This window comes from Roseibium sp. (assembly GCF_965229775.1).
Lineage (GTDB): Bacteria > Pseudomonadota > Alphaproteobacteria > Rhizobiales > Stappiaceae > Roseibium.
Genome location: NZ_OZ245929.1, coordinates 460,406 through 691,091 on the forward strand (window position 1 = coordinate 460,406; position 230,686 = coordinate 691,091).

At 60.8% G+C, this 230,686-nt stretch carries 197 protein-coding genes and 1 pseudogene (2 of these 198 cut by a window edge); 117 read left to right on the forward strand and 81 right to left on the reverse strand.

What is annotated here, in order from left to right:
- The 5 genes from paaC to ACO07N_RS02005 form a co-directional block, all read right to left on the reverse strand.
- Positions 1 to 11: the beginning of a 1,2-phenylacetyl-CoA epoxidase subunit PaaC gene (paaC, locus tag ACO07N_RS01985; RefSeq protein ID WP_421979415.1), read on the reverse strand. It extends 811 nt beyond the left edge of the window; only the first 11 of its 822 coding nucleotides appear in the window; it begins with the start codon at positions 9 to 11; the stop codon falls past the left edge of the window.
- On the reverse strand, positions 11 to 298 hold the full coding sequence (gene paaB / locus ACO07N_RS01990; protein ID WP_421979416.1) for a 1,2-phenylacetyl-CoA epoxidase subunit PaaB: 288 nt from the start codon (positions 296 to 298) through the stop codon (positions 11 to 13). Before paaB ends, paaC begins: the two co-directional genes overlap by 1 nt.
- 27 nt (positions 299 to 325) lie before the next feature.
- Positions 326 to 1,324 carry a 1,2-phenylacetyl-CoA epoxidase subunit PaaA gene (paaA, locus tag ACO07N_RS01995; RefSeq protein WP_421979417.1) on the reverse strand — a complete coding sequence of 333 codons (999 nt, stop codon included), beginning with the start codon at positions 1,322 to 1,324 and terminating at the stop codon, positions 326 to 328.
- 46 nt (positions 1,325 to 1,370) lie between these two features.
- On the reverse strand, positions 1,371 to 2,576 hold the full coding sequence (gene pcaF / locus ACO07N_RS02000; RefSeq protein WP_421979418.1) for a 3-oxoadipyl-CoA thiolase: 1,206 nt from the start codon (positions 2,574 to 2,576) through the stop codon (positions 1,371 to 1,373).
- Between the two features lie 145 nt (positions 2,577 to 2,721).
- Positions 2,722 to 3,597 carry a PaaX family transcriptional regulator C-terminal domain-containing protein gene (locus ACO07N_RS02005; RefSeq protein WP_421979419.1) on the reverse strand — a complete coding sequence of 292 codons (876 nt, stop codon included), beginning with the start codon at positions 3,595 to 3,597 and terminating at the stop codon, positions 2,722 to 2,724.
- A 223-nt stretch (positions 3,598 to 3,820) separates the two neighbouring features.
- On the opposite strand from ACO07N_RS02005, the gene ACO07N_RS02010 reads away from it, so the two are divergent.
- Entirely contained in the window at positions 3,821 to 4,657 is an 837-nt protein-coding gene (locus ACO07N_RS02010) for a metallophosphoesterase (RefSeq protein WP_421979420.1), read from the forward strand.
- A 208-nt stretch (positions 4,658 to 4,865) separates the two neighbouring features.
- On the opposite strand, the gene ACO07N_RS02015 is transcribed toward ACO07N_RS02010, so the two are convergent.
- The 8 genes from ACO07N_RS02015 to ACO07N_RS02050 form a co-directional block, all read right to left on the reverse strand.
- Positions 4,866 to 5,108, reverse strand: coding sequence for a hypothetical protein (locus tag ACO07N_RS02015; RefSeq protein WP_421979421.1), 243 nt, complete (start codon positions 5,106 to 5,108; stop codon positions 4,866 to 4,868).
- Positions 5,109 to 5,192: 84 nt separating this feature from the next.
- Complete coding sequence (locus tag ACO07N_RS02020) at positions 5,193 to 6,242, reverse strand: 2-oxoacid:ferredoxin oxidoreductase subunit beta (protein ID WP_421979422.1); 1,050 nt, start codon at positions 6,240 to 6,242, stop codon at positions 5,193 to 5,195.
- Complete coding sequence (locus ACO07N_RS02025; protein WP_421979423.1) at positions 6,242 to 8,122, reverse strand: 2-oxoacid:acceptor oxidoreductase subunit alpha; 1,881 nt, start codon at positions 8,120 to 8,122, stop codon at positions 6,242 to 6,244. The genes ACO07N_RS02020 and ACO07N_RS02025 overlap by 1 nt, the downstream gene beginning before the upstream one ends.
- Positions 8,119 to 9,912 (reverse strand): FAD-dependent oxidoreductase, encoded by a 1,794-nt coding sequence (locus ACO07N_RS02030; RefSeq protein WP_421979424.1) that lies wholly within the window; start codon positions 9,910 to 9,912, stop codon positions 8,119 to 8,121. The genes ACO07N_RS02025 and ACO07N_RS02030 overlap by 4 nt, the downstream gene beginning before the upstream one ends.
- Before the next feature lie 222 nt (positions 9,913 to 10,134).
- The gene (locus tag ACO07N_RS02035) at positions 10,135 to 10,572 is read right to left on the reverse strand and encodes a hypothetical protein (protein WP_421979425.1); all 438 of its coding nucleotides are present in this window, start codon (positions 10,570 to 10,572) and stop codon (positions 10,135 to 10,137) included.
- Positions 10,573 to 10,594: 22 nt separating this feature from the next.
- Positions 10,595 to 11,443, reverse strand: coding sequence for an MBL fold metallo-hydrolase (locus ACO07N_RS02040; protein WP_421979426.1), 849 nt, complete (start codon positions 11,441 to 11,443; stop codon positions 10,595 to 10,597).
- On the reverse strand, positions 11,440 to 12,873 hold the full coding sequence (locus tag ACO07N_RS02045; RefSeq protein ID WP_421979427.1) for a sulfatase-like hydrolase/transferase: 1,434 nt from the start codon (positions 12,871 to 12,873) through the stop codon (positions 11,440 to 11,442). Before ACO07N_RS02045 ends, ACO07N_RS02040 begins: the two co-directional genes overlap by 4 nt.
- A complete protein-coding gene (locus ACO07N_RS02050; RefSeq protein WP_421979428.1) occupies positions 12,870 to 13,361 on the reverse strand; it encodes a MarR family winged helix-turn-helix transcriptional regulator in 492 nt (163 codons plus the stop codon). Before ACO07N_RS02050 ends, ACO07N_RS02045 begins: the two co-directional genes overlap by 4 nt.
- Positions 13,362 to 13,454: 93 nt before the next feature.
- On the opposite strand from ACO07N_RS02050, the gene ACO07N_RS02055 reads away from it, so the two are divergent.
- From ACO07N_RS02055 to ACO07N_RS02090, 8 genes are all read left to right on the forward strand, one after another.
- The gene (locus ACO07N_RS02055) at positions 13,455 to 14,402 is read left to right on the forward strand and encodes a Bug family tripartite tricarboxylate transporter substrate binding protein (protein ID WP_421979429.1); all 948 of its coding nucleotides are present in this window, start codon (positions 13,455 to 13,457) and stop codon (positions 14,400 to 14,402) included.
- A gap of 66 nt (positions 14,403 to 14,468) precedes the next feature.
- On the forward strand, positions 14,469 to 15,014 hold the full coding sequence (locus tag ACO07N_RS02060) for a hypothetical protein (RefSeq protein WP_421979430.1): 546 nt from the start codon (positions 14,469 to 14,471) through the stop codon (positions 15,012 to 15,014).
- On the forward strand, positions 15,014 to 16,612 hold the full coding sequence (locus ACO07N_RS02065) for a tripartite tricarboxylate transporter permease (RefSeq protein WP_421979431.1): 1,599 nt from the start codon (positions 15,014 to 15,016) through the stop codon (positions 16,610 to 16,612). Before ACO07N_RS02060 ends, ACO07N_RS02065 begins: the two co-directional genes overlap by 1 nt.
- Positions 16,609 to 18,135, forward strand: coding sequence for a sulfatase-like hydrolase/transferase (locus ACO07N_RS02070; protein ID WP_421979432.1), 1,527 nt, complete (start codon positions 16,609 to 16,611; stop codon positions 18,133 to 18,135). Before ACO07N_RS02065 ends, ACO07N_RS02070 begins: the two co-directional genes overlap by 4 nt.
- 193 nt (positions 18,136 to 18,328) lie before the next feature.
- Positions 18,329 to 19,732: an amidohydrolase family protein gene (locus ACO07N_RS02075; RefSeq protein WP_421979433.1), complete on the forward strand. Its 1,404-nt coding sequence runs from the start codon at positions 18,329 to 18,331 to the stop codon at positions 19,730 to 19,732.
- 43 nt (positions 19,733 to 19,775) lie between these two features.
- A complete protein-coding gene (locus ACO07N_RS02080) occupies positions 19,776 to 20,513 on the forward strand; it encodes a DUF3299 domain-containing protein (protein WP_421979434.1) in 738 nt (245 codons plus the stop codon).
- Positions 20,510 to 21,730 (forward strand): carbohydrate porin, encoded by a 1,221-nt coding sequence (locus ACO07N_RS02085; RefSeq protein ID WP_421979435.1) that lies wholly within the window; start codon positions 20,510 to 20,512, stop codon positions 21,728 to 21,730. The genes ACO07N_RS02080 and ACO07N_RS02085 overlap by 4 nt, the downstream gene beginning before the upstream one ends.
- The gene (locus tag ACO07N_RS02090) at positions 21,727 to 22,815 is read left to right on the forward strand and encodes a DUF389 domain-containing protein (RefSeq protein WP_421979436.1); all 1,089 of its coding nucleotides are present in this window, start codon (positions 21,727 to 21,729) and stop codon (positions 22,813 to 22,815) included. Before ACO07N_RS02085 ends, ACO07N_RS02090 begins: the two co-directional genes overlap by 4 nt.
- A gap of 11 nt (positions 22,816 to 22,826) precedes the next feature.
- Here ACO07N_RS02090 and ACO07N_RS02095 read toward each other — a convergent pair whose 3' ends face one another.
- Positions 22,827 to 23,717: a LysR family transcriptional regulator gene (locus tag ACO07N_RS02095; protein WP_421979437.1), complete on the reverse strand. Its 891-nt coding sequence runs from the start codon at positions 23,715 to 23,717 to the stop codon at positions 22,827 to 22,829.
- Between the two features lie 111 nt (positions 23,718 to 23,828).
- Here ACO07N_RS02095 and pdxA point away from each other — a divergent pair, with 111 nt between their 5' ends.
- The 4 genes from pdxA to ACO07N_RS02115 all read left to right on the forward strand — a co-directional run bounded on the left by pdxA (position 23,829) and on the right by ACO07N_RS02115 (position 27,494).
- Positions 23,829 to 24,824 carry a 4-hydroxythreonine-4-phosphate dehydrogenase PdxA gene (gene pdxA / locus ACO07N_RS02100; protein WP_421984366.1) on the forward strand — a complete coding sequence of 332 codons (996 nt, stop codon included), beginning with the start codon at positions 23,829 to 23,831 and terminating at the stop codon, positions 24,822 to 24,824.
- Positions 24,824 to 25,882 (forward strand): cupin domain-containing protein, encoded by a 1,059-nt coding sequence (locus ACO07N_RS02105; protein WP_421979438.1) that lies wholly within the window; start codon positions 24,824 to 24,826, stop codon positions 25,880 to 25,882. The genes pdxA and ACO07N_RS02105 overlap by 1 nt, the downstream gene beginning before the upstream one ends.
- 78 nt (positions 25,883 to 25,960) lie before the next feature.
- Positions 25,961 to 26,194 (forward strand): hypothetical protein, encoded by a 234-nt coding sequence (locus ACO07N_RS02110; RefSeq protein WP_420333771.1) that lies wholly within the window; start codon positions 25,961 to 25,963, stop codon positions 26,192 to 26,194.
- A gap of 367 nt (positions 26,195 to 26,561) precedes the next feature.
- Positions 26,562 to 27,494 (forward strand): hypothetical protein, encoded by a 933-nt coding sequence (locus ACO07N_RS02115; RefSeq protein WP_421979439.1) that lies wholly within the window; start codon positions 26,562 to 26,564, stop codon positions 27,492 to 27,494.
- A gap of 149 nt (positions 27,495 to 27,643) precedes the next feature.
- Here the strand turns inward: ACO07N_RS02115 and ACO07N_RS02120 are convergent, their stop codons facing one another.
- Positions 27,644 to 28,150: a MarR family winged helix-turn-helix transcriptional regulator gene (locus ACO07N_RS02120; RefSeq protein ID WP_421979440.1), complete on the reverse strand. Its 507-nt coding sequence runs from the start codon at positions 28,148 to 28,150 to the stop codon at positions 27,644 to 27,646.
- A 50-nt stretch (positions 28,151 to 28,200) separates the two neighbouring features.
- On the opposite strand from ACO07N_RS02120, the gene ACO07N_RS02125 reads away from it, so the two are divergent.
- Positions 28,201 to 28,656, forward strand: coding sequence for a hypothetical protein (locus ACO07N_RS02125; protein ID WP_421979441.1), 456 nt, complete (start codon positions 28,201 to 28,203; stop codon positions 28,654 to 28,656).
- 74 nt (positions 28,657 to 28,730) lie between these two features.
- Here the strand turns inward: ACO07N_RS02125 and ACO07N_RS02130 are convergent, their stop codons facing one another.
- Positions 28,731 to 29,546, reverse strand: a complete 816-nt coding sequence (locus ACO07N_RS02130; protein ID WP_421979442.1) for a spondin domain-containing protein — start codon at positions 29,544 to 29,546, stop codon at positions 28,731 to 28,733.
- 384 nt (positions 29,547 to 29,930) lie between these two features.
- Between ACO07N_RS02130 and ACO07N_RS02135 the strand changes: the two genes are divergently transcribed.
- The 3 genes from ACO07N_RS02135 (at position 29,931) to ACO07N_RS02145 (ending at position 32,872) form a co-directional block, all read left to right on the forward strand.
- Positions 29,931 to 31,010: a tartrate dehydrogenase gene (locus ACO07N_RS02135; RefSeq protein ID WP_421979443.1), complete on the forward strand. Its 1,080-nt coding sequence runs from the start codon at positions 29,931 to 29,933 to the stop codon at positions 31,008 to 31,010.
- A complete protein-coding gene (locus ACO07N_RS02140; protein ID WP_421979444.1) occupies positions 31,011 to 31,916 on the forward strand; it encodes an alpha/beta fold hydrolase in 906 nt (301 codons plus the stop codon).
- 128 nt (positions 31,917 to 32,044) lie between these two features.
- Positions 32,045 to 32,872, forward strand: coding sequence for an IS5 family transposase (locus ACO07N_RS02145; protein ID WP_421979445.1), 828 nt, complete (start codon positions 32,045 to 32,047; stop codon positions 32,870 to 32,872).
- A 1,279-nt stretch (positions 32,873 to 34,151) separates the two neighbouring features.
- Here ACO07N_RS02145 and ACO07N_RS02150 read toward each other — a convergent pair.
- Positions 34,152 to 35,048, reverse strand: coding sequence for a LysR family transcriptional regulator (locus ACO07N_RS02150; protein WP_421979446.1), 897 nt, complete (start codon positions 35,046 to 35,048; stop codon positions 34,152 to 34,154).
- A gap of 144 nt (positions 35,049 to 35,192) precedes the next feature.
- Between ACO07N_RS02150 and ACO07N_RS02155 the strand changes: the two genes are divergently transcribed.
- Both ACO07N_RS02155 and ACO07N_RS02160 read left to right on the forward strand, forming a co-directional pair.
- Positions 35,193 to 36,041, forward strand: a complete 849-nt coding sequence (locus ACO07N_RS02155; RefSeq protein WP_421979447.1) for a TauD/TfdA dioxygenase family protein — start codon at positions 35,193 to 35,195, stop codon at positions 36,039 to 36,041.
- Between the two features lie 27 nt (positions 36,042 to 36,068).
- Entirely contained in the window at positions 36,069 to 37,103 is a 1,035-nt protein-coding gene (locus ACO07N_RS02160) for a zinc-dependent alcohol dehydrogenase family protein (protein WP_421979448.1), read from the forward strand.
- Positions 37,104 to 37,124: 21 nt separating this feature from the next.
- On the opposite strand, the gene ACO07N_RS02165 is transcribed toward ACO07N_RS02160, so the two are convergent.
- The gene (locus ACO07N_RS02165) at positions 37,125 to 38,192 is read right to left on the reverse strand and encodes a metal-dependent hydrolase (protein ID WP_421979449.1); all 1,068 of its coding nucleotides are present in this window, start codon (positions 38,190 to 38,192) and stop codon (positions 37,125 to 37,127) included.
- A gap of 110 nt (positions 38,193 to 38,302) precedes the next feature.
- Positions 38,303 to 38,827: a hypothetical protein gene (locus ACO07N_RS02170; protein WP_421979450.1), complete on the reverse strand. Its 525-nt coding sequence runs from the start codon at positions 38,825 to 38,827 to the stop codon at positions 38,303 to 38,305.
- A 175-nt stretch (positions 38,828 to 39,002) separates the two neighbouring features.
- On the opposite strand from ACO07N_RS02170, the gene ACO07N_RS02175 reads away from it, so the two are divergent.
- Positions 39,003 to 40,412 carry an HTTM domain-containing protein gene (locus tag ACO07N_RS02175; protein ID WP_421979451.1) on the forward strand — a complete coding sequence of 470 codons (1,410 nt, stop codon included), beginning with the start codon at positions 39,003 to 39,005 and terminating at the stop codon, positions 40,410 to 40,412.
- 92 nt (positions 40,413 to 40,504) lie between these two features.
- Here ACO07N_RS02175 and ACO07N_RS02180 read toward each other — a convergent pair whose 3' ends face one another.
- Positions 40,505 to 40,849, reverse strand: a complete 345-nt coding sequence (locus ACO07N_RS02180; RefSeq protein ID WP_421979452.1) for a hypothetical protein — start codon at positions 40,847 to 40,849, stop codon at positions 40,505 to 40,507.
- 6 nt (positions 40,850 to 40,855) lie between these two features.
- Entirely contained in the window at positions 40,856 to 41,779 is a 924-nt protein-coding gene (locus tag ACO07N_RS02185) for an N-acyl homoserine lactonase family protein (RefSeq protein ID WP_421979453.1), read from the reverse strand.
- Positions 41,780 to 42,469: 690 nt separating this feature from the next.
- Here ACO07N_RS02185 and ACO07N_RS02190 point away from each other — a divergent pair.
- Together ACO07N_RS02190 and ACO07N_RS02195 are read left to right on the forward strand one after the other, a co-directional pair.
- Positions 42,470 to 43,858: a transposase gene (locus tag ACO07N_RS02190; protein ID WP_421984367.1), complete on the forward strand. Its 1,389-nt coding sequence runs from the start codon at positions 42,470 to 42,472 to the stop codon at positions 43,856 to 43,858.
- Positions 43,859 to 44,223: 365 nt separating this feature from the next.
- A complete protein-coding gene (locus ACO07N_RS02195) occupies positions 44,224 to 45,396 on the forward strand; it encodes a HupE/UreJ family protein (RefSeq protein WP_421979454.1) in 1,173 nt (390 codons plus the stop codon).
- A gap of 20 nt (positions 45,397 to 45,416) precedes the next feature.
- On the opposite strand, the gene ACO07N_RS02200 is transcribed toward ACO07N_RS02195, so the two are convergent.
- Positions 45,417 to 47,210, reverse strand: coding sequence for a hypothetical protein (locus ACO07N_RS02200; RefSeq protein WP_421979455.1), 1,794 nt, complete (start codon positions 47,208 to 47,210; stop codon positions 45,417 to 45,419).
- 127 nt (positions 47,211 to 47,337) lie between these two features.
- Positions 47,338 to 48,579: a guanitoxin biosynthesis MBL fold metallo-hydrolase GntH gene (gene gntH, locus ACO07N_RS02205; RefSeq protein ID WP_421979456.1), complete on the reverse strand. Its 1,242-nt coding sequence runs from the start codon at positions 48,577 to 48,579 to the stop codon at positions 47,338 to 47,340.
- 604 nt (positions 48,580 to 49,183) lie between these two features.
- Between gntH and ACO07N_RS02210 the strand changes: the two genes are divergently transcribed.
- The gene (locus tag ACO07N_RS02210; protein ID WP_421984367.1) at positions 49,184 to 50,572 is read left to right on the forward strand and encodes a transposase; all 1,389 of its coding nucleotides are present in this window, start codon (positions 49,184 to 49,186) and stop codon (positions 50,570 to 50,572) included.
- A gap of 335 nt (positions 50,573 to 50,907) precedes the next feature.
- Here the strand turns inward: ACO07N_RS02210 and ACO07N_RS02215 are convergent, their stop codons facing one another.
- The 3 genes from ACO07N_RS02215 to ACO07N_RS02225 form a co-directional block, all read right to left on the reverse strand.
- Positions 50,908 to 52,479 (reverse strand): sulfatase, encoded by a 1,572-nt coding sequence (locus ACO07N_RS02215; protein WP_421979457.1) that lies wholly within the window; start codon positions 52,477 to 52,479, stop codon positions 50,908 to 50,910.
- A complete protein-coding gene (locus ACO07N_RS02220) occupies positions 52,476 to 54,383 on the reverse strand; it encodes a TRAP transporter permease (RefSeq protein WP_421979458.1) in 1,908 nt (635 codons plus the stop codon). Before ACO07N_RS02220 ends, ACO07N_RS02215 begins: the two co-directional genes overlap by 4 nt.
- 76 nt (positions 54,384 to 54,459) lie before the next feature.
- Entirely contained in the window at positions 54,460 to 55,467 is a 1,008-nt protein-coding gene (locus tag ACO07N_RS02225; protein ID WP_421979459.1) for a TAXI family TRAP transporter solute-binding subunit, read from the reverse strand.
- Positions 55,468 to 55,556: 89 nt separating this feature from the next.
- Between ACO07N_RS02225 and ACO07N_RS02230 the strand changes: the two genes are divergently transcribed.
- Positions 55,557 to 56,468: a LysR family transcriptional regulator gene (locus ACO07N_RS02230; RefSeq protein WP_421979460.1), complete on the forward strand. Its 912-nt coding sequence runs from the start codon at positions 55,557 to 55,559 to the stop codon at positions 56,466 to 56,468.
- Positions 56,469 to 56,757: 289 nt separating this feature from the next.
- Here ACO07N_RS02230 and ACO07N_RS02235 read toward each other — a convergent pair.
- Positions 56,758 to 56,916: pseudogene (locus ACO07N_RS02235) on the reverse strand (hypothetical protein); the annotation flags it as partial.
- Positions 56,917 to 56,929: 13 nt separating this feature from the next.
- On the reverse strand, positions 56,930 to 57,586 hold the full coding sequence (locus tag ACO07N_RS02240; protein ID WP_421979461.1) for a hypothetical protein: 657 nt from the start codon (positions 57,584 to 57,586) through the stop codon (positions 56,930 to 56,932).
- 642 nt (positions 57,587 to 58,228) lie between these two features.
- On the opposite strand from ACO07N_RS02240, the gene ACO07N_RS02245 reads away from it, so the two are divergent.
- The 4 genes from ACO07N_RS02245 to ACO07N_RS02260 all read left to right on the forward strand — a co-directional run bounded on the left by ACO07N_RS02245 (position 58,229) and on the right by ACO07N_RS02260 (position 61,869).
- A complete protein-coding gene (locus ACO07N_RS02245) occupies positions 58,229 to 59,779 on the forward strand; it encodes an HTH domain-containing protein (RefSeq protein WP_421979462.1) in 1,551 nt (516 codons plus the stop codon).
- Positions 59,769 to 60,386, forward strand: coding sequence for a class I SAM-dependent methyltransferase (locus tag ACO07N_RS02250; protein ID WP_421979463.1), 618 nt, complete (start codon positions 59,769 to 59,771; stop codon positions 60,384 to 60,386). The genes ACO07N_RS02245 and ACO07N_RS02250 overlap by 11 nt, the downstream gene beginning before the upstream one ends.
- A 77-nt stretch (positions 60,387 to 60,463) precedes the next feature.
- Complete coding sequence (locus ACO07N_RS02255) at positions 60,464 to 61,222, forward strand: SIR2 family NAD-dependent protein deacylase (RefSeq protein WP_421979464.1); 759 nt, start codon at positions 60,464 to 60,466, stop codon at positions 61,220 to 61,222.
- Positions 61,219 to 61,869 carry a non-canonical purine NTP pyrophosphatase gene (locus ACO07N_RS02260; RefSeq protein WP_421979465.1) on the forward strand — a complete coding sequence of 217 codons (651 nt, stop codon included), beginning with the start codon at positions 61,219 to 61,221 and terminating at the stop codon, positions 61,867 to 61,869. The genes ACO07N_RS02255 and ACO07N_RS02260 overlap by 4 nt, the downstream gene beginning before the upstream one ends.
- A 376-nt stretch (positions 61,870 to 62,245) precedes the next feature.
- Here ACO07N_RS02260 and ACO07N_RS02265 read toward each other — a convergent pair whose 3' ends face one another.
- The 4 genes from ACO07N_RS02265 to ACO07N_RS02280 all read right to left on the reverse strand — a co-directional run bounded on the left by ACO07N_RS02265 (position 62,246) and on the right by ACO07N_RS02280 (position 68,975).
- Positions 62,246 to 63,679, reverse strand: coding sequence for a glyceraldehyde-3-phosphate dehydrogenase (locus ACO07N_RS02265; RefSeq protein ID WP_421979466.1), 1,434 nt, complete (start codon positions 63,677 to 63,679; stop codon positions 62,246 to 62,248).
- A gap of 247 nt (positions 63,680 to 63,926) precedes the next feature.
- A complete protein-coding gene (locus ACO07N_RS02270; RefSeq protein WP_421979467.1) occupies positions 63,927 to 65,147 on the reverse strand; it encodes an FAD-dependent oxidoreductase in 1,221 nt (406 codons plus the stop codon).
- Between the two features lie 142 nt (positions 65,148 to 65,289).
- On the reverse strand, positions 65,290 to 68,502 hold the full coding sequence (locus ACO07N_RS02275) for a 2Fe-2S iron-sulfur cluster-binding protein (RefSeq protein ID WP_421979468.1): 3,213 nt from the start codon (positions 68,500 to 68,502) through the stop codon (positions 65,290 to 65,292).
- Between the two features lie 23 nt (positions 68,503 to 68,525).
- A complete protein-coding gene (locus tag ACO07N_RS02280; protein WP_421979469.1) occupies positions 68,526 to 68,975 on the reverse strand; it encodes a MarR family winged helix-turn-helix transcriptional regulator in 450 nt (149 codons plus the stop codon).
- Between the two features lie 115 nt (positions 68,976 to 69,090).
- Here ACO07N_RS02280 and ACO07N_RS02285 point away from each other — a divergent pair, with 115 nt between their 5' ends.
- The 3 genes from ACO07N_RS02285 to ACO07N_RS02295 are packed head-to-tail and all read left to right on the forward strand — an operon-like array spanning position 69,091 to position 71,906.
- Positions 69,091 to 70,107, forward strand: coding sequence for a TRAP transporter substrate-binding protein (locus ACO07N_RS02285; protein WP_421979470.1), 1,017 nt, complete (start codon positions 69,091 to 69,093; stop codon positions 70,105 to 70,107).
- Positions 70,108 to 70,146: 39 nt separating this feature from the next.
- Positions 70,147 to 70,605, forward strand: a complete 459-nt coding sequence (locus ACO07N_RS02290) for a TRAP transporter small permease (protein ID WP_421979471.1) — start codon at positions 70,147 to 70,149, stop codon at positions 70,603 to 70,605.
- Positions 70,602 to 71,906, forward strand: a complete 1,305-nt coding sequence (locus ACO07N_RS02295) for a TRAP transporter large permease (RefSeq protein ID WP_421979472.1) — start codon at positions 70,602 to 70,604, stop codon at positions 71,904 to 71,906. Before ACO07N_RS02290 ends, ACO07N_RS02295 begins: the two co-directional genes overlap by 4 nt.
- A gap of 158 nt (positions 71,907 to 72,064) precedes the next feature.
- Here the strand turns inward: ACO07N_RS02295 and ACO07N_RS02300 are convergent, their stop codons facing one another.
- From ACO07N_RS02300 to ACO07N_RS02315, 4 genes are read right to left on the reverse strand one after another with little or no spacing between them, the layout of a single operon-like run.
- Positions 72,065 to 72,784: a transglutaminase-like cysteine peptidase gene (locus tag ACO07N_RS02300; protein ID WP_421979473.1), complete on the reverse strand. Its 720-nt coding sequence runs from the start codon at positions 72,782 to 72,784 to the stop codon at positions 72,065 to 72,067.
- Positions 72,785 to 72,819: 35 nt separating this feature from the next.
- Positions 72,820 to 74,127 (reverse strand): HlyD family type I secretion periplasmic adaptor subunit, encoded by a 1,308-nt coding sequence (locus ACO07N_RS02305; protein ID WP_421979474.1) that lies wholly within the window; start codon positions 74,125 to 74,127, stop codon positions 72,820 to 72,822.
- Complete coding sequence (locus ACO07N_RS02310) at positions 74,114 to 76,357, reverse strand: type I secretion system permease/ATPase (protein WP_421979475.1); 2,244 nt, start codon at positions 76,355 to 76,357, stop codon at positions 74,114 to 74,116. The genes ACO07N_RS02305 and ACO07N_RS02310 overlap by 14 nt, the downstream gene beginning before the upstream one ends.
- 10 nt (positions 76,358 to 76,367) lie before the next feature.
- Positions 76,368 to 77,780, reverse strand: coding sequence for a TolC family outer membrane protein (locus ACO07N_RS02315; RefSeq protein WP_421979476.1), 1,413 nt, complete (start codon positions 77,778 to 77,780; stop codon positions 76,368 to 76,370).
- A 421-nt stretch (positions 77,781 to 78,201) separates the two neighbouring features.
- On the opposite strand from ACO07N_RS02315, the gene ACO07N_RS02320 reads away from it, so the two are divergent.
- Positions 78,202 to 82,044, forward strand: coding sequence for a M10 family metallopeptidase C-terminal domain-containing protein (locus tag ACO07N_RS02320; protein WP_421979477.1), 3,843 nt, complete (start codon positions 78,202 to 78,204; stop codon positions 82,042 to 82,044).
- Between the two features lie 51 nt (positions 82,045 to 82,095).
- On the forward strand, positions 82,096 to 84,312 hold the full coding sequence (locus tag ACO07N_RS02325; RefSeq protein WP_421979478.1) for a CHASE2 domain-containing protein: 2,217 nt from the start codon (positions 82,096 to 82,098) through the stop codon (positions 84,310 to 84,312).
- Positions 84,313 to 84,327: 15 nt separating this feature from the next.
- Here the strand turns inward: ACO07N_RS02325 and ACO07N_RS02330 are convergent, their stop codons facing one another.
- From ACO07N_RS02330 to ACO07N_RS02340, 3 genes are all read right to left on the reverse strand, one after another.
- Positions 84,328 to 85,182 (reverse strand): fumarylacetoacetate hydrolase family protein, encoded by an 855-nt coding sequence (locus ACO07N_RS02330; protein WP_421979479.1) that lies wholly within the window; start codon positions 85,180 to 85,182, stop codon positions 84,328 to 84,330.
- A gap of 165 nt (positions 85,183 to 85,347) precedes the next feature.
- Positions 85,348 to 86,088 (reverse strand): SDR family oxidoreductase, encoded by a 741-nt coding sequence (locus tag ACO07N_RS02335; RefSeq protein WP_421979480.1) that lies wholly within the window; start codon positions 86,086 to 86,088, stop codon positions 85,348 to 85,350.
- Complete coding sequence (locus ACO07N_RS02340) at positions 86,085 to 87,608, reverse strand: UxaA family hydrolase (RefSeq protein ID WP_421979481.1); 1,524 nt, start codon at positions 87,606 to 87,608, stop codon at positions 86,085 to 86,087. Before ACO07N_RS02340 ends, ACO07N_RS02335 begins: the two co-directional genes overlap by 4 nt.
- Positions 87,609 to 87,721: 113 nt before the next feature.
- Here ACO07N_RS02340 and ACO07N_RS02345 point away from each other — a divergent pair, with 113 nt between their 5' ends.
- Together ACO07N_RS02345 and ACO07N_RS02350 are read left to right on the forward strand one after the other, a co-directional pair.
- Positions 87,722 to 88,432 (forward strand): GntR family transcriptional regulator, encoded by a 711-nt coding sequence (locus ACO07N_RS02345; protein ID WP_421979482.1) that lies wholly within the window; start codon positions 87,722 to 87,724, stop codon positions 88,430 to 88,432.
- A gap of 14 nt (positions 88,433 to 88,446) precedes the next feature.
- On the forward strand, positions 88,447 to 89,487 hold the full coding sequence (locus tag ACO07N_RS02350) for an aldo/keto reductase (protein WP_421979483.1): 1,041 nt from the start codon (positions 88,447 to 88,449) through the stop codon (positions 89,485 to 89,487).
- 17 nt (positions 89,488 to 89,504) lie between these two features.
- On the opposite strand, the gene ACO07N_RS02355 is transcribed toward ACO07N_RS02350, so the two are convergent.
- Complete coding sequence (locus tag ACO07N_RS02355) at positions 89,505 to 90,200, reverse strand: winged helix-turn-helix transcriptional regulator (RefSeq protein ID WP_421979484.1); 696 nt, start codon at positions 90,198 to 90,200, stop codon at positions 89,505 to 89,507.
- A 163-nt stretch (positions 90,201 to 90,363) separates the two neighbouring features.
- On the opposite strand from ACO07N_RS02355, the gene ACO07N_RS02360 reads away from it, so the two are divergent.
- Both ACO07N_RS02360 and ACO07N_RS02365 read left to right on the forward strand, forming a co-directional pair.
- Positions 90,364 to 91,116 (forward strand): methyltransferase family protein, encoded by a 753-nt coding sequence (locus ACO07N_RS02360; RefSeq protein ID WP_421979485.1) that lies wholly within the window; start codon positions 90,364 to 90,366, stop codon positions 91,114 to 91,116.
- 83 nt (positions 91,117 to 91,199) lie between these two features.
- On the forward strand, positions 91,200 to 92,096 hold the full coding sequence (locus tag ACO07N_RS02365) for a class I SAM-dependent methyltransferase (protein WP_421979486.1): 897 nt from the start codon (positions 91,200 to 91,202) through the stop codon (positions 92,094 to 92,096).
- Between the two features lie 72 nt (positions 92,097 to 92,168).
- On the opposite strand, the gene ACO07N_RS02370 is transcribed toward ACO07N_RS02365, so the two are convergent.
- Positions 92,169 to 94,526 (reverse strand): transketolase-like TK C-terminal-containing protein, encoded by a 2,358-nt coding sequence (locus ACO07N_RS02370; protein ID WP_421979487.1) that lies wholly within the window; start codon positions 94,524 to 94,526, stop codon positions 92,169 to 92,171.
- Positions 94,527 to 94,648: 122 nt separating this feature from the next.
- Between ACO07N_RS02370 and ACO07N_RS02375 the strand changes: the two genes are divergently transcribed.
- Complete coding sequence (locus ACO07N_RS02375; protein WP_421979488.1) at positions 94,649 to 95,119, forward strand: Lrp/AsnC family transcriptional regulator; 471 nt, start codon at positions 94,649 to 94,651, stop codon at positions 95,117 to 95,119.
- A gap of 424 nt (positions 95,120 to 95,543) precedes the next feature.
- On the opposite strand, the gene ACO07N_RS02380 is transcribed toward ACO07N_RS02375, so the two are convergent.
- Both ACO07N_RS02380 and ACO07N_RS02385 read right to left on the reverse strand, forming a co-directional pair.
- Positions 95,544 to 97,037 carry an aldehyde dehydrogenase family protein gene (locus tag ACO07N_RS02380; RefSeq protein WP_421979489.1) on the reverse strand — a complete coding sequence of 498 codons (1,494 nt, stop codon included), beginning with the start codon at positions 97,035 to 97,037 and terminating at the stop codon, positions 95,544 to 95,546.
- A 1-nt stretch (position 97,038) separates the two neighbouring features.
- The gene (locus tag ACO07N_RS02385; protein ID WP_421979490.1) at positions 97,039 to 98,145 is read right to left on the reverse strand and encodes a mandelate racemase/muconate lactonizing enzyme family protein; all 1,107 of its coding nucleotides are present in this window, start codon (positions 98,143 to 98,145) and stop codon (positions 97,039 to 97,041) included.
- Between the two features lie 130 nt (positions 98,146 to 98,275).
- Between ACO07N_RS02385 and ACO07N_RS02390 the strand changes: the two genes are divergently transcribed.
- From ACO07N_RS02390 to ACO07N_RS02420, 7 genes are all read left to right on the forward strand, one after another.
- Positions 98,276 to 99,775, forward strand: coding sequence for a PLP-dependent aminotransferase family protein (locus tag ACO07N_RS02390; protein ID WP_421979491.1), 1,500 nt, complete (start codon positions 98,276 to 98,278; stop codon positions 99,773 to 99,775).
- Between the two features lie 104 nt (positions 99,776 to 99,879).
- Complete coding sequence (locus ACO07N_RS02395; protein ID WP_421979492.1) at positions 99,880 to 100,956, forward strand: extracellular solute-binding protein; 1,077 nt, start codon at positions 99,880 to 99,882, stop codon at positions 100,954 to 100,956.
- A 401-nt stretch (positions 100,957 to 101,357) separates the two neighbouring features.
- Positions 101,358 to 102,479, forward strand: a complete 1,122-nt coding sequence (locus tag ACO07N_RS02400; protein WP_421979493.1) for an ABC transporter ATP-binding protein — start codon at positions 101,358 to 101,360, stop codon at positions 102,477 to 102,479.
- Positions 102,479 to 103,348, forward strand: coding sequence for an ABC transporter permease (locus ACO07N_RS02405; RefSeq protein WP_421984368.1), 870 nt, complete (start codon positions 102,479 to 102,481; stop codon positions 103,346 to 103,348). The genes ACO07N_RS02400 and ACO07N_RS02405 overlap by 1 nt, the downstream gene beginning before the upstream one ends.
- 11 nt (positions 103,349 to 103,359) lie before the next feature.
- Positions 103,360 to 104,220 (forward strand): ABC transporter permease, encoded by an 861-nt coding sequence (locus ACO07N_RS02410; protein ID WP_421979494.1) that lies wholly within the window; start codon positions 103,360 to 103,362, stop codon positions 104,218 to 104,220.
- Between the two features lie 26 nt (positions 104,221 to 104,246).
- Complete coding sequence (locus tag ACO07N_RS02415) at positions 104,247 to 105,869, forward strand: GMC family oxidoreductase (protein WP_421979495.1); 1,623 nt, start codon at positions 104,247 to 104,249, stop codon at positions 105,867 to 105,869.
- 8 nt (positions 105,870 to 105,877) lie between these two features.
- Positions 105,878 to 107,176, forward strand: coding sequence for an NAD(P)/FAD-dependent oxidoreductase (locus tag ACO07N_RS02420; RefSeq protein ID WP_421979496.1), 1,299 nt, complete (start codon positions 105,878 to 105,880; stop codon positions 107,174 to 107,176).
- Between the two features lie 212 nt (positions 107,177 to 107,388).
- On the opposite strand, the gene ACO07N_RS02425 is transcribed toward ACO07N_RS02420, so the two are convergent.
- From ACO07N_RS02425 to ACO07N_RS02455, 7 genes are read right to left on the reverse strand one after another with little or no spacing between them, the layout of a single operon-like run.
- A complete protein-coding gene (locus tag ACO07N_RS02425) occupies positions 107,389 to 108,252 on the reverse strand; it encodes an endonuclease/exonuclease/phosphatase family protein (protein WP_421979497.1) in 864 nt (287 codons plus the stop codon).
- On the reverse strand, positions 108,249 to 108,962 hold the full coding sequence (locus tag ACO07N_RS02430) for a glycerophosphodiester phosphodiesterase (RefSeq protein ID WP_421979498.1): 714 nt from the start codon (positions 108,960 to 108,962) through the stop codon (positions 108,249 to 108,251). Before ACO07N_RS02430 ends, ACO07N_RS02425 begins: the two co-directional genes overlap by 4 nt.
- Positions 108,959 to 109,984, reverse strand: a complete 1,026-nt coding sequence (locus tag ACO07N_RS02435) for an endonuclease/exonuclease/phosphatase family protein (protein WP_421979499.1) — start codon at positions 109,982 to 109,984, stop codon at positions 108,959 to 108,961. The genes ACO07N_RS02430 and ACO07N_RS02435 overlap by 4 nt, the downstream gene beginning before the upstream one ends.
- Positions 109,977 to 111,005, reverse strand: coding sequence for an ABC transporter ATP-binding protein (locus ACO07N_RS02440; RefSeq protein ID WP_421979500.1), 1,029 nt, complete (start codon positions 111,003 to 111,005; stop codon positions 109,977 to 109,979). The genes ACO07N_RS02435 and ACO07N_RS02440 overlap by 8 nt, the downstream gene beginning before the upstream one ends.
- The gene (locus ACO07N_RS02445; protein WP_421979501.1) at positions 111,005 to 112,042 is read right to left on the reverse strand and encodes a carbohydrate ABC transporter permease; all 1,038 of its coding nucleotides are present in this window, start codon (positions 112,040 to 112,042) and stop codon (positions 111,005 to 111,007) included. Before ACO07N_RS02445 ends, ACO07N_RS02440 begins: the two co-directional genes overlap by 1 nt.
- Complete coding sequence (locus ACO07N_RS02450; RefSeq protein WP_421979502.1) at positions 112,042 to 112,983, reverse strand: carbohydrate ABC transporter permease; 942 nt, start codon at positions 112,981 to 112,983, stop codon at positions 112,042 to 112,044. Before ACO07N_RS02450 ends, ACO07N_RS02445 begins: the two co-directional genes overlap by 1 nt.
- Before the next feature lie 46 nt (positions 112,984 to 113,029).
- The gene (locus ACO07N_RS02455; RefSeq protein WP_421979503.1) at positions 113,030 to 114,373 is read right to left on the reverse strand and encodes an ABC transporter substrate-binding protein; all 1,344 of its coding nucleotides are present in this window, start codon (positions 114,371 to 114,373) and stop codon (positions 113,030 to 113,032) included.
- Between the two features lie 377 nt (positions 114,374 to 114,750).
- On the opposite strand from ACO07N_RS02455, the gene ACO07N_RS02460 reads away from it, so the two are divergent.
- The 4 genes from ACO07N_RS02460 (at position 114,751) to ACO07N_RS02475 (ending at position 119,032) form a co-directional block, all read left to right on the forward strand.
- Positions 114,751 to 115,233, forward strand: a complete 483-nt coding sequence (locus tag ACO07N_RS02460) for a YHS domain-containing (seleno)protein (protein ID WP_421979504.1) — start codon at positions 114,751 to 114,753, stop codon at positions 115,231 to 115,233.
- Between the two features lie 120 nt (positions 115,234 to 115,353).
- Positions 115,354 to 116,088 (forward strand): response regulator transcription factor, encoded by a 735-nt coding sequence (locus tag ACO07N_RS02465; protein WP_421979505.1) that lies wholly within the window; start codon positions 115,354 to 115,356, stop codon positions 116,086 to 116,088.
- Positions 116,085 to 117,227, forward strand: a complete 1,143-nt coding sequence (locus tag ACO07N_RS02470) for a sensor histidine kinase (RefSeq protein WP_421979506.1) — start codon at positions 116,085 to 116,087, stop codon at positions 117,225 to 117,227. The genes ACO07N_RS02465 and ACO07N_RS02470 overlap by 4 nt, the downstream gene beginning before the upstream one ends.
- A gap of 86 nt (positions 117,228 to 117,313) precedes the next feature.
- Complete coding sequence (locus ACO07N_RS02475) at positions 117,314 to 119,032, forward strand: adenylate/guanylate cyclase domain-containing protein (protein WP_421979507.1); 1,719 nt, start codon at positions 117,314 to 117,316, stop codon at positions 119,030 to 119,032.
- A 185-nt stretch (positions 119,033 to 119,217) separates the two neighbouring features.
- On the opposite strand, the gene ACO07N_RS02480 is transcribed toward ACO07N_RS02475, so the two are convergent.
- The gene (locus tag ACO07N_RS02480; RefSeq protein ID WP_421979508.1) at positions 119,218 to 120,156 is read right to left on the reverse strand and encodes a ketopantoate reductase family protein; all 939 of its coding nucleotides are present in this window, start codon (positions 120,154 to 120,156) and stop codon (positions 119,218 to 119,220) included.
- 495 nt (positions 120,157 to 120,651) lie between these two features.
- Between ACO07N_RS02480 and ACO07N_RS02485 the strand changes: the two genes are divergently transcribed.
- From ACO07N_RS02485 to ACO07N_RS02510, 6 genes are all read left to right on the forward strand, one after another.
- A complete protein-coding gene (locus tag ACO07N_RS02485) occupies positions 120,652 to 123,801 on the forward strand; it encodes an AAA family ATPase (RefSeq protein WP_421979509.1) in 3,150 nt (1,049 codons plus the stop codon).
- A complete protein-coding gene (locus tag ACO07N_RS02490; protein WP_421979510.1) occupies positions 123,798 to 124,952 on the forward strand; it encodes a YcaO-like family protein in 1,155 nt (384 codons plus the stop codon). The genes ACO07N_RS02485 and ACO07N_RS02490 overlap by 4 nt, the downstream gene beginning before the upstream one ends.
- Complete coding sequence (locus ACO07N_RS02495) at positions 124,949 to 125,710, forward strand: TfuA-like protein (RefSeq protein WP_421979511.1); 762 nt, start codon at positions 124,949 to 124,951, stop codon at positions 125,708 to 125,710. The genes ACO07N_RS02490 and ACO07N_RS02495 overlap by 4 nt, the downstream gene beginning before the upstream one ends.
- Before the next feature lie 157 nt (positions 125,711 to 125,867).
- Positions 125,868 to 127,073 (forward strand): hypothetical protein, encoded by a 1,206-nt coding sequence (locus tag ACO07N_RS02500; RefSeq protein ID WP_421979512.1) that lies wholly within the window; start codon positions 125,868 to 125,870, stop codon positions 127,071 to 127,073.
- A 37-nt stretch (positions 127,074 to 127,110) separates the two neighbouring features.
- On the forward strand, positions 127,111 to 127,596 hold the full coding sequence (locus ACO07N_RS02505; protein WP_421979513.1) for a hypothetical protein: 486 nt from the start codon (positions 127,111 to 127,113) through the stop codon (positions 127,594 to 127,596).
- A gap of 82 nt (positions 127,597 to 127,678) precedes the next feature.
- Positions 127,679 to 128,092 (forward strand): hypothetical protein, encoded by a 414-nt coding sequence (locus tag ACO07N_RS02510; RefSeq protein WP_421979514.1) that lies wholly within the window; start codon positions 127,679 to 127,681, stop codon positions 128,090 to 128,092.
- A gap of 55 nt (positions 128,093 to 128,147) precedes the next feature.
- On the opposite strand, the gene ACO07N_RS02515 is transcribed toward ACO07N_RS02510, so the two are convergent.
- Positions 128,148 to 129,647, reverse strand: a complete 1,500-nt coding sequence (locus tag ACO07N_RS02515) for an aldehyde dehydrogenase family protein (protein ID WP_421979515.1) — start codon at positions 129,645 to 129,647, stop codon at positions 128,148 to 128,150.
- Between the two features lie 21 nt (positions 129,648 to 129,668).
- A complete protein-coding gene (locus ACO07N_RS02520) occupies positions 129,669 to 130,730 on the reverse strand; it encodes a saccharopine dehydrogenase C-terminal domain-containing protein (RefSeq protein WP_421979516.1) in 1,062 nt (353 codons plus the stop codon).
- 104 nt (positions 130,731 to 130,834) lie between these two features.
- Between ACO07N_RS02520 and ACO07N_RS02525 the strand changes: the two genes are divergently transcribed.
- The 15 genes from ACO07N_RS02525 to ACO07N_RS02595 all read left to right on the forward strand — a co-directional run bounded on the left by ACO07N_RS02525 (position 130,835) and on the right by ACO07N_RS02595 (position 145,181).
- Positions 130,835 to 131,740, forward strand: coding sequence for a LysR substrate-binding domain-containing protein (locus tag ACO07N_RS02525; protein WP_421979517.1), 906 nt, complete (start codon positions 130,835 to 130,837; stop codon positions 131,738 to 131,740).
- Between the two features lie 142 nt (positions 131,741 to 131,882).
- On the forward strand, positions 131,883 to 134,180 hold the full coding sequence (locus ACO07N_RS02530; RefSeq protein WP_421979518.1) for a bifunctional salicylyl-CoA 5-hydroxylase/oxidoreductase: 2,298 nt from the start codon (positions 131,883 to 131,885) through the stop codon (positions 134,178 to 134,180).
- A complete protein-coding gene (locus ACO07N_RS02535) occupies positions 134,177 to 134,920 on the forward strand; it encodes an SDR family NAD(P)-dependent oxidoreductase (protein ID WP_421979519.1) in 744 nt (247 codons plus the stop codon). The genes ACO07N_RS02530 and ACO07N_RS02535 overlap by 4 nt, the downstream gene beginning before the upstream one ends.
- Positions 134,917 to 135,387, forward strand: a complete 471-nt coding sequence (locus ACO07N_RS02540) for a MarR family winged helix-turn-helix transcriptional regulator (protein ID WP_421979520.1) — start codon at positions 134,917 to 134,919, stop codon at positions 135,385 to 135,387. The genes ACO07N_RS02535 and ACO07N_RS02540 overlap by 4 nt, the downstream gene beginning before the upstream one ends.
- Positions 135,380 to 136,180: an enoyl-CoA hydratase family protein gene (locus tag ACO07N_RS02545; protein WP_421979521.1), complete on the forward strand. Its 801-nt coding sequence runs from the start codon at positions 135,380 to 135,382 to the stop codon at positions 136,178 to 136,180. Before ACO07N_RS02540 ends, ACO07N_RS02545 begins: the two co-directional genes overlap by 8 nt.
- Positions 136,180 to 137,325: an acyl-CoA dehydrogenase family protein gene (locus ACO07N_RS02550; protein WP_421979522.1), complete on the forward strand. Its 1,146-nt coding sequence runs from the start codon at positions 136,180 to 136,182 to the stop codon at positions 137,323 to 137,325. Before ACO07N_RS02545 ends, ACO07N_RS02550 begins: the two co-directional genes overlap by 1 nt.
- Positions 137,326 to 137,352: 27 nt before the next feature.
- Entirely contained in the window at positions 137,353 to 137,805 is a 453-nt protein-coding gene (locus ACO07N_RS02555; RefSeq protein ID WP_421984369.1) for a cupin domain-containing protein, read from the forward strand.
- Positions 137,806 to 137,915: 110 nt separating this feature from the next.
- On the forward strand, positions 137,916 to 139,544 hold the full coding sequence (locus ACO07N_RS02560) for an AMP-binding protein (protein WP_421979523.1): 1,629 nt from the start codon (positions 137,916 to 137,918) through the stop codon (positions 139,542 to 139,544).
- A 404-nt stretch (positions 139,545 to 139,948) separates the two neighbouring features.
- Positions 139,949 to 141,085 (forward strand): ABC transporter substrate-binding protein, encoded by a 1,137-nt coding sequence (locus tag ACO07N_RS02565; protein ID WP_421979524.1) that lies wholly within the window; start codon positions 139,949 to 139,951, stop codon positions 141,083 to 141,085.
- A 59-nt stretch (positions 141,086 to 141,144) separates the two neighbouring features.
- Positions 141,145 to 142,065 carry a branched-chain amino acid ABC transporter permease gene (locus tag ACO07N_RS02570; protein WP_421979525.1) on the forward strand — a complete coding sequence of 307 codons (921 nt, stop codon included), beginning with the start codon at positions 141,145 to 141,147 and terminating at the stop codon, positions 142,063 to 142,065.
- Positions 142,062 to 143,045 carry a branched-chain amino acid ABC transporter permease gene (locus ACO07N_RS02575; RefSeq protein ID WP_421979526.1) on the forward strand — a complete coding sequence of 328 codons (984 nt, stop codon included), beginning with the start codon at positions 142,062 to 142,064 and terminating at the stop codon, positions 143,043 to 143,045. The genes ACO07N_RS02570 and ACO07N_RS02575 overlap by 4 nt, the downstream gene beginning before the upstream one ends.
- On the forward strand, positions 143,038 to 143,787 hold the full coding sequence (locus tag ACO07N_RS02580; protein WP_421979527.1) for an ABC transporter ATP-binding protein: 750 nt from the start codon (positions 143,038 to 143,040) through the stop codon (positions 143,785 to 143,787). The genes ACO07N_RS02575 and ACO07N_RS02580 overlap by 8 nt, the downstream gene beginning before the upstream one ends.
- On the forward strand, positions 143,784 to 144,470 hold the full coding sequence (locus tag ACO07N_RS02585) for an ABC transporter ATP-binding protein (protein WP_421979528.1): 687 nt from the start codon (positions 143,784 to 143,786) through the stop codon (positions 144,468 to 144,470). Before ACO07N_RS02580 ends, ACO07N_RS02585 begins: the two co-directional genes overlap by 4 nt.
- 24 nt (positions 144,471 to 144,494) lie before the next feature.
- Entirely contained in the window at positions 144,495 to 144,890 is a 396-nt protein-coding gene (locus tag ACO07N_RS02590) for a RidA family protein (RefSeq protein ID WP_421979529.1), read from the forward strand.
- Between the two features lie 33 nt (positions 144,891 to 144,923).
- Positions 144,924 to 145,181 (forward strand): hypothetical protein, encoded by a 258-nt coding sequence (locus ACO07N_RS02595; RefSeq protein WP_421979530.1) that lies wholly within the window; start codon positions 144,924 to 144,926, stop codon positions 145,179 to 145,181.
- Here ACO07N_RS02595 and ACO07N_RS02600 read toward each other — a convergent pair.
- From ACO07N_RS02600 to iolD, 4 genes are read right to left on the reverse strand one after another with little or no spacing between them, the layout of a single operon-like run.
- A complete protein-coding gene (locus tag ACO07N_RS02600; protein ID WP_421979531.1) occupies positions 145,171 to 146,004 on the reverse strand; it encodes a class II fructose-bisphosphate aldolase in 834 nt (277 codons plus the stop codon). The two genes, ACO07N_RS02595 and ACO07N_RS02600, sit on opposite strands and share 11 nt — an antisense overlap.
- Positions 146,001 to 146,843: a 5-deoxy-glucuronate isomerase gene (locus ACO07N_RS02605; protein ID WP_421979532.1), complete on the reverse strand. Its 843-nt coding sequence runs from the start codon at positions 146,841 to 146,843 to the stop codon at positions 146,001 to 146,003. Before ACO07N_RS02605 ends, ACO07N_RS02600 begins: the two co-directional genes overlap by 4 nt.
- Before the next feature lie 12 nt (positions 146,844 to 146,855).
- A complete protein-coding gene (gene iolC, locus ACO07N_RS02610) occupies positions 146,856 to 147,830 on the reverse strand; it encodes a 5-dehydro-2-deoxygluconokinase (RefSeq protein ID WP_421979533.1) in 975 nt (324 codons plus the stop codon).
- Between the two features lie 2 nt (positions 147,831 to 147,832).
- Positions 147,833 to 149,713, reverse strand: coding sequence for a 3D-(3,5/4)-trihydroxycyclohexane-1,2-dione acylhydrolase (decyclizing) (iolD, locus tag ACO07N_RS02615; protein WP_421979534.1), 1,881 nt, complete (start codon positions 149,711 to 149,713; stop codon positions 147,833 to 147,835).
- A gap of 103 nt (positions 149,714 to 149,816) precedes the next feature.
- Between iolD and ACO07N_RS02620 the strand changes: the two genes are divergently transcribed.
- From ACO07N_RS02620 to ACO07N_RS02630, 3 genes are read left to right on the forward strand one after another with little or no spacing between them, the layout of a single operon-like run.
- Positions 149,817 to 150,953 carry a Gfo/Idh/MocA family protein gene (locus ACO07N_RS02620; RefSeq protein WP_421979535.1) on the forward strand — a complete coding sequence of 379 codons (1,137 nt, stop codon included), beginning with the start codon at positions 149,817 to 149,819 and terminating at the stop codon, positions 150,951 to 150,953.
- A gap of 36 nt (positions 150,954 to 150,989) precedes the next feature.
- On the forward strand, positions 150,990 to 151,892 hold the full coding sequence (locus tag ACO07N_RS02625; protein WP_421979536.1) for a TIM barrel protein: 903 nt from the start codon (positions 150,990 to 150,992) through the stop codon (positions 151,890 to 151,892).
- Complete coding sequence (locus ACO07N_RS02630) at positions 151,889 to 153,028, forward strand: Gfo/Idh/MocA family protein (RefSeq protein ID WP_421979537.1); 1,140 nt, start codon at positions 151,889 to 151,891, stop codon at positions 153,026 to 153,028. Before ACO07N_RS02625 ends, ACO07N_RS02630 begins: the two co-directional genes overlap by 4 nt.
- A 19-nt stretch (positions 153,029 to 153,047) precedes the next feature.
- Here the strand turns inward: ACO07N_RS02630 and ACO07N_RS02635 are convergent, their stop codons facing one another.
- Positions 153,048 to 154,055 (reverse strand): LacI family DNA-binding transcriptional regulator, encoded by a 1,008-nt coding sequence (locus tag ACO07N_RS02635; RefSeq protein WP_421979538.1) that lies wholly within the window; start codon positions 154,053 to 154,055, stop codon positions 153,048 to 153,050.
- A gap of 172 nt (positions 154,056 to 154,227) precedes the next feature.
- On the opposite strand from ACO07N_RS02635, the gene ACO07N_RS02640 reads away from it, so the two are divergent.
- The 3 genes from ACO07N_RS02640 (at position 154,228) to ACO07N_RS02650 (ending at position 157,156) form a co-directional block, all read left to right on the forward strand.
- Positions 154,228 to 155,148 carry a sugar ABC transporter substrate-binding protein gene (locus tag ACO07N_RS02640; RefSeq protein WP_421979539.1) on the forward strand — a complete coding sequence of 307 codons (921 nt, stop codon included), beginning with the start codon at positions 154,228 to 154,230 and terminating at the stop codon, positions 155,146 to 155,148.
- A gap of 81 nt (positions 155,149 to 155,229) precedes the next feature.
- Entirely contained in the window at positions 155,230 to 156,336 is a 1,107-nt protein-coding gene (locus tag ACO07N_RS02645) for an ABC transporter permease (protein ID WP_421979540.1), read from the forward strand.
- Between the two features lie 61 nt (positions 156,337 to 156,397).
- On the forward strand, positions 156,398 to 157,156 hold the full coding sequence (locus ACO07N_RS02650; RefSeq protein ID WP_421984370.1) for an ATP-binding cassette domain-containing protein: 759 nt from the start codon (positions 156,398 to 156,400) through the stop codon (positions 157,154 to 157,156).
- 70 nt (positions 157,157 to 157,226) lie between these two features.
- Here the strand turns inward: ACO07N_RS02650 and ACO07N_RS02655 are convergent, their stop codons facing one another.
- Positions 157,227 to 159,227 (reverse strand): ATP-binding protein, encoded by a 2,001-nt coding sequence (locus tag ACO07N_RS02655; protein ID WP_421979541.1) that lies wholly within the window; start codon positions 159,225 to 159,227, stop codon positions 157,227 to 157,229.
- Positions 159,228 to 159,308: 81 nt separating this feature from the next.
- On the opposite strand from ACO07N_RS02655, the gene ACO07N_RS02660 reads away from it, so the two are divergent.
- The 3 genes from ACO07N_RS02660 to ACO07N_RS02670 all read left to right on the forward strand — a co-directional run bounded on the left by ACO07N_RS02660 (position 159,309) and on the right by ACO07N_RS02670 (position 161,656).
- On the forward strand, positions 159,309 to 159,962 hold the full coding sequence (locus tag ACO07N_RS02660; RefSeq protein ID WP_319383878.1) for a response regulator transcription factor: 654 nt from the start codon (positions 159,309 to 159,311) through the stop codon (positions 159,960 to 159,962).
- A gap of 91 nt (positions 159,963 to 160,053) precedes the next feature.
- Complete coding sequence (locus ACO07N_RS02665) at positions 160,054 to 160,722, forward strand: SH3 domain-containing protein (protein WP_421979542.1); 669 nt, start codon at positions 160,054 to 160,056, stop codon at positions 160,720 to 160,722.
- Between the two features lie 58 nt (positions 160,723 to 160,780).
- The gene (locus ACO07N_RS02670) at positions 160,781 to 161,656 is read left to right on the forward strand and encodes a hypothetical protein (protein ID WP_421979543.1); all 876 of its coding nucleotides are present in this window, start codon (positions 160,781 to 160,783) and stop codon (positions 161,654 to 161,656) included.
- 61 nt (positions 161,657 to 161,717) lie between these two features.
- Here ACO07N_RS02670 and ACO07N_RS02675 read toward each other — a convergent pair whose 3' ends face one another.
- Entirely contained in the window at positions 161,718 to 163,556 is a 1,839-nt protein-coding gene (locus ACO07N_RS02675) for a vWA domain-containing protein (RefSeq protein ID WP_421979544.1), read from the reverse strand.
- A gap of 555 nt (positions 163,557 to 164,111) precedes the next feature.
- Here ACO07N_RS02675 and ACO07N_RS02680 point away from each other — a divergent pair.
- The 13 genes from ACO07N_RS02680 (at position 164,112) to ACO07N_RS02740 (ending at position 179,380) form a co-directional block, all read left to right on the forward strand.
- Positions 164,112 to 165,188 (forward strand): hypothetical protein, encoded by a 1,077-nt coding sequence (locus ACO07N_RS02680; protein WP_421979545.1) that lies wholly within the window; start codon positions 164,112 to 164,114, stop codon positions 165,186 to 165,188.
- A 10-nt stretch (positions 165,189 to 165,198) separates the two neighbouring features.
- Positions 165,199 to 166,332: a hypothetical protein gene (locus ACO07N_RS02685; protein WP_421979546.1), complete on the forward strand. Its 1,134-nt coding sequence runs from the start codon at positions 165,199 to 165,201 to the stop codon at positions 166,330 to 166,332.
- Positions 166,333 to 166,341: 9 nt separating this feature from the next.
- Complete coding sequence (locus tag ACO07N_RS02690) at positions 166,342 to 168,291, forward strand: ATP-binding protein (protein ID WP_421979547.1); 1,950 nt, start codon at positions 166,342 to 166,344, stop codon at positions 168,289 to 168,291.
- Entirely contained in the window at positions 168,288 to 169,682 is a 1,395-nt protein-coding gene (locus ACO07N_RS02695; protein WP_421979548.1) for a DUF6638 family protein, read from the forward strand. Before ACO07N_RS02690 ends, ACO07N_RS02695 begins: the two co-directional genes overlap by 4 nt.
- Entirely contained in the window at positions 169,682 to 170,350 is a 669-nt protein-coding gene (locus ACO07N_RS02700) for a DUF1523 family protein (protein ID WP_421979549.1), read from the forward strand. The genes ACO07N_RS02695 and ACO07N_RS02700 overlap by 1 nt, the downstream gene beginning before the upstream one ends.
- A gap of 796 nt (positions 170,351 to 171,146) precedes the next feature.
- Positions 171,147 to 172,178, forward strand: a complete 1,032-nt coding sequence (locus tag ACO07N_RS02705) for a LacI family DNA-binding transcriptional regulator (RefSeq protein ID WP_421979550.1) — start codon at positions 171,147 to 171,149, stop codon at positions 172,176 to 172,178.
- 85 nt (positions 172,179 to 172,263) lie between these two features.
- The gene (locus ACO07N_RS02710) at positions 172,264 to 173,568 is read left to right on the forward strand and encodes an ABC transporter substrate-binding protein (RefSeq protein ID WP_421979551.1); all 1,305 of its coding nucleotides are present in this window, start codon (positions 172,264 to 172,266) and stop codon (positions 173,566 to 173,568) included.
- A gap of 121 nt (positions 173,569 to 173,689) precedes the next feature.
- Complete coding sequence (locus ACO07N_RS02715) at positions 173,690 to 174,556, forward strand: carbohydrate ABC transporter permease (RefSeq protein WP_421979552.1); 867 nt, start codon at positions 173,690 to 173,692, stop codon at positions 174,554 to 174,556.
- 12 nt (positions 174,557 to 174,568) lie between these two features.
- Entirely contained in the window at positions 174,569 to 175,399 is an 831-nt protein-coding gene (locus ACO07N_RS02720; protein WP_306144942.1) for a carbohydrate ABC transporter permease, read from the forward strand.
- An 11-nt stretch (positions 175,400 to 175,410) separates the two neighbouring features.
- Positions 175,411 to 176,415, forward strand: coding sequence for an ABC transporter ATP-binding protein (locus ACO07N_RS02725; protein WP_421979553.1), 1,005 nt, complete (start codon positions 175,411 to 175,413; stop codon positions 176,413 to 176,415).
- Positions 176,412 to 177,185 (forward strand): L-iditol 2-dehydrogenase, encoded by a 774-nt coding sequence (locus ACO07N_RS02730; RefSeq protein WP_421979554.1) that lies wholly within the window; start codon positions 176,412 to 176,414, stop codon positions 177,183 to 177,185. The genes ACO07N_RS02725 and ACO07N_RS02730 overlap by 4 nt, the downstream gene beginning before the upstream one ends.
- A 3-nt stretch (positions 177,186 to 177,188) precedes the next feature.
- Positions 177,189 to 178,694: a mannitol dehydrogenase family protein gene (locus tag ACO07N_RS02735; RefSeq protein ID WP_421979555.1), complete on the forward strand. Its 1,506-nt coding sequence runs from the start codon at positions 177,189 to 177,191 to the stop codon at positions 178,692 to 178,694.
- A 143-nt stretch (positions 178,695 to 178,837) separates the two neighbouring features.
- Positions 178,838 to 179,380, forward strand: coding sequence for a TlpA family protein disulfide reductase (locus ACO07N_RS02740; RefSeq protein ID WP_421979556.1), 543 nt, complete (start codon positions 178,838 to 178,840; stop codon positions 179,378 to 179,380).
- Positions 179,381 to 179,413: 33 nt separating this feature from the next.
- Here ACO07N_RS02740 and ACO07N_RS02745 read toward each other — a convergent pair whose 3' ends face one another.
- Entirely contained in the window at positions 179,414 to 180,115 is a 702-nt protein-coding gene (locus ACO07N_RS02745; protein ID WP_421979557.1) for a UTRA domain-containing protein, read from the reverse strand.
- Between the two features lie 9 nt (positions 180,116 to 180,124).
- Positions 180,125 to 181,504: a formimidoylglutamate deiminase gene (locus ACO07N_RS02750; protein ID WP_421979558.1), complete on the reverse strand. Its 1,380-nt coding sequence runs from the start codon at positions 181,502 to 181,504 to the stop codon at positions 180,125 to 180,127.
- Positions 181,505 to 181,584: 80 nt separating this feature from the next.
- Between ACO07N_RS02750 and hutI the strand changes: the two genes are divergently transcribed.
- The 7 genes from hutI (at position 181,585) to ACO07N_RS02785 (ending at position 190,255) form a co-directional block, all read left to right on the forward strand.
- Positions 181,585 to 182,790: an imidazolonepropionase gene (gene hutI / locus ACO07N_RS02755; RefSeq protein WP_421979559.1), complete on the forward strand. Its 1,206-nt coding sequence runs from the start codon at positions 181,585 to 181,587 to the stop codon at positions 182,788 to 182,790.
- Positions 182,787 to 184,343 carry a histidine ammonia-lyase gene (gene hutH, locus ACO07N_RS02760; protein ID WP_421979560.1) on the forward strand — a complete coding sequence of 519 codons (1,557 nt, stop codon included), beginning with the start codon at positions 182,787 to 182,789 and terminating at the stop codon, positions 184,341 to 184,343. Before hutI ends, hutH begins: the two co-directional genes overlap by 4 nt.
- On the forward strand, positions 184,330 to 185,160 hold the full coding sequence (gene hutG / locus ACO07N_RS02765) for an N-formylglutamate deformylase (protein WP_421979561.1): 831 nt from the start codon (positions 184,330 to 184,332) through the stop codon (positions 185,158 to 185,160). Before hutH ends, hutG begins: the two co-directional genes overlap by 14 nt.
- Positions 185,157 to 186,830, forward strand: coding sequence for a urocanate hydratase (hutU, locus tag ACO07N_RS02770; RefSeq protein WP_421979562.1), 1,674 nt, complete (start codon positions 185,157 to 185,159; stop codon positions 186,828 to 186,830). The genes hutG and hutU overlap by 4 nt, the downstream gene beginning before the upstream one ends.
- Positions 186,831 to 186,880: 50 nt before the next feature.
- The gene (locus ACO07N_RS02775; RefSeq protein WP_421979563.1) at positions 186,881 to 187,978 is read left to right on the forward strand and encodes a TRAP transporter substrate-binding protein; all 1,098 of its coding nucleotides are present in this window, start codon (positions 186,881 to 186,883) and stop codon (positions 187,976 to 187,978) included.
- A gap of 226 nt (positions 187,979 to 188,204) precedes the next feature.
- A complete protein-coding gene (locus tag ACO07N_RS02780) occupies positions 188,205 to 188,708 on the forward strand; it encodes a TRAP transporter small permease subunit (protein ID WP_421979564.1) in 504 nt (167 codons plus the stop codon).
- Positions 188,705 to 190,255 (forward strand): TRAP transporter large permease, encoded by a 1,551-nt coding sequence (locus ACO07N_RS02785; RefSeq protein ID WP_421979565.1) that lies wholly within the window; start codon positions 188,705 to 188,707, stop codon positions 190,253 to 190,255. Before ACO07N_RS02780 ends, ACO07N_RS02785 begins: the two co-directional genes overlap by 4 nt.
- On the opposite strand, the gene ACO07N_RS02790 is transcribed toward ACO07N_RS02785, so the two are convergent.
- The 7 genes from ACO07N_RS02790 to ACO07N_RS02820 all read right to left on the reverse strand — a co-directional run bounded on the left by ACO07N_RS02790 (position 190,249) and on the right by ACO07N_RS02820 (position 199,728).
- The gene (locus ACO07N_RS02790; RefSeq protein ID WP_421979566.1) at positions 190,249 to 191,442 is read right to left on the reverse strand and encodes a glycoside hydrolase family 3 protein; all 1,194 of its coding nucleotides are present in this window, start codon (positions 191,440 to 191,442) and stop codon (positions 190,249 to 190,251) included. The two genes, ACO07N_RS02785 and ACO07N_RS02790, sit on opposite strands and share 7 nt — an antisense overlap.
- Before the next feature lie 82 nt (positions 191,443 to 191,524).
- On the reverse strand, positions 191,525 to 192,802 hold the full coding sequence (locus ACO07N_RS02795) for an aspartate aminotransferase family protein (protein ID WP_421979567.1): 1,278 nt from the start codon (positions 192,800 to 192,802) through the stop codon (positions 191,525 to 191,527).
- Between the two features lie 12 nt (positions 192,803 to 192,814).
- Positions 192,815 to 193,939: a mandelate racemase/muconate lactonizing enzyme family protein gene (locus ACO07N_RS02800; RefSeq protein ID WP_421979568.1), complete on the reverse strand. Its 1,125-nt coding sequence runs from the start codon at positions 193,937 to 193,939 to the stop codon at positions 192,815 to 192,817.
- The gene (locus ACO07N_RS02805; RefSeq protein WP_421979569.1) at positions 193,936 to 195,051 is read right to left on the reverse strand and encodes a mandelate racemase/muconate lactonizing enzyme family protein; all 1,116 of its coding nucleotides are present in this window, start codon (positions 195,049 to 195,051) and stop codon (positions 193,936 to 193,938) included. The genes ACO07N_RS02800 and ACO07N_RS02805 overlap by 4 nt, the downstream gene beginning before the upstream one ends.
- Positions 195,048 to 196,160, reverse strand: a complete 1,113-nt coding sequence (locus ACO07N_RS02810) for a mandelate racemase/muconate lactonizing enzyme family protein (protein WP_421979570.1) — start codon at positions 196,158 to 196,160, stop codon at positions 195,048 to 195,050. The genes ACO07N_RS02805 and ACO07N_RS02810 overlap by 4 nt, the downstream gene beginning before the upstream one ends.
- Positions 196,157 to 197,251: an alcohol dehydrogenase family protein gene (locus ACO07N_RS02815; RefSeq protein ID WP_421979571.1), complete on the reverse strand. Its 1,095-nt coding sequence runs from the start codon at positions 197,249 to 197,251 to the stop codon at positions 196,157 to 196,159. Before ACO07N_RS02815 ends, ACO07N_RS02810 begins: the two co-directional genes overlap by 4 nt.
- A complete protein-coding gene (locus ACO07N_RS02820; RefSeq protein WP_421979572.1) occupies positions 197,248 to 199,728 on the reverse strand; it encodes an FAD-dependent oxidoreductase in 2,481 nt (826 codons plus the stop codon). Before ACO07N_RS02820 ends, ACO07N_RS02815 begins: the two co-directional genes overlap by 4 nt.
- Before the next feature lie 76 nt (positions 199,729 to 199,804).
- On the opposite strand from ACO07N_RS02820, the gene ACO07N_RS02825 reads away from it, so the two are divergent.
- From ACO07N_RS02825 to ACO07N_RS02870, 10 genes are all read left to right on the forward strand, one after another.
- Positions 199,805 to 200,713: a MurR/RpiR family transcriptional regulator gene (locus ACO07N_RS02825; protein WP_421979573.1), complete on the forward strand. Its 909-nt coding sequence runs from the start codon at positions 199,805 to 199,807 to the stop codon at positions 200,711 to 200,713.
- Positions 200,710 to 201,792 carry an aromatic ring-hydroxylating oxygenase subunit alpha gene (locus ACO07N_RS02830; RefSeq protein WP_421979574.1) on the forward strand — a complete coding sequence of 361 codons (1,083 nt, stop codon included), beginning with the start codon at positions 200,710 to 200,712 and terminating at the stop codon, positions 201,790 to 201,792. The genes ACO07N_RS02825 and ACO07N_RS02830 overlap by 4 nt, the downstream gene beginning before the upstream one ends.
- Positions 201,792 to 202,640 carry a hypothetical protein gene (locus tag ACO07N_RS02835; RefSeq protein ID WP_421979575.1) on the forward strand — a complete coding sequence of 283 codons (849 nt, stop codon included), beginning with the start codon at positions 201,792 to 201,794 and terminating at the stop codon, positions 202,638 to 202,640. The genes ACO07N_RS02830 and ACO07N_RS02835 overlap by 1 nt, the downstream gene beginning before the upstream one ends.
- The gene (locus ACO07N_RS02840; RefSeq protein WP_421979576.1) at positions 202,633 to 203,373 is read left to right on the forward strand and encodes a hypothetical protein; all 741 of its coding nucleotides are present in this window, start codon (positions 202,633 to 202,635) and stop codon (positions 203,371 to 203,373) included. The genes ACO07N_RS02835 and ACO07N_RS02840 overlap by 8 nt, the downstream gene beginning before the upstream one ends.
- Entirely contained in the window at positions 203,373 to 204,824 is a 1,452-nt protein-coding gene (locus ACO07N_RS02845) for an aldehyde dehydrogenase family protein (RefSeq protein ID WP_421979577.1), read from the forward strand. The genes ACO07N_RS02840 and ACO07N_RS02845 overlap by 1 nt, the downstream gene beginning before the upstream one ends.
- Positions 204,825 to 204,827: 3 nt before the next feature.
- Positions 204,828 to 205,208 carry a carboxymuconolactone decarboxylase family protein gene (locus ACO07N_RS02850; protein ID WP_421979578.1) on the forward strand — a complete coding sequence of 127 codons (381 nt, stop codon included), beginning with the start codon at positions 204,828 to 204,830 and terminating at the stop codon, positions 205,206 to 205,208.
- Positions 205,209 to 205,335: 127 nt separating this feature from the next.
- Positions 205,336 to 206,043 (forward strand): ABC transporter permease, encoded by a 708-nt coding sequence (locus tag ACO07N_RS02855; protein WP_421979579.1) that lies wholly within the window; start codon positions 205,336 to 205,338, stop codon positions 206,041 to 206,043.
- Positions 206,036 to 206,854, forward strand: a complete 819-nt coding sequence (locus ACO07N_RS02860) for an ATP-binding cassette domain-containing protein (RefSeq protein ID WP_421979580.1) — start codon at positions 206,036 to 206,038, stop codon at positions 206,852 to 206,854. Before ACO07N_RS02855 ends, ACO07N_RS02860 begins: the two co-directional genes overlap by 8 nt.
- On the forward strand, positions 206,851 to 207,690 hold the full coding sequence (locus tag ACO07N_RS02865; RefSeq protein ID WP_421979581.1) for a substrate-binding domain-containing protein: 840 nt from the start codon (positions 206,851 to 206,853) through the stop codon (positions 207,688 to 207,690). Before ACO07N_RS02860 ends, ACO07N_RS02865 begins: the two co-directional genes overlap by 4 nt.
- Positions 207,691 to 208,107: 417 nt before the next feature.
- Complete coding sequence (locus ACO07N_RS02870) at positions 208,108 to 208,665, forward strand: hypothetical protein (RefSeq protein ID WP_421979582.1); 558 nt, start codon at positions 208,108 to 208,110, stop codon at positions 208,663 to 208,665.
- A gap of 45 nt (positions 208,666 to 208,710) precedes the next feature.
- On the opposite strand, the gene ACO07N_RS02875 is transcribed toward ACO07N_RS02870, so the two are convergent.
- The 9 genes from ACO07N_RS02875 to ACO07N_RS02915 all read right to left on the reverse strand — a co-directional run bounded on the left by ACO07N_RS02875 (position 208,711) and on the right by ACO07N_RS02915 (position 217,504).
- Entirely contained in the window at positions 208,711 to 208,839 is a 129-nt protein-coding gene (locus tag ACO07N_RS02875; protein WP_421979583.1) for a hypothetical protein, read from the reverse strand.
- Positions 208,836 to 210,419: a c-type cytochrome gene (locus ACO07N_RS02880; protein ID WP_421979584.1), complete on the reverse strand. Its 1,584-nt coding sequence runs from the start codon at positions 210,417 to 210,419 to the stop codon at positions 208,836 to 208,838. The genes ACO07N_RS02875 and ACO07N_RS02880 overlap by 4 nt, the downstream gene beginning before the upstream one ends.
- Complete coding sequence (locus ACO07N_RS02885) at positions 210,340 to 211,560, reverse strand: formate dehydrogenase subunit gamma (protein WP_421979585.1); 1,221 nt, start codon at positions 211,558 to 211,560, stop codon at positions 210,340 to 210,342. The genes ACO07N_RS02880 and ACO07N_RS02885 overlap by 80 nt, the downstream gene beginning before the upstream one ends.
- Before the next feature lie 143 nt (positions 211,561 to 211,703).
- Entirely contained in the window at positions 211,704 to 212,300 is a 597-nt protein-coding gene (gene fdh3B / locus ACO07N_RS02890; RefSeq protein ID WP_306144908.1) for a formate dehydrogenase FDH3 subunit beta, read from the reverse strand.
- A 12-nt stretch (positions 212,301 to 212,312) separates the two neighbouring features.
- Positions 212,313 to 215,204 (reverse strand): formate dehydrogenase subunit alpha, encoded by a 2,892-nt coding sequence (locus ACO07N_RS02895; protein ID WP_421979586.1) that lies wholly within the window; start codon positions 215,202 to 215,204, stop codon positions 212,313 to 212,315.
- 107 nt (positions 215,205 to 215,311) lie between these two features.
- The gene (locus ACO07N_RS02900; RefSeq protein ID WP_421979587.1) at positions 215,312 to 215,512 is read right to left on the reverse strand and encodes a twin-arginine translocation pathway signal protein; all 201 of its coding nucleotides are present in this window, start codon (positions 215,510 to 215,512) and stop codon (positions 215,312 to 215,314) included.
- A gap of 59 nt (positions 215,513 to 215,571) precedes the next feature.
- Positions 215,572 to 216,180, reverse strand: coding sequence for a TorD/DmsD family molecular chaperone (locus ACO07N_RS02905; RefSeq protein ID WP_421979588.1), 609 nt, complete (start codon positions 216,178 to 216,180; stop codon positions 215,572 to 215,574).
- Between the two features lie 71 nt (positions 216,181 to 216,251).
- Positions 216,252 to 216,938, reverse strand: coding sequence for a DUF3306 domain-containing protein (locus ACO07N_RS02910; protein WP_421979589.1), 687 nt, complete (start codon positions 216,936 to 216,938; stop codon positions 216,252 to 216,254).
- Complete coding sequence (locus ACO07N_RS02915; protein ID WP_421979590.1) at positions 216,935 to 217,504, reverse strand: DUF3305 domain-containing protein; 570 nt, start codon at positions 217,502 to 217,504, stop codon at positions 216,935 to 216,937. Before ACO07N_RS02915 ends, ACO07N_RS02910 begins: the two co-directional genes overlap by 4 nt.
- Before the next feature lie 196 nt (positions 217,505 to 217,700).
- Here ACO07N_RS02915 and ACO07N_RS02920 point away from each other — a divergent pair, with 196 nt between their 5' ends.
- Complete coding sequence (locus ACO07N_RS02920) at positions 217,701 to 219,668, forward strand: 4Fe-4S binding protein (protein WP_421979591.1); 1,968 nt, start codon at positions 217,701 to 217,703, stop codon at positions 219,666 to 219,668.
- Between the two features lie 16 nt (positions 219,669 to 219,684).
- Here ACO07N_RS02920 and ACO07N_RS02925 read toward each other — a convergent pair whose 3' ends face one another.
- Positions 219,685 to 220,449, reverse strand: coding sequence for a hypothetical protein (locus ACO07N_RS02925; protein ID WP_421979592.1), 765 nt, complete (start codon positions 220,447 to 220,449; stop codon positions 219,685 to 219,687).
- Positions 220,450 to 220,541: 92 nt separating this feature from the next.
- Here ACO07N_RS02925 and ACO07N_RS02930 point away from each other — a divergent pair, with 92 nt between their 5' ends.
- The 5 genes from ACO07N_RS02930 to ACO07N_RS02950 all read left to right on the forward strand — a co-directional run bounded on the left by ACO07N_RS02930 (position 220,542) and on the right by ACO07N_RS02950 (position 224,445).
- On the forward strand, positions 220,542 to 220,730 hold the full coding sequence (locus tag ACO07N_RS02930; RefSeq protein ID WP_421979593.1) for a DUF6494 family protein: 189 nt from the start codon (positions 220,542 to 220,544) through the stop codon (positions 220,728 to 220,730).
- A 7-nt stretch (positions 220,731 to 220,737) separates the two neighbouring features.
- Positions 220,738 to 221,829: an Mrp/NBP35 family ATP-binding protein gene (locus ACO07N_RS02935; protein ID WP_421979594.1), complete on the forward strand. Its 1,092-nt coding sequence runs from the start codon at positions 220,738 to 220,740 to the stop codon at positions 221,827 to 221,829.
- Positions 221,826 to 222,527: a DUF4444 domain-containing protein gene (locus ACO07N_RS02940; RefSeq protein WP_421979595.1), complete on the forward strand. Its 702-nt coding sequence runs from the start codon at positions 221,826 to 221,828 to the stop codon at positions 222,525 to 222,527. Before ACO07N_RS02935 ends, ACO07N_RS02940 begins: the two co-directional genes overlap by 4 nt.
- A gap of 4 nt (positions 222,528 to 222,531) precedes the next feature.
- Positions 222,532 to 223,008 carry a DUF6505 family protein gene (locus tag ACO07N_RS02945; protein WP_421979596.1) on the forward strand — a complete coding sequence of 159 codons (477 nt, stop codon included), beginning with the start codon at positions 222,532 to 222,534 and terminating at the stop codon, positions 223,006 to 223,008.
- A gap of 234 nt (positions 223,009 to 223,242) precedes the next feature.
- Positions 223,243 to 224,445 (forward strand): multidrug effflux MFS transporter, encoded by a 1,203-nt coding sequence (locus ACO07N_RS02950; protein WP_421979597.1) that lies wholly within the window; start codon positions 223,243 to 223,245, stop codon positions 224,443 to 224,445.
- 32 nt (positions 224,446 to 224,477) lie between these two features.
- Here ACO07N_RS02950 and ACO07N_RS02955 read toward each other — a convergent pair whose 3' ends face one another.
- Both ACO07N_RS02955 and ACO07N_RS02960 read right to left on the reverse strand, forming a co-directional pair.
- A complete protein-coding gene (locus tag ACO07N_RS02955; RefSeq protein ID WP_421979598.1) occupies positions 224,478 to 225,884 on the reverse strand; it encodes an RtcB family protein in 1,407 nt (468 codons plus the stop codon).
- A 985-nt stretch (positions 225,885 to 226,869) separates the two neighbouring features.
- The gene (locus ACO07N_RS02960; protein ID WP_421979599.1) at positions 226,870 to 228,444 is read right to left on the reverse strand and encodes an RNA-binding protein; all 1,575 of its coding nucleotides are present in this window, start codon (positions 228,442 to 228,444) and stop codon (positions 226,870 to 226,872) included.
- Between the two features lie 208 nt (positions 228,445 to 228,652).
- Between ACO07N_RS02960 and rtcR the strand changes: the two genes are divergently transcribed.
- Together rtcR and ACO07N_RS02970 are read left to right on the forward strand one after the other, a co-directional pair.
- Positions 228,653 to 230,239, forward strand: coding sequence for an RNA repair transcriptional activator RtcR (gene rtcR, locus ACO07N_RS02965; protein ID WP_421979600.1), 1,587 nt, complete (start codon positions 228,653 to 228,655; stop codon positions 230,237 to 230,239).
- Between the two features lie 192 nt (positions 230,240 to 230,431).
- A protein-coding gene (locus tag ACO07N_RS02970; RefSeq protein WP_421979601.1) for a hypothetical protein crosses the window boundary here: on the forward strand, positions 230,432 to 230,686 show its beginning. It continues 258 nt past the right edge of the window; 255 of the gene's 513 nt are visible here — the first part of the coding sequence; its start codon is at positions 230,432 to 230,434; its stop codon lies beyond the right edge, outside the window.

The window sequence follows — 230,686 nt, forward strand, 5'->3', positions numbered from 1 at the left end:
GCATCGGACATCACATTTTCCCCACTTCGTCGGGGATGTCGAAAAAGGTCGGATGCCGGTAGGTCTTGCTTTCGGCCGGGTCGAACAGCGGTCCCTTCTCGGAGGGGCTCGATGCTGTGATCTCATTGGAAGGCACAACCCAGATCGACACACCTTCGCGCCGGCGTGTGTAAACGTCACGCGCGTGGTTGATCGCCATCTCGGCATCCGGTGCGTGAAGGCTGCCGACATGCCGGTGGTTCAGGCCGTGCTGCCCCCTGATGAACACTTCCCAGAGAGGCCATTCTTTCTTGGACATGGCAGTTCCTCCCTCTCCTCGTCTCGATTATTCAGCTGCGACCGCAGCCGCCTTGCGGCGGTCGGCAGCCTTCTCCGCATAGGCATTCAGCCCCTCGCGGAACCAGGCACCGTCGTCCCAGGCCTTGACCCGGGCATCGAGGCGCTCGCGATTGCACGGGCCATTGCCCTTGATGACTTCAAAGAATTCGGACCAGTCCGGCTCGGAGAAATCGTAGCCCTTTTTGTCCTCGTTCCAGGCAAGGTTCTCATCCGGAACCTTGAGGCCGAGATAGTCGGCCTGCGGCACCGTCTCGTTGACGAACTTCTGGCGCAGCTCGTCGTTGGTGTTCATCTTGATCTTCCAGGCCATGGATTGCGCCGAATGAACGGAGTCCTTGTCGGACGGCCCGAACATCATCAGCGAGGGAAACCAGAACCGGTTCAGCGCATCCTGCGCCATGTCCTTCTGTTCCGGTGTCCCCGCGGCCATCTTCATCATGATCGCGTAGCCCTGGCGCTGGTGGAAACTCTCTTCCTTGCAGATCCGGATCATGGCCCGGCTGTAGGGCCCGTAGGATGTGCGCTGCAACGGCACCTGGTTCATGATCGCCGCGCCGTCGACAAGCCAGCCGACCGCGCCGATATCCGCCCAGTTCAGGGTCGGATAGTTGAAGATCGAGCTGTATTTCATCTTTCCCGAATGCAGCTTCTCCAGAAGCTCGTCCCGGGAAACGCCAAGCGTCTCGGCTGCCGAATACAGATAGAGCCCGTGCCCGGCTTCGTCCTGGACCTTTGCGAGCAGGATGGCCTTGCGTTCCAGGGTAGGTGCCCGGGTGATCCAGTTGCCTTCCGGCAGCTGACCGACAATTTCCGAATGGGCATGCTGACCGATCTGGCGGATCAGGGTCTTGCGATAGCCCTCCGGCATCCAGTCTTTCGGCTCGATTTTTTCACCGTTGTCGACCCGGTCCTGAAAGGCACGCTCTTCCGGCGACATCTCTTCGCGGGACTTGAGACCTTCCGATTTCACGAGCTGCGCATACATCGCATTTCCTCCAAAAGCACCTGTTCAGGCCGTGTGCATTCCAATCCTACACCCGCTCCAGCACCAGCGCGATGCCTTGCCCCACACCCACGCACATCGTGCAGAGCGCGTATTTCCCACCGGTGCGCTGCAGTTGGTAGGCCGCGTGTAGAACCAGCCGTGCCCCGGACATGCCGAGCGGATGTCCGAGCGCAATGGCGCCGCCATTCGCATTGACATGCGCGGCATCGTCCGGCAGCCCAAGTTCCCTCAGGACGGCCAGCGATTGCGACGCAAAGGCCTCATTGAGTTCGATCACGTCCATCTGCTCAAGGCCAAGACCCGCGATATCGAGCACCTTCCGGGTCGCCGGCCCCGGCCCGATCCCCATGATCCGGGGCGGCACCCCGGCCGCTGCCATCGCGACAACCCGTGCCTTGGGAACAAGCCCGTTGGCATCCGCTGCCGCCTCGGAGGCAACAATCACCCCCGCCGCCCCGTCATTGACGCCGGACGCGTTCCCGGCCGTCACGGTGAGGTTCGGCCCGTTGACGCCGCGCAATTTCGCCAGCGCCTCGGCGCTCGTGCCCGGGCGCGGATGTTCGTCCGTATCGACGATGATCGGCTCGCCCCTGCGCTGCGGGATCGTGACGGGAACGATCTCCTCCCTGAAGACACCTGCTTGTTGAGCAGCTTCCCAGCGGCGCTGGCTTTCAGCCGCAAACCGGTCCTGATCAAGCCTCGAAATCGCATAGTCTTCGGCCACGTTATCGGCCGTTTCGGGCATGGAATGCGTCCCGAACGCACTCTCAAGCCGCTTGTTCTTGAAGCGCCAGCCGATCGTCGTGTCATACATCTCCGCATTGCGCGAGTAGGCCGTTCCGGCCTTTGCAACGACAAACGGCGCGCGGCTCATGCTTTCCACACCGCCGGCGAGCATCAGGCTTGCATCGCCTGCGCGGATCGTTCGGGCGGCCAGCCCGATCGCGTCCATGCCGGACCCGCACAACCGGTTGACCGTCGCACCCGGTACGCTCACCGGGAGACCGGACAGCAAAACGGCCATGCGCGCCACGTTCCGGTTGTCTTCGCCCGCCTGGTTTGCGCAGCCCAGGATGACGTCATCGACCGCGTCCCAGTCCACATCCGGATTGCGCTCTTTCAGGGCCGCGAGCGGAATTGCGGCCAGATCGTCTGCGCGCACCGACGACAGGGCGCCGCCATAGCGCCCGATCGGAGTACGGACGGCGTCGCAGACATAGGCTTCCGGCATTGCTCTCTCCCGCAGCAAACTCGCGGCCGACCCTTATTCGTCGACCGAACGGTCAGCGTTATAGCATCAAAACATCACACTTGAAACCCCATATCAAAAGAAAGTGTGATCCTTTGATGCAGGAAGCGTTGGGAAGCAGGGTCGTTCAGCCGGTGAACGAGACCGCCTCGCGTGCCAGCCTGTCCAGCCGCAGGTCCGTCACCTCCGTCGCAGACGGCAGCAAACCATGGGAATCGCTGAAGGACCCTCCGATGAACGCGTCCGCAGGAGCAGCGAGCGCCAGGTAGGCGCTTACAAAAAGCCGCCGGGCGTCAGGTGCCGGCCAGTCGTCGGGCCACGCTTCGCGCGGCAGTCGCGGATCTTTCAGCGCTGCCAGCCGATAGTGATGGATGAGCGACAACCGCAAGCCCAATGCCGTCTTGCCGTCGATGTCTCTCAGGCTCGTGTCACGCAGATGTCTTCCAAGCGCGTCATAGCGCTCCAGAAACGACCGGTACCTCTCGCCGACGACGTCCAAGTCCCATAGATCGGCAGCAAGGTCAGGCCAGTCTTTCCGCTCACCGATCGCTTCACCCGAGACAACAGCGCCGGATGGCCGGACAATATCGGAGCGATTGGGGGCGAGAGCCACCCCACTCCCCATCGAGACCCAGCCGTCCGGAAGGGCTTCGCGGGTCTTCAAGGCAAGCAGCCAGCCGCGCGCCGCAGGCGGGGGTGTATAGAGCACTCTGGAGGCCGACCTGAATTCTTCTTGCGCCTGCTCGGTCAGCCTGTAGAAACTCCGTCGCCCGATCCTCTCGCCCAGCAGCTTGCCGGCCGCGACAAGCCTCGATACGGCGGTTCTGACCAGACTCTCGCTGATCCCCTGCTCTGCACAACAGCTGACAAGGTCTCCCATCCACAAAGTCCCGCCCCTCGGTTCGATCGCGTCACCATACAGCGTGACGATAAAAGCTGGGGCCCGCGGGATAGTTGCGCCGCGTGGCGCCTGAAGGAGTTGATCGATTTGGTGTCCGGTCATGGAGATCTCATGTGCGACATTCGGGAAATCATAGCACGGATCTCCTGTTGATTAGAAAATTTTGTGATGTTTGAAGCAGTGCATCAAATGCGTGCAGGGCGACCCGTTTCGTCGTGGCTTGTGCGCCGATGTCCGGATGGTCTTTCCGCATGTCGGTCCTGATTGACTTTGCCTGCAAACTGCGAAATCAGTCGTCAAACACACGCGAAGCGGAGCCACTGCCTTGAAGATCGTTCACATCTCGGACACGCACATTCAGGATGATCCCATCATGGGGTCGATCCCGGCAGACAACTTTCGGGCCTGCGCTGCGCACGTCCAAGAACACTGTTCCGATGCGGACATGGTTGTCATTTCGGGCGATCTTGCGCATCACGGCACGGACGCGAATTACGCCTTTCTGACCGCGCTTTTGGACGAAACCGGCCTGGTCTCGATGAACCCGCGCCTGATGATCGGCAATCACGACGACCGGACGGCCTTTCGCGCGGCATTTCCGCAGACGCCTGTCGACGAAAACGGCTTTGTCCAGTGGGTGGAGGAAACCCCGCTGGGGCACTTCCTGTTTCTGGACACCAACGAGCCCGGAACCCACGCGGGTCACTATTGCGCCAAACGGCAGGCCTGGCTACGCGCCGCGCTCGACGATGTCGTGCGCCGGAACTCAAACGCCTACATCTTCCTGCATCACAATCCGATGACGGTCCATGTTGCCAACGCGGACCAGATCGGCATCGTCCAGGTGGAGGCATTTCAGGACATCCTGGAAGACTACAGAAACGTCATCCGGCATCTCTTCTTCGGCCATTGCCACTTCAGCCTGTCCGGGTCCGTCTGCGGTGTTCCGCTCTCTGCCCCGCGCTCGACGAGCCATCCGAACTGGCCGGACTTTTCCGGAAACAAGGATCGCGTCGGCTACGGCGGCATGGCGCAGAATTACAACGTTGCGTTTCTGGACGCCCGCAGCACCGTCATCCATTCCATGGATTTTCTCGATGAACGCAACGCGACCTGGGTCGAGACCGAGGCAGACGGCTGGCTGTCGGAAGACAACATCTGAGAGCCCTGAGCTACATCCGTCCAATGCGCCCAGCGCCGGGTTGAAACACGGACCTGTTTCCCGAAATTGTCATCCCGGTTTGCCGCGCAAGCGGCAAGACGGGGACCCAGTATCCTACGCGGCTAGCGATTGGGAAAAAACAGTGAAACCAAAAGACTACTGGTTTCCGGCCTTCCGCTGCGCTCCAGCCGGAATGACAAATCTAGGGTCAGGACTCATTAATTTGGTTGAATTGGCGCAACAAACGGCGATGAGCTGCAAGGAAAAGCGCGACAAGCGGGCTTCCTGCCCGGTTGAGTGCTTTGACGAAGCAGATCGAAGCCGTTTTTGCGTCCCGCAGGGATAGGGTGAATTTGCCCGGCAACGTCGTTGCAAATCTTTGGAAACCGGACGGTTTCCTGCAGCTTTGCGCCTCGTATCCGAACAAATTCATCCCTACCAATTCATCCAAATCAATGGGTCCTGACCCTAGTGACAGAAGAATTGCATAAAAAACGGCGGTCCTTGGTACACCGGTCAACAGTTGATCGCCCGCTTAGCGCAAACCTTCGTTGATGCTCTTCAGCACCCGGCTTCCCGGGCAGAGCTCGTCCTTGCCCATGCTGTTGAGCGGCTGGCTGGCAAGTTCCAGCGTATGATTGAGATCCTGTGACGTCGGATCGAGGTAGAGCAGCCCAGTCAGCACCTTTCCATTGCGATCCGCCGCCTGGAGCGCCATGAGAGCGTCTTCGCGGCTGTCGGCTTTGTAGTCCTTGCTGGCCTTGTGAAGATTGATGTTCGAGCCGTCGTGCAACGTGACAGTCTGGGTCGATCCTTCCTTGTACTGCGTGCGGATTTCCTCGCGCATCGGCACGAAGTCGACGGGCATGGCCTCAAGGTTCTCGCGCGTGGCCGCGTAGCTCTTGGTCGACCCCACATTGTTGGCAAATGTCACGCAGGGCGAAACGACGTCGATAAAGGCGAAGCCCCGATGCGCCATGGCCGCGCGGATCAGCGGTTCAAGCTGTTCCTTGTCGCCGGAAAAGCTGCGCGCGACGAAACTTGCCCCCTGAAGCACCGCAAGGCTCGCAAGGTCAATGCCCTCGAACGGGTTCTGCGTGCCGTACTTGCCGACGGACCCCAGATCCGCGGTCGCACTGTCCTGGCCCTTGGTCAGACCGTAGCAGCCGTTATTGGCAACGATGTAGGTCATGTTGACGTTGCGCCGGATCAGGTGAACGAACTGTCCCATCCCGATGGAGGCGGTGTCGCCGTCACCGGAAACACCCAGATAGATGAGGTCGCGATTGGCAACGCTCGCCCCGGTCGCAACGGACGGCATCCGTCCATGCACAGAATTGAAGCCGTGGCTGCGCCCGAGAAAATAGGTCGGCATCTTCGACGAACAGCCGATCCCCGAAAGCTTGGCGATGCGGTGCGGCGGAATCGAAGACAGGAAACAGGCATTGCGGATCGCGGCGGAAATGCTGTCGTGCCCGCATCCGGCGCACAGTGTCGAAATCGATCCGTCATAGTCCGCAACCGTGTAGCCGAGTGCGTTCTTCGGCAGTTTCGGGTGCTGGAATTTCGGCTTGTAATAGGACATCAGGCAGTCTCCGGATGCAGCTTGACGACATCGGCGCTCGTGGCGTTCAGGGAACGCCGGATCTGACGCGCAATCGTACGCGCGGTGATCGGCGTACCGGAATAGTTCAGGACAGAGGTCAGTTTGTCCGGCGCGATATGACATTCGTTCATGATCAGCTGCCGCATTTGACCATCGCGGTTCTGCTCGATCACGAACACCAGGTCATGCTCGTGAATGAAGGCGTCGAGGCTCTCATGGAACGGGAAGGCCCGGATGCGCATCACGTCGATCGGGTAACCTTCCGCAGCCAGGATCTCGACCGCTTCGTAGGAGGGCGACGCGGAGGTTCCGAAGAACAGCGCACCGAGCTTCTGTTTGGTTTTCGGTTTCTTGACCGGGATCGGATCATGCACCTTGGGAACCGGAACATAGGACTTGGCGGTCTCGAACTTGCGCAGCAGCCGGTCGACATTTTCGACGTAATCATCGCCCTTTTCTGAATAGACCGCCATGTCGTTCTTTGACGATCCCCGCGTGAAGAACGCGCCCTTGTCCGGATGCGTGCCCGGCAGGGTGCGGTAACAGATACCGTCGCCGTCGACATCGACGTAGCGCCCCCAGGTTTCCGCTTCCTCCAGCGCGTTCTTGTCCAGGACCTTGCCCCGGTTCATCTCGTAGTCGTCGTCCCACTCCAGCGGCGGCGACATCCAGTCGTTCATGCCCAGGTCGAGATCCGACATCATGATCACGGGCGTCTGAAGCTGCTCCGCCAGGTCGAAGGCCTGTACGGTCATGTCGAAACACTCCCGCGGTGTCGCCGGGAACAGCAGCACATGCTTGGTATCGCCGTGGGAGGCGTAGGCGGCCGCAAGGATATCCGACTGCTGGCTCCGGGTCGGCATTCCCGTGGATGGCCCCGATCTTTGAACGTCGATCAGCACGACCGGGACTTCGGCGAAATAGGCCAGGCCAAGGAACTCGCTCATTAGTGAAAGTCCGGGGCCGGATGTCGCCGTGAAGGCCCGCGCGCCGTTCCAGCTGGCTCCCACCACGATCCCCATGGCCGCCAGTTCGTCCTCGGCCTGCAGGATCGCGAAATTCCGCTTGCCGGTCCCGGCATCGATCCGCATCCGTTCCGCATATTTGGAAAAGGCATCGACAACCGACGTCGACGGGGTGATCGGGTACCAGGCCGCAACCGTCGCGCCGCCATAGATGGCGCCAAGGGCTGCCGCGGTGTTGCCGTTCATCAGGATATGCTGGCTCTCGCGGATATGCGGAGCGTCGATGACGCTCGGGTCCAGGCGGATCGGCAGCGGGCAGGAGAAGTTCTCCTGGGCGAACTGATACCCCATTTCGAGCGCGTGCACGTTGGGCGAGATCAGCTTCTCCTTGCCTTTGAACTGGTCGTTCAGAAGGTCCTTCAGGATCGAAAAGTCGATATCGAGCAGCGCGGCCAGGGCCCCCACATAGACAACGTTCTTCAACAGCTGCTGCAGGCGCGCGACCTTGAACTCGCGCATGCACATTTCCGTCAGCGGGATACCGAAATAGCTGATGTCGTCGCGCTTCAGATGAGGCGCCAGCGGGCGCGTGGAATCATAGACGAAATAGCCGCCCGGCCCGACACTGGCGACATCATCTTCCATGGTCTGCGGATTGACGCACAGCATCAGGTCCACGCCGCCCCGCCGGCCGAGATAGCCCTTGGCACTGACCCGAACCTCGTACCAGGTCGGCAGACCCTGGATGTTCGACGGAAAGATGTTGCGCGGGCTGACCGGCACGCCCATCCGGAAGATCGCCTTGGCAAAGAGATGGTTGGCCGACGCGGACCCGGTTCCGTTCACATTGGCGAACTTGACCACGAAATCGTTGACGCCCTCGAGCTGTTTCATTTGACATCCACCAGGTTGGGCGTCGCCTTGGCAACGTTGTAGAAGAACATCTGCATGTCCCATGCGGCCGTCGGACAGCGTTCGGCACACAGGCCGCAATGCAGGCACACGTCCTCGTCCTTGACCATGACCCGCCCGGTCGGCAGCTTTCCGGAGACATAAAGATCCTGCTCGGGATTGTCCGCCGGGACCATGAGCTTGCCGCGCAGTTCCTTCTCCGGAGCATTCTGGGTGAAGGTGATGCAGCTTGTCGGACAGATATCCGCGCACGCATCGCACTCGATGCAGTTGGAATCGGTGAACACCGTCTGCGCATCGCAATTCAGGCAACGCTCCGCCTCGATGAAAGCCGTTTCCGGATCGAAACCCAGCTCCACCTCGACCATCCGGTCGCTCAGGGATTTCTTTAGATCCTCCAGCGGTACGATCTTGCGCTCGTCGGTGATCGGAATGGAATCGTAGCTCCATTCGTGAATGCCCATCTTCTGTCCGACAAGAGTGACATCCGGCGGAGGCCGCTTGGAAAGGTCCTTGCCCTGGCAGTAGAGATCGATGGAGACGGCCGCCTTGTGGCCATGGGCAACGGCGGTGATGATGTTCGATGGCCCGAAGGCGGAATCGCCGCCGAAAAAGACTTCCTTGCGGGTGGACTGGAACGTCTCGTCATCATTGATGATCGGCGTGCCCCAGCTCGTGAAGCGGATGCCCGTCTCCTTTTCGATCCAGGGAAAGGCGTTCTCCTGGCCGATGGCGACAAGCACGTCGTCGCAGGGAAAAAACTCGGGTTCCTCGCCGGTCGGCACCAGTTCGCGGCGTCCGTCCCGGTGATAGACCGCCTTCACTTTTTCGAAGGTCATGCCGACGAGCTTGCCGTCCTCGACCACGAACTCGCGCGGAACATGGTTGTCGATGATGGGAATGCCTTCGTGCATGGCATCTTCCTTTTCCCAGGGAGATGCCTTCATGTCTTCGAACGGACTGCGGACGATCACCTTGACGTCCTCACCACCAAGCCGGCGCGAGGTACGGCAGCAATCCATGGCGGTGTTGCCGCCGCCGAGCACGATCACGCGCTTACCGATCTCCTTGATGTGTTCGAAGGCGACGCTGGCGAGCCAGTTGATGCCGATGTGAATATTCGCGTCGGCTTCCTTGCGGCCCGGAAGCTTCGGCAGATCGCGGCCCTTGGGCGCACCGGACCCGACAAAGACCGCGTCATAGCCCTTGGTCAGCATGTCGGCCATGCTGTCGACATAGGTGTTGAACACCGTTGTGATGCCCATGTCGAGGATATAGCCAATCTCCTCGTCCAGAACGCTTTCCGGCAATCGGAACGAGGGGATCTGGCTGCGCATGAAACCGCCGCCCTTGGCCTGTTCGTCGTATAGATGCAGCTCGTAGCCGAGCGGGGCCAGGTCGCGGGCGACGGTCAGGGATGCCGGGCCGGCCCCGATCAGGGCAACCTTCTTGCCGTTGGGCGGTCCCGCCTTCGGCAGCATGTCCGCCACTTCGTCCTTGAAGTCGGCGGCGACGCGCTTGAGCCGGCAGATTGCCACGGGCTCTTCCTCGACGCGGCCGCGCCTGCAGGCCGGTTCGCACGGACGGTCGCATGTCCGGCCGAGCACGCCCGGAAACACGTTGCTTTCCCAGTTGATCAGGTAGGCATCGGTATAGCGTTGCTGCGCGATCAGGCGGATATAGGCGGGCACCGGCGTGTGCGCCGGGCAGGCATACTGGCAGTCGACGACCTTGTGGAAATATTCCGGGTTCGTCGTATCGGTGGCTCGCACGTCCTTTTCCCCTCCCATGAGTCCAAGACATCTGGCTGCTTCAAATTAAAGCGTGCCGTAATCACCTGTGTAAAGAGTACACCATCCGATCCGAGAAGATATTTGACTTTCGAATACTTGTTTGAGGGCTTTCGAGTTCACGGAAACATCAGGGCCAGGCGTGCAAAAGCGCCCGCTTCAATTCATTGCGAGCACATCGGTCTAGGCTATCTTTACCTGGCATCACGAAGCCGGGCAGCGTTTCAGGGGGCCGTTGTGATAGGGAAAATCCCAGCGCAGCGTCAGCTCGTCGCCGGCCAGTCTTAATCCGAGGAAATACCCGCGCACACTGTCCTCGCCGCATTGTGCTGTTGCCGCCGTGAAAGCACCGTTGTCACCAGTCTCGACCGGCCCCCAGTCGAGCCTGCACCAGAGCTGCCCCTGTTTCATCCAGAGCCGTCCGATCTCGAATGGTGCGGCCAGTACCGTGCCGCCGGGTTTTATCGGAGCGCGGGCACATTGTTCTGCCGTCCCCCACGTGCCGTGGAACCGATGATGTTCATCCGCCCCGGCGGAACCGGCGAAGAACAGCGCTATGGGGAAAAGCGCACGCAACAGATATGTTTCCATCCCGCAAACATGCGCCAGATCAGGCAGCACGGAAAGACGGCCGTCGATCACGGCACCGCAATCCGGCGTGATGTCAAATTTCGTGGACGTCAAGATCCTCGGCGACCGCGGCATTGCCGCCGAACGCATCGGCGAGCGCGGTCAGCGCGGAGGCCATGTTCTCCGGAGCATCCATGTGCACCCTGAAATGGGTCAGGAGCAGCCGCTTCACCCCCGCTGATTTCGCAAGCTCGCCAATTTCACCCGGCGTCGGGGTCATCTGGGCCATCAGCGGCTGCGCCGGTTCCCCGTCGAGCCGGTAGCACCAGTGCAGGAGCAGGTCCGCACCCTGCATGAGCACACTCAGATCATCACAAGGACCTGCATCCCCGGAATAGACAAACGTCTTCGCCCCACATTCAAGACGGAACGCCATGCAGGTCAGATGCGGCTGTGCATGCGGAACGCTGCATGATGACAAGCGCCACCCACCTGTCTCAAGCGCGAAACCGGGGCCGATTTCCGTTATCTCGGGCGCCGGCCACGGCCGGGGCACCTTGCCGCCGCGCGCGCGCCAGACCTCCTGGCTGGGAGCGAAGTCGATCCGGGCACGCAGATCATGCGCATAGGCGCCCTCCGGTCCGAACAGGCAGTCATGAATGTGCTGCAGCGGACGCGGGCCGAACACCCTGAGCTGCTTGCCGCCCATTTCCCAGGCCGCATGCACAAGCCGCGCGTAGTCCATCATGTGATCGGAATGAAGGTGGCTGAAGAAGAGCGTGTCGATATCGGCCGGGCTGTGGCCGGCCTCGATCAACCGGCTGACCACCCCTCCGCCGCAGTCGAACAGGATCTTTTCATCTCCCGTTTCGATCAGGTAACCGGACGAGGCGCGCCGGGAATAGGGTTCTGGCGAACCGGAGCCGAGCACCGTCAGTTTCATCCGTTGAGCTCCGGCGGCGGTGTCGCGGCGGGTGCGCCGAGTTTCACTGCTTTTTCACGGCCGCCATATCCCTCGATCAGCGCCGCCTGATCGGCAAAGGCCTGTTCATTCGCGGCCTCGACATCCACGAGACCACGCAGTTCACCCTCCAGATACGTTACCGTTTCCCGGTAAGCTGGATCGGCGGCAAGGTCGGTCAACTCCTCCGGGTCAGTGTGCAAATCGAACAGTTCCGGCGGAAAATCCACGTACCAGTTGAGTTTCCAGCGCCCCTTGCGCAGCATGAAGGCACCCGAAACGGCCCCGACGGCGTGATACTGGCTGAGGATCGGACGCTCCGGGTCTGCGGGCCGGCCGGCAATAGCCTGAAGCGGCTCCCCTTCGCACGCGAAGTCCAGGCCGAAATGCGCGGGGATCGACGCCGACAGATCCAGCAGACTGACAGGCGTGTGACAGGTCGCCGGAGCAATCCCCGGCCCTGCCATGATCATCGGGATGGAAACGCTTTCCTGGTAGAGGTTCGACTTGCCCCACAAGCCGCGCGCGCCGACATTGTCGCCGTGATCGGACGTGTAGACAACCAGGGTGTCCTCTCCAAAACCCGCCGTTTCCAGACCCGTCAGGATCCGGCCAACATTGTGGTCCATCCAGGTCGTCAGTCCATAATAGGCCGACAGGGCGCACAACCGCTCGGCCTCATCACGGAACTTGCTTTCCGAATCCGCCATCGCGTTCTGTTTCTCGACCCAGGGATGCCGCTCGTAGCCCGTCTTCGGATGCAGCTTCACCTCCGGCAGGCGATCGGCAGGATATAGGCCGAGATAGTCTTCCGGGACCACGAAGGGAAAATGCGGAGCGACCAGGCCGACATAAAGGCACCAGGGACGCGCGTCTTGCGACTGCGCTCTGTCACGGAACCAGCCGATTGTCCGCTCAACAACGGCTGCGTCGTAATCGGTATAGTTGCTTGTGCCCGGGCCGATGTAGTCGCCGAGCATCCGGCCCGGCATCTTCAGACGCTCGTCTTCCTGCCGGATCGAGGCCCACACCATGCCGACGCCCCCGGCGACCTGCATTGCGATGTGCTCCGTGTCGAAGCCTGCCGGATCTTCGTCATGCCGGTAATGCAGTTTGCCGATGCTCTCCACGGGGATACCCGCCTGTTGCAGCGCGTGGCCCCAGCCGCAGGGCGTACCCGTGTAGGGCATGGCGTTGTCCCAGAGCCGGTTCTGATGAACGTGTTTGCCGGTCGCAAAAGCAGCCCGCGCGGGAACGCAGATCGGCGACGGTGTATAGGCATCGGTGAAACGGACACCCCGTGCGGCGAGCCGATCGAGGTTCGGCGTTTGCACGAACGGATGCCCGGCACAGCCCATGGCCCGGGACTGGTGTTCATCCGACATGATGACGAGGAAGTTCGGCTGCGTCATATGTCCAGGTCATCCCTTTCTGCCGCGATCTCGAGCTTGTCGAGCGCGCGGTACAACGTGTCGAGTTCCGACTTGCTCATGGTGGACCTCAGTGCGCTTTGGCGCGCGCGCATGATCGGCAGGACCTTCTGATAGAGAGCGTGCCCGCCCTTAGTCAGGGACAGGATGGAAATGCGATGGTCCGCGTCGTCCTCGCGGCTTGCCACAAGTCCACGCTTGATCAGGGTCTTCAGGTTCCGGCTGAAAAGCCCCTTGTCGAGCGCCGCCCGCCGCGTGAGTTCACCCGCATGGCTTTCCCCGGACGAGCCGATCAGCGCGATGATGCGCCATTGAATGAGCGAAATGTCTGCCGCCTGGGACAGGATCCGCTGCGCCTGCGTGTTCAGCTTCGCCTGAACGCGCGACAGGCGATATGTCAGAAACTGGTGCAGCGGTTGGGCGAACAACGTGTCGGCTTCTTCCGCCTGCTGGCTCGGGCTCTTGGTCATGGCAACAGTTTCACCCGGTTTGGTTGACCCGTCAACTTTAATGTTGACCAGTCAACTAATTTGTGGCTCTCTTGTTCAAACAGGGAGGACAACATGAAAAACACGCTCAAAGCTGTCATGGCAGCCGCATTCCTCACCGTCGCGGGAGGATCTGCCCACGCTGCCGACTGGACACCGCCTGGCCCCATCAAAATGATCATTGCCTTCGCAGCAGGCGGCGGAGCCGACACACAGGCGCGGCTCATCGCGGAGGAACTGGAAGCCCGTCATGGCTGGAAGGTCATCCCGGAGCAGGTGACCGGCAAAGGCGGGTTGAACGCCGTCAAGGCGCTGAAAGACGCCCCTGCCGACGGCACCACGATCGGCATGATCGTCTCGGAAACGCTCGGCTACAACATGGCATCCGCAAAGGCGGGCAAGCCAACCGATGTCACTCCGATCACGACGACGGCCGGCACCCAGATGGCCGTCGTTGCGCTCACGTCCAAGGGGTACACCTCCTTTGCCGACGTCATTGAAGCGGCAAAGGGGGGCGAAGAGATCCGCTTCGGCGTCATGACCGGTCTGCTGGGCGACATTGCCTACCTCGCCGGAAAGAGAAACGGCGTCGACTTCAACATCATCTCGGTCCGGGGCGGCAAGGCGGTCATGAACGGCCTCAACGCCGGCGACATGGACATAGGCTTCGGTGCCGGCATCCAGGCCAAGGCCGTCGCGGCGGGTGACATGGTCGAACTCGCATCGGCAAGGGGCGAGCCGCTGATCAATTCGCCGGATGCACCGTTGCTGTCGGAATTCGGCGTCGAATTCGTCAACGAAACCACCTTTCTCTTCGCCGGGCCGCCCGACATGGACCCGGCCGCCCGCGACGCGATCGCAAAGGCGATCGGTGAGATCGTCACAAGCGACGGCGGAAAAGCCAATGCGTTCATCACCAAGGGTTTCGGCGGCCCTGTCGTCATCTCCGGCGCAGATCTGGAAGCCAGCCTCCAGCAAAGCTTCGACGCGTCCGGAGCGCTGATCTCGGCGGTCAACGAATAACCCGTCACCCCTCGTCGCGGGCAGCATTTCCCGTCCGCGACGACCCTTGCCGTTGGGGGCCGGAACATGCACAAACACGCGACCAATCTTGTTCTGGGCCTCGCCTGCATTGTCTTTGCGCTTCTCGTCGCATTTGCCTGGATCCCTCTCGACACCGACACATGGCTGGTTGAGCGCTCGCGCGGAAAATATGTTGTCGGTGACAGCCTGGCACCTACGCTTGCCGCGGTTTTCATTCTGCTTGCCGGCCTGATGCTGCTAATCGAGCGCCGCTCCGAGGAGACGCGCCCCAGCCTTGAAAACCTGAAATTCATTGCAGCGATGATCGCGCTTGGCGCCGCCTCGATCCTTGTCATGAGATGGGCGGGTCCCGCGGCGGTCGGGCTCTTTCAGGGCGATCAGGAATACAGGCTCCTGCGCGACACGGCCCCCTGGAAATATATCGGTTTCGCGCTCGGCGGCGGCCTGATGGTCTTTTCGATGATCGCCTTCGTCGAGGGCAAGCCCTCGCTGCGGGCGGGCCTGATCGCGCTCCTTGCGGTCGCCGGGATCATCATGCTTTACGACCTGCCTTTTGACGACGTTCTTCTGCCTCCGAACGGAGACGTCTGATGAGTGACCTCGGCGCGCTCGACTACATCTGGATGGGGGCTCTCGCAGTCTTTCAGGGACCGGAACTGTTTTCGTTTCTTGGCCTGCCCATCTCCGTGACGCTGGCAATGGTCATGTTCGGCCTGGTCCTCGGGATCGTGGTCGGCGCGACGCCGGGGCTCGGTGGCGTCATCGCCATGGCGATTTCCCTGCCGATCCTGATTTCGGTCTTCGGCTTCAACGCCGACGCCCTGCTGCCGGTCATGGGCTTCCTCATCGGCGTCATGAAAGGATCGACGGTCGGCGGCGCCGTGCCGGCGATCCTCTTCAACACGCCCGGCACGCCGGACGCCTTCATGACCACGCTCGACGGCTACCCGATGGCGCGCTCCGGAAAAGCCCGGAAGGCGTTGAAGATCTCGCATTTCTCTTCCGCTTCGGGCGACACCTTTTCCGATCTCGTCCTGATCGTTTGTGCACCCTTTCTGGCGATCCTGGTCGAGGCTTACCTGGACCTTCCCGAAAAGACCGCCCTGATCATTCTCTCGCTCAGCTTCATTGCGGCCGTCGTTGGCGGTTCTCCGGCCAAGGGTCTCCTGAGCTGCGGCCTCGGTCTCCTGGCCGTGCTCATCGGAACCGGCGAAGACTTCTACCCTCGTCTGAGCTTCGGCACCGATGCCCTGTCGGACGGCATTCCGATTACCGCGGCCGTGATCGGCATCCTGGTGTTGGGTGCGATCTTCACCGAGCTCGAAACTCTCTGGCACCAGTCCCGCCGCACCGGTGCGATCGAGATCGTCAAGGACGAGGGTGACCAGCGCCTGCACTGGCAGGATATCAAGCGCATTCTGCCGTTCATCGCCCGCTCCTCGGTCATCGGAACCGCGATCGGCGCGCTTCCGGGGATCGGCTCCACGTTGGCAGCGACAATCGGCTACGCCACCGGGCAGCGCTTCTACAACCGCCGCAAATCGCCCGACGACCCGGATTTCGGCGAAGGTGCGCCTGAAGGGATTGCGGCAACCGAAGCCGCGAACTCGTCCGTTTCGGGCGCCAACCTGATCCCGGTGCTGTCGCTCGGCATTCCCGGCAACACGGCGGCCGTCTTCCTGATCCTGGCCGCCGAGAGCATTGGCGGTTTCAATCCCGGCCCGGCCGTCTTCAAGTTTTCCACCGACCTCAACCCGGAACTTGTGATCGTCTTCGGCCTGTTCACGACGATGATCATCGCCAACATCCTGAACTGGACCATTGGCGGCGTTTTCATGCGGTCACTGGGTGTTTTGTCGAGGATACCGAAACAGCTCCTTCTGCCGGTCGTCTTCCTGCTGACGCTCGCCTCGCTCTACGTTCAGGAAACGGCGATGAGCGCCGTCTGGTTCGCCTTCGGCTTCGGTGTCCTGGGCTATTTCATGAGACGCTTCGGGGTTTCCCCGCTTCCCTTCGTGATCGCCTTTGTTCTCGGCAGCCGGCTTGAGGACACCGCGCGCCAGGCTTTCTCCGCCACCGGCGGTGACCCCTTCTTTCTTTTGAAAAGCCCCATCGCCGCGGTCTTCATCCTGGCTGCGGTCGCGATCGTTTTCTTCTCCATCCGCAGCCCCAAGGTTTCAGGCAAATGACCCGTCCCAACATCCTGCTGATTTCAGCTGACCAGCAACGCGCCGACTGCTTCGGCTTCATGGGGCGCAAGGTCAAGACACCCCATCTCGATCAGCTGGCGCGCGAAGGCACGCATTTCACGGCCTGTATCACCCCATCCGTGGTGTGCCAGCCTGCGCGCGCCTCGATCCTGACGGGTCAGCTCTGCCGGACGCATGGGGTGCATGACAACGGCATCGATCTCGACCCCGAGATCGGTGAAAAAGGCTGGGCCGGCGCGATGGCGGCCGCAGGTTACCAGACAAGCTATTTCGGCAAAGCGCACTTTTCGACCTATCACACTTACGAGCCGACCGGTTCACCCGAGTGCCTGCGCTCTTCCGCCAACTACCCGGCCGATTGGAACGGGCCCTACATGGGCTTCCAGCACCTCGAACTGATGCTTGTCGGTCACAACTGGTGGGCGCCTGAAAAGCCGCCCGCCGGACAGCATTACGAACGCTTCTTTCACATGGATGGAAAGGGCGACGAAAAGATCAAACTGATGTGGGAAAACGCCGGCGACACCAAGGACGCCGCGCAGACCTGGCATTCGCGGCTGCCGACCGCCTGGCACAACACGCCCTGGACCGCGGACCGGGCCATCGAGTGGCTCAAGCACGGGCGCGACACGGAAAAGCCGTTCTGCACCTGGGTCAGCTTTCCCGATCCCCATCATCCCTTCGACTGCCCCGAACCGTGGTCCTGGCTGCACAAGCCCGAGGATGTCGACCTTCCCGAAAACCGCACCCGTCACTATGAAGGCAAGCCCTGGTGGCACAGGGCCGCGATGGAAAACGATCCCGCGGACCCGAAATTCGCGGATATTCGCAAGCAGTACAGCCGCATCGCCCCGCAGACGGACGAACAGCTGCGCGAGATCATCGCCAACACCTATGGGCAACTGGCTTTCATCGACCACCAGGTCGGCCGTCTGATGATCGCGTTGCAGGAAGCCGGCATCGCTGACAACACCATCGTGATTTACGTTTCCGATCACGGCGACTGGCTGGGCGATCACGGCCTGATCCTGAAAGGCCCGATGCACTACGAGGGCCTGCTCCGGGTTCCGATGATCGCAAGGGGCCCGGGCATCCGGGCCGGTGCCGCGGTCGACCAGCCGGTGTCGACCCTCGACCTCGGACCGACCTTCTTTGACTATGGGAGCGCTGATCCTCTGCTCACCCAGCATGGACAAAACCTGCGTCCGCTCCTGGAAACGGCAGACGCAACGCGCGACTTCGCATTGAATGAGTGGGGACTTCTGCCCGGGCGCGTCGGCGTGGCGCTGGAACTGCGAACCGTGCGCACGCGCACGCACAAGCTGACCGTCGACCTGAACTCGGGCACGGGGGAACTCTACGACCTGACTGCGGATCCTTTCGAACAGACCAATCTGTTCGACGATCCGGACGCTGCCGGAATGCGGCGGAAACTGGAAGAGCATATCGCCACCCGCCCGGACGACTTGCGGCCGCACAACACCCCGGTCGGCACCGCGTGACCGGGACGGCAATTTCGAAATCCCCAAAAAGTAATCAAATCTTCCATTGTCAGATAAACATAGTAATTATGTAACATACTACTTCTTGTTTGACAGCAGAACATAAATTGTCTGCAATAAATCCACTTGAACAAATACACACGATCCGCTCAAACGGACCCGGTGAAAAAACAAGAAAGTGGGATGGAGTCGCATGCACTATTTTAGCAAGGCAGTGGGCCTTTCATTGGGCCTTGTGGGTTTCGCCGGCCTGTTGACCGGTGGCGGCGCCGCCCAGGAATCTTCCGCGCCGAGCCAGGTACTGTTCACCAATGTCCACGTCTTTGACGGCGTGAACGAGCAGCGTATCGAAAACGCGAGCGTGCTTGTCGAAGGAAACCTGATCAAGTCGGTCTCAACCGGGGCCATCGACGCACCGGACGCCGAGGTAATAGACGGCGGTGGACGTACGCTGACACCCGGGTTCATCGAGACCCATGCCCACCTCATGCTCATGGGACCGAGCCTGCCGCTGATGGAATCCAACACCACCTGGGAAGATTTCGGCATTCACGGAACCAGGATGGCGGAAATGTATCTGATGCAGGGTTTCACCACCGTGCGTGACGCGGGCGGCGGCAACGGCGGCCTGCGCCGGGCCATCGATGCGGGCCAGATACCGGGCCCTCGATACTACCCGTCAGCCGCTTTTCTCGGCACCCGTGGGGGCCACGCCGACTTCGCCAATTTCACCGCGCCTCCGGGCTCGGAAACCAACTTCAGCCGTCTCAACATGGCGCAGGAAGTCGACAGCGTCGCCGACGTCCAGAAATACGGCCGCAACAATTTCCGCATGGGAGCCACCCAGCTCAAATACATGCAGTCCGGTGGTGTCGTGTCCGCATTCGACCCGTGGCAGCTGCTCGCCGGATCAAAGGCGGAAATCGAGGCGGCCGTCCAGGTCGCGAACGAGTACGGCAGTTACGTGATGGCGCATTCCTATCGCAAGGAAGCCATCCTGAACGCGCTTGAGGCAGGCGTGAAATCGATTGAGCACGGGTTTTCGTTCGACTGCGAAATCGCCGAGGTCATGAACGAAAAGGGGGCCTATATCACAACGAACCTCACCGCATTCGACCCGGGCCTGCTCGACATCCCCGCAGTCGCCAGCGTGCCGTCAAGCCTCGCCAAGGCGAAATCGGCTTCCGCAACCTTCGCCGGCTACATCGACAACATGAAAAAATGCCCCGTGAAACGCGGCTTCCAGACCGACTGCGTCGGCTCCGTGGAGGCCTGCAACATCCAGATTGCCTACGAAAAGCATCTCAACAACGATTTCTTCGGCGCGTACACCTCCATGGTCACGCTGACCTCCACCGGCGGTGAGATCGTTGCCCTCTCGGGTGACTTCATGAACCCCTATCTGGAGGGCAAGCTCGGCGTGATCGAGGAGGGAGCGTATGCGGACATTCTCCTGATCGACGGCAACCCGCTGGAGGATTTTTCCGTTGTCGGCACGGGGGATCAATGGTTCGGCGCGGACCCGCGTCCGGAAAGCCCTGAAACAATCCGCCTGATCATGAAGGACGGCCAGATCTTCAAGAACACGCTGAACTGATCGGGGGCCGGAAAGGATGACGTTTCTATCGCGCAGATCAGTGATGACGTTTGGCCTTGCGGGAATACTCGCCGTGCTTCTTGCGCTGCCGTGCCATGACACGGCACATGCATCGGAAGTCTCCTGGAGCGAGCTGCCCGACCGGTCCGCGCAGACCTTCGAGGATCCCTACCGCGATCTGAGCGCTGCGCAGCTTGATGCACTTCTGACGATTGTCCGCGCGCGCACTGAGTTGCAAGGCCCGGACCTTGCCGGCAACCGGCGCGCCGGGTTGGAAGAGACCCTTGCCGGCGCGGTTGGCGAACTGGAAGCGGCCGGGATCGAGCCGGACTGGCTGATTTCCCAACGCTGGGTCGTTGCCGAGCGGCGCGAGCGGGCGGCGACTGCCGGCAATCCCGACCTCGACGGTTCGCAGGCGACGCTGTCGGGTTTCGTGATCCCGGCGCCACCGGACGCGGAGGGACGGTTCACTGCTTACCTTGTTCCCGAGCGCGGCATGTGCAGCCACGTACCACCACCACCGCCCAATCAGCTCCTGAGGCTTGTCTTCGAGGAAGCCTGGTACCCCCAATTCATTTACGAACCGGTCAGGGTCAGCGGCCGTCTTGAAATCGATCCGTCAAACCGGGTCATGCGCGTGGTGGATGGCCCGGTGAAGATGGCGTCGACATTCACCATAGATGTCGCCAGCGTGGAAACGCTCACGTCGCCGAAGACCGAAAAGCCGTGGCCCCTTCGGCCGCCGTCCGCCGACGATGGCAGGCAGGCGGACCGGAAATGACTGGCCGCTCCCGGACATCGCTGCTGTCGCTCTGTCTCGTTTTCGCTGTAACGGCAGCGGGTCCGGCATGGGCGGAAGATACCGACGCACCGGGTCTCGGGGGTCCGAGTTCCGTCCGCGCGGAGCTCACGGAGGGCGACGGGCTGACGGACCCGCAGTTCAGATCCCGCTTTCTCCAGACAAACCTGCCAGCCTGGTTCGGCTTCAAGCAGACGCTGAAGGAAAACGCGAATATCGACTTCAAGATCGACTATCTCAGCCTCGGGCAATGGTCGAACGCGGAAGTCGGCCAGGGCCACGCCGCTGGTGGCATTGCGAGGATATACGGCACCTGGCAGGCGTTCGAGAACGGCGGGCTCACCGCCAAGCTGGAGCACAGAACCGCCTACACCACCGTCGCGCCGCAGTTCTTCGGCTTCGACAGCGGCGCCCAGTCGATCACCGGAACCGCCTTCAACGACATCCAGCTTGCCCTGACCAACCTGTTCTGGACGCAGCGGGGACCAAACAGGGCCTGGACGGTGCAGGCAGGCCAGATCGACGTCACGGATTTCCTCGATGTCTACGGCCTCGTCAGCCCCTACACTGCCTTCCAGAACCTGGCCTTCAACACCAACCCGACGATCAACGCGCCCAACCCCGGCCTTGCCATTGCCGGCGGTGTTCGCCTTCACGAGAACATTTATGCGATCGCGAGCATCGCCGATGCCAACGGCAATCCCGCCGAACCGAACTTCGACGTCTTCAAGACCGGCGAAACGTTCAAGAGCATCGAGATCGGCTACATGAGCAGCCAGGACCGGATCTATTTCGACAACATCCACCTGACCTTCTGGCAAAGCGACGGTGCGGACGACGGCTCGCGCAGGGACGACTGGGGCGTTTCCGGGTCGGCGGCCTGGTTCTTCAACATTCGCTGGATGCCGTTCCTGCGCGCCGGGATCTCGCAGGGCGATGCGGCGCTGTACAAGGCAACCGTCTCGGCAGGTCTGGGTTACTACACCCGCCAGACCGATCTCTTCGGCTTCGGTCTGAACTGGTCCGATCCCGGAGAGGCATTCGCTGATGATCAGTATACGGCGGAGGTCTTCTATCGGCTGACCGTTTCCCCGAATCTTGCGATCACACCGAGTGTTCAGCTGATCGCGAATCCGGCTCTGAACCCGGGAGAGGACAGCCTGGCCATATTCGGGCTTCGCGGACGGATCGCCCTATGAAGCGTTTCTGGAGCGCCGTCCGGTCGAGGCTGTTCGACAGCCCGCTCCACAGCGAGCTGACCAGCAGAGAAGATCTCGCCGAGCGCATGGACCGGACCTCGCGGGCGACGGTGCCGTTTTTCCTGATGCTCTCGCTCAGCGCGGTGCTGGCGACTCTCGGCCTCATCGCCAACAGTACGGCGACCGTGATCGGAGCGATGATCGTCGCTCCTCTGATGTCACCGATCATGAGCACGGCTTTCGGGATCGCCACCTTCGACATCAAACTTGTCTTGCGCGCACTGCTGACCGCGGTTCTAGGGTCCTGCTGCGTTGTGGCGGTCGGCTATTGCGGTGTTCTCCTGGTGGGCGCGCGCGTCGTCGGCCCGGAAATCCTGGCCCGCACCAGCCCGTCCATGCTTGACCTCGTCGTCGCCCTCGCCGCCGGATGCGCCGGCGCCTATGCGCAGACGCGGCCCCGCATTGCCGACTCGATCGCCGGTGTCGCGATTGCCGTTGCCCTCGTGCCGCCGCTGGCGGTGACCGGGATCGGGCTCGCCCTCGGCGACAAGGCGAGTTCGGCACTCGGGGTCGGCATGGAAGACCTGGGGCTCCGCGATGGCGGTCTTGATATCGCCGCCGGAGGGTTTCTGCTGTTCCTGACCAACTTTGTCGGCATCGTCATCATCGCGGGCCTTGTCTTCATCGTCCAGAACTATGGCGATTGGAAAAAGGGCCTCGCGACGCTGATGGTGATGATGGTCGGGAGCTATGCACTCATGCCGCCCCTGCAGACCGCACTATACGAAATTTACGTGAAGAACCGCCTCTTGAGGATCGTCAACAAGAACCTCGATCTCGACAGAGCCATGAACGAAGATCACAAGGTTGGCCGTATCCATTCCGTCAGTGTGGACTACAGGCACGGTCGGGTGCTCGTCTCCGTTGTCATGACGGCAGACCGTGCAGAACTCGACACCGCCCAGGCCGGTCTGGACCGGTTCGTGGCCCAACTCTCGCGCGACATCAAACAGGAGGTTGTGATCCAGGTGGATATCGAAGCCGTCGACATCCATCGTTTCACGTCACGTGGCGACGAAGGCTAGTTGATCTGGCCTCAGTCAGATCGGTTGCCAAGCGGTTTGCATATGGACCGGATCCAGTCCGCCAGGCATTGCGCTTCTTCCGGCAACGCCGCACCGGCGCGATGCACAAGGCCATAGTCCGACCCGTCCGGTGAAAAGCCGAAAGGGGCGACAAGGCGGTTGCCGGCGACATCGTCGGCGGCGATCACATAGGGTGACAATCCCACACCAAGGCCTGAACACGCCGCCTCCGCCATGAGGAAATGATGGTCCATACCGCGGCGTTCCCGCGGCCGCGGCGCGTCGGGGTTGGCGACGAGCCAACGGTCCCACGCATCTGGACGGGTTTTGGTGACGAGAGCAACATAGTCGCCCGCTTCGAAACTTGCCCGCATGCCATCCACCATGACGGGACCGACACGTTCGGGAAACAGCGGTTGATACGTCCATCCGTCGTCGAGCGCAAAATCCAGCCGGCGAAGTGCGAGAAACGCGCCATTGCCGTGCTCTTCGACGGCACCGCCACCAACCGACAGGTGAACCGTCACGTCCGGATGCGCGTCTTGAAAACGGCTCAGGCGCGGGATCAGCCACCGCATGGCCACCGAGCGTTCGCAGGAGAGAAGGACCGCATGGTCCAAGGTTCCCTCTGCGTTTCGAATGGAGGTGATCGTGCGCAGCAAATCGTCGAAGCTGCGCCGGCATGCATCGCGCAGGCTCTCCCCCGCCGGCGTGAGCACCAACCCGCGCCCGGCCTTGCGAAACAGCTTGGCACCGACCGTCTCCGACACGCGCGCAACCCTGCGGCTCACCGCCGCGTGGGTCAGGGAAAGCTCGTTTGCCGCAGCGCGCACAGACCCGTTTCTTGCGGTGGCCTCGAAGGCGCGCAGATCGTCGAGATAAGGAAGTTCAGATCGTTTCATTGGTGATCTTTTATCACCATTTTTGGTGAGAAACCATCGCTTGTCTTCGGCGGGAAATGCGCCAGTTTGCAGTATCAGTCTCTGTTTCAAGGAGCGCGCTGCGTGACCCCGATCTCAAAACCGCTCGTCATTTCCATGGGTGATCCGTCCGGCATCGGCCCGGAAATCATCGTCAAGGCGTCTGCGAAAGGCGACGCGGACAACTGCGTTGTAACCGGGTGCCCCTCCGTCCTGAAGGACGCCGCCAACGCGCTCGGTTCCGGGCTGCTCGTCCGCGAGATCGAAGCGCTCGAGACTGCCGCGCCCGTAGATGGTGTCATGGAGGTTCTGCGCACATCACCCAACGGCGCCTTTCCTGTCGGTACGGTCTCGCCTGAAAGCGGACATGCCGCGTTCAGGGCGATCGAGGCGGGGATCATGCTCGCAAGATCCGGCCGTGCATCCGGCCTTGTCACGGCGCCGATCAACAAGCAGGCCCTGGCCGCTGCGGGTTTCGACTATCCCGGTCATACCGAGATCCTGGCCGACCTGGGCGGAACCGGTCAGGCCGCGATGATGCTGGTGAATGATGATTTCCGGACCGTCCTGGTGACGATCCATGTGAGTCTGCGGGATGCCATCGAAAGGGCGGATTTTACGGCCCAAATGACCGCGATCCGTTTGGCGAACCAGGCCTGCCAGGATCTCGGCATCGAGAGGCCTCGCGTTGCCGTCGCGGGTCTGAACCCTCATGCCGGCGAAGGCGGGCTCTTTGGCCGAGAGGAGATCGACGTTATTGAACCCGCGATCAAGGCGGCGCGGCACGAGGGCATCGACGCATCGGGCCCCTGGCCCGGCGACACCGTCTTCATGGCAGCACGCAAGGGTGAACACGATGTCGTCGTCGCGCAATATCATGACCAGGGACTCATTCCTGTGAAATATCTCGGCGTGGAAAAAGGGGTAAACGTGACCCTGGGCTTGCCCTTCGTGCGCACCTCGCCTGATCATGGCACCGCATTCGACATTGCCGGCAAAGGCGTCGCGGATGCGGGCAGCCTGGCCGTTGCCATTCACACTGCACGGCAGCTGGCTGCCACACGCCAACACAACGAGGAGGCCGCCTGATGGGTCTGCGTTTCATCTTCATGCTCACCCGGAACGACCGCACGGTGGCGGAAGCCGCACAGCATCTTGAGACCGCACTTTCCCTGGGTGTCCGCCATATCGGTTTCAAGGACATCGGCTTGCCGATCGAAGAGCTGAAAGAGCTCAATTCAACCATCAGGGCCAAGGGAGCAACGTCCTACCTGGAAGTGGTCAGTCTTGACTGCGACAGTGAAGTGGCATCGGCTCAGGCCGCGGTCGAAATCGGCGTCGACATCCTGCTCGGCGGCACGCGGGTGGACGACGTTCTGCCGATCCTGAAAGGCACCCCGACAGAGTACTACCCGTTCCCCGGCGAGATCGTCGGACATCCAAGCATCCTGAAGGGAAGTCAGCAGGAGATCGTCGAAAGCGCCCGCGCAATGGCTGCACGCGAAGGTGTCCATGGCCTTGATCTGCTGGCCTACCGCTCACCCCTGGACGACATTTCAGGTCTCATCGCCGCGGTCTGCAGAGCCACGGAAAAGCCGGTGATTGTTGCCGGCTCGATTGCAGATCCGGAACGGATCGCATCCGTGAAAGAGGCGGGGGCTGCCGGCTTCACGATCGGAACGGCCGCCCTTGATGGCGACTACCCCAGCGAGGGCGAAGGCCTTGAGGCCCAGCTTTCGGCAATCATTCGCGATGTTGCCGAATTGAACGGTCACCTGTCTCCCTTCGCCAAGAAAAATCTCGACCGTGCCTTCAGCAGTTTTGATGACCACTGGGCCCCGCGTATTGCCGGGCAGATCAACAACATGCTGATCAAGCTTGCAAAGTTCGAGGGCGACTTCACATGGCACTTCCATGAGACGGAAGACGAGCTCTTTCTCGTCCATCGCGGGCGGCTTCTGATGCGTTTCCGTGACCGGGAGGAAATCATTCAGGAAGGAGAGTTCATCGTGGTGCCCCACGGTGTCGAACATTGCCCCGTCGCCCTGACGGAAACCTGCGAAGTCATACTCCTGGAGCCCGCGACCACCATCAACACCGGCACCGCACGGGACGGCCGCCGCAAGGAGGATCTCGCGACAGTCTAACCCCCTGCCCCTCGACCGCTCCGGCATCCGCACTAAATACATGGTGTGGGGCAGAGGACTGAATCAGGACAGCGACCGATGCTGCAGGAAAAACGTCACGATCTGGATGCCGAAAAGCGCAAGGAATTGGTGCAGCGGCTCGTTGTCGAGCTGAGCCGGCTGGGCGGCGATCTCTACTATCAGCCAACCAGCCAGATTGCGCTGCAGATCAGACAGTATGTCGATGGCGACGCCAAACTCACTGCCGAGGAAAAGGCCCTGCTCGCCCCGCTCAGCCAGCGGGACATCGAAGTGCTCTTGAGCCTGCACTAGGTGTGGAGTCCAAAAAGGTTGTTCCAAATTGGTCGGAAAACCCTGGCCGAACCCAACGCACGCAAAATAAAATAAATCAGCTAACTTCACGTAGAGGTATTAACTTCCTCATATACTCGCGCGGTGATCTATATAGACTCCGCTCGAAACTCAAAGACGTTATTCGCAAACGGCGATCATTGGTATAAACAATAGGAATCGTTCATTTCACGCTCGGAGCGGAATTACTATTTTAGGGCCTTTGATCGACCTCATGATACGGTTTGTTACGCTACTCTTTTTACTTGTTCTTGCGTCAACCGCACACTCTCAGACCCGACAGGAAAACCTGCCTGCTTCGGACCAGCACACATGCGCTGTTCCGGACATGCGCACGCATATCAGTCCCGACCCGGACGGGGTGCCGACCGTCATAAAGACGGGTGTCCGGGTCATCGATATTCGTGAGATCAACGACGTCGACCAGACCATCACGATCGATCTGGCGATCCGCCGCATGTGGCAGGACGGCCGGCTTACGAACCTGGAAGGCTGCAAACTGGATATCGGGTCCGTCTGGTTTCCGGAATTGGTCCTGCTGAACTCGGGACGGCTTTTCGAGCGGTGGCCGGAGACGGTGACCATCGGTCCGAATGGCACGGTCACATACCTCCAGCGCATTTCCGGCACGCTCGCAAGCTATCACGCGCTGCGCGACTTCCCCTTCGATTCCCAGGCGATCGATCTGAGCTTCATTCTGCTCGATTACGAACCGGAGGAAGCCTTCATCGAACTCGATGCGGAATTTGTCGGGATTTATGATGTTCTCAACATTTCCGACTGGCGCATCAAGGGCGTGGAGGCGCAGATCGACAGCGGCTTCATCGCCGACGCGTTCGACGAGACCCGGACGAAACTGGATCTGACGATCGAGGCCGAACGCATCCGCGCGTTCTATGTCTGGAAGATCATTCTGCCGATCTCGCTGATCGTCTTCATGTCGTGGAGCGTCTTCTGGATCGACCCGGCACAATACGGCCCGCAGATCGGCCTCTCGGCGACTTCCATGCTGACGATCATCGCGTTCATCTTCGCGGCAACCAACATGCTGCCACCGCTCGGATACTTCACGCTCATGGACTTCTTCATCGGCGGCGCGACCATATTCGTCTTCCTGGCCCTGCTGGTCTCGCTTACGACGACGTATCTGAACACGATCAAGTATCGCGAGGGCGCGAAGATTCTCGACATTGCGTGCCGTTTCGTTTTCCCGCTCGCCTATGTGGCCTTCAACTGGTTCGTATTCCGCAGCGTATTATAATCGCACGGGAGTCCTAGAGCTGCCCACTGCCGAGACCGGCGGACAAGTGACTGATACTCGTGTCCCTGGTTTCACCCGGCGGGCGGAGACGATCGCCCTCCAGCCGGCCGCTCCAAGCGCAGCGAAGTTGGAAGACAGCAACAGATGACTCACCTGGTTTCCGGAGCACTGCCTTCTGCGCCGCTGTCAATCAAGGCACGTTCCAGCAGGCCTTGCAGCACCTTTTCTTCCTGCTTGGAAATCGGTGCAAGGATTTCGCCGATCGTTTCGGCGACGGCCTGCCGGAGTTCATCGACCACCGCTTCCCCTTCCCTGGTGAGATGTACCAGGCTCACCCGGGCATCGTCCGGCGACGCCCTGCGGGCCACCAGGCCTTTCGTCTCCAAAGAGCGGATCGTGCGGGTCATCTGCGACTTGTCGCGCGCCACGCGGCGGGTCAGCTCGTTCAGCCCGGGACAGCCCATGTCGGCGAGCGTCAGCAGCACGATGCCGCCACCCGGACCGACCCGCTCCCGGTCGAAGTCGTGTGCCTTGGACTGAAGGCCGAAGTGAATTTTCCGCATGAAGCGGTCGACGAGAAGCGCCAGTTCGATGTTTTGCATGGTCACGATATTGTTGACTTTATCCACCAAATCGGAATAGTGGATAAAGTCCACTAAATATCTCCGGACCGGCGATCGGGCCGACTCGGAAAGGGAGAGGTTCAATGACGGGCAATCATAGGCATGCACTCAGGGCCGCGGCAATCCTCTGGGTCATCTGGGGCCTGGTCCACATGTTCGCGGGTATCATGACAATCGGGCAGGAGACCTCCGCAGCCGTCGCCGGGATTGCCGACGCGGTCGATCCCGCAATGCTGGCAAACGACTACCACGCAGCCGTCGGCGCGCTCATTAACCAGCACGGCTTCAACCTGCTCTGGATCGGGGCCTTTACGGTGGTGGGCGGTATCTTTGTCTGGCGCGGCTCGGTCACGGCGATCTTCATGACCGCGATTGTCGGCTGGGTCACCGATGTCGGCTATTTCGTTTTCATGGATCTGGGCGGTTACGTGCACTTCGTGCCGGGGACGGTCATGACGATCGTATCCACTGCCGCCGTCGCGCTCAGTCTGTGGGCCTATGCCACGGGCCTCCGCCCGCAAGGTCGGCAGGCGGCATGACTTGCTACGCCAGCGGACGTTGCGGCGCTGACAGGGTCATCCGGGCACATGCGCGCCCGGATGAGAAAGCCGGCTCAGGCCTTTTTGGCGCGCCGGCGGGCGACGAAACCCATGGCACCGAGACCGCCAAGCAGGAGCACACCGCCTGCCGGCAGCGGCACCGGCGTCGCTTCGATGTCGATGGTGAAGAGAACCGTATCGGACGTGATCAGGCCCGCATTGGTGACCCCGAACAGGGCTTCAAGCGCATTAAAACCGTTGCCGCCCATCCCGTCGTCGATGTCGAGAAGACGCTGGATGACACCGCCTTCAACAGCACCATCCTGGATGTCCTGGCCTGGGAAGGCCGCTCCCAGCAACTGGTTCACTTCGGTTCCGGCGTCCCAGATCGAGCTTCCGGTGATCTCGATCGTCTGCTCGATCACGTTGCCGGCGGCGTCGAAGATTTCGTAGGCGAACGGATTGTCATTGCCGAAAAACGTGTCGTTCGAGGGCACGAACATCGACAGGAAGGTCGCGTAGCGGTTCGTTGTCGGGTCCGCGACATCGATGGTCAGCGTGCCTGATTCCCCATCCTGGATCGGTCCGCCCGGTCCGAAAATGAAACCGCCCTGAGAGTTGGGTTCAACCGCAAGGCGCTCGCCCGCGATGAGGTTGGGCGGATTGGGCGGAACCGGCACTTCCGCAACCTGTTCAACGCCGGCGCTTGCCGCCGAACCTGCGTCGAACGCATCGAAACTACCGGAATGGACACCCGTGTAGACAGGCGTCACCAGAAATCCGAACCCGTTGGAATTGTTGAAAGTAATGTCAATCGTGGCGGCCTGCGCCGACCCTGCCATGAGCAGGCCCATTACGCTTGCCCCAAGCAGCGTTTTCAGTGTCTTCATGTTGCCCTCCTGGTCAACCCGTTTGAAAGGCATCCGTCATTGGATGCAGGCAGACCTTAAGGGAACAGACCCTCAACTCGGGTCACTTCGCCACACGCCCCACACACATTCGCGCGAGACTAATCTCCCCTCAAGCTATTGTGAATACTATTAAATTCTTGATCACTCGCTTGAAATTGATTTGCTGGCAAGAAGGCGTGAGCCGGACGCCGGACGAACCTGTTGCGCCCTGTCGGCGATGCCGGCCGGACCGTGCAGTGGGCTGCCCGATCTGCATTTTGCGGAACGCGTCCCCTCAGGGCCTTGTTGCCTGTTTTTCCTTGCGCACCGTTTGCCCGAAGTGCCACGTTGACCGTCAATCGAACGACCCGGAAGAGAACCTAAATGGCGCAAAACAGCTGGAACATCGCGGTCATCCCCGGCGACGGCATTGGCAAGGAAACCGTTCCCGAGGGCCTGCGTGTCCTGAACGCGGCGCAAAAGCGCTTCGACCTCGGCTTCGAGTTCACCGAGCATGATTTCGCCTCCGCCGACTATTACGTGAAACACGGAGAGATGATGCCGCCCGACTGGAAGGACCGGCTGGGCGCGAGCGACGCACTCTTTTTCGGCGCGGTCGGGTGGCCGGACATTGTACCCGACCACATTTCGCTCTGGGGGTCACTGATCCAGTTCCGGCGGGAATTCGATCAGTATGTCAGCCTGCGCCCGGCACGTGCCATGCCGGGCGTGCCGCTGCCGCTCGCCAACCGCAAGCCCGGCGACATCGACATGATGATCGTGCGCGAAAACACCGAGGGTGAATATTCCTCGATCGGCGGCAAGATGTTCCCCGGCACCGACCGCGAAATCGTTATGCAGGAAACCGTGATGAGCCGCACCGGCGTCGACAGGATCCTGAAATATGCCTTCGATCTTGCCGAACAGCGCGGCGGACACCTGACATCGGCGACCAAGTCGAACGGCATTTCGATCACCATGCCCTATTGGGACGAACGGGTTGCCGAGATGGCGAGACATTATCCCGATGTGACGGTCGACAAGTATCATATCGACATCCTGACGGCCCAGTTCGTGCTGCATCCGGACTGGTTCGATGTCGTCGTCGCCTCGAACCTGTTCGGCGACATCCTGTCCGACCTCGGCCCCGCCTGCACGGGCACGATCGGCATCGCGCCCTCGGGCAACATCAACCCGGAAGGCACCTATCCTTCGCTCTTCGAGCCGGTCCACGGCTCGGCGCCTGACATTGCCGGAAAGGGCATCGCCAACCCGGTCGGCCAGATTTGGGCGGCGGCCATGATGCTGGACCATCTGGGAGCGGCGGAGGCGAGCCAGGCGATTGTCACGGCGATTGAGCGCGTGCTGTCCGAACAGGCTCTCAGGACACCCGATCTCGGTGGCCCGGCGGATACGAAGGCCTGCGGGGCGGCGATTGCCGACGCGGTTCTGGAATCCCCTTAGATGACCGCATCACGCTTCCTCCGGGGGTTTGCGCTGAAGAAGGCGGGCCTGCCCGGCGTCGACATCAATTATGCCTGCGCCGGCGAAGGACCGCCTGTCCTGCTGCTTCACGGCCATCCGCAGACACACATTGTCTGGCGCAAGGTCGCGCCCAAAATCGCCGCTGCCGGATACAGGGTGATCGCCCCCGATCTGCGCGGCTATGGCGACAGCGGCAAGCCCACGAGCGATGCCGAACACCTGCCCTATTCCAAGCGGGTGATGGCACAGGACCAGATCGCGCTGATGGCAAGCCTCGGCCACGACCGGTTTTCCGTCATCGGCCATGATCGTGGCGGCCGCGTTGCGCACCGGCTGGCGCTCGATTTTCCGGACGCTGTGGCGCGTCTCGCCGTTCTCGACATTGCCCCGACACGCACGATGTACGCGCAGACGGACAAGGAATTTGCAACACGGTATTTCTGGTGGTTCTTCCTGATCCAGCCCCACGACTTTCCCGAACGGATGATCGGCGGCGACCCGGAATATTTCCTGCGGCGGCACATTTCCGGTCAGGTCAGGACCGAAGGCGCGGTCGGCGAAGATGCCATTGCCGAATATCTCAGAACCTATCGCAACCCGGAAACGATCCACGCGATCTGCGAGGACTACCGCGCCTCGGCCACGATCGACCTGGAACACGACGAAGCCGACGCGCACCGCCGCGTTGCCGCACCGCTTCTCGCACTCTGGGGGGCCAAGAGTGTTGTCGGCGATCTTTACGACGTGATCTCGACCTGGAAGGAAAAGGCGGACAACGTGACCGGCTGTGCCCTCCCCTGTGGCCACGCCATCCCCGAAGAAGCCCCCGACGAATTGACGGCAAGGCTACTTGAGTTTCTTTCGGGCAGTCCGGCGCAAGGCTGACCGGCCGTTGCCGGGTTCCAAAAGGCGATCGAAGACACAACCGCGTCCTGAGAGACTGGCCCGAAATTAGTTGAGTGATCCCGGTCGCATGTGATTCCGTTTTTGCGCTAACAGAACGGAGCTTCGCCATGTGGACCGAGACCACCCGCGCCAACTATGACCGTCGCAGCTTGCGTTACGCAAGTGATCTCACGGACGAAGAATGGAGGTTCATCTGTCCCCATCTGCCAGCCCGACGAGATCGAGGTCGTCCGCGCACCACGTCGCTGCGGGAAGTCGTCAATGCCATTCTCTATCTGCTGCGCACAGGCTGTCCCTGGCGGTTTCTGCCTGCCGACTTCCCACCACGTTCCACAGTGCAGAGATACTTTTATGCGTGGCGTGACAATGCGTTATGGCCAGCGCTGAACCGGCGGCTGGTTGAGCGGCATCGCCAATCACAAGCGCGCAATGCTACTCCGACCGCCGGTGTCATTGACAGTCAGAGCGTCGCAACAATCCAAGTCGGCGGTCCTCGGGGACTTGATCCATTCAAACGCATCAAAGGTCGCAAGCGCCACATTGTCACTGATACGGACGGGCTTCTTTTGGACGTTCTGGTTCATCCCGCCAACGTCCAGGACGTCCACGGAGCGGTGCCATTGCTACGCAGCCTGCGGCAGACCTATCCCAACCTTGCTCATATCTTCGCCGATCGGGTCTACCGAGGGCCGAAGCTATTGAAAAAGATCGAGGATTGTGGACCGTGGACGATTGAGATCGTCGAACGGCCAACCGGGGTGAAAGGATTCGCGCTTCTGCCAAGACGATGGGTCATTGAGAGAACATTTGCCTGGTTTGGGCGACGGCGGCGTCTTGCAAAGGACTTTGAAGTCAAACAAGAAACACAGACCGCTTGGCTGTACATCGCTAGCATCGAACTCATCATCAGGCGCTTGGCAAAGGCTCAAGAATGAATTTCGAGTCAGACTCTGAGGACGGCCGCAAGCCTGTCTCGAAGGATGAGGTGAGTTGGCGCCGGTCATGCGCCCGTCCACCGTCATCCCGGACGCAGCGCAGCGGAGATCCGGGACCCACGCGTTTCCAGAGCCGGAGTTTCGCAAGCACGACGCAACCGCCCTCCCCTGCCCCCCGGCTCACGCATCCGCTGCAACGTGGAATGGATCCCGGATCAAGCCCGGGATGACGCCGGTGGGTGCGGTCCGGCGTGCGGCTTGAGAACGACAAGAACAACACCCTCATCCTGAGGAACACCCCAGGCCTGCCTCGAAGGATCAGCTGGAGGACAATAAAGTGCGGCCCATCCTTCGAGGCTTCGCTTCGCTCCGCACCTCAGGAAGAGGTGAGTTGGCGCTGCCGGTCATGCGCCCCTCCACCGTCATCCCGGACGCAGCGCAGCGGAGATCCGGGACCCACTCGTTTCCAGAGACGGAGTTTCGCAAGCACGACGCAACCGTTCACCCCTGCCCCGGCTCACGCATCCGCTGCAACGTGGAATGGATCCCGGATCAAGTCCGGGATGACGCCGGTGGGTGCGGTCCGGCGTGCGGCTTGAGAACGACAAGAACAACACCCTCATCTTGAGGAAGGCCGCAGGCCTGTCTCGAAGGATCAGCCAGGGGAAAATACCGTGCAGCCCATCCTTCGAGACGCGCGCTTGCGCTGCCTCAGGATGAGGTGAGTTGGCGGACGGTCATACGCCCCTCCATCGTCATCCCGGACGCAGCGCAGCGGAGATCCGGGATCCACTCGTTTCCAGAGCAGGAGTTTCGCAAGCACGACGCAACCGCCCTCCCCTGCCCCCGGCTCACGCATCCGCTGCAACGTGGAATGGATCCCGGATCAAGTCCGGGATGACGCCGGTGGGTGCGGTCCGGCGTGCGGCTTGAGAACGATAAGAACAACACCCTCTTCCAGAGGAAGTCCGCAGGCCTGTCTCGAAGGATCAGCTGGAGGACAATACCGTGCGACCCATACGTCTCGCTCCGCGCCTCAGGATGAGGTGAGTTGGCGCTGCCGGTCATGCGCCCCTCCACCGTCATCCCGGACGCAGCGCAGCGGAGATCCGGGACCCACTCGTTTCCAGAGACGAAGTTTCGCAAGCACGACGCAACCGCCCTCCCCTGCCTCCCGGCTCACGCATCCGCTGCCACGTGGAATGGATCCCGGATCAAGCCCGGGATGACGCCGGTGGGTGCGGTCCGGCAATGTGCCTCCGCCAAATCCGCAGCCGCGTCACCGCGACGGGAGTGTGAACTCGCCGATAGCCACGGCTTCCAGAAGGGCGGCCTCGGCGGCGCTGACAAGGCTGGTCCTGGGCGCGCCTTCCCGGCTCGCCAGACCCAGCACCCGGCTCGGGCTGTTGTCGCCAAGCGACAGCGTCTTCAGCGGCAGGCGGCCGCTTTCGCGGATGCAGCGCTGCGGCACGATGGAAATCCCGAGCTCCGCCGCGACCATGCTGGAAATCGCCTCCAGGCTTTCCAGCTCCATCGCGTCATGGACCGGGATGGAGCTGTTCTGCAGCCAGGTTTCGATCTGCCTTCCCACCACCGCGTCCCGGTTGAAGCGGATGAACGGGCGGGAGCGCAGCAGCGCCTCCGGGGAGAGATCTTCCGTCGTCTGCGACACCAGCAGAACCAGCACCTCCTCGGCGAGCCTTGAAAAACGCATCGACCTTGAGAGCAGATCGGGGCGCGAGATGACGGCCGCGTGGATCTGACCGCGATCGATCTGGGAGAGCAACTGGTTCGACAGCCCCGGGACAATGCGCACGCGTATGCCCGGATGCCTTTTCTTGAGTTCCAACAGCGCGAGCGGCACCAGCCCGGTGAGTGTTGTCGGAACCGCGCCGAGGATAAGCTCGCCGGAGATCTCGTCCTTCGGCGCCACCCGGTCGGCCAGGCCGTCATAGGCGGCAATGACCATCTCCGCCTCGCCCACCAGCGCAAGTCCTGTCTCCGTCAGCTTCGGCGTCCGCTGGGAGCGGTCGAACAGGGTCAGGTCCCACGCCTCCTCCAGGGTACGCATCTGCAGGCTGACGGCGGACGGCGTCAGGTTCTCCGCCTCCGCGGCGGCACGAAAGCTGCCGTGACGGTGGATCGACAGAAGCGTGCGCAGCGCGCGAATGCTCATGAATGGTCTCCCGGGCCGGGTAAATGGCTTAGTTTTATAAAGTTTTTCTTGCGCTTTGATAAAGAAAAAATCGTTTTTATCAATTTGATTTTATGATTATGGTCGCGGCCAATCTGAAAAACGCCGGATAACACGAGGCTCCCCATGGTCGCTCCGAGAACAAACGATTACCAGCTGATCACTGCCAAACCCTTTGCCCCGAACCTCGGCGCGGAGATCTACGGGGTGGATCTGAGCGAGCCCGTGCCGGACGATCAGTTCGACGAGATCCGCGACGCCTTCTTCCGCTACCAGGTCCTGTTCTTCAAGGAGCAGAAGGAAATCCCGCCCGCGCAGCACATCGCCTTCGGCAAGCGCTTCGGCCCGCTGCATGCGCACCCGGCTGCACCGACGATGGAAGGCTACCCGGAGATCTTCGAAATCCACGCCACCAAGGACTCCAAGGTGGCGAATGGCGAGTTCTGGCATTCCGACGTCTCCTGCGACGAGACGCCCCCGCTCGGCACCATGCTGCAGATCAACATCCTGCCGCCCTGCGGCGGTGACACCATGTTCAGCGACATGTATGCCGCCTATGACGATCTGTCGGACCCGGTAAAGGAGATGCTTGGCGGGCTCTCCGCGCTGCACAGTTCGGAGCATATATATAAAGGCCGCTACAGTGACCGGGGCCGCAAGGATGCCGACATCGAATGCCCCGAGGCGGTGCACCCGATCGTGCGCACGCACCCGGAGACGGGCCGCAAGTCGCTCTTCGTCAACCGGACCTTCACAACGCGCATCATGGGCCTGTCGGACCATGAGAGCGACGCGATCCTCGAGATGCTGTTCCAGCATGCCGAGCACATCAACTACCAGATCCGCTTCCGCTGGTCGCTGAACGACATGGCCTTCTGGGACAATCGCTGTTGCATGCACCGCGCGATCTGGGACTATTGGCCGGAGGAGCGCAAGGGCCGGCGTGTCACCGTCAAGGGCGAACGGCCGGTCTGAGCGCTGAACTTAAGCAAGGGGGGCGGAATGCGCGCGGCGGTCGTTCGGACGTTCAACGAGGATCTTGTCATCGAGACAGTCGCCGATCCGGCCTGCCCGGATAACGGCGTGGTGCTGGAGGTCGCCGCCTGCGGCGTCTGCCGTTCCGACTATCACGGCTGGACCGGCGAACATCCCAAGGTCGTCAGCGGGTCGATCCTCGGCCACGAATATTGCGGCACCGTCGTCGAGGCGGGCCCGAACGCCCAATATGCCGTTGGCGACCGGCTGATCGCCCCGTTCATCCTGAGTTGCGGCCGCTGCCCCGCCTGCCAGACGGGCGTTTCCAACACCTGCCCGGACCAGATCGTGCCGGGCTTCGGCACACCGGGCGCCTATGCCCAATATGTCGCCGTGCCGTTCGACCACAATCTCGTGCGCCTGCCCGAGTGGCTGTCGCCGGCGCTGGCTGCCGGTCTCGGCTGCAGGGTCACGACCGCCTGGCATGCGCTGACCGACCGGGCCGCCGTCACCGCCGGGGAATGGGTCGCCGTTCACGGAACCGGCGGCATCGGCCTTTCCGTCCTGCTGCTGGCCAAGATGCTCGGCGCCCGGGTGGTTGTCGTCGATATCGTCGAGGAGAAGCTGGACTACGCCCGGCACTACGGTGCGGATGCCACGGTGAATGCTTCGGACGGCGATGTCGCGGAAAGGATCCGCGAGATCACCGGCGGCGGCGCGCAGGTCTCCATCGAGGCACTCGGGATCGAGGCGACGACCAATGCCTCGGTCGAGTGCCTCGCTCTTCTCGGCCGCCACGTCCAGGTCGGCATGCCCTCGGGCGACGGCCGGATGGAGGTGAACATGCGCGCCATCTACACCAAGCAGCTCGCCTTTTACGGCACCCGCGGCATGCCGTCTTGGAAATACCCCCGCCTCCTCGACATGATCGAACGCGGCGCCGTTGACATCCGCCCGATCGTCGCCCGCGAAGTCCCCCTTTCCGCCGCCAGCGCGGAGCTGAGAGCCATGCACGGCCCGACGTCTCCGGGCACCGCGGTGATTACCGATTTTCTGGGCTAGGACGTGTTGACCCGGAAGGCACTAGCATCCGGAAACCTGGTTCGCGTTGGTCTGTTTCACAAGCTCTTGCTCGGACGCCCGGATCATGGGCTGTCCCGACATCCGGGTTCCCAGCCAGCCGAATTCCGTGCCTGCATTCGAAATGCTCGGCACGATCGGCTCGGGCGTTATCTTTCGGGCCGCGCCGTCGGCGTAGTCCGCGATCGCGAAGCGGAAGATGTAGGTTGGCGACAGGCCAAGGCGATAATCCGAGGCGACAATCCTGCCATCGATGAGATCGGTCCGGACGAAGCCGTCGCTGAACCAGAGCATCTTGTGATACTCCGGATCGTCGGCGACACACGAGACGAGCGACGCATCATAGGCGTGCGAATAGACAACGGCGTCTTCGTCCCCGTCGAACAGCGACACATAGAGATTGTGATACTGGCCCTCCGCCTGGCCGATGACACGCCACAGCAGCGTGTTGAAAGGCGTGACCACGGTCTTCACGTTTTTCACGTCCAGGCCCTTCGCGGCAAAAATCGCGTTCCCCCGTTCATGAATGTGGGCCTGAACGGCAAGACCCCACACCAGGTATCCGGCGCTGAAGGCAAGTGATCCGGCAAGGAACCTGCGCAACCCCTTTGACCATTTGCCGCTGGCGAGTGCCCAGACGACAGCCGCAAGCAGCGGAACGGTAAAGACGGGATCGATGATGAAGACGGATCCCGTCCCGACGGGATCGGGATGAAACGGCCAGAATATCCGCGCGCCATAGGCGTTCATCGCATCGAGCAGCGCATGGGTTGTCAGACACAGGAAAACGGTCACCCAGACAAGTGCCCGCTGGTCCTTCAGCGAATTGAAACACCGAACCAGCACCTCGCCGATGACCGGCGTTGCAAGCACATGAATGAAGAACGAATGTGACCAGCCGCGGTGATAGACATATTGATCGATCCGCGTCTCGAACGGGATCAGGACATCCAGATCCGGCAGCGTTGCGATGACCCCGCCGATCAGCGCTGCCTTTCTCGGTCCCGTCTTCGACCCGAGACACGCCGCGGAAACGGCGGCACCGAGGGCAAACTGTGTCAGCGAATCCATTCTGTCTGCGTGCTCCGGATGTTCGATTTGCAAGGTGGAAAGACATTCACCCCATCAGGGGCGACACCGCGCGCGCGACGTCTTGCGCACTATCCTGAGGCCGCGAGCGTTCAAGACCGGTCAGGACACCAGATAAAATGTCTTTTCGTCCTGATAATCTGGAAGAACGCGGAAACACTATTCCGAAAAATCAAATAATGGCGATCAGGCCCGAATCCCGGCGTCTGGCGACGAAAGCGCCTCTTGGGCGTCGCCCGGACTTTTGGCGTCAGACGGCAATCATCGTTGCTTGTCTTGTATGCGATCATCGGTCGGCCAAGCAATCGGAGCGTCAGGTTTCGGCCGAAAACGAGCGGGTGGCAGATCAACCTTGAGACCGCGCGGTTGGCGAAGCCGAGGCACATCAGGCGGTTGAACAAACCGGACCACGTGGTCATGACAGCCGGCACCGACATGGCTTCGTCGCCGTGATGCAGGTCGCCGTTCATTTGAACGACCATCCCTTTGTCAATGCCTATCCCCCGCTTCCGGTTTACTTCCAGAAACGGATGGTCACCCCGTACGTTAATCAACACTAAAAATCCTGCAGCCTTCCGCAACCGCATCAGTTGAAGGTCGCAGTGCAGAACGGGCATTGGCCGTCGTAAACATTGCGGAGTTTGCCTTGAGAGGTCAATCAGAAACCTTCAGCAGATGATTTGTCCGCCGGCAAACTGCCGAACGCCATGGACAATCAGGATTTAGAGCCATTTGACGTGATTTTCCATGCGTTAACCAAAGCAGGGAATACTCGCGTGACAGCAGGCAATCATGAAAGAGCCCTGTGACATGGTCGGACGCCTGAAATCCCATCTTGAAGCGCCAATAAGCATTCAGTCGCTGGTTGTCGTGCGGATCGCCTTCGGGTTGATTCTGGCCTGGGACTGCTGGCGTTACATCGATAACACGCGCATCTACCGCTACTATGTCGAACCGGAGATGCTTTTTCCGTTCCTCCCGTTCGTTCATCCGCTTCCCGAGCCGTGGATACATTTTGTCTGGGGTGGGGTCGGTGTCTTCGGTTTCATGGTGGCACTTGGGCTGTTCTACCGCGTCTCGATCATCGCGCTGACGCTGACCTTCGCCTATTTTTTCCTGCTCGATCGGGCGCAGTATCTCAATCACAACTACATGGTGATCCTTTACGGCACGCTCCTGTGTTTCATGCCCGCCGGACGCGCTTATTCGCTCGATGCCATCCTGTTCCCGCGCATCAGGTCGCTGGTGATCCCACGCTGGCCGGTATCGGCCATCAAGCTGCAGACAGAGATCATCCTGATCTATGCAGGCTGGGTGAAGATCGCCGATGACTGGCTGCGGGGGGAACCCTTGCGGATCTGGCTGCAGGGCAACGAGGATCGGATCTTCTACGGTTTCCTGTTTCAATACGATGCCGCCTTCGTCATCGCGGCATGGGGAACCGTGCTGTTGCACCTGCTGGGCGCTCCCTTGCTTTTGTGGCGCCGAACCCGCCTGACGGTTTTCATCATCTACGCGTTTTTTCACTGGTCGAATGCGCAGCTTTTTAACATCGGTATCTTTCCATGGATCACGCTTGCGCTGACGACGATCTTTTTCGAGCCGGACTGGCCGCAAAGGCTCTGGCGCCGTGTTTCCGGCACGCTACGGCCTCTGCCGGAGGCACGCCCGTTGCCAAAGGTGCAGTTCCGGCTCAGCCCCGTTCTGGCCGGTGGGCTCGCGCTGTGGTTTGCCGTTCAGATCTATCTGCCCGAGAGACAGCTGAGATTTGACAACAATGTCGCCTGGACGGGCGACGGTCACCGGTTTTCCTGGCGCATGCGCATCTACACAAGAGAGCGGGAGGGCATTTTCCGCGTCGTGTCGGCTGACGGAACCGAGACCTGGGAGTTCAGTCCCTATGATCACATGGCCCGCCGTCAGGCGCGCAACGTACTGGCCCGGCCCGATATTGCTTGGATGTATGCTCAAAAACTGGAGGCAATCTGGGCGGCCAACGGCTATGAAGACGTCGGTGTCTATGCCGACGTCCGCGTCTCACTGAACGGGCGGCCGATGCAAACCTTTATCGACCCCGACGTCGACCTGACGGAAGCACCGTGGGACCGCTTCGGCCCGACGCGCTGGATCCTGCCGCTCGAAACAAGGGTCTCGGTCTCTTGGCTGCCAGACAGCTACCCGCCGGATTTCCTGCGCCGCTGACCGTGTGAGCTGATCCCCCGAAGCCCCAGCCTTAGCGGAACATCACGTTCCGAGTGAATCAGACAGGTTCGACCCGTATGTGAGCGCCCGCCTCAGGCCTGTGTCTCCCCGCCCTTCAAAAGACCAAGATCGACAATCTCGAAAAGAAAGGCGAGAAGGCCAAGAAGCATCAGCGTGCCGCCGATCTCTGCGCGGGCGCAACCGATGCCAGCCATCGGCGCGGGATTCGCCAGCGTGCCCGGCGCGAAACAAGCAACCAGCCACAAGTTGACTTGCCTGCGCCCGCGATCCAGCAGACGTTTCACGGAAAGTACGACGGCCGGTAAATGAAAGAGCAGCAGGTGCTCAAACCCGATCCTGAATTGGCCGTTGCCGGTCTGACCCGACAGTTGCAATTCGCTGAGACCCGGACCGCGCCCGCCTTCAGCGCCGGACACGCTCGCTCAGTCGCGCGTCCCGCCCCGCTCCGGTGCAGCGCCTGTGGCGCGCGCGACGAGCTCCGCGGCGGCGAAATCATGCGAGGCGACGATCGCGAGATCCGGCAGCCGCTTTTTCAGCACGCGCACCTTGGCAAACGACGCGCGCAGGACCTCTGCCTCCCCGACGCCCGGAACAACGTCCTGGTCCAGAAGCGCGGCCTCGTAGGTCAGGTCGCCGGCCAGCAGGATCGGGTCCCACCCCGCCTGGCGGATCAGCATCGACAGCGACCCCCTGGTGTGTCCCGGCGTCGGCAGGAGGATCATGGAACCGTCCCCCAGAACATCATGGATCCCGTCGAAGCCGTCGAAAAGCGGATCGTCGGTCGGCGTAAACGCGATCTGCCGCCACTTCGCCGACGGGGTTTCCAGATGCTCGCGCAGGATCCATTCCCGCTCCGGGTGGGGCTCCGACAGGATCGACCACTCCCGTTCGCTCACCAGCAGATCCGCCTGCGGGATCTGCGCGATCCCGCCGGTGTGGTCAAAATGGAGATGCGAAATCACGGCAGTCCGTATGTCGCCCACGGCAACGCCCGCTCTTTCCAGGACTCGGTCGATGCGGTCCGCTTCGCCGAGGTCGAACCGGAAGATGCGCGGCAGCAGGAAACGGCCGATGGCCTGCGAGATATAACCCTTGTCCGATGTGATCGCCGGATCGATGCCGGTGTCGAACAGGACCGGTCCGTCGCGGTGCTCAATCAGGAAGAACTGCAGGGGCAGCGGCACCCACTTTCTTGAAAAGAACACCCACCAGAGCCTCGGCGTCCGGCTGCCGAAGCGATGCTCCCTGTGCTGCTCCGCCCGCCCGCAATTGAGCACCCGCACCGCGGCAATCGGCGGCTCAAGCCCGGTCCCGGCCGTCGGCAAATCGGCATGCGCATCGCTCATGACAAATCCCCCGGAAGACTGTTGCGCGATCAAACCTCCTGCACGGGCAAGATCAGGCAGAACCGTCGCAACGACCCCTCCACCACCAAACCCGGCACGCCCGGCTGAGTAGCATCAGAAACCCCGCACCGCCTTGATCTCGGTCAGGTGGCGGAAATGCGGGATGGTTCTGGGGGGCTCGGTTGTTTTCAACGAGGGTGATCTCTGAACCACCTGTGGGCCGGCAAGAGGAGACAGTCGGATGGAGGTGACTTTGCACGCCGTCGACATCCCCCACATCGTCGCAAATGAAGGCCCTCCCTTCGCTCGCGGGTCGGAACTGATAGCCGGGCACGAGGCGGCGTTGCCGAGACAGTGGTTAGGGACTTTGCGGGGTGGTGGAGGTTCGAGAGGGCTAGTAAGCCGGGCTTTGCGGCTTGAGAGGGAGGCGGTGCATGCCTGCTGCCCAGAGCTTTCAGCAGGAATTCTTGTACCCTTGGGACTTTAGCCGAGACTGCTGAACCATCCAGGCAGAACCTTTTCTTCAAACAGCAATCAACATGAAAAAAGGGGCAGAACCGGTTTGTCTTTTCTTGGATGTAACGGCGTGGTGACCAAAGACAATTAGCGGTCTATACCGTTGAAAAACTCCTGTTGTTTTGAGAGACCAACGCTGATTCAATCTCCTTGCTGACTTTGGAGATGCAGGCGATGATGGGTCCGAGACAGGAAGCGCAAAGCGCGCTGTTTTATGAATTCTCGATTGAGGATCATGTCCCAAAGGATCATCTACTGCGGTCGATTGACCGGTTTGTTGATCTGTCCGACCTTCGTAAACATCTGGCTCCGTTTTATAGTTCAACCGGTCGTCCTTCAGTTGATCCGGAACTGATGATCAGGATGCTTCTGGTCGGTTACACGATGGGCATCCGGTCAGAACGGCGGCTGTGCGAGGAGGTCCATCTCAATCTGGCCTATCGCTGGTTCTGCCGCCTGGATCTGAGCGATCCAATACCGGACCACTCGACCTTCTCCAAGAACCGTCATGGACGGTTCCGGGACAGCGATCTGTTGCGGCATGTCTTTGAGACGGTTGTGGCGCGCTGCATCGAGGAAGGACTGGCGAGCGGCCAACGTCTCGCAGCTGATGCGAGCCTGATCCAGGCGGATGCCAATCGGCAGAACTCCACACCACAAGCGGACTGGGAGCCAGGGCAGATTGATCCCTGTGATGCTCCGCGAGCGGTCAGGGAGTATCTGGAAACACTGGATGATGAAGCCTTCGGCGCAGCCAGTGCGATAGAGCCGAAGTTCACCTCTCATTCCGATCCGGCATCCCAGTGGACGGGCGCACGCGGCGGCCCTGCCTACTTCGCCTATTCGACAAACTACCTGATCGATACCGACAATGCAGTGATCCTGGATGTGGAAGCCACACGTTCGATCCGGCAGGCTGAAGTTGGCTCTGTGCGAACCATGATAGATCGGGTGGGCGACAGATTTGACTTGATACCTGAACGGCTGATTGCCGATACCGCCTATGGTTCTGGTCCCATGCTCGACTGGTTGGTCAAGGAGCGCGGAATCGCCCCTCATATTCCGGTTATAGACAAGTCGGGACGCAAGGATGGAACCTATGAGCGGGCGGACTTCACCTATGACGCCGTAACCGATGCCTATATCTGCCCAGGAGGCAAAGAGCTCAAACAATACCGCCGTGCGTTTGCGACACCACGGACTGGAGCTAACAAGGATGGGACGCTGCGCTACCGCGCTCGAAAGGCTGACTGTGATGCCTGCGGCCTGAGGCCGAAGTGCTGTCCGAAGGAGCCGCAACGCAAGGTCACAAGGTCAATCCATGAGCCGTCGCGCGATGTTGCCCGTGCCATCTCACACACCACCCAATATGCAATCTCGTGCAAGTTGAGAAAAAAGGTCGAGATGCTGTTTGCCCACCTCAAACGTATTTTGAAGCTCGACCGGCTTCGATTACGGGGACCAACCGGCGCCCGCGATGAATTCCACCTCGCAGCCACCAGCCAGAACCTCCGCAAGCTCGCAAAACTCATCCCGGCTCCGCAAACTGCCTGTCCCAAATGAAAAGGGATCAGATTGCCCAAAATCAGCACACCCTTCCAAACCCAAAACAATCGAGTTTTTCAACGGAGTAGGCCCGGAACGGACGTTGGCGCAAATTTTAGCGAACGTCCGGATCGAGTCCAAAGAAGTCGTTTGAAGCAGCAAGGAACTACGTTATACGGCGCCCGTGCTCGGGCCCAACCAGATACCTTTGGTGCGAGTTCATCAACTGAGTGGATTAACGCCTAGAAGTAGCTAGAAGTAGATGGAGAAACCTAGGTATGCGGTGTAAGCCTGTCCTTCGACTTTTGCTGTGCATACTGGTCCTTGTTGCATTTCCTGTTGTAAAGGCCCATGCACATTTTCTTCTAAACCTGAATGTCAGGGTGCTGCACATTGAACATGTCGAAGATGGCCTGCGCTTGTACATCAGACTGCCCATGCCATACCTCGTCGCAGATAAGCTTGGTAGTGCGCCTGCAGGCGAACTTCCGGACCCAGCGCCGTTCACGACCAACAGCTTTGAAAACGACGTCGTGGTTCACCATGTCGACGTAACGGCGGTTCTGGAAAATCCGGAGGGTCTCGCGGAGTTTGTATCAGTTGGCCATATGCTCTTTGTTGACGGAGCGGTTCTGACACCGGAGTTTCGAAAACTGCTGATACATGCAGTCGGTTCCCAACCCGGATTCGCAACGCTTAGCGAGGCCAAAGCGGCGATGGCGGGTGAGCTGACAGATCCGACAAACAAGAGCACATATGTCGGAGATACAATAGTAGACGTCGAACTATTCTTTCCAAGTTCGCAAGCCGTTTCAAGCTATTCGATATCGAGCAGCTTGAATCCAGGTTTGCCTGGCCAAGAAAACACAGCGAACCTCATTTTGGACTACGCAAATGACGATCCTAAGGTTTTTCGTTCCCGGGGTCTGATGGATGAGCCTGTTACAATATCCCAATCCAGTTTTACTGCTGCAATAACATTCGTTTGGGAGGGTGTCCGCCACATACTGGAGGGGATCGACCACGTACTTTTTGTGATTTGCCTCGTGATTAGTGCGACCACACTGTCTTCGCTTTTGTGGCGTGTCACGGGTTTTACCGTTGGCCACAGTGTAACCCTGACTATCGGTTTCTTTGGTTTTGTTCCATCTGCCGCATGGTTTGTTCCGGCAGTGGAAACAGGAATTGCGATGTCAATCATTTATGCAGCACTTCTAGCGATCTGGCCTCGCTTCGCAGGGAATGGTGGCAATGGCAAAATGCTCGTTGTAACTGCTGCTATTGGCTTGCTGCACGGTCTTGGCTTCTCGTTTGTTCTGCAGAAGATCCTGCAGGTGGATGCGCCCAACATTTGGCAAAGCCTACTTGCCTTCAACTTGGGGGTCGAAATTGGTCAGGTTGCAATCGTACTTGTTGTTTGGCCAGCACTCGTCGCGCTGAAAAAAATAAATGTACCAACGTGGCGTGTTACGCGATTGGCTTTAGCTGGCGGCTGCACAGTTATCGCTTGTGTGTGGACGGTTGAACGGCTCGGACAGTTGACTGCCGCGCTATGACGAGAAATTGCGAAATTCAGTCAGCTGCTGGACATTTGGCTTTCCAGAACCGTCAAACCGCTGATTTTCCACAAACCTCCAAACGCGACCAAATCCACCAAAGCCCTGTACTCGACCGTTCGTGTATGTCTATGCCCCCAATGCCCCCCGGTCGCCTGCGACTGCCATGTAACGAGCGCCTGCATGCCTCGACCCTCTGCAAGGGGCGACACAGACTGAACATCAACATCCGATTGAGACGTCACCCTTGCAATCCCGCCACCCGGGAGCCTTATTGCTACGCCTCGTTCGATTTCGGCGGCAACATCAAGAAGTGCTTCTTGAACGACGATCGGCGCCAGAGCCGTTCTACGAAACTCTGGACTTGGTTCCAATGTGGCGAGATTGATCTGGCTGAGAGCCTTGGATAAGAGCTGAGACGTTTCTTCCTGTCCAGGCGCTTCGAAAACCAACAACGGTAATCTGGACGGTTGGAAAAAGACGAGACTTCCAAGACCCAATCCCATCATAGTGCAAATCACGGCAATCGTCCGCCGTGACTTTCCAAGAGCCAGAAAGACAATTCCGCCGCCGGCCAAAAAGGCCGCAAGACCGGTCCATATCATGGTATCAATACGGCTCACGCCATCTCCAAGCGGTAAAGTTTCGATTTGCAGGTTCCTGTAAGTCAATAGCTGATTGGTCCACAAAATCTCCGCACGATCCTTAGTGACGTCGCTGAAAAAGGGGCTTGCGACGTCCGTAATAACGATCGGTACCTTGGCTTGAGCCTCGCTGAAGACATCCCACAAAACTGCCACACGCTGCGGCAGAGCCTCGATTGGGTAAGATACCACAACGCCAACAAAAGCAGCGTTAGCGCTCGTGTCTTGATCATCTTGCACAACCTCAAAACCGCGTTCCCCAAGATTAAGGAACGATGCACGGCTGGCTCGAGGTGCTTTCGCATGTCCATCCATCTGAAGCGCATTTCGCGTTTTAAGAAACGCCTGTGCAGCAGCCAAAACCTCCTGCTGGTCTTCAGGGTCCAATGCAGAATTCATTTTGAAATCATGGCCGATCAGTCTGCTTAAATCCCGAAGCCGCACGAGAGTTTCAACGCGGACCTCGCGCGGCTCCACATAAAGAAACCCGGTCGTAGCTTCCTGCATTCGGCGGTTCAGGGAGGGATCACTAAACTGCGTGTACCATGGATCCTCCCAGTTGATATGCAGCCGCATCAACTGCGCGAAGAAGCGGAATTCGGAGACGGGAAGCCCCCTGTCGCTCACATGTGCGCCAATAACTACTGGAACACCCTCATTGTCACGGGGCGGCAAAAGTTGGATCACGTCGGGCTTCTGTCCTTCGAAGGAATAGAACAGCCTTACAAAGACAACTCTCGGGTCATCAGGCGGCGCTGGAACGGCACGACCGGAAAGGGGGTCACGTTGTCCTGCCACAGGCGAGGACCTGTCAACGCGCAAACGAGGTTCGATCAATTGCACAGTTAACGGCAGAAGAGAGCCGTCGCCGCGACGGAGTGAAATCCCATTTAGTGCAAACCGAGCAAGGCGCTGCGCATCATCCCTAGCGCCGCCTGCTGTCTTGGAGAAAAGCCGTGCGGGCAACAGGTCTGAAAATGATCCGAGGTCCCCAAAGAAGATTTCAAGGTCAATTGTAACTCCGTCATCTCCGACATTCACGATGGCAATGTTATTGGCGACCTGTGATGCGTTGAAGGGGGACGTATCGGCGAGGCCGTTGACTACAAGCCAAGGTGCAATGATCAATCCAAGAAGGGTTCGTTTAATGATTGAGAGACTTTGCGTCATGGAATCCGGAAATCGTTTTCCTTGATCGAAAAAGAACGATGGACCTGAGTAAGGTCCATCGCATGATCATTCGAATTGAAATTGTTTGATCTGCGCCCTTATCAGAAATAGGCACACGGCTCGTACATCACTCGCGCGGCGCAGTCGTTGTAGGTTCGACGTTTGTCCCGAACTCTGCGTTGAATTCATCTACGAGTTCGTTGATTACCGCTGCAATCTCAGGGTGATAGCCGTCAAAGGTTGTTTCCGTCCAAACGTATGGCTCTGCATCGCGATTGGGGACAAACTCCCGTTGAGGAGGCTCAGGGAACCGCTCGTGGTTTGGAACGGCCATTCGGACGCGAATTTCGTCCGCTGTTACGTTCCATGTCATGAAGTCAGTCGCCATGCTCAGCGGGCCGTCGTAGGTTTCGCGAATGCCTTCCAACACGACAGGTGCCGTGTCAGCGTCGTTCTGGAAGTGGTAAGCGACGGCCATGCGCGGCTCTGTCAATGCCATGACTTTGCCAAACGCCTGCGGAGGTGTATGAGCTTGTGTGCCTGCTTGTACTGCTCCGACGGCGTCCAGATAGTATTTTGTCACCCACATTTCTGGTGGCAGTACCACTTCGTGAATTGATATGTCGGCGTCCTGCGTGTGTTCAACCCACCAACGGTTGGGGCTCGTGTCACTTGAATAGGCGAACTTCAGACCATTCCATTCGAGTATAAAGCTGACAGATTGGTCTGCATGAACCGCAGGGATTGTGCGGATTTGCACGCCATTTTCATCGTAAATGACAGCGTTTTCGGCGGTCCAGTCAAACTCGGTGATTTCGATTTGCAAGCCTCGCTGGTCAACAGCACCGCCTCGGCTGGCTTCCTCCCACGCCCAGGCTTCACGAATCTTGTTGAACCAAGTTTCTGTTCCCCATTCGGGCTTTACGCCATTGGGGCCAAACAACCGTGTCGGCGAACGACCAGAGTTGATGCCCTTGGTGAAGTAGTATTGTGGAAAGTCACCAGCGTGATCCAGGTGGAGATGGCCGAGGAAAACCTTGTCCAAAAAGTCAATCGGAATACCAAGCGCGGTTAGACGTTCAAACGATCCGTAGCCCATATCGAAAATAAATTTGTCGCCGTTTCCAAGTTCAACCAGAAAGCACGCGGCAGCTTGTTTCAAACGTGGTTGCGGCATCCCTGTTCCACAAGCGATCACACGCATCTCGTCTTCTGCGAGTGCTTCTGTGCCGGGATAATAAACCTCACGAACGGGATAGGGCTCAGTCGGTGAAAACTCTATTATTCCAGATGCGACGTCTTGTGCTGCCAGCTGTGCAGGCGCCACCATCAGAAACAACGCAGGTAGTGCCAACAATGTTTTTTTCATTTTTCACTTCCGGTTCTCGAGATTAAGGACTGATTGGTATTAAAATTTAGCTGCAAGCCTCCAACAGGGCAAGCTACATCCGTGCATAGGCTGCCATTGAGTTTTATAGTCCGCCTCGGTTGCTGTTTTCACGGCTGTGGCCGCACCATATGGGCGCTGGCCTCGCAACTGCTCCGGATTCGCTTCGACTGAAACGGGTTCTGCAATCAAGTCAAAAGTTTCGGCGTTTGTGATTGATACCAAACTTTCAACGGGACACGTCCCAGCGCGAACACGGCAGGCCAATCTGGCGAAGAACACTTTCTCGATTTTGACACTCACGTTTGCCGGCGTAGCACCAGGTGCTGATCGCGATGCTCTCAAATAGGCATCCGGTCAACGTCTGGCGTCCTTTTGATGTCTGGTTTGAGTCGGTTTGGTTTGGCCTAGTTGGTTCTATTGCAGTTATCTTCGCGACAACAGTTGCGTCTGCATTGTCCGCAACACGGTCATTCGTTCAACCCGCAACAAACGTCCGCTCTCCGCCTATACCGTTGAAAAACTCCTGTTGTTTTGAGAGACCAACGCTGATTCAATCTCCTTGCTGACTTTGGAGATGCAGGCGATGATGGGTCCGAGACAGGAAGCGCAAAGCGCGCTGTTTTATGAATTCTCGATTGAGGATCATGTCCCAAAGGATCATCTACTGCGGTCGATTGACCGGTTTGTTGATCTGTCCGACCTTCGTAAACATCTGGCTCCGTTTTATAGTTCAACCGGTCGTCCTTCAGTTGATCCGGAACTGATGATCAGGATGCTTCTGGTCGGTTACACGATGGGCATCCGGTCAGAACGGCGGCTGTGCGAGGAGGTCCATCTCAATCTGGCCTATCGCTGGTTCTGCCGCCTGGATCTGAGCGATCCAATACCGGACCACTCGACCTTCTCCAAGAACCGTCATGGACGGTTCCGGGACAGCGATCTGTTGCGGCATGTCTTTGAGACGGTTGTGGCGCGCTGCATCGAGGAAGGACTGGCGAGCGGCCAACGTCTCGCAGCTGATGCGAGCCTGATCCAGGCGGATGCCAATCGGCAGAACTCCACACCACAAGCGGACTGGGAGCCAGGGCAGATTGATCCCTGTGATGCTCCGCGAGCGGTCAGGGAGTATCTGGAAACACTGGATGATGAAGCCTTCGGCGCAGCCAGTGCGATAGAGCCGAAGTTCACCTCTCATTCCGATCCGGCATCCCAGTGGACGGGCGCACGCGGCGGCCCTGCCTACTTCGCCTATTCGACAAACTACCTGATCGATACCGACAATGCAGTGATCCTGGATGTGGAAGCCACACGTTCGATCCGGCAGGCTGAAGTTGGCTCTGTGCGAACCATGATAGATCGGGTGGGCGACAGATTTGACTTGATACCTGAACGGCTGATTGCCGATACCGCCTATGGTTCTGGTCCCATGCTCGACTGGTTGGTCAAGGAGCGCGGAATCGCCCCTCATATTCCGGTTATAGACAAGTCGGGACGCAAGGATGGAACCTATGAGCGGGCGGACTTCACCTATGACGCCGTAACCGATGCCTATATCTGCCCAGGAGGCAAAGAGCTCAAACAATACCGCCGTGCGTTTGCGACACCACGGACTGGAGCTAACAAGGATGGGACGCTGCGCTACCGCGCTCGAAAGGCTGACTGTGATGCCTGCGGCCTGAGGCCGAAGTGCTGTCCGAAGGAGCCGCAACGCAAGGTCACAAGGTCAATCCATGAGCCGTCGCGCGATGTTGCCCGTGCCATCTCACACACCACCCAATATGCAATCTCGTGCAAGTTGAGAAAAAAGGTCGAGATGCTGTTTGCCCACCTCAAACGTATTTTGAAGCTCGACCGGCTTCGATTACGGGGACCAACCGGCGCCCGCGATGAATTCCACCTCGCAGCCACCAGCCAGAACCTCCGCAAGCTCGCAAAACTCATCCCGGCTCCGCAAACTGCCTGTCCCAAATGAAAAGGGATCAGATTGCCCAAAATCAGCACACCCTTCCAAACCCAAAACAATCGAGTTTTTCAACGGAGTACGCCCGAATAGGACGTTCACCTCACAATCGGCGCAACCACATCCTGCGGCTACCCCAGAGAAGTCCCGGGAGGTGTCGCCCAATACCAACGCATGCTTTCAGGTAGCGCAGATGCAGTCAGTCCCTTTGACACCACAGATCCCCGTGCCGGTTTCCAAACAGCTACGCCAACTAATTGCACCAGGATTGTAGCCCCTTCCAGGTCACAATTCCTGCCTTCATCCGTCCTCTCGCACAATAGACTCCGGCTCCGGATCACCCCCCCTCACGCCCGATACGCCGGCAGCGGCGCGCGGTCCTGCAGGTCGATCATGCGGCGGAGCATGGTTTCGGTCACGGTGTGGCGGATGGCGGCGGCGCTTGGGGCTTCGTAGAGATTGGTGAGTTCGTGCGGGTCGGCCTCAAGGTCGTAGAGCTCGTTCCAGTCCTCGCCCGCGCGCAGGGACATGCGGTAGCGGTCGGTGACGACCGTGCGCACGCGCTGGGGGCGGTCGAAGCCGGTCATGGTGCGCTGGCTGTCCTCTTCCACCACGATCGCCTCCGGCGGCGCCGTGGTGATCAGGTCCCGGCCCTGCAGGCCGTTGAAGCCCTGTATCCCGGCCCGGGCCAGGACGGTGGCGGCAATGTCGATGGACGAGGCCAGCCCCGTGTCGACCGGGCTGTGCGCCGGGTGGGCCGGATCGTTCCAGAGGAACGGCACGCGGATGATCCCCTGGTAGTGCAGCAGCAGTTTCAGCATCAGGCCGTGATCGCCCATGTAATCGCCGTGATCGGAGGTGAAGATGACGACCGTGTTGTCGGCCAGCCCCAGGGTTTCGAGGCGTTTGAGAACCCGGCCGATGGCGTCGTCGATCATGGTGATCATGCCGTAGGTCAGGGCGATGATGGCCCGGGCCTCGACTTCGGTCACGGCGAAGGGGTTCTGGTTGTCGCGCGGGTCGGTGCCCTTCTCCATCGCCTCTTTCATGGCCCGGATCGGCGGCAGGTCGCCCTTGCCGAACGAGGCCGGCAGCGCCACATCGGCCGGGTCGTACATGTCCCAGTAGCGCCCGGGCGGCGTGAACGGGTGATGCGGATCCGGGAAGGACATCTGCAGGAAGAACGGCGCGTCACGTGTTGCCTGTTCCGTGAGCCAGGCTTCCGACCGGTCGGCGATCCACGAGGTGGAATAAAGTTCCTCCGGAACGGCGGTGCGCCAGGCCTGCGGCGCGGTGATGCGGTTGTCGGGCAGCGCATTTTCCGGGCCGGTCAGGCGATCGAAATCCGCTGTCTGCGCCCGCGCCCAAAGGAGATAGTCGCCGGAGGCCTGGTCGCCATGATCGGCGGCGACCTCGACATGGCCGAAGCCGTAGAAATCCCCTTTCAGCCGCTCGGCCAGGGGCGTGTCCCAGGCGGGCGCGACTTCGAGATCATAATCCGCCGAGTGCCGGTTGTTCTTGTAGGCATCGCGCAGATGCGCCGACGGGGTGCGCAAACCGTCCCGTGCCTCGAAGCGGTTGGTGGCGGGCAGGCCGGTGAAGCTCTGCAGGTGGGATTTGCCGATCAGGCCGGTGCTGTACCCGGCATCGCGCAGGAGTTCGACAAAGGTTGTGTGGTCCTTCGACAGGGGAATGCCGTTGTGGCGCGCGCCATGCACCGAGCACATGCGTCCGGTCATGATCGAGGCCCGGTTGGGCATGCAGATCGGGTTGGCGACGTAAAAGCGCTCCCACCGCGTGCCGCCGGCCGCAATCCCGTCGATGTTGGGCGTCTTCACCATCCTGTTGCCGTAGCAGCCCAGGTGATCGGCCCGGTGCTGATCGGTGATGATGAACAGGAAGTTGGGTCTCTGGGTCATTTCGGCGCCTCGGACATCGCGGCTTTGGCCCGGCCGGCATGGATATCGAACGCGATCAGCGCAAGTCCGATGGCAATGGCGGGCAGGTGGATCATCGGATCGGTGGCAAGGCAGGCGAACGCGGCGGCAAAGCGCACCACGATCTCCGGCACGGTCAGCCTGCGGCGGTCGAAACCGGACAGAGCCGACGAGAACAGCCAGATGCAGAAACACGTGCGGGCGACGATCCAAAGGAACGGCAGCAGGCTGAACTGCTCGATGATCAGGATCGTCGGGTAGAAGGCGAAGATGAACGGAATGATGAATTTCGCCATGCCCAGCCGGAACGACATGAACGCGGTCATCAGCGGATTGGCCTGCGCGATCGGCGCTGCCGCATAGGCGGCAATCGCGACCGGCGGGGTCAGCGACGAGGCAACACCGTAGTAGAAGACGAACATGTGCGCGGTCAGCATCGAGACGCCGAGTTCCTGGATGGCCGGTCCCATCACCAGGATGATGATCAGGTAGGCGGGCAGCGTCGGCATGCCCATGCCGAGGATCAGCGCCCCGGCCATGGCGACGAGCAGCGCCGAGAACAGGCTTTCGCCCCGGATGCTGGCAATGACATTGGCCAGCTTGAGGCCGAGGCCGGTGCTGTCCAGCGAGCCCACGAGGATGCCGATGGCGGCAATCGCAATCAACAGCGTCGCCCCGGATTCGGCGCCTTTAAGGAACGACTTCCAGAGCCGGGCCGGGTCGCCGCGCACCTCCGGGTTGATGACCGACAGCACCAGCAGCACCACGACCGCGTAAAAGCCGGCAGCGGAGGTGGACAGTCCTGCGACAAGCGATCCGATGACCACCAGGATCGGCCCGATGAACAGCACGGAGTTGATCAGGTCCGTCCGGGTGATCTGGTCGTCGACGGTCATTTCCTGCACCTCGATGCCCTGGCGGCGGGCTTCGACCGTGACGGCGGCGAACAGGCTGAAATAGTAGAAGAGCGCCGGCAGCAGCGCGGCGACGATGATGTTGAGATAGCCCGCGCCGGTGAGGTCGGCCATCACCAGGGCTGCAGCCCCCATGATCGGCGGCATGATCTGTCCGCCCGACGAGGCCGTTGCCTCGATCCCGGCGGCGAAGGTCGGCGAGAAGCCGCGTTTCTTGATCATCGGGATGGTGAAGGTGCCGGTGCCGACGATATTGGCAACGGTCGAGCCGGACATGGTGCCGAACATGGAGGACGCCAGGATGGCGGCATGGGCCGGACCGCCCCGGGTGCGGCGCGTGGCGAGGAAGGCGAATTTCAGCAAGGTGTCGCCCGCGCCGGTGCCTTCCAGCAGCACGCCGAAGATGATGAAGATGAAGACCGTGCTGAGCACGATGTTGGTGATCGAGCCGAACACGCCCTTGTTGGTGTTGTACCAGAGCGCCTCGGCGACCTCCTTCAGCGAAAAGCCGGAATGGGCGAGGATGCCGGGCAGGTCCTGCCCGAAGAGAAGATAGACCACGCCGAACGTGCCGACACAGAAGAGACCCCAGCCCCACAGCCGACGGCAGAGTTCCAGGAACACGACCAGGCCGGCGAGCGCCGGCCAGGCATCGCGATTGGTGACGTCATAGAGCGCGGTCTCCATTTCGGTCTGGACGAAGTAGAACGACCAGATCGACCAGAGCCCGGCGATGATCAGGGCGATATCGAGACCGAGATGGAGCGGCGTGGTGCCGCCCCGCCGCTTCTGCGAGACCGAGACGGCAACGATCAGGGCAAGCCCGAACCCGGCGGCCCGGTGCAGCTTGGGATCGATCAGGCCGACGCCTGAACTGTAGAGCGTGATCAAACCCAGGGCGAGACAGCTGAGCGCCGCTGCAAAGCCGAACAGGCGGGTCGTGACGCTGGCAGAAGAAGCCGCATCGGTCATGACGAACCATCACTTCTTGAAGGGATCGGGGACGCTGCCGGGTGACGGTGGCCCGCTGCCCGGCAGTCACGAAGGGTCAGGGGCGCAGGCCGTCCGGGATCGCGATGCCGGCCTCGTCATAGTAACGCACGGCACCTGGATGCAGCGGCACGTTGACCGAGGTGAAGGCGGTATCCTTCGTCACGTCCTTGAGGAAGAACGCGGTATTGTGCACCTCGGCAAGGTTCTCCCAGAACGCCTTGGTGGCATTGTAGACCACGTCCTCGTCGACGCCGGCATGGGTGCCGACGAACTGGGTGAAACCGAGCGCGGTGATCTCGCCGTCGGTCAGCTGCCCCTTGTAGACGTCGCCGTCAAACTGCAGCATACCGCGGCCCGGCCGGCCGAACAGGGCCTGCATCTCTTGGCTTTCGACCTTGTCTTCGGGGATCGACAGCACGCGGAACTCGCCACTGAGGCCGAACCGCTCGATATTGGCCGAACCGATCTCGGCGGGGCGCACCATCATGTCGATCTTGCCGTCGGCCAGCGCCGCGTAGCCTTCGCCCCAGCTCAGCCTGACGGCGGTATAGTCCTCCCCGGCGACGTAGCCGGTGATGATCTTGATCAGCGCTTCCGACGTGGCGGAGGCCGAGCCGGCGGGCGGGCCGGTGAACACGGTCTTGCCCTTGATGTCTTCCCAGCTTTCGATCCCCGAGCCTGAAAGGGTCACCGGGTGATAGGCCCCAGCCTTGAAGCCGAGAATGGCGCGGATGTTCTTGGCCAGTTCCGGCGCGCCTTCGATCTTCTCGTACATCCGCTTCTGGCCCGCCATCAGGTTGACCAGCGACGGCACGGTGGAAAAGAAATCGATATCGCCCTTCGCGCCCTTGAGCATCGACTTGGTCAGGGTCTGGCCGGCATTGACCTGGATCTCCACGCCGGACTTGCCGGCCTGGTTGGCGAAGGCGACGAACATGGTGTGAACCGGGTCACCGACACCGGCGGTTTCCCCCTTGAAGATCTGCGCGGACGCAGCAAGGGGCAGCGCCAGGACAAAGCTCGCGCCCAGAAGGGCCCGGCCGAGTGACTTGAAATGAAACATGCTATCCTCCCATAGACGTTTCCCGGACGTTACCAAGTCTGATTGATATGGAATAATCAAACTTTTGGGCTTATACATACCAATCAGTTATGAAACTTGACCCCAAACACCTGGCCCAGCTCTCGGTCGTCGTCGAGGCGGGCTCCTTCCAGTCCGCCGCCAATCGGCTCGGCACGACCCAGCCTGCGCTCAGCCGGAACATGAAGGCGCTGGAGGCGCGGCTCGGAGCGCCCCTGTTCCAGCGGGAGGGTCGGCGGTCGATCCCCAACAACCTGGCCCTGCGCCTGGCCCGGAACGGGCTGGCCATCCGGCTGGCCGAGGAACAGGCGGGCATCGTCGCGGACCAGTCGGCCAAGGGCTCCGTCGGCGAGCTGCGTATCGGTGCGCCGCCGATCGTCTCGGGCCGGTTCCTGAGCAACGCCCTGACGCCCTTCATGAAGGCCAACCCCAATTGCAGCGTCGAAATCCGCACCGGTCTGGTGCATGAACTCAGGACCATGCTGGAGCGCGGACAGGTCGATCTGGTCTTCGGACCGGAGAGCCTTGCCGAACCGGTCGACGGGCTGGTGTTCGAGGAACTGATCGACGACGGGGTCGGCGTCATGTGCCGCGCGGGCCATCCGCTCGCCGCGCGCAAGCGCATCATGGCCTCGGACCTGGAAGCCCAGGTCTGGCTGGCCCATTCCAGGGGAAGCCTGCTGCGCCAGCAGACCGAGGCGGCCATGATCGCCTCCGGCGTGCGCTCGATGCAGATCGGCTGCGAGACGGATTCCATCCGCTCGGTTCTGGAGATCGTTTCGGAAACCGACCTGATCACCACCATGCCGAAGGCCACCACCGCCTCCTACCTGGAGAACCGCCTGGTCTTTCTGCCCTTCGACCACCCGCAGTTTCACCGCCCCCTCGGTGCGATCCGCCGCACGAGCGCAAAATCCAGCCCGATCGAGGACCGGTTCCTGAAGGTGCTGAAGCAGAAGATCGCGCACAATCAGCACCGCTGAGGGTGCACATCCTCACGCCTGCGCCGCCTTGCCCTTCAAAAAGCCCAGATCGACAATCGCGACGAGAAAGGCAAGAAAGCCCAAAATCATGAGCGTGCCGCCGAGCGCGGTCGGGCTTGAAACAGGGATTCCGCCGATATTTTCGTATGTGAAACCGATACTGGCTGTCTGCGCGAAATTCGCCAGGAGGCCCGGTGCGAAATAGGCGATGAGCCACAGGTTGAGGCGCGTGCCCGCGATCCCGCAGGCGCTTCATCGACAGCACAACGGCCGGATAGAGGAAGAGCAGCAGGAGAGCGAACCCGATCCACTGGCCCGTGCGTCCGAGGATAAGCACAAGCCCCGTGACCGCGAGGGAGATCAGAACGCCGGCGACGAACAGGATCAGTAACCCGATCCAGAACCGGCCCCGCCCAATCCTTCCCTCCGCTGAAAACAGGAGGCTCATGTTGCGCGGTCCTTTACTGCGTGAAGGTGAAGGTCAACGTGCTCGACTGGCCTTCACCGATGGTCACGGACTGCGTGTGGGTCTCGCCGGTGTCCTCGTTCTTCAGCGTGACGTCGTAGATCCCCGGCGTCACGTAGTTTGCGCCCCGCTGGTTGCGCCAACCGGTCCGGCCGATCTCGCTGCCGCCCGCGCCGCCACCCTTGCCGTGAAAACCGAGTTCCATCAGCGCGTCGTCCGCCAGTCCTTCCGCTTCCAGAACCAGGCGGCCCTGCCCGGTGATTTCCAGTTCAAGCCGCTGGTTGCCGTCTTCGGCGGGGGGCAGCTCGACGATTTCGCGGTGGTCATGCCCCTTGAAGGTCAGCTCGACGCCGATCTCGCCGTCACTCAGCGGATAAACGCCGTCAACGCCAAGCGGGTCGAACCGCTCGGCCCAGTTGATCCAGAAGATCGACCCGTCGCCTCCCCTGTCAACACTTTCCACCTTGCCGACCTTGCTGAAGTTCCATTCAACATCGACACTGACATCCGTGCGCTCCGGCCCGAACACCGGCACGATCCTCAAGCCCTTGGGAGCCTCCCCCTGCCCGCTCTCCGTCTCGTCCCCGTTACACCCCGCCAGCCCGATCGCCAGCACGACAAGAAGAAGCGGAAACTTGATGCGTTTGAACACGGGACTTGCTCCGGTTTTGAAATGTCTGAAGGCCGGAAAGACCGGCGGCGGGAAAAAGAACTTAGTCAATCTGGTGCCGGTCGAAGACCGGGCGAGGTGAGCAAATCACAGAGGTGGCCCTGCGGATAGTTATGGGAATCCTTAGGGGGGAAGGGTCGGGTGGGCTGGGGTAGTGATTGGCGATCATCCGATCTTTGCAAGGAGAACCGAACTCTCCGCTACCTGAAATCGATTCGGGGCGATCTTCCGCTTTTGGTCGTTCGTCCTGCGCTATCAATAGCTTCGAAGCCGACAGCCTGCTTCGCCGGTTGCTGCGCGCGGGAAGCTACGAGGTAAACGCTGCAGCCGCGATCTCATTCTTATCAGAATAAACGGGATGCTTTTAATCTCGCGACCGTTCTTGTTGCGTGCCCTCCATCTCAAGTATCCACTAAACATAGTGGCATACTTGCGTAGCTGCGATTTTTGGATCGGAGAAAGGTAGAACGCTCACCGCTGGCTCACGGCCATCGCTTCGATGATGGCATAAGACATTTAGGCTGATGCGTATAGCAAGTCATTTTGGATCGCCAATGGTTGGCGTTCCTCTCAAATTCGAATAATCATTAGCCTGTGATGAGATTACTTTAGGTGGCGTAAGCATTGGAAGATGTCACTTATCTTTGGGTCGCCGAAACGGTTTTGAGGAAGCATAAGCGTCCTCTTTCTGCACGTGAGCTTGTCAACTACGGACTTGAAGACGAACTTTTTCCTGCAGCAGGCCTGAGCAACACTCCACAAAAGTCGATGCAGGCGCGACTAAGCGTTGACATCTTGCACAATGAAAACTCGGTTTTCATTAGAACTGGTCGAGGACGTTTCTATCTTCGTGAATTGCTTGCACAACAGCAGCCCGGCGATTTAGCAGCCCTCAAAATTTACAAGGCTGAGCGCAGGACCCCAGCTCCTTCGTCAGAGATGGTTCTTTGCATACCAAAGACGACCTACAATACCTTCCTTCAATACCAAGGCATTGGCAACGAAAACCCATACAATCCACTCACAAAACTTCAAGATTCTGAAATATCTTATCTACCACGCTCTATCGCCGAAACAAACGATGACTACAAACAAGTAATTACTTACACGATAATTCAATATCAGTCGAAAATTTTGACTTTTCGGCGAGGACTTTATAATCGAGCCGCAAAGTTCCTACGAGGCGCGCAGTGCGTCGGCTTTGGCGGACACGTGAATGAGCATGACAGAGACCTGTTTTCGAGAGATGACCTTGGCGTGCGCCAGAACGCAGCTAGGGAGATATCCGAGGAACTGATGTTGCCCAGTGGTAGACCGCAAGTGAATGCTAACGATCTAGAATTCCTCGGAATACTGAACGACGACTCTTCGGATGTCGGCATCCGCCACATGGCGGTTGTTCTGAGATACTGGGTAGATGATTGGTCTAAGTGGAAGTCCGTCGGCCGGGGCGAAGTATCCATTAACAAGATAAAATGGCTAGATACGCTCAAGGAAACTATTAATCTATCTGAATTCGAATACTGGTCTCAGATTGTAATTCGCACGCTCTTCAAGAGCTCTATGAAGATGGTACCAAGTTACAAAATTCAAAAAAGATCTATATTCAAAACACCACATATACTCTGCGTTGTCGGATCTATTGGGTCCGGCAAATCCGTTACCAGTGCTCTTTTGCGCGAAAGACATGGCTACATAGGCGTGAACTCTGGTCAAGTGCTGGCGAATTTAATGCAAATGCCGCCTATTCCAACCACGCAGCGCGATGTCTTCCAATCGGCTGCTGAGGCATTCATCGAAGGACCGAAGGGCCCCGAAGAATTGGGGCGTGCTCTAGCGACTCAAGCCGCTGCAACCGGTTTGGAGTTAGTTGTAATCGACGGAATAAGGCACCCTGAAACACTAGAGGCTTTAAAAAAATACTCGCAACTACCAGTAGCATTGTTTTATGTATATACTCCTCCAGACGTTGCTTTTGAGATGTACCGTGACCGGGAAGGTCACGCCGAGCAAGGCATAACATTTCTGGAGTTTGTCAGGCTGTATAATGCAACTGTTGAAAGCAAAATTCGATATATGATTGGAGACGCGGACGTAATTATATTCAATTGGCTTGGACTTGAAGCTTACGAACTGGCATTGTCCGCTCTCATGGAGGAACTTGATGCTAGTTGAGTCAAATGGTGGCTACGACGAGGGATACGAGGCTGTTACTGGTTTCTGGGGCACTACGCCTGGGTCGCTTGTCCGGATACACCTTGCGAAAAACGACGTCACCGGACTGAACGTCCTAGATGTCGGCGCAGGCGAAGGCAAGAACGCAGCCGCCTTCGCACGAGCTGGTGCAAATGTCACCGCGGTAGAGTGTTCTGCGACCGCGGTTAAGAATGGGCACACGCTGTTTCCAAACGACACAATAAATTGGATACATGGCGACGCCCTAGAAATCGATTATCCAATGGATTCTTATGACGTCGTCATTTCTTATGGACTGACGCATTGCTTGCCATCTGAGGCCTCCGCGAGTCGGCTGATTAGGGACCTCCAAGCCTTGGTTGCCCCAGGTGGCACATTCATTTTAGTTTCTTTCAATTCAGGCAGTCACGACCTCTCAGCCCATCCAGGATTCAAGCCACTGTTGCTTGACCACACTTGGTTCGTGGAGATTTTCGAAGGCTGGTGTTTCAGTAGCTTGTCCGATTCTATCCTTTTCGAAACACACCCCCATAACAACATTCCGCATCACCATACCCTTACCAGATTGATGGCAACCAAACCATGAGGGCAACAGTTCCCCTAGAACTGAAGAAGCTCTATCGACAAGGGCGCGTGGTCCCATTCGTAGGTGCCGGTGCATCTATGTCCTTTGAGTGGACGACACCGGGCTCAACCAGTGTCCAACGGGGCCCGTCTTGGTCGGAGATGGTGAGCGAGGCCTGCCGCTTGATGGGATATTCTGATCCAGAATTACTTCGATATCGGGGAACCGACCTTCAGATTCTTGAATTCTTCGGCCAGAAGAAGGGCAACTTTGCCCCTCTTACCAATTGGCTGGTCAGAAAGCTCGACGTTGACGATGACGCAATCAAACAGTCGAGGGTACACACCGCCCTCGCTGCCTTGTCGAACTCGAAAACTTACTACACTACAAATTACGACGACCTGCTCGAACGTTCACTGCGCTTGGCAGGAAGGCAGGTTAGAGTAGTTGCCCGAGAACGCGACATAGGAGGAAATGAACCTGTCGAAGTCGTCAAGTTCCACGGAGACTTCAACAATCCCGATCTGATGGTATTTTCCGAAGCTCACTACTATAAGAGGCTACGTTATGACACGCCCCTTGATTTTAAGTTGCGCTCAGATCTTCTGAATCGGGTGGCGCTATTTGTTGGTTACAGCTTCAGTGATGTGAACATTGGACTTTTGTTCGACCAACTTAACGAGCTACTTAAGACTCTACCAGACAGCGACACCGGCAAGAGGGCTTACATCGTTGTCAACAATCCGTCCGATTTCGAATATACTCTATTTCAAAAACGTAACATCGAAATCATACCAACCTTCGGCGACAAACGTACCGAAACGCTAGTCGAGGTCTTAAAGGAGATTGTGGCATGAAAAAGCGCTCCATCTTCTACGCTACGAGAAGCAAATTCAAAGACGAAGAGCTCTCTATTATATCCGAACTAGATTTCGTAAACGAGTTTGGAGAAAATTGTCGCATCGGTGACGCTATCGACTTTCATGTTTCCGACATCCCAACCGAAGAACCGCTCGAAATAGATCTCGAACAGATGGTGCGACACAAGGCGCGTTCCGCATACAAGAGGATCCTAGCGCCATGCATTGTTGAGCACGCAGGGTTGATACTTGAAAAGAACGAAGGCAGCGGCTTTCCAGGCGGATTAACACAACCAATGTGGGATGCACTCGGTCCAGATGGGTTCCTCGATCGAATAGGTTGCGGCGGTGAGCGCGCCATAGCGCGCGCTGTCGTCGGCTATTGCGACGGGATGTCTATCCATACCTTCATCGGCGAGACGAAAGGTCAGCTCGCTGAGTTTCCCGCAAAGGGGCGCGGTTTTTATTGGGACGTCATTTTCAAGCCCGATGACGATCAATCGGGCAGAACGTACGCCGAAATCGCAAGCGACGGCGATGGCCTCGAAGTCAAGTTAGAAATCTCGCAATCCACCAAAGCGATCCGAGAATTTGCAAAATTCTTGTCCGCACAATCCGGCGATGCTCTTTTCAGTATTGCTTAGTAATCACACGCTCTCCGTAGGATGGCGGAGAAAACACATCCGACTATTTTCCGTAGCCTACGCTGCATCGGAAGAAGCGCTGCCTCTTTTTTTGTAGCGCCCATACAAGGGTCAAAAAATGACTCAATTGCCATTTCGCGGCTCCCGCGTTCGCTTAGTTCCTCCATCGGCTGCGTGCGAACAGTTCCCTCCCTGCCCCAATCCAGTCACGCGAACGAGCCACGACGAGTATCAGCGCGCGCCCGGCAGGTCTTCGAAATTTCTCCACCAAAACAAAGACCTGCCCTCGGCTGCGGCACCATGGTGTTGATGGACAGAACCCTAGCCGCCGCTCCCGCTCGCAAATCCACCTCCGCAGTCGCCCCTGCTATTTGCCTCACTCCGGCACCGACGGATACTTCATCCCCGCGACTTCCTGCATCAGGCGGATGACCTGGGTGCTGTAGCCGGCTTCGTTGTCGTACCAGACATAGAGAACGAGGCGGTTGCCGTCGACGATGGTCGCCTGGCTGTCGACGACACCGGCATGGGTTGATCCGACGAGGTCAGAGGAGACCAGTTCCGTGGAGGCCGTGTAGTCGATCTGGTCCTGCAGGGAAGATTGCACCGAGACGCCGCGCAGGTAGTCGTTCATTTCCTGATCGGTCGTTGCGCGCCCGAGGTTCAAATTCAGGATCGCCATGGAGACATTGGGAACCGGCACACGCACCGCGTTGCCGGTCAATTTGCCCTTCATTTCCGGCAGGCATTTTGCCACCGCGCTGGCAGCACCCGTGCTCGTCAGAACCATGTTGAGCGGCGCGGCGCGGCCGCGGCGGTCGCCCTTGTGGTAGTTGTCGATCAGGTTCTGGTCGTTGGTGAAGGCATGGATGGTTTCGACATGGCCGTTGTCGATGCCGAACTCGTCGTTGATCACCTTCAGCACCGGCGTGATCGCGTTGGTGGTGCAGGAAGCCGCGCTCAGGATGGCGTCGTCCTCGGTGATGTCGCCATGGTTGACGCCATAGACGACATTCTTGATCGCGCCCTTGCCCGGCGCGGTCAGAATGACCTTGGACGCCCCCGGGCACTTCAGGTGCTGGCCGAGCCCCTCTTCGTCGCGCCAGATGCCAGTGTTGTCGACCACCAGCGCATTGTGGATGCCGTATTTGGTGTAATCTACCTCGGCGGGAGAATTGGCGTAGATCACCTGGATGGTGTTGCCGTTGGCGATGATGGCGTTCCGCTCCTCGTCGACGGTGATCGAGCCGCTGAACGCGCCGTGGACGGAGTCCCGCCGCAGCAGGCTGGAGCGTTTCTTCAGATCCTCGCCCTTGCCGCCGCGCACGACGATCGCACGAAGGCGCATCTTGTTGCCCGCGCCGACACGCTCGATCAGCATGCGCGCAAGCAGTCGGCCGATCCGCCCGAAGCCGTAGAGAACCACGTCCTGCGGCTCCTGCAGGATGGTGGTTCTTCCCGTATTGATACTGGCCAGCTGTTTCTCAACGAAAGTCGCGGCATCGCCGCCCTCTTCCATGAAACGGTGGCACAGCTTGCCGAGGTCGACGCGGGACGCGGCAAGGTCCATCTCCAGCATGGCTTTGACGATCTCAAGGCTCTTGGAGACCTCCAGTTCCTGCCCGGTGATCTGCAGCGCGTAGCGGTGCGCCTTGATAATCTCGATGGCGGAGTTGTTCAAGAGCCGGCGTCCGAAAATCCGGATGTTGATGCCGTAGTCGCGATAAAGGTGACCGACCAGCGGGATCATCTGCTCGGCGGCATATTGTTGTTCTTTCCAGTTGTCGAAGTGATGATCCGTCGTCGCCATGTCGAAAGTGTTCCTCAGCGCAAATCCAGCAAGTGTTCGGCAGGCCTCCAAGGTCAGATCCCCGGCCCGCGCCCGCTGTCTAACGCCTGTTGAAAGCCGATGTCCAGTAGACGTTCGGAGCTTAATCGATTGAAATTGAAGGAAGAGTTCCTGGCCGGGGCCCAGCGCCAGGAAACGCAGTCTCAGGGGCTGTGCCGTGACCTGAAAATCGTCCCGTGACCGCTGGGCTTGTCTTCCGCCGACAGGATCACGGATAGGCGCGCTCCAGGGTTTGCCGCGCCCTCCGAACGATTTCTAAATCCGGAAGGGCGGCGAGGTCCCGGGCAGGCCCAGCGCCGTTGAAGGCAACGATCACCGGCTCACCGGTATAGAAATGCAGGTTCAGCCACTGATTGAACTGGCCTTCGGGCAGGCCGTTTTCCGGTGTCGCGATCCAAGTGACATCCTTATCCCAGAAGACGTCGTCATAGCGCAGGTAAACCTTGTCGAGCGTGCCCATTCCGAGCCTTGCAATCGCCTCCTGTTTCCAACGCGGCACGGGAGGCGAAATGGTGATCGCGCCCTGTTTCAGAACACCCAGCGGCACGGTCAGGATGACCGCATCGAACGTTGCCTCCCGGCCTTCACTGTCGCGCAGACGGACGCCGTCTTGGTCAACATCGATATGTGTCACGACATGCCCGAACCTTATGTCCAGGCCGGCGGTGAGCCCGTCCAGAAGCTGGTCATACCCTCCGGTCAGGATCACCTCTTCGCCATCATAATCGGCATCCGCCCGGTAGGCCGCACCGTTCACGTCTTCAGCATCTGCAGCCAGGGAATGTTGCACCTCCAGGACGTTTTCCAGCCAGGCCGGTGCGTCCGCATCGGAGATCTCCCGGCCGTCGCCGCCGCGAATGACATAGGTTTCGTCGGTGGCCCGCCTGACGAGGCCCTTCGTGCCGGCAAGGTCCGTGAGCGGGTTGCCGTCGGTGCCGTGGATCCAGCTGGCTCCGAGATCAAGCGGCATTCCCAGACTGCGATCCGTGACGATCCGTCCGCCGGTGCGGTGGCGCGCCTCCAGAACGGTGACCTCATAGCCTTCCTCGGTCAGCCGGTTCGCCGCCGCGAGACCGCTGGCGCCGGCCCCGACAACCGCCACCGCCTCGGCCTCCGTGTTTCCAAAGACGGCCTCGGCAGCCATAAGCCCGGACTCGTAGGCCGCGTGAACCGTGCTGTTGTAGTCCGGATGTGCCGCCTCGCCCGCAAAGAAAAGCCGGTCGCCGACGGGTTCTCCGAGGGCCGCATGGTCGCGCCGCCGCGCCCCCTTGGCGACATAGGAATAGGATCCGAAACTGTAGGGATCGCGGCTCCAGTTCGTCCTGAGATATCCCGTCGGCGCCCGTTTGCCCTCCGCCAAAACGGACAAGGGGACGAAACCGGCGGCCATGGCAGAGATCGCAGTTTTCAGCAAGGTTCTGCGTTTCATGGTCGGCCTGCTTTTTGCGCGCATGCGGCTTGAGGACGGTCCTGCTTCTGTCAAACCACAAGCAGGATAGTAAGGCTGGGGTCTCAATGAAACAGTAGACTGAGCCGGAGGGGAGCAAGCCTGTGGTTCGCCTCTCCCCTCCTCACAAATCCACCACCACCACACCGCCTTCTTCCGCCGCGCGCGATTGGCACAGGATGACCGCGTCTTCGCGCTGTTTTTTCGACAGCACGAAATCCCGGTGTTCCACCGCGCCGGAGACAAGGCCGCATTTGCAGACGCCGCAAATGCCGTCGGAGCATTTGATGTCGATGGCAATGCCGCTTTCAATGAGGACATCGGTGGCGGATTTCTCCGCCGGTATCTCCAGTTCGCGGCCCGAGCGGGCAAGCTTCAGCGTGAACGGGTGGTTCACGTAGTCAGGCACATCCGGCACGTTGAAATATTCGACATGGCGCTCATCCTCGGTGAAGCCGGCGCGCTCCGCCGCCTCCATCACGGAGGTCATGTAGCGGTCCGGGCCGCAGGCATAGACATGGCTGCCTTTTTCATACCCGCCCAGAACATCAGCGAGGTCGGCACGGGTGCCCTGATCGCTGAAATAGAGTTGCACACGGTCGGCCCACGGGAACACCGCCAGATCTTCCAGGAACCCGGCATCGGCCTTGCGGCTGCAGGAATAATGCAGCTCGAAATCAGCGCCTTTCCCGTGAAGCTCATGCGCCATCGCGATCATCGGCGTGACGCCGATACCGCCGCCCATCAGGAAGGTTTTGGTCGCCCCATCGGCAAGCGGGAAGTGGTTGATCGGTTTTGAAACGAAGATCTTGCGCCCTTGCGTGAAAATCCGGTGGAGCAGCTTCGAGCCGCCCCGGCCCTCGTCTTCACGCAAGACCGCGATCTGGTACCGGCTGCGGTCGGCCGGGTCTCCGGAGAGCGAATACTGGCGCAGGAATTCCGGCGCGACCACGATGTCGAGATGGGCACCCGCCTGCCACTCGGGCAGCGGCTCTCCGTCCAGCGCGGCGAACTCGTACTTCGTGACGCCGCCCGTCATCTGCTCGGCCTTGACGATCTCCACCCGGATGACCGGGGCATTGCCGGAGATGGTGTATTCGTGCGCGAGCCCTTCCGTATCGCCGCGCTCCAGCCGCGCCTTGTATTCCTGCGCCGTGATCAGAGCCTGATAGGCCTCGATGCCCTTTTCCCGGTCCATCGGAAAGGGAAACGGCCAGGGATGCGGGGCAAGGTTCGCCGGGTAAACGGCCAGCGTCTGATCCTCGTATTTCAGATCAAGGTCCTTCTGCAGACCGCGCACGTTGACCGATTGTTTCGCCGCCTTGTAGGAACCGTCTTCGTAAAGCTCGATGTCCCACCACCATTTCTTCACCGGGTTGCGCTCGCCGTGGCCTGCCATGTCGTCGAGTTTCGCCAGAAGCGGCGCTGCCTTGGGCACATGCATCGCCGCCCATCGGAACGGCGCTTCGGCGAAGATCCCTTCCAGGTTCCACGGACAGGTCTTCATGCAGCGCCCGCACATGGCGCCGCCCTCGTTGGTGATGCGGTAGGTCGTGCATTTCTGGCTGTCCGACTTCCAGATCTCGTAGCCATTGAACATCAGCTTCGGCCCGGCGGTGATGGCCCCGGCCGGGCACTCGCGCGCGCACTTGTTGCAGGCCTCGCAGAAAGCCTGCAGGCCAAAGGAAATCGGCTTGTTATGGGCAAGCGGCATCGTCGTCGTCACCGCACCGGATTTCAGCCGCGGACCGAGAAAAGGGTTGAGGATCACCTCACCGATGCGGCTGACCTCTCCAAGACCGGACAGCAGGAGGAGCGGCGGCTGCAGCACCTCGCCGTCGAGCACCGTATGGGCCTTGGCCCGGTAGCCGAGATTGCGGATCTGCTTGGCGACGATGCTGCCCAGGATGGCAAAGCGCAGATAGGCCCGCATCGACTGGGAGACGGCGATCCAGTCATCGCCCGACGCCCCTTCCATCGTCTCGAAGCCCTGGTCGACCACCATCGAAATCGCCTGGTCATGTGGCGGGTCGAGCGGCGCGCCGGTGGCGTCGTGGGAATACCAGGCCCAGTCCGGGCAGCGCGACATGCCGGCCGCGTCGATGCCGAGGAAGTAGGACATAGCCTTGAGATTGTCCGCATTGCGCTGCGGATCTGAGGTCGTGGCCGCAATCGCCGGTTCCGGTTCGCCGTCCTGCAGGAGGACGAAGGCCCCGAGCGCCCGCCGCTGCGCCATCGACGGGGCGGACTTGCGCGCGTAATAGCCGTTGGTGGCGGCCTGCTGGTTCTTCTTGCCCATGTCGCCGAACTGCGAACGGGCAAACATGTCCGTGCGCTTGGGCACTCGCGCGATCCGCTCCTCGTCGAAATAGGTGGTCGGCACATCAACCCGCTTCAGGTTTTCGAACGGATGCGGCCCATCGACGAAACGGCGGGTTTGATAAGGGTCGAGCGTCCGCGCGCTCTTGGCCGTGCGATAGCCGAAACGCCAGGCAAGGCCGTGGGTGACGGAGCGCGGCTGTTCGGCAAGAGGCACAAGCGGCCTGTCATGGGCAATGTCGAACTCCGTCGTGACGGCGGCAAGCGAAAAGCCGGTCCCGACATAGGGATTGGCCAGTCCCTCCTCCTCGGCCGTTGCAAGCCCCGCGGCGACCGCCAGCCGGTTGAGGTCGACATCGGACGAGGAGTGCCCGTGAGCACGCGCGTCGAACCCGAGCAAACGAATGTATTGCGCGATGACAACGGCAATTTCCATCGCCCTGAGGGCAGAGCGATGTGCACCCGCGCCTTCCAGCCAGTCCTCCCCCGGCTCCCCGGGCCGGACGGCGCGCGGGGTCTGCACGGCGAAAACCAGCGCGTGCCGGTGACCGTCTATGCCCTTGGGCGGCGCGTTCATGGCATCGCGCAGATCCGCCATGATCATGTCGATACCCGAGGCCAGCGTCTTGGTCTGGGTCGTGCGCAGCTTTTCCGCAAGCCGGTCAATATCCGGGTTGCGGAAGGGCTCAGCCAGCATCATTTCGGACGAAAGCGCACAGGTTCCGATCATGGACGCATCGGAGAAATAGCCGAACCCTTTCAGATGGTTCGCCCGCTCCTGCGGATCTGCCGGAACATCTGCTCGCGCCGGATTGACGATGCCGTCCCGGATCGCGTCGAGCATCGCCTGTGACTCGCTCATCGCGTTGATGATGTTCTCCGGATCGGGCTTCTCAAAGGACATCTGCCGGAAAGCCGGTACGGCCTCCGGATCCGGCTGGACCGCGGCACGTGCAAGACGCTCCAGCGGAAACGGCCCCAGATGCGCGGGGCGCGATTTGTCGGAAAACAGCTTCATGGCACACCCCCTTTCCCGCGCACTCAAAGGCGCATCAGTTGAACCTTTTCGCCTTCTGTCAGCGCGTCGATCGTCTCCATGAAATTCTCATAGATCCCCGGGTCTATTTTGCCGGCAAAATGATCATTCAGTTCGCGGACCAGCACGTGACAGGTTTTCAGCTTTTCCCGGCCCAGAGCGGTGAGAGCCAGTTCCGTGTAGCGCTTGTCGTCGTCGGGAGAGGTGCGCTCGACAAGTCCCCTCTCTTCCATGCTTTTCAGAAGACGGGAAATTGCCGGGCGCGCGATGCCGATATACTCCGCAAGGGTCGACGGTGTCTTGACGTTCTCCAGTCCGACACCGCACAGCACACACCACATCAGCCGCGTGATGCCATGCCTGGAAAGCCCCTTTTCCAGGCGCGCCTCCATGATCCGGGCAAGCCGTGTCACCTTGAACCCGATCCGGTTGTGCAGCCGGTAGCCCTCTGCCATTTCAATCCTCGCCGACAAAGCGGTTGACTTGCTATCCACCATATTTTCTTATGCAATTAACAACGATAATTAATCAAGTTAATTACTGAGGTATCAGTTTCGGGAGGGAGAGACAATGAAAATGAAAATTCAAGGTCTGCGGACGAAACTGTCGGCCGTGATGGCGTGTGCCGCTGTTGCGCTCGCCATGCAGCCGGTGATGGCGGACGAGTTGAAGATCGCCCATTTCATGCCGTCCATGCATCCGATGGACCGGGGCGTCATGACACCGCTGGCTGAAGAAATGGCCGAGGCCACCAACGGCGAAATCACCATGCGGATCTACCCTTCCGGCGAACTCGGCAAAGGTCCGGTCCAGCAATACAAGCGGGTCGTCACCGGCGTAGCCGATATCGTCTTCGGCATCCCGGAATATACGCCCGCGCAGTTCACCAAGACCGGGCTGGTGCACATTCCCGGACTGTTCGCAAACGGCACCGACGCGACCAACGCCCTGTGGGACAATATCGGATTGATCGAGGATGAATTCGCGAAGGCGAAACTCCTCGGGCTGTGGGCCAACAATCCGTCTGTGCTGATCACGCGCGAAAAGCCGGTTCGCACCGTCGCGGACATGAAAGGCATGAAAATCAGGACGCCAAATCCCGTCATGGCGGCACTGGTTGAAGGCTGGGGCGGCATTCCGGTGTCGATGCCCGTGCCCGATGTCTACAACGCCATGAACACGGGTGTCATCGACGCGGTCATGATCGGCCCGTCCGGTATCCGGTCCTACAAGCTCAACGAAACCGGCAAATTCGTCACCACGAACATCCCCTCCGCCGTCGACAGTTTCTATCTCCTGATGAACAAGTCGAGTTGGGACGGTCTTTCCGACGAGAACAAGGAGAAGCTCACCGGGTTGACGGGGCGTGGGCTCAGCCTGCGCGGCGCGAAGGCCTTTTTCGAGGCCGGTCAGGCCGGGCTCAAGCTGGCCTCCGACAGCGGCCTTGAACTGATTGGAATCACACCGGAGGCCGATGCTGAATTCCGGGAAAAGATGGCGCCGTCACTGGCCAAGGTCATCGATGAAAAGGGCAAACAGTCCGGAAGCGACGCGCATGCAATCGTCAAAGCACTCGGTGGCCGCTAGACCGTGCCGTCACCTGCCCCTGAGGACACCGGCCCGCGCTTGACAGGCTGGCGCAAGCGGTTCGCGGTCCCTTTTGTGGTCGCCGGTGCGCTGCTCGTGTTCGGGTTGATGGGTCTTTCCGTCACCGATGCCTTCCTGCGCTCGGTGATCAACAGCCCGATCTTCGGGGCGAACGACTATGCCCAGATCATCCTGTCTTTCGTCGTTGCGGTCAGCTTCCCCCTCTGCGTCCTGTCCGGCCGCCTGATCGCCATCGACACGCTGTTGCGGTTCTTCCCGGCAAGGCTGCAGGCGTTCCTCGACTGGGCATCGTCGCTGCTTGGCATCGCCATGCTCACCTATCTCGCCTGGCGCGCATTCTTCAATGCGCTCGAGGCGGCGTCCTTCGGTGAAACAACCTTGCTGCTGCAGCTCCCGTTCGCCCCTTCCTACTATGCCGTTGCCCTGGGCTGCGGTCTGTCCGCGGTGGTTCTCCTTCTGGAAAGATGGGCGAAATGAGCCCCGAAGTCTGTGGCACACTCGGTTTCCTGGCCCTGTTCGTTTTGCTGGCTCTCGGCACCCCGGTCGCCATTGCCCTGCTCGTGGTCGGGTTTTCCGGAACCGTCGTATTGTCGGGTTTCACCCCTGCAGCCTTCACCTTGAGCGGACAGGTCTTCGCAACGGTGACGGTGTATGAGCTGACCATCATTCCGCTCTTCATCCTGATGGGAAATCTCGCGTCCACGGCCGGATTGAGCCGAGACCTGTTCGAGGCCGCCCACAAGACCATCGGGCATCTGAAAGGCGGGCTCGCGGCGGCTACGATCATGGGCTGCGCGGGCTTTGCCGCCCTGTCCGGCTCGTCCATCGCCTCGGCCGTCACGATGGGCAAGGTGGCTTATCCGGAGATGCGCCGGTTCAACTACGGGGCAAGGCTCGCGACAGGGTCGATCGCGGCCGGCGGCACGCTCGGAATACTCATTCCTCCTTCGACCGGGTTTGTGATCTACGCGATCCTGACGGAACAGTCGATCGGCCGTCTATTCATGGCGGGGGTCCTGCCCGGTCTCCTGCTGACCTCCATGTTCCTGCTGGCAATCGCGATCGTAACGCTGATGCGGCCGGAGGAAGGCCCCCGCGGGCCTCGCTTCGGCCTGCGCGACAAACTGGTCAGCCTGTTCCGCGCGACCGGGATCGGCGTGATCATCCTGATCACGATCGGCGGCATCTATACCGGTTTCTTCACACCGGTCGAAGCGGCCGGCGCAGGCGCCTTCTTTGCCTTCATCATGCTGATCCTGAGGCGCAAATGCACCTTCCCGGCGCTCTATCAGATCAGTGCCGAGACGCTGAAAACGACGGGAATGGCCTTTTTCATTCTCGTCGGGGCGAATGTGTTTGCGCCCTTCGTCGCACTGTCCCATCTGCCGGCGACGATCGCCGACGGCATGACGGGGCTTTCGCTCGGCACCTACGGGACCCTGTTCCTGATCCTGCTCGGCTACGTCATTCTGGGCATGTTCATCGAGGGCCTCTCCTTGCTGGTCATCACCTTGCCCATCGTCTTTCCCCTCGTGACCGGCCTCGGGTTTGATCCCATCTGGCTGGGCGTTGTCATGGTGATTGTTCTGGAGATGGGGCTGATATCCCCACCGGTCGGCGTCAACGTCTTCATTGTGAAAAGCGTGGTTCCGGACGTTCCGATCGAGACCATCTTCGCGGGTATCATGCCATTCTGGCTGGCCATGATCGCAACACTCGCGCTCGTCGTCGCCTTTCCTGATCTGGCGCTGATGATTCCAAACGCGATGTTCGACTGACGTTCCAGCAGACTACCATGCATTGGCTGCCGCATATCCGGTGCAACACCCTCATGCCTTCGATGCTGTTTCCGGGGCTCTGATCGGCCAGAGGAAATCCGCGTCTCCTCCAGCGCGCCGGGCAACCTGCTTCGGACGCCCAACGCGAAACGGCCGGTTCATCTGGCGACGAAATAGCCTGCACCTGATGCGACCGCGACAATCCTGTCCTTGCCCAGGGAACCCAGCCGCACCGGGCTGCGGAAGCGGTTGTCGAGGACCAGCGCATGATCTGATTGGGCGACCAGCAGCGTCATGTGGCCCTGGCCCTTCGCAGTCTCCAGCACGAGAAGCGGCACCTCCGCGTCGCTGAACCCGGCGGCCATCAGCATGGCGCGCTTCAAAAGCGCGTGGTCTTCGCAATCGCCTGCCCGGCCGAGCAGCGTTGCAAGCGGATTGGCCCAGTGGTCGTCGATGGCCAGGTCGCTGACATAGTGGATACGGCGGGACAGAAGTGCCTGAACACGTGCAGGCCGAGACTTTCTGGGGGTGGCCCTGATGACGGCAACGGCCTTCATCCACGGTTCGATCCGCCTGTCCCGGCAGGCCCCGCGTGAACAGGAGGCAAGCCAGTCCGCTTCGGCTTCCAGCCTCGGCCTTGACATGCCCCAGCGCCGCGCAAGCGTCGTATCGGACCGGCGATTGAAATCAAGCCCGGCATGGGTTGCCGCCAAGGGCACCCGCTGCACATTCGCGTGCACGCCCTGTCCATTGTGTGAGATGATCCGGGAGATGTCGGCCAGACGTGTCAGCTCGGACGCCTGTGCTCCGGCTGCAAACACCAAACAGAAGAAAAACAAGACTGCGAGCCCTCTCCAGAGCCCGGAACCATACCGCATCGACGTCTGCCCCGTTCAGGCACGCCGATGCTCCGTTATCGTTCCCGTAAAGCTTCCGAACGCGCCTTGATGATCGGCTTCAAGAGGTAGTCGAGAACGGTTTTATTCCCGGTTAAGATCGATGCGCTCACCACCATTCCCGGGATTATTGGTAAACGTTTGCTTTCCGAGCCGAGCCAGTTGCGCTCGGTCCGCAGGATCACCCTGTAGAACGTGGTTCCCTCTTCGTTGGTGATCGTGTCCGCACCGATCCGTTCGACAACACCGGGCAGGTCGCCATAGACGGTGAAGTCATAGGCGGTCACCCGGACCCGTGCCGGCTGTCCGGGAAAGAGGAAGGCAACGTCCTGCGGACGGATCTGCGCCTCGATCAGGAGGCTGTCGTCCAGTGGCACGATTTCCGAAAGGCTCTCCCCGGGCGAAACCACTGCCCCGATGGTTGCAACGGAGAACTTGTTGATGATCCCGCGCACCGGTGCCCGGAGCACCGTGCGGCGGACCTTGTCTTGCGCGGATTTGATCGTTTCGTCGAGGATCGTCAGCTCGTTGAGCGTCCGGGTCAGGTCCTCGTGGGCCCGTGCCCGGAAGCCGAGTACGGCGCTTTCGAGGCGCGCGGCCGCCTCGGTGATGGCTGCCTCAGACCTGGGAATAGAGGCGTTCACAAGCTCGACCTCCAGCGTGCCGCCCTGTGCTTCACGTTCGAGGCGAAGCAGGTCCATCTTCGGATAGGCGCCTGCGGCCGACAGGTTCCGCGCACTTGCAAGTTCCTCGTTCAGGAGTTCGGCGGACAGCCGGAGGCTCTTGAGCCGCGTTTCCAGTTCCACCTTTTCAAGCCGGCGCTGGGAAAGCTGCTGCTCGATGACCGAAAGTTCCTGCTTCAGCGCGGTGGCGCGTGCGTTGAAGAGTGCCATCTCGCGGGCAGCTGCCAGTTGATCGAAACCGCCACCCGTCAGATCAAGGCCCGTTCCCTGCGCTTCGGCGTCCAGCCTGCGGGCGCGGATGAACAGCGCGCTGCGCTGCTTCTGCAATTCACCGAGATCGGCGGCGAAATCGGTATCGTCGATCCGGACGAGCGGTTCGCCTGCGTCGACAACATCGCCCTCCTTGACGAAGATTTCCGCGACCAGCCCGCCTTCAAGAGATTCCACCACCTGGATCTGGCTGGACGGGATGACACGGCCGTCGCCTGTCGTGACTTCTTCTATTTCCGCAAGATAGGCCCAGGCAATGAAGGCACCGAGCAGCAGAAGCACCGCGAACAGAAGCGCCCAGACACCGGTGTTGGTCCGGCGGGCCAGAGCCTCGCGCACGTCGTTGGCAAATGTCTCCTCAACCCGGGACATGGCCGCCCCCCGTACCGGATGCCTGCGACTGGTAGCCGGCCTTCGCACCCGCCTTCAGCCGGGCGACGACCACATCCTTCGCGCCGTCCATCAGCAGCTTGCCCTTGTCCAGCAAAAGAATGCGGTCGACGAGATCCAACGGCCCGTCGCGATGGGTGGCCACAAACAGCGTGATGCCGTCATCCGCGATCTGCCGCAGCCGGTCGCAAAGTTGTCGTTCCGACATGATGTCGAGATAGGCCGTGGGCTCGTCCAGGCAGATGATCCGCGGCGATCTGACAAGACATCGCGCCAGGGCGACCGCCTGCCTTTGCCCGCCCGACAGGCTGCGCCCCCGTTCCTCGATATGCATGTCGAGACCGTCCGGGTGGCGCGCGGCGAAGAAATTGACCCCGGCGAGTTCGACCGCACGTTCAAGCGCGGCTGCCGATGCATAGGGAGCGCCGATCAGGATGTTCTCCCGGAGTGTGCCGGTAAACAGATCCGCGTCCTGCAGGCACAGCCCGACCATCGACCTGAGATCGGCTGCCGAGAATTGCCGTGTGTCGATGCCACCGAGGAGATAGGTTCCCGCATCCGGCTCATAAAGACCGGCCAGGATGCGCACAAGCGAGCTCTTTCCGGATCCGACGCGTCCGATCACGCCGATCTTCTCACCCGGTTCGGTGGAAAAGCTGATGTTCTCAAGCGCCGGAACCGAGTTCCCGGGATAGTGCAGCGACACGCTCTGGAAGGCGATCCCGGTCTTCCCGAACCCGGAAATATCCCGGGCGGTGTAGCCGCTCTCGGTTTCGGATTTCATGAGGCCGTCCAGGCTCCTCAAGGCGCTTCGCGCGTGCAGAAGGCGGGCCAGCGTCTGCGCAATGTTGTTCAGGGGAGCGAGCACCCGGCCTGCGAGGATGTTCGCGGCGATCAGCGCGCCGATTGTGATCAGGCCGTCGAGGACAAGGAATACGCCCCAGACGACGATGGTAATCGACACGAGCTGGAACACGACGCCCGTGAAGGAGGAGGCGACATTGGCCCAGTAGCGGGCTGTCGTGGTCGACCGGCTGGCGGCGGCAACGGCACGGTCCCATAAACGCCGGAACCAGCTCTCCCCGCCGCTGACCTTGATCGTCTCGAGCGAAGAAACCGTCTCCACCAGAATGGATTGCCGGCGCGCTGCGTCCTGCTGGCTCTCTGCAAGTGCCCGCGACAGGGGAAACTGGACAAGGCCCGTCACCGCGATGACGACCGGCACCGCAATCGCGGGCACAAGGGCGAGCGGTCCGACCAGAAGCCACATGACCCAGACGAATATGCCGATGAACAGGAAATCGGTCGCCGCGATGACCGTGGAAGATGTCAGCGCATCGCGCACGGAATCGAGATCGCGAACCTGGTTGGCAACCCCGCCGGTTGATGGTGGCCGCGCGATCATCTTCAATCGTAGGAAATGGTCGAACATGCGTCCGGCGACGGCCATGTCGACACGCCGTCCGGTTTCATCGACGATCTTCATGCGCAGCATCTTGAAGATGAAATCGAACAGAAACGCGATGAGCACGCCCAGCGTCAGCACCCAGAGCGTCGGAATGGCCAGGTTGGGGATCACCCGGTCGTAGACATTCATGATGAAGAGCGGACTGGCGAGCCCGAGCAGGTTGCCGATCAGGGCGGCGATCACAACTTGCGTGTAGCTTGGCCAGAACCGGCGCACGGCAGACCAGAACCAGTCCTTCGGCGTCTCGGTCCGGTCTTCCGGCGAGCGGCTGCGCGCCATGACACTGACGAACACGACGACCGGATGCTTCGACCCGGAAAAATCTGCAAGCGGAAGCGTCCGTTCTCCTTCGGAAAACGCGGCCGACCAGGCCCGGGCAGTTCCTTCGCGCTGGTCGATCCTTTCGACCACGAAGGCGGGCTTTTCCTCTGTCAGGACGATGACGGGAAGCGTTACGGCAGGGATGGATCTTGCGTCCATCTGATCCACCCGCACCGACAGGCCGAGCCGCTGCGCTGCAGCCTCAAGGTGCTTGACTGACAAACCGGCCGGAGACGCCGGAAGTCCGCGCAACAATTCAGCCCTGTTCGCAACGATGCCGTGGAATCGAGCAATCCGGATCAGCGCATCCACAAGTCCGTTTGACGTCTCTTGCGATCCGGCCTTGGCTGCATGCCCGATGTCATGTGTGTCGTCCGAGGTGTCGGACGCATCGAAGTGGATCGTTTTGTCAACTCCGTCCACCGCGGCCGCCTCACCACTTGCGCAGTGGTTCGATCAGTCCCCTGGATCCGACAAACCAGGGCACGTCGTCCGACCCGGGCGCGCCTTCCGGTGGCGCGGCTACGCCAACGGAGGCCAGCAGACTGCCCGTGGATGCCAGCAGTCGATAGCGGGAAAACACGGATATGGTTTCTGAACTGATCAGTTGAACACGTGCGGTAAAGGCCGAATTCTGTGCGATCAGCAGATCCAGAAGATCGCGGAGGCCTGCCTCGTATTCCTTTTCATAGCTCTCGATCACGGCTTCGGCCGCAACCGTCTGATCGCGCAAGGCCTTCAGACGGATGTCATTGGCAACGATGTCGCTCCACGACCTGCGGACGGTCTCGTCGACCGTGCGCCGCAGCTGATCGAGCTGCATCTTGCTTTCCGTCACCTTTTCGCTCAGCTGCCGCCGCCGATTGGTGTCGATCGTTCCGTTGAACAGGTTCCACGACATGGTCATGCGAACGGCAAACTCGTTGTTCCGTCCCGGTGTCCCGTCCAGATCCTCGCCGACCGAGGCCAGTCCCTCCACGCCCAGGCTCGGCAGGAACGGCGCTTGGGACTTGTCATAATCTGCCGTTGCAGCATCCACGTCTGCGGAGCCGGCCTTGAGCGACGGATGATTGTTGCGTGCGGTTGCGATCGCGCTGGCCTGCGACTTCGGCACAGATCTCGGATGACGTGGTGCCTCGAGAGCTGGCGGCGCAATGCCGATGACACTTTGGAACCGCGCATTCGCCGCACCCAGCTCCCGCAGGACGTCCGCACGCACCGCATGAACCGCGGCAACCCGCTCTTCCGCCTGCCGCAGTTCACTCTCCGTCGCGGAACCGCCCTGAACCTTGGTGCGCACGATGCCGAGCAGCCGCACGTGCTCGCGGATATTGTCATCGGCGGCGCGCAGGATCCGGTGATGCCGGAAGACGTCGAGAAAGGCCTCGGCCGCATCGAGCCCGGTCAGCTCCGCACGCTCCATTACCCGGGCGGCGGAACCGTCGATACGCGCTGATTGCCGATAAATTTCGTTTGCACGCGCAAAGCCGTCGAAAAAGACCTGTCTGGCGACCAGCGTCGCCTCACGGGCATTGCGCCACTCCCGGTTATCGGTCACTTCAAGCGAGTTGGGACGGTCGATATACTGTGCACCGAAGGAGGCTTCGAGGTCGACTGTCGGCAGATAGGCACCCAGTGCCTGATCATATTCGGAAGCGACCGAGCGGCGGTTGGCGGCAGCAGCAAGGACCTGCGGGTTCGTGGTCACCGCCTGTGAGATGGCTTCATCCAGTGTCAGCGCATATGCAGGCGTGAAAACGGGGCTTGCGAGGACCAGCGGCAAGACCAGAACGCGGGATTCAAGGAACCCGGCGTTGGGCCGAAGAAGAAAATTGACGCTCTTCACAACAATTGCAATTTTAGATTGCAAAAAATTAATCATACCACCAAACCAAAAATGCACTGACAATTTTAACCAGGCATTTTCCCCACTCCGAACGAATTACTCTGCGGAATTTTAAGACCGACATTCCTCCAAGTCCGTAATTAATCCTGCCCACTCAATAACCATAGCGCAGTTTATTTGGACACGGCAAAGACTTTTTGTTAAAAAAGTGTTAAACAAAAATTAAATCTATTGCTGTCCGTTTTCGCGCTTTTGTTAATCCTGCTGATGAGCATGTGTCGTGACTAGCATTCCGAGTTCCGGAATTACATTTACGGAAACTGAAAATAGTGCGGTTGTCGACGCGGCTAATGGCCTGCCTCGAATTCAGGATTCAGCTCTGTTGTTTCGCGGAAATTACGCGAGGCAAGGCCCTGATCTTGTGATCCAGCATGATGATCACGGGACCCTGACGATCCTTAATTACTTCGCACAAGCGCATCTGCAGGATCTCGAAACCGTTGAAGGGGCGGTGTTGAGGGGCGACACCGTCGAACGGCTGGCAGGGGCGCAGGCACCTGGCCAATATGCACAGGCCGGCGCCGGAAGTGCAGGCACTCCAATCGGAAATGTTCAGTCTGCGGAAGGGTCAGCAACCGCGCTGCGGACGGACGGAACGACTGTCACGCTTTCTTCGGGCGACACAGTCTTCCAGGGCGATGTGGTTCAGACAGCCGGAAATTCCTCTCTCGTCATAGTGTTCCTGGACGAAACACTCTTCACCCTGTCGGCGGACGCCCGCATGGTTCTGGACGAACTTGTCTACGCGCCAGGCGGGTCGGGGAACTCCATGGTTATGAACCTGGTCCAGGGAAGCTTCGTTTTCGTAACCGGACAGGTCGCTCCCACCGGCGACATGCGAATCGAAACGCCGACGGCAACGATGGGCATTCGAGGAACGACACCCATCGTCGACATCAGCACGCTGGATGGGGCGACGCGATTTGCGCTTGCGCTGGATCCGGGTGGGCAACTCGGGTTCTATCAGCTGTTCGACAAGGTGACCGGCCAGCTGATCGGAACCGTGAATACGACCGATTCAACGTTTCTTGTCACCGCGCCCGGAACGGTTCCGATCATAACACCCAGGACGCCGTCCGAATTCGCCGCCGCCGAAGGACAACTGCAGCAGGCCTATGGTGCCTACGGTGCCGCTGGCCTCGGTCAGCAGAACCCCAATGACACAGGCCCGGACGGCTCCCAGGCCCCCGGCGGTCCCGGCAGCACCGATTCAGGCGCCAACGAACTGAACGGCGGCCCGGTGCCGGAACTGTCCGATCCGGACCTGTCTCCACTTGGTGACGGCAGCAGCGGCCTCAGCAATGACGGGCCATCCGGCATCGGCGACCGTGACCGCTCCGGCCCCGCGCTTCGGGATGCGTCGCCCCCTTCGAACAATCTGCAGCAACAGATCGACGATAGCTCGGTGCTTCCGGTCGAAGACAACAGCCTTGCGCTGATCCTGCCCCCCAATCTGACGACACCCGAAGACCAGCCGTTCGTCTTCAGCGGGTTGAATGTTGAGATTCCCGGCAATGGTATCGCAACCGTCACGATCGTGGCGAGATCGACCGTCACACTGGCTCAGATTACAGGGTTGACCTTTCTGGAAGGAGACGGCACCGACGACGAGGTGGTTACGTTCTCCGGTCGCGAAACGGATATCAATGCCGCCCTTGCGACCATAAGCTATACCCCGACACCGAACAGCGAAACCGGGGGACTCGATCTGACGGTTGTCGTTGGCCAGCAATCCGTTGAGGCGGAGTTGCCAATTTTCATCCAGCCGGTCGCGGATGCGCCACTGGTCTTCGACATCGACCTGACGGTTGCGGCAAACGGCAGCATTACGGCACCATTCCTTGGCTACGACCCGGATGAAGGCGACACGATTTCATTGTTCACCTTGTCCGAACCGTCAATCGGCCTTCTTGATGTGTCCGAAGACGGGACATTCACATTCGACACCAACGGTGCGTTCGACGGCCTCAGCGCCAATACGACGCAGGAGATCTCGTTTCAGTACACCGCCGTGGACAGCACTGGACTCGTATCGGAGAACCCGGCAACGGTCACCATAACGGTTCAGGGTATCAACGACGCTCCGGTCGCGGAAGACTTTGAGCTCGTATCGAACGCCACGCCCAACAGCGGCTTCGAAGACGGCTACGCGGGCTGGCAGCAGATCACCGGTCCGCAGGAAGGCCCCAACGGCGAGACCATAGCGTCCCGCTACTCATTCTCGTTCGACATTGACCAGTCCGGTGCGCTGATCCCCGGTGACCTGCGCGTTGCCGATATCCGGTTCTCCGGCTTGCTTGATAGTTTCCGGGATGGACCGGATATCGGAACTGCATTCGGCCCGTCGCTGGAAAGCGACGTGTTCTTTGCGTTTGCAGGTGACCTTGTCGAGTTCGAGTATCGCGTTTTTGCAGGCAAGTCGATCGGCACTGGCGACGCGGCGGTGATAACGGCAGACCTGATCAACCAGGATACCGGTGAGATCGAAGCCGTGTTTTCCGAGATGCTGCCGTTCAGGGCCACCGCAGAACCACAGAACCTGAGCCTCGCCATTGAAACGCCGGGCGACTACACGATACGCTTCAATGTCGGAAGCTTCGACGAAACGGACGGCGGCATCGTCGGCGCGCGGCTTGCAATCGGCACGGCCGGCATCGTCGGTTCACAAGTGCTTGCGGGCGGAACAACCAGTTACGACGCCGAGCGCTTCCTGGAAAACGCCTCGGATTCGGATGGCGACACGATTTCTCTGGCAAGCGTCTCCGAGCGCAGTCTGTTCGACGCCAGCTTAACAATTGAAAACGGCATGGTCATCTATGACACCGGCAATGCTTTCGATTTCCTTGCAGACGGACAGATAATCACGGACAGTTTTCAGTACACGGTCGCTGACGGCAATGGCGGTTTCGCAACGGCCATTGCGTCCGTTGTCGTGACCGGTACCGGCATTGGCGCTAATAGCGCGGGTTTGAATTTCGTTCCCGTCGCGGATCAGACGGGTCAAGGTCCTGAAGTCCAGCAAACCTTCACGGGTCCGATCGGGAATGCGGTCACGCTTGGAAATACACTCGCCGTGCCGACCGTAACCTACGCTTTCCCGGCAGCAAACCAAACCGGGTCCGGATTGTCGGCCTACACCCCCGCACAGCAGATGGCAGCGGTCGCCGCCTTGTCTGTTTGGGCAGATGTCTCAGGTTTGAAAATCGCCCCGGCCGGAGATGGTGAGCCGGCTACAGTCCGCTTTTTGCACTCGTCGGAAATTTCTTCCGCAGAGACATTCGTAACCCGGACAGGCAGTACGATCGTCACCAACGCGGAGGCAATCGGCGGGGATGGCTTCGCACCCGGCACGTTCGCATTCCAGGTTCTGATGCACGAGGTCGGGCACGCGCTCGGGCTCGAACATACCCCTGAGACGGTCTCCCAGCTTCAAAGCATCATGTCATCGGTAACGGCAGACCGCGTTGGCTCGGACTGGTGGAACGAACAGGGCGACTGGACCTATGCGCAAACGCCGATGGTGGAAGACATTTCCGCGATCCAGCTTGCATATGGCGCCGGCTCGCAAACCCGCGCTGGCGACACCACATACGGCTTCAACAGTTCCGAAACCGGATCGATCTACGACTTCACCGCCAATGCAAACCCGGTTCTTGCAATCTACGACGCGGACGGCTCGGACATCCTCGACTTTTCCGGCTGGGACACGCCTGCAATCCTGAACCTGAACCCGGGTGCCCTATCGTCAGCAAACGGCATGACGAACAACATCGGCATCGCGCATGGAACCGTGATCGAAAAGGCGATCGGCGGTGCCGGCGATGATCTTTTGATCGGAAGCGAACTGGCAGAAGAACTGGATGGCGGCGCCGGGCTTGATACCCTGATCGGCGGCGGCGGTGCAGACACCTTTATCCTTTCACACGATGATTTCGCAGATGTCATAGTCGATTTCGACAGCGGTGAGGACAGGCTCGATCTGTCGGGCCTGCTGGACGCCAACTTCAGCTCCGGGACTATCGGCGACTACGTGAAGGTTGAACAGGAAGGCGCAGACGCGGTCGTCAGCGTCGATCGTGACGGCTCTGGCGGCCCGTCGGAATTCCGGGACGTGGCCGTGCTGCAATCAGTCGATGCGGGAGGAATTATTGATTTTGTCTTTTCCGATGACGGTGCCCAGACACCGGACACGATTGTTTCCTGAACCTGCCTCGGAAGTCTGCCGGGCACGCCTGCCGATGCTTTCCGACATTCGATGAAACAGCTGATCCGAAAACTGAATTCCGTTTTCGGCGTCGCGCGCCTTTCGGCGTTTGTATTGCTGATCGTCTTGCTCGGGGTGCGTCTTCTCGACCCGTTCGTCGTGGAACTCGTTCGCCTCAAGACTTTCGATTTCTATCAGGTGCTCAAGCCGCGTGTGTATGAGGACGTTCCCGTCACGATCGTTGACATCGACGAGAAAAGTCTCGCGCAACTCGGTCAATGGCCCTGGGCGCGCACAACCATGGCTGACATCCTGAACAACATCGCGCAGGCAGGCGGTATCGCGGTCGCCTTCGACGTTGTCTTTGCGGAACCCGATCGGCTCTCTCCGGATCAGTATGGCAAGACCATTCGCGGCCTGAGCGAGGCGGCGCTCGGGGAACTGGCTGCCCTGCCGTCCACGGACAAGGCAATGAGCGATGCCATGCGCCGGGTGCGCGTGGTTGTCGGCCAGGCGGGCGGCGTCGATTTCATAACGGCGGACCGGCCGGAGCAGCCGCAAACACCGGTTGCTCTCCTCGGCCCGGATCCCACGGCGTTCATGTTCGAATATCCGAAGCTGCTGAGAAACATTCCTCTCCTGGAAGACGCCGCGACCGGAAAGGGATTGTTTTCCATCTATCCCGATCCCGACGGCATCGTGCGGCGCGCAGCCCTGACAGTGGTTGTCGAAGGCAAGGTCCACCCCGCTCTCAGCGTGGAATTGCTGCGCGTCGCAACCGGGCAAAATGCCTTCGCGGTGAAAAGCAACGAAGCCGGTATCAGCGCGGTCGTGGTCGGCGGTGTTGAGGTGCCGACTGACAGGAACGGACGGATCTGGGTTCACTATACGCCATCCAATCCGCAACGTTTCATCTCCGCGGCCGATATTGCCAAAGGCACGTTCGACGCCTCAAGGATCCGGAACCACCTGATCCTGTTCGGCACATCGGCGACCGGCCTGCTGGATCTGAAGGCGACACCCGTCAACCCGGCAATGCCCGGTGTCGAAGTACATGCGCAGATACTGGAGAATATTCTCAGTCAGTCCTTTCTGACGCGGCCGAACTACGCATTGGGCGCAGAACTTGTCGCGACAACGGTCCTGTCGCTCCTGACACTTCTGCTCGTGCCAATTCTCGGCGCCCTTCCGGTGCTCGTCTTCGGCTTTGTGCTGGCGGCGAGCTGGGCCGCGGGCAGTTGGTACTTCTTTTCCAGTGAACAGCTTCTCCTGGACGCAGGCTATCCGCTGTTTGCAAGCCTGAGCGTCTATATCCTGCTCGTCTTCATCAACTATCGCAGGGAAGAGATCCAGAGACAGGAAATCAGGTCGGCATTCTCACAGTACCTTGCGCCGGACTATGTCGAACAGATCGCGCGGAATCCGGAGAACCTCACACTCGGTGGCGCAAGGCGGCGGACCACCGTGCTGTTTTCCGATGTCCGCAACTTCACCAACATCTCGGAAAGCTTCGCGTCGAACCCGCAGGGGCTGACCAGCCTGATGAACCGCTTTCTGACGCCTTTGTCCAACGGCATCATGGAAAAGCGCGGAACCATCGACAAATACATGGGCGATGCGATCATGGCCTTCTGGAACGCGCCGCTAGACGACGATAGTCAGGAAATCCACGCCTGCGAGGCAGCCCTGGTCATGGTCAATCGCATGCGCACGCTCAACGAGGAACGGATGCGGGAAGCCCGGGCGGACGGGCAGGAGTTCTTCCCTCTCAACATCGGGGTCGGGATAAACACCGGTGACTGTGTTGTCGGGAACATGGGTTCCGAGTTCCGCTTCGACTACTCGGTGCTCGGCGATTCCGTCAATCTCGCGTCAAGGCTCGAAGGACAGACCAAGGTATACGGCGTCACCATCCTGATCGGAAACAGCACTGCGGAGAGGGTCAGCGATCTGTTTGCACTTGTTGAGGCCGATCTCATTCGGGTCAAGGGCAAGCAGGAACCGGAGCGCATTTTCTGCCTTCTGGGGGACGTCGACATGGCGCTGAACCAGACATTTGCGGCCGGCAAGGCAAGCTTTGAAGACATGCTGCGCCACTACCGCAATCAGGATTGGGACGCTGCACTGGCCCGTTGCCTGGAAATCTCGGAGGCGGGGGACGGCGAACTGGCAAGGCTCGCCGCGACGTTCCGGGCAAGGATCGAGAATTTCAAGAAGACACCGCCCCCTGCAAACTGGGACGGCGTCTATGTCGCCGAGACCAAGTGACGCCGGACCCTGGTATCAGGCGGTCTTGACGTTCTGGGTCTGGGTGCCGAGTTTTTCGATACCAAGACGCATGACTTCACCGCCCTTGAGATAGACCGGCGGCTTCTGACCCATGCCGACACCCGGAGGGGTTCCGGTCGAGATCACGTCGCCCGGCTGCAGGCTCATGAAGCGGCTGCAGTAACTGATCAGGTGTGGAACCTTGTACACCATGGTCGACGTCGAGCCGTTCTGATACCGGTGGCCGTCAACCTCGAGCCACATGGCAAGCTGATCGAAATCACCGACTTCGTCCGGCGTCACGAGCCAGGGCCCGAGCGGTCCGAAGGTGTCGCTGCCCTTCCCCTTGTCCCAGGTCCCTGCCCGGTTCAGCTGGAAGTCGCGTTCCGAAACGTCGTTGATGACGCAGAAACCGGCAACATGCTGCAAGGCGTCTGCTTCCGCGATATATTTGCCGCCCTTGCCGATCACCACACCGAGCTCGACTTCCCAATCCGTCTTTTCCGAGCCGCGCGGAATCTCGACATCATCGTCGGGGCCGACGATTGCGGAGGTCCACTTTCCGAAAACGACGGGTTCAGGCGGCACATCCAGTCCCGACTCGGCAGCATGGTCGGCATAGTTCAGGCCGATGCAAATGAACTTGCCGACGCTGCCGACACACGGTCCCAGCCTGAGATCCTCCTGGGGCTGCCCCGGAACAAGGGGTAGGCTGCTTGCATCGAGGCCTTTCAGCTGCGCCACCTTCTCCGGCAGCAGGCTGTCGCCGGAAATATCGGTCACGTGTGCGGAAAGGTCGCGCACATGTCCGTCGTCGTCGAGCAATCCGGGTTTTTCTTGCCCTGCCGGGCCGTAACGCAGCAATTTCATGTGTCAGTTCTCTCGTTTCGCCAGTGGTCTGCCGGTCAACCGCAACGGACGGCTGCAAGCGCCGGGTCATTCATATGGGATGCGCCTTGCCGGAAGAAGCCCGCATCACCGGATTCCGGTACGTATTCGAAAGGACAGGGGCGTGCATCACGCGCCGTCGTTTTTTCAGATCGTGACGCCGCCATCAACCGCCAGTGCCTGTCCGGTCACGAACTGGCTTTCGTCCGAAAGCAGGTAGATCGCCATGGGTGTGATGTCCGCAACCTGTGCCAGCCGCCGCATCGGCTGTCGCGCGATGAAATCCTTTTCGGCCTGCACCGGATCCGGAGCAGAGGCAATCCGCCCGCGAAGGGACGGCGTGTCGACCGTACCCGGACAAAGCGCATTGCAACGGATGCCCTTGGTGACGAAATCAGCGGCGATGCCCTTGGTCAGACCGATCACGGCAGCCTTGGATGCCCCGTAAAGCGTCCTGACCGGAAATCCCTTTATGGAACTGGCCATGGAGGACATGTTGACGATCGAGGCCGAACCGGTTTTTTCCGCCTGCCGCAGCATGCCCGGCAGGCAGGCGCGCGTCAGCTTCATCATGGATGTCACATTCAGATCGAAACCGCGCTCCCAGTCCTCGTCGGTCACGTCCAGCAGGGTGCCGTGATGCACCATGCCCGCGACGTTAAACAGGCCGTCGAGGTCGGGAAGGGACGCAACGAATTGATTGATCGCGGTGCCGTCGGTCACGTCGAGCCCGTGGGTCTCGATCCCGTCGAGGCCGTCCAGCAGCTCCACGTTCTTGTCCGTTGCGATGACCTTCGCACCTTCCGCCGCACAGGCGATTGCGCTCGCTCTTCCCATGCCCTGACCCGCAGCGGTGATCAGGATGGTTTTCCCCTCAAGACGCCTCACATCACCGCTCCAATTTGCCAGGGAACGAACTCGACACCGCCAAAGCCGAGTTCCTCGCTTTTCGTGTGTTCGCCCGATGCGACGCGAAGCAGCAGTTCGAACAGTTCCTCGCCCTTTTGCTCGATGGTCACACCGTCCGTGACGATGTCGCCGCAATTGAGATCCATGTCCTCGGACATGCGTCGGTACATGTCCGAGTTCGTCGCCAGCTTGATGCACGGCGTCGGCTTGTAGCCGGAGACGGATCCCCGTCCGGTGGTGAACACGACCAGGTTTGATCCCGACGCCACTTGTCCTGTCACCGAACACGGGTCGAAACCGGGGCTGTCCATGAAAACGAAGCCCTTCCGGTCGACCGGTTCGGCAAACTCGTAAACGCCGGCGAGCGGCGCAGTCCCGCCCTTTGCAACAGCCCCCAGAGACTTTTCAAGGATCGTCGTCAGGCCGCCGCGCTTGTTTCCCGGGCTTGGATTGTTGTCCATTTCACCGCCGTGCCGGGTGGTGTACTCCTCCCACCATCGGATGCGCTCCAGCAGCTTTTCGCCGATATCCCGCGATTGAGCCCGGCGGGTCAACAGGTGCTCCGCGCCGTAGATCTCGGGCGTCTCAGACAGGATTGTGGTGCCGCCGTGACGCACGATCAGGTCCGAGGCAAACCCGAGCGCGGGATTGGCCGTGATGCCGGAATAGCCGTCGGAGCCACCGCATTGCATGCCCACCGTGATATCGCTTATCGGCGCGGGGCTCCGCGCCACCTTGTTGGCAATTCCGGCGATCCCCTCGAGTTCCTCAAGCCCCTTCTCGATGGTCCTGCGCGTACCGCCCTCGTGCTGAATGGTCATGTAGCGCAGGGCGCCGTCCGCCCGGATCGGGCGTCCGCCGACAAGATCGGAAATCTGCATGACCTCGCAGCCGAGGCCGATCAGGAGGATGCCGCCGAAATTCGGGTGCTGTGCGTAGCCTGACAGCGTCCGGAAGAGCGCCGCGTATCCTTCGTTTTCACCCGACATGCCGCAGCCGGTCCCGTGCACGATCGGCACGATACCATCCACGTTCGGGAACCGGTCGAGAAGCCCGTTTTTCTCGGCCGCCTCCGCGATGAACTGGGCGACGGACCCCGAACAATTCACCGAGGTGAGAATGCCGAGATAATTGCGCGTGCCGGTGCGTCCGTCGGCGCGCCTGTATCCAAGAAACGTTCTTAAATGGTCGATCCCCGGCAACGGCGTATTGTGCGAGGCGAATTCATGTGTCTGCAGACTGTGGTCCTGCATGCCCAGATTATGCGAATGCACGTGTTCTCCGGGCAGGATGTCCGTCTTCGCCTGTCCGATGACCTGACCGTAGCGATAGACGTTGTCTCCCTTGGAAATTGCCGAAGACGCGATCTTGTGACCCGGCTGGATCTGACCGCTCAAAGCCCGAGACACTCCGTCAAGTTCCGTGCCTGCGGGAAGCGGTCGCAAGGCGATGACGACATTGTCGTCCGGCCTGAGCTTGATGAATCCGCTTCCGATCATACCGCGCCTCTCCCGCACCAAAGGTCTTCAAGTGTGTGGGTCATTATTCTCCCCACGACCTATCTTGACTTGCTGATCTTGTCAACTAACATGTTAGTCAGCAAGAGGCGATCATGACAAATACCGACATCGATGCGGCGCGGCTCCAGGACATCAATGCGTTCGAGGGCTCGCTTGCCCAGAAGGTCTATCTGGCCCTCCAGGAAGCAATCCTGTCCTTGCAGTTCAGACCGGGAGAAGTGCTGCGCAAGGCACCGATTTGCGAAAAACTCGGCGTGTCGCGGTCTCCCGTTTCAGAAGCGATCGCAAGGCTTGCCAACGAAGGCCTCGTCGACGTCATCCCGCAATCGGGAACCCGCGTCGCCTATTTCTCGATGGATGATATCCGCGAAGGCTCTTTTCTGAGACAGGCTCTGGAACTGGCGAGCGTCGCAAAGGTTGCCTCGGACCGGACAGAAGACCAGTTCGCGCAGATCAACAGGAACATGCGGCTTCAGACACTTCTCATTGAAGATGGCGACATCCTGGGATTCTACCAGGCGGACGAGGAGTTTCACGAACTGCTGATGCTGTTCACGGGATACCCGAGGCTGAAAGCGGTCGCGCGGCTGGTGTCGCTGCAGGTGACGCGGGCACGCATGCTGATGCTGCCCACGCCCGGCCGCGCGGTCGAAACCCTGGAAGAACACCGGGCCGTTTTCGACGCCATTCAGAACCGCGACCCGGACGCGGCACAAGCCGCACTGCGTCACCATCTCGGACAATTGATGCCGCGCATCGAAGCGCTTGCCGAAACCCGACCGGAACTTTTCCAGTCCCGCTGATACAGGAACCCCGCATGAAGGTAACCGACACCACCTTGTTGAACGGCCGCACGAAAAGGCAGGTCCCGCTTACGAAAATGGGTTTCGGTGGAGCCCCCCTCGGCAATCTCTACCGTGAAGTGTCCGAAACGGACGCCCAGGCGGCCCTGCAGGCCGCGTTTGACGCCGGGATCCGCTACTTCGACACGGCACCTCAATACGGGCTCGGGATTTCGGAACGAAGGTTCGGCGAGGCGCTGGCAAGGTTCGGCAGGGACAATGTCCAGCTCTCGACGAAAATCGGCCGTCTTCTTCTTGATTGCGAGCCGCATGAAGTTACCCCGGAAGCCTTCGTCAACGTGCCGCGGAAGCGGATCGTGTTCGACTACACATATGACGGTGTCATGCGCAGCTATGAAGCCAGCCGCGAACGCATGAAAATCGGCAACGCCGATATTCTGCTGGTGCATGATGTCTGCGTCTTTTCGCAAGGTTCACAGGAACAGAGCGACGCCAAGGTCAGGGAGCTGTTCGACGGCGGCGGCTACAGGGCCTTATGCGAATTGAAGGACGCCGGAGACGTCGCGGCCATCGGCGCGGGTGTGAACGAATGGCAGGTCTGCGAGAAGCTGCTCGGCCTCGGGGATTTCGACGGCTTCCTGCTGGCCGGCCGGTATACGCTCCTGGAACAGGAGGCTCTGGAGAGTTTTCTGCCGCTTTGTGAAAAACGCGATGTCGGCATCATCCTGGGCGGCCCCTACAATTCCGGCATCCTGGCAACCGGTCCAGTCGAGGGCGCCAAGTACAACTACGCTGATGCGCCGCCGGAGATCCTCGAACGCGTGCGCAGGATAGACACCGTCTGCAAATCGCACGACACGCCGCTGATCGCGGCCGCGCTTCAATTCGTCCTCGGACATCCCTGCGTCAAGACGGTCATCCCCGGAGCCGTGAGTGCCGCCGAGGTCAGGGCCAATGTCGAGGTTCTGGAAACACCGGTACCCGCCAGCCTGTGGTCGGATCTTAAACGCGAGCAGCTGATCCACCCCGATGCACCGATACCATCGGAGACCTGACTGGGCTGTACGCCCGGCTAAACGCGTTCGCTCTCGGACGGACGCGGGATCGCGGCGGCTTCTGAGAGCGGAAACCACTTGGCGAACCGGGCGCAGACGGCGCTTTCGCCGACCAGGCTTATCTGGTCGGTTTTCAACGCGCTCGAGAGCGGACGGTCTCCCATCCAGACCTCCATCATCGTGCGGGACCGCGACGTGATGAAAGCGTTCACGTCCTTGCCCGGATCCTGGTAGCAGAGATCGACTTCGCCGCCGGAGCAGATCAGCCACCAGGTTCCGAACTCCTGCAGATCGGGAAACTGGAAACAGATCACCGTTTCCCCGTCTGGCAGCTGGTCGAGCGCGAGATTGCGCTGGATATCGAACATCAGGAATGTGACATCCAGATCATCGTCGTCCATTTCGTCCCGGGCCCAGCGCATTCCCCACACGGCCAGCGCCTGGACAACGTCGGACAGCTCCTTGCCGGCGGGCGTCAGCCGATAGTCATGTCCGCGCTGGCCGCTGATCGGCCGCTTGACGATGACGCCGGAGGCTTCCAGCTCCTTCAGACGCTTGTTCAGGATGGTCGGTGAAATGCGCGGCAAGCCGCGCTGCAGGCTGGAAAACCGACTGGACCCGAGCAGGAGTTCGCGCACGATCAGCATCGACCAGGGATCGCCCAGGATCTCGCTCGCCTTTGCCACGGGACAGAACTGGCCGTATTTTTTCATGCCGGACCTCCTGGATATCCTCTAGAACACGAGACCTAACTACGCAATACGTAGCTCATTGCTACATCTGCAGAAGTATCGCGGAATAAGCTCAAACCGTATCTGAAGTCACATCAACACAGCGGTTGCCGCAGCTGCGGCGCTTTGCAGATGGAGACCTTGGATGAGACGCCCCGGACTGATGCTTTACGGCAACCTTTGCTATATTTTCTTCAATATCGCATTCCTTTACATGGCCGGGTTCCTGCTCGGCATCGCGGTTCCGAAGGCGATCAACGACGGCGTTCCGTCCGATTTGCCGGCGTCACTTGCAATCAATGCTTTGCTTGTCTTCCTTTTCGGCTTCTTTCACAGCCTGATGGCCCGTCAGTGGTTCAAGGACCGGTGGACGAAACTGATCCCCATAGAAGCGGAACGCAGCACCTATGTGCTGCAGGCAGCTGCCTTCCTGTCCCTTCTCATGCTGTTCTGGAAACCGATGCCGTTCGCGATCTGGTCGGTACACGGCATTTGGGCTCTGCTGGTTTATGCTGTTTTTGTCACCGGCCTGATCACGGTGCTCCTGTCCACCTTCCTGATCGATCACTGGGAGCTTTTCGGCTTGCGCCAGATCCGGGCGAGCGCCATCGGCGCTCCGGCACCGCGGCCCGTTTTCAAGACACCTATGCTCTACAGGCTCGTGCGCCATCCGATGCAACTGGGCGTCATTCTGGTCTTCTTCGCAACACCCGACATGACCGCAGGCCACTTGTTTTTCGCCGTCTCCATGAGCGTCTATGTCCTCATCGGTCTTCATTTCGAAGAACGCTCCCTGGTCCGCGAATTCGGCGCGACTTACCGGGACTACCAGACCCGCGTGCCGATGCTGGTGCCCAACCCCTTCCGGGTGCTGCAACGCCGCGCACGAACCGCGTGACCTTCAAGGTCATTCCTTCTCAAGTCATCAGCGCCGAAGCCCTGAACCAGCGCAACACGCATTTACACTCCGAGGAAAAAGTCATGACGAAACACGCCCTTCAGGCCCCTCACCATTTATCCGGTCCCGAAACAACGCCAATCGTCGATTTCTGGATCGAGGTGATGGCGCCGAAGTTCCTGAAGTACCGGCATGTCCTTGTGGGCGGCCTGCGCCATCACAGCGCGGCGATCATGCCCGCACTGCCCATCCGCAGGGGAGATCGGGTGCTGGATGTCGGCTGCGGCTTCGGCGACACGGCCATCGCGCTCGCCGGACGAACAGGTGACGACGGGCATGTCCTCGGCATTGATTGCGTGCCCGCCTTTGTTGCCCAGTCATGGCATGCCGCCGAACAGATGCTGGTCGGCAACGTCAGCTTCGCCTGCCGCGATGCCGAAAGGTCCCTGCCCCGGGGCGAATTCGACTACGTGTTCGCGCGCTTCGGCACGATGTTCTTTTCCAATCCCGTGGCGGGCCTGCGCAACATGCGCAGGGCCTTGAAATCCGGGGGCCGCCTGACGCATATCGTGTGGCGGGACCGCGACGCGAACCCCTGGCTTTCCGCCGCCCGCGAGGTCCTTCTGACGCATCTGCCCCAGCCCGACGCGAATGCGCCCTCCTGTGGTCCCGGTCCGTTTTCCATGGCCGACGAAACCGCGACACGCGCCCTCATGGAGGCTGCCGGTTTCCGGAACATTCGCTTCGAAAGGATCGACGCCAAAGTGCTGGTGGGCCGGACCGTGGAGGAGGCGATCGCCTTCCAGCTCGCCCTTGGGCCGGCCGGAGAAATCTTCAGACTTGCAGAAGCCGAAGCGCAAGCAAGGAAAGCCGTCATAGAAAGCGACCTCCATCGTCTCTTCGAGGCCGTTCCCAGGGATGATGCCGGACTGTGGATGGACAGTTCGTCCTGGGTCATCCACGCGGACGCTGCGGATTGATGGGCACGTCAAACCCTTGTGCAATGCTTGAGCGGCAAGCGCTGATGCCGTCCGGATCAAGCGCGCACCCACTCAAATGCGTCGGCCCGCGGTCAGCCCGTTGACCTTCTCGATGATGGAGTCCGCGTCGATCCCGAAATGCCGGTAGAGGTCGCCGATCGTGCCTGTCTGACCGAAATGCTCGACGCCGAGCGGGATCGTCTGGTGGCCGGCGACGCTGCCCAGCCAGGCAAGCGTTGCCGGATGACCGTCGATGACGGTGATCAGCTTGCAGTGTTGCGGCAACGTCTCCGTCAGCCTTTCGATATGCGAAATCGCGGCCGCATTGCCGCGCGATCTTGCCCGCTGCGCCGCGGTCCAGCCGGCATTCAGCCTGTCGGCAGATGTGACCGCCAGAACGCCGACGTCCCGCCGGTTGCCGGCGAGCTGCCCCGCGGCTTTTATCGCTTCCGGCGCGACGACACCCTGATAAGCGATGACGACGTCGCAGTTCGGGCCGGGTTTGCGCAGCCAATAGGCCCCGTCGATCGCCCCCTGGCGAAAGTCTTCGTCGGCCCGCTTGACGGGCTGCTCGATCGGGTTGGTCGACAGGCGCAGATAGACCGAGCCGCCCGTTTCGTCACGCAACCAGGTCCGCTCGTCCGGATCGCCTTCCCCTTCCCGCTGCAGATAGTCGAAAGCCCACTCCATGATCACGGCAAGCTCGTCCGCGAAGGCGGGTTCGAAGGCCGCAAGCCCGTCCTGGCTCATGCCGATCAGCGGCGTGCCGACCGACTGGTGCGCCCCGCCTTCCGGCGCCAGCGTCGCCCCCGACGGCGTCCCGACGATCATGAACCTGGCATCCTGGTAACAGGCGTAGTTGAGGGCATCCAGGCCGCGGCAGACAAAGGGATCGTAAACGGTCCCGATCGGAATGAGGCGATCTCCGAACAGCGAATGCGACAGCCCCGCCGCCCCGAGCAGCAGGAACAGGTTCATTTCCGCGATGCCGAGTTCGATATGCTGACCGTCCGGGGTAAACTCCCATTTGGCGGTTGACGGAATGCGATGTTCGATGAAGGCATCGGCCATGGCGTGGCGGGCGAACAGCTTCCGCCGGTTGACCCAGGGACCGAGATTTGTCGTCCCCGTCACATCCGGCGACGTCGTGACGATCCGCTCGGCGAGTTTGCTGTCCCCCTTGGAAAGATCATCGAGCACCTTGCCGAACGCCATTTGCGTGGAGATCTCTCCTCCCGGCTGCAGGGCAATACTGGGCACGTCGATCCGGGCGTCGGAATAGCGCCGCGTTCCCTTTGCGAAAAATGGAACCCCATCGAGGAACGCCTTCAGGGCCGGAACGTCTTCCACCGTGGCGAACGGCTCCCATTCCTCTCCCTCCGGCACACCCATATGCGCCTGCCAGTCGCGCATCTGGGCCTTGTTCATCAGGCCGCCGTGGTTGTCCTTGTGGCCGGAAATCGGTGTCCCCCACCCCTTGACCGTGTAAGCGAGAAAGCAGGTTGGCCGGTCGTGATCAATTGCTGCAAACGCCTCGGCCATGGTCTGTGTGCAGTTGCCGCCCAGGTTTTCCATCAGGTCGGCAAGCTCCGCATCGCTGCGCCGGTCGATCAGCGCGGTGACGTCGCCCTGATCGCCGAGATCGTCCATCAGTCTCTGCCGCCAGATCGCGCCGCCCATGAAGGTCAGGGCGGAGTAGTCCTGGTTGGAACAGGCATCGATCCATTCGCGCAGTCGCCCACCGCCGGGTTCGGCGAAGGCAGCCCGCTGCAAAGCGCCGTATTTCACGCGCACGACATCCCAGCCGAAAGCATCGAATGTTTTCTCCACCCGGTCGAACAGGCCTTCGCGCACGATGCCGTCAAGCGACTGCCGGTTATAATCGATGATCCACCAGCAGTTTCTGAGATCGTTTTTCCAGCCTTCCTGGAGGGCTTCGTAGACATTGCCTTCATCGAGTTCCGCATCTCCGACAAGCGCGATCATCCGCCCGAGCGGGCGCGCCGCCGCCCACGGCTTGGCGGCAATGTAGTCCTGAACCAGAGAGGCAAAGGACGTGATCGCAACGCCCAGACCGACCGAGCCGGTTGAAAAATCCACGTCGTCGCTGTCCTTGGTGCGCGACGGGTAGGACTGCACACCTCCGAAGCCGCGGAAGTTTTCCATCTTCTCCCGGCTCTGGTTGCCCATCAGATACTGGATCGCGTGAAAGACTGGCGATGCATGCGGTTTGACGGCAACACGGTCCTCGGGCCTGAGCGCGGAAAAGTAGAGCGCCGTCATGATCGACACCATCGAGGCCGAACTCGCCTGGTGGCCACCGACCTTGATCCCGTCAACCTTCGGCCGGACGTGGTTGGCATGATGGATCATCCAGTGTGACAGCCACAGCAGCCGCTTTTCGATGGTTTTGAGATGCTCGATATGCATTGCCCGATCCCTGATGAGTATGGCGTTCGCGTCAATTTATCGTCGGCGTGAGGCGGATTTCTTGCTATTTCATACGCCTATTGGATAGATATTGGCTTTATTCAGCAGAAAAGAGATTGATTGTGGCGAAATCCTCCAACCTGGACGCATTCGATATCCAGATCCTGCGCGAACTCCGGCAAAACGGCAGAATCTCCCTTCAGGACCTGTCGGAGCGCGTCGGTCTCAGTCCGACACCGGTCGCTCGCCGGCTGCGCCAGCTGGAGGAAGGCGGCATCGTGACCGGCTATTGCGCCCTCATTGACGAGGTTGCCCTGGGCTACGAGGTCTCCGTCTTCGTCTCGGTGCAGCTGGACAAGCAGGTTGATGTGTCGCTGGACCAGTTCGAAAACGCGATCCAGACCTTTCCCGAAGTCGTCGATTGCTGGCTGATGACCGGCAACCGCGACTATCTCCTGCGTGTTGCCACGACCGGCCTCGCCGCGTTCGAAACTTTTCTGACCGGGAAACTCACTAAGGTTCCGGGCGTCGCCAATATCGAAAGCTCGATCCCGTTGCGCCGGGTAAAATCGGGCGTGGCGCGAACACCTTAGGAGAGACGGTACGCGTAAATCTGATCGGAGATGCGAACAGGGGTGAAAGATGCTTGAAGCTGGCAGCCCATCCTTAGAGACAGCGCTTCGCGCTTCCTAAGGATGAGGTGAACGACAGCGGAACGCCTGATCAGATGCAATAACCTGGGAAAAACGCATCGCATCTCCAATCGTCACCCCGGGCGAACTGCGTGAGACCCGGGGCCGGGGAACCCCGATGCGCCGAATGGTGCACCAAACCAACCGAAGGGGCGTTGCCTCCCCGGTCCCGGCTCGCGCTTCGCTTGGCCGGGATGACGAGTCGCGCCTAAACTCTCGCGTGTCAGCACGGATGTCTGTCAGGCGCCTAACATACGAGAAAAAGGGCCGGCTTCCGGGGAACCTGAAGCCGGCCAGGGCAAGCAGGACGGGCTGACGTGGGAGGTCAGCCGATCCTGGCTGCAATGCTCTTGGTCTTGCAATAGCTGGTCAGGCCTTCCAGGCCCTTCTCGCGGCCGAAGCCGGACTTCTTGTTTCCGCCGAACGGCACCTCGATCCCGCCGGCAAAATACTCGTTGATGTAGATTTGCCCGGCGTCGATCTTGCGGGCGAGCTGGTGCGCCCTGGCGAAATCCGAGGTGTAGATCCCGGCGACGAGACCGTATTGGCAGTCATTGGCGAGCGTGAGGGCGTGGTCCGCGTCCTCCGCGATCTGCACCGTCAGCACCGGCCCGAAGATTTCCTCGCGGGCCAGTTCATTGTCTGCCGAAACGGCGTCGACGATGGTCGGCTCAAAAAACCAGCCGCGCCCCGTCGCCGGGTCTTCGGTGATCGAACCGCCGGTGACAATGTCCGCGCCGCCGGCCCTCGCCCGGTCGAGAAAACCGTTGATCTTGGCAAGGTGTTCGGAAGAATTCACCGGCCCGACATCCGGGTTGCCGAGGCCGTGCCCGAGCTTCAGCGCCTTCGTCCGCGCCACAAGCTCCGCCACGAAGTCGTCGTGAATGCTCTGTTCGATCACCAGACGCGACCCGGCGGAACAGATCTGGCCGGCATTCTCGTAGATCGCGCCGAGCACACCGGAAAGCGCCTGCTCGCGGTCGCAGTCGCCGAGGACGACCACGGGAGACTTGCCGCCGAGTTCCAGAACGACGCGGGTGATATCTTCCGCCGCCGCCTTCATGACCGCCCGGCCGGTCTGAACCGAGCCGGTGAAGGTGATGTGATCGACATCGGGATGCGCGGTCAGCGGCGCACCGGTCTCTGCACCCGTGCCGGTGACGACGTTGCAGACACCTTCAGGCAAACCGGCCTTGAAAAGCAGCTCCGCGAGCAGCAGCGCTGTAAACGGCGTCTGCTCCGCTGGTTTGGCGACAACGGTGCATCCGGCCGCAAGCGCGGGCGCAAACCCGCGAGCGGCCGTTGAAATCGGAAAGTTCCAGGGAATGATGTGGGCCGTCACGCCGACCGGTTCATGGATCGTATAGCCAACATAATCCGGACCGAGCGGAAAGCTGTCGCCCTGCAGCTTGTCGCAGGCCCCGGCGTAATACTCGAAGGCGCGCGCCGCCCCCCTGACATCGCCCATCGCTTCCTGCAGGGCCTTGCCGCTGTCCAGTGTTTCCACCACCGCAAGCAGATCCAGGTTCTCAAGGATCAGCGCGGATGTCCGCTGCAGGATCCTTGAGCGTTCAACCGGGGCCATGTCCCGCCAGACCGTGTCGAATGCCCGTCGCGACGAGGCGACGGCCTGATCCACATCCTCTTTCGTGCCGGCGGTGAAGCGGGCGAAAGGCACACCCGCGCCCGGATCGAAACTCTCCATGGTCAGGTTATGCGCCGGCTGCGAGGACACCCCGTCGATGAAATGGCCGGCCGGCAGCGCACCAAGCGTGCCCGTTTTGTTGTATTCCGCGATCAGATCGTCTGCGTGGGTCATCTCAGTGCTCCCGGGAACTGATCTTGTACGTGGATTTCGCAAGCCACTCCGGGTTGATCTCCACGCCCCATCCCGGCGCGTCCGTCACCGTCGCGTGGCCGTCCGTGATCGTATAGGGCGACGATACGTAAAGATCGGTCTGCCATGGATAATAGTCTTCCTGCTCGATCGAGAATTCGAGATACTTGCCGGCATTCGGGATCGCTCTCAACAGGTGCATGGTGAACAGCGTCACCAGTGACAGGTTTGCTGCGTGCGGCGTACACGGTATGCCCGCCTGATCGGCCATCTCCGCCACCTGCATGGTGCGCACCATGCCGCCGAGATAACAGACATCCGGCTGGATGATGTCGACGACCCGCTGATCGATCATGCGCTTCCAGTCGATCAGCGAACAGTCCTGCTCCCCGCCGGTGACATCGATATCCAGCGCCTCGGTGACCTGTTTCGTCTGATCGTAATGCCAGTAGGGGCACGGCTCCTCGTAATGCGAGATGCCGTTGTCCTGCAGGAAATGTCCGATCTCGATCGCCTTTTGCGGCGAATAGCAGGAATTCGCATCAACAAGCAGCGCCGTGTCGTCGGAAAAGGCCCGGCGCATGGTCGGAACGATCTCTTCCGTCCGGCCGGGCCACTCGTCCTGATCCCGCCCGCATTCTGCGCCGATCCGGAACTTGAAGGCCGTGAAGCCGAAATCGTCCTGCTGTTTTTTCAGCCGGTCGGCCTCGTCCTGCGGCGTGATATCCCGTTTCATCGACGAGCCATAGGCTCGCACCCGGCCAGGTGTGCCGCCGAGAAGTTCACACACCGGTTTGCCTTCCAGCTTGCCCCTCAGGTCGAACAGCGCGGTATCCAGCCCGCCCATGGCGCGGCGCAGATAGGAGCCCGGAAACTTGTGCTCCCTGTCCGGAATGATGTCCATCAGGTGCGCGATGTCGAACGCGTCTTCACCCAGCGCGTAGGGAGCGACCTGGCGATGCACCACTTCGGCGGTGATATCCGCATAATACGGCGCAACCTGCCCCCACCCGGTGGCGCCGGTGTCCGCCGTCACCCGGACGAAGCAGACGAATTCGTCTGTAAACGTTTCTATCGATTGGATTTTCATAGGTACATCAGGCTCTTGCGGCAGAGGTCTCCGCGGGAAAAACATGGGTCTCTTCAAGCTAACCTACGCATAATTGGACTTGATTTAAGGTCCGTTTTGCTGAAAGTCTCATACCAATTGGGAGAAATGCATGAAGCGGCACGCAGGCGCGGTCCTGTCATCCATCAAGATCGACAAGTCCGCGGAAAAGAAAATCTCGATCCAGCTCTACATGTCCTTGCGCGACCTGCTCCTGGCAGGCGCGTTGACACCCGGTGAAAGATTGCCGGCCACCCGGACCCTGGCTCGGGAAATCGGCGTTTCGCGCACAACCGTGATCGACGCCATCGACAGGCTGATATCGGAAGGTCTTCTGGAAGCGCGGGTCGGCTCCGGCACATTTGTCAGTGAAGCCCTGAACGCCCGGCTCGCGCCCAGACCGTCCGCGACCGCCGACAACATCGTTCCGGTCGTGCCGCGCCTGTCGCATGCGTCCCGCCATGCGATCCCGGACTTTGCCCCCCGCGCGCGTCTTCCGCACAGGTCCGAAGCCTTCGTGACCGCCCTTCCCGCGCTCGATGCCTTTCCCATGGCCCAATGGGCGAAACTGTCGGCACGCCACTGGCGCAAGGATCGCGATCACGTCACCGGTTACGGGGAACCGTCGGGATATCCGGGCCTCAGGAACGCCATTGCGCGGCAACTCAACGCCTCGCGCGGTATCAAGTGCTCCCCCGAACAGATCTTCATCACCAACGGAGCCCAGCGCGCCTTTTCTCTCGTCGGCGGCATGCTGGTCAATCCGGGTGAACCGATCTGGTTCGAGAACCCGGGCGCGATCGGTGCGCGCAACGCCTTCGTCGCGATTGGCGCCTCCCCCGTTCCGGTCAGGGTCGACGAGGACGGTCTGTGCATCGAGGACGGTTTGTCGAAGGCTCCTCATTTCCGTCTGGCTTTCGTCACTCCCTCCCACCAGCAGCCGCTTGGTCACGTCATGAGCCTGTCCCGACGCCTGGCGCTTCTGAAGGCGGCGAACGATGCCGATGCGATGATCGTTGAAGACGACTATGACGGCGAATTCTACTACGGCGATCAGCCGCCGCCGACGCTCAAGAGCATCGACACGCACGGGCGCGTCATCTATGTCGGCACGTTCTCCAAGTCGCTGTTCCCGGCGCTGAGGCTCGGCTTCGTGCTCGTGCCCGAGCCTTTGGTGGAAAGCTTCGAGCGCGTCTGCCAGACCTGGCTCGCCGGCGTACCGACCGTCACCCAGGCGATCGTTGCCGACTTCATGGACGAGGGCATGTTCGCCACGCATATCCGCACCATGCGTCAGCTGTACAGAGAGCGTCACGATGCCCTGATGGAAGAGGCGCGGAGACTTGCGGGACTGATCGACCTTCAGCCGACAAGAAGCGGTTTCCATGCGGTCGGGCTGGTGAACCCGTCCCTTGACGAAAACCTGATCGTCGCGAAAGCCGCCGAAGAGGGCATCACCACGGTACCGCTGTCGCGCTACGCCCTCGCCCCGATTTCGCAACGTGGCCTTGTTCTCGGCTTCGGCAGCACCAGTCCCGAGGAAATCCGAAAAGGCATCGACATACTTGAGAAAATTGTCACGACCGGTCATTGTGAAAGGCTGTCGGCATAATCAATTGGACTGCTAAAATATCCGTAATGGCTATATTTAACAGGCCAATCCACTTCTAACCTTTGTTTCCGCTTTTTATGCTGTGCGCAGTCATGGAGGAAGTCATGCATTTCAAATCTACTCTAGCAGGCCTTTTGGCGGCAACCATGCTCGCCGGTGCCGGATCGGCACAGGCCGAGACGCTTCGCCTTTTGACCTGGGGTTCCTATGCGCCGGACGAGCTTATTGAAAAGTTCGAGGCGGAGTATCCGGATATCGACGTCGAGGTGACCTTTTCCAACAACGAGGAAATGATCGCAAAACTGCGCGCCACCGGCGGTGCCGGTTTCGACCTTGCCCAGCCGAGTCACGACCGCATCTACGCGGCCCAGCTGGAATACGACATCTACAAGCCGCTCGACCTGTCGAAGATCGACACATCCGTGATGGAGGCGAAGCTCCTGGACGGCGTGAAGGCCAACACCACTATCGAAGGTGAGGTCTATGCCGTTCCGCACCAGTGGGGCACATCGGGCCTCATGGCCGACAAGACCAAGGCGCCCGACCTGAAAAGCTGGGCCGACCTGTGCGACCCGGCCTACAAGGGCAAGACCTCCATGCGCCTGAAGCGCACGATCCTGCTCGGCACGGCCTTCTCCATGGGTGAGGACCCGTTCGCGGCCTATTCCGACCTGGAAAAGTACCAGGGCATCCTCGACAAGGTCGCGGACAAGCTGATCGAGTGCAAGGACAACATCAAGGCTTACTGGAAGGGCGGAGACGACCTCTCGGCGATGATGCTGTCGGGTGAAATCGTCGGGTCCGAAACCTGGGATTCCACCGCCTACAAGCTGTTCGACCAGAACGAAAACATCGTCTTCGTGCCGCCTGCGGAAGGTGCGTTGGCCTGGATCGACACCTTCGCGCTGCCGCGCAAGGCAAAGGCGGACGACGCCGCCTACAAGTGGATCAACTTCGTGCTTCGCCCGGAAAATGTCACGCTGATGTCCGCAAGCACCGGTGCCATCGCCGCCGTTCAGGGTGGTCAGGACCTGTTGCCGGAAGACAAGAAGGCAGCGGTCAACGCGGCCTTCACCAAAGAGGACATCGACAACCTGAAATTCTTCGCCAACATTCCTCCCGGAGTGGAAGACATGGAAGGCAAGACCCTTGAAAAGATCAAGGCGGCGACAGGCGGCTGATGATCGGGGGGCAGCCCCGTCTGCCCTTCACTGAAAAGAGCTAGGGTCAGGACCCATTAATTTGGATGAATTTGGTAGGGATGAATTTGTTCGGATACGAGGCGCAAAGCTGCAGGAAACCGTCCGGTTTCCAAAGATTTGCAACGACGTTGCCGGGCAAATTCACCCTATCCCTTCGGGACACAAAAACGGCTTCGGTCTGCTGCGTCAAAGCGCTCAACCGGGCAGGAAGCCCGCTTGTCGCGCTTTTCCTTGCAGCTCATCGCCGTTTGTTGCGCCAATTCAACCAAATTAATGAGTCCTGACCCTAGGGTCCAGACCCTGGAAGCTCAACACCAAAGGGGGATATCGCGCAAAGCCGGTATCCCCCTGCTTTCTGACTTTGCAGCTGGCGTGCCCTGATGACAGACACTTCCCCCTACGATCTCGAAGCCCTCGGCGTTTCCAAGAACTTCGGCTCCTTCAGCGCGGTCAAGGAGGTCTCGTTCGACATTCCGAGCGGGTCGTTCTTTTCCATCCTGGGGCCGTCCGGCTGCGGCAAGACAACCCTCATGCGCATGATTGCCGGCTTCGAGGAGCCCAGCGGCGGCGATATCAGGATCAAGGGCAAATCGGTCCTGGGAACCCCGCCCAACAGGCGCAACGTCAAGATGGTGTTTCAGCACCTCGCTCTGTTCCCGATGATGAATGTCTACGAGAACATCGCCTATGGCCTCCGCTGCAACGGGGCGAGCAGCGCCGAGATCAAGCGCAAGGTGCATGACGTCCTGGAACGCATCGCACTGCCGGATGTCGGCGAGCGGGAAATACACCAGCTGTCCGGCGGACAGAAGCAGCGCATTGCCATTGCCCGCTGCATGGTTCTGGACCCGGATGTTCTTCTGCTCGACGAACCGCTCGGCGCGCTCGACCTGAAGCTGCGCGAGGCCATGAAAATCGAACTGAAACTGCTGCAGCACCAGTTCAACACCACCTTCGTCTACATCACGCACGACCAGTCCGAGGCCCTGGTGATGTCTGACAACGTCGCCATCATGAACCAGGGTGAGTTCGAACAGATCGGCACGCCGCAGGAGCTTTATCATCACCCGAAAACCGCGTTCGTCGCCGGCTTTGTCGGCGACAGCAACCGCTGGTCAGGCGTGGTCAGGGCGAGCGACGGGACGGGTGGCAGGGTGGAAACCGAGCAGGGCCTGCCGATGAGCTTTTCCTCCGCCGGCCAGACAGCCATCCAGGAAGGCTCGAAAGTCAATATCTTCGTGCGCCCCGAATTCATCAAGACGGTGCGCGCCGGCGATGCCGGTCTAGAGGCCGGGAGCGGCGACAACAGGATGGACGGCATCGTCGACAGCCTGCTCTTCAACGGCGCGAACAGCCGTATCCTGGTGCGCACCGGCAGCGGTGAACTGGTTGAGGCGGACGTGACCCTGACCGGCGACAACGACCTGAAACCCGGAGAGGATGTCCATCTCGTCTGGTCCGCAAAACAGGCCATGTGCTTCGCCGAGCAGGGGACCGCGTGATGCAGAACAAGGACATCAAGCGGCTGTCGCTCATCCTGCTGTTTGCACCCTTCGCGCTGTGGATCATCCTTCTGATCATCCTGCCGCATATCGGCATGGTGATCCTGTCCCTGAAGGAGAAGGTCGCCCCGCGCGTCTACCAGTACAGCTTCGCCAACTACCTGGAATTCCTGAACGAACCCATTTACTGGAATACACTTCTGCGCACCGGGTCGATGTCGTTGCTGGTGACGGCTCTTGCGCTGATCATCGGTTTCCCGATCGCCTACTACATTGCCAAGATCGCCGGGCCGCGATCCCGCGGCGGCCTGTTTCTGCTGTGCCTCATACCGCTCTGGGTCAGCGACCTGATCCGCGCCTTCGGCTGGATCCTGCTCCTGCGCGAAACCGGCGTCATCTCGAACTTCCTGCTCTGGACCGGGCTTGTCGGCGCGCCCGTCGAATTTCTCTACAACGACGTCGCCGTCATTATCGGCCTCACCTACACGGTGATCCTGTTCATGATCGTGCCGCTGGTCTCCACGCTGGACGGCATGGACAACTCGATGATCGAGGCGGGCTACAATCTGGGCGGCAACGGCTTCACGGTCTTGCGCCGGATCATCATTCCCTACGCCATGCCGGGGATCGTCGCGGGCTGTATCGTGACCTTCATGCTCACCGCCGGGTCCTATCTGACGCCGATCCTGCTCGGCGGCAAAAATTCGAGCTGGTTCACCGAGCAGATCTACAACCAGTTCATCACACGCTTCAACTGGGAAGGCGGTGCCGCGTTCGGCATGCTGCTCCTGCTGTTCACGTCGTTCGTCATCTGGCTCGGTCTGAAATTGAGCGGACAGACGCTCGCCAACACCGTTGCCAAGAGCTGAGGAGGACGATCATGCTCGCGCAGAACAAGACCACGCCCTTCCTGCTCGGCTACCGGCTTTACGTTGTTGCCTTCTTCATCTTTCTCGCGGCACCGCTGATCTCCGCCGGCGCGTTCGCCTTCAATGACAGCCTGTTCCCGGCCCTGCCCTGGCAGGGTTTCACGCTCGACTGGTTCTTCGGCGACACGGAGCCGAAACTCGGCATGTTCCACGACCGGCGCCTGCTGCAGGGGCTCTACTATTCCTTCGTGATCGCGATCTTCGTTGCCGCGCTCTCCGTTTTCGTCGGCACAACGAATGCCTTCCTGTTTGTCAGGGGAGAGTTTCCGGGCAAGGACTTCTTCTACATCATGATGGTCGTGCCCCTGGTGATCCCCGGCGTGATCCTCGGTATCTCCATCCTCGTTCTGGCGAGCGACACCGCCAACCTTTTCGAAGACCGCTTCGATCTGGAACTGGAATTCCTGCGGCCCGGACTTCTCCTCGTCGTCCTCGGGCAGTTTTCCTTCATCGCCACGATCACCTCCCTGGTCATCACCGCGCGCTTGAAGAAATTCGACGACACGATGGAGGAAGCGGCGTTCAATCTCGGCGCGTCCCGCGCCCGCGTCCTGCGCACGATCACGCTGCCGTTCCTGCGTCCGGCCATGATCGCAGCCGGGATAGTCGCCTTCCTGGTCTCCTTCGAAAACTTCAACACCACGCTGTTTCTCGTCGGCTCCGAAGCACCGCTGACCATCACCATGTATGACCGCATGGCGAAGGTTGGTTCGACGCCGGTGCTGAATGCGGTTTCCTTCTTTCTGATGGTCGGATCCGGATTGCTGGCCCTCTTGTCGATCGTGGTTCAGCGCGACAAGTCGGCCCGGTAGGAGTCCGAACTGGTTTGGGCACGTATATGAGCGAATTCGACTTTGTCATCGTCGGAGCAGGGTCTGCAGGGTCGGTCGTTGCCAACCGCCTCTCGGCCAACGGCAAATACTCCGTCTGTGTCCTTGAGGCCGGCGGCTCCGACCTGAACGTCTGGATCTGGATGCCGATCGGCTACGGCAAGGCGTTCTATAACCGGCACATCAACTGGATGTACCGGACGGAACCCGATCCGGGTTTGAACGACCGCTCCGGCTACTGGCCGAGGGGAAAGGTTCTCGGCGGGTCAAGCTCGATCAACGCGATGGTCTATATCCGCGGGCAGCAGGCCGATTTCGAAGACTGGAAGGCCATGGGAAATCCCGGCTGGGGCTGGGAGGATGTCCTGCCCCTCTTCCGGCGGTCTGAATGCAATGACGCGGGCGCAAGCGACTTTCGCGGCGGCGACGGCCCGCTCCACGTTTCCAGCATGACCCGGGATGTCCATCCCCTGTGTGCGAACTTTCTTGACGCCGCCGAGGACGCCGGTTTCAAGCGCAATCCCGATTTCAATGGTGCCGACCAGGAAGGCGTCGGGCTTTACCAGATCACGGCAAAGGACGGGTTTCGCATGTCGGCCGCGCGGGCGTTCCTCGCCCCGGCCCGGAAGCGCCCCAATGTGGACGTGATCACCGGGGCCCACACGACGCGTCTGATCGTCGAGGAAGGCCGGGTGACGGGCGCGGTCTACAGCCGCAATGGCGCGGAATTTGCCGTGACGGCGCGGCGCGAGGTCGTCCTCAGCGCGGGCGCGGTCAATTCACCGCAGATCCTGATGCTGTCCGGGATCGGCGATGGGGCCGGGCTGCAGGCGAAAGGCATCGACACCGTGCTGCACCGGCCCGCTGTCGGCAGGAACCTTCAGGATCATCTCGGACACGACTATCTCTACCGCTCCAGGGTGCCGACCCTCAACCAGCAGCTCTATCCCTGGTGGGGCAAGCTGATGCAGGGCATGCGCTACGTGCTGACCCGGAAGGGCCCGCTGTCGCTCAGTGTCAACCAGGCGGGTGGCTTCGTGAAAAGCAATCCGGACACAAACCGGCCGAACATGCAGCTCTACTTCTCGCCGGTCAGTTACACCAAGGCTCCGAAGGGCAAGCGCCCGCTCATGAACCCGGACCCGTTTCCAGGTTTCCTGCTCGGCATGCAGCCGACCCGGCCGACAAGCCGCGGCCACATCACGCTTCGCTCCGGCGATCCCTTCGACACGCCGGAGATCCACCCGAATTCGCTCAGCACCAACCACGATCTCACCGAAATGATCGAGGGGTGCCGGTTGTTGCGGCAAATCGCCGAAAGCCCTGCCCTGCAGGAGATCATCGAGGAGGAGATCAGTCCGGGACCTGCGGTTCAGTCCGACGAGGAGATACTGGAGGACGTCCGCAACCGCTGCTCGACCGTGTTCCATCCGGTAAGCACATGCCGCATGGGCCCGGACGACACGGAAAACGTGGTCGATCACAGGCTGAAGGTTCATGGTCTTGAGGGCTTGCGCATCGTCGATGCCTCGATCTTTCCGACCGTCACCTCCGGCAACACCAATGCGCCCGCGATCATGGTCGGCGAAAAGGGGTCGGACATGATCCTGGAAGACACACGGGCGGCATAGCGGGCGCGATGCGATCGGACCTCTTCACCGACGGCTACAAGACGACCCCCTACTGGCAGGACATCGCCTCGCAGGTCGACCTTGCGGAAAACCGGCTACCCGAGGAAATCGACGTGCTCGTGGTCGGTGCCGGCTACACGGGCCTCAACGCCGCGCTTCAAACCGCCCGGGAAGGGCTGGGCACCCTGGTTATCGATGCCAAACAGCCCGGCTGGGGCTGCTCCATGCGCAATGGCGGCCAGCTGTCCACGAGCCTCAAGCCGTCGTTCTCCGCGCTGTCGAAAAAGTACGGACCCGACCTTGCAACGGACCTTTGCAGGGAAGGACAGGCCTCCCTCGACTACATGCACGGCCTGTCGGCGGATCCTGATCTCGACCTCGGCTTGAGAGAGGTCGGCCGTTTTCACGGCGCCCACAAGCCCCATCTCTACGAAGCGCTGGCGCGCGATTGCGACAATGGCCACCCGGTCTGGAAGACCGATGCCTTCATTGTCCCGAAGACCGAATTGGCGTCCGAACTCGGAACCGATGCCTATCACGGCGGCATGGTGCTTCCCCGCCATTGCAGCATCGACGTCTCAACGTATCTGCCATCGCTCCTTCGCAAGGTCGTATCTGCAGGTGCCGCTGTCAAAGGCGGCTGCCGCGCAGTGTCGCTGGAGCGTGACGGCAACGGCTTCCGGGTCACAACCACCCAGGGCACCTGCAAGGCAGGCAAGGTCCTCCTGGCAACCAACGGCTACTCGGGTCCGCTGTCTCCCTGGCATCAGCGCAGGGTGATCCCGATCGGGTCCTATGTCATCGCGACGGAGGAAATCCCGGCCGACTTGGTTGACCGGCTGTTTCCGACGGACCGCATTCTCTCCGACACGCGCAAGCTCGTCTATTACTACCGCCTGTCACCGGACCGCAAACGCGTCCTCTTTGGCGGACGGGTTTCCCTGAGCGAAACCGATCCGCTGAAGAGTGCCGCGAAGCTGCACGCGGACATGACCGCCCTTTTTCCGGACCTGGCACCGGTCCGCATCAGCCACGCCTGGATGGGCTTTGTCGGCTACACATTCGACACGCTTGCCCATTGCGGAGAGGACAACGGCCTTTACTTCGCAGCCGGATATTGCGGCTCGGGCGTCGGCATGGCCAGTTATCTCGGCATGCGCATGGGCCGAAAGGCCGCCGGCCTCGAAACGGCTCCCTCCGCATTTGAACGCATCTCCTACCCGACCCGCCCGCTTTATTCCGGAACCCCCTGGTTCCTGGCCCCCTCGGTGCTGGTTTACCGGCTCAGAGACAGGCTCGGCATCTGAAACTTGGGTGTCGCGGGCTGCAAGGCGGCCCTTCGCTGCGGCGCGAACGAACAACCGGTCGAGAGACACGTGGCGCGTCTCCATTCAGGTTTTCAAAGATCATCCAATCTCGCGAAAACGCTGAAGTTACATTGCGATTGCAGCTCTGATTGCATCGATATAGCCGGGGCCCTACATGCAACAGTCGAGAGGCGATCCTCGCGCGTTCCGGATCACTGCGAGAAGGTGACCCACAACGGCCAGTGATCGGATCCCGTTGCCTGATCGTCGATCGACGCCGCCGCCACTTGCGGTGCAAGCGATGCAGAGACGAAACAATGGTCTATCCGGGTCTTGGCATTCGGGTGCGTGGACCCTGAAGTTTCGTCGTGCCCAGCCAGAACCCAGGCGTCGAGGAGGCCTGCGCGGTTGGTGAGCCGCCCGTATCCCGGGGCAATCTCGCCTATCATTCTGGCATATTCTGTCGACCCGGGAGAAAAATTCAAATCCCCCAAGAGGACTAGCTCCGAAGGCATCGGAGGTTCGTGTTCCTCAAGCCAACCGCTTTTCGGATCCGGATGGCCGCCGCACCATGCCCCCCCCTCTGCCGGCGCGGAGGCCAGGATCTCCAGAATTCGATCGATCTGGGGCAACCTTGTCGCTTCGCACAAGTGACTGAGATGCACCGAATAAAAGCGGACAGGGCCGACCGGTGTCGCGATCACCGCTTCCAGGATCCCTTGCTGTATGGAGTGGTGTTGACGATCTCCCCATTTGGGCAACGGAAAATTGCGTGAAGACAGGATGGGCCAACGGCTCAAAATCATCGTGCCAAACTGCTTGCGGCGCGAAATTTTGCGGCCATCCGCAATCCAGCCGGCGTTCATGTCCAAATTCGCGCCATAAACCCAATAGTGATCCGGCAAATGATCTGAAAGAACTTGTGGGCTGTCGACCATGCCGCTTCTCTTCCAAAAGCGGTCCACTTCCTGAAGGGCGATTACGTCGGCGTCTTCGATTTCGCCAGCTATGCGGGCGAGATCGTAGCGTCCGTCGGAACCGAGGCCGTACTGGATATTGTAGGAAACGACTTTCACGGGTTTTCTCCCAGGACTTTCAAGGCAACTTCGAGATGGTCAAGATTGATATAGTCAACATGCGTGTCAGCGAAGCTCTTGAAGACGGCCGGTGTGCTGCTTTCGGAATACCCGATGACTTCAAGCCCTGCGGCTCTTGCAGCGCGCACGACGGCATCCGTGCATTCTGCTTCTTCAAGCTCGATAATATCGGCGCGGTACAGCGAACGCGCGACAGAGACATTTCGCGCAACAGAAAGAAGAATACTGGTGCGCAGGTCCGGTGCGGCGCTGGCAAGTCCAATTGCCATCTCCGGTTTGTGCGCGAAGGCGAAAGAGTGCTCCATCATGCACGTTTCGCGCAGCGTTCCAGCCAGGGTGTCCGGGTTGCACCACTTTAATTCAACATACGCCCCCGCGCCTCGAGCGCGAAGGTTATCGAGAAAGGCGTCGAGCCGAGGAACCTTTGCACCGCAAAACTCGGGCGCAAACCAGCGCCCCGCATCCAGGGCGTCAATGTCCGCGGAATGCATGAGTTCCAGTAAACCGGCACCATCCGTGGTTCGGTCGACGGTGCGATCGTGCAGCACATAAAGGACACCGTCCGCGCTTTCGCGGACATCCAGTTCGATGATGTCGGCGCCCAGATCGAGAGCCGCATTCGCGGCCTCAAATGTGTTTTCCGGTGCGACGAGGGACGCGCCCCGGTGTGCGATAAGACGTGGTCTCAAGGCATGAACCGCGCAGTTACGAGTTCGTGATCCGAAAGATAATCACCATGCGAGGAGATCGCCGGCACCGTCATCGGTTCGAGACTGTCGAGACCTCGCACGAAAAGCCAATCAAGCCGCTTCAAGGGATAGTCGACAGGTTTTCCGGGGGCCGCACGTGTGGTTGGCTCGCCGTTGTTGGCAGTTTTCCAGCCGAAACCGTCAGCTTCGAATGCCCCGAAACAAGGTTCCCAGATTTGAGGTTGATTCAGGCAGGAAAACACGGATCTACCTGCCAGGTCTGCCGTGTTCAGATCACCGCCAATGATCATCGGGGCCGGTCCGTAAACCCTGCGCAATGCAGAAAGCATCGTTTCGGCTTGTTGAAGACGTCCCTGCGCATCGGACTCGCTTTCGAAATGGACAGCAACCAGGGCAATGGGTGCCGGGCCAACCTCCACATCTGCGGCGATCGCCATGCGTCCGCCGACCCGTCGTTGCCCGTCGGATTTTGGGGATCCTGTGAACCAGTGCCCCTGATCATCGAGCGGAATGACCCTGGGTCTATGCAACGGAAATCTCGACAGGATCGCGTTGCCATGCAGCCCGGCGTGATTAGCGACATCGGAAAAGAGACGGGTTTCGTAAGTGTCGCCGGTTCCAAGCTCGACAAACTCCACCCCGTACACATATCCAAACCCCAGCAGGCGGGCTAAATCCCTTGTCGTGTGCCGTTGCCCGGATCGGGCCATCCCGTAATCCATCTCGGTCGCGAGAACGATATCGACACCTGCGCGCCGGAGCAGATCAGCGCTGTCCTCGACGCGTTTGCAACGCTCCATGTTCCATGCGGCGATTTTCATCTCTGATGGATTGGAAAAGGCGGCTGGCGGCGGGGCCAGTTCGAGGGTCTGCAAACAGCGCCAGTCAGCAAGGTAACGGCTGTGACGTTCCCCTGTCGCTTCGCCATGGGCGGCTTTAAGGCGTTCATCCTGAGCTGGGGGCAAGATTTCGAAGACGCACTCGCTGAGGATGTCACGCATTTTCCGCAACCAGTCTTGCGTGCCCATCCATGCGCCGGCCGTCTCGGTCGAAACAGACCGCGTCTGTTTCTTCGAACCGCAGAAACAGGTCCGCACCCGACTGCCAGCGTGTCGCAGACGAGGCTTCCAGAAAGCGGACATCACCCAATGTCGTTTCGCAGGTGATCAACGTCTCACGTCCCATCAATTCGACAGTTTTTACCGTGGCTTTTAAACCCGCTCCTGCGGGCCGGATGTTTTCAGGGCGAACACCAATCTTTTTGGTGCCTTCGGGTGCATTGATTTCCACCCGTCCGGCCTCGAAGAAATTGATTGGCGGCGAGCCGATGAAACCTGCGACAAATGTGGTGTCCGGCCGCTGATAAAGATCGAGAGCGCTGCCGCGCTGTTCAATCTGCCCCGTATTCATGCAGACGATCCGATCCGCCATCGTGGTCGCTTCCAGTTGATCGTGAGTCACGAGAACCGTTGTCACTCCAAGTTCGCGTGTGATCCGCCGGATTTCCGCACGCATGGTCAGACGCAGAGTGGCGTCGAGATTGGAAAGCGGTTCGTCCAACAGAAGCAGGTTCGGGGCCTTGATCAACGCCCTGGCAAGGGCAACCCTCTGCTGCTGCCCGCCGGACAGTTCCGAAGGGCGTCTGTTCAAAAGTCCATCCACCTGGACAAGTTCCGCCATTTCCCGCGCCTTTGCTTCCGGGTTGTCGATTTTTTGAAAGCGAGTCGGGAAGAGGATGTTCTGCAACACGTTCATATTCGGATAGAGCGCGTATGACTGAAAAACGATCCCGACATTGCGCAGGCGCGCTTCGACCTCGTTGACCCTTGCCCCGTCGAAAAGAATTTCACCGGAGGTTGGCAGGTAGACGCCGGCCAACATGAACAGCGTGGTGGATTTACCGCATCCGGACGGACCAAGGATGGCAAGAAATTCGCCATCTTCGATCGTGAGTGAAATGTCGTCGACGGCGACCACATCCCCCCAGCTTTTCCGCAATTGATTCAATGTAACCCTGGCCATCAGCCCTTGATGCCTCCCAGTGTCATTTGCGTAAGGTAGCGTTGGCAGAACAGATAAAGGGCAAGCGAAGGAATGATGTAGAATACGGAGACCGCTGCAACGAGGCCATAATCCACCCCCATGACATCCTCGGCCACGTAATAGAGATACGTGGACATGACCCAGTAGGAGGTGCCCGTTCGAAGTGCGGTGACAAAAACGTATTCCTCCCAGCCCTGGATAAATCCAAGAACGGAGATCGCGATAAGCCCGGCGCGCACCTGGGGCAACACGACATACCAGAAGGCCTGCCGGCGCGAGGCACCGTCTGTCATCGCGGACATTTCGATGTCCCACGGCACCGCGTCGAAAAACCCTTTCATGATGAAAATGAAAAAGGGCAGTTGAATCGCCGTCAGTACCAGGATCGGTCCCGTCAGCGTGTTCAGCAATCCAACCCAGAAGATGACCAGGAAAATCGGGATTGCGAGCATCCATGGATGAAAGACTTCAATCAGCAGGAGGCCCTGCAGAAAGGCAGATCGGCCTGCAAACGCAAAGCGGCTGATGTAGTAGCCCGCCAAGGTCGCGACGCTCACCTTCAGGGCCGTCGAGGATGCCGCAACCAAAAGCGAATTGCCGAAAGCTTCCCACACCCAGGGGAACTGACCGCCGGCCGTCGCAGAGCCCCGTATGTCCTCGATCAAATTCGGATTGATCAGGAAACGGTAGTTGTTGAGATGCAACTCGCTGCCAACCGTTACCCATAGGCCGAGAATGGCTGCGGCCAGACATGCCAGAGCAGACCATATCCGGTGTCTCGGCAACGAAAGATGAAGTGCCACATAAGCCAGGGTCGCCGGCATGAGCACGGCGCAGGCCCGCCACAATACGGCGCTTTCCACTCCCCCCGTTCGAGCAGACAGCGAAATGACCAGCATCCAGAAGAACGGCAAAAGCACCGGCAGGGATACAATCGACAGAAACACGATTAACGCGGCATTTTTCAGGTTTCTTTGGCGCTTCGATATCTTCGCCAAACTTTGCCAGTCGCTCATCAATGCACCTCGATTCGCGGTTTTGCGAGCAGGCGCTTCATGTTGGTCAGCCGCCAGAGGATCATGGCGACAGCCATGCCGATCACGATGAGGATCAATGTGATTGCAGCGCCGTAGGCGTATTGCCCAGAGCCAATGTCCGGGGCCAACGTCTTCGTGTAGGCCAGCATGGACATTGTCATGGTCTGACGCGCCGGCCCCATGATCAGGAAAATGTATTCAAAGCTCACAAGGAGAGCGAGAGTTTGAAACACGGTGATGTAACTGAGCGGCCACCTCAAAGCGGGCAGGATAATGTGCCGGACGATTGACAGGCTGCCGGCGCCGTCGGCGCGGGCGGCGTAGAAAAGGTGTTGCGGTATCGAGCGGATGGCAGATGTCAGGATGAGCATGCCGAGCGAAGCGCCGATGAACCCGTTTGCGAAGACAATCAGTGTCACCGGTGCATCCAGCTTCATGTTGACCGGGCCAAGGCCGACAACTCCGATGATCTGGTTCAGTAGCCCGCGTTCCGTTGGGTCGACGGTCCAAAGCCACAAAAGACCGTAAACGACAGAGGGTGACATCCGCGGGAGCAGCCAGATGGCGCGGTAGAGCCCGCCCAACCAATCCGGTAAAGCGGTGGTTGTCAGCGCCAGGATCAAGGCGAATGTGACGTTGAAGATTGCAAGGGTGAAGAACACGTAAATGGCCGACAGAGACAGCGCACGATAGAATGATCCCCTGAACTCGAACCCCCACCAACTGGCTTCGGAAGGCCGCGCCAGCTTTTCGAACTGGCTCGTCGTGAATTCGTTCACCTTGATCGTCTGGCTCATGTCGGTGAAGGCGACCACCAGATCCACGACGATCGGCACCAGCAGGAGACAGAACAGAAACAGGCATGCCGGGCCCAGGAACACCAGCGCATTGACGGTTTGACGGGAGCTTGATGTGGACATGGCGAGGAGAAGACGGGGCAGCTAATGCCGCCCCGTCAAAGACCCTTTAGTCAAGGATGATCACGTCGTCGCCGAGCTCGACTTCGAGCTCTTCAATGACCATTTCCGTCGCTTCGGCAGGGGTCATTTCACCCGTTTCAACAGCCTGGACACCGGAATAGGTGATGGCATTGTACTGACCGATCTTGGCGTGGTTCGGCATGAACTCGGCATATTCAAGCATGGGTGTGCCGGCGATCAATGCCCAGCCCTCTTTCTGAAACTTCGGCATTGCGGTCTGACCGTACATGATAGGCGTGTGATTGGTCGTCACCGCATGTTCGGTATTGGGAACGTGCTGAGAAGCCATCGCAACGAGCAATGCGGCAAGATCCTTGTTCTCCGTTTCGCCTACGATGTAGATGATTGGGTGACTGAGGTTTTTAGGTGCTCCGCCCTTTTCGGCAGGCGGGGAATGGATCCAGGTGATCTTGTTGAAGTAGTCTTCCGGACCCGACAGGTCGAAAGCCTCCATCTGTGCGCCGACATTCCAGATACCGTGGAACTTTCCAAGTGCGCTGCCACCGCGGAAGGCCGCGTGTGTGCTGTCCCAGCTGTAGGTCGTCATGTCCGCTGGCAAGGAGCCGTTGTCGACACAATACTTCAGCCAGCCGTAATATTTTTCCAGGCCGGACTTCGTGATCTGGAGCTTGGCTTCGTCTTCATTGTAGATGTCGATACCAAACGAGGCCATTGCCATCTGGAAATCGGGGCCGACATTCGGGCGATGCACCCAACCGATTTTTGCAGCGCCCTTGTTGACCGCGTCCGCCGCAAGGTCGCACCAGTCATACATGGTGAACTCGCCGGCTTCCACTTTGCCCGGAAGCTCATCGATGAAGGTCTGATCGTACCCGGCAGCGCGCAGGATGTCGTTGTTCACGAAGAACATGCGGATCTCGGAATCCTGCGGAATACCGTAGCGCTCTCCCTTGTACATGACCGAGTTCCACAAGGATGGAATCATGTCTGAGTACAACGCTTCGTTCGCAGCAATATGATCCTCAAGGTTGGCAGCAAGACCCGCTTCAACAAAGGACCCAATCCACTCATGCGCGGCCACGGCTATGTCGGGCGTGTCACCTACCGAATGGGCTTTCAGCAGATCGAGTGCGTCGGCGTCAAAACCCTTTGCATTGGTTTCGATGAGGTTCACCTCGACCCGGGTCTCCGAACCGGCAGCCTCGAAGACCCGGTTGAGTTGCTCGGCCGCGGCAACGATGTTACCGGCGCGCAGCGGACCGGACCGATCAGCACGAGACCAAAGATCGATGGTGACGGTTTCAGCAATTGCAGGAGCAGCGACTGTCAGCGCGACAAGGCTCGCCGATATGGATTTCAAGATGTGCATGGTAACTCCCCAAAACTGGATGGCAGCTTTGGTTAACCAGCAAATTAACGTAACGAACAAATGTCGGTATTGTGAATTTATTAATACATATTGATTTTTATTTAGACATCTAATTTATTTTTCCAAGTAATTTTCTAGTTTTGCAATAATTTACTCTACGTAATAATTCGAACGCATCGCTCGACCTACCTTCTGCCGCCTGTCACCGGACCTTCGCCGGAGCCTGACTTACGCCGCTGCCGGCGGATCCTAACCGAAACCTAACGCAGCACAAACCGGCTCAAAACCCCGCTGGATTATACCCGGTGTCCCGGGAAGACGCGCGGAGGCGCTTCCCGTTCGAAGTTTGTCGAAACACGGACCCAAGGACGTAACCAATGAAGACCTACGGAAAGAACATCGCGGCGGTTTCCATGGCAATGGCCATGAGCTTTATGGCAAATCAGGCTCTCGCCGTTGACGAGCATTACGTCGATGGCGGCGCCGTCGTCGGCGGGACCGACGTCGTTGCCTATCACACCGTTGGAGCACCGACGCCCGGGTCTGCGGAATTTGCGTCCGAGTACCAGGGCGCGACCTGGCACTTTGCGTCCGCGGAGAACAAGGCGCTGTTTGATGCCGATCCTGCGAAATATGCACCGGCCTATGGCGGTTGGTGCTCGGCAGGCGCCAGCAAGGGCAAGAAAGTGCCGACACAGCCCGATCTCTGGGCGATCGTTGACGGCCAGCTCTACCTCAACAGCAGCCCGGCAGCCCACAACAAGCTCTTCCTCGCCGACACCGAGACCGTGATCTCGAAAGGCGAGTCCAACTGGAAAGTGATCTTCGCCACCTCCCGCGAAGCCCTTCTGGCACAATAGGCTTTTGCTCCCTGCGCCGGCATCCGGCTGATGCCGGCGCACCGCCAATCAACTTCCGGTATCCGGAACGTTATTGGACGCAACACGCGAGGGAATGCACCCTTTTTCCCGTCCAGGAACATGTCCGGAAAGGTGGGCGCCATCGTTGCCAAGGCAAAAATTCTGGTTGTCGAAGACGATGAGAACATTCTCAATCTTCTGAGCGCCTATCTTGAAAGTGCAGGCCACGACGTCGTCGAGCATCAGGACGGTTCGACGGGATACAAGGCCGCTCTCACCGGCATGTTCGACTTCTGCATCTTCGATGTGATGCTGCCGCACAGGTCGGGGACAGAGATCGTCGAGGCGATGCGTTCGCAAGGCATCTCGACACCCGTCCTGTTTCTGACGGCGCTCGGCGCGGAAACCAATGTGCTGCAGGGGTTTGCCGCCGGCGTGGATGACTATGTCGTCAAACCGTTTTCCCCACGCGAACTGATTGTTCGCATCCAGGCGATCCTGCGCCGCAGTCAGATGCCCCATACGCACCGCGACGATGTGGTCGAAGTCGGCCCGCTGAAGCTGGACCTCGACCAGCCGACCTGCAATCTGTGTGGTGAGAACATCGCGCTGACGCCCTATGAGCACAAGATCCTGAGACGTCTTCTGGAGCAGCCCAGCCGGGTCCTGTCCCGCGGCCAGCTGATCGCACTTCTATATGGAAACGACGCCGCCGTCGGGCCCAAGGCGATCGACGTGCACGTCCACAATCTGCGCACCAAGCTTGGAGACGAAACCGGCTCGATGATTGAAACGGTGCGCGGCTTCGGGTACCGGTTCGCCGCCGCAGGGGACCTGGAGCGCAGGGTACAGTGAAACATCGTCTGGACCGGCTGCCCTGGCTGACGCTGCAGATGATCGCGGCGAACACTGCGATCGTTCTCATGCTCGGTGTCGCCTGGTACTGGCTCTTTCTGGGTCAGAGCACGACATATTCCGACCGCCTGATGACCACATTCAACATCGAACCCGGCCAGGTGCATGCCATGTTCGTGGACGAGGTCGAGCGCCAGCTCTGGACAAGCATCTCGATCGGGCTGGTGTTCGCTGTCGGGGCTTCCATCGGGGTGACGCTGCTGATCGTCCGTCCGCTGGGCGTGCTTGCCCGGACCACGGAACGGCTGAGGCAGGGCGATTACAGCGTGCGCGCAAAAACCCAGTCGGGAGAGGTCGGAAGACTGGCCGACACGGTCAATGCGCTCGCCGCGGCGCTGCAGCAGGAAGAAGAGCGCCGCGCGCGCTATCTCGCCGATCTAGGGCATGAATTGAGAACACCCATAACAAGTCTTCGCGGTTACACCGAGGGCCTGGAGGACGGCGTGTTTCAGGCCGACGAAAAGTTCTTTTCGCTCATGTCGGACGAACTCAATCATCTGACGACCCTGACCCATTCCATCGAGGCCCTGGAACTCTCACCCGAGGATGAAGACACATGGTGCGAGGGCGTCAGTGTGCAGTTCGTTCTGGAAGATGTTCAGCGCCGGTGGCAAACCCAGTTTCAGGCCAAGGACCTCCGGCTGAATGTGCAGGTGGACGATGCGCTGGCCGGCACATCGATTGCCCTGTCCGGGACATCCCTGCGGCACATCATCGACAACCTGATGTCCAACATGCTGCGATACGCTGATCCGGACGCGGACTGCCGCGTCGTCTTTTCAAGGCATGGGTCACGGGGCGTGGAAATGACCTTTGCGAACGGCGCAAAGGATTTGCCCGTACAGGATGTTCCCTTTCTCTTCGATCGTTTTTTCCGTGTCTCCAACAGCCGGACCCGGGGACGCAACACCCACTCCAGCGGACTGGGACTGTCGATCGTGAAGCAGTTGTGCACCAGCTGCGGGGGCTCCGTTCGCGCCGAACTGCTGGACTGCAGGCTGAACATCGTCGTACGGCTCTCCCTGCTGGAGCCTGCCCCTAAGGCTCTGAAACCGGCGGTGGAACACCCCTGCCCGTAAAGACCGGCCAGTATACATGCCGTTTCGGAAGGGTGGTTCTATATGATCGGAAAGTGCTCTAACGTCCTTTCAAAAGGGAGGACGAAATGGAGCGACGGCTCACGACCGTATTGGCCGCCGACATTGTGGGCTATTCAGCGCTGATGGACCACGACAGAACCGGCACGATCGCCGCGCTCAAGGCATTCCGTGAAGAGACGTTCACGCCAATGCTGGCCGCCCACAATGGCACCTTGGTCAAAAGCATGGGCGACGGCTGGATTGCCGAGTTTCAATCGACATCAGAGGCCGCGGATTGCGCGATTGCGGTGCAGTCGGCCGAAAAGCCCGAAGGCATAAAGCTTCGAATTGGCATTCACACAGGCGAGGTGGTGAGCGACGGCGACGACATCTTCGGTGACGGCATCAACGTCGCCTCGCGTCTCGAGGCTCTTGCAAAACCGGATCAGATCCTTCTGTCCGATACCGCCCACAACAGCCTCGACCGGGGCAACGCGGCTTCATTCGACGGCGGCGAGCAGACCGAGTTGAAAAACATCACCCGCCGTCTTGGCATCTGGCGCTGGCCCAAGGGAACAGGCGCCGGTTTTGCCGTCAACGCGGATGTCCGGCCGGGGATCGCCGTGCTTCCGTTCGACAACATGTCGGGAGATCCGGAGCAGGAATTCTTCGCCGATGGCATTACCGAAGACATCATTACGGAGCTTTCGCGCTTCCGGTGGCTCATGGTCGTGGCCCGCAATTCATCCTTCACGTTCAAGGGGCAAAGCATAGACATACGCGAAGTCGGCCGTGTGCTGGGTGTCAGGTATGTGCTCGAGGGTTCCGTCAGACGGGCGGGGCAGCGTGTCCGGATAACGGGACAGCTCATCGATGCGGAAAACGGCAGCCATTTGTGGGCGGATCGCTTCGATGGCGTGCTTGACGACATTTTCGAGCTGCAGGACAAGGTGACGCAAGATGTCGTCACCGCGATCGAACCGTCACTGCGGCAGGCTGAAACCAATCGTGCGCGCGCAAAACCCACCGCGGATCTGCAAGCCTATGAACTCTATCTGAGGGCTGTTTCGCATTTTCACCTGTTGACGGACGCAGACAACAAGGAAGCCATCAGGCTGACCAAGCTGGCCCTGGAGCGGGACCCTGACTATGCGACCGCGGCCGGCCTGCTGGCCTGGCTGCATATTCAGCGCCTTGTCCAGGGCATGGAGCCTCTGGACCGGGGACCAAAGTCCGCGGTCGCTGCCGCGGAACGTGTGTTGCTGAGCGACCGCGCTGACGGCATTGCCAAGGCCTATGCGGCCCATTCCATCTCCATGCTCGCGCGCGACCTGTCCCGCGCCCGTGAGGCTTTCAAGGAGGCGATTGCGGAAAATCCCAACGCGGCGATCGTGCACATGCTGGCGTCGATCAACCTCTTTCTGCTGGACCGGCCGGACGAGGCGTTGCAGCACGCGACACAGTCCGTCGACCTGAGCCCCCGCGATCCGATGCGTCACGCTTCCTATCTCGCCCAGGGCTGCGCCTTTTTCCACATGGAGCGCTACCAGGAAGCGGCAGCGGCCTGCCGCGAGGCCCTGTCCGTACGCTCGGCGTTCGTGATGAGCCACCTGATGCTCATAGCTTCACTTGCACAGCTTGGCGACATCGACGCGGCACGGGCTGCCGTTGCCGATCTGAAAGAGCTCAGACCCGGAATTTCGTCGTCACTTGAGACAACGCGGCTGCCCATTTTCACCGTTCCGGCCTGCGCGGCGCGTTGGCGGGACGGCTGGATCAGGGCCGGGCTGCCTGTCGAAGCCTGACATCTGTTCAGCGCAACATCAGAGGCAAACGCTGCCCGCTCATGGCACCTGGAGACGTGTCTCACTTGTCGGCCATGACCCTGCCCGGCTGGCCTTCTTCATGAACCCTGAACACCAGAATGGTCGCACCGTCGCTGCCGGACCGGGCCGAGTGTACTTGCATAATACGTCGTGAAGCTGGCTGGCTAGTTACTGCCTTCGGGTCGACCTTCCCTGAACGGCGCAAGCACGGCGTATGCGAATTGGTGGCTGGGTGTCGGAATACCCAGCTCCCTGCCTCTTCGGATGACGTCTCCGGACAACCAGTCAAGCTCGATCCGCTTGCCTCTGAGAAGGTCATCAAGCATCGACGCATGAATATCCGTTGGAAGTCCCATGAGAAAGTCAAAGGCACTTTCTCCTGCGTCGTCGGGAATGGTGTCGTGTGATGCCTTTGCGACCGCAGTCGTTTCGTCGACGAGAGATTTGAGTAGTTTTCGGGTCGCTTCGGTCTTCTGGATTTCGCCGATATTCAATCGCGTTGAAACGGTTGTCGCCGAAAATGCCGAAAGGCGAATGAACTTCTCCCAGAGCGACCGCCAGATGTCCTCCGAAAGCATCGCTGGAACGCCGCTGCTCGCGAACGCCTCATGCGCTTTGAACGCTTGCTCGGATGTTCCGCCCTCGTATGGCCCGAAAGTGATGCCTCCCGTTTCCGCCTCTACCGGAGTTCTGATCACACCCGGCTCCTTGATGTCAGCGGGCAGGTAAACGGCACCGGGAAGAACCCGATGCGCACCGAAGCGCGCTGCCAGGACTTTCTGCGCCCAGACACCGTTCTGAACTGTCATGATCGCAGTTGCTGGCCCCACGAGACTTGCCATTTCGGAAAGTGTCTTTTCGACATCGTAGTTCTTTACTGCGAAGAATATCAGATCGCTCTGACCAACTTTCATCAGGTCATCGGTCGCATCGACACGGTCGAGGCTGAAATGTCCAGAGCGGCTTTCGATGCGCAAACCGTCACCTTGCATGGCCGCCAAATGCGCTCCCCTGGCGACGTAGGTGACTTCGTGACCGTTTTGTTGAAGTCGTGCGCCAAAGAAGCAGCCCAAGGCTCCTGCGCCCAAGATCACCGTTCTCATATCGGTCCCCCGAGATACGTGTGCACAGACTGTATCTTCAAAAATTCCTTCCGAAAACGTTTCGAAGATCGATGGAGCGTGCTTTCAGGCTTCGCGTTGCATGGATTGAGTTCCGATAAGGGCTCGTTCCGGTCCTTCGCTGCGCTTCGCCCCAACGCCCCCTCTGCGCCGGAACTGCACATCGAAAAACCTTCACCGCCCCGCTGCAGGCCCAAGTCCGACCTGACATTTTTGCGAAGCCCCTTCGCCGGGAAATGCGGCAGCTCGCGCGAATTCTTGGACGCGCCGCGGCGGAACTGGCCGCAAATCAACGATAATCGCATATCTAACAAAGTGTTATGTTTTGCTTTCGCTTGCGTCTGCTAAACTCTCCCTTAGGGCATCTTTTTATACTTTACGACCGGAGTTGGGCTTGGCTCAGCCTGCGCTGGTGTGTGAAGTAGTGAAAATACGGGCAGAACCGCGCTGGAACGGTGTTCCTGTTCGAAATTGGGAATGACACGGAATATGTCGATAGACCTCGATATCGAGAAAGGTGAACGCCGTCAGATCACGGCGCTTTTTTACGACATGGTCGGCTCGACAACCATGGTCAACAATATGGATGTCGAGGATTTCCGGGAGATCCAGCAAGCCGTCCACCAGGCGGCACACCGCGCGATTGCCGCAAATGGCGGTCATCTGGACCTTCTGATGGGAGACGGTGGCTCCGCCTATTTCGGATATCCGGTGGCCAGCGAGGACGCTCCGCTTCAGGCCGTTCTGGCCGGCCTGGCAATCCTCAATGAATGTGCGAAGGCACAGGACGATTTTGATGTACCGGTCAGGATCAGGGTCGGCATTGCCACCGGCTCGGCGGTCGCCGGCCAGGCCGGCAGCGGCGCTCTTGCGACACGCGACGAGATCATCGGAATTGCACCCACGCTGGCCGCCAGGATCCAGGGCGAGGCGAATGTCGGCACGGTCGCCGTCTCCAACGCGACCTACAAGGCCACGCGCAGGCTGTTTCATTATGAAAGCCTCGGCGCCCGGGACCTCAAGGGGTTCAACGAACCGCATGCGCTGTGGCAACCGCTTGGCCGCCGCAAGACGGTCGACCGCTTCGAAACCCTGCGCAACAACGAACAGCCGTTCGTGGCGCGGCAAACCGAGCTCGCCGGGGCCAAGTCGCAATGGCAACAGGCGCTGGAAGGAAACGGCCAGTTTCTGTTTATCCACGGCGAACCGGGCATCGGAAAATCCCGTCTCTGCCACCAGGTGGTGGAAGCCGGGCGGTCGGACGATGCCCATGTGCTTGATTTTCAATGCGAGCCGACAAGCCAGGAAACGCCGTATTACCCGATCGTGCGCAGCCTGCGCGCCGTTCTGCAAAGGCACGACGCGACCTTCGATTTCGACGCGCCGTCCGCCGGCGCGATCCGAAGCGCACTGTCGCTGCCCGGCGATCATCCGGACGAGTTCTTTGAATCGCTTGCCTTCCTGATCGCGCCGCTTTCACCGGACCAGCAGGACCAGGAGGCGGACGGCCCGGGCGACGCCCATTCCGCCGTCGGAACGCTCGTCGACGCGGTCATGGCAATCGCCAGCGCAAAACCCTGCGTGATGAAAATCGAGGATCTGCACTGGGCAGACAGCCAGACGCTCGAGGTGGTCGCACAACTGGCCGGGCGGATCCAGGACGCCTCCGTCTTCGTTATCGTCACGTCGAGAAATCCGCCTGACGATGACTGGAAGGCGGCGGGCAACTTTTGCACCCTGGGACTGACCCGTCTCGGCTCCGACAGCCTCGTGGAACTGATCGAAAATCTTGCCGGCGCAACTCATCTGCCGGAAAAACTCATCGATGCCATCGTCGCCCGTTGTGACGGCGTTCCACTCTTTGCCGAAGAACTGACCCGTTTCGTCCTGGACCGGAACGCCGACGACGCCCTGGACGAAGGCATGTGGGAGAAGCTGTTCGAATCCGACGAAACCGCCAGCCTCCAGGACCTTCTGGCCGCCCGTCTTGCCGCGCTCGGGCCTTCGAAATTCGTCGCCCAGGCCGCCAGCGTGATCGGCCGCAGTTTCAACGTCCTGACGCTCGTCGCGCTCCTGTCGACAACGGGCAACCCGGCTGGTGCCGAGGAAAGCCTGAATGAGCTCGTCGCCGGCGGCTTCATCGAACAGCAGGCAAGCGAATTCGAAACGTCGTACCGGTTCCGGCATGTGTTGGTGCAACAGGCCGCCTATTCCGGCCTGCTGCGCTCGAACAAGCGTACGCTTCACTCCGCGCTCTACAAGATCGTCACCGAAGACGCCGAACTCGGCGAAGCCTTCACGAGTGCGGAACTTGCAGCGCACGCGGAACAGGCGCAGCTGCGGACCGAGGCGGTGGGCCACTATATCGACGCAGCGCGGTCCGCCTCGTCGCAGTCGGCTCTCCAGGAAGCACGCACGCTGCTAACGCGGGCCGGTGAACTCACGGCCAAGCTCAAGGACAAGCCGGCGGCAAACACGCTCGAGCTCGAGATCGTGAAACTGCTGGGGCCGGTCGTTGCCATGCTGGACGGCGCTGGGTCGCCTGAAGCCTCCAAGCTCTACCAGCGCGGCGTGGAGCTTCTGCATGACAATCCGGATACGGATCGGTCCACCGGCTTTCCCCTCTACTGGGGCTGGTGGTTCACGGCTCCGAATTTTCAGGCACAGCGGGAACGGGCCGAAATGCTTCTTGCGGACCTTGCGGGGTCCAACAACAAGGAAGTCGAACTGCAGGCCCTTCACTGCCGGTGGGCAACGGCCTTCAACACGGGTCAGCATGCGGACTGCCTGAATGCAATTTCAAAGGGTCTCGAGCTTTACAGCGAAGACGAGGCACTCGACCACCGGACCCGCTACGGCGGACACGACGCGAAGGTGTGCGGGCTCGGTGAAAAAGCCCTGTCGTCCTGGTTCATGGGCAAGACCGAAACCGCGCTTCAGCACATGGATGCGGCAGAAGACTGGGCGCGGCACATCGATCATGTCGGCAGCAACTGTCACGCGCTTGATATCGGCATCATGCTGCATCGCTACAGGGGCGACATCGACCAGGTCGCACGGTTCGCACGGAAGATGCGCGACACGGCCACCGAGCACGATCTCAAGTCGCTGGAAGCAAAAAGCCTGATTTTCGGCGGCTGGGCAAACGGCATGGCGGGCGATCCGGGCAAGGGCAGGGAAATCCTGGCGCAGGGCCTGTCGATCCAGCAGGAAATCGGCACGGAGGAGGATTTTCCGGTCTACCTGGAAATGGCTGCCGAACTCGATGGGCAGCTCGGGCGTCATGCCGACGGCATCGCCCTTATCAGCTCGGCGATCGAGCGCGCAGAAACCGCCGGACACGCCTTCTGGCTGGCCGAACTCTATCGGCGCCGGGCAAGGCTGCGCAGTGCGTCCGACTTCAAGGAACAGCAGATCGAACTGGATCTGGCCAGGGCGGAAGACATCGCCGGCCAGCAGAACGCGACCGTGCTCCTGCTGCGCACCCTGACGGACCGGGCGGTTCTGCTTCCCGATCATGGCAAGGGGCCGGAACTGGGCGACCGGCTGGGCGATCTCCTGGCCGACCTGGAAAGCGGTCTGGAGCGGGACCGTGCTCTCAGCCTGCTGGCGGGATTGCTGAAGTGACGACTGCCGCTGGGTCCCATCCCCGGGAAACGGGCCGTCTCTTCAGCGCTGACACTTATCTGAACCGCTTGAAGGGACACCTTGGGTCATTCGGCATCACCCGGCTGGCCGACATAACCGGTCTCGACAGGATTGGCATTCCCGTTGTTCAGGCCGTGCGGCCTCTGGCAAGATCGAATGCCGTCAATCAGGGCAAGGGGCTGCAGTTGGAGCAAGCCGCTGTTTCGGCCATTGTGGAAGCGCTCGAAACGGAAGCCGCCGAAACAATAACCTCGGATGCCGCACCGCCCGTCTCTCCGGACGCTGTCTACGGGCCCGACGCGGGCAGCAAGCTCGCCCACCATCTCTTGCCGGACTTGCCTGATGACTGGACCCGAGCGCCGCTGCCCTTCGTGTCCGGAACCGATCTTGTCTCCGGCGAGACGGTGCGCCTGCCCGTTGCCCTTGTCAGCACCGACTTCACACCCGGCTCGCCGCATGCAGCGTCACCATTCATCAGAACGACCACCGGGCTCGGCGGCGGCGCAACCCCGGAAGAAGCGCTCGTGCAGGCTCTCTTCGAGACGCTTGAGCGACTGGGCACGGCCCGAGCCATGAGGATACACGGGTTCTTCGAAAAGCAACGGCTCGCGGTCGAGACGCTGGCGGATAAGACGTTGGACAGCCTCGTCGCACAGCTGCAGAACTCCGGTCTGCTCTGCGCCCTTTACGATTGTCCGCACGCGGGCGGCCTGCCTGTTGTCTGGGCGCGTGTGCTCGACGACAGGAACGCGCCGACGTCGCTGCCGTTTCACGCCGACGGCTTCGCCTGCCGCACGTCTTATGCGGAGGCGGCCATCGCAGCGTTTCTGGAGGCGGTCCAGACACGGGCGTCCGTCATCGCGGGAAGCCGGGAAGACATCACCCGCCAGTTCTATCCGAAACGGATCGACCAGGCGCTTGTCGACTTCGAGCGCGCACAAATGCGTGGTGGAACCGGCAGCACCGCGCCGGCAATCGATCCACCGCCAGAGGCAAGCCCGCAGGCGCTCGCACAGGCACTGCACAAGGAGGGGTTCCAGGCGATTGCGGTTTCCCTGATGGCCGAAGAAGCAATCCCGCTCCACATCGTGCGTGTCGTCACGCTCGCACACGGGGAGCCCGTGACGTGAACCGCCGCACACTCCCCGTGATCGTCTTTGCCGGTCCCAGTGTCAGCGAAACGGAGTTTCCCGAAGGCCTCAGGACGCATCTGTCGGGCCCCGCCGCACAAGGCGATATCGTCGCGGCGGTCAAGGAACACGGGCCCTGCGTCATCGCTCTGATCGACGGCCTGTTTCAGGGCGTACCCGCGGTCAGGCACAAGGAGATCCTCTGGGCAATGTCCCGGGGCGCGATCGTTTTCGGCGCCTCGAGCATGGGTGCCTTGCGGGCTGCTGAGCTCTGGAGCTGCGGCATGCACGGCCGTGGGGTAATCTACCGGTGGCTCCGCCGTTTTCCGCTTCTTCCGGACGACGCGGTCGCCGTCCTTCACGCACCGCCCGAACTGGGTGCCGGAGCACTCACCGAGGCGCTTGTCGATCTCAGGCAGGGCATCAAGCGCGCCTGCCGGAGCGGCCTGGTTTCACGCAGCCTTGCGCAGATCCTGCTGCAGAACGCCCGGGAGCTTCACTATACCGAACGGACATTCGCGAACATCGCCAGGGATCTCCCGCAGCAACAGCGCACCGATGTCGTGGCAAGCATCTGCCGTCCCGGCTGGTCGCAAAAGAAACGGGACGCGCTGACCCTGCTCCGGGAGCTACGGCAGCGCCAGCTGGACGACAACTGGCCTCACCCCTTGTCCGGCGCCGGATTTGTCTACACCGACGCGTTCCTGCATGATCTGGCTGACGGCGGTTTCCCGATACACACGCTTGACGTTCATTGACAGCCTTTAAAAATTACCTAGAGTAAAAAGTCTGCACTGGCGATGAATCGAAAATAATCCTGTCGTTCCAAGGAAATAAAAGCAGCACCGCACGAAATTCGAACCTGATTTCACTGCTCCAACCGGATGGTTTTACAACCGTCTCTTCGAGGCCGATTTGAGTATCTATGTGGACCAGCAGTCAGTCTCGCCCAAGACGGGAAGTCTGGGAACGCGGTTCCTCATCTATCCTCAGGTACCGCACCTGACCGGCTACGAAAAACCAGAGACGGTCTGGATCAGCACGCCGCCGGCCGAGATAAAATCCGGCCCTGCCGACCGGCGCATGTATGTCGTCGATCCGCTTTTTGAAAAACCGGTCTACGAATATCCCTACCAGCCGCCCTTCATCGGCGACCGTTTCCCGCCCGCCGAGGCAGGACCCGACGGCCACTTCGATCATCTCGACCCGCAGAGCCGGGAGTTTGTCTGTGCGCATGTCTTCGCCACGCTCAGGCGCGTACTCGATATCTGGGAAAGCTATCTCGGTCACGAGATCATCTGGCACTTCGCCCAGACCTATGAGCGCCTGGAAATCATTCCGCAGGTCAACTGGCACAACGCCCAGTCCGGCTACGGCTACATGGAATTCGGCATCGAGCGCGGTGACCGGGAAAACGCCCTGCCCTATGCGTTGAACTTCGACGTGATTGCGCATGAATTCGGCCATGCCCTGATCTTCGCCGAGATGGGCACGCCGACCGGAAGCGCAGGACGGCAATATTTCGGCTATCACGAAAGCGTCTCCGATCTGATCGCCCTGATCTCGCTGCTGCATTTCGACAGCGTGCTTGATCGCCTGCTCAGGTCGACCAACGGCAACCTGCTGACCATGAACGAACTCAACCGGATCGCGGAACTGGCAGGAGACAAGCAGATCCGCACGGCCAGCAACGACCGCAAGATGAGTACGGTAAGCGATGCGGTTCACGACCTTTCCAAGCCGTTCACCGGCGCCATCTTCGATACGCTTGTGGAACTCTATCACCGCGACGCGGTGGACCAGGGTCTTGTCGATCTTCCCAAGGAAGTCAGTCACGACCGCCTGTTTGAACTCGACCACCACGAAATCGAGTTGATCGGCACCCGGTTCGCCGAGGCGTTCGCCGCCCGCTCCTTCCTGTTGAAATCGACCCTTGAAAACGCGCGCGACCTGCTGGGTTCGGCGATCGCCCGTTCGTGGAGCACCCTGGATCCGGACACGCTCAATTATGCGGTCGCGGGCGCGGCAATCGCGGACCAGTTCGACGAGATGGGCGAACCGGACGCCGGAGACATCCTGATGGAAAACCTGGAATGGCGGGAAATCGTCATTCGCACCTGAAAACACGCGGCATGAAAACGAGAAGGGGGACTTAGAGATGACTGACGAGACTTCCAACGGGCAATTCCCGACAATCCAACCGGACCCGTACTACGATCCCGCCGAGATCATCCTGGTCGGCATGAACATATCCTGGATCAAGAACGAGAAGGCCGCCGATGTGAAGATCGACACCGGCGCGAACGCGGCCAGCCGCATCTCGATCCAGCTCCTGTCTGCTCCCGGCAGCCAGATCGCACTGGTCAAGGCCTATATCTATGAAGGCCGTCAGTATGACCTGCCCAAGCCGAAAATCATGATCGTCTCCGGTGAAGGCGAGGACCTCCCGGGCAACTATGTGCCGAAGGACCGGCCCCTCAAGTTCTGGCGCATGAACAAGCTGACCCGAACCGCGGAAATCACGATCGAGGACGGACTGCTCGAGAACCTGATCCTGGAGGCCAATCTGCCGGGCCGGAGGTCACCGAATTCCTATGCCGCCAACATGCAGATGGCGCACAGGTCCGGACGCCTGAATTCCTGACAACGCGCCTTGGCAGACCCGCCGGAACCGTGACAACGGACCGGTGACGCTCTCAACGGCCAAACAAATCAAGGATAAGCAGATGGCAGAAGTCCAGTCCGTAAATCTCGATCAATGCGCCCCTTATGAACCCGGGGAATTTGTGATTGACGACATCAAGGCCGCCGAAACCAAGGCGCCTGCGCTGGTGCCCGGCATCATGAATGTTGTCGGCGTGGGTTTCGTTTACATTCCGCAGACCCACGCTGAAGGCAGCAAGCATGTGGTGATCAAGAAATTCAGCCTCGAGGACAACCTGGCCGGCACCCCGGCACCGGTCACCGATCTCCTGCTCGATTTCCAGGATGGAAACTACGAGGCACGGGTCGCCGTGCGGGAACCTTTTCGGGTTCAGCGGGATTTCGAGATGGCGGTGACGCTGGAGGCGGACAGGGAGGGCGTCGATGGCGGTTTTCTGAGAGTTCTCTTCTTCTACGACCACGAAGAACCCAGCTAGAGCCTGTCGTGCTCACGGAAAGAATAGGCCCGCCTGGCAGCGGGCCTTGCTGTTTCTAGAAGTCGAACCTGACGCCCTGGGCAAGCGGCAGCTCGGCAGAATAGTTCACCGTCGAGGTCTGGCGGCGCATGTAGCCCTTCCATGCATCCGAACCGGATTCGCGCCCGCCCCCCGTTTCCTTTTCGCCGCCGAACGCACCGCCGATCTCTGCACCGGACGGGCCGATATTGACATTGGCGATCCCGCAATCGGAACCGGTCGCCGACAGGAAGGTTTCGGCTTCGCGCATGTTGAGCGTGAAGATACAGGACGACAGTCCCTGCGGCACATCGTTCTGCAGTGCGATTGCTTCCTCCAGATGCTCGTATTCCATCACGTAGAGGATCGGCGCGAAGGTTTCCGTTTTCACGGTCGCGGTCTGGCCCGGCATTTCGACCAGCGCGGGCGCGACATAGGCGCCACCCGGCACACCGTTTGAAACAGGTGCGCCGCCATGCACCGTGCCGCCTTCAGCACGGGCATTTTTCAGGGCCGTCTGCATCGCCTCAAGCGAGGCATTGTCGATCAGGGGACCGATAAGCGTTCCCTCGGTGCGCGGATCTCCGATCGGCAGACTGCCATATGCTTTGACCAGCTTCTTTACCAGATCGTCCTTGATTGACCTGTGCACGATCAGCCGGCGCAGCGATGTGCACCGTTGCCCGGCGGTGCCGACTGCGGAAAAGACGATGGCGCGGACAGCCATTTCAAGATCGGCGGACGGCGCAACGATCATGGCATTGTTGCCGCCAAGCTCCAGGATCGGTCGTCCCCAGCGCGCGGCAACCTTCGGTCCGACAATGGAGCCCATGCGCGTCGACCCGGTCGCGGACAGGATCGGCACGTCTTTCGAGTTCACCAGCACTTCGCCGATTTCGGAACCGCCGATGACGACCTGCATCAGGTCTTCCGGTGCATCGTCGCCGAACCGGGCAACCGCCTTGTCGAAGATGCGCTTGCAGGCCAGCGCGGTCAGGGGGGTCTTTTCGGACGGCTTCCAGATCACCGGGTTGCCGCAAATGAGCGCGAGCGCGGTGTTCCAGGACCAGACGGCGACGGGAAAATTGAACGCCGTGATCACGCCGCAGGGCCCCATCGGATGCCAGGTTTCCGACATCTTGTGACCCGGCCGTTCCGAGGCAATGGTGAGACCGTAAAGCTGGCGCGACAGACCGACGGCGAAATCACAGATATCGATCATCTCCTGGACTTCACCGAGCCCCTCCGAGGTGATCTTGCCCGCTTCCAGGGTGACCAGCGCGCCGAGATCTTCCTTGGCAGCGCGCAGCTCCTCGCCCAGCAGCCGGACAAGCTCGCCGCGGCGCGGCGCAGGCAGGACACGCCAGCTCCGGAAAGCCGACTGCGCGCGCGCAATCACGGCGTCCATGTCTCCAATCGGCGTTTCCGCAATCGCGGCAACGCTCACCCCGTCGATCGGCGAGGTGACCGCCAGACTGCCACCCGCGAGATCGCGCTCGGCAAAGCCGAGCGCGCGCAGAACCTCTGCGTGCTCCATGACTGTTTCTCCTGTGTGTTGTCAGCCGCTGTAGCGCGCGCCGTTCTTTGTTTTCAGGAAGGCTTCAAGCGGCACATCTTCCTGTTTGAGAAAGCCCTTTGCGGGCAGCGCACCGTCTCGCACCATTTCGATGATCGCAACGACCGAAGACGCGGTCGTCCAGGCAATTGCGGTCCGTTCGCGGCCCGCAATCTCGATCGGCTTCAAGCCCCTGACGAACTCCTTGCGCAGAGTGCGCCCGTCCCGTTCGCCTTCGGCCGCCACGTGGATGTAGACGATGTCATCGCTCACCGGCGGCTTCGCGTTCACAAGGATCTCACCGGCTTCCTTGCGCCGGTCGCGCATCAGAAGTTCGTGGAAGAAGAAGTTCATCAGCTGGACGTGGCCCGGATAGCGCATGGTCTTGTAGTCCATATTCGGCACGCGCGACCTGTAGGTCTCGCACATGGTGCCAAGGCCGCCGGAAGTGGTGAAGGCTTCCAGTTCGATGCCGCCGATGACGATCTTTTCGATCCATTCCATTGGCGAGACCCATTTGATCTCGCCGTCCTCGAGAACCTCGCAGTCGTTGAGATACTCGTTGACCACGCCTTCCGGCGACCAGTTGAAGGAATAGCCCATCAGCCCGGTGGGGTTCTGCGGCAGGGCACCGACCCGCATGCGGCAGGACCGGCAGCTCTCGAACTCCTCGATCAGGCTGGCGCTGACGATCCCGACAAAGCCGGGCGCCAGCCCGCATTGCGGCGCCATCAGCCCTTTCGAGGATTTGGCAAGTTCCATGATCGCCTTGGTCGTCGGAACGTCTTCGGTCAGATCGAAATAATGAAGACCCAGTTCATGCGCCGTACTGGCCACGCCGACATTCAGGAAATAGGGCAGGCAGGAAAGCACGGCATGCGAACCGGAAAGGGCGTTCCGCAGGGCGTCCAGATTGCTGACGTCGACATGGCGGGTTTCAAACGGCAGATCGGCATTTGCGTGCGTATCGAAGCCGGTCACGTCAAAACCGCTGTCGTGGAGGAGTTCACCTGCCAGCGCACCAACCTTGCCAAGGCCCAGAACAGCTATCTTGTCCATCTGCAAACTCCCCCGAGAGTGATGAATGTCAGGATAACTCTCCTTGACCTGCACAATAACACCTGAAAAATAGTTATTTTCATGACTATAACTCATAGGTTTGCAAAGCCATGGAACGTGACTTCCCAATCCCCACCATTTCGGTCCTGCGCTGCTTCGAAGCCGCCGCGAAACACCAGAGCTTCACCGCCGCCGCCGAAGAGCTTGGCCTGACGCAAAGCGGCGTCAGCCGTCAGGTAAAGGAACTGGAGGACCAGATCGGCGCGCCGCTGTTCCGGCGGGAAGGTCGCGGCATCCGGCTCACGCAGGCCGGCAAATCGCTCGCCGAGGGTGTTTTCTCCGATCTGTCGCGGCTGCGGCGGACAATCAGCCAGGCGGTCGCCGCGGGCGGCACCCAGGAACTCCTGACCATCGCGGCGCTGCCCTCCTTCGCAACGCGCTGGCTCGTACCCCGGCTGAAGCACTTCAAGGAACTGCGCCCGAACCTGGACCTGATGGTCCACAGCCGTTCCGAGCCTTTCGACCTTGTCGAGGAAGGCATCGATGTTGCAATCCATTTCGGCGCGAACGACTGGCCCGGCGCCAAACTCAGTCCGCTGTGTCCGGAAGATCTGATCGTGGTTGCCGCACCGTCGCTACTGGCGAGCAGTCCCGTTGAGCGGACGTCCGACATATTGAAGCTGCCGCTGCTTCACATGACGGCGCGCTCGCACCTCTGGAAAGTGTTCCAGAAATCGGTGCCCGGTACCTCCGCCCATGTCCAGGTCGGCAGCTATTTCGACAGGTTCTCGCTGGTGATTGCCGCCGCCAGCAGCGGCATGGGGGCCGCGATCCTGCCGACCTATCTGATCGAGACCGAGCTTGCCTCTGGCGCACTCGTTAACCTGGCATCGGTAACCGACAATTCCGAACACAACTACTACCTGGCAACGCCGCCGGGCCGGATCAGCCCGCCTGCTGCCGAATTCCTGACCTGGATCCGCGGCCAGGTCAGCCGCAGGGTCAAACCCGTCTGAGGGCCACCTGCAAGCCGGGCTCGGCGACGCGTATACAGGCATCGGCACATTTATTTTAAGTTTGAAATTTTAGACTTGAAGTAAATTCCGAAACGTGGTTCGCTGAGCGTGATGATGGGGCTCGCGTCATGTGGAGGATCTGATGAAGATTGCGTGTTTGGGCGGTGGGCCGGCGGGTCTCTATTTCGCGATATCCATGAAACTGCGCGACCCGTCGCACGACGTCGTCGTTTTGGAACGCAACCGCGCCAACGACACCTTCGGGTGGGGCGTTGTGCTGTCGGACGATGCGCTCAGCCGCATGGAGGGCAATGACCCCGTCAGCACCCGGGCGATCCGCGATCACTTCGCCTACTGGGACGACATCGCCGTGGAACACAACGGTGTCCGCACGGTGTCCGGCGGCCACGGCTTTGCCGGGATCGGCCGCAAGCAGATGCTTGTTCTTCTTCAGGAGCGCGCGCGCGAACTCGGCGTGGAGATGCGTTTCGAAACCGAATTCGAAGACGCCGAAACCTTTCGCCAGGACTACGACCTCGTTGTCGCCTGCGACGGGATCAACTCGAAGGTCCGCACCGAATACGAAGATGTCTTCAAGCCGGACATCGACACCCGCCTGTGCAAATTCATCTGGCTGGGCACACATCAGAAATTCGACGACGCCTTCACCTTCATCTTCGAGAAAACCGAACACGGCTGGATCTGGGCGCATGTCTACCAGTTCGACGACAACACCGCGACCTTCATCGTCGAGTGCCTTCAGCCGACATGGGACGGCTGGGGCTTTGCCGACATGTCGAAGGAAGAGACCGTCGAAACCTGCCGCAAAATCTTCGAGAAATACCTTGGCGGCCACGACCTCATGTCTAACGCCGCCCATCTGCGCGGCTCCGCGGTCTGGATGAACTTCCCGCGCGTGATCTGCGAGAAGTGGTATCACAAGAACGTCGTCCTGATGGGCGACGCCGCCGCGACCGGACATTTTTCGATCGGCTCCGGGTCGCGCCTCGCCTTTGACAGCGCGATCGCGCTTGCCGACTATCTGCACAGCGAAGCGGACATGGAAACGGCGTTCGAGCGCTATCAGGAGGAGCGGCGGCTCGAGGTTCTCAGGTTGCAGTCCGCAGCGAGAAATTCGCTGGAATGGTTCGAGAACGTGGAACGCTACCTCGATCAGGACCCCGTCCAGTTCAACTACAACCTGCTCACCCGCTCGCAACGGATCAGTCACGAGAACCTGCGGCTACGCGATCCGAAGTGGCTTGAATCCGCGGAAAGGTGGTTCATGGACCGGTCCGGCGCCTCGCCGAATGCGCCGGTTCGTGCGCCCATGTTCGCCCCGTTCAAACTGCGCGAGATGCCGCTGAAGAACCGGATCGTCGTGTCGCCGATGGCGCAGTACAAGGCCGTCGACGGTGCTCCGACCGACTGGCACCTGATCCATTATGGCGAACGGGCGAAGGGCGGTGCCGGCCTGGTCTATGTCGAGATGACCTGCGTCAGCGCCGAGGGCCGCATCACACCTGGATGCCCGGGGCTCTATGCGCCCGAACACGAGAGCGCCTGGAAGCGCCTCACCGATTTCGTGCACGGCGAAACGGATGCGAAAATCTGCTGCCAGATCGGTCATTCCGGACGCAAGGGATCGACGCAGATCGGCTGGCAGGAGATGGACGCTCCTCTCCCCGAGGACAACTGGGAACTGGTGTCTGCATCCGCGATCCCCTGGTCCGCGAACAATGCGACGCCGCGCGAGATCAGCCGGACGGAAATGGAAGAAATCAAGGCCCAGTTCGTCCGCTCGGCCGAGATGGCGGAGCGTGCGGGGTTCGACATGATCGAACTCCACGCGGCGCATGGATATCTTCTCTCTTCCTTCATCTCGCCGGTCTCGAACGTCCGCACCGACGACTATGGCGGCACTCTTGAAAACCGCATGCGCTGGCCTCTGGAAGTCTTCAGGGCGATGCGCGAGGTGTGGCCACAGGAAAAACCGATGTCGGTGCGCATCTCCGCAAATGACTGGGTCGGCAGCGAAGGCGTGACACCCGAGGACGCCGTTGAAATCGCCAGGATGTTCCGCGCTGCCGGCGCCGATCTCATCGATGTTTCGGCCGGCCAGACGACACCGGATGCCAAGCCGGTTTACGGCCGCATGTTCCAGACACCGTTTTCCGACCAGATCAGGAACGAGGGCGGGCTCCAGACCATGGCGGTCGGCAACATCTATGAGGCGGACCACGCCAATTCCATCCTGATGGCGGGACGCGCAGACCTTGTCGCCGTGGGCCGTCCACATCTCGCCGACCCGTACTGGACCCTGCACGAGGCGAGCCGCATCGGCGACAGGAACGCAACCGACTGGCCCCTGCCCTATCTTGCCGGCCGGGATCAGGCCTGGAGGCTTGCGGACCGGGACGCGGAGATCCTGCGCGCATGAGTGTGTCCGGCAAACATGTCATCGTCACCGGTGGCGGCAGCGGCGTTGGAGCGGCCTGTGCTGCGCTCCTGGCGCAAAAGGGTGCGACCGTCACCATATTCGGCCGGACCGAAGCAACACTGGCCGCGCAATCCCTGCCCTACCAGCTGTGCGATGTCACCGATGTGGGCACCGTCAAGTCCGCCTTCGAAGCCGCGCGGAAAAATGCAGGCCCGGTGGACGTTGTCGTTGCAAATGCCGGTGCCGCCGAAAGCATGCCGTTTTCGAAGACCACGCCGGATCTTCTGCACGACATGCTCTCCGTCAACCTGATCGGGGTCGCCAATGTCTGGCAGGCGGCGCTTGCCGACATGAAGGCCTCCGGATGGGGACGGATGATTGCGATTGCGTCCACAGCCGGGCTCAGGGGCTATCCCTATGTCACTGCCTACTGCGCTGCAAAACACGCCGTTGTCGGTCTGACAAAGTCTCTTGCGAAGGAACTCGCCAAAACCGGGATCACGGTCAACGCCATCTGTCCCGGTTTCGTCGAGACACCGATGCTGGAACGCTCGATCGACAACATCATGGCAAAGACCGGCCTTGGCCGTGAAGAGGCCGAAAACACCCTGAAGGCAGACAACCCGCAGGGCCGGTTCATCCAGACCGACGAAATCGCCGAAATGGCCTGCTGGCTTTGTTCTTACGGCGCCCGGTCGGTCAATGGTCAGGCCCTGAGCCTGTCGGGAGGTGAGCTGTGACCGGTCGGACCGAAACTCTCTCCAAGGCCCGTCTGCGCGTCTGGCTGAAACTTCTGAAGGCCTCGAACGGCATCGAGGCCGAGATCCGGCGCAGGCTCCGCGACGGTCACAACACGACCCTGCCGCGTTTCGACGTCATGTCGGCACTGGCCAGGTTTCCCGAAGGCCTGAAGATGAGCGACCTGTCCACGTTTCTCAGGGTATCCAACGGCAACGTGACCGGCATCGTCGACAAGCTGACCGAGGAAGGTCTGGCGCAGCGCGTCGCGGTGCCCGGAGACAAGCGCGCCCAGGTCGCGCGTTTGACCCGGAAGGGGGAAGCCGAGTTCGAAAACCTCGCCAGCCGCCACGAAAGCTGGATAAATTCCCTGCTCGAAGGGCTCACCACTGATGACCTCGAAGCGCTGTCGGATACACTGGAAAGAGTGCTGGCCCAGAGCAACGAACAGGAGCGGGCGGATGCGTAGCGACATGCAACATTTCCGATGTGAGATTTCGGACGGCATCGCGCGGATCGCGCTCGACCGCCCGGAGCGGAAGAACCCGCTCACCTTCGAAAGCTATGCCGAACTGCGCGACTGGTTCCGGGATCTGCATTATGCCGACGATGTCCACGCGGTGGTCATTCTCCCGAATGGCGGCAATTTCAGCTCCGGCGGCGATGTCCACGATATCATCGGGCCGCTGACACGCATGAACATGAAGGAACTGCTGGCCTTCACGCGCATGACCGGCGACCTGGTCAAGGCCATGCTCGGATGCGGCAAGCCGGTGATCGCGGCGGTTGACGGGATCTGTGCCGGCGCGGGTGCGATCATGGCCATGGCGTCCGACCTGCGTATTGCAACGCCGGAAGCCAAGGTAGCTTTCCTGTTCAATCGCGTCGGCCTTGCCGGCTGCGACATGGGTGCTTGCGCCATGCTGCCCAGGATTATCGGCCAGGGACGCGCGGCGGAACTGCTTTATCTCGGACGTTCCATGAAGGCCGATGAGGGCCACGCCTGGGGGTTCTTCAATTCGGTCGTCGAGGCGGCGGAGCTTGAAGGCGCGGCCGTCGACCTTGCCGCGCGCATCGCCGCCGGCCCGACCTTCGCCAATTCCATGACCAAGACCATGCTGGCTCAGGAATGGTCGATGAGCCTGGAACAGGCGATCGAAGCCGAGGCCCAGGCGCAGGCCATCTGCATGCAGGGCAACGATTTCCGCAGGGCCTACGAAGCGTTCGCGGCCAGGGAAAAACCGGTGTTTGAGGGCGACTGATGGCAGACCGGACCTTCCTCAGCTGGCCCTTCTTCGACGATCGTCACCGCGCCCTGGCCGACGAGCTTGAGGCCTGGGCCATTGCCAATCTCGGTGGTCTCGACCACCACGACACGGATGCGGTCTGCCGGAAGCTGGTCGCCGATCTCGGCGAGGCGGGCTTCCTGAGACTTACCGGATCGCCTGACGGCCAGCTCGACGTCCGCAGCCTCTGCCTGATCCGCGAAACACTTGCGCGCCATGACGGGCTTGCCGATTTCGCGTTTGCGATGCAGGGGCTCGGCACCGGTGCGATTTCGCTCTTCGGCACCGACGCGCAAAAGGATCACTGGCTGCCGCAATCGCGCAGCGGCGGCGCGATTTCCGCCTTCGCACTGACGGAACCGCAATCGGGCTCCGATGTCGCCAATTCGACAATGACGGCGACCCCCGATGGTAACGACTATGTCCTCAACGGGGAAAAGACCTGGATCTCCAACGGCGGCATCGCCGACGTCTACACGCTCTTTGCCCGGACCGGTGAGGCACCCGGAGCCAAGGGTCTCTCCGCCTTCATCGTGACCCCGGACGCGGGCGGCTTCGAAGTTGTCGAGCGTCTCGAAACAATCGCCCCGCACCCGCTGGCAACGCTCCGCTTCACCGATTGCCGGGTTCCGAAGACAAACATGATCGGCGCGCCGGGAGCGGGGTTCAAGGTCGCCATGTCGGTCCTTGATATCTTTCGCTCGACGGTGGCCGCGGCCGCGCTCGGGTTTGCAAGGCGCGCACTCGACGAGGCCCTGGGGCGGGTCACAACGCGGAAGATCCAGGGCGCACCCCTGTTCGACCTGCAACTGGTCCAGGGCCACATCGCGGACATGGCGCTCGACATCGACGCCGCCGCGCTTCTCATCTACCGCGCTGCGTGGGCAAAGGACAGCGGTGCGCCGCGTGTCACGCGCGAAGCGGCCATGGCCAAGCTGTTTTCGACGGATCAGGCCCAGCAGGTGATCGACAAGGCCGTTCAGCTTCACGGCGGCGACGGCGTGCGCAGCGGCACGACGGTTGAAAAACTCTACCGCGAAATCCGGGCGCTTCGGATCTATGAAGGGGCTTCCGACGTTCAGAAGATCATCATCGCACGCCAGACGCTGCAAAGCCTCTGACGGCCAACCAGAAGGGAAGGAATGAGCATGACCAAGGAACTTGACGGCGGCATCACCCGGAACGGCGAAGGCTTCGACGGCGTGGCACTCAACATTCTGGGACAGACCTACTATCCCAAGGCCTGGTGCGAGTCGACATTCGCGTTCGAGACCAATTCCGAACCGGGTCAGTTCGTTCCGGTTCATGTTCACCCGACCCAGGACGAATTCATTCTGGTGCAGGAAGGTGAACTCGACCTCAAGCTCGACGGAGAATGGGTCAAGGCGCGGGCCGGTGACCTTGTGCGCATGCCGATGGGCGTCCCCCATGGATACTTCAACAAGTCCGACAGCCCCTGCCGTGCGCTCTTCTGGGTATCGCCCGCCGGCAAACTGAAGGAACTGTTCGACGAACTGCACGAGATGACGGATGTGGAAGCGGTGGTGCGCGTCTCGGCGGAGCACGATGTCGACTTCCTGCCACCGGAAGCCAATGAGTAGCCGAAGAACCAAATAGCTGATTTTTTCAAAAGCGTTAGAGCATCTTGACTGCAACAGGCAGACGTCGGAATGCTCTGCTGTCCGTTTAACGAAAGGGGAAGATGTCGATCATGGCCGGTACACTCTCGTCCTCCGCGCATGTGGACACCTTCGCACGCGACAACCTTCCCCCTGAAGACCAGTGGCCGGACTTCCTGCTGGACGGGTTCGACTATCCCGAGACCCTGAACGCCGCCGTTGAACTGACTGACAGGATGGTGGAAAAAGGCTTTGGAGACCGCACCGCTCTGATCGGAAACGGTCGCCGCCGGACCTACAAGGAACTCGCCGACTGGACCAATCGTCTTGCCCATGCCTTGACGGCCGACCTTGGCGTGAAGCCCGGCAATCGTGTCCTGATCCGCTCCGCCAACAACCCGGCCATGGTCGCCTGCTGGCTGGCCGCGACCAAGGCCGGTGCCGTTGTTGTGAACACAATGCCGATGCTGCGGTCGGGCGAGCTGTCCAAGATCGTCGACAAGGCCGAGGTCGAGTTCGCACTTTGTGATACGCGGCTGATGGACGAGCTTGTCGCCTGCGCGAAGACGTCCGGGCACCTGAAGAAAGTGATCGGCTTCGACGGCACCTCCAATCACGATGCGGAGCTCGACAGGCTCGCCCTGGAAAAACCCGTCCTCTACGACGCGGTTCAAACCGGCCGTGACGACGTCGCCCTGCTCGGCTTCACCTCCGGCTCGACGGGCACGCCGAAAGCCACAATGCATTTCCACCGCGACCTGCTGATCATCGCCGATGGCTATGCCAGTGAAGTGCTCGGCGTGACACCAGACGATGTCTTCGTCGGCTCGCCGCCGCTCGCCTTCACCTTCGGCCTCGGAGGGCTGGCGGTCTTCCCGCTCCGGTTCGGCGCAGCGGCAACGCTGCTGGAAAGCGCAACGCCGCCCAACATGATCGAGATCATCCAGAAATACAAAGCCACGGTCTGCTTCACCGCGCCGACGGCCTATCGCGTCATGCTTCAGGCCATGGAGGAAGGCGCGGACTTGTCCTCGCTTCGCGCCGCCGTTTCCGCGGGCGAAACACTCCCTGCCCCCGTCTATGACGCCTGGATGGAAAAAACCGGCAAGCCGATGCTGGACGGCATCGGCGCAACGGAAATGCTGCACATTTTCGTTTCCAACCGCTTCGACGATCACAAGCCCGCCTGCACGGGCAAACCTGTGACGGGGTATGAGGTCAAGGTGATCGGCGCGGATGGCGAGCCGGTAGCACCCGGCGATGTCGGCCGCCTTGCGGTGCGCGGCCCGACCGGCTGCCGCTACCTCGCCGACGACCGCCAGCGTGACTATGTCCAGAACGGCTGGAACATCACCGGCGACAGCTTCACCATGAGCGAGGACGGCCACCTGCATTTCGCCGCCCGCAACGACGACATGATCATATCCTCCGGCTACAACATTGCCGGTCCGGAAGTGGAGGCTGCACTGCTGGCACACCCGCAGGTTCAGGAATGCGCCGTCATCGGCGTGCCGGATCCAGAGCGCGGTTCCGTTGTCGAAGCCCATGTCGTTTTGACCGCGGGCACTGAGCCCGGCGATGCGACGAAGAAATCCCTCCAGGACCATGTGAAGGCGACGATTGCGCCCTACAAATACCCGCGCTCGGTCGTCTTCACCGAAACATTGCCGAAAACGGAGACGGGAAAGATACAGCGCTTCCGGTTGCGACAGGACTCGTAGCTGCGAAAGTTCATCCGCCAATGGGGTGCGCGGACGAAACAAAAACAACAACACCCCAACCTTCGGCGCTTGAAATAAAAGCGCTAGAAAACCAGAAACTTAGGGTCAGGACCCATGAATTTGATAGAATTGGCGCAGCAAACGGCGATGAGCTGCAAGGAAAAGCGCGACAAGCGGGCTTCCTGCCCGGTTGAGCGGTTTGACGGTGCAGATCGAAGCCGTTTTTGCGTCCCGCAGGGATAGGGTGAATTTGCCCGGCAACGTCGTTGCAAATCTTTGGAAACCGGACGGTTTCCTGCAGCTTTGCGCCTCGTATCCGAACAAATTCATCCCTACCAATTCGATCAAATTAATGGGTCCTGACCCTCGGGTAACAGAAGTCGAAAGACCAACAGGAGCAAGCAATGAAAATGGTAACTTTGGCGGCAGCCGCCGCGCTCGCCATCGGCATCACGGGGGCTCAGGCCGAGCCGGTGAAGGTCGGCATGATCACGACCCTGTCCGGGGGCGGAGCCGGTCTTGGAATCGATGTCCGTGACGGCTTTCTGCTCGCCGTGAAACAGGCCGGCAATCCGGATCTTGAAGTCATCGTGGACGACGATCAGCGCAAGCCCGACATTGCCGTCCAGCTCGCCGACAAGATGGTTCAGTCGGAAAAGGTCGACGTGCTTACGGGCATCATCTGGTCGAACCTTGCCATGGCCGTCGTCCCGTCCGTGACCGCACAGGGGAAATTCTACCTGTCGCCGAATGCCGGACCGTCGGCGCTCGCGGGCAAGGGATGTCATCCGAACTATTTCAACGTCGCCTGGCAGAACGACAACCTGCACGAGGCCGCCGGCGCCTACGCCAAGGACACCGGCTACAAGAACAGCTTCATCCTCGCGCCCAACTATCCGGCAGGCAAGGATGCGCTGACCGGTTACAAGCGCTTCTACGGCGGTGATCTCGCCGGCGAGCTTTACACCAAGCTCGGCCAGACGGATTACGCGGCAGAGCTGGCGCAGATCCGGGCCTCCGGCGCCGACAGCGTCTTCTTCTTCCTGCCCGGCGGCATGGGCATTTCGTTCTTGAAACAATACGCGGACAGCGGCATTGACCTGCCGGTTGTCGGCCCGGCGTTCTCGTTCGACCAGGGCATCTTGCAGGCCGTTGGTGACGCGGCGCTTGGCGTGAAGAACACCAGCCAGTGGAACAAGGACATCGACAACCCGACCAACAAGGCGTTCGTCGAAGCGTTCCAGGCCGAGTATGGCCGCCTCCCGTCCCTCTATGCGTCACAAGGGTTCGACACGGCAAACCTCCTGCTCTCTGCGATGGCCAAGGCTGACGTCAAGGATGCCGATGCCTTCCGTGCGGCCCTGAAGGAAGCCGACTTCGATTCAACGCGCGGTGACTTCAAGTTCGGTCCGAACCACCACCCGGTCCAGGACATCTATGTCCGCGAGGTGATCAAGGAAGGTGACGTCTTCACCAACAAGATCCTTGCAGCCGCCCTCACCGATCATGCCGACGCCTATGCCGGCGATTGCAGCATGTAAGTGATCTCCAACAGTGCCGTCCCGGCCGTGCGCCGGGACGGTATGGGGGCTGAATTTTCATGTCATTTCTGTTGCTCATAGAGCAGGTTCTGAACGGCCTGCAATTCGGCATCATGCTCTTTTTGATGGCTGCAGGCCTGACGCTGATCTTCGGCGTCATGGGGCTGATCAACCTTACGCATGGCTCGCTCTACATGATCGGAGCATTCTGCGCCGCTGCCGTTGCCGCCGCGACCGGGTCGTTTCTGCTGGGTCTTGTCGCCGCACTGGCAGGCGCCGCCGCCGCCGGCGCGCTGGTGGAGCTTGTCGTCATTCGCAGACTGTACGACAAGGACCATCTCGACCAGGTGCTGGCAACCTTCGCCCTGATCCTGATCTTCTCCGAAGGCACGAGATGGATCTTCGGATCGTTCCCCCTGTTCCTCGATGTGCCGGATTTTCTCTCCGGCCCCGTGACGCTGCCGGGCGGAATTGAATATCCGCTCTACAGGCTGACCCTGATCGTCATCGGCCTGCTCGTTGCCCTCGGTCTTTACATGCTCATTTCGCGGACACGCCTCGGCATCCAGATCCGGGCCGGTGAAAACGACCGGGAAATGATCGCCGCGCTCGGTATCGACATTGCCAAGCTCTACACCATCGTCTTCGCGCTCGGCGCGGCGCTGGCAGGTCTCGCCGGAGCCCTGGTCGGCGCCATCCAGTCGGTTCAGGTCGGCATGGGCGAGCCCGTGCTCATTCTGGCCTTCGTCGTCATCGTCATCGGCGGCATCGGCTCGATCAAGGGAGCACTTGTCGGGGCAATCCTTGTCGGGCTGACCGATACGCTCGGCGGCATCTTTCTGCCCGAAGCGCTGAAACTCTTCCTCGATCCGTCAACCGCGACATCGGTCGGATCGTCGCTTGCCTCCATGGCGATCTACATTCTCATGGCGGCGGTCCTGATCCTGCGCCCCGCAGGCCTGTTCGGAGCGCGCGCATGATCCGGGAAACCTATCTGAACGCCCTGACGCTCGGGCTCTTCGTTCTCATTCCGGCCTGGGCGCTGGTCGCGGACGAGCCGTTCACCATCACGCTGATGACCCGGGCCGCGATTTTCGCAATCGCGGCGATCGGCCTCAACATCGCCCTCGGCATCGGTGGCCTTGTCAGCCTCGGCCACGCCGTTTTCTTCGGCATTGGCGGCTACGCGATGGGCATTCTCGCCTACCACGCCCAGACCTACACGCCCTTGAGCGAATGGCCGTTTCTGATCGACGGCACGAAGTCGATGCCGATCATCTGGCTGGTCGCCGTTCTCGTATCCTCGCTTGCGGCCCTGGTTATCGGCGCCCTGTCGCTGCGGACGGCTGGCGTCTACTTCATCATGATCACGCTGGCCTTCGGGCAGATGTTCTTCTTCTTCACGATCTCCTGGGCGGAATATGGCGGCGAGGACGGGTTGTCCATCTATGTGCGCAACGGTTTCCCCGGCCTGAACACGCTCGCGCCGATCCAGTTCTACGGCCTTTGCTTCGTCATCCTGTGCCTTGTCCTGCTGTTCACCTGGAGACTGTCAAAATCCCCGTTCGGGCTCGCGCTCAATGCCGCACGGCAAGCCCCCGTCCGCGTCGAAACGGTCGGTCTCGATCCGACCCGGCTGAAGCTCGTCGCCTTCGTGATTTCAGGTGCCATCACCGGCCTGGCAGGTGCCCTGTTCGCCGACCTCAACCGCTTTGTCAGCCCGACCATGTTCAGCTGGCAGACCAGCGGCGAGATCATGATCTTCCTGATCCTGGGCGGTGTCGGCCGTCTCTACGGGCCGGTCGTCGGGGCGCTTGCCTTTGTGGCACTCGAACACTGGCTTGGCGGCCTCAGCGACTACTGGCACATCTATCTCGGCATCCTGCTTTTGCTCATCGTGCTCTTCGGCCGGGGCGGCCTGATCGGGCTCGCCTCCGGCAAGGAGGCCGTTCATGACTGATCTCGTTCTCGAAACGCGCGACATCTCCAAGAGCTTCGGCGCCCTGCGCGCAAGCCGCAACATCTCGCTCGACCTGAAGGCGGGGGAAATCCACGCCATTATCGGACCGAACGGCGCCGGCAAGACCACACTGATCGGTCAGATTTGCGGAACACTGAAACCGGATTCAGGCGCGGTTCGTCTGCTGGGCGAGGATGTCACCGGGCTGGCAACGCGGGAACGTGCGCAGAAAGGCCTCGGCCGGACGTTCCAGATTTCCTCGCTGGCCATGGAAGACACGGTCCTCCAGAACGCGGTTCTCGGCGCACTTGGCGCAACCGGAAATCCGTGGCGGTTCTTCGGCGATGTCCTGAAGGACCAGGACCTTCGCACCAGGGCCGAGGAGGCGCTAGTCCGCGTCGGCCTGCAGGATCATGCCCTCACCCGAACCGCCGAACTCAGTCATGGCCAGCGCAGGCAGCTCGAAGTCGCCGTCGCGCTGACGAAACAGCCCCGGGCCTTCGTCATGGACGAGCCGATGGCGGGCATGGGCTCGGAAGGCTCCAAGCGCCTGACCGGCTTTCTCGACGAGTTGCGGGCAGAAGCTCCCATCCTGCTGGTCGAACACGACATGGATGCGGTCTTTGCCCTTGCCGACAGGATCAGCGTTCTCGTCTATGGCGAGGTCATCGCAACGGGGACCGTCGACGAGATCCGCGCGGATGCCGCCGTTCGGGAAGCCTATCTCGGAGAAGACGCATGAGCCTTTTGACAGCCTCCAACGTCACGGCCTCCTATGGTGCCAGCCAGGCCCTGTTCGGCGTCGACCTCACCATCGGCGAAGGCGAAGTCCGTGCCCTTCTCGGGCGGAACGGCATGGGCAAGAGCACCACGGTGAAGTGCATCTGCCGCATGCTTGCCTCAAGCGGCACGCTCACCTTCAACGGCACGGATCTGACACGGCTGCCGAGCCATCGCGCGGCGCGCCTGGGTCTCGGTCTTGTTCCCGAAGGACGCCGCTGTTTCGGCAATCTGACGGTTCATGAAAACCTGATCGCCGCGGCCCGGCCGGGCGACTGGACCTTCGAGCGCGTCGTGGAGATGTTCCCGAGGCTCGGCGAAAGGCGCAATCAGAATGCGTCCTCGCTGTCGGGCGGTGAACAGCAGATGCTTGCGATCGGCCGGGCGCTGATGACCAATCCGCGCCTTTTGATACTTGACGAGGCTACGGAGGGCCTGGCCCCGATCATCCGTCAGGAAATCTGGTCCGTGATCCGCAAGCTGAAGGCGGAAACCGGTTTGTCGATCCTCGTCATCGACAAGTCGATCCGCGAGCTCCGCGAGGTCTGCGACAGCGCCACCATCCTGGAACGGGGCAAGTCCGTCTGGGCCGGCACGATCAGCGAACTCACCGACGACATAACAACCACCTATATCGGCGTCTGAAACATCCAAGGAAAGTCTGAAGCCATGCCATCGAAACACATTCAGCCAGAGGGTTGGGCACCTGCAAAGGGATACGCAAATGGTATGCTGACCAAGGGCCGGACGTTGCATGTCGGCGGTCAGATCGGCTGGAACAGGGACCAGGTGTTCGAGTCGCATGATTTCATCGGCCAGATGGAACAGACGCTCCAGAACATTGCCGAGATCGTTGCCGAGGCCGGCGGCGAGGTGACGGATATTGTGCGGTTGACCTGGTTCATCACGGACAAGCGCGAATACCTGGCGCGCCAGAAGGAAGTCGGCCAGGCCTACAGGCGCGTTTTCGGTCGGCACTTTCCGGCCATGTCCGTCGTGGTGGTCGCGGGTTTGATCGAGGATGAGGCCCTGATCGAGATCGAGGCGACCGCTCAGCTCGACTGAACCGTCCCCGAGCCATAGGGTACGGACCCATAAATGAAGCCGATTTGGCGGCAGAAATGGCAAAATCTCGCTAGAAAACGTGCGCAGAGCGGGCTTTATGCCCGGTCAAGCGCGGTGACGCTGCGAGGTGAAGCCATTTTGCCGTCCTCCGGATTTGGCCGTTTCGGCCATCTGCATCGTCGCGAAAGGCTTAAAAATGAACCACATTTCCTGCGCTTTCGCTCCTCGCAGCTGGTCAAAACGATCCAAACCAAATTGACTTCATTTATGAGTGCGTACCCTAACCCTTAAGCGTGATCGTCTTCAGGATATCGGAAACACTCTCGCGCATTGCCGGCATGGTCGATTTCAGGATCGCCAGCCGGTCGAACACCTCGGGCTGCTCTGCAAGCGTTTGCCGGAGTGTCCGGCCGAAGGTCTGCCGCAGCTCGGTTCCCAGATTGAACTTGCACACCCGTGTTTCGCGCGCCAGCCGCTGGCGGACCTCTGGCGGGATCCCGCTGCCGCCGTGCAGGACGAGCGGCTTCGACGTCACCGCCTCAATCGCCCTCAGGGCATCGAAGTCGATCCCGTCGGTCTTCTCTGTCTGCAAATGCACATTGCCGACCGACACCGCGATCGCATCGGCGCCGCTTTCCCGGTCGAACCGTGCCGCTTCCTCCGGATCGGTGAAAGCCGACGCTGCACCCTGCGCATACCCCACATAGCCGACCTCGCCTTCGACCGAGACATCGGCCGCATGGGCTTCGCGTACGAGCCCTGCCGTCAGTTCGATATTCTCCGAAATCGGCAACTTGGATCCGTCGAACATCACGGAGGTGAACCCGTGGTCGATCCCCGCCCGGCATTCGTCCACGGTGTAGCCGTGATCGAGATGGCAGACCACAGGCACATTCGCCTGGTCGGCAAGATGGCGCATCATCTTGCCGATCACCGGAACCGGCGTATGCGCGCGGCATCCGGGACCGGCCTGCAGAATGACCGGACACCCGGCCTCTTCGGCGGCTTCGACGAAGGCGACCGCATCTTCCCATCCAAGCACCACGAGCCCGGCCAGCGCATAGCCGTCACTGAGCGCAGGTTCGAGAACCCCGGCGAGTGTCGCGGCTGTCATTTGAACTTCGCGATCATGTCCTTGATGCCGGGAATGGTCTCGATCTGCCAGGCGTGATCGGGCTGGAAAAACTGAACCAGCGAACGCTGCGAAAGCCCGCCCAGAATGGTGAAATAATACATCTCGTAGCCCGGCGCGACCACACAGGGGTGGTAGCCCTTGTCCAGCACGATCGTCGAGCCGTCGACGATGTGGTAGGCGTCGCCCACCTCGCCGTCCTCACGCTGAACGAGCTGCATGCCGAAGCCCTTTTTCGGGCGGAAGCGGAAATTGTAGGTCTCGTCATGCCGGCTCTCTTCCGGGATCCGGTCCGTGTCGTGCTTGTGCGGCGGGAAGCCGGACCATCCACCCTGCCCGACCGTGAACAGTTCCGACACGAGCAGGCGTCCGACCTTGTCGTGATACTTGGTGCCGAGAATATGCTTGATCTTGCGATGTGTCTTGGTGTCGTCCGATCCGTACTGGACCAGGTCGATATCACTTGCGCGCACATCGAACGGATCGAGCACCTTGTCGTATTTCGCACCGGCGATGAACACCTCTGCCTCATCACTCACGCACACCATGCGTGCCTTTGCGCCGCTCGGCACATAGGCACCTTCCGGCTCTCCGTCCCAGACGTCTTCGCCGCGGTTTCCGAGCGCGGCAAACGCTACCCCCTCGACATCCACATCGACGCTGCCGGTTGCCGGCACGATCGCGGTCTCGTAGCCGGGCACGGCATATTCGAAGGCCTGCCCCCGGCTCAGCTTGACGATGTTGAAATAATTGAGCGGAACCCGGCTGTCCTCGACATCGATAATGGCCTTGTTCTCATTGTCATAGGGAGGAAAGTGCATGGAATTATCTCCTCAGGACTGTGGGGCTGAGTGATTGGAAAGAAAGGTTTCGAGTTCCGGCGGGGTCGGCATGGCAGGTGCACATCCGAATTTCGACACCACCATGGCCGCAGCCGCCGAGCCTCTCAGGACGGCATCCTGCAGCGAATGCCTGTTGGCAAGCGACGCCATGAGCGAGGCCATGAAGGCATCGCCCGCGCCCATCGGCTTGAGAGCCTCCACGGGGAAAATGCCCGTTTCGAAACTCCCTTCGGCGGAGTAGACGACCGAGCCGCGCTCGCCGAGTTTGTAGATGATCACCTTGTCGCCCGATCCGAGCTCGCGCGCAAGATTCTGACCGTCTGCATGGGTGCCGTTGGCGACGACCGCGAACTCGTCATCGTTTCCGACCACGAAATCCGCGGTTTCGATCGCGGCGCGATAGATCTCGGCGGCCTCCAGCGCGCTCGGCCAGGAATACGGCCTGTAGTCCAGATCGATCACGACAAGCGCGCCGGCCCTGCGCGCATGTTCCATCGCCCGCAAGGTCGCCTCCCGCGACGGATTTCCGGCAAGCGCCGTACCTGTCACGATCAGCGCTTCATAGTCGGCGAACGGGACCGCAAGCACCTGATCGACACTCATCAGAAGGTCGGAGGCATTGTTGCGGTAAAGCGTGTTCTGCGTGTTTTCGATCCGGGTTTCTGTAACGGCAAGCGAGGTCCGCGACTCGCCACCCAGGACACGCACGTGATCGGTTCCGATACCGTAGTGCGCGAGCTGGTTCAGCACGAACCGGCCGATGGAATCGTCGGACACGCAAGTGAGAAGATCGACCGAAAGGCAATGCCGCGCGATCCCGGCGGCAATGTTGCCTGATGACCCGCCAAGCGCGGTGGTGAATTGCGCGGCATGCTCGGCTTCCGTGCCCGGCGGATCGGCATAAAAATCCATTCCCGCGCGCCCGAGCACCAGAAACCTTGATTTCGAGTTCAGGTAGGCAGACACGGTCAGACGCCTTTTCTCTGCGGCGCGCGTCCCGCTTCCCAGTCCGCGTGTGCCTGCCGGACCCGATCACTGTTGGAGACTTCGGGTGTGCCGACTTCCCACCACGTATGGCCTTCCTGCGTCCAGCCATCGAAAGCATCGACCTTCAGCGAAATGACATAGGTCCGGTCCGACTGCTTGGCACGTGCGAATGCTTCTTTGAGTTCGCTGATCGAATGAACCGTTTCCGCATTCGCCCCCATGGAGCGCGCATGTGCCTCGAAGTCGACGGCGAAGGGTTCGACGGCCAGTCTGCAGTCGGCAATGAGATTGTTGTAGGATTCGTTGCCGGTGTTGTTCTGCAGCTTGTTGATCACCGCGAAGCCGCCATTGTCACACACGACAACGATCATCTTCGCACCGGACAGAACCGAGGAATAGATATCGGAGTTCAGCAGCATGTAGGAGCCGTCGCCGACAAAGATGATCGTGTCCTTGTCCGGATGGTCCTCCATGTGGCCGAGCCGTGCACCCCAGCCTCCGGAAATCTCGTAGCCCATGCAGGAAAAGCCGAATTCGACGTCGACGCTGCCGATGGATTTCGTGCGCCAATTGGCGGTCACTTCCGCCGGCAGCCCGCCGGCCGCCGCAACGACACGGTCGTCCGGATCGCAGACGTCATTGACCGCGCCGATCACCTGGGCATAGGACATCGGACGGTTGCTGCCGTCTTTCGTTACCGGCGAGGTATTCTCGTCGACATAGGCCGCCCAGTCCGCCCGCTCTTTCGCGGCCTGCTCGACCCATGCGCCAGGCGCCGCAAAGGAACCGAGCGCCTCGGAGAGGACCGGAAGCGACAGTTTCGCGTCGCCCACGACGGGGAGCGACATGTGTTTGGCCGCGTCATGCCGTCCGACATTGACCGCTATGATCCGGGCATCTGCCGCGAACGCCGTCCACGAACCGGTGGTGAAATCCTGAAGGCGCGTGCCGACGGCAAGAATGACGTCGGCCTCCTTGGCCAGATTGTTGGCGGAATTCGATCCCGTGACCCCGACCGGGCCGCAGTTCAGGGCATCGTCATGAACGAAGTTGGCCCGCCCGGCAATGGTCTCAACCACCGGGATGTTGTGCTTGCGCGCAAAGTTCTGCATCTCGGCGGTTGCCAGCGAATATTGCACGCCGCCACCGGCGATGATTAGCGGGCGCTCAGCGGTCTTGAGCACCTCCGCTGCCACAGTCAGTTCGCGCGTGTCGGGCAGTTGCCGCCTGAGATGGTGCGTCTTTTCCTCGAAGAACTTTTCCGGATAGTCATATGCCCATCCCTGCACGTCCTGCGGCAGCCCGAGGAAAACCGGACCGCAATCCGCCGGATCGATGAGCGTGTTGATCGCCGCCGGCAGCGACTGCAGCAACTGCGCCGGATGCGTGATCCGGTCCCAGAAACGGGTCACGCTCTTGAAGGCATCGTTGACCGAAAGGCCCGGATTGGACGGATGCTCCACCTGCTGCAGCACGGGGTCCGGCAGGCGTGTGACAAACGCGTCGCCGGCCAGCATCAAGAGCGGCAGGCGATTGGTATGCGCGATCCCGGCGGAGGTCAAAAGGTTGGTGGTTCCAGGTCCGGCCGAGGAGGTTGCGAACATGAACCGGCGGCGCAGCTGCTGCTTGGCATAGCCGACCGCAGCCATCGCCATGGACTGCTCGTTCTGGCCGCGCCACAGCGGCAGCTCTTCCCTGTGTTCGTAAAGCGCTTCGCCGAGGCAGGTCACGTTGCCGTGCCCGAAAATGCCGAATCCCCCTGCACAGAAACGCTGCCGTTGCCCGTCGATTTCGACGTATTGGGCTGCCAGGTAGCGAACAAGAGCCTGCGCCATTGTCAGGCGCACCGTTTTCTGGACCATAGGCCTCTTTAACCTCCCGAAACGGATTTTTTGTCTGCGCCCCGAGGGGCTCTTGACTGTGAAAGCTAATGGGTGTTTAGCTGTTTTGCAAGCGGTTGCAAAAATGGATCAAAAACGAATGGAAACGCGCGAGATTGGCATCGGCATCATCGGGGGCGGTTACATGGGAAAAGCCCATGCCGTTGCCATGCATGCCGTCGGCGCCGTGTTCGACACGCGGCTGCGCCCCGTCCTGGAAATGGTCTGCACGACCACGCCGGACGGCGCTGCAAGGAAGGCGCGCGAACTCGGGTTCAAACGGTCGACCTCGGACTGGCGCGCGCTGGTGCGCGACCCGAAGGTCGAGGCGATCGTGATCGCCTCCCCGCAGAAAACCCACCTGGAAATCGCAACGGCCGCGTTCGAACTCGGCAAGCCGGTCTTCTGCGAAAAGCCGCTCGGCGAGAACCTGCAGCAGAGCCGCGACATGACGGCGGCCGCCAGGGTGTCCGGCTGCGTCAACATGGTCGGCTTCAACTACATCAGAACGCCGGCTTCCCAGCTTGCGCGCGAGATCATCGAAGCCGGCGAGATCGGCGACGTCACCTATCTTCGCGGCGAACACACGGAAGACTTCTTCGCCGATCCGGATCTCCCGGGAACCTGGCGCGCGCAGGGCCGCGCCAACGGCAACATGGGCGATCTCGCGCCCCACATCATCAACGGCTCCCAGGCCCTCGCAGGTCCGATTGATCGTGTGCTCGCCGAGATCGACACTGTCGTCAAGGAGCGCCCCTCTGAAAGTGGCATGGTGCCGGTTACCAACGATGATCAGGCGCAGCTCATGTGCCGCTTCGCTTCCGGAGCGCTTGGCTCGCTTTACATCAGCCGCACCGCCTGGGGACGGAAGATGGGCTATGCCTACGAGATCTTCGGGACGAGAGGCGCAATCCGCTTTGACCAGGAAGATCAGAATGCGCTCTGGCTCTATGAAGGCGGCCAGAACCCGTCGCGGGAAGGGTTCCGCAAGATCCTGACCGGTCCGCATCATCCCGACTATGTCAATTTCTGCCTGGGAGCGGGACACGGAACCGGCTATCAGGACCAGATCATCATCGAGGCCAAGGACTTTCTGACGGCCATAGAAACAGGACAAAACATCTGGCCCGCCTTCGAGGACGGCCTTTATGTAAACCAGGTCGTGGAAGCAGCCTGGCAATCGCACGAATCCAAAAGCTGGATCAAACTCGACGACGTCTAGGCTCCAATGCCAGGCTGTCTATTCTGGATGCATTACATGACAATCAAGATCGGAAACGCGCCCTGTTCCTGGGGTGTTGAATTCGCAGACGATCCACGCAATCCGTCCTGGCTGACGGTGCTGGATCAGTGCCGGGACGCCGGCTACAAGGGCATCGAACTCGGCCCGGTCGGCTTCATGCCCGAAGATCCTGCCGAGCTGGGAGACGCGCTCGCCGAGCGGGATCTGGAACTGATCGGCGGCGTGGTTTTCCGTCCGTTCCACGACCCCGCCGCGTGGGACGATGTGAAGGACGGATCTGTCCGCACCTGCGAAGCGCTGAAAGCCCATGGCGCCAGGCACCTGGTCCTGATCGACAGCATTTCGCCGCGCCGCGCACCGACCGCGGGCCGTCCGGCCGAGGCCGAGCAGATGTCCGCCTCCGAATGGACCGGCTACTGCGCCAAGATCCGGGACATCGCCAGGATGGGTACGGAGGAATACGGCCTGATCACGGCCATCCACCCGCATGCCGGCGGCTTCATGGACTTCGAGGACGAGGTCGAGCGCCTGCTGAACGAAATCGATGAGAGCCTCTTGAAGATCTGCCTCGACACCGGCCACAGCCTCTATGCCGACTTCGATCCGCTGGCCTTCATGGATCGCCACATGGAGCGGATTTCCTATATGCATTTCAAGGACATAGACCCTGAAGTCCGTGCCCGGACCGTCGCCAACCGCACGGATTTCTACGAGGCATGCGGCGACGGGATCTTCTGCAATCTCGGCAAGGGGTCGGTCGATTTTCCGGCCGTCAAGGCCAAGCTGGAGGCAGCCGGGTTCGAGGGCTGGTGCACGGTGGAGCAGGACTGCGACCCGGAAAAGGCGCAGTCTCCGCTGGACGATGCCCGCGAAAACCGGTCATTTCTGCATTCCATAGGATTTGAGGTCGCAGCATGAGCAAACTCAGATGGGGTATGATCGGTGGCGGCCAGGGCTCCCAGATCGGCCCGGCACACCGCATCAGCGCGGCCCTCGACGGCCATTTTCACCTGACGGCCGGCGCTCTGGACATCGATCCGGCACGCGGCAGGGCCTTTGCCGCGGAGCTGGGCATCGCCGAAGATCGTGCCTACGGCAACTGGCAGGAAATGCTCGAAGCCGAACGCACACGGCCGGATCGGCTCGATCTGGTTACCGTCGCCACGCCCAATGCCACGCACTACGAAATCTCGCGGGCTTTTCTGGAAGCCGGATTTCACGTCCTGTGTGAAAAACCGCTGACCATGACGGCCGAAGAGGCGGAACATATCGTTGCGGTTTCGAAAGAGACCGGCAGGATCTGCGCGGTCAATTACGGCTATAGCGGCTATCCGCTGGTGCGCCAGATGAAGGCGATGATTGCCGCTGGCGAGCTTGGAGACATTCGTCTCATCAAGGCGGAATTCGCCCACGGCTTTCATGCGGATGCGGACGAAGCCGACAATCCGAGGATCCGCTGGCGTTACGATCCCGAGCAGGCCGGGACGTCGGCCGTGTTCGCCGACGCCGGCATTCATGCTTTCCACATGGCCTGCTTCGTCTCCGGACAGACGCCGGCCGAACTGTCGGCGGACTTTGCCTCCATGGTCGGCGACAGACAGCTGGAAGACGACGCCATGATCAACATCCGTTTGTCTGAAGGCGCCCTCTGCCGGCTCTGGACAAGCGCCATTGCGGTCGGCCGCATGCACGGCCTGACCCTTCAGGTGTTTGGCGAGAAGGGCGGTCTTTCCTGGCAACAGCAACATCCAGAGCAGTTGCACTGGACCCCGCTCAACGGACGGACACAGGTTCTGGAACGCGGAGATGCCTCCCTGTCGCCCCAGGCCGTCCGCGCCTCAAGGATTCCGATCGGGCATGCGGAGGGCATGCCGGTGGCATTCGCCAATATCTATCACGATCTCGCCGATGTGCTGCGCGCGGAACAACGCGGCGAGGAGCCCGATCCGCTTGCAATGGACTTCCCTTCGGCAATGGACGGATTGTGGTCGATGCGCGCGATCGAAGCCGCAGCGCAGTCAGCCAGATCCAGGGGAGCCTGGGTCGGGCTCTGAAGGTCTGTTCGAGGCGCGGCTAGCCGGTTTCAGGAATGGGACGCAGCGAGCCGCGCTCGACGACAGAGCAGGGAAACAGGCGGATTTCCGGGCTCCGGTCCGGATTTTCCACCATGCCGACGACCAGTTCGACCGAGCTCATGATGATGTCGCGGATGGGCTGTCTGATCGTGGTAAGCGCGTAGGCGTCCCAGCCGGCCATGCCGATATCGTTGAACCCAAGGAAACCGATATCGTCCGGGATGGACTTGCCTGCATCGCGGGCGGCATCCATGGCGCCCATGCAGATGAGATCGTCGCCGCAGAAAACAGCCTCGATGTCCGGGTTTTCAAGAACGTTCCGCATCGCGTCGCGGCCCGCCTTGTAGGTGTAGTTTTCCGCAAAGCAGACCTTGGCGACCTTCAGCCCGAGTTCACCCGCCGTGCGTTGAAACCCGGCGGCCCGGTCCTGCGTCGACGTTGCCGTCTCAGGCCCGCCGAGCAGGGCGACGGTTCGATACCCGCGCTCTGAAAACGTCCGCGCCGCCATGGCGCCGCAATAGTCGTTGTCGATGCCCACGACATGGACATTGGCGTTCGCCTGGAACTTGCCGAAGGTATGGATGACGGGAATACCGGCCATCTGGAAGGCAATCGCGAAGCTCGTCGGCAAGGTAGACGTTGCCACGATGACACCGTCGACGCTGTATTGACGCAGCAGTTCGACAACCTTCTTCGGAGAGGTCTCCGCGGACAGATTGACGAGGAGCGGCCGAAGCTCGCGTTTCTGCAATTCGCTGGTAAACAGGTCGAACACATCGAGAAACGCGGGGTTCTGGAAATTGTTCGCGACAAGACCGATCAGTTTGGTTCTGTTGGTCGCAAGGCTGCGGGCAATCAGGGACGGTTTGTAACCGAGTGTCTTGGCCGCCTTCTCCACCTTTTCCCGTGTTCGTGCCGACACGCTGGCGCCGTCCGTAAACGTCCGGGACACAGCTGAACGGGAAACGCCCGCCAGTTCCGCGACTTCCTTGAGTGTTACCGCCAAGCCCTTTGTCCAACCAGATCGTTCATCTGGGCATCGAACCTACACGAATGTCCTGACGCGTCAATTTTTTTGCAACCGGTTGCAAAGTTTTTGAGATTGTGATTGTTTGAGGTCAGGCACGTCTCACTTTGCACAAAGTGAGGCGTCGAGCCGTGAACTTGGGAGGAAATACATGAAGAATATCGTGAAAAGTGTCCTCGTGGCAGGTGCCCTTGCCGTGTCTTCGCCCGCATTTGCGACGGACATCATTGTTGTGTCGCATGGTCAGGCGAATGATGCGTTCTGGTCTGTTGTGAAGAACGGTGTTTCGCTTGCGGCCGAGCACACGGGTGCGAATGTGGACTACCGGGCTCCGGAGACGTTTGACATGGTGGCCATGAGCCAGCTGATCGATGCGGCCGTGAACCAGGAGCCTGACGGGCTTGTCGTGTCCATTCCCGATGGGGATGCGCTCGGGCCGTCGATCCAGCGTGCGGTCGAGGCCGGCATTCCGGTGATCTCGATGAACTCCGGCTCCGATGTTGCCCCGGGTCTCGGCGTGACGCTTCACGTCGGCCAGTCCGAGTATGACGCGGGCGAGGCGGCCGGCAAGAAGCTGGCCGAGATGGGCGGCAAGAAGGCCGTGTGCGTGAACCACGAAGTGGGCAACGTCGCGCTTGACCTGCGCTGCGAAGGCTTCACCAAGGGCTTCGGCGGTGAGGTGACGGTTCTGCCGACCTCCAACGATCCGGCCGAGATCGAAGCCAAGGTGGCCGCGGCCCTGTCGTCCGATGAGGACGTCGACACGGTCATGGCGCTGGGTGCCAGCACCGCCGGTGAGCCGACCGTTGCCGCTGCCAAGGCCTCCGGCCGGGACCTCAACGTGGCGTCCTTCGACCTGTCCGCGAACTTCCTGCAGTCCATCGTTGACGGCGATGCCGCCTTCGCGATCGACCAGCAGCAGTTCCTGCAGGGCTATCTCCCGGTCGTGTTCCTGGCCAACAATGCGGCCTACGGCCTGATGCCGGGCGGCAACGTTCCCTCCGGTCCGAACCTCGTCACCAAGGACAAGGCGGCCCAGGTGATCGATCTGTCCGCCAAGGGCATCCGCTAAGCGCGTGCCGCTGGGCAAATAACAAACAGAACAAGGGGGCGGCGCGCCCGCGCGCCGTCCTTCCATGAAAGGGAGGCAACAATGAGCGACGCCGCTCCGACAGATGCAGACGAACGGGTCAAGAAGGAATCGTTCTTCTCCAAACTCATGAAGAAGCCGGAACTCGGCGCGATTGCGGGCGTGATCCTTGTCACCCTGTTTTTCCTGGCAACCGCCGACGAGGCCATGTTCAGCCTGTCCGGCATCATGAACTTCATGACCCCTGCGGCCCAGCTCGGCATTCTGGCCATCGGCGCCGCCATGCTGATGATCGGCGGCGAGTTCGACCTGTCGATCGGCTCCATGGTTGCCTTTGCCGGCCTGTTCTTCGCCGCCTGCGTCGTCACCTGGGGACTGCCCCTGGTGCTGGCCATTCCCCTCACCTTCGTCTTTTCCGCCTGTGTCGGCGCCATCAACGGCACCATCGTGATCCGCTCGGGCCTGCCCTCCTTCATCGTCACCCTGGCCTTCCTGTTCATCCTGCGCGGGCTGTCCCTCGTCGGCCTCAAGTGGGCCACCGGCGGCGCCACCCAGCTGCGCGGTGTCCGCGATGCGGTCGAGGGCGACTGGCTCGCCCCGTTCTTTTCCGGCGATGCCTTCGGCGGTCTCTTCAACTGGCTGGCCACCAACGGCATCGTCGACACCTTCAAGAGCGGCGCGCCCAAGGTTCCCGGCATTCCGGTCGAGATCCTCTGGTTCATCCTGATCGCCCTGATCGCGACCTACATCCTCCTGCGCACGCCCGTCGGCAACTGGATCTTCGCCGCCGGCGGCGACAAGACCGCCGCCTCCAATTCCGGTGTTCCGGTCAACCGGGTCAAGATCTCCCTGTTCATGCTGACCGCCTGCTGCGCCGCCCTGGTGGCCATCATCACCGTCATGGATGCCGGCTCCACCGATGCCCGCCGCGGCTTCCAGAAGGAGTTCGAGGCCATCATCGCGGCCGTCATCGGCGGCTGTCTGCTGACCGGCGGCTACGGCTCGGCCATCGGCGCCTTCTTCGGCTCCATCATCTTCGGCATGGTCGTCATCGGCCTGACCTACACCAACTTCGACCAGGACTGGTTCCAGGTCTTCCTCGGCTCCATGCTGCTCATCGCCGTTCTGTTCAACAACGCGATCCGCAAGCGCGTCACGGGGGAGCGCTGACATGACCCAGGACACCAAGTTCCATCACGGCGATGCGCCCGAGTTCGAACCCATCATCCACATGGTCGACATCGAGAAACACTTCGGCAACATCATCGCCCTGGCCGGCGTCAGCTTCGACGTCAGGCCCGGCGAGTGCCACTGCCTGCTCGGCGACAACGGCGCCGGCAAGTCGACCTTCATCAAGACCATGTCCGGCGTGCACCGGCCCACGAAAGGCGAGATCTTCTTCGAAGGCAAGCCGCTCAGCTTCGCCACCCCGCGCGATGCCATGGAGGCCGGCATTGCCACCGTGTTCCAGGATCTGGCCATGATCCCGCTGATGAGCGTGACCCGCAACTTCTTCATGGGCCGTGAGCCGACCAAGGGGCGCGGCCTGGCCAAGCGCTTCGACGTGACCCGCGCCAACGAGATCACCATGGAGGAGATGCGCAAGATGGGCATCAACCTGCGCGGTCCCGACCAGGCGGTCGGCACCCTGTCGGGCGGTGAACGCCAGACGGTCGCCATTGCCCGCGCGGTCTATTTCGGCGCAAGGGTCCTCATCCTCGACGAGCCCACCTCCGCCCTCGGCGTGCGCCAGACCTCCAACGTGCTGGCCACCATCGACAAGGTCCGCAAGCAGGGCGTCGGCGTCGTCTTCATCAGCCACAACGTCCGCCACGCCCTTGCCGTCGGCGACCGCTTCACCGTCCTCAACCGCGGCAAGACACTGGGAACCGCAAAACGCGGCGAGATCACCCCGGAACAGCTCCAGGACCTCATGGCTGGCGGACAGGAAATGGCACAACTCGAAGGATCCCTCGGAGGAACCGTTTAGGAACGCCTCCCGGATGCGCGCGGCCCGCTGGGTCTGCACGCATCCGGCGCCCATGCTGATCGGGCAGCTTTCACGCGGCTTTCAGGTGTTCCTGGACGGGGATGGTCAGGATGAACACCGTGCCTTCCCCCCTTTCCGACGCACAGGAAAGCTCCATGCCGTTTTCCCGGGCAAGCTCGTAGCAGACGGACAGTCCGAGACCGTGACCGTCGGATTGCGCGCCTTTGCGATAGGCTTCGGCAAAGTCGCCGATTTCCTCCGCGCTCATGCCCGCTCCCGTATCAAGCACGCACAATTTCAGCTCGTCCCCGCGTGACAACACACCGAAGAGCACCTTGCCCTCGTCGGTATACTTCACCGCATTGGAAACAAGATTGCTGACGATGCGCATGATGATCAGAGGCGGAACGGAAACGCTTTTGCTCGACAGGACGCGCCTGAGTTCGATGCCCTTGGACACCGCTTCTTCGCGGAACATCTGATAAACCGTGTCGAGCACAAGCGACAATTCGTAGATTTCCGCCTCGCCTTCGGTGGCCGGATCGCCGCTTCCGTCTTCGGTATCCGCGACGTCCTCCGGATCATCCCCCGACGGCTCTGACACCTCACCCGGGGTCGTCTGGCGGAGATAATCGTTGGAGAGCGCCTCGATATAGTCGAAGGCTTCTTTCAGGCGGCTCCGGATTTCGGGCTCCAGATCGGCGGCCAGACTGTCGACATTCATCCGCAGGGACATGATCGGCTGCTTCAGATCGTGGGACGCGGTGGCGAGCTGTCTTTGCCGCAGGCTGGCCAGCTCGCGCGCCCGCGTGTAGTTGCGCTCGGCGACCAGCAATTCCTGGCTGCGCCGGGCTTCTGCTTCGAGTGCGGAGAGTTCCGCCTGCACCGCTTTGGAATGCTGCCTGCGAAGATTGATGATATGCGCGGTGAGACCAGTCATGGTCGCGACCAGCAGAACGGAGAAAACGCCCTTCACCGCCGTGGAGACCGGGATGATCTCCGCCCGGCTGCCTGCCACCAGCAATGCGACAAGCCCGGCGCCGAGCACAAACCCGGTAACGGCGATCAGCGTACCGGCCAGATGGATCTCTCCCTGCTTCCGGCGCCAGACACCGCTGGAAACAACCATCGCGACGAACATCAGAACCAGAAGCCCATAGCTGAACAGCGCCGAATAGGGGCCCGGCGAATAGAGCGAAATGACGAAGCCCGCCACCGACAGGAGGCTCAGGGCGGACAGTGCCACCGACAATCGCGTTTCCCCGTCTTCTCCCCTCACCGATCGTCCCGAAATCAGGAAGCCCGTTCCCGACAGCGCGAACAAGAGGAAGAAGCCGATCGCGGACTGGAGATCGGGCCGCTCGGGATAGAAGAAGCGGAACCACAGGCCATCGATATAGGCGATCAGGGCAAGGCCGACGGTGAACTGGATGGCGTAGAGCATGCCGATCCCGTTCTTCATCGCCAGGTGAAATCCAAAAAAGAAAACCAGGCTGGAAATGCAAAAGGCATAAAACGCCGTATGCGTGATCCCGGAAGCGAAGGCGGACGCTTCCAGCTCCGACGGGGTTTCAAGCGCCATCCGGAACGACTGGAACGGACCGAACTTGAAGTTCACCAGCAGGGTCACCTGCTCCTGCGGCGCGATTTCGAAGACTGGCGTCCGCAACCGTGTTACGGAGTGATCATCAGCCCTGAACGGCTCGAAGATGGAATAGTCGATCAGCGCTTCGGTAAAACCGCTTTCCCGGATCAAGTAGACATCCACTTCGCTGACGAGCGGAAGATCGACCACGAGCACGAACGGGTCTGCCCCGCGGCCATCGTCGATCGTGTCGTTGAAAATCTCCGTCCCGGCCCACGCCTCCGGTGCATAGTTCCATTCCAGCATGGTTGTCTGCAAATCCGGGCCGAACGCCCCCGCGCGGTAGAGCTTCAGGACTTCGCCGAGCGATTTGGACGGATCGCTGTGGTAGGTGAGCTGGCTCTTGAGATCCGCAACACCTTGCCCCGGCGCGAGAAAAACGGTCTCCGCCCGCGCAAGACCCAGGGCGGCAAGAGCAAAAAACAAAGACAAAACAATGCGGAGCGAACTGGTCATTTCCCGAAAGGCATGTCAGGGTTATCCGTGTTTCTAAAAGGATCTTGGGTCGTGAACGAACAAAAATATAACGCCATCATTGCCGATGATCATGCAATTGTTCGGGCCGGACTTAAAGATGCTCTTGAAAAACCGGGATTGATCGAACCGGACGGAATTCATGTCGTCGCGGAAGCGGGGGACGGGCTCAGCGCGATCGCGGAAGTCCGCAAGCACAGGCCCGACCTGCTGCTGCTGGACGTATCCATGCCCATGGCCGGGGGCGTGGAGGTCCTGGTGGAAGCACGGCGCTGGTCGAAAGAAACACGGGTCGTCGTGCTGACCGGCATCTCGGCTGTCGGGCTCGTCTCCGATCTTGTGGAGGCCGGTGTCGACGGCCTGTTTTCCAAGGCCTCCGACAACACGGAATTTTACGAGAAACTCCCCGGCATCTTGCGCGGTCAACGGCACATCTCGGAGTATTTCCTGCAAGTGCTCCAGGAGACACCGAAGCCGCCGGTCCTGACGGACCGGGAGCGCCAGACGCTGAACATGATCCTTGCCGGCAGGTCCAACAAGGAAATCGCCGAAGGCTTCGGCATCAGCATCAAGACCGTCGACAAGCACCGCACCAGCCTCATGCAGAAACTGAAGGTGCATTCTGTGCCGCAACTCATTGCCCGTGCGCTCAAGGAAGGGCTGATTGACCCCTCCAGGGAACTGTGATCCCGCGCCGGAGACTGGGGCATCGACCCCATGGTTCCGGGACCCGGAAAGCGGGATCATTGCCGAAACAACCGGACGAAGGACAATCGCCATGACGCGCAGAACACTGAAGACCCTGTCGATTGCGGGATGTGCAGCGCTCATCGCGCTTTTTCTTGACTTGCCTTTGACGGGAGAGGCCCTGGCGGATGAGGGCGACGGCTTTCGCGACATCCGGGTCGCGCCCGGTGTTGCCGTTGCCGACGACATGATCGATGTGATCCTGCCTTTTCTGCAAGGGCACCCGGAACGGGACGAGGGCAACGGCGGCATGCAACTCGGCATCCGCAAGGAGGATGGCGGGTACCTCGTCAATATCGTGCTGACGGGCTATCTCGATGACAGCCTCTATGGCGAGCATTATCGCGGGTTCGTCATCCCCCTCCCGGATGACCGCTGGGAACTTGCGGCCATGTCCGTGAAGCCACTTTGCGCCCGGGGGCAGATCATTGATGGCTATTGCGGCAGCACACCTGCCAATGAACGTATCCTGGCGCAGGACGTCGCCCCGGTCGGTCCAAAAATGTGCGTGAACGTTGCCGGCGATGACACGCTCAACCTACGTGCCGGACCCGGAACGCGCCACCGCGTCGTCGGCGCGCTTGCAAGTGGCAATTGCCAGGTTGAGCTTTTCGACATCTGCGAGGGCAGCTGGTGCCAGGTGCGGTGGGGCCAGGTGTCCGGCTGGACAAATACCCGTTATCTTGGCGCTCCCAACTAGTCTAGTGTGCCGCGAAGCATTATCTGAATTCAACGCGAGAAGAACGACAGTCTGCCTGATGTCCAAACAAGGCTTCCAATCGACCGGTTTCTTTTCTCCAGGTCTTCTGGCCGGAAGCCTTGTGGTATTCGTTTCCGCATGTCTGGCCTTCGCGCAGGACACGCCCAAACCGACATTCCTGGAAAGCGGCGACAATGATCTCATCCGGTTCCAGATGGGCGGCCTGCCGACAGGACCGGTCTCCGGAGCGCGCGCGCTGTCCGGCAGGATCAGCGAAGCCGTCCCGGTGATCAGCCCGGCGACCGCGCCGGAGGCCCTGAAAGAGGAAGGCGTAGCCGAACAGGAAAGTGCTGCCTTGGCGCAGCAACGCGCCGAATTGGCCAAACGCGCTGACAGGGCATCTGCAGAACCCGTGAGGACATTGGTTCCGGCGCCACCTGCCGGTCTTTCGGCCGCTCCGAAATCAAAGCCGCATCCCGCACCCGCCCGGACCCGGCAGAACTCTGTCGAGGTGGGATCGTCCGCCGCCCTGTTCGACAGTGCTGCACCGGATGTGTCGGGGTTGGCACCTGCGAGCGGCCGGGAAGCGGAGAGCCGGGCGTTTGCCAACACGGTCCGCGCGGCACCTCAGGAAGTTGCAGAACCGCAACCGGTCCTGTCCGATGCGGTCAATGCGCGCCTCGTTACCATATGCCTGAACAACCCGGATGATGCCAATGGTGCCAAGGCTTTCGACATCCGCCGGGAGGGACCGCCGCGCTACGTGGCCGATATCGGCGCGTCCACCTGCGCCAGGTTCGAACCGACGCGGCACACACTGTATCTCTGGAAGACGAACGACATCGGCGCTTTGTCACTGATCGTCTCAAACAGGCTGGACCTGAACGGCGAGGACGGCACCCAGGTGACCCTCGACTGGCTGCGGGACCAGTAGGTCCCCAAAAGAAAACCGGCGGACAAGGTGATCCGCCGGACGAAGGGGTTGATTTCAAGGGTCAGCGTTGCGCCACCTCCGCAAGCCGCACCAGGCTCAGAAACTCGGACCGGTAGCCGAACGGGTCAACCCCGCGATTGGCCCGGGCGAGCGCTTCGACGTCCTTGAAGCTCCAGTCTTCCAGATAGTCGCTGCCCTTGAGCAACTGGCCGAAACCGGCAACCGAGGCGGCAAAAAGCGTCTCCGCTTCCGGGATGTCCTTCGTGCTGACCGTAACGGGGGTTGTCACCAGCTTGCTTTTCTCCGCTCCGGGAGCCTTGTAGCGCAGCTTCACGTAAGCGAGCTCACCTTCGAAGGAGTGGGAAACGGGCTTTGCGGAGGGCACCTCGTTGCCGTAGCGCCGGTCTGCAAACTTGCGCGCGGGCGAGCCCACCGGCGTGATCTCGTAAAGCGCGGTGACACGATGCCCGGCGCCGATATCGCCGGCATCCACCTTGTCGTTCCTGAAGTCCTCGGTCCGCAATGCGCGGGTTTCATACCCGATCAGCCGGTATTCGCTGACACTTGCCGGATTGAACTCGACCTGGATCTTCACGTCCTGAGCGATCATCGAGATGGAACTGACCACCTGATCCACGAGCACCTTGCGGGCTTCCGAGAGCGTGTCGATATAGGCGGCAACACCCTGGCCGTTCTGCGCAAGGGCCTGCATCAGCTCGTCATTGTAGTTGCCGCGGCCGAAGCCGAGCACCGAGAGTGACGTTCCCTTCTTGCGCTGCTCGGAAATGTAGCGTTTCAGGCTCTGCGTATCGGCAAGCCCGACATTGAAATCGCCGTCGGTGGCAAGGATGACGCGTGTCTGCTCCCCCTCCCCGCTCATCTGTTCCGCAAGCGCATAAGCACCCTTCAAGCCTTCATGACCGGCCGTCGAGCCGCGCGAGGTCAAGGCATTGATCTTCTGCAGGATCAGCGACTTGTTCGAGGCCTTGGTGGGCTCCAGCAGCACACCGGCGCTTCCCGCATAGGTCACGATCGCAACCTCGTCCTCGTCCCGCAGGGACGACAACAGCAGACGGAAGGACTGTTGCAGCAGCGGCAGCTTGTTGGCATCGGCCATCGACCCGGATGTGTCGATCAGAAAAACCAGGTTCTGCGGAGGCAGATCGGTCAGCGGAACCTTGTATCCCTGGATGCCTATCTGCATCAGCCTTGTATGTTCGTTCCACGGTGTCTCCACGACGGAGACGCTCGTCCGGAAGGGAACCTCCAGGCTTTCCGGCACTGCGTAGTCGTAGCTGAAGTAGTTGATCATTTCCTCGACACGTACCGCGTCCTGGACCGGCAGGCGGCCACCGTTCAGATTGGCCCTGACGAAGGAATAGGACGCCGTGTCCACGTCGATCGAAAACGTCGAAACCGGGTCATCGGCAACCTGTTTCAACGGGTTCGTTTCCGCGCTTGCAAAGCGTTCCCGGTCCGGCTGCTGAAGGACGGGGCGGGACCTGTCATGGGACATGATCGCCTGTTGACCGAGCGCTTCATGCGCCACGTCGGCCTGTTGGCTCAAGCGGCGCTTGCCCTGACTGGAGTAGCCCTGGGTCGACAGTTGCCCGTTTGAATGAGCGGTGAGTGTCCTGATTTCGGCAGGCTTGGGCGCTGGTGCAAGCGCGGGTTCTGGTAACCTGTTTTCGCCGTCGGTCAATTGCGCCGGTGCTTCGGACCGCTCAGGGCCCGGCTCGACCGTTTCAGCCGGGTTCAGCCCGGTCACGACCGGTTTGGTGCGCTCGGCGAAAAATTCGGTCACGTCGAGGGATTGCGCGGCCAGCGCGACGAGAGCCAGCGTCACGATCGATGCCGAACCGATCAGGACGGCCTTGGGGAGATGTCTTTTACGTGTCATGGGAGCAGTTCCTCGGGCGGCCGAAGAAGCTGCAAAACGCGCAGTCCTGCCGCCGGTTGAAGGGAGAAAACGAAATTCACGGATGCACCGCCCCCCAGCCCATGAACACCATGGATTTGGCGATACCGGCACTGCTCATGTGCCGTTGTTCACTGCAAGTCGCTTGCCGGCGCCGACTGGGCCCCGGATGAGCGAGGTGCGTCTTGATCAGGCTTTGTGTCGGACCTTCCTTTCCAGTGCTGCGTTTTGCCCGCAGGTTCGCGCCGGGCGTTCGACGCGGGAAAGATGACGGAAGCCGATTTCATGCGGTATGGGGTCAATACCCCATATTGGCCGGAACCGGTGATCCGGCCCATCGGCACCTGTTATTTTTCGCGAGAGACGCCGAAAAGGGCCGGCCGGCCCGATTGCCGCGGATTTCTGCCGGAAAACGGCAGATTTGGTAAACAATATCTTCCGCGTGTACTTGCCTTTACACCGTGCTTTGTAATTGTATTTCTATAAACAATCGCTACATAAGTATCGCTACATTGATTGATATTCGGGAAGGGGCACATGGCGGATTTCAGCGCGCAAATTGAAAAATCCAAACAGGAAGTCGCTGCGGCACAGGCAAAGATCAGCGAACTGACGTCGAAGATCGAGACGGCAAGATCCAAGCTGGAATCCGGCGAGGATATTTCAATCGACATCGAAAACGCGACGCTGGACGACGTGCACTCTCACACCGAGCTCATGGGCGCCAATATCGCCGAACTCATCATGGGTCTTGACGATGTGACAGCGAACTTCTCCAAGGATTTCGACGCCATGCGCTCGAAAACCGGCTGGGAGAGTTTCATCGGTATCTTCTCCAAGGCGCGCTCCGACAGCATTCGCCAGGAACGCATGCGCAGCGCCAGCATCGACGACAAGCTGCAGGATCTGATCTCCAAGTCGAACGTGATCGGCCAGCTGCTGCAGGATCAGCTCAACACGCTGAATGAGCACAGCAAACGCGTTGAAGGCAATCTCAGCGAAACGCTCGGCCAGCGCGAACAGACCGTCGCCGGCCTGGAAAGCATCAAGAAGGAACTCGTGGCGATGGATCCGAAGATCATCGCCCTTGAGAACAAGATTTCGGTCGAAACGGATGCTGCGACGCGTACCAAGCTGGAATCGGAACTTGCGGAGCTGAACTCGGAATACAACCGGCTCGCGCAGGAAGAGCAGGTCAAGCTTGCCGAAAGCCAGACGCTCGAGCGCTACATCGAAAAGGGCAAGACCTGGGTCGACAGCCTCCAGAACCAGGCGGCAACCCAGATGGTGCTTATCAACAAGCTTCAGACGGACACCAAGCAGCGTGTCGTGCTGTATGACGCCCTGGTGAAATCGCTGAAGACCGCGCAGCAGCAGGACGTAGCGCACAAGATCAACGAGATCGGCGTTGCCACGGACAAGGAAGCGCAGTCCGCGATGGCGGCCATCGGCTCGGCGACGAACCAGCGTATGGCCGACATGATGGAAGCCCACGAGGATCACATGGTCTTTGCGCGCAAGGTTCTGGAAGAAAAGGCGAAATCGGATGAACGCTTCGCCCGCCGCTTCCAGCAGATCGTGGACAAGCACGACAAGAACGCCTACGGAGCCTGAGGGCTGAACGTTGGATCTGACCCTCGATCACAGAACCCTGGAAGAAGCGCATGAAACACGGCGCTACTTCGCCAAGTTCGAGCGCATCATCTCGCACGTGCAGGGCGTCGCGGACAGCATCGTGTCAGAAGACACGGCGCTCTACACCGAAATACCGATCCTGCAGGAGTATCTGCAGGCGCTTGCGGGCACCTTCACGGCGCTGTCCTACAAGTACCTGCTTGCAGGGCGCGTTTCGGACAAGATGCCCAATCTCCTGAGCATCGACCGCCAGGACAGCGGCTTTCCGATCTACCAGGAACTGCTGGAGATGGCCAACGACGCCATGCAGGCGGACAACCATCTCAGGTCCCTGCCCGAGATGCGCGATCTCAAGATCGCAATGGTGAACCATATTCTTCGCGAGCAGTCGTCGCCCGTAAATCTGCAGTTCGCCGCCTCCGAGCGCCAGTACTACGAGCAGTTGACCGGTGCCCCACTGTTCTGGGCGCGTAATGACCCGCGGATCACCTGGACGGGGAATGTCAGTGAGAAGCGCCGGAAGTACCGCGTGCACTGGGGGGTCTACGACAGTCAGCAGAACATACCGCTTATCTACGTCATGGACCTGGAAGACAGTGGCAGGCGGCCGCTGGCCAAGGACGAACGGCGATGGCCGCGCGTTCAGGGGCATCTGACGTCGCAGTCGTCGGCCGGCCTGAAACTCCTGACGATCGCGCGCGGCTTCGACCACGACTTCGATGATCTGCATCCCAAACGGCTGCGCCGGTTCTACGTCGGACCGATGTACAGCCACACGTTCACGCAGCAGTCCGGCCCGCTCCGGGACGTTCTGGCACAGGCGGGACAGACACCGGGCGAGGACTGGGCGCTGGCCTGGACCACCGAGACGCTGATCGCCTCGGGCACTGAAATGGAATCCACGGGCTTCTTTTCTTCCGTCGAACGGCAGGTCTACGACCTGGATCCGTTTTCGGCCAGCGGAGATGGCGCCCAGGAGGCGGCCGGACACACCAGCAGACGCCGTTCACTCATTCTCCCCCAGCGCCCTTATCAGGTGCTGGAAGAACTGAACCCGCCGGGGTTTAGCCAGATTCGCAAATATGCCGTCAGTCCAAGCGGCAAGATTCTCAGCTACAAATAGGTTTCCATCGTGACCGTTTCCAACGACCTTATGGAACTGAAGGAAGACAAGATCCTCGAGAAATACGCCGCTGCAGAAGCGCTGATCTCGGGTTTCGACCACACGCCGCGCATTGCCGCAAAGCGCGAACCGGATGTCGTCCGGGAACGCTCGCCGGGTCTCGGTACACGACGGCGTTTCCGGTCGACCACGCCCGGTCTTGTCACACGATCCACCGCCCGGCCGGAAGGCGTGCAGCTTGCCGAACGTGTGCTGGAAAGCGACGACGACGCGCTGACGACACCGTTGCAGGCAAGCGTCCTGCGGGCCCTGCGCCGGTCCCTGTCCGTCGCCCAGGTGATGTCGGATCAGTACGGGGAACAGACCGGGCTCTCCGATCTGAAGCGGGCCAATCTGGCCGGCACGCTGGACGCGTCCCAGAAAGACAGGTTCCAGCAGCTGCTCTCCGCGTCGGCCCTGATTTCGCTGCACGTCTTCGCCAACATGATGGACTTCCTGCTGTCCGGCATTGCAGCCGACACCGAGGAGAGCGAAATCCAGTGCGGCGAGGTCGAGGAAATTCTGCTCGACAACGACCAGCTCGCGCTGCACGGCGCGCTCTGGGAACTTGACCAGGAGATCGCGTCTGCCTCCATCGACACCGATGCACAGCTGGTCAGCCTGATCATGTCCTACTGTGAACAGTTGATGGAGAAGGTCACGCTCCGGGCCGAAGGCGTGGAGCTGCTGCAAGCCTTTTCCGACGCCCGCTACCGGGTCGAGGCCGACAATTTCGAGATCACCGGGTTCACACCGGCCGCCCGCGCCCGCTCGACAACGCTGGCAATGGCTTTCAAGAAACCGGAAGAGGTCGTCGGCAACCACATTGCCAAGTACCAGGCCATGAAACTCGCCAAGATGCTGATGGCCTACGACTTCGACCGCAAGCTCAACCCGTTCGCGGAGCTCGGCGGGTTCATCTTCACCTTCATGGGCGATGGCAAACCCGGAACCGGCAAGACCACGCTCATCCAGATGATGGCGGGCCTGATCAACGACTACTGCGCCAATGCCGGTTACGTCTTCCGCTATCAGAACCTGTCGACGGACAGCATCGACAGCTATCAGGGCAAGTCCGCGCAGAACGCGAAATCCTTCATCAGAAACGTGACGGATCCCAATGTCATCGGCTTCGGCACGATCGACGATATCGATCAGCTCGCGGGCAAGCGCGGTGACCGGCAGTCCTCGGCAGGGCAACTGGAAATCACCGCGGTCCTGATGGAAAGTTTTGCAGGCGCCAACACCGTGGTGCGCGGCAACTGCACCTTCGGCATGTTTTCCAACTACCCGGAGAATGTCGACGATGCGCTGCGCCAGCGGGCGGGCGCCCGTTTCCTCGTGGACGGTCCGCAGACCCGCGAGGACTATATCGACATACTTTATCTGCTGATGGGCAAGAACCACTCCATTCCCGTTGGCGACCACGATCTCTTCGAGGCGCAGGTAATCCAGAAGGCCGTGGCGGCCTCCTACGAAAGCCACGCGAGGCCGAAGGAAGATGCGCTGATCAAGGTCTTCGAAAAGGTCAGCGGCGGCATCGGCGACCTCGATACGATCGCGAAGATCGGCGCCTACCTGAAGGCGATCCAGGAAGCCGACGAACGCTTCACCGGACGGGCGATCAAGAACATCACCGACGCCGTCAAGGTGCGGGCCATGGATTTCGAACTGCCCGACGAATGGATGGAAAACCCCGACCTGTTCCTCCTGAAGAACTACGAGACCAAGAAGAACATGATCGCCGACCTGGCGCAGCCGATCACGGTCGACATGGTGATCCAGGAAATCAACCGCTACGCCGACAGCGAGTTCCGTTACGCCGACAAGTCGGACGAGGTCGCGATCGACAATGCGGTCCGCGACATGCAGCGCATGGAAGAAGCCAAGCGCCGTTACATGGAACAGTCACGCACATGATGAGGCTGGTCAAACACGGGCTGATGTACGGCAATCTCGTGGAGGTGACGTCCCCCTCCATGGTGAACCGCTACAATCGCGCGCTGGAGCATCTGACCGGCAAGCGAACGGCCTTGCAGGAATTCCATGTCGACATATCGGGCTTTTCGCCGGAGATCGGCGAAGAACTCGGCGACAATCTGTATCTCAACCCGAACGGATGCAATCGCCAGTTCATTCTCCTGAATGTCGCCCAGAAGACCGCGCCGCTTCTCAATGCCCATTTCTCGACATCCCGGTCGATCCTCAGACGGTTCATCGACGAGAATGAAGAGCAGCTGTTCGCGCTGTCCATTCGCGATGCGGTCGTCGGCGAACTCGTCAACACGGTGTTCTCGATCAGCTCTCCGCTCGATCTGTTCGACATCCGCTCGATCGACGTGGAAGCGGACACGGTTGGCGGACATGTCGAGGCTGGCGACGAACTCACGGAGAAGATCGACCGGTTCATGAGCGAACCGGACGGGTGGTGGGATGATGTCCTGATCGCCGAGATGGTGGAGCTGTCCAGGCACACGGGCGATATCATCCGGACACCGATTGCGCTCGAACCGCAAAGCTTCGAGCAAGGCAACTTCTACACGTCGCACTATGGCGGGCTCTACATTTTCCGCTCCGTGAAGCGAACGGCGTGCATCTCGGCAAGACAGCTCGACATCGTTGCCGACCTGCCGGTCAAGCACGTTCTGACTCTTGAGGACAGGCGCGAGATCGCCTCTTTCCTGTCCCGGAACAAGCTTGCCGAACCCATCGCCGGTGCGGGCAAGGCCCATGCCGAAAGCATCCTGAGACAAAAGCTCGATTTCATCGTCATCGATACGGCGGCCAACAACAACGAGGATCTGTCCGACGTGTCGCGGCGCGACCTGCGCGCCCTCAAACGCCGCTATCACAGAGACCTGCCCGACGCCTATCACGCGCTTGAGCGTTATGTCCGCGCCCTGTCGAAAGGCGGCAGGCCACCGCGCCTCAGCTATGACGATCCTGCCTATTTCTATTTGCTGCGGTCCGCGAACCACCGCGACAAGCAGCTTGTCAACATGCTGCTGGCGCAGCTGACGCCGCTCGACTTCCGCCAGCTCTTTATCTGTCACAAGGATGCGTTCTATGCTCACTACCAGGGCTGGAGCGATGCAAAGAAAACCTACGCGGCACAGTTCCTTGCCGAGGAATATGTCGTCGACAAGGTCGGCACGCGAACCGAACTGTTCGGCCCGGAACCCGGCATGAACGAGGACACCGATCCCGAGGATTACGGCTTCGGCAAGAACATGGGACCCTGGGGCGCCATTCCGCGGTATCGCGACGATGACGACGACGATGATGATGACGACGAGGACGACGACGACTGATGAAATACATTAAATGGATCGTCGGCATTCCCCTGGTGCTCGTTATTGTCCTGTTCGCGCATTACACGCTTCCGGGACGGGATGTCGTGCGCATTGTCGGCACGGACGTCAAGCGCATGGATATCGGGTCGTCATCGCTCTTCTGGGCCGCGCCGGATGCGGGAACGAATCCGAACTGGACCCGCGACGTCCGGTTCATAAACGCCGTCTGGCCGAACGGTGAGCCCAGGGTCTATCGCAACGAGGACACCGAATGGCGCTGGCCGCCCTACCTGAAGTTCAACAGCTCCAACGTCACCGCACAGGCGCAGGATCTGGCGAAGAAGGACGGGGAAGTCTGGGTTGCGGTCACGCACTATGGCTGGCGGATCCAGCTGTTCACGATCTTTCCGAACATCATCAGCATTCAGGAAGTGTCGGGGCCGAACGCGTTCCTGATCCCCTGGTTCAACATCATCTTCTTCCTTGTCCTCGCGGCCATCGCCTACATGGTCTTCCGCGTCGTCCAGGCCTTCAAGCGCAGGCGTATCGACCCGGTTGTCGAAAACATCGACGGCTTCATGGATGACGTCGGCGAAAACGCGGAACAGGCACGCGCCAAGGCGGAAAAACACGCGACGGCGGCCACGTCAGGCTTCCGGCGCTGGTTCAAACGCTGGTTCGGCTGACCGCCTTTCGTGCCGTCTGCCGGTCGCACATCTCCCAACCGCAGTCCATCGCAGTCCTTTCTGGAATACGCTGCCGAAGAGATGCTGCTGAGAAGCCAGCATAAGTCGGTCCGGTGTAAATTCGGAATACGGAAACGTTTCCCGGATTTGTCTTCCCGGTTTGCTGCGCAGCGGCAAGACCGTAATGACAAAAGGCTGGAAGAAGCCGTCATTCCGGACAAGTGCAGCGCTAGCTGCGCGCCGATCCGGAAACCAGATGTATTTCGCGCCGAAGGCGCGGCTTATTCTAGCCGTATCAACAAGAGTGTTCGCTTCGCTCACGCAGATTTCTGGATTCCAGATCAACGTTCGGCATTGCCTCACTTGTCTGGAATGACGGTCGGGGAACGTCACTCCTTCCGTTGCCGCACCGTACGAACATCGTAAGATAGTGGGTTGAACAGCAGTGGATCACTGCCTGACAAAGACGCCCCATTTTGGGCTCAATCCGACAACGTGCTCAATTGTGTGTGAATGAGTTGATGAGAAACTCATTCAAGGGCATCACCGCACGAGATCCATGTCGGGTTAACCCGGACTGCGGCGCTCCCAACCAAAGCACCAGACCCGAACACGGCCCCGTTTCACGTGGGGAACCGGGGCGAATTCGCCGCTCGCGGGTGATGTGACTTGACCAATCCGGCGGAAAGTTTCACTGTTAATAAAAAATTTTACACGCGGAAAGTTTCAGCCGCTGACCGCACGATCGGCAGCAACCTGGAACCGGATATCTAGGGCGGAGTGTCAGGGCAAACACATGACGGAACGCAAAATCAGGAATATGGAAGAATTTGCTTCCGTCAGCGGCATCTCAAGGCCGACCGTTTCGAAGTATTTCAACGACCCGGAAAGTGTGAGGCAGTCGACGCGAGAACGGATCGAGCAGGCCCTCGAGCGTTACGACTTCCGCCCCAACATATTCGCAATCAACCAGAATCGCCGCCTGACCAAGAACGTCGGCATCGTCGTGCCCTACCTGGCCGATCCGTTCTTCGCGGAAATCGCGCGGAACATCGAACATCGCTGCCTGGACGCCGGCTACTGGCCCATCCTGTTCAGCGCTCACGGTCAGCAGACCCTGGAAAACGACATCCTGAACAGCCTGCGCTCCCTGAAGCCGGCCGGTGTGCTGCTGGCGCCGCTCGGCCGCGCATCGGACCGCAGCTCCATCGAAAAGTTCTGCAGGGATGTTCCTACCGTCCTGTTCGACAGTAATCTCGATGGCATCGGCGAGGCCTTTGTCGGTTCGGATAATTTCAGTTTTGTCTCGCAGACGGTGGAATACCTGACGCGGTCCGGCGAGCCGCCTTGCTTTTTCGAGATGAAGACGCCGGCCAACCCGAACGCCAACAAACGCCGCATCGCCTTTATCGAGGTCATGGAACGGCTGGGTCTTGAACCCCATGTCGTGCGGGTCGAGGGCGAAGGCTGGGCGTTTGAGGAAATCGGCCATGAGGGTGCCATGCGCATTCTGGAAGTCCACGGCTTCCCGACCGATACCGTCCTGTGCAGCAACGACCGACTGGCGATCGGGCTTTTGTCGGCTTGTTACGAAAAAGGGCTCCGGGTCGGCCGTGGTGAGGGCTGCGCCCTGCGCGTTGCCTCGCATGACGACCATCCGTTTTCCCGCTTCACCTGCCCTTCCTTGACCACGGCCGCACATGATTATGACTCGGTCGCCAACCATGCATTCAGCACCCTGATGGAGCTGATCGAGGCCGGCGGGACATTCAGCGATCGCCAGGAAACCCTTTTCGCAGCAAGACTTATACTACGCGCGTCCGCCTAAAATTTTACGCGCGCAAATTTTTTCTTGACGCCAGCCAATTTATGCCTCAGGCTCTCTTCAACATCCAAGCCAGGGAGGACATAGGATGTCGTTGAAGAACGCATTACGTGCGGTCACCGCACTTACTTTGATTACTGCCACCAGCGCCTTTGCTGACACGATCACCATTGCCACCGTGAACAACGGTGACATGATCCGCATGCAGGGCCTGACGGAAGACTTCACCAAGAAAACCGGACATGAAGTCGAGTGGGTCACGCTCGAAGAGAACGTGCTGCGCCAGCGCGTCACCCAGGACGTTGCCGCCAAGGGCGGTCAGTTCGACATCATGACCATCGGCATGTACGAAACACCGATCTGGGCAGCCAACGAATGGCTCGTGTCTCTCGCCGATCTGCCGGCAAGCTACGACGCGGATGACATCCTGCCGGCCATGCGCGCCGGTCTCAGCCATGACGGCACGCTGTATGCGGCTCCGTTCTACGGCGAGTCCTCGATGATCATGTATCGCACGGACCTGATGGAAAAAGCCGGCCTGACGATGCCGGACGCACCGACCTGGAGCGACGTTGAAGCCGCTGCCAAGGCAATGACCGACAAGGACAACGAGATCTATGGCGTTTGTCTGCGCGGCAAGGCCGGCTGGGGTGAGAACATGGCGTTCATCACCACCGTTGCCAACTCCTTCGGCGCACGCTGGTTCGATGAAAACTGGAAGCCCCAGCTCGACACGCCGGAGTGGAAGGAAGCCGTTACATTCTACAACAACCTTTTGAACAACTATGGCCCTCCGGGCGCATCGACCAACGGCTTCAATGAAAACCTTGCGCTGTTCCAGCAGGGCAAATGCGGCATGTGGATCGACGCGACGGTTGCGGCATCCTTCGTGACCAACCCGAACGACTCCACCGTTGCCGACAGCGTCGGTTTCGCGCTGGCGCCGAACAAGGAAGGTGTCGACAAGCGCGCAAACTGGCTCTGGGCCTGGGCGCTCGCTATTCCGGCCGGTACCCAGAAGGAAGCGGCTGCCAAGCAGTTCATCGAATGGGCGACCTCCAAGGAGTACATCGAACTGGTGGCTTCCAAGGAAGGCTGGGCAAACGTGCCTCCGGGCGCACGCACCTCTCTCTACCAGAATCCTGAGTACCAGAAGGTTCCGTTTGCCGCGATGACGCTGGACAGCATCAACGCCGCCAACCCTGACAGCCCGACCGTCCAGCCGGTCCCTTATGTCGGCATCCAGTATGTCGCGATCCCCGAATGGGCAGGTATCGGCACGGCTGCCGGACAGGAATTCTCTGCAATGGTCGCTGGTCAGCAGACCGTCGAGGAAGCCCTGTCGAAAGCTCAGGCGAACACCGCCGAGGAAATGGAAGCCGCCGGCTACTAAGTTTTTCCTCCCCACTTGGGAGGGCGGAAGACAATTCCGCCCTCCCTTTTTATTAAGCCCCTACATCCCCTCGCTCCGCTCGCAACGGTAGACTGCTGCCGTCAACAGAGAAGGTGTGTCCATGGCTACGCAGCATTCACGCTCCGCCGCTCGCATCATGATGGCTCCCGCGGTCATCCTGCTGCTCGGCTGGATGCTCATCCCCCTCACGATGACCCTGGTCTTTTCTTTCAAGAGATACCTGCCCCTTCGCGGCGGCGATCTCGGATGGATCGGTTTCGACAACTACGTCCGTTTCGTGTCGTCCAGTGCCTTCTGGCCGAGTGTTCAGACCACTTTGATCATTGTGGGCGGCGTCCTCGCGATCACAATTGTTTTCGGAATTCTGCTGTCCATTCTTCTGGACCAGCCGATGTGGGGCCAGGGTGTCGTCCGGATCCTCGTGATCGCACCGTTCTTCGTCATGCCGACGGTTTCCGCCCTTGTCTGGAAGAACATGTTCATGGATCCGGTGAACGGGCTGTTCGCGCATCTCTGGAAAGCTTTCGGGGCGCAGCCGATTGAATGGCTGAGCGATGCTTCGCTCTTTTCGATCATCCTGATCGTCTCGTGGCAGTGGCTGCCCTTTGCGACGCTGATCCTGCTGACGGCGATCCAGTCGCTCGACAGCGAACAGCTTGAGGCTGCCGAGATGGACGGCGCACCGCCGCTCTCCCGCTTCGCCTATATCACCCTGCCGCACCTCTCGCGCGCAATCACGATCGTGCTTCTTATCCAGACGATCTTCCTGCTCGCGATCTTTGCGGAAATCTTCGTGACCACCAGTGGCGCGTTCGGCACGCGAACGCTGACATACCTGATCTACCAACGCGTTCTGGAGAGCCAGAATGTCGGTCTCGGATCCGCTGGCGGCGTCTACGCAATCATCCTGGCCAACATCGTTGCCATCTTTCTGATGCGCATCGTCGGCAAGAACCTGGACACCTGAGGAGGGAACGACATGGCACGTGCTGTAACCACCCGCCGGAAGACGATAAACACGGTCGCCGCATGGGCAATCGGTTTGCTGATCTTCTTCCCGATCCTCTGGACCATCCTGACCAGCTTCAAGACCGAGGCCCAGGCGATCAACGACCCGCCCCTGTTCCTGTTCTTCGACTGGACACTGGAAAACTACGCGGTCGTCCAGGAGCGCTCCGACTACATGCGGTTCCTGTGGAACTCGGTGATCATCGCCGGCGGATCCACGATCCTCGGCCTCATCATTGCCGTTCCCGCCGCCTGGTCCATGGCCTTCGTGCCCTCCAAGCGCACCAAGGACATCCTGATGTGGATGCTGTCCACGAAAATGCTGCCGGCAGTCGGCGTGCTCTATCCGATTTACCTGCTCTTCATCGAGCTGGGTCTGCTGGATACCCGCATCGGCCTGACGATCGTGCTCATGCTGATCAATCTGCCGATCATCGTCTGGATGCTCTACACCTACTTCAAGGAGATCCCCGGAGAGATCCTCGAAGCGGCCCGCATGGATGGCGCAACGCTGAAGGAAGAGATTCTCTACATCCTGACGCCGATGGCCATTCCCGGCATCGCCTCCACGCTGCTGCTCAACGTCATCCTGGCATGGAACGAAGCCTTCTGGACGTTGAACCTGACGGCGGCAAAGGCAGCACCGCTCACGGCCTTCATCGCGAGCTACTCCAGTCCGGAAGGCCTGTTCTACGCAAAACTGAGCGCCGCCTCGACAATGGCGATCGCCCCCATCCTCATCCTTGGTTGGTTCAGCCAGAAACAACTCGTACGCGGCCTGACATTCGGCGCGGTCAAATAGGAGTTCCCGACATGGGTCAGATCACTCTCAATCAGATCACCAAGAGCTTCGGCGACGTACAGGTGATCCCGCCGCTGGACCTGCGTATCGATGATGGCGAGTTCGTTGTCTTCGTCGGACCTTCGGGATGCGGCAAGTCCACCTTGCTGCGCCTGATCGCGGGCCTCGAGGACATTACCAGCGGTGTCATCGACATCGACGGCAAGGATGCCACCGAGGTTCCCCCGGCCAAGCGCGGCCTGGCCATGGTGTTCCAGTCCTATGCGCTCTATCCGCACATGTCAGTGCGCAAGAACATCGCCTTTCCGCTCAGGATGGCGGGCCTCGACAAGGCCGAACAGGACAAAAAGGTGAACGCGGCCGCCAAGGTGCTGAACCTGACGGACTATCTGGAACGGCGTCCGGGGCAACTGTCGGGCGGTCAGCGTCAGCGCGTTGCCATCGGCAGGGCGATCGTGCGCGAACCGGCCGCCTTCCTGTTCGACGAACCCCTCTCCAACCTCGATGCGGCCCTGCGCGTCAACATGCGTCTGGAAATCTCAGAACTGCACCAGACCCTCAAGACGACGATGATCTACGTGACCCACGACCAGGTCGAGGCCATGACCATGGCCGACAAGATCGTGGTGCTTCAGGCCGGCGTGATCGAACAGGTGGGATCCCCCCTTGAGCTCTATCACACACCGCGCAACCGATTTGTTGCCGGCTTCATCGGCTCGCCGAAGATGAACTTCATGATGGGAAGTTTTTCCGCCGAGTACGACGCGGCAACGATCGGCATCCGTCCCGAACACATCTCCGTCTCTCATACCGAAGGCAAATGGTCGGGCAAGGTCGGCGTTTCGGAACATCTGGGCTCCGACACGTTCCTCTATGTCGATGTGGACGGCCTGGACGATCCGGTCACCGTCCGCTCCACCGGCGAAATCGCCTTCCGTCACGGCGATACGGTTCACCTGACCCCCGATGCCGACAAGATCCATCGCTTCGACAATCAGGGACTGAGGATGGCGTGATGCGACTTGAAGGCAAATCCGCCCTGATCACCGGTGCCGCACGCGGCATCGGCAAGGCCTTTGCGGAGCGCTATGTCCGCGAGGGCGCAACGGTCGCGATCGGGGACATCGACATGGACCGGGCGCAGGAAAGTGCCGCTGAGATCGGTCCTGCCGCCTATGCCGTCTACCTCGATGTCACGGACCAGAATTCCATCGAAAAGGCGGTTGCCGCTGTCGAGGAAAAAACGGGCGGGCTAGATATTCTCATCAACAATGCCGCTCTGTTCGATCTTGCCCCCATCGTCGAGATCACACGGGACAGCTACGACCGGCTTTTCAATATCAATGTTGCCGGCACGCTGTTCACCATGCAGGCGGCGGCGAAGTCGATGATCCGGCGCGGCAAGGGCGGCAAGATCATCAACATGGCAAGCCAGGCCGGCCGCAGGGGAGAGCCTCTTGTCGGCGTCTACTGCGCAACCAAGGCCGCTGTCATCAGCCTGACCCAATCGGCGGGCCTGAATCTGATCAGCCACGGCATCAACGTCAACGCCATCGCCCCGGGTGTCGTCGACGGGGAACACTGGGACGGTGTCGACGCCCTCTTTGCAAAACACGAAGGCCTCGCGCCCGGCGAGAAAAAGGCCGCCGTCGGCAAGTCCGTGCCCTTCGGCAGGATGGGTACGGCGGAGGATCTGACCGGCATGGCCGTTTTTCTCGCATCCGCGGATGCCGAATACATCGTGGCCCAGACCTACAACGTGGACGGTGGCAACTGGATGAGTTGACCCATGACAACAAAGCTGAACATGACTGCGCTTTCCTTGCTTCCGGACGCCATCGCGAAACCGGCTTTCGACAGGTCTTCACTTTCCGCCGGGATCCTTCACATCGGTGTCGGCAACTTTCACCGCGCCCACCAGGCGGTTTATCTGAACAGGCTGTTCGAACAGGGCGAAGGTCATGATTGGGCGATCGTGGGGGCAGGCCTCATGCCCTACGACAAGGCAATGCGGGACCGCCTGCAGACACAGGACTGGCTCACCACGATCGTTGAACTCGATCCGGACGGATTGAGCGCACATGTATGTGCCTCGATGATCGACTTCATCGATGTCGATCCTGCTGTTCTGATCGACCGGCTGTGCCAGCAGGATATCAGGATCGTCTCCCTCACCATCACCGAGGGAGGCTATTTCGTCGATCCCAATTCAGGCGGCTTCGACGTCTCGCACCCGGAGATCCTGGCAGACCTGGAAAACCCCGAGGCTCCATCGACCGTCTTCGGCGTGCTGGTCGCCGCGCTCATGAAAAGAAGAGCGGCAGGGGTTGCGCCCTTCACCGTCATGTCCTGTGACAACCTGCCGGAGAACGGCCACATGGCCAAGCAGACCGTCGTCGGTTTTGCCCGGGCCATGTCGGCGGAGGTCGCCGGCTGGATCGAACAGAACGTCGCCTTCCCGAATGGTATGGTCGACTGCATAACCCCCGCCACCGGGGACCGCGAACGCACGCTCATCCGCGAGACGTTCGACGTGGAAGACGCCGCCCCGGTCGTCTGTGAACCCTTCCGGCAGTGGGTTCTGGAGGACAAGTTCCCGACGGGTCGTCCCGCTCTTGAAAAAGTCGGCGTCGAATTCGTCTCCGACGTGGCCCCTTACGAACTCATGAAACTGCGCATTCTGAACGGCGGCCACGCGGCGATCGCCTACCCCGGTGCGTTGCTGGGTCATCATTTCGTCCATGACGCCATGGCCGATCCGCTCATCCGCAGCTATCTCACGAAACTGGAAATCGAGGAGATTCTCCCGACCGTGCCGGAAATCCCGGGCGTCAGCTTTCACGCCTATCTCGAAACGGTGATGGAGCGCTTCTCGAATTCGGCCGTCGGCGACACCATCCCGCGGCTATGCCTGGACGGATCGAACCGCCAGCCGAAATTCATCCTGCCGTCGATCCAGGACAGGCTTCTGCAAAACAGGCCGGTCAGGGGGCTGGCGCTGGAGACGGCGCTGTGGTGCCGCTACTGTCTTGGATACAACGAGGCCGGAAACAGCATCGCGATCGAAGACGAACATGCCGACGTTTTGCAAACCTGGGCGCAGGATGTCTTTTCCGGTGCCACGTCGGCAAGAATGCCCGACCTCTTCGGACCGCTCGGCGACGACCCGGCCTTTCTTGCGGAGTTCAACACCGCGGCCGAACGGCTGCGCACGCTGGGAGTTGCGGGAACCCTGTCGGACTATGTGGCTCCGTCGGATGAAACGGCTTCCGGTTCGCATCCGCTTTCTGCCTGACGCGGCCGCCCCCCATTGAATTCCTGCACCTGATCGCCGGAAGTTGAAGATCCGTGTAGCGACGTCTGCACGGCGACGCATTACCTGTTGTCCGGCAGGCGTGCAGCGCCGGCATTCATGCAGACTTGAAGCAGGGTACCAAGATGATCAGGTTGAGCCGTCGTGAAATTCTGGCTGGGAGCGCCGCCCTCACGGTCACGGGCACACCGTCTTTTGCCCAGGACGCGGACCTGGGAGCGCTCGGCCTGGCCGAGCCCGCTTTCAACGTGGACGCGGAACTCAATATTCCGGACCTGACGGGGGCGATCCATCAGCTCGAGGATTATCGTGGCAAGACGGTCGTCGTCTCGTTCTGGGCGACCTGGTGCCCGCCCTGCCGCAAGGAAATGCCGACGCTGGCGCGCCTCGGGCGCGAACTCGGCACCGACGACTACGCGGTGCTTGCCGTCAATGTCGGCGACAGGCAGGACAAGATCGAGGCCTTTCTCGACCAGATCGACCATGAAGGCATGGCGATCCTTCTGGACAACAAGAAGGACATGCCGTCGAAATGGTTCCTGCGCGGATTGCCGGTGACCTATATTGTCGACGCGAACGGCAAGGTCGCCCTCGGCGCCATCGGCGAGCGCGTCTGGGATTCGCCTGAAATGATTGCCGGGATCAGGTCGGTCGACCAGGCTTCTTGAGCAAGGCGTTGGTCGTCCGCGCAATCGACAGTTTTAGATTTCCGTCCGCATCCGGTATCCGGGTGCGAAGATCAGACGGACATGGGTGATCGGCTGCTCCCCGGCCCAGGTGATCCGTTCCATCGCAAAGAGGGCAGAGCCCGCCTCTGCATCCAGCTTGCCGGAGAGGGTCTGGTCGGCACTGACCGCGAAAAACGACAGGTCGCCCTGGCTGTAGGGTGCGTTGTGCACCAGCCATTCATTGGCGCTGATGTCGTTGAATGACATGTCGCGGGCCTCGGGAGCCGCCTCCAGATTGATGTAGCGCTCCTCGAACGCATAGGGACGTTCGTTCGCGAAGTGGAGCGTCTTCAGAAAGAGGACATTTTCTCCCAGCGACACCTGAAACGCGCCATGCAGCCTGGGCGGCAACGGCCTAAGGTCCCGCTCCAGGATCAGGTGGCGATAGGGCTGTCCGAGCGACTCCACCTCTTCGCGCAGGATAGGGATGGTCAGCGTGGCCCTTTGCGGGGGATTGACGGCAACGCGTGTCCCGGCCCGGCGTTTGCGCACCACGAGACCGCTTTCGGCGAGATCGCGGAGCGCACGGTTGACGGTGGTGCGGGCACAGCCGAATTCCTCCGCCAGATCGGCCTCGTGGGGAATCTGTTCCCCGGGTTGCCAGATCCGGTCGTGTATCCGGCGCAAGAGCACCTCTCGGATACCTGTCCAGGAATTGGTGTCGGTCAGCGTCAAGTCACGGTCCTAAAGTCTGTTTCGAAGCCTTTTCATGGTCGCGCGGTACGCCGCACGGATCGCGTCGCCTTTTACATGTTTTCCACCGCGAACAACATGCCTGCCCGCCGACCAGACATCGCTCGCCATCCCGTCATCGCCTGCAAAGATATAGGCGTCGAGGATCTCGTCCCCTTCGCGCCCTTCCAGATCGATCGCCGCTGCATCCAGTGCAAGCAGATCCGCGAAACGTCCCTTTGCGATCCCGCCGGCATTTCGTCCCGCAGCCTGCGCACCGCCCGATACGGCTCCATCGAAGAGCACGCGTCCCGTCGACTTTTGCGATGTCGCGATGGTGGCGCGGCTTTTGTCCCGGAGCCGCTGCGAATATTCCAGCGTTCTCAGTTCTTCTGAGAGCGAAATGCGGATATTGGAGTCGGACCCGACACCGAACCGGCCGCCCGCCTGCAGATAGCGGACGCCGTCGAAGATACCGTCGCCAAGGCTTGATTCCGTGATCGGGCAAAGCCCGGCAACCGCTCCCGATTTTGCAAGGCCAAGCGTCTCTTCCGGCATCATCTGGGTACAGTGGATCAGGCACCAGTTCGAAGACACCTGGTGATTGTCCAGCAACCACGCGACCGGACGGCGTCCTCTTGCATTAAGCAGTTCGTCCACTTCGCCGACCTGTTCGGCCAGATGCATGTGGACAGGGCGTTCGCCAGCCAGGGCGACCGCACCGGCAAGTCCCTTCTCGCACACGGCCCGAAGCGAATGCGGCGCAACACCGAGAACCGCGTCGGCCGCCAGCGCCTTCAGGGCATCCCCTGCCTGCTCATGAAGCCGGGCGAACCGGTCGGGATCGTTCCCGAACCGGATCTGGCCCGGAGCAAGCGCCCGCTTGTCAACGCCGCCATATTGATAGAGCACCGGGAGATGGGTCAGCCCGATCCCGGTTTCCGAAGCCGCGGCGATGATCCGCACGGACAGTTCGGCAAGATTGTCGTAAGGCACGCCGCCTGGCTGGTGGTGCAGGTAATGGAACTCGCCGACCGCCGCATAACCGGCCTCGAGCATCTCCATCTGCACGAAGGCCGCGATCGCCTCGACATCGTCCGGGCCGAGCACATCCAGAAAGCGGAACATGATCTGACGCCAGGTCCAGAAACTGTCGCGCCCTCCCTCCCCGCGCCGCTCGCTCATGCCCGCCATGGCCCGCTGAAAGGCATGGCTGTGCAGGTTGACCGGAGCGGGGAGAAGAATGCCGGTGCGCACACCTGCAGGAGCCTGCCCTTGCTCGACCGCAGAGATCGACCCGTTTTCGGAGATCGAAACGAGGACATTCTGCGCCCATCCGTCGGGCAGGAGCGCCTTCTCCGCAAAAACAGTGGCACCGGAGCGTGTCGACATACCGCGTTTCCCTCGTTGACACGTTAATATGTGCATGCATATTATCTTATAACGCAATCTAATCAAGCCGGAGATCATTCTTGTCCCGACGCCTCCTGACCAATGCCGGCCTGGCAACATTCGCCGACATTGCAGCGCCCTACGGCCTGGTCGAGGACGGTGCGTTGGCGCTTGAAGACGGTGTGATCGCCTGGGCGGGACCTGAAGCGGACCTTCTGCCGGAATTCGCGGACTGGCCGAGGGAAGACCTTGGCGGATGCCTTGTGACACCCGGTCTGATCGACTGCCACACGCATGTCGTCTTCGGTGGCAACCGCGCCCGCGAGTTCGAAATGAGGCTCGAAGGCGCGACCTATGAAGAGGTTGCCCGCGCCGGCGGCGGGATCGTGTCGACGGTCAGGTCAACACGTGCCGCAAGTGAAGACGCCCTTCTGGAACAGGCCCTTCCGCGCGTCGACGCGCTTCTTGCCGAAGGCACCACCTCGCTCGAAATCAAATCGGGATACGGGCTCGATCTGGACACCGAACTGCGCATGCTGCGCGTCGCCCGGGAAATCGGCAAGGTCAGACCTGTCGGCATCCGCACGACTTTCCTGGGCGCCCACGCGGTACCAGCGGAATACAAGGGCCGCGCGGACGCCTATCTGGACGAGATCTGCCTGCCTGCGCTGGAGGCAGCGCATGATGCCGGACTTGTGGACGCCGTCGACGGGTTCTGTGAAGGCATCGCGTTTACGCCCGATCAGATTGCCCGCGTCTTCGACAGGGCGCGGGACTTGAACCTGCCGGTCAAACTCCATGCCGAGCAACTTTCCGATCTCGGCGGCACCGAACTGGCGGCGTCCTATGGCGCGCTGTCGGCGGATCATCTGGAATACCTATCCGAAAAGGGTGTCGAGGCGCTCGCAAGCAGCGGAAGCGTCGCCGTGCTTCTGCCCGGCGCATTCTATACGCTGCGGGAAACGCAACTGCCGCCGGTTGATCTGCTGCGTGCGCACAAGGTGCCGATCGCGCTCGCGACGGATTGCAATCCCGGCTCCTCGCCGCTCGCCTCGCTGCTCCTGACGCTCAATATGGGCTGCACGCTGTTCCGCATGACCCCGGAAGAAGCCCTGGCCGGGGTGACCCGGGAAGCCGCCAGGGCCCTGGGCCTGTCCGATCGTGGCACGCTTGCAGCCGGAAAGCGCGCTGACCTGGCCATCTGGAACGTCGCTCATCCGGCGGAACTCAGTTACCGCATCGGATTCAACCCGTTGAAAGAACGCGTTTTCGGAGGCTCACAATGACCGGCCTCACACTTGATCCCGGCCGTGTCACGCTCGCAGAACTTGAGCGTGTCTACAGGGAACAGCTTCCGGTCCGTATCAACCGGGCTTCGGAAGCCGCCATTCGCAAGGCATCGGAGCGGGTCGCGCAGGCAGCACGCGGTGATGTGGCCGTCTACGGCGTCAACACCGGCTTCGGAAAACTCGCCAGTGTCAAGATCGCGGCAGGCGACACGGCAACGCTCCAGCGCAACCTGATCCTGTCCCACTGCTGCGGGGTCGGCGAACCGCTGGATGAGACCACCACCCGCCTGATGATGGCGCTCAAGCTTCTGTCGCTCGGGCGCGGTGCGTCGGGCGTACGCTTCGAAGTCCTGGAACTGATCGAGAATTGCCTCTCAAGAGGCGTGACACCCGTCGTGCCGTCTCAAGGATCGGTCGGAGCCTCGGGCGACCTTGCCCCGCTCGCGCACATGACCGCCGTTCTCATCGGTGAAGGCGAAGCGACATTTGCGGGCGAACGGTTGCAGGGCCGGGATGCGCTTGAAAGGGCGGAGCTTGCGCCTGTCGTCCTTGGCCCCAAGGAAGGCCTCGGCCTGATCAACGGCACCCAGTTTTCCACTGCCTGCGCACTTGTCGCCCTTTTCGACAGCTGGCGTCTTGCCGAAGCGACGCTGATCACCGCAAGCCTCTCCACCGACGCCATCATGGGATCGACAGCACCCTTGCTGCCGGAAATCCACGCGTTGCGCGGTCATCGCGGCCAGATCGAAGTGGCTCAAGCGATGCGGCAGATCATGACCGGGTCGGAAATCAGGGAGAGCCACCGCGACGGCGATACCCGCGTGCAGGACCCTTATTGCATCAGGTGCCAGCCACAGGTTGCCGGTGCTTGCCTCGACCTGTTGCGCATGGCCGCCTCAACCCTGGAAATCGAGGCCAACGCGGCAACCGACAATCCGCTTGTTCTGATCGACGCGGACCGGATCGTGTCGGGCGGCAATTTCCATGCAGAGCCGGTCGCCTTTGCCGCAGATCAGATCGCGCTCGCCGTTGCAGAACTCGGGGCGATTGCCCAGCGCAGGGTTGCCCTGATGGTTGATCCGACGCTGTCTTTCGACCTGCCGCCGTTCCTCGCAAAGGATCCGGGTCTCAATTCCGGCCTGATGATCGCGGAGGTCACGACGGCAGCGCTGATGAGCGAAAACAAGCATCTCGCCAATCCCTGTTCGACGGACTCCACCCCCACAAGCGCGAACCAGGAGGACCATGTCTCCATGGCCGCGCACGGGGCTCGGCGGCTTGGCCGCATGAACGCGAACCTGGCGCATATTCTCGGCGTGGAACTCCTGTGCGCGGTCGAGGGGATCGAACACCGGGCACCGCTGAAAACCAGCCCCGCCCTGCAGTCCGTCATCGGCAAACTGCGCGCCGAGGTTCCACGTCTCGATGAGGACCGCTATCTTGCGCCCGATCTGGAAACGGCAGCCGACCTTGTGCGCACGCGCAGCCTGGTCGCCGCCGTTTCAGACGATCACATCATCAGACTGGGGGCGGCAAATGACTCCGTTTGAGGTAACAAGGGGCGACGGGCCGGTCGTGCTGGGTATCCCGCATTCAGGCACCTTCGTGCCCGAAGACATCTGGAAGCGTCTCACGCCCCTTGGACGGAAACTGGCCGACACCGACTGGCATGTGGACCGGCTCTACACAGGACTGTTGCCGGGCGTGACAATGGTGCGCGCCAATTTCCATCGCTATGTCATCGACGCCAACCGCGATCCCGAGGGCGTCAGTCTCTACCCCGGCCAGAACACGACGACGCTCTGCCCGACAACGGATTTTGACGGAAGGCCGATCTACCTCGAAGGCGAAGCACCCGACGACGGGGAAATCGAGGCCCGTCGGCTTGCCTGGCACGCGCCCTATCATGCCGCGCTGCAGTCCGAGCTCGAACGGGCTCGGGAGCGTCATGGCGGCGCGATCCTCTACGATTGCCATTCCATCCGTTCGCTCGTGCCGTATCTCTTCGAAGGAACGCTGCCCGACTTCAACATCGGCACCAATGGCGGGACCACCTGCGCACCGGAGATCGAACGCGCTGTTGTCGAGCGGACCGAAAACGCAAACGGCTTCACCGCAGTGCTGAACGGACGCTTCAAGGGCGGCTGGACCACCCGCCACTATGGCAGGCCTGAAGAGGGGTTTCACGCCATTCAGATGGAACTTGCCCAGAAGACACATCTGGCAAGCGAAGACACGCCGTTCGACTACGACGCAGACAAGGCACAAAAGCTTCGATCCCATCTCGGGGACATCCTCGAAGCGCTTGCAGCCCTTGCGCCGACGCTTGCCCAAAAAGCCAGACAAGATCCAGGGAGCGCATCATGACCGATCGCCGACACAATGCCCGCGACGTCTATCCGCCGACGGGGACGGAGTTGAACGCCAGATCCTGGCTGACGGAAGCCCCGCTCCGCATGCTGATGAACAACCTCCATCCCGATGTCGCGGAAAACCCGCACGAGCTGGTGGTCTATGGCGGCATCGGCCGCGCGGCCCGGACATGGGACGATTTCGACCGGATCGTCGCGAGCCTCAAGCAGCTCGACGAGGACGAAACCCTGCTGGTCCAGTCCGGCAAGCCGGTTGGCGTGTTCCGAACCCACAAGGACGCCCCGCGTGTGCTGATCGCCAACTCCAACCTGGTGCCGAACTGGGCCAACTGGGACCACTTCCACGAGCTCGACAAGAAGGGGCTCGCGATGTACGGCCAGATGACGGCCGGGTCCTGGATCTATATCGGCACGCAGGGCATCGTTCAGGGCACTTATGAAACCTTCATGGAGGCGGGCCGTCAGCACTATGACGGTAATCTGAAAGGCCGCTGGATCCTGACCGGCGGGCTCGGCGGCATGGGCGGCGCACAGCCTCTGGCCGCGGTCATGGCAGGTGCCTGTTGCCTGGCTGTCGAATGCGACGAGAAAAGCGCGGACTTCCGCCTGCGCACGCGCTACGTCGATGAAAAGACCCATTCCCTCGACGAGGCCCTGGCGCTGATCGAGAAGTGGACGAAGGCTGGAGAAGCCAAGTCCGTCGCCCTGATCGGCAACGCGGCGGACGTCTTTCCCGAACTGGTCAGGCGCGGCGTCAAGCCGGACATCGTGACCGATCAGACCTCTGCGCATGACCCGGTCAACGGTTACCTGCCGCAAGGGTGGACCGTGGCCGAATGGCGTGCAAGGGCGGAAACGGATCCCAAGGCCGTTGAAAAAGCCGCACGGGCGTCGATGAAGGTCCATGTTGCCGCCATGGTCGAGTTCTGGAACCAGGGCGTGCCGACGCTGGATTACGGCAACAACATCCGCCAGGTCGCACTGGAAGAAGGCCTTGAAAACGCCTTTGCCTTCCCCGGTTTCGTGCCGGCCTATATCCGCCCGCTGTTCTGCCGGGGCATCGGCCCCTTCCGCTGGTGCGCCCTGTCCGGCGACCCCGAAGACATTTACCGCACCGATGCCAAGGTCAAGGAACTCATCCCCGACGATCCGCATCTGCACAACTGGCTCGACATGGCCAGGGACCGCATTGCCTTTCAGGGACTGCCCGCGCGGATCTGCTGGGTCGGCCTCGGTCAGCGCCACCGGCTCGGCCTCGCGTTCAACGAGATGGTCAGGACAGGGGAACTGAAAGCGCCCGTCGTGATTGGCCGCGACCATCTTGATTCCGGTTCCGTGGCCTCACCCAACCGGGAGACGGAAGCAATGAAGGACGGTTCGGACGCCGTTTCCGACTGGCCGCTTCTGAATGCGCTGCTCAACACCGCCTCCGGCGCGACCTGGGTGTCGCTGCATCATGGCGGCGGTGTCGGCATGGGCTTTTCACAACATTCAGGCATGGTCATCTGCTGTGACGGCAGTGAAGATGCTGCACGGCGGATTGAACGCGTGCTTTGGAACGACCCGGCCACCGGTGTGATGCGTCACGCCGATGCCGGATACGAGATCGCGCTCGACTGCGCGAAAGAACAGGGGCTTAACCTGCCGGGAATCTTGGAGGAATAAAAACCACGGCAGGACACTCCGAACCCAAATTCGAATCGAGGGGTAGAACGATGAAAAGACGTGACTTTCTGAAAGCCGGCGCGACCGGTACCGCCGCCGTCGCGGCCACGACCCTGGCCGCACCTGCCGTCGCGCAGGACATCCGCCAGTGGCGCATGGTCACCGCCTGGCCGAAAAACCTGCCGGGACCGGGCGTCGCCGCACAGATGCTTGCCGACCGCATCACGGCGCTTTCCGGCGGACGGATCGAGGTCAAGCTGTTTGCGGCGGGCGAAATTGTTCCGGGCAACGGTGTCTTCGACGCGGTCGGTCAGGGCACTGCAGAGCTTTATCACGCGGTCCCGGCTTATTGGGGATCGAAGTCCAAGGGCATTCTCTTGTTCGGCTCGCAGCCATTCGGTTTGACCGCGCCGGAACAGGCCGGCTGGCTGATCCATGGCGGCGGCCAGGCGCTTTACGACGAGATCTACGGCGGTTTCAATCTCAAGCCGTTCCTGTGCGGCAATTCCGGCCCTCAATGGGCAGGCTGGTTCCGCACCGAGATCAACAGCGTCGATGACCTGAAAGGCCTGAAGTTCCGCTCGACCGGCCTTGCATCGGAAATGTGCTCCAAGCTCGGCATGGCGGTTCAGGCGATGAGCGGTCCGGCGATGTTCCAGGCACTGCAGTCCGGCGCGCTCGACGCGGGCGAGTTCATCGGCCCCTGGACGGACAGCGCACTCGGCTACTACCAGATCGCCAAGAACTACTACTGGCCGGGTGTCGGCGAACCGTCTTCCGCAGAAGAATGCGCCGTCAATCTGGACGCCTATAACGACCTGCCCGATGACCTCAAGGCGGCCGTCTCCCATGCGTGTGCGAGCCTCTACAACGACGTCCTCACCGAGTACAACACCAAGCACGCGCAGGCGCTCTCCCAGCTCGTCAACGAGCATGATGTGATGGTGCGCAAGTTGCCGGACGAAGTCATCATCGCAATGGGCAACGCGGCCGGCGAAGTCATTGCCGACTTGCGCGCCAGCGATGACGAACTGATCAAGCGCATTACCGAGAGCTTCCTGGCCTATCGCAAGCTGATGCATGAATACATGCCCTACGCCGACAATGGCCAGATGAACGCGCGGCTGCTCGATTACAAGTACGACTAGAGGGCCATTTAGCCGGCGAACTTCCCAAGATCGAGGGACCTACGGGTCCCTCTGAAAACCTGTTGTCATCCCTGCGAAGGCAGGGATCCAGTAGACGCAGGCCGCACAAGAACCATGAGCTCCGCGGTGTACTGGATCCCGGATCTTCGCTGCGCTCCGTCCGAGATGACAAGTCAGGGCAATTCTGATTCAAATTGAGTCTGACATCGAGGCAGGATCATCCGCAATGGAACGACTGGCGGGCGTGCTGGAGCGCGTCAATTCATTGATAGGCAACATCTTGTGCTGGGCGGCGCTTTGCATGCTGCTTCTGCAGTTCGTGATCGTTCTCTTGCGCTATGTCTTCGGTTACAGCTACATCTTTCTGGACGAGGGCGTGCTCTATCTGCATGCCAGCCTGTTCATGCTCGGTGCGGGATACACCTTCCTCGTCAACGCGCATGTGCGTGTCGACATTTTCTACGCCAAGTGCACCGAACGGACACAGGCGTGGATTGATCTCTTCGGGCATCTGTTCCTCCTGACACCGGCCCTCATCCTGCTGATCTGGTTTTCCTGGCCCTATGTGCGCGGCAGTTGGGCGATCATGGAAGGCCCGATTTCGGTCGGCGGCATCCCGGCCTCTTATCTCCTGAAAACACTGATCCCGGCCTACTGTGTGTTGCTGCTCATTCAGGGCATCGCGGCGTTCATCCGCGATCTCGTCAGACTGAAGGGAGCCGGCGCATGAGCCTGCCGCTCGACCTCATCATGTTCGGCGCGCTGATCGGCTTCATCCTGCTCGGTTACCCGGTCGCTTTCACCATTGCCGGTGTCGCAACGGGTTTTGCGCTTCTCGGCTGGATGCTGGGCGACTTCAACATTCAGCTCATGGGCGCGATGGGACAGCGGTTTTTCGGAGTTCTGATCAACCCGGTCCTGACGGCGATCCCGCTGTTTGTCCTGATGGGTGTCATCCTTGAGAAAAGCCGTATCGCGGAAGAGCTCCTGGAGACCATGGGACGCCTGTTCGGCCGCATGAACGGAGGGCTCGGCGTCTCGGTGGTGCTTGTCGGTGCGCTGCTGGCAGCATCCACAGGCATTGTCGGCGCGACGGTGGTTGCGATGGGTCTCATCGCACTGCCCACCATGCTGCGCAACGGCTATGACCCGAAGCTCGCCTCCGGCATGGTCTGCACGGCCGGAACACTCGGCCAGATCATACCGCCCTCGACGCTTCTGATCATCCTGGCCGATGTCATGTCGAACGCTTTCCAGCAGGCCCAATATGCGCAGGGCAAGTTCACGATCGAAACCATTTCCGTCGGTCAGACATTTGCCGCTGCCATGGTCCCCGGTTTGTTGCTGGTCGTGGTCTACTGCGTCTACATTCTGGCCCGCGCCAGGCTGTTTCCGAGCGACGCTCCGGCGATGCACGAAAAGGTCGACCAACCCTCGGCCAGGGAAATCCTCGCGGCAATCGTTCCACCCATCCTTCTGATCTTTGCGGTTCTCGGCTCGATCCTCGGCGGCATCGCCTCTCCGAACGAAGCCGCCGCCGTCGGCGCCGTCGGGGCAGTCCTCCTCGCCGGCCGCCGCCTGGGCGTTTCGACAAGGCTGATCGTGGCCGCGACCCTGGCGCTGCTGATCCTCGCGGTCGCCGCCACCCTGTTGCCGGTCCGCCTGCAGCGCTCCGATGTCACCGCCGCCGGTTATCTGCTCGCCGCAGTCTATGCAGGCCTCGCCATCTTTGCACTTGGTGTCGTCCTTCGCATCCTCTGGGCCGCCTTCCGCGACGGGCTTCTGAAAGCCTCGCTGCTGTCGACCCTGACCGTTACCTCGATGATCTTTGCAACGATCCTGATGGCCAGTTTCTTCTCCCTGGTCTTTGTCGGCCTCGGCGGCGAGGACAGGGTGCATGCAATCCTCAACGAGATGCCCGGCGGTCCCGCAGGGGCGCTGATTTTCGCGATGCTGTTCGTGTTCGTGCTCGGCTTCTTTCTCGACTTCGTGGAGATTTCCGTCATTCTGCTGCCGGTTCTGATCCCGCCGCTTATCCTGATGGGCATCGATCCCATCTGGCTGACCGTCCTGATCGCGATCAACCTGCAGACGTCGTTTCTGACGCCCCCGTTCGGTTTCTCCCTGTTCTATCTGAGGGGCGCCGCTCCGAAGGAAATCACGACCGGCCAGATCTATCGCGGCGTCGTGCCCTTCATCGCCCTGCAGGCCGTTGCGGTTGCTATCTTGTGGCTGTTCCCGATCCTCGCCACCTGGCTGCCCCGCACGCTTTATTGAGCCATCGACGCGTCCGCGGCGCCATCTCCGGCACTCAGCAGACGGCCCTTGAGCGTCAAGATCCGGTCATAGGCGGCATCGATCTTGCGCGCCAGGTCCGGATCAGTCGCCGCTGCCGCCTCGAGAATGTCGGCGACCTTTGCGGGGATCGCCGGATCCGGACGCTTGTCATTGGCAAAGAGCAGAATGTCGGTGCCCGCCATGACTGCCTTCAGAACGGCTTCCTTCAGTGTGAAATTCCACCAGATGGCGTCCATCTGTATGTCGTCTGAAATGATGACGCCGGTAAAACCCAGGTCCCCGCGCAGCACGCCGGCCAAGGCATCTTTCGAGAGAGACATGGGGACGGTCCTGTTCGCTCCCGCGATGGTCCGGTTGATGACATGTGCCGTCATCACAAGGTCGGCCATGCCGTCGGCGATGAGTTGCCGGAACGGGATCAGTTCGTCCTCCGACCATGTCCGCGTGATGTCGACAGCGCCCTTGTGGCTGTCCCGAAGGCTCGACCCGTGACCCGGAAAATGCTTCAGCGCGGTCAGAACTCCGTGCGCCCTGTGCGCGGAAACAAAGGCCGCACCGTATGCGGCCACCCGTTCCGGATCGGACGAGTAGGACCGGCCCAGCCTGCCGATGATCGGATTGCGCGGATTTGCATCGACATCCACGACCGGCCCCAGATTGAGGGTAAATCCCCAGTCGGCAAGATTTTCGGCTAGCACTTGGTAGGTGCGCCCGGCATCGATCGGGCTGCCCTTGCGTGCAAGTCGTTTTGCCGACGGCGTCTCCGGAAACCCGTCTCGGCCTCTCAGCCTTTGCACCCGCCCGCCCTCCTGATCGATCGCGATCAGCGGCGGCAATGCGGTTGGCGCGGCCGCGCGGAAAGCCGCATTCATGCGCTGGACGGTCTTCCTGTTTTTCAGGTTTCGTCCGAGATAGAGAACACCGCCGATTTCGCCGGCCTCCAGCTGCTCCAGAACGGTCCTGACGCCGGTCCGGGAGGGCGTCATTCCGACGAAGCCGACCAGAATCATCTGGCCGATCTTCTGCCTGATCGGGATCTCTTCGGCTTTCGCGGCGGTCCGCTCTGGCGCTTCAACCGCAATCTCGGACCGCGCGGGGAGTTGCGCAGCCAGGATGGACAGGCTCGCCAGAACAGCGGCGGCTGCGTTCCTGAAGGGTGCCTTCATGCCGGTCTCCGGACCTTCGACAATGTACCTCGAGATCTAAGATATGGCGGCAACCCAGCTTTTCACGTCAAACTTCCCGGCCTCAGCCCGCAAGTTCCCGCGCGCCGGCTTCCAGAGCCGCCTCGGTCTGGGCCAGGTCGGCTTCCGTAAGCGCCAGATGCGCATAAAGCTTGCTGTCGGGTTTCAGGATACCGCTTTTGCGCAGGCTACGATTGAGTATCTTGGCCCTGTCGGCATCATTCCTGAACATGTCCCGGTAATTTCTTACCGGCTGATCCGTGAAAACGACGTCGAACAGGAAGGGTTCGCCGACGATCTGGTGGGCAATGCCTGCGGCATCCAGATGGGTCCGGTATGCCGCCATCAGACGTTCGCCGTTTTCCCGGATGGTTTCATAGGCACCCGGGCGCCTGAGGATTTCCAGGGTCTTGAGGCCCGCAACACTGGCAATCGGATTTCCGCTCAGGGTCCCGATCTGGAACGTGAAGCCGTCGGCACCGGCAATGGACTTGTCGAAATGGTCCATGATCTCTTTCTTGCCGGCGATCGCGGCCAGCGGGAAACCGCCGCCGATGATCTTGCCGAGCGTGCACAGGTCCGGCGTGACACCGTAATATTCCTGCGCCCCGCCATAGGCAAAGCGGAAGCCGGTCACCACCTCGTCGAAGATGAGGACAATGCCGTGCTTGCTGGTCAGCTCCCTGAGCGCCTGCAGGAAGCCCGGTTCCGGCGGGATCAGACGCTGCAGCGGTTCGACGATCACGCAAGCGATTTCATTCGCATGCTCTTCGATCAGAGAACTGACGAACTCCGCGTCATTGAAGGGTGCGATCAGCATATTGTCGCGCACGCTTTCAGGAATACCGGCCGAGTCGGGAACGGCCTGCGGAAAGTTGATCAGCCTGGTTGGCGACAGGCTCATCAGCGCCTCGCCGGACATGCCATGGTAGCCGCCCTCGAATTTCAGGATCTTGTCGCGCCCGGTAAAGGCCCTGGCGAGGCGCATCGCGTACATGTCCGCCTCACCGCCGGTCGACACGTAACGCACCTGATCCGCACAGGGCACCGCCTCGACCAGCACTTCGGCAAGTTCGATCCCGCGCGCATTGTTGGCGAAGAACGTCATGCCGTCGGCAAGCTGTTCCTGCACGGCTTCCAGAACTTCCGGGTGGCCGTGCCCGAGGACCATCGGCCCGGAGCCGATCAGGTAGTCGATGAACTCATTGCCGTCCTCGTCCCAGACCCGCGAGCCCTTGCCATTGCGGATGACGACGCCCGGATCGAAATTGCCGAACCCGGCAGCCGGCAGCACGGCGGCCGCGCGCGCTTTCCAGTCGCCTTGTGAAATGGATGTTTTCATCTGCAAACTCCTTCAAGCAGCGAGAGAAAGGACGGGCTCGCCCAGGACGTTCGGATCCGGTGCAACGCCGAGGCCCGGTCCTTCGGGAGGTTGTATCCGGCCGTTGGCCCGGACCGGGGCGTCCGGATCAAGTCTTGGATAAACATAGCCGGACAGATCGCACACGTTAAGAATGGCCTGCGGCGGTGTCGACGCGGCAACATGCAGGGCTGCCGCCGTGGCAATATCCGACCCCCAGGTATCCTCGATGCACATCTTGGCCCCGAAATGAAGGCACAGGTCCCGCGCACGCCTCAGATCGGAAATGCCGCCGAATTTCGACAGTTTCAGCGCGACGGCATCCATGCAGCCGAGTTCGTAGGCTTTCATGAGACTGGCCGTATCGTGCGCGGTTTCATCCAGTTTCATCGGCAACCCGGTCGCCGAGCGGACGGCGGCGCATTCCTCTAGCGTCGCACAAGGCTGTTCAAGCATGATGTCAAGATCGCGGACGGCCCGGCCGACCCGTGTCGCGTCCAGCCGGCTGGCGCCGCAATTCCAGTCGCCATAGACGACCGGTCCCGGTCCGACGGCTTCCCGGACAAGCCTCAGACGTGCGACATCGGCTTCCCAGTTGGCGTCGGCACCCAGCTTCACCTGGATCTGGCGCATGCCGCCGGCCACCGCATCCTTCGCGATCGCGGCCATGTCTTCCGGGGCAATGCAGGTGATTGAATGATACAGCGGAAAATCGATCGATTGCCGGCCGCCGAGCAGCGTGTAGACCGGCAGCCCGCATGCCTTGCCAGTCAGGTCCCAGAGCGCGATATCGATCACCGATTGCACGTAAGGATGCCCCAGCAGCCAGGACCGGCACTTGCGGGCAATCGCATCAACACCGATAGGGTCCGCCCCGATGAGGACAGGCGCCAGTTCCTCGATCGCCGGTGCGACACCCCTGGCATAGGACGGCAGGTAGTGCGGGATCGGGCACACCTCGCCCCAGCCGCTGACATCCTGATCGGTATCGATCCGGAGCACCATGCTGTCGACGGTCGCACAGGTCTTGCCTTCCGCCATGTAGTAGGTTTCGTGGCTCGTGAGCGGCACTTTCCAGAGGGTCAGGCCTGTAATCTTGTACGCGGGATAGTTGCTCATAGGGGGTCCTCGTAAACCGCAACGGGCTCTCCAAGCACGTCGGGGTCGGGCGTGATACCAACGCCGGGTGAGGCGTCAAACCGCACGAAACCAGCCTGGTTGCGGCCTCCCTGACCGGAGACCGGGTCAACGGACAGGTGCGCATGGCACAGCCAGCTGGCGAGCCGGTTGGAATCGGGAGTCGAGGCAGCCAGATGAAGGGCGGCCGTGTCCGCAAACGCGCTGCCTCCGGTGTCTTCGATATGCATCTGCCAGCCGACGGCGAGGCCGAAATCGCGGATCTGCCGCGCCCGGGTCAGCCCGCCGACGCGGTTCGGCTTCACCTTGACACCGTGGCAAGCGCCCTGCTTCCAGGCGTCCAGGTGATCCTGAAAGGTGGCAAGGCATTCATCCAGCATGATCGGCTGCTGCACTTTTGCTGCAACGAAGGCGCACTGATCGAGGGTTTCGCAGGGCTGCTCGATCCAGTCTCGCGCCGAAACCGCATTCAGCACCTGGAGCGCAACGCCCGGCGTCCACGCCCGGTTGACATCGAAGGTCACCTGCTCGCCCTTCGGCAGCGCCTTCGAAATGGCTTCGATCCGCGCAATATCGGCGGCGGCGTCCTGGCCGCCAACCTTTGCGGAATGGGTGCGGTACCCTTTTGAACTCGCGTCCCGGATCAGCGCGATCATTTCGTCCGGAGTTCCGGTCGAGATCGATGAATTGATGGCAACCGGCGCGGGTTCCTCCGCCCCCAGCATCCGCCAGAGCGGTTGACCCGTCGCTTTTCCCGTCAGATCCCAGCAGGCGATGTCGAGCGGCGACTTGGCGTAAGGATGCCCGGGGAGCCGGATGTCCATGCTCCGGTTGATCTCGTCGTGTGCACGCGGGTCACGGCCGAGAAGAGCAGGCGCGAGAAGCTCAAGCGCCGATCTCAGACCAGGCCCATGGGCGGGCAGATAGGTGTGCCCCCACGGGCACCCCTCCCCCCAGCCGGACACGCCTTCATCGGTCTCGATCCGCACGAAGGTTGAGTCCAGTTTTTCGAATTTCAGCCGGCCGCCGGACAGCCAGTAGGGTTTGGCAAGCGGAAGATCGATCTGCCAGACGCTGATCCGCGAGATCCTCATGCCGCCTCTCCATAAACGGCGACCGGCGCGCCAAGGCTGTCGAGGTCCGGCTCGACCCCGAGACCAGGCGCATCGGAGGCGTAAAGCTTACCGTTTGAGGTTCTGGGGGCCGGAGATCCCGTGGATCGCGTGTTGTAGTTATGAAGATCCGTGGTGTTCTGAAGGAACTCCTCCGGCGTCGAGGCGGCGAAATGGGCCAGCGTCGCCGTCGCGATCTCCCCGCCCCACGTGTCTTCCGCGACGACGGGAATGCGGTTGTCAACGAAAAAGTCCCGCACCCGGCGCGCCTTGGACAGACCGCCGAGGTTGGAGATTTTCAGGCAGACGAGATCGGCCGCCCGGTCGGCAACGATCCGCTGTGCGGCTGCGAGACCCGTCACGCACTCGTCCAGCTTCATCGGCAGATCGATCCGCTGGCGGACCTGCAGGCATTCCTCGTAGGTGCGGCAGGGCTGCTCGAAGATGAAATCAAGGTCCCGTGTTGCCCGCCCGACGCGGAGCGCATTGTCGACGCGCCAGCCCTGGTTGGCATCCGCCATTGCCTTTTCGCCCGGCTTGAGCAGCGGCACGATCGCGCGGATCCGGTCGATGTCCTGCGTCCAGTCCGCCCCGACCTTGATCTGGAATTGCCGGTAGCCGTTTGCGCGGTGGCGCTCCAGTTCGGCAACCGTTTCCTCTGTCGAGCGGTGCGGGGCAACCCGGTACATCGGCGCGCCGTCGGTCAGCTTGCCGCCAAGCAGCATCCAGACCGGCGCGTTAAGGGCCTTGCCGGCGATGTCCCAGCAGGCCGCGTCGAACGGTGCCTTGGCATAGCTATGCCCCTGCACGAGGTGATCCAGCAATTGCTCGATCCGCGCAACCTGACGCGGGTCTTCTCCCAGAAGCGCGGGCGCAACAAGACGGGCCAGCGCCTCGACGCCTTCCGAGTGGGCCACCATGTAGTTCTCGCCGCAGGGCGTGAATTCCCCGCATCCGGATAGGCCCGCATCCGTGTCGATGACCACCACGGACGCGCGCGCCGTGGTGATCGCGTTCCCCGCGCCCCAGCCATAGGCACCGTCGACATAGGGCAGATCCGTCTTGAAGATCCGGATACGGGTTATCTTCATGGGATCACCACGATGTTTCCCGTATGTTTTTTCTCGATGAAAGCCGTCTGCGCCGCGTGAAATTCCTTCAGCGGGTAAGTTGCCGCGAGCGCCGGCCTGACCTCGCCGCGCTCGATATACCCGACCAGATCCTTGAAGATATGCGGCTCGACGACGGTGGACCCGATCAGGGTCAGGTCGTTCAGATAAAAGGTCCTGAGATCGAATGCGACGATCGGCCCCGCGATGGCACCGGAACACGTGTAGCGTCCCCCGCGCTCCATGACCGAGATGAGATTACCCCAGTAGGGTCCGCCGACAATATCGGCGACAACCGAAACGGTCTCCTTGCCGGTCGTATCTTTCAGGGCCGTCGCGAGGTCTTCGGGCGCACGGTCCAGCAGCACGTCCGCGCCGAGAGCTTTCACGGCCTCATGCTTGGAAGCCGAGGCAAGCGCGACGATGGTCGCGCCGCGCCGCTTGGCAAGCTGCACGACCGCAGAGCCGACACCGCCCGAAGCGCCCGTAACAAGAACCGTGTCGCGTTCGCCCACTTGCGCACGGCTGAGCATGCCCTCCGCTGTCGTGTAGGAACACGAGAACGTCGCAAGTTCCGCGTCGCTCAGATCCGACTGCACCGCGCCGACATTGTTCGCGTTGGCAACCGTGTACTCGGCATAGCCGCCGTCGCACTCGGAGCCGAAATATCCGGCCTTGTTCTTGTTGAACGGATCGGACCAGTCCCGGAGCCAGCCATCGACCATCACCCGCTTGCCCAGCAGCGTTTCCGGCGCACCGTCGCCAAGCGCGACAACCTCGCCGACCGCGTCCGCGCCCTGGATGCGTGGAAACGTGATTGGCGCGCCGCCCCAGGTCGGATCTTCTTCGCCCACCTCTTCATAGGCACCGCCGGTGGTGGCATCAGAAACGGTCTTGGAGTACCAGCCGGATCTCGTGTTCACATCCGTGTTGTTCAGCCCGCAGGCGCCGACCTTGATCAGGACCTCGCCCGGACCGGCCTTTGGTGTCGGCCAATCCTCGTGCCAGACCAGCTTGTCGAGCCCGCCATGTCCTTCCAGAACGATGGCCTTCATGGTTGCCGGTATTGTCATTCCGCCGCCACTCCGACAGGCGCGTCCGTTCTCGGCAGCAGGCTGTCAGGATCGTAGGCGGGAGCGTCCAGCACCCGGGCCTTGCGGACCCCGTTCATGATGACGACTTCCAGCTCCTGGCCCGGCTTCGCCGCTTCCGGTTTGACATAGGCGAAGGCGAGGATCTTGCCCACCGTGTGCGCATAGGCAACCGAGCTGGTCGCACCCACCGGCTCACCGTTGAGAAGCACGGCTTCGCCGCCATGCCCGTCTTCCACGCCGTCCGGCTCGATCTGGAGGTAGATGCACACCCACGGCAGTTTGGCAGACGCGGCACTCGCTTCGGTCTCTTCCCTGCCGAGGAAGTCTCCCTTGTCGAGCTTCACGAACCGCATGACGTCGGCTTCCGGCAGCGTGACTTCGTTGGTCAGTTCCCCGGCACCCTTGAATCCCTTTTCAAGGCGCAGCGCATTCATCGCGAACGAGCCGTAGTCCGCAAGCCCGAGCGGCTGGCCGGTCTTCCAGAGGGCGTCATAGACCTCCAGCATATGTGCGCGCGGAATGTGGAACTCCCAGCCGAGTTCTCCGGCATAGGACATTCGGAATGCCCAGACCTTGTTCCCGGCAATCTCGATTTCCTGCGCCGTCAGCCAGCGGAACGACGCATTGTCGAGCGGCGCCGGTGTATTGGGGGCAAGAATATCGCGTGCCAGCGGACCGTTGAGCGTCATCGCACCCCAGTCGGTGGAACGGTTCGTAACCGTCGCGTCTTCACCTTGAAGGTTCTGCGCAAGGTGATCCAGAAGCCGTTGTTCGAAGAAGGCGGCGCAGACCAGATAGAAGCGGTCTTCCGCAAGCCGGACGACCGTCAGTTCCATTTCGATGCGTCCGCGCCGGTTGAGCATGTGTGTCAGGGCGATGCCGCCGATCTTCTTCGGCAGCCGGTTGGCCACCAGCCGGTCCAGATAGCTTTCCGCATCCGGACCGGACAGTTCGATCTTGGTGAAGGCCGAGATGTCCATGATCCCGGCCGTCGTCCTGACAGCCTGCATTTCCCTTGCGACGGCCTCGTGCCAGGCCGCCCGCCGGAACGAGTAGTAGTCCCGCTGCTCCAGATCGCCGGTGGTGAACCAGCGCGGACGTTCGTGCCCGTAGACTTCCTCGTAGACAGCGCCCTTGTCCTTCAGCCGTTCGTAAAGCGGGCTCGGTTTGATCGGCCGCCCTTCCAACCGGTTGAAGTGCGGGAATGGAATCTCGTGGCGAAGGCAATAGTCCTCCTTGGCCTTGACGACCTGCCACTCCTGATCGGCATAGCCGCCGAACCGGCGCGGGTCGAACTCGCGCATGGAGATGTCGGCCGAGCCATGAACGATCCAGCGGGCGAGTTCACGCGTCAGGCCCGGCCCCCAGCCGATGCCGATCTGGGTGCCGCAGCAGCACCAGTAGTTCTTCACGCCCGGCGCCGGACCGATCAGCGGATTGCCGTCCGGCGGATGCGAAATCGCGCCATGCACTTCGCGCTTGATGCCGAGTTCAGCGAAGATCGGCATGCGGTCCATCGCGTTTTCCAGCCACGGCATGATCCGGTCATAATCCGCTGCAAACAGCTCGTTTTCGGCTTCCCAGGGGCAGAAGTCTTCCCAGACCGTGTTCGGGTTTTCCTTTTCATAGATCCCGATCAGCCCCGACTTCTGCTCCATGCGGATATAGCCGGAGACCAGCTTGTCGTCCCGGATGACAGGCAGCTCTTCGTCCAGTTCCTTGAACTCGGGAACGGTGTCGGTGACGATGTAATGGTGCGTCATTGACGTCATCGGCAATTGCAGCCCGCTCCATTCGCCCATCTGCCGCGCATAGGTCCCGCCTGCGTTGACCACGTGCTCGCAGGTGATGTCGCCCAGTTCGGTCGAGACTTTCCACTCGCCGTTGGCCTGCTGCTTGATGTCGGTCGCGCGGCAGCGGCGGATGATCTTGACGCCCAGCTTCCTTGCACCGATCGCCAGAGCCTGCGTGACGCCGGACGGGTCCGCGTGGCCGTCATCGGGCGTATGCAACGCGCCGAGAACGCCGTCGAGATTGTAGAACGGGTGCAGTTCGCGGATCCGGTCCGGTCCGACCAGCTCCATCGGAAACTGAAGCGCGCGCCCGACACTCATGGTGTGGCGGAGCCAGTCCATCTCGTCTTCCGTGTAGGCCAGGCGGAAAGACCCGCAACCATGCCAGGTGACCGATTGGCCGGTCTCTTCCTCAAGCAGACCTGAATAGAGATCGATGTTGTAGCCGACGCATTTTCCGAGCCCGAAGCTGGACGTGGAATGGGTGATCTGCCCGGCCGCATGCCAGGTGGACCCGGAGGTCAGTTCCGCCTTCTCCAGGAGAACGACATCCGAACAGCCCTCGTGGGCCAGATGGTAGGCGAGGCCGCAGCCCATGATGCCGCCGCCGACGATGACGACGCGGGCCGAGGACGGCAGTTTGGAGGTTCCGGTTTCCGACATGTGTGATCTCCCAGGCCGGTGATTTTTCGATGGACATCGTAATTGTACAAATGTACTCTCGTCAATCATGAATGATATGAATGTACCAAAAACAGGATTGAAGGCCCCGCAGGCGGTGCTTGACGATCTCGCATCCGAGCTTGAGGACCTGACGCCGGAGCTGCGCAAAGCCGCAAGCTATGTGCTTGAAAACCCGAACGATGTCGGCGTGAGTTCGATCCGTGAGATCGCCGACGCGGCGGGCGTCAAACCGAACACATTCGTGCGCATGGCACGCTCGGTCGGCTTTGATGGATATGAGGATTTCCGTCATCCGTTCCGCGAAGCGATCCGCAGCCGTGGCACGGATTTTCCGGATCGGGCACGCTGGCTGCAGTCCCTGGCAAAGGGCGGCCAGCTCGGCGCGCTGTTTGCGGAAATGGCCGCCTGCGCGATCTCGAATATCGAGAACACCTTCGCCGCGACCGATGCCAACGCGATGAAAGCGGCCGCCGATGCCATCGTGAAGGCGCGCCACACCTATGTGCTCGGCGTCGGCGTAAACAATTCCAACGCACGCAATTTCTCCTATCTCGCGGACATGGCGGTCGACACGATCTGGACCATTCCGAGGATGGGGTCTGTTGCAACGGATGATCTGGCACGTGCGGATGAGCGGGACGTGCTCGTCGCCATGACCTGCAAACCTTACCGCACCGATGTCATCGCCGCCGTGGAAACGGCGCGCGAACAGGGGCTGACGATCGTCGCCATCTCGGACAGCCCTGCCTCGCCCATTGTCGTTGGCAGCGACCATGCCTTTGTCGTCGATGCCGAGACGCCGCAGTTCTTTCCCTCATCCGTCTCGACCATCGCTCTTCTGGAAACACTGCTGGCCTTCGTCATCGCCGATGCGCCCGAGGACGTCATTTCCAGCATCGAGCGTTTTCACACCCGCCGCCACAAGATGGGGCTCTATCAGGAAGAGTGGAAGGACCGCTCATGAACGTTCACAGCCAGCTGACCCATTCGCTTGAAGCCCGCTACTACACGGACCCGGATCATTTCAAACGGGAAAAAGACGGGTTGCTGGCACGTACGTGGCAATTCGCCGGGCACGTCTCCCAGCTGGAGAAACCCGGCGACTATTTCACGGTCGATATCGCGGACGAAAGCATCATCTGCCTGCGCGACAGGGATGGCATGCTCCGGGCCTACTACAATGTCTGCCAGCACCGGGCGCACCAGCTGGTGCAGGGCGAAGGCAACACCAAGCTGCTGGTCTGCCCCTATCACAGCTGGACATACGAACTGACGGGCGGCCTGCGGTCCGGTCCGAATGTCCGCGCGGTTCCCGGCTTCGACCGCAGCAAGATCTGCCTTACCTCCGTGCGGATCGAAGACTTCTGCGGCTTCCTGTTCGTCAATCTCGACCCGGATGCCAAACCGATGGACGTGTGGTTTCCGAACGTGCGCGAGGAACTGCGCGCCTTCGTTCCGCAGATTGACCGCCTGAAGCCGCTCGAATGGGTGGAAATTGCCGAGAACTGCAATTGGAAGGTCTCGGTCGAGAATTATTCGGAATGCTATCACTGCCCCATCAACCACCCCACATTCGCTACCGGTGTGGTCAAGCCGGAGACCTATGACATCCAGCCACAAGGATACTGTCTCCGTCACACGACCGAATGCCAGAACCTCGACAGGATGACCTACGACATCGACCTGGATGCCAACGAACATGCCGGAGATTATTCCTCCTGGTATCTGTGGCCGTTGTTCTCCTTCCAGGTCTATCCGGGCAATATCCTGAACACCTATCACTGGCGCGCGGTCGACGTTGACCACGTCATCGTCTGGCGCGGCTGGTACACCGTGGACGGCGTCGACAGCGAAACCATCCGGCGTCTTGCCGTCCAGGACCGCTCGACAACCGTCGAAGAGGACATCTACCTTGTGGAGGCGGTTCAGAAGGGACTGCGCAGCCGCGGCTACAAGCCCGGCCCCCTCGTGCTCGACCCCGCCTGCGGCGTGAATTCGGAACATTCCGTCAAGGCGTTGCAGAACTGGATGCGGGAAGCCTGATGTCCGCGCCCGGATCCGAAGCGCAGGGCATGCCGCTGAAATGGACCGAGGACCAGAAGCTGTTTCCGCACCAGGTCGGGTTCACCTGCCCTCCGCACGACTGGGACGCGGCCCCGACCGACTTCCTGCGCATCGCACCCGGCAGCGTCGGGGTCCATGGCTGGATGCTTCACGTGTCCGACTACCGGCACCGGCTCGACCAGCGCACGCGGAATTTCGGCATGCTCGAGGAGTTCGCGTCCGTCATGGCCGACAACGGCGCCGATGTCTGCGCGCAGGTCGGGTCCAACTGGGTACACGCTTCAGGCATGGGTGTTCAGGGAATTGCCGATTTCTGCGCGCGGCTGAGTGACCGATACGGCCTTGCCTTTCACATGGCCGGTTACGCGATGGTCGAGGCACTGCGCGAGATGAATGTTGAAAAGGTCGCCCTCAACGCCGTTTATCACTGGCCTGAATGGTGGCAGGGCACGGTCGGCTTCCTGAAGGAAGCCGGGTTCGACGTCTTGTGGGCCGGGAACTTTGTCGACCAGGGCTGGTTCGAAAGCCAGGACGACGTGAACCGCAAGAGGTGGATCTTCGACGGCGATCTGGCCCGGCGCAGTTTCGAGTATGTAGCTGAAAGGGCCCCAAACGCTGATGCCTACCTCGCCAACGGCATGGTCAATTTCCGCAGCGGACAAAATGGCCAGCCGCAACGCATGCTGCACCTGACCCCGCAGCTGGAAGACCAGCTCGGCAAACCGGTGATCGCGCACGACACCGCCCTTTACTGGCGCGTTTTCCGCTCGCTCGATCTGGCTCCGGAAGGCAGGCACGGACAATTGCTGGAGCGCCTCGATGCATAAGATCGTCGCGCTTTGGGCGGTGCCCCGGTCAACGTCCACCGCGTTTGAATGGATGATGCGCCAGCGCGGGGATCTGGACTGCCTGCACGAACCCTTCGGTGAGGCTTGGTATCAGGGTGCAGAGCCTTTCTGGCCAAGATGGCAACCCGGAGACAGGACGACTCCCGGCCTGACACTGGAAAGCGTCTGGGAAGACATCCGGGCGCGGGCCGAGGCAGGACCGGTCTTCATCAAGGACTTCCCGCATTACATCAGCCACATGTGGGATCAGGACTTCCTGTCCCATTTCACCCATGCGTTCCTGATCCGCGATCCCGCGCTCACGATCACGTCCATGTACGACAAGTGGCCCGACTTCGACAGCGCAGAGGTCGGTTTCCCGGAACAGCGCGCCCTGTTCGACCTGCTTTATGCCTCGCACGGCAAGGCGCCGCCCGTGATCGACAGCGATGACCTTCTGGAAGACCCCGAAGGCACGGTGAAAGCGTTTTGCGAAGCGGTCGGGATACCCTTCATTGCCGATGCGCTCACCTGGGAGCCGGGGGCCGACACGGCGCAATACAGCTGGTGGGACGGCGGCTCGTTCCACGCCAATCTCAAAAACTCGACCGGGCTCCGGCCGCAACAGCGGCGTTATGTCGAACTTGATGACGCGCCCGAGTGCGTGCGCCACGTGCACCGGCGCATGAAACCCCACTACGACAGACTTCATTCTTACAGGATCAGGGCCTGATGACCGATCTACCGGCCTATTGGCACAATTTCATCGACGGCGACTACTGCGAGGGGGGCGCCGGCCATATCGAGGTTCTCGATCCCGCAACCGGCGAACGCATCGCCGACCAGGCGATTGCGGACGAAAACGATGTCGATCGCGCGGTCTCGGCGGCCGGGGCCTTGAGTGCCAGCGGTGACTGGTCGGGCCTGCGCCCCGTGGAGCGCGGCCGTATCGTCCGGAAGATGGGAGAGTATATCCTAGAGCGGATCGACGAAATCGCTCCGGTCCTGACCGGGGAAGCCGGCAAACCGCTCTGGGAAGCAAGGCTCGAACTGGAAGGCGCCGCACGCTACTTCGAATATTACGGCAACCAGGCCGAGACCATGGAAGGCCGCTCCATTCCCCTTGGCGGCGGCTATTTCGATTTTACCACGCACGAACCCTTCGGTGTCTCGGCCCAGATCATTCCGTGGAACTATCCGATGGAAATGACGGCCCGCTCGTTGTCGGCCGCGCTTGCCGTCGGCTGCTCCGTTGTCGTGAAGACACCGGAGCTCGATCCGCTCACCAACCGCTTTTTTGCCGACGCGGCGCTCGCCTGCGGCCTGCCCGATGGAGCGCTCAACATCCTGTGCGGACTGGGCAAGGACACCGGCGCGGCCTTGACCGCCCATCCCGGTGTCAACCAGATCGTCTTCACCGGTTCGGTGCAGACGGGATCGGCGATTGCCACCGCCGCGGCCCGCAATGTCGTGCCCTGCGTCCTCGAACTCGGCGGCAAGTCCGCCGCCATCGTCCATGACGATGCCGATCTGGATGCGTTTTTATCCGACGTCCGCTGGGGTATCTATTTCAACGCAGGGCAAGTCTGCTCCGCCATGTCCCGCGTCGTTGCCCACGAGAAGGTTCACGACAGGCTGGTCGACGGCATCGTTGCCATGGCCGAGGATCTCGATGTCGGCGACGGGCTCGGCTTTCCGGACTTCGGCGCAAACATGGGCCCGATGATCTCCGAAACCCAGTGCCAGCGCGCGGCCAGCATGGTCTCGCAGGCCGAACGCGACGGTGCCCGCACCGCCGCCGGCGGACGGCGGATGAACCGGCCCGGCTATTTTCTCGAACCGACCGTGATGACGGGCGTGACACCCGACATGACGATCGCCAACGACGAAGTCTTCGGACCGGTCCTGTCCGTCCTCAAATTCAGCACCGAGGAAGAGGCCATCCGGATCGCCAACGGTACGCCTTATGGTCTGGTCGCCGGCGTGTTCACATCCGACATCGACCGGGCCATGCGCGCAACCAGGGGCCTCAGAGCCGGTCAGGTCTTCGTCAACGAATGGTATGCCGGCGGTGTCGAAACCCCCTTTGGCGGTTTCGGCAAATCCGGCTACGGTCGCGAAAAGGGCCGTGAAGCGCTGCTCAACTACGTTCAAACGAAAAATGTCGCGATCAAACTGAGGTAAGAGATGGATCAGGATCTGTTCGAAAAGGGACTGGAACAGCGCAAGGCGACGCTTGGCGCCGAGTATGTCGAAAACAATCTGGCCAAGGCGGATGATTTCACCCGCCCGTTTCAGGAAGCAATGACGGCGTGGTGCTGGGGATTCGGCTGGGGCGACGAGGTCATCGACGCCAAGACCCGGTCCATGATGAACCTTGCGATGATCGGTGCGCTCGGGAAGATGACCGAATGGGAAATCCACTGCAGGGGCGCCATCAACAACGGCGTCACCAAGAAGGAAATCCAGGCGATCATCCATGTTGTCGGCATTTATTGCGGCGTTCCGCAGGCCCTGGAATGCTTCCGGGTTGCCCGGAAAGTGCTTGAAGAACAGGGCGTCGCATAACGACATCTGACCAAGGTGTCACAGCGTGTGCGGCACCCGGTGGGAACGCGGCCTTCGCACAAGGTTTGAGTTGGATTTTTATGCATTTTACGCTATTTTTTCCCGAAGCTTGGGAGGAAACGCGTAAATGGACGGATTCTGGAGCGTCCTGGGCGGGGCATTTGCCCTCGTCTTTGCACTTGATCCGGATCTTCTGGAGATCATCGGCCTGTCGATGCGGGTCACGCTGACGGCCGTCTTTTTTGCCTGCCTGATCGGATTGCCGCTCGGGGCTGCCGTCGGCGTCTTCCGCTTTCCCGGACGCACGTTCCTCTCCGTTACACTGAACGCCCTGATGGGACTGCCGCCGGTCGTGGTCGGTCTCGTTGTCTACCTGATGCTGTCGGCATCCGGTCCGTTCGGCCCGCTGCGCCTTCTCTATACACCGGGCGCAATGATCATCGCCCAGATGATCATCGTCACACCCATCGTGGCCGCGCTGACGCGCCAGGTTGTCGAAGACCTGAACCGCGAATATGCCGAACAGTTTGCCTCCCTTGGCGTCGGTGCACTGGACCGGATGCTGTCCCTGCTGTGGGACGCCCGCTACAGCCTGCTCACCGTCGCGCTCGCCGGGTTCGGACGGGCGGTTGCCGAGGTCGGCGCCGTCCTGATCGTCGGCGGCAACATCAACCACGTAACGCGCGTGATGACCACGACGATTGCCCTTGAGACGTCCAAGGGAAACCTCCAGCTCGCGCTCGCCCTCGGTGTCGTTCTTCTGGCGATTGCCTTCTCGGTGACCGCCTGCGTCATGGCGCTGAAAGCCTCTGCCGTGAGGGCCGCCTATGCGTGACGCCGGTTTCGATATGCCCGCCGCGGCATCCGCCTCACGACAGTCGCTTGCACCCGAGCTGCTTCTGGAAGCGCGTGGCCTTGTCTTCGAAGCAGGCGGACAGCGCCTTCTGAACGGTGTCGATGTGGCGATCCGAAAAGGGTCGCGGACCCTTGTCATGGGACCCAACGGCGCAGGCAAGAGCCTGCTGCTGCGGTTGCTCCACGGGTTGATCAAGCCACAGCAGGGCACGATCTCCTGGCAGGGCAGTCCCATCACGAAACAGGATCTGCGGTCGCAGGCGATGGTGTTCCAGCGCCCGGTCCTGTTGCGGCGGTCCGTTCTCGCCAATCTCAAATTCGCCCTGTCGGTACGCGGCCTTCGCGGTTCGGAGCGTGCGCGCAAGATCGACGCCGCCCTCGCCTCCGCCGGCCTCGATCATCTTGCCAAGCGGCCGGCCCGCGTTCTCTCCGGCGGCGAACAGCAGCGACTGGCGGTCGTCCGGGCGCTTGCGTGCGATCCCGACCTGCTGTTTCTGGACGAGCCGACAGCGAACCTTGACCCCGCCTCGACCGCCGCAATCGAGAACCTCGTGCTGGAAGCCAATGCCCGCGGTGTCACGATCGTTCTTGTCACCCACGATTCCGGTCAGGCCCACCGTCTCGGCGAGGATGTCATCTTCCTTCAGGATGGCGTGGTCGCCGAAACAGGATCCGCGCACCAGGTCCTGAATGCGCCGCAAAGCGAACCGGCCCGCGCGTGGCACGGCGGCAGGCTTTACCTTGGCCCCGTTACCCGGTCCGCCGCGGACCGATCCAGGAGGACACCTTGATCAGACACCTGTTGAGGCTCGCGATTGCAACGCTTGTTGCAGGCGCGGCGGCTGTCTCTGTTGCCTATGCCGACGACGAGAAATTCATCATCGTTCAATCGACCACCTCGACCCAGAATTCGGGCCTGTTCGATCACATTCTTCCCACCTTCCGGAACAAGACGGGGATCGAGGTCCGCGTTGTCGCCGTCGGCACGGGTCAGGCGATCCGAAACGCCGTCAATGGCGACGGCGACGTGCTTCTGGTGCATTCGAAACCGTCCGAGGAAAAGTTCGTTGCCGACGGGTTCGGCGTTTCGCGCGCCGACGTCATGTACAATGACTTCGTGATCGTCGGCCCCGCTTCCGACCCGGCAGGGATCAAGGGCAGCCGCAACGTGGTGGCCGCCCTGCCGAAGATCGCGGAAGCCGAGGCACCCTTCGCCTCGCGCGGTGACGACAGCGGCACGCACAAGGCGGAACTCCGGCTCTGGAAAGCCGCGGAGATTGATGCAGCCGCGTCGTCCGGGACCTGGTACCGGGAAACCGGTTCGGGCATGGGCTCCACCTTGAACACGGCCATCGGCATGGACGCCTATTCCATGACGGACCGGGCAACATGGATCGCCTTCGGCAACAAGGGCACGCACGAAATCATGGTAGAAGGCGACCCGCGCATGTTCAACCAGTACGGCGTGATCCTGGTGAACCCCGAGGTGCATCCGCATGTGAAGGCTGAAATGGGCCAGGTGTTCGTCGACTGGCTCCTCTCCAAGGAAGGCCAGGCCGCGATCGCGGATTACACGGTCGACGGTCAGCAGCTGTTTTTCCCCAACGCCAATGACGGCTCCAGCTGATCGCGATTGAACCATCCTGGACGGTGAAGGGTGCCGCACACGCATTGCGGTCCGGTTTAGAAAGTACTGTCGAATTTATGTCGTTGAGAAAGCTGCATAGTTCATTGCGGCGCCAAATCGGGAAACAGAGTTATTTCCCCGATTTGTCGTCCCGGTTTGCCGCGCGCGCGGCAAGACCGGGAACCAGTACTCCCTGTGGCCGGAGACTGAAACAAGACGGAAAATCCGGTGGGTACTGGGTTCCGGCCTTCCGCTGCGCTTCAGCCGGAATGACAAGCTCATAGGCTGGGATCGCATCGCTAGATCAATTCCGAGTTAAACCGGACAGCAGTGCCGCACACGAGACTGTGACCGGTCTGTGATTGTTGGCGGCCGCGCTGATACGGCATGGTGTCTTCCAACGCGGTTGGAGACATCATGCTGAAAAGACTCATCCCGTCAGTTCTGGCATTGGCAGTCGCAAGCCCGGCGATGGCCGTGGTGCTTGGCGGTGAGATTGTCGACCAGCGCGGCAACGGCAAATTCGTCCTGCTGGATACGAGTACGCCTTTCAGCGTCGGTGCCGACAACTTCAACACCGACAATCTCTACGCATTTGACGAGGACCAGAACATTGTTCTGACGGAGCCGATCCGGGTCGATTTCGGAGGCGACAACGGCATCATCCGGCAAGGCGAAACCATCGCAAGCCACTATGTCTTTTTCGACAGTTTTGCAGGTGTTCACTACGGCTACGTGGACTTCGATGCACCCGTCCTCGGCATCGCCGCGTTTCAGGACACGATGGCGGCAACCGACTTCCTCGCCAACAATGATGTGAACTACATCAGCACCGAATTGCGCGGACTGGAACCGGGCGACCGGGTCTGGGTCGACAGCCAAAACCCCAATCGCCTGTGGGTGTTCTGGGCAGGGTCATCGCCCGGCGACTATATCCGGGTCTTCACTGAAAAGTCGCTCGGCGCGATGATGTAAAGTGAAGCGTGATGCTGCCAGGCGGTACCGTCCTGGTGGACAGGCTTAGTCTCCCAGCCTGACAGATGAACCGCTGGCCTGCTCGGCGCTTGAGAAGCCCGCGCGATCGAGAACCTGGCTCGCACCGATGGAAATGACCACGATTGCGGCAAAGGCCGCGAACATAGCTCTCATTGTGTTTCTCCGTTCTTGTCCTGCGAGCCTGCCGCCGTTTTTAGATAATTGACCAGGTCGGTCCGGTCCTCGGGCTTGGCGATCACCTGCATCGGCATTTTCGAGCCGGGGATGAAATGATCCGGGCCATCCAGAAACAGCTGATCGATTGTCTCTTCCGTCCAGATGATATCAGACCCTGTCAGGGTTTTCGAATAGGGGTAGTCAGGCAGCGTGCCGGCGCGTCGTCCGAAGACCTCGTAAAGGCTCGGCCCTGCCTTGCGCGCGCTGCCCTCGGTCAGGGCGTGGCAGATGGAACACTTGCGCGCGAACTGCCGTTCACCATTCGACATCTGCTCCGGCTGGCGCAGGAATTGAGGTGTTTCCTTCGCCATCGGATCGAATTTTCCAAGGCCGGCAACCGGCCAGGAATAGACGATATCCTCGATCCCGCCGGCATGCAGGACCTCGCCATCCTTCGAAAAGGCCAGCGCCCAGATCGGTCCCTTCAATGCAGCCTTGAAATCGGATTCGATCGTCCATGTTTCCGTGTCGAAAACGGTGATGTAGCCGTGACCGTCACCGGTCGCGAGCCGCTTGCCGTCTTCGCTCAAGGACATGGCGAGAATGGGCCGCCGTTCCAGCGTGAAGTCGTGGAGCCGCTCGCCGCTTTCAATGTCGACGATGCGGGTGATACCATCCTGCGATCCGTAGGCCACCCAGGTCTCGTTGCTGTTGCGGCCGCCGAGCGCCAGCACGTTCACGCCGAAACCGTTTCGGACAATAACCCGCTTTTCGGCCTTGGCCGCCACATCCCAGAGTATGATGGACCCGTCGACGGAGGCTGAATAAAGCCAGGCCCCATCCGCCGAAAACGCGACCTTGTTCACGCCTGCGCTGTGACCGCTCAGGAATGTCGGCGCGCCGCCATCCACCGGCCAGAGGCCGATTTTCGCGTCCCAGCTTGCGCTGGCAATCATCTTGCCGTCAGGAGACACCGCCAGACCCATGACCTTGGCCGTGTGGCCCTCGCGTTTTTCCTGGGAGCCGTTCTCAAGGTTCCAGAAGATCAGGGTGTTGTCATCACCGGCCGAGACGACGAGATCGTCAGTGACAAACCTCACCACCTTGACCGCGGCCTCGTGTCCGTCCAGCCAGTTCGGTTTGCGCCCGGACCAGATCCCGACCGCATTGTCGAAACTTGCCGTCGCAACGCGCCCGCTGTCCCGGGACACGGTGATGTCCATGACAGGGCCGCCATGACCCTTCAGTGTCTCGAAATCAGCGGAAAATGAAGGGCCGGCGATGCACAGCGATACGAAAAATGCCGCCAGCCCGGACGACCACGCGGAGATCCAGGCCCAGCGTTTGGCCTGAGCAGGTTCTGATGAGCCATGAAGGCCTCGCATCCACCTGGAAATCGCAACGCCAAACCGATTGGGGAACGGCCCCCGGCTCTGCGCGTCGCTTGGCCGGGGTGACACCGAGGCGGATTTCGAGCCCAAAACCACCGTTTCTGCCCTACTCAGCAGGAACCGCGTTTTTGTCCGGCGCTTCGGATTTGCGCTGCGCCTCTTCGACTTCCTTGACCCACAAGCCATGGTGCTCACGCGCCCACTGCAGCTCGACCTCGCCGGACCCCATGGCATCGTATGCGCCTTCCATGCCCACGGAACCGATGTAGATGTGCGCAAGGATCATGGCGATCATCAAGAACGCGACGATCGTGTGCCAGAGTTGCGCATACTGCATTTCCTCGTGCGGCGCGAGTTCGGTCGGCAGGGTGCCGAGCCCGACAAGTTGCGGCAGACCGAGATTGTTCAGGATTTCGAAGGTCTTGGCGAACATCGGGAAATCGAATGGAAACAGCAGCGAAATACCCGAGGCGGAAATTGAGGCACCGAGGACGATCACGCCCCAGAAGATCATCTTCTGCCCGAAGTTGAATTTCTTCGCCGGAGGGTGCACGCCTTTTTTCAGGAGGCCGCCCCCAACCGCGATCCATTTGAGGTCCGTCTTGTTCGGAATGTTGTGCACAACCCACATGACGAAAATCATCACGAGGCCGAGCATGAAGGCCCAGGACACGTTGTTGTGGACCCATTTGGACGCCAGTGCGATGGGCGCATAGGCATCCTTTCCAAGCAGCGGAATGATGGCGACCCGCCCGAAGAGAACGATCAGACCTGTTACGGCAAGCAATATGAAGCTGCCGGCGAGCAGCCAGTGCCCGAATCTTTCGATCATCTTGAAACGCGTGATCGTCCGTCCGGTCTTTTCTCCGTCGATCCGGATCCGGCCGCGAAGCAGGTAGAACAGCGCAAGGAAGGCAAGCGTGCCGGCAAGCAGATAGGCGCCGTAGGTCTTCAGGGGACCGTTTCGGATTTCAAGCCAGCGCATGCCGCCATCCTGCATCAGGACAGTGGCTTCCTTGCCGCCGGACGAGACCGTGATATCGGCGGACCCGAAACGCAGGGCGCGCCACAATTCGGGATCGGATACCCCTCCGAGCGTTCCCAGCTGATTGGTCATGCCGGCTGCCGAGTCGGGGTCCCCGGTGGCATTGCGCCTGAAATCGTAATCGACCTTCTCGCCGCGCTGACGCTTCATGATGTCTTCGAGCGTCTGCGCACCGCCGGTCGCGCTCCGATCGGCCTGCGGTGGCTCCTGGGGCTGCTCCTGGGCAAGTGCCGGAGACAGAAATGCCAGAAGAACAACAACAGCCAAAACCAAGCGTTTCATAGCCGGATCCTCATTCCTTGTGCAGCGTTTAAAGCCTACCAGAGATGAACAGGGCGGCAAGTTTGCCGCCCCGTTCAGATTTAAAGAGGGACCGGGAAGGTCCGGCGGCAGAGCCCCTCTGCCACCGCCGGACGCAGTCCGGTTTACCCGCCTCTTTGACCGTAGGCGGAGCCCCAGCCCCAGGCGCCGGAGCCGAAGCCACGGGCAACCACACGCTCGCGGTAGATAGCCGACACGACGTCGCCATCACCGGCAAGCAGGGCCTTGGTGGAGCACATTTCCGCACAAAGCGGCAACTTGCCTTCCGCGATACGGTTGGCACCGTATTTCGCGCGTTCGGCGGTCGAGTTGTTTTCTTCCGGACCACCTGCACAGAAGGTGCACTTGTCCATCTTGCCGCGCGATCCGAAGTTCCCGGCCTGCGGGAACTGCGGGGCGCCGAACGGACAGGCGTAGAAGCAGTAGCCGCAGCCAATGCACAGGTCCTTCGAGTGAAGAACCACACCTTCTTCGTTCTGGTAGAAACAATCGACCGGGCACACCGCCATGCAGGGTGCGTCCGAACAGTGCATGCAGGCCACGGAGATCGACCGTTCACCCGGGCTGCCATCATTGATGGTCACGACCCGGCGGCGATTGATCCCCCACGGCACTTCATTTTCGTTTTTGCAAGCCGTGACACAGGCATTGCACTCAATGCATCGCTCAGCGTCACAAAGGAATTTTGCTCTTGCAGCCATTGCGTCTCCTCCTTACGCGGCCGAGATCTTGCAGAGAGTCGCTTTCGTCTCCTGCATCTGGGTCACTGAGTCGTAGCCATACGTCTGAGCGGTGTTACAGCTTTCGCCGAGGACATAGGGGTCGGCACCTTTCGGATACTTCGACCTGAGATCCTCGCCCTGGTAATGACCACCGAAGTGGAACGGCATGAAGGCAACGCCTTCCCCGACCCGCTCGGTCACCATTGCCATGACTTTCACCTTGCCGCCCTCAGGGCCTTCGACCCAGACCTGCGCACCGTCGCGCACACCCAGGTTGTTGGCATCACGAGGATTGATCTCAACGAACATGTCCTGCTGAAGTTCGGCAAGCCACGGGTTGGACCGGGTCTCGTCACCACCGCCCTCGTATTCCACCAGACGGCCGGACGTCAGGATGATTGGATAATCCTTCGAGAAGTCCTGCTTCTGGATAGAGGCATAGAGCGTCGGCAGGCGGTAGAACTTCCGGTCCTCGTAGGTCGGATAGTCTGCCACCAGGTCGCGGCGGTTGGTGTAGAGCGGCTCGCGGTGCAGCGGCACCGGATCCGGGAACGTCCAGACGACGGCGCGGGCTTTCGCGTTACCGAAAGGTGCGCAGCCATGCTTGATCGCAACGCGCTGGATGCCGCCGGAAAGGTCGGTTTTCCAGTTCGTCTTCGGTCCTGCGACCGCTTCGATCGATGCCCGTTCCTCGTCGGTCAGGTCGCCATCCCATCCAAGGTCCATGAGCATCTGCATCGTGAACTCGGGATAACCGTCCTGGATTTCCGAACCGGGGTTCGAAACACCGTCGGCAAGCAGGTTGTCGCCGTCCCGCTCGACGCCGAAGCGTGCGCGGAAACACAGACCGCCTTCAGCGACAGGCTTGGACATGTCGTACAGGTTCGGCGTGCCCGGGTGCTTCATGTCGGCGGTGCCCCAGCATGGCCACGGCATACCGTAGTATTCGCCGTCATTCGGTCCGCCCACCGCCTGAAGCGTCGTGCGGTCGAACGTATGCTGGTTCGCCATGTGCGACTTGATGCGCTCCGGCGACTGCCCGGTGTAACCGATCGTCCACAGCCCGCTGTTGAACTCGCGGGTGATGCTTTCCACGTTCGGTGTTTCCGGATCGTCCATTTCGATGTTGCGGAACAGCCTGTCGCCCCAGCCGAACTTGTTCGCGAACTTGGCCATGATGACCTCGTCCGGAAGGCTCTCGAACAGCGGCTCGACAACCTTGTCGCGCCACTGCAGCGAGCGGTTCGACGCGGTCACGGACCCGCGGGTCTCGAACTGCGTACACGCCGGCAGCAGGTAGACGCCGTCGGTGCGGTCATGAAGCACGGCGGAAACCGTCGGATAGGGGTCGATCACGACCAGCATATCCAGCTTTTCCATGGCGGTCTTCATTTCCGTCATGCGGGTCTGCGAGTTCGGGGCGTGGCCCCAGAGAACCATCGCACGAACCGCATTCGGCTGGTCGGTGTTTGCCGGGTCCTCGAGGACACCGTCGATCCAGCGGCTGACCGGGATACCGGTGAGGTTCTGAAGGCTCTTTTCCTTGCCGTCAGCGCCTTTCACGGTCGCGAACTGGGCTTTCAGCCAGTCTGCATCCTCGTCCCAGACGCGCGCCCAGTGGCCCCAGGCGCCTGCGCTCAGGCCGTAATAGCCCGGCAGCGTGTGGCTGAGAACGCCGAGGTCCGTTGCGCCCTGAACGTTGTCGTGGCCACGGAAGATGTTGGTTCCGCCACCGGTGGTGCCCATGTTGCCGAGGGCAAGCTGCAGCACGCAGTAGGCACGCGTGTTGTTGTTGCCGTTGGTGTGCTGGGTACCGCCCATGCACCAGATCACGGTGCCCGGACGGTTGTTGGCAAGCGTCCGCGCGACGCGCTTCAGCTGGCTTTCCGGGGTACCGGTGACGCGCTCGACTTCGTCAGGCGTCCACCTGGCGACTTCTTCGCGGATCTGGTCCATGCCCCAGACACGGGTCCGGATGAACTCCTTGTCTTCCCAGCCATTGTCGAAGATGTGCCAGAGAATGCCCCAGATCAGGGCCACGTCCGTACCCGGACGGAAACGCACATATTCGTCGGCGTGGGCGGCGGTGCGCGTGAAGCGCGGATCGCACACGATCACCGGAGCGTTGTTCTGTTCCTTGGCGCGCAGCACGTGCAGCAGGGAAACCGGGTGAGCTTCAGCCGGGTTGCCGCCGATGATGAAGATGGCCTTGGAATTGTGGATGTCATTGTAGCTGTTGGTCATGGCGCCGTAGCCCCATGTATTGGCTACGCCGGCAACCGTCGTCGAGTGGCAGATACGGGCCTGGTGGTCGACGTTGTTCGTGCCCCAGTAGGCTGCGAACTTGCGGAACAGGTAGGCCTGCTCGTTGTTGTGCTTCGCCGAGCCGAGCCAGTAGACACTGTCCGGTCCGCTTTCCTCGCGGATCTGCATCATCTGGTCGCCGATGGCGTTGATCGCCTCGTCCCAGCTGACACGTTTCCATTCGCCGCCTTCTTTTTTCATCGGGTACTTCAGCCGGCGCTCGCCATGTGCGTGCTCGCGAACCGCAGCGCCCTTGGCGCAGTGCGCACCGAGGTTGAAGGGGCTGTCCCATCCCGGCTCCTGGCCGGTCCACACGCCGTTCTTCACTTCGGCGATGACGGTGCAGCCGACGGAGCAGTGTGTGCAGACGGATTTTACGAGATTGACGGCCTCGTCGGACGACTGGGCCTGTGCCTGTGTAACGGTACCGCCTGTTGCGGTAATGGCGGCCAGGCCACCTGCGGCAACTCCGGATCCCTTCAGGAATGTCCGGCGGTCTACCGATTTGTGTGCAGCGTCTCTAAGGATACTTGCACCCTGGGGGCGTCGCGCAACCCCATTGGTCTTTTTCCTAAGCATATTGCCCTACCTTGCTTGTATCGGGTCCGATACTGCTGGGTTGGTTTTCAGCGAACCGGCCAGCGGGCGTCACGCAACCATAGGCCGGGTGTGAAGTCAGGGTCCGGTCAGAACCGGGCGCTGTCGAAGTAGGCGCGGGTGTGCGCTGTGTCCTGCATCTTGTCGGATGTAAGATCCACTTCCGCTGCTTGAGCGGTACCGGAAACCGCTGTCGCGGCCACGGCTACAGGGGCCGACAGGGCCGCCAGTTTCAGGAAATCCCGGCGGCCAGAACCCTCACGGGGCACCGCTTGATCGGGCTTTTTCATCGTTGCAATCCTCCTCTCCTTGCAGCGGCCCGCGGCCGCTTAAATTGACAACGTGAACTTCAATTCGGCAGCATACCGAAGGCCTCGGCCTCAATCTCCATAAACTGCCGCCCCAAAGCACCGACCGCCCCGTAGAAAACGGAGGTTTTCGATGCTTCAAGATCCGAGAAAAAGTGTATTGCCCAGGGCTCGATATGATCCTGGAAGAACTGCTTCTGTTCCGCCACCGATGTGACGGTGCCGAAACGGCCGACGATCATGCCCGCCATCATTTCCATGAGCGAGGCGATGTTGTCTTCCGGTTCATGGGTGCCGTCGGCGCGTCCGATCCCGCGTCTTGCCATGTCGGCGCGCAGGTTTGCCAGGGGCTTTTCATTCAGGAAACCGGTGAGATAGTGACTTGCGTAGGGGAGAAGTTCACCGCGCCCGAGCCCGACGAACAGGGCATTGAACTCGCGCTCTGCGGTTTCGGCCGATGTCACCGAAGCGACCTTTGCCAGCACGCCCAGTGCGTTTCCGAGCGTCGTTTCGTCAGCTGAAAGTCCCGAGACTTGCTTCAACAGGGAGGCGTCTGCCGGCTTGACCAGCAACAGTCCTATAAAATCATAGAGTTCTGATCGAGCCTGATCTTCAGGATCGATGACATATTCCGTGACCGCTGCGGACATCCGCGATCGTCCTCCCTCGTGCGCTGACCAGTTTCACCTTTTTGGCGCGCCTCTTACATTCAACTTTAGTATCAACTGTAGTCGAACCGCAAGCGCCGCCGCGTTACCGGAAAGTCAAAGTCAACTTTTTCGGCTTCCGATTCTTGCGATTCCGCCCGGTTCTCCTGCTTTTCTTGAGATTGCAGGATATTGTCTGCTTGCGTCAATTGCACAGATGCTTCTTCATTTTCAACATAATCATTGTGCGCCGCAACATTATCTTCGACGACCGCATTTTCTTTGGAATTATTTTCTTCTACAAAGGTTTTGTCCGGTTTCAACTCGGGCACTGCCTCGGCATCGTCTTCAGCCTCCGCGAATTGCTCCAGCATGCCTTTCCCGATCTTGTAGACGGTCTGGAGATTGTCCACGACCGTCGCGGCGTCGGTATAATCCTCTGCATAGTCGACGAGCCCGTCGAGATTCGCCAGCACGGGATTGAGGCCCCAGAGCCTGCGGAGCGCGCGCCGCCGGATCCGTTCCGGCACGGCCGCGGACAGGAACCCGGAAAAATCGTCTTCTTTCGTCAGGGTCTCCGGATCTGGCAGACCGAGTTCCTCCAGCACGTCCTCATCGCTCTTTTCTTCCAGCGCCGCCCGTTCTTCCGCCGCCAGGGCGGCCTGCTCCTTTACCTGTTCGGCTTCTTCCGCCTTGCGGACCGCCGCCTTGCGGCGCGACCAGAAATCGCCGCCGGTCTCGTCCTGCCCACCGCCGCTCATTGCAGGGTGTCCTTGGGCTTGCGGCCGGGCGCGCGGTAGACGTCGCTGATCTGCCGGATGCGGGCATCCCCGATGCCGTCCTCTTTCAGGTCGATCCGCTTCTTGTCACGCTTGCGCTTGATGAAGATCTCGTCCTCGTGATGCAGTTCGACGAAATCGCGGATCCAGGCAATCAGCCCCGGAGGCATCGGCACCTTTTCCACCATGACGTCGCTCGTGTCGGCATAGTCCTGCCCCTCGTAGGCGGATGCCGTGAGCAGCATGACGTCCATGGGCACATCGCGATCCACCTCGTCGGCAGGGCGCATGATCACGTAAATGGACGGGACCTTGTCCGAAAGCGCGGTGAGATAGGCTTCGGTATCCGTCCGGTAGAGTTCCAGGTTCAGCGTTGCCGCGTGATATTCGACAGCATCGCCTTCCTGCCGCATCACTTCCCAGTCGGCAGCTTTCGCGCCCGGAAGCAGGGAGACCGGCCGCCAGCTCCATTTCTGCCACCTGGTCACGCCGGGCAATCTTCTGACGACGACGCCGACCGGCATCGAGCGCGTTCTTTCAATTGTCACTGCGGACTTCCTCCCACCCGCGGATCATCAACCGCTTTTTCTTCTCTACATGCTGTAGCAAGTTGCAGAAATTTCAAGTCCGGCGGAAGTCGAACTTGACCTGATGCGACATACGCCCTTGATATGGTAACCGGGCATGCGCGAATCCGGCGGGGAGAATCCGGAACAGGCGGTCCCGGGAGAGGACGCAACAAGAATGACAGATTTGAAGCTTCTGCTGTGCGATTGCCGTAAAAGCCAGGCGATCGACGCGGAACGGTTGGAGGAGGCGTGCGGCGTCTCCTGTTCAAGGGTCTACTCTGAACTCTGCAGGGCCGAGGCCGGCATTGCCGAAGACGCGATCCGCTCGGGCAATGCGATGATCGCCTGCGGGCAGGAACAGAGCATCTTTCAGGAAATCGCAGCCGACATCGAGGCCGACGAGCCGCTGTTCGTCGATTTGCGTGACCGCGCCGGATGGAACGACGGCAGCGGCGATGCAAGCGCGAAGATGGCGGCGCTCATTGCCGACGCGCTCCTGCCGCATCCGGGCGAGAAGGTCGTTGATGTCTCTTCTGCAGGAACATGCATCATTCTCGGCGATTCGGCGGATGCGAGCGAAGCGGCGGACCTGTTGTGCGAGACCTTGAGCGTCACCGTGCTGCTTGCTCCCGACGCGGAACTGCCGGTCTCCGACGACCGGCGCTACGACATCGTCCGGGGACGCCTGAAGGGCGCGGCCGGCGCACTTGGCGACTTCAAGCTTTCCTTCGATGCCCTTCAGGAACGCATTCCCGGAGGCCGCGGCGCCTTCAACTGGACGGATCCCCGCGATGGCGGCCGGACCGGATGCGACATCATCGTCGATCTGCGCCGGGGAGCCCAGCCGCTGTTCCCCGCTCCCGAAAAACGCGAAGGCTATCTGCGCGCGGATCCCGGCAATGCCGCGGCGCGCACCAAGGTGTTGATGGAGGCCTCGCAGCTGATCGGAACCTTTGAAAAGCCGATCTACATCAAGCTCAACGAAGAGCTTTGCGCGCATTCGCGCGCGCAGAAGCCCGGATGCTCACGCTGCCTGAACCTGTGCCCGACGGGCGCGATCACGCCTGCCGGCGATCACGTCGCCGTGGACGCCATGACCTGCGCCGGATGCGGCAGCTGTTCGGCAGTTTGCCCCTCCGGGGCGATCTCCTACGACGCACCACCGGTGGACCATGTGTTCAAGCGCATTCAGACTCTTGCGTCGACATGGCGGAAACTCGGGACGGGCAGCCCGCGCTTGCTGGTTCACGACGCAAGCCACGGGCTCGACATGATCCGGCTGAGCGCGCGTTACGGCAAGGGTCTTCCGAGCGACGTGATTCCGCTCGAGACCGCAGCATTGGCGGGCTTCGGCCACGCCGAAATGCTGGCGGCCCTGGCAAGTGGATTCAAATCCGTGACCCTGCTTCTGTCGCCGGGCACCGAAAAGGACGGACTTCCCTTCCAGGCTGAACTGGCCGCGACACTCGCCGGTGATGACCGGATCAGCCTGATCGAGCCGGCGGATCCGGATCAGCTCGACGACCTGCTGCGCCTTGAGACGCCTGACGCCCTTCCCGTGCAGCCCATCCTGCCCGTCGGCTCGCGCAGGCAGGTCACGCGGCTTGCCGCAAAGGCGCTCAATGCCGGCGACGAACCGATCACGCTACCCGCCGGCGCGCCCTATGGCGCCCTCGACATCAACCTGGACAGTTGCACGCTCTGCCTGTCCTGCGTCTCGCTGTGCCCCTCCGGCGCATTGAAAGAGAACCCGGACAAGCCGCAGCTCCGCTTTCAGGAAGATGCGTGTCTTCAGTGCGGCATCTGCACCAACATCTGTCCGGAGAGCGCGCTGTCGCTGGATCCGCGCCTGAACCTTGCCGACGAAGCCCTGACGCCCATCGTTCTCAAGGAAGAAGAGCCGTTCGAATGCATCGAATGCGGCAAGCCGTTCGGCGTGCGCTCGATGGTGGAACGCATGACCGAGAAGCTCGCCGGCAAGCACGGCATGTTCAAGGACAACAAGGCCGCGTCACTCATCCAGATGTGCGACGATTGCCGCGTGAACGCGGTCTACCATTCGGAAAACAATCCCTTTGCCATGGGAGAACGTCCGAAGGTACGCACCACTGACGACTACATCAGCAAGCGGCGCGACCATTGATAACGGCGGAACGTGTTCACTGGTACTGGATCGGTGCTCCGAGATCGGCTGGCGGTATCCTGGAGACGAAGGCCAGGATGGCATCGAGTTCGTCCAGCGTGATCTCGACCGGTGCGATCGGTGACGGCCGGCTGATGTCGAAGGGTTCGGTCACCCCGTCCACCTGCGTGAACGAGGGGTGCGGGTTCAGGGCGAAGAACGCTTCGAAGCGCGCGCGCCAGTCGGAAAAACTCCGCATCACCGCAAAGGACGGCGACGACCCGATTGTCGTCAGCCGCGTCGCCTCGTTCACCATGTGGCAGCGTCCGCAATGGACGACGGCCAGTTTCTCTCCGGAAACGACGTCGCCGGCAATCGCCTCCGAAACAGCTTCCTTCGGCTTGGCAACCGCGGCCGTGAACACCTGCCCGCTGTCCGGCTTGAACGACGCGATAGTGTTTTTGCCGACATCGCTGACGAGCCATTCCTCGAAGCGTGCGACGTGCTCATTGCCCGCGTCCGCAATGCCCAGGTACCAGTCCTTGCCGATGCCCGAAAAGGCCGGTGTCCCGGTATTCGACGTCGAAAAGGCCGCCTCGGCGGTCCCGGTCTCCGGCACGATTTCAATCCGCACGCCGGTCTTGAGCGAGAACCGCGGCAACAGATGCTTCAGGAAACCGGACGCGACAAGGTCGTCCGGCGCACTCAGGCGGAATGTCTTGGCAAAGGCCTCGCCCGTCACGCCCGGCCCTGCGACAAAAAACAGTCCGATCAGGACTGCAAACATAAAACGGCAGCACACGCGCTCCTCCCTCACGTTGCTGACAGAACGCGTTAGGTTAGGGGGGAAATCATTCAGCCGTCAATTCACACGCTGCTTATAGAGAGGTTAAGATGAGCGACGAATTCAACATGTCCATGCGCAAGTTCCTGAAACAGGTCGGCGTGACATCCCAGCAGGCGATCGAGGAAGCGGTCAGGAAGGCCGGTGCGTCGGAGGGTAGGAAATACAAGGTCAAGGCAGTCGTGACGATTGAGGAAATCGGCCTTGAGCACGAGGTAAACGGCGAGATCGAGGGGTAAACACGTCGTGTCACTGACGCGGGAAACGGTTCTAAATTCACTCAAGTCCGTCAAGGATCCGGCAACCGGCGACGATATCGTCGCCATGGGCATGGTGCGCGCGCTTCAGATCGGTGAAGGCACCATTCGCTTCGTGATGGAAATCGACGCCAGCCGCATGAACGAGATGGAAGCCCTGAAGAGCGAGGCCGAATCATGCCTGTCGCAACTCGACGGGGCCGGCAACGTCCAGATCATCATGACGGCCCACTCGGAAAAGGCTGCCGAGCCAGCCAAGCCGAGCGAACCCACGCCGATCAAGCCACGTCCCGCACCCCCTGGAACCTCCGGACCGCAGCGGGTCCCGGGGATCGACAGGGTCGTTGCCGTTGCCTCCGGCAAGGGCGGCGTCGGCAAATCGACGGTTGCGGCCAATCTTGCCTGCGCGCTCGCAGCGGAAGGCCGCAAGGTCGGTCTGCTCGACGCAGATGTCTACGGCCCGTCGCAACCGAAAATGCTCGGCATCTCCGGACGCCCGACATCGCCGGACGGCCAAATGATCCTGCCGCTGCGCAACCATGGTGTCACGCTGATCTCCATCGGACTGATGACCTCCGGGGACCAGGCTGTCGTCTGGCGCGGTCCGATGCTGATGGGCGCACTGCAGCAGATGATGAGCCAGGTACAGTGGGGTGCGCTCGACATTCTCATCGTCGACCTGCCGCCCGGAACCGGTGATGTCCAGATGACGCTGTCGCAGAAATTCATCGTCGATGGCGCGATCATCGTGTCGACGCCGCAGGATGTTGCGCTTCTGGACGCCCGCAAGGGCATCGATATGTTCCAGCAAATGCAGGTTCCGATTATCGGAATGATCGAAAACATGTCGACGCATATCTGCTCCAAATGCGGTCACGAGGAACACGTCTTCGGACATGGCGGCGTCGCCGCGGAAGCGGAAAAGCTGGGCGTGCCACTCCTTGCGGAAGTCCCGCTGCATCTGAACATCCGCCTGGCCGGCGACGGCGGCACACCGATCGCGGTCGGGAACCCGGACGCGCCCGAGGCGGCCGTGTTCAGAAAACTGGCGAAAACACTCGTTGCGGAGGGGCAGGCGTGAGCGATCTGCAATTTCCGCCGATGTTCCAGGGAGAAGGCCTGACCGGCCCCGCCGATCCGTTCGACCGGGCGCTGGCGCTTGCAATCACCGGCACGGATGCGGGCACAGTCGTCTACAATTTCGCAGGCGACACCCTGAAAGCCAGCCTGATCTTCACCCCCGAAGTACCGCTGGAAGAAGCCATGGCAACCCTGCCCGTCTGCGGCCTCGGGTTTCAGGCCGCTCTCGGCGCCCTTGCCCCGCCGGAGGTCGCCGTCCATCTGGAATGGGACGGCACGATCCGCGTGAACGGCGCTGTCTGCGGAAAGATGCGCCTCAAGGCGTCGACGTCGGATCCGGCGGAAACACCGGACTGGCTGGTTCTCGGCCTGGAGCTCAACATGACCAGTTCGACGGAAAATCCGGGCACCGATGCCGACACGACCTATCTCTCGGAGGAAGGCTGCGCCGAAATCACGCCGGATGGGCTCCTTGAAGCCTGGGTGCGCCACAGCCTTTACTGGATCAACCGCTGGCTCGACGAGGGGCTGCGGCCCGTTCACGCTGACTGGCGCGGCCTTGTCCCCACGCTCGGGGAGCCGATAGACATCGATGGCAAGTCCGGAACCTTCGTCGGGGTGGACGAGAATTTCGGAATGCTGCTCAGAACCGGGGACGAGACGACCCTGATCCCGCTTTCGAGCCGACTGGAGACCTGAACTCATGAAACTGGCCCGTGCGATCCACATGGATGACAGCGACCGCAATGTCTATTTCTCGCCGGCACGAACCGGTGAATGGTGCCTGTCGGGAGGCTTCGAGTTTTCCGACTGGACGGAGGCCGACCTTGTGGGCAAGGCCCGGCAGGCCTTTTCAAACGGCTGGCTCGGTCTGGAGACGTTCGGCCGTGTCACCTTCGTCGCCATCACGCCGGTTAGCGAAGACGAGTTCTCTGCCCTGGTCGACAATCTGGCCCGCCATTTCGTCGAGGTCTATGGCGCGCCATCGGTCGATGCGGCCAGAGGTGTCGCCGAGGACGAACTCCGCTACATGGCCGAACTTTGCTCCGAGCACGACGAGAACATGCTGCTCGCCGTTCACCGCGAACTCGCTGATGAAGGCGTGAAGGAAAGCTACAGCGCCATCGAGGCCCCGGCGGCAGAACTGGATCTCGTCGCGATGCACGGGGACATGCAGTAAACGCCATGAATCTCGACAACCAAGACTGAACTCCCGACCGGCCTGAACGAGTGCCTTGCCGCCGGCGCAGAGGCCGACTAGTCTCTCGGGACGGAGGCACCCGATGACACGTCATTTTCAGACTGTGGTGAGACACGAGCACATGGAGCGATAGCGGCGGTCCGTGCCGTTTTCCATGTGCCCCCGGCCTGGATCGGGGGCATTTTTTTTGACTTGACCTGATTAGAGAAACCCTTGGCCCGCACACCGCCACATCTCGTCACGATCATTCTGCTGACCGCGTTTTCACCGCTGTCACTGAACATGTTCCTGCCGTCCCTCGGCACGATCGCCGTGGACCTTCAGACGGACTACGCCCTGGTGAGCATCGCGATTGCGGGCTATCTGGCCGCAACGGCAGTCATACAACTGATCGTCGGCCCGCTGGCAGACCGCTACGGCCGGCGTCCTGTCCTCCTCGCCGCGCTGGTCCTCTTCAGTTTTGCGTCGTTTGTCTGTGCAATGGCTGAGAACATCTGGGTGTTTCTGCTGTTCCGGATGCTGCAGGGAAGCATCGTTGCCGGAAACACGCTTTCGCTTGCCATTGTGCGTGACACGAACCCGCCGCAACAGGCCGCGGGACTGATCGGTTACATCAGCATGTGCATGGCCGTCGTTCCCATGCTTGGTCCTGTCTTGGGTGGGCTTCTGGACACCGCGTTCGGCTGGCGTTCCAGCTTTTATCTTTACACGACCTGCGGACTTCTGATCCTGGCGCTCTGCTGGTTCGATCTGGGGGAAACGAGACCGGACAGGCAGGACGGCGCCCCGCCGCTGGCACGCGCGATCCTTGAACTCGTCAAGGACCCCCGTTTTTCCGCTTATGCACTCTGCTCGACCTTCACGGTGGGCGCCTTCTTCATCTTTCTCGCCGGCGCACCGCTGATCGCGACAATTTCTTTCGGTGTGACCACCGCAGAACTCGGGTTTCTGATCGGCAGCATCACCGTCGGATTTTCCGCTGGCGGCTTTCTGGCGGGCAAACTCTCGTCACGACTGCCGCTGCCCGCAATGATGCTGGTCGGGCGGCTCACGGCCTGCATCGGTCTTTCGGTTGGCTTGCTGGTGTTTCTTCTGGGCGGTGCGTCGCCCTACGCCTTTTTCGCCGGCACGATCTTTGTCGGCATCGGCAACGGCATCACCATGCCCGGCAGCAACACCGGCGCAATGTCGGTGAGACCCGATCTTGCCGGGAGTGCCGCGGGATTGACCGGTTCGATGGCGCTTGCCGGCGGCGCGGCGCTGACAAGCCTGACCGGTATCGCGATCGGATCAGGCGATCAGCCCGTCACCGTGCTTGCACTCATGCTCGCCAGTTCCGCCATCGGACTGGCCGCTGCCTTTGCAGCCCTGCTTCTTGAACGGCGCGCCAAGGCAAGGCCGCTGGCCACGCCTTGAGCGTTTCGCCAGGAATGGCGAAGCAAGGCGGACTACCGCCTTGCTCCTTTCTTCTTTTTCCAGAACGGCTCGATATCGCCGGCCATGATGCAGCCGAACGGATCGATATAGTCCTCGATCTCGGCCAGACCGTATTTCTTGATCTGGGCGACGACCGCGTCCGCCTTCTTGTAGCCGGACGGCAGTTCGGAGACGTCGATCTTCTCCTCGAAGAAGCGGATGTCGAGCCCTTCCGTTTCTTCGCGGAGCATCTCTTCCGGCGTCTTGCCGAGCGAACGGCGCTTGTGCTCGGAACGCGAGAAGTTGCGCCCAGCACCATGCGGCGAGAACCCGAGCGCATGACCGGCATCCCTGCCGCGCACGACCAGAACCGGCTCCGCCATGTTCAGCGGGATCAGGGTCAGGCCGGTCGCGTCGGACGCATAGCCGTCCCAGGCAGGCGTTGCCCCCTTGCCGTGGTAGAAGAGCCCGTCGCGTTCGAACACGAAGTTATGCTCGTTCCAGAAACGGTCCGAGTGGCTCGCACCGCTCGCCTCGACCGTCGCCTGATGCAAAGCGTTATGGTTGGCCTTGGTCCACTTGCGGATCAGCTGCAACGCGTCCCAATAGGCTTTTCCTTCCTCGCTCTCGGACGGGATCCAGGCATTCTGCTTCAAGGTCTTCGGCGACAGCTTCCTGCGGTATTTTTCCGCAACGCTCATGCCGATCCTGTAGAGCAGTGCGCCCGGTCCGCGCGATCCGTGATGGGTCACCATCGCGGTCTTGCCGGTTTTCCTGGAGACGCCGACAAACAGGAAATGGTTGCCGTCGCCCTGGGTCCCCAGATGCTCCTGCGCCGAACGCAGGATCTTCGGATTGTTCAGGAACCGGTTCTCGCGGAACTGGTCGTAAAGGTCCATCGACATGGTGAAGCGCTTGCCGTTGGCACGCCCGCCGCCGCCGAAATGGGTCACCGAATGCGCCGCATCCAGAACCGCCTTCGGGTCGGCATCCTCGAACTCGGTCATCATCACCGAGCAGCAGATATCGGCACTGTGCATCCCCGGATGGATCGCACCGCGCGCCGCCACCACACCGCCGACCGGAATGGTTCCGAGCGGACCGGCCGGACAGGCGTCCGGCATGATGGCCCCGGCTTCGACCGTCGGTGTGCGCATCAGCTCCGTCATGTGATGCTTGACCGCCTTCAGGTTCACCTCTTCGTCTTCGCCCTCTGCGTCCAGGTTGACGTGAAACGGCTTTGCGCCCGAAGCGGCCAGCGGCAGAACCGGGTCCGGCTTGTAGCTTTCCAGCATTTGGCGCACGGCCTCCAGCGACGTGCCTTCATCAAGCGCGGCCTGGCCGTCCCTGAGGGCGGCACCGAAGGCCTTGCCTTCTTCATGGCCCCAGGCAGTCAGCATCGTGCTGGTCAGCGTCATCGTTTCCGTTTCACTCGTCATCGTCTTCTTCCTTCATACCCGCCTGGCGGCTAGCGGCGGCAGGACGCGTTGCATTGAACAACACTTCTGCCGGCATCCGCCAGGCTATGCGGGGCAAGGTCGGGCAAGATCTTTTCCGCCACCGGATTGCTCCGGGCCAGACTTGAACTGGCACGGGAGGCGTATTCGCGCCTCCCCTCCCGGCCATGCCGGGAGGCGTCTACCTGTATTCCTGCCGGCATCCCCGATATCGCGGCAGAGCCGCATTCAGATACCTGGTTCAAATTCAATTCCGGTCAGGGCGACAAATGAGTGCAAAACGTTCCTGCTCTACCGATTGAGCTACGCTGCCTCAGTTGGTTGCAGCGGCGGGACTCGAACCCGCAACCTGGCGATTATGAGTCGATGTAGTTCTGCGGGCATTCGCCCTGACCGTGAATTCGGGTGCGGCGGCAAGGAATGACAGGACACTCATGGTCAGGAATGTAGTCCTGCCGGCATCCACCGCGATTTTCGTCTGGTCTCCGTTTCGTGTCCGGGCCGGTCCGTGTCCGGCCGAAAAGTCAGGCCGGTCAGGGCGACAAGGTGGGTGCAAAACACTCCTGCTCTATCCGTTGAGCTACGCTGCATCAGTTGGTTGCAGCGGCGGGATTCGAACCCGCAACCTGGCGATCCACAGTCGATGTAGTTCTGCAGGCATTCGCCCTGACCGGTTCAATTTCTTGTTGAGATGCGGTGGCAAAAATGAAGAAACCCGGAGAGCCCCGCTCAAGCCTGAGAGCGCGTGCACGATCAACCTGCGCTCAAAAGGGCGCAGACAAGTTGATCGACCCGTTCGGACCGATCAGCTTTTGGACATTCACTCGGTTTCGATTGAATGTCCATTGATCCGGAGGGGAGTCGAACCCGCTCGGACTGTTCCGATCCTGGAGCAATGTAGTTCCTTCGGCATCCGCCAAATCTCGTTGTCAGCGTGGCGGGCGGTTACCCGCCGCGCTTTCGGGTGTCATTCGAGATCGATTGCCTCGATCTCGCCGACCCACTGGTCGGCAGTCATGGTGCCCTTGGCGAAGGCCGCAACCTGGTCGAACACCGCATCGGAGAAGCCCCCGATGTTGAGGATATCCGGCCGCGGCTTGGCCTGGGTCGACCCGTAAGGCGCGATATCGATGCACACCATTTTTGCGTCCGGGTTACGCCTTTTCAGCGTTTCCCATTCACGCATCACACCGGTCTGGTGACCCTGCTGGACCCCGGCCCAGGACTGGTTATCCGAAACCAGGATGACCAGATCCGGAGCACGCCGCTTGGCATTCAGCCACGCCAGCGGTGCCGCACAGTTCGTTCCGCCGCCCCACTGCTCGGTGAGCTTTCGGGCGTTGGTCATCACGGTGTCTCGCCCGGTCAGCTTAACCGGCCGGACCTTGACCTCGAACGGCAGGACCGTGGCCCCGCGGTTTCGGCGCAGAACGGCTGCGGCAACCAGGGCCGCGACATCAACGCAGCGCGTTACCGTCGTCGCCCCCTTTCGGTACCCGGTCACCGGCGAGGCCATCGACCCGGAGACATCCGGGCACACAACCACCTGGCCCTTCAGGGCCGGGACATTGGCGACCGAGATCTCCATGGCTTCATGCATCGCCTCGCGGATCTCCGCCGGCATCTCGTCCGACAGGGCCTGAAAACCCGTCAGCAGCTGATACGGGAAGGCACGCGCCTTCCTGATCCGCTTCGGATCCTTCAGGATATCCGCCACCAGACGCACTGCCGGCGTCTTTTCGAACCTTGCACCTTCAAAGACGCCGTGGCGCAGGAAGGTGTTCAGGTTCATGCGCACCATGTTCCAGGTCCCGCGCTCCGCCAGCTTCGTCCAGTCTTCCTTCGAAAGCGGCAGATGCGTCAGCATCTGGAACGGGACATCGGGCAGTGCCCGGCCTTTCGGGTTCTCCTTGAACGCCACGTAGGCACGGACCTGTTCCGGCAGCTTGTCAACGTCACACGGCTTGCCGATCAGCCACGCGAACAGGGCATCTCGCTCGGCATCGCGCGGTTTCGGGTGCACCATCTTGATGACGTCCGCCAGCGACGGATCGTTGCCGATCGAGGCCTGCAGCAGCTGATACTCCGTTGCCGCGTTCAGCCACCCGCGAACAAGCGCCTTCGGCCGTGTGCCGAGCGACTTGCGCCCCGTCTGCCCGGAACGCATGATCTGCACGAAGTTGCGCAGCATCCTGCCGTTGGTAACCACATGCGGAAACGCCCTGGCGAACAGACCCGCGTCACGCGATGCCAGAACCGCCAGCAACAGCGCAGGCAGATCCTTCATCCTGCCCTTCTGACGGGCGTAGACCGCCGTCTTTGCCAGGAACGCATCCGGAACCATGTCGGCGGCTTTCAGAACCGCCTCCAGCTCAAGCTCGGCGGACTGGTAGAACGTGTTGCCGATGGACCCGGTCGCCGCCAGCTGGGCCAGCTTGTGACGGTACTCGTAGGCATAGGCCTTGCCGCCCGCCAGGTTCCTGGCGTCGGCTTTGCCGGAAAAGCGCCCGCGCTGGGATGCAAACAGGGTTTTGTTCGCCATTTTCTCTCTCCTCAAATCCGCGCCCTGAAGGCGTTGGGGTTGATGTCCGTGTTGAGAAGGAGAATGCCCGCACCCGGCGCACCGCAAAACAAAAAAACAAAATCAAGATAACTATTTGAAATATATAAGTTTTTCGCCAAATTGACATTTTCGAAAGAATACATTCTTATAAACCAATATATCAAATTATAAAATTGGATAAGCATCCTTGAAAAAGAACGTTGTCATCGGCTTTCTCGGTACCCAACTGGACGCTGGCAAGAAGCGCCGGTGGCGGCCGTCGATCGCCGTGACCCAGCATGGCCGCTTTCCGGTGCACCGCCTGGAACTGCTCTACGACAGGGCCCATCATCGCCTGGCCCAGAACGTGAAACGCGAGATCGAGGATGCCAGCCCTGCAACCGAGGTGTGGCTGCAGCAGGTCGATCTGCGCGATCCCTGGGACTTTCAGGAAGTCTATGGCGCCCTTTTCGATTTCGCTCGGGACTACGGCTTCGACGAGGACCGGGAGGATTATTTCGTCCACCTGACGACGGGAACGCACGTCGCCCAGATCTGCTGGTTTTTGCTAACCGAATCCCGCCACGTTCCGGCCAAGCTGGTGCAGACCTCCCCGCCGCGCGGCGAGGACGGCGACATTGCCGGCCAGTACAACATCGTCGATCTCGACCTGTCGCGCTACGACGCCCTGCAGCAGCGGTTCGATCTTGTTGCCGAGGAATACAATGCGCTCCTGAAGGCGGGCATAGAAACGCGCAACGCGGCCTTCAACGGCCTCATCGAGCGGATCGAACTGGTCGCCACCAACACCGATGCCCCTCTCCTGCTGCTCGGCGACACCGGCACGGGCAAGAGCGAACTGGCCGAACGCATCTACGAACTGAAACTCCAGCGGCGCAGGGTCAAGGGCCGGCTGGTTCACGTGAATTGCGCGACCCTGAAAGGTGAGCGCGCCATGTCCAGCCTGTTCGGTCATCGCCGGGGATCGATGGGCACCGGCAGCCCGGACCGCCGCGGCTTGCTGCGCGAAGCCGATGGCGGCGTCCTGTTCCTGGACGAGATCAACGAACTCGGCCTCGACGAACAGGCGATGATCCTGCACGCGGTTGAAACCGGCCGCTTCCTGCCGGTCGGTTCCGATCACGAGATCACCAGCCGTTTCCAGCTGATCGCGGGTACCAACCGCAATCTCGGGCAACTCGTGTCGGAAGGACGGTTCCGGCCGGATCTTTACGCAAGGCTGAATCTCTGGACGTTCCGGCTGCCGTCCCTCACCGAACGGCGCGAGGACATCGAGCCCAATATCGAGTTTGAACTCGACAGGTCGGAAAAGCTGCTCGGCAACCGGGTCGGTTTCAACGCGGACGCCCGAACCCGGTACCTGGATTTCGCCGCTTCCCCGGCAACGCCCTGGCCCGGCAACTTTCGCGACCTAGGTGCCTCGGTTCAGCGCCTGTGCACGCTGGCACCGCGCGGACGCATCACCTTGTCCCTCGTGCAGCAGGAAGTCGAAGCGCTTGAACGCCAGTGGACAAGTGCTGAAGTGAACCCCGATGACGTTTTGCTGCAAGATCTCCTTGGCGACCGCGTCACGGAAATCGACGCCTTCGACAGGGTTCAGCTGGCCTATGTGATCCGTGCCTGCCGCAAGAGCCCGTCCCTGAGCGCTGCCGGCAGATCCCTGTTCGCAGCCTCGCGCGCAACCCGAACAAGCCGCAACGACGCCGACCGCCTCAAGAAATATCTGGAACGGTTCGGCCTGAACTGGGCGGCCGTCACGGCGGACGAAACCTAGAGAGCGTTCGGGTCGCCCTCTCCGAGTCGGCGCCTCCAAGGCTCATAACGGCGCTATCGCGTCCGCGTGAAAACCCGCGAGCGGGCGTTGAAATAAACGTCAGAACCGGGAACACCCAGTTGAATGCAAGTTACCAACGGCCTTCCTAAATCAAGGGCGCAACAAGATCTGTAACCTGGAAGGCTAATGAACATGATGACACTTACTTCTGAAAACAGGTTGGTCGGCGCCCTGCCCACCATCAATTTCGCAACGCTCGGGCTGATGTTCGTCTCCGGTTTCTTCGCAACGGTCGCCTTCGACCTCTGGGGCCAGGTGATCAGCCCGGCGCTCGGTTTCGCCAAGCTCTCCCCCCATGGTCTGGCCCAGAGCCTGCTCGGCAGCCTCGGACTTCCCAACAATGCATTCGCCGGATACTTCGTTCACTTCTACGTCGTCGGACTGATC

Excerpts from the sequence above, each read along its gene's own strand:
- ACO07N_RS02440 (WP_421979500.1), bottom strand. The coding sequence starts at position 111,005 with ATGGCCAGGGTTACATTGAATCAATTGCGGAAAAGCTGGGGGGATGTG.
- ACO07N_RS02105 (WP_421979438.1), top strand. The coding sequence starts at position 24,824 with ATGGGTCTGCGTTTCATCTTCATGCTCACCCGGAACGACCGCACGGTG.
- ACO07N_RS02550 (WP_421979522.1), top strand. The coding sequence starts at position 136,180 with ATGGCAGACCGGACCTTCCTCAGCTGGCCCTTCTTCGACGATCGTCAC.
- ACO07N_RS02900 (WP_421979587.1), bottom strand. The coding sequence starts at position 215,512 with ATGAAAAAGCCCGATCAAGCGGTGCCCCGTGAGGGTTCTGGCCGCCGG.
- ACO07N_RS02835 (WP_421979575.1), top strand. The coding sequence starts at position 201,792 with ATGTCCGCGCCCGGATCCGAAGCGCAGGGCATGCCGCTGAAATGGACC.
- ACO07N_RS02450 (WP_421979502.1), bottom strand. The coding sequence starts at position 112,983 with ATGTCCACATCAAGCTCCCGTCAAACCGTCAATGCGCTGGTGTTCCTG.
- ACO07N_RS02085 (WP_421979435.1), top strand. The coding sequence starts at position 20,510 with ATGACTGGCCGCTCCCGGACATCGCTGCTGTCGCTCTGTCTCGTTTTC.
- ACO07N_RS02780 (WP_421979564.1), top strand. The coding sequence starts at position 188,205 with ATGGAACGACTGGCGGGCGTGCTGGAGCGCGTCAATTCATTGATAGGC.
- ACO07N_RS02165 (WP_421979449.1), bottom strand. The coding sequence starts at position 38,192 with ATGGATTCGCTGACACAGTTTGCCCTCGGTGCCGCCGTTTCCGCGGCG.
- ACO07N_RS02850 (WP_421979578.1), top strand. The coding sequence starts at position 204,828 with ATGGATCAGGATCTGTTCGAAAAGGGACTGGAACAGCGCAAGGCGACG.
- ACO07N_RS02220 (WP_421979458.1), bottom strand. The coding sequence starts at position 54,383 with ATGACCGATGCGGCTTCTTCTGCCAGCGTCACGACCCGCCTGTTCGGC.
- ACO07N_RS02715 (WP_421979552.1), top strand. The coding sequence starts at position 173,690 with ATGGCTACGCAGCATTCACGCTCCGCCGCTCGCATCATGATGGCTCCC.
- ACO07N_RS02005 (WP_421979419.1), bottom strand. The coding sequence starts at position 3,597 with ATGACCGGACACCAAATCGATCAACTCCTTCAGGCGCCACGCGGCGCA.
- ACO07N_RS02530 (WP_421979518.1), top strand. The coding sequence starts at position 131,883 with ATGAAGATTGCGTGTTTGGGCGGTGGGCCGGCGGGTCTCTATTTCGCG.
- ACO07N_RS02020 (WP_421979422.1), bottom strand. The coding sequence starts at position 6,242 with ATGTCCTATTACAAGCCGAAATTCCAGCACCCGAAACTGCCGAAGAAC.
- ACO07N_RS02580 (WP_421979527.1), top strand. The coding sequence starts at position 143,038 with ATGACTGATCTCGTTCTCGAAACGCGCGACATCTCCAAGAGCTTCGGC.
- ACO07N_RS02585 (WP_421979528.1), top strand. The coding sequence starts at position 143,784 with ATGAGCCTTTTGACAGCCTCCAACGTCACGGCCTCCTATGGTGCCAGC.
- ACO07N_RS02945 (WP_421979596.1), top strand. The coding sequence starts at position 222,532 with ATGAAACTGGCCCGTGCGATCCACATGGATGACAGCGACCGCAATGTC.
- ACO07N_RS02515 (WP_421979515.1), bottom strand. The coding sequence starts at position 129,647 with ATGGAGCACGCAGAGGTTCTGCGCGCGCTCGGCTTTGCCGAGCGCGAT.
- ACO07N_RS02360 (WP_421979485.1), top strand. The coding sequence starts at position 90,364 with ATGAGACGCCCCGGACTGATGCTTTACGGCAACCTTTGCTATATTTTC.
- ACO07N_RS02570 (WP_421979525.1), top strand. The coding sequence starts at position 141,145 with ATGTCATTTCTGTTGCTCATAGAGCAGGTTCTGAACGGCCTGCAATTC.
- ACO07N_RS02525 (WP_421979517.1), top strand. The coding sequence starts at position 130,835 with ATGGAACGTGACTTCCCAATCCCCACCATTTCGGTCCTGCGCTGCTTC.
- ACO07N_RS02860 (WP_421979580.1), top strand. The coding sequence starts at position 206,036 with ATGCGTGACGCCGGTTTCGATATGCCCGCCGCGGCATCCGCCTCACGA.
- ACO07N_RS02060 (WP_421979430.1), top strand. The coding sequence starts at position 14,469 with ATGCACAAACACGCGACCAATCTTGTTCTGGGCCTCGCCTGCATTGTC.
- ACO07N_RS02630 (WP_421979537.1), top strand. The coding sequence starts at position 151,889 with ATGAGCAAACTCAGATGGGGTATGATCGGTGGCGGCCAGGGCTCCCAG.
- ACO07N_RS02815 (WP_421979571.1), bottom strand. The coding sequence starts at position 197,251 with ATGACAATACCGGCAACCATGAAGGCCATCGTTCTGGAAGGACATGGC.
- ACO07N_RS02885 (WP_421979585.1), bottom strand. The coding sequence starts at position 211,560 with ATGAAACGCTTGGTTTTGGCTGTTGTTGTTCTTCTGGCATTTCTGTCT.
- ACO07N_RS02505 (WP_421979513.1), top strand. The coding sequence starts at position 127,111 with ATGACTGACGAGACTTCCAACGGGCAATTCCCGACAATCCAACCGGAC.
- ACO07N_RS02930 (WP_421979593.1), top strand. The coding sequence starts at position 220,542 with ATGAGCGACGAATTCAACATGTCCATGCGCAAGTTCCTGAAACAGGTC.
- ACO07N_RS02445 (WP_421979501.1), bottom strand. The coding sequence starts at position 112,042 with ATGAGCGACTGGCAAAGTTTGGCGAAGATATCGAAGCGCCAAAGAAAC.
- ACO07N_RS02280 (WP_421979469.1), bottom strand. The coding sequence starts at position 68,975 with ATGGCAGAGGGCTACCGGCTGCACAACCGGATCGGGTTCAAGGTGACA.
- ACO07N_RS02365 (WP_421979486.1), top strand. The coding sequence starts at position 91,200 with ATGACGAAACACGCCCTTCAGGCCCCTCACCATTTATCCGGTCCCGAA.
- ACO07N_RS02710 (WP_421979551.1), top strand. The coding sequence starts at position 172,264 with ATGTCGTTGAAGAACGCATTACGTGCGGTCACCGCACTTACTTTGATT.
- ACO07N_RS02435 (WP_421979499.1), bottom strand. The coding sequence starts at position 109,984 with ATGCGTGACATCCTCAGCGAGTGCGTCTTCGAAATCTTGCCCCCAGCT.
- hutH (WP_421979560.1), top strand. The coding sequence starts at position 182,787 with ATGACCGGCCTCACACTTGATCCCGGCCGTGTCACGCTCGCAGAACTT.
- ACO07N_RS02355 (WP_421979484.1), bottom strand. The coding sequence starts at position 90,200 with ATGAAAAAATACGGCCAGTTCTGTCCCGTGGCAAAGGCGAGCGAGATC.
- ACO07N_RS02960 (WP_421979599.1), bottom strand. The coding sequence starts at position 228,444 with ATGGCGAACAAAACCCTGTTTGCATCCCAGCGCGGGCGCTTTTCCGGC.
- ACO07N_RS02535 (WP_421979519.1), top strand. The coding sequence starts at position 134,177 with ATGAGTGTGTCCGGCAAACATGTCATCGTCACCGGTGGCGGCAGCGGC.
- ACO07N_RS02645 (WP_421979540.1), top strand. The coding sequence starts at position 155,230 with ATGAGCGACGCCGCTCCGACAGATGCAGACGAACGGGTCAAGAAGGAA.
- ACO07N_RS02270 (WP_421979467.1), bottom strand. The coding sequence starts at position 65,147 with ATGAAACGCAGAACCTTGCTGAAAACTGCGATCTCTGCCATGGCCGCC.
- ACO07N_RS02670 (WP_421979543.1), top strand. The coding sequence starts at position 160,781 with ATGTCCAAACAAGGCTTCCAATCGACCGGTTTCTTTTCTCCAGGTCTT.
- ACO07N_RS02830 (WP_421979574.1), top strand. The coding sequence starts at position 200,710 with ATGAACGTTCACAGCCAGCTGACCCATTCGCTTGAAGCCCGCTACTAC.
- ACO07N_RS02565 (WP_421979524.1), top strand. The coding sequence starts at position 139,949 with ATGAAAATGGTAACTTTGGCGGCAGCCGCCGCGCTCGCCATCGGCATC.
- ACO07N_RS02190 (WP_421984367.1), top strand. The coding sequence starts at position 42,470 with ATGATGGGTCCGAGACAGGAAGCGCAAAGCGCGCTGTTTTATGAATTC.
- ACO07N_RS02070 (WP_421979432.1), top strand. The coding sequence starts at position 16,609 with ATGACCCGTCCCAACATCCTGCTGATTTCAGCTGACCAGCAACGCGCC.
- ACO07N_RS02510 (WP_421979514.1), top strand. The coding sequence starts at position 127,679 with ATGGCAGAAGTCCAGTCCGTAAATCTCGATCAATGCGCCCCTTATGAA.
- ACO07N_RS02140 (WP_421979444.1), top strand. The coding sequence starts at position 31,011 with ATGACCGCATCACGCTTCCTCCGGGGGTTTGCGCTGAAGAAGGCGGGC.
- ACO07N_RS02590 (WP_421979529.1), top strand. The coding sequence starts at position 144,495 with ATGCCATCGAAACACATTCAGCCAGAGGGTTGGGCACCTGCAAAGGGA.
- ACO07N_RS02275 (WP_421979468.1), bottom strand. The coding sequence starts at position 68,502 with ATGAAGCTGTTTTCCGACAAATCGCGCCCCGCGCATCTGGGGCCGTTT.
- ACO07N_RS02910 (WP_421979589.1), bottom strand. The coding sequence starts at position 216,938 with ATGAGCGGCGGTGGGCAGGACGAGACCGGCGGCGATTTCTGGTCGCGC.
- ACO07N_RS02650 (WP_421984370.1), top strand. The coding sequence starts at position 156,398 with ATGGTCGACATCGAGAAACACTTCGGCAACATCATCGCCCTGGCCGGC.
- ACO07N_RS02145 (WP_421979445.1), top strand. The coding sequence starts at position 32,045 with ATGTGGACCGAGACCACCCGCGCCAACTATGACCGTCGCAGCTTGCGT.
- ACO07N_RS02380 (WP_421979489.1), bottom strand. The coding sequence starts at position 97,037 with ATGACCCACGCAGACGATCTGATCGCGGAATACAACAAAACGGGCACG.
- ACO07N_RS02095 (WP_421979437.1), bottom strand. The coding sequence starts at position 23,717 with ATGAAACGATCTGAACTTCCTTATCTCGACGATCTGCGCGCCTTCGAG.
- ACO07N_RS02460 (WP_421979504.1), top strand. The coding sequence starts at position 114,751 with ATGAAGACCTACGGAAAGAACATCGCGGCGGTTTCCATGGCAATGGCC.
- ACO07N_RS02370 (WP_421979487.1), bottom strand. The coding sequence starts at position 94,526 with ATGCATATCGAGCATCTCAAAACCATCGAAAAGCGGCTGCTGTGGCTG.
- ACO07N_RS02805 (WP_421979569.1), bottom strand. The coding sequence starts at position 195,051 with ATGAGGATCTCGCGGATCAGCGTCTGGCAGATCGATCTTCCGCTTGCC.
- ACO07N_RS02210 (WP_421984367.1), top strand. The coding sequence starts at position 49,184 with ATGATGGGTCCGAGACAGGAAGCGCAAAGCGCGCTGTTTTATGAATTC.
- ACO07N_RS02800 (WP_421979568.1), bottom strand. The coding sequence starts at position 193,939 with ATGAGCAACTATCCCGCGTACAAGATTACAGGCCTGACCCTCTGGAAA.
- ACO07N_RS02175 (WP_421979451.1), top strand. The coding sequence starts at position 39,003 with ATGAAAGAGCCCTGTGACATGGTCGGACGCCTGAAATCCCATCTTGAA.
- ACO07N_RS02560 (WP_421979523.1), top strand. The coding sequence starts at position 137,916 with ATGGCCGGTACACTCTCGTCCTCCGCGCATGTGGACACCTTCGCACGC.
- ACO07N_RS02870 (WP_421979582.1), top strand. The coding sequence starts at position 208,108 with ATGCTGAAAAGACTCATCCCGTCAGTTCTGGCATTGGCAGTCGCAAGC.
- ACO07N_RS02955 (WP_421979598.1), bottom strand. The coding sequence starts at position 225,884 with ATGACGAGTGAAACGGAAACGATGACGCTGACCAGCACGATGCTGACT.
- ACO07N_RS02840 (WP_421979576.1), top strand. The coding sequence starts at position 202,633 with ATGCATAAGATCGTCGCGCTTTGGGCGGTGCCCCGGTCAACGTCCACC.
- ACO07N_RS02200 (WP_421979455.1), bottom strand. The coding sequence starts at position 47,210 with ATGACGCAAAGTCTCTCAATCATTAAACGAACCCTTCTTGGATTGATC.
- ACO07N_RS02675 (WP_421979544.1), bottom strand. The coding sequence starts at position 163,556 with ATGACACGTAAAAGACATCTCCCCAAGGCCGTCCTGATCGGTTCGGCA.
- ACO07N_RS02545 (WP_421979521.1), top strand. The coding sequence starts at position 135,380 with ATGCGTAGCGACATGCAACATTTCCGATGTGAGATTTCGGACGGCATC.
- ACO07N_RS02665 (WP_421979542.1), top strand. The coding sequence starts at position 160,054 with ATGACGCGCAGAACACTGAAGACCCTGTCGATTGCGGGATGTGCAGCG.
- ACO07N_RS02250 (WP_421979463.1), top strand. The coding sequence starts at position 59,769 with ATGCTAGTTGAGTCAAATGGTGGCTACGACGAGGGATACGAGGCTGTT.
- ACO07N_RS02405 (WP_421984368.1), top strand. The coding sequence starts at position 102,479 with ATGCAGAACAAGGACATCAAGCGGCTGTCGCTCATCCTGCTGTTTGCA.
- ACO07N_RS02680 (WP_421979545.1), top strand. The coding sequence starts at position 164,112 with ATGGCGGATTTCAGCGCGCAAATTGAAAAATCCAAACAGGAAGTCGCT.
- ACO07N_RS02125 (WP_421979441.1), top strand. The coding sequence starts at position 28,201 with ATGACGGGCAATCATAGGCATGCACTCAGGGCCGCGGCAATCCTCTGG.
- ACO07N_RS02855 (WP_421979579.1), top strand. The coding sequence starts at position 205,336 with ATGGACGGATTCTGGAGCGTCCTGGGCGGGGCATTTGCCCTCGTCTTT.
- ACO07N_RS02600 (WP_421979531.1), bottom strand. The coding sequence starts at position 146,004 with ATGACAGCCGCGACACTCGCCGGGGTTCTCGAACCTGCGCTCAGTGAC.
- ACO07N_RS02790 (WP_421979566.1), bottom strand. The coding sequence starts at position 191,442 with ATGAAGGCACCCTTCAGGAACGCAGCCGCCGCTGTTCTGGCGAGCCTG.
- ACO07N_RS02130 (WP_421979442.1), bottom strand. The coding sequence starts at position 29,546 with ATGAAGACACTGAAAACGCTGCTTGGGGCAAGCGTAATGGGCCTGCTC.
- ACO07N_RS02045 (WP_421979427.1), bottom strand. The coding sequence starts at position 12,873 with ATGACGCAGCCGAACTTCCTCGTCATCATGTCGGATGAACACCAGTCC.
- ACO07N_RS02325 (WP_421979478.1), top strand. The coding sequence starts at position 82,096 with ATGAAACAGCTGATCCGAAAACTGAATTCCGTTTTCGGCGTCGCGCGC.
- ACO07N_RS02135 (WP_421979443.1), top strand. The coding sequence starts at position 29,931 with ATGGCGCAAAACAGCTGGAACATCGCGGTCATCCCCGGCGACGGCATT.
- ACO07N_RS02225 (WP_421979459.1), bottom strand. The coding sequence starts at position 55,467 with ATGTTTCATTTCAAGTCACTCGGCCGGGCCCTTCTGGGCGCGAGCTTT.
- ACO07N_RS02160 (WP_421979448.1), top strand. The coding sequence starts at position 36,069 with ATGCGCGCGGCGGTCGTTCGGACGTTCAACGAGGATCTTGTCATCGAG.
- ACO07N_RS02410 (WP_421979494.1), top strand. The coding sequence starts at position 103,360 with ATGCTCGCGCAGAACAAGACCACGCCCTTCCTGCTCGGCTACCGGCTT.
- ACO07N_RS02330 (WP_421979479.1), bottom strand. The coding sequence starts at position 85,182 with ATGAAATTGCTGCGTTACGGCCCGGCAGGGCAAGAAAAACCCGGATTG.
- paaB (WP_421979416.1), bottom strand. The coding sequence starts at position 298 with ATGTCCAAGAAAGAATGGCCTCTCTGGGAAGTGTTCATCAGGGGGCAG.
- ACO07N_RS02420 (WP_421979496.1), top strand. The coding sequence starts at position 105,878 with ATGCGATCGGACCTCTTCACCGACGGCTACAAGACGACCCCCTACTGG.
- ACO07N_RS02115 (WP_421979439.1), top strand. The coding sequence starts at position 26,562 with ATGCGCACGCATATCAGTCCCGACCCGGACGGGGTGCCGACCGTCATA.
- ACO07N_RS02230 (WP_421979460.1), top strand. The coding sequence starts at position 55,557 with ATGAAACTTGACCCCAAACACCTGGCCCAGCTCTCGGTCGTCGTCGAG.
- ACO07N_RS02880 (WP_421979584.1), bottom strand. The coding sequence starts at position 210,419 with ATGGCTTGTGGGTCAAGGAAGTCGAAGAGGCGCAGCGCAAATCCGAAG.
- ACO07N_RS02740 (WP_421979556.1), top strand. The coding sequence starts at position 178,838 with ATGATCAGGTTGAGCCGTCGTGAAATTCTGGCTGGGAGCGCCGCCCTC.
- ACO07N_RS02895 (WP_421979586.1), bottom strand. The coding sequence starts at position 215,204 with ATGCTTAGGAAAAAGACCAATGGGGTTGCGCGACGCCCCCAGGGTGCA.
- hutG (WP_421979561.1), top strand. The coding sequence starts at position 184,330 with ATGACTCCGTTTGAGGTAACAAGGGGCGACGGGCCGGTCGTGCTGGGT.
- ACO07N_RS02300 (WP_421979473.1), bottom strand. The coding sequence starts at position 72,784 with ATGCGGTATGGTTCCGGGCTCTGGAGAGGGCTCGCAGTCTTGTTTTTC.
- paaA (WP_421979417.1), bottom strand. The coding sequence starts at position 1,324 with ATGTATGCGCAGCTCGTGAAATCGGAAGGTCTCAAGTCCCGCGAAGAG.
- ACO07N_RS02605 (WP_421979532.1), bottom strand. The coding sequence starts at position 146,843 with ATGCACTTTCCTCCCTATGACAATGAGAACAAGGCCATTATCGATGTC.
- ACO07N_RS02625 (WP_421979536.1), top strand. The coding sequence starts at position 150,990 with ATGACAATCAAGATCGGAAACGCGCCCTGTTCCTGGGGTGTTGAATTC.
- hutU (WP_421979562.1), top strand. The coding sequence starts at position 185,157 with ATGACCGATCGCCGACACAATGCCCGCGACGTCTATCCGCCGACGGGG.
- ACO07N_RS02260 (WP_421979465.1), top strand. The coding sequence starts at position 61,219 with ATGAAAAAGCGCTCCATCTTCTACGCTACGAGAAGCAAATTCAAAGAC.
- ACO07N_RS02385 (WP_421979490.1), bottom strand. The coding sequence starts at position 98,145 with ATGAAAATCCAATCGATAGAAACGTTTACAGACGAATTCGTCTGCTTC.
- ACO07N_RS02795 (WP_421979567.1), bottom strand. The coding sequence starts at position 192,802 with ATGAAAACATCCATTTCACAAGGCGACTGGAAAGCGCGCGCGGCCGCC.
- ACO07N_RS02705 (WP_421979550.1), top strand. The coding sequence starts at position 171,147 with ATGACGGAACGCAAAATCAGGAATATGGAAGAATTTGCTTCCGTCAGC.
- ACO07N_RS02150 (WP_421979446.1), bottom strand. The coding sequence starts at position 35,048 with ATGAGCATTCGCGCGCTGCGCACGCTTCTGTCGATCCACCGTCACGGC.
- ACO07N_RS02090 (WP_421979436.1), top strand. The coding sequence starts at position 21,727 with ATGAAGCGTTTCTGGAGCGCCGTCCGGTCGAGGCTGTTCGACAGCCCG.
- ACO07N_RS02475 (WP_421979507.1), top strand. The coding sequence starts at position 117,314 with ATGGAGCGACGGCTCACGACCGTATTGGCCGCCGACATTGTGGGCTAT.
- ACO07N_RS02345 (WP_421979482.1), top strand. The coding sequence starts at position 87,722 with ATGACAAATACCGACATCGATGCGGCGCGGCTCCAGGACATCAATGCG.
- ACO07N_RS02620 (WP_421979535.1), top strand. The coding sequence starts at position 149,817 with ATGGATCAAAAACGAATGGAAACGCGCGAGATTGGCATCGGCATCATC.
- ACO07N_RS02185 (WP_421979453.1), bottom strand. The coding sequence starts at position 41,779 with ATGAGCGATGCGCATGCCGATTTGCCGACGGCCGGGACCGGGCTTGAG.
- ACO07N_RS02340 (WP_421979481.1), bottom strand. The coding sequence starts at position 87,608 with ATGATCGGAAGCGGATTCATCAAGCTCAGGCCGGACGACAATGTCGTC.
- ACO07N_RS02170 (WP_421979450.1), bottom strand. The coding sequence starts at position 38,827 with ATGCCCGTTCTGCACTGCGACCTTCAACTGATGCGGTTGCGGAAGGCT.
- ACO07N_RS02695 (WP_421979548.1), top strand. The coding sequence starts at position 168,288 with ATGATGAGGCTGGTCAAACACGGGCTGATGTACGGCAATCTCGTGGAG.
- ACO07N_RS02480 (WP_421979508.1), bottom strand. The coding sequence starts at position 120,156 with ATGAGAACGGTGATCTTGGGCGCAGGAGCCTTGGGCTGCTTCTTTGGC.
- gntH (WP_421979456.1), bottom strand. The coding sequence starts at position 48,579 with ATGAAAAAAACATTGTTGGCACTACCTGCGTTGTTTCTGATGGTGGCG.
- ACO07N_RS02640 (WP_421979539.1), top strand. The coding sequence starts at position 154,228 with ATGAAGAATATCGTGAAAAGTGTCCTCGTGGCAGGTGCCCTTGCCGTG.
- ACO07N_RS02785 (WP_421979565.1), top strand. The coding sequence starts at position 188,705 with ATGAGCCTGCCGCTCGACCTCATCATGTTCGGCGCGCTGATCGGCTTC.
- ACO07N_RS02395 (WP_421979492.1), top strand. The coding sequence starts at position 99,880 with ATGCATTTCAAATCTACTCTAGCAGGCCTTTTGGCGGCAACCATGCTC.
- ACO07N_RS02825 (WP_421979573.1), top strand. The coding sequence starts at position 199,805 with ATGAATGTACCAAAAACAGGATTGAAGGCCCCGCAGGCGGTGCTTGAC.
- ACO07N_RS02455 (WP_421979503.1), bottom strand. The coding sequence starts at position 114,373 with ATGCACATCTTGAAATCCATATCGGCGAGCCTTGTCGCGCTGACAGTC.
- ACO07N_RS02265 (WP_421979466.1), bottom strand. The coding sequence starts at position 63,679 with ATGGCGACGACGGATCATCACTTCGACAACTGGAAAGAACAACAATAT.
- ACO07N_RS02110 (WP_420333771.1), top strand. The coding sequence starts at position 25,961 with ATGCTGCAGGAAAAACGTCACGATCTGGATGCCGAAAAGCGCAAGGAA.
- ACO07N_RS02920 (WP_421979591.1), top strand. The coding sequence starts at position 217,701 with ATGACAGATTTGAAGCTTCTGCTGTGCGATTGCCGTAAAAGCCAGGCG.
- ACO07N_RS02350 (WP_421979483.1), top strand. The coding sequence starts at position 88,447 with ATGAAGGTAACCGACACCACCTTGTTGAACGGCCGCACGAAAAGGCAG.
- ACO07N_RS02155 (WP_421979447.1), top strand. The coding sequence starts at position 35,193 with ATGGTCGCTCCGAGAACAAACGATTACCAGCTGATCACTGCCAAACCC.
- ACO07N_RS02415 (WP_421979495.1), top strand. The coding sequence starts at position 104,247 with ATGAGCGAATTCGACTTTGTCATCGTCGGAGCAGGGTCTGCAGGGTCG.
- ACO07N_RS02750 (WP_421979558.1), bottom strand. The coding sequence starts at position 181,504 with ATGTCGACACGCTCCGGTGCCACTGTTTTTGCGGAGAAGGCGCTCCTG.
- ACO07N_RS02255 (WP_421979464.1), top strand. The coding sequence starts at position 60,464 with ATGTCCTTTGAGTGGACGACACCGGGCTCAACCAGTGTCCAACGGGGC.
- ACO07N_RS02305 (WP_421979474.1), bottom strand. The coding sequence starts at position 74,127 with ATGTCCCGGGTTGAGGAGACATTTGCCAACGACGTGCGCGAGGCTCTG.
- iolD (WP_421979534.1), bottom strand. The coding sequence starts at position 149,713 with ATGGTCCAGAAAACGGTGCGCCTGACAATGGCGCAGGCTCTTGTTCGC.
- ACO07N_RS02595 (WP_421979530.1), top strand. The coding sequence starts at position 144,924 with ATGAAGCCGATTTGGCGGCAGAAATGGCAAAATCTCGCTAGAAAACGT.
- ACO07N_RS02295 (WP_421979472.1), top strand. The coding sequence starts at position 70,602 with ATGAGCCCCGAAGTCTGTGGCACACTCGGTTTCCTGGCCCTGTTCGTT.
- ACO07N_RS02050 (WP_421979428.1), bottom strand. The coding sequence starts at position 13,361 with ATGACCAAGAGCCCGAGCCAGCAGGCGGAAGAAGCCGACACGTTGTTC.
- ACO07N_RS02040 (WP_421979426.1), bottom strand. The coding sequence starts at position 11,443 with ATGAAACTGACGGTGCTCGGCTCCGGTTCGCCAGAACCCTATTCCCGG.
- ACO07N_RS02700 (WP_421979549.1), top strand. The coding sequence starts at position 169,682 with ATGAAATACATTAAATGGATCGTCGGCATTCCCCTGGTGCTCGTTATT.
- ACO07N_RS02390 (WP_421979491.1), top strand. The coding sequence starts at position 98,276 with ATGAAGCGGCACGCAGGCGCGGTCCTGTCATCCATCAAGATCGACAAG.
- ACO07N_RS02055 (WP_421979429.1), top strand. The coding sequence starts at position 13,455 with ATGAAAAACACGCTCAAAGCTGTCATGGCAGCCGCATTCCTCACCGTC.
- ACO07N_RS02775 (WP_421979563.1), top strand. The coding sequence starts at position 186,881 with ATGAAAAGACGTGACTTTCTGAAAGCCGGCGCGACCGGTACCGCCGCC.
- ACO07N_RS02875 (WP_421979583.1), bottom strand. The coding sequence starts at position 208,839 with ATGAGAGCTATGTTCGCGGCCTTTGCCGCAATCGTGGTCATTTCCATC.
- ACO07N_RS02215 (WP_421979457.1), bottom strand. The coding sequence starts at position 52,479 with ATGACCCAGAGACCCAACTTCCTGTTCATCATCACCGATCAGCACCGG.
- ACO07N_RS02905 (WP_421979588.1), bottom strand. The coding sequence starts at position 216,180 with ATGTCCGCAGCGGTCACGGAATATGTCATCGATCCTGAAGATCAGGCT.
- ACO07N_RS02465 (WP_421979505.1), top strand. The coding sequence starts at position 115,354 with ATGTCCGGAAAGGTGGGCGCCATCGTTGCCAAGGCAAAAATTCTGGTT.
- ACO07N_RS02555 (WP_421984369.1), top strand. The coding sequence starts at position 137,353 with ATGACCAAGGAACTTGACGGCGGCATCACCCGGAACGGCGAAGGCTTC.
- ACO07N_RS02725 (WP_421979553.1), top strand. The coding sequence starts at position 175,411 with ATGGGTCAGATCACTCTCAATCAGATCACCAAGAGCTTCGGCGACGTA.
- ACO07N_RS02025 (WP_421979423.1), bottom strand. The coding sequence starts at position 8,122 with ATGAAACAGCTCGAGGGCGTCAACGATTTCGTGGTCAAGTTCGCCAAT.
- pcaF (WP_421979418.1), bottom strand. The coding sequence starts at position 2,576 with ATGCCGGAAGCCTATGTCTGCGACGCCGTCCGTACTCCGATCGGGCGC.
- ACO07N_RS02400 (WP_421979493.1), top strand. The coding sequence starts at position 101,358 with ATGACAGACACTTCCCCCTACGATCTCGAAGCCCTCGGCGTTTCCAAG.
- ACO07N_RS02075 (WP_421979433.1), top strand. The coding sequence starts at position 18,329 with ATGCACTATTTTAGCAAGGCAGTGGGCCTTTCATTGGGCCTTGTGGGT.
- ACO07N_RS02735 (WP_421979555.1), top strand. The coding sequence starts at position 177,189 with ATGACAACAAAGCTGAACATGACTGCGCTTTCCTTGCTTCCGGACGCC.
- ACO07N_RS02575 (WP_421979526.1), top strand. The coding sequence starts at position 142,062 with ATGATCCGGGAAACCTATCTGAACGCCCTGACGCTCGGGCTCTTCGTT.
- ACO07N_RS02720 (WP_306144942.1), top strand. The coding sequence starts at position 174,569 with ATGGCACGTGCTGTAACCACCCGCCGGAAGACGATAAACACGGTCGCC.
- ACO07N_RS02810 (WP_421979570.1), bottom strand. The coding sequence starts at position 196,160 with ATGAAGATAACCCGTATCCGGATCTTCAAGACGGATCTGCCCTATGTC.
- ACO07N_RS02285 (WP_421979470.1), top strand. The coding sequence starts at position 69,091 with ATGAAAATGAAAATTCAAGGTCTGCGGACGAAACTGTCGGCCGTGATG.
- ACO07N_RS02485 (WP_421979509.1), top strand. The coding sequence starts at position 120,652 with ATGACACGGAATATGTCGATAGACCTCGATATCGAGAAAGGTGAACGC.
- ACO07N_RS02845 (WP_421979577.1), top strand. The coding sequence starts at position 203,373 with ATGACCGATCTACCGGCCTATTGGCACAATTTCATCGACGGCGACTAC.
- fdh3B (WP_306144908.1), bottom strand. The coding sequence starts at position 212,300 with ATGGCTGCAAGAGCAAAATTCCTTTGTGACGCTGAGCGATGCATTGAG.
- ACO07N_RS02820 (WP_421979572.1), bottom strand. The coding sequence starts at position 199,728 with ATGTCGGAAACCGGAACCTCCAAACTGCCGTCCTCGGCCCGCGTCGTC.
- ACO07N_RS02080 (WP_421979434.1), top strand. The coding sequence starts at position 19,776 with ATGACGTTTGGCCTTGCGGGAATACTCGCCGTGCTTCTTGCGCTGCCG.
- ACO07N_RS02065 (WP_421979431.1), top strand. The coding sequence starts at position 15,014 with ATGAGTGACCTCGGCGCGCTCGACTACATCTGGATGGGGGCTCTCGCA.